179 protein-coding genes, 1 pseudogene and 1 riboswitch are annotated in these 209,647 nt (G+C 72.9%); of the genes and pseudogenes, 97 read left to right on the top strand and 83 right to left on the bottom strand.

Going from position 1 to position 209,647, the window contains the following annotated elements; genetic code table 11:
* The 4 genes and pseudogenes from ABZS58_RS06810 to ABZS58_RS06795 form a co-directional block, all read right to left on the bottom strand.
* Positions 1-3,245: pseudogene (locus ABZS58_RS06810) on the bottom strand (hypothetical protein); the annotation flags it as partial.
* A 15-nt stretch (positions 3,246-3,260) separates the two neighbouring features.
* The gene (locus ABZS58_RS06805; RefSeq protein ID WP_354778382.1) at positions 3,261-5,576 is read right to left on the bottom strand and encodes an EAL domain-containing protein; all 2,316 of its coding nucleotides are present in this window, start codon (positions 5,574-5,576) and stop codon (positions 3,261-3,263) included.
* 535 nt (positions 5,577-6,111) lie between these two features.
* Complete coding sequence (locus ABZS58_RS06800) at positions 6,112-9,915, bottom strand: DUF4132 domain-containing protein (protein ID WP_354778380.1); 3,804 nt, start codon at positions 9,913-9,915, stop codon at positions 6,112-6,114.
* A 51-nt stretch (positions 9,916-9,966) separates the two neighbouring features.
* On the bottom strand, positions 9,967-11,289 hold the full coding sequence (locus ABZS58_RS06795; RefSeq protein WP_354778378.1) for an ATP-dependent 6-phosphofructokinase: 1,323 nt from the start codon (positions 11,287-11,289) through the stop codon (positions 9,967-9,969).
* A gap of 78 nt (positions 11,290-11,367) precedes the next feature.
* Here ABZS58_RS06795 and ABZS58_RS06790 point away from each other — a divergent pair, with 78 nt between their 5' ends.
* Positions 11,368-11,919: a hypothetical protein gene (locus tag ABZS58_RS06790; protein ID WP_354778376.1), complete on the top strand. Its 552-nt coding sequence runs from the start codon at positions 11,368-11,370 to the stop codon at positions 11,917-11,919.
* Here ABZS58_RS06790 and ABZS58_RS06785 read toward each other — a convergent pair.
* Complete coding sequence (locus ABZS58_RS06785; RefSeq protein WP_354778374.1) at positions 11,916-12,605, bottom strand: hypothetical protein; 690 nt, start codon at positions 12,603-12,605, stop codon at positions 11,916-11,918. The two genes, ABZS58_RS06790 and ABZS58_RS06785, sit on opposite strands and share 4 nt — an antisense overlap.
* A gap of 11 nt (positions 12,606-12,616) precedes the next feature.
* Positions 12,617-13,612 (bottom strand): LacI family DNA-binding transcriptional regulator, encoded by a 996-nt coding sequence (locus ABZS58_RS06780; protein WP_354778372.1) that lies wholly within the window; start codon positions 13,610-13,612, stop codon positions 12,617-12,619.
* A gap of 297 nt (positions 13,613-13,909) precedes the next feature.
* Here ABZS58_RS06780 and ABZS58_RS06775 point away from each other — a divergent pair, with 297 nt between their 5' ends.
* The 3 genes from ABZS58_RS06775 to ABZS58_RS06765 all read left to right on the top strand — a co-directional run bounded on the left by ABZS58_RS06775 (position 13,910) and on the right by ABZS58_RS06765 (position 16,775).
* Entirely contained in the window at positions 13,910-14,167 is a 258-nt protein-coding gene (locus tag ABZS58_RS06775) for a DUF3303 family protein (protein WP_354778588.1), read from the top strand.
* Positions 14,168-14,171: 4 nt separating this feature from the next.
* Complete coding sequence (locus ABZS58_RS06770) at positions 14,172-15,521, top strand: metallophosphoesterase (RefSeq protein WP_354778370.1); 1,350 nt, start codon at positions 14,172-14,174, stop codon at positions 15,519-15,521.
* Positions 15,522-15,731: 210 nt separating this feature from the next.
* A complete protein-coding gene (locus ABZS58_RS06765; RefSeq protein WP_354778368.1) occupies positions 15,732-16,775 on the top strand; it encodes a 3-deoxy-7-phosphoheptulonate synthase in 1,044 nt (347 codons plus the stop codon).
* A gap of 51 nt (positions 16,776-16,826) precedes the next feature.
* Here ABZS58_RS06765 and ABZS58_RS06760 read toward each other — a convergent pair whose 3' ends face one another.
* The 5 genes from ABZS58_RS06760 to ABZS58_RS06740 all read right to left on the bottom strand — a co-directional run bounded on the left by ABZS58_RS06760 (position 16,827) and on the right by ABZS58_RS06740 (position 22,770).
* The gene (locus ABZS58_RS06760) at positions 16,827-18,071 is read right to left on the bottom strand and encodes a DUF2314 domain-containing protein (protein WP_354778366.1); all 1,245 of its coding nucleotides are present in this window, start codon (positions 18,069-18,071) and stop codon (positions 16,827-16,829) included.
* A 100-nt stretch (positions 18,072-18,171) separates the two neighbouring features.
* On the bottom strand, positions 18,172-19,740 hold the full coding sequence (locus ABZS58_RS06755) for an ABC-F family ATP-binding cassette domain-containing protein (protein WP_354778364.1): 1,569 nt from the start codon (positions 19,738-19,740) through the stop codon (positions 18,172-18,174).
* 113 nt (positions 19,741-19,853) lie between these two features.
* Positions 19,854-20,282 (bottom strand): serine hydrolase, encoded by a 429-nt coding sequence (locus ABZS58_RS06750; protein WP_354778360.1) that lies wholly within the window; start codon positions 20,280-20,282, stop codon positions 19,854-19,856.
* A 219-nt stretch (positions 20,283-20,501) separates the two neighbouring features.
* The gene (locus ABZS58_RS06745) at positions 20,502-21,353 is read right to left on the bottom strand and encodes an NAD(P)-dependent oxidoreductase (RefSeq protein ID WP_354778358.1); all 852 of its coding nucleotides are present in this window, start codon (positions 21,351-21,353) and stop codon (positions 20,502-20,504) included.
* Entirely contained in the window at positions 21,253-22,770 is a 1,518-nt protein-coding gene (locus tag ABZS58_RS06740) for a radical SAM protein (RefSeq protein ID WP_354778357.1), read from the bottom strand. Before ABZS58_RS06740 ends, ABZS58_RS06745 begins: the two co-directional genes overlap by 101 nt.
* A 76-nt stretch (positions 22,771-22,846) precedes the next feature.
* Between ABZS58_RS06740 and ABZS58_RS06735 the strand changes: the two genes are divergently transcribed.
* From ABZS58_RS06735 to ABZS58_RS06720, 4 genes are all read left to right on the top strand, one after another.
* A complete protein-coding gene (locus ABZS58_RS06735; protein ID WP_354778355.1) occupies positions 22,847-23,695 on the top strand; it encodes an oxidoreductase in 849 nt (282 codons plus the stop codon).
* A complete protein-coding gene (locus tag ABZS58_RS06730; RefSeq protein WP_354778353.1) occupies positions 23,692-24,270 on the top strand; it encodes a PadR family transcriptional regulator in 579 nt (192 codons plus the stop codon). Before ABZS58_RS06735 ends, ABZS58_RS06730 begins: the two co-directional genes overlap by 4 nt.
* 66 nt (positions 24,271-24,336) lie before the next feature.
* Entirely contained in the window at positions 24,337-25,167 is an 831-nt protein-coding gene (locus ABZS58_RS06725) for an FAD-dependent monooxygenase (protein ID WP_354778351.1), read from the top strand.
* A 15-nt stretch (positions 25,168-25,182) separates the two neighbouring features.
* Entirely contained in the window at positions 25,183-25,530 is a 348-nt protein-coding gene (locus ABZS58_RS06720) for an FAD-dependent monooxygenase (protein ID WP_354778349.1), read from the top strand.
* Positions 25,531-25,626: 96 nt separating this feature from the next.
* Here ABZS58_RS06720 and ABZS58_RS06715 read toward each other — a convergent pair whose 3' ends face one another.
* The 6 genes from ABZS58_RS06715 to ABZS58_RS06690 all read right to left on the bottom strand — a co-directional run bounded on the left by ABZS58_RS06715 (position 25,627) and on the right by ABZS58_RS06690 (position 34,067).
* On the bottom strand, positions 25,627-26,178 hold the full coding sequence (locus ABZS58_RS06715; protein WP_354778347.1) for a hypothetical protein: 552 nt from the start codon (positions 26,176-26,178) through the stop codon (positions 25,627-25,629).
* 136 nt (positions 26,179-26,314) lie between these two features.
* Positions 26,315-28,747, bottom strand: a complete 2,433-nt coding sequence (locus tag ABZS58_RS06710) for a DUF2334 domain-containing protein (RefSeq protein WP_354778345.1) — start codon at positions 28,745-28,747, stop codon at positions 26,315-26,317.
* 82 nt (positions 28,748-28,829) lie between these two features.
* A complete protein-coding gene (locus ABZS58_RS06705) occupies positions 28,830-30,653 on the bottom strand; it encodes an exosporium protein (RefSeq protein ID WP_354778343.1) in 1,824 nt (607 codons plus the stop codon).
* Positions 30,654-30,703: 50 nt separating this feature from the next.
* Positions 30,704-30,907, bottom strand: a complete 204-nt coding sequence (locus ABZS58_RS06700) for a hypothetical protein (protein ID WP_354778341.1) — start codon at positions 30,905-30,907, stop codon at positions 30,704-30,706.
* A 446-nt stretch (positions 30,908-31,353) separates the two neighbouring features.
* A complete protein-coding gene (locus tag ABZS58_RS06695; RefSeq protein WP_354778339.1) occupies positions 31,354-31,887 on the bottom strand; it encodes a hypothetical protein in 534 nt (177 codons plus the stop codon).
* 461 nt (positions 31,888-32,348) lie between these two features.
* Positions 32,349-34,067, bottom strand: coding sequence for an IlvD/Edd family dehydratase (locus ABZS58_RS06690; protein WP_354778337.1), 1,719 nt, complete (start codon positions 34,065-34,067; stop codon positions 32,349-32,351).
* Between the two features lie 28 nt (positions 34,068-34,095).
* Here ABZS58_RS06690 and ABZS58_RS06685 point away from each other — a divergent pair, with 28 nt between their 5' ends.
* A complete protein-coding gene (locus tag ABZS58_RS06685; protein ID WP_354778335.1) occupies positions 34,096-35,112 on the top strand; it encodes an alcohol dehydrogenase catalytic domain-containing protein in 1,017 nt (338 codons plus the stop codon).
* Here the strand turns inward: ABZS58_RS06685 and ABZS58_RS06680 are convergent.
* From ABZS58_RS06680 to ABZS58_RS06660, 5 genes are all read right to left on the bottom strand, one after another.
* The gene (locus tag ABZS58_RS06680; protein ID WP_354778333.1) at positions 35,109-35,417 is read right to left on the bottom strand and encodes a hypothetical protein; all 309 of its coding nucleotides are present in this window, start codon (positions 35,415-35,417) and stop codon (positions 35,109-35,111) included. The two genes, ABZS58_RS06685 and ABZS58_RS06680, sit on opposite strands and share 4 nt — an antisense overlap.
* A gap of 139 nt (positions 35,418-35,556) precedes the next feature.
* On the bottom strand, positions 35,557-36,222 hold the full coding sequence (locus ABZS58_RS06675; protein ID WP_354778331.1) for a hypothetical protein: 666 nt from the start codon (positions 36,220-36,222) through the stop codon (positions 35,557-35,559).
* Positions 36,223-36,579: 357 nt separating this feature from the next.
* Positions 36,580-37,326: a succinate dehydrogenase/fumarate reductase iron-sulfur subunit gene (locus ABZS58_RS06670; RefSeq protein ID WP_354778329.1), complete on the bottom strand. Its 747-nt coding sequence runs from the start codon at positions 37,324-37,326 to the stop codon at positions 36,580-36,582.
* Positions 37,326-39,263, bottom strand: coding sequence for a fumarate reductase/succinate dehydrogenase flavoprotein subunit (locus ABZS58_RS06665; protein ID WP_354778327.1), 1,938 nt, complete (start codon positions 39,261-39,263; stop codon positions 37,326-37,328). The genes ABZS58_RS06670 and ABZS58_RS06665 overlap by 1 nt, the downstream gene beginning before the upstream one ends.
* Positions 39,260-39,976 carry a succinate dehydrogenase cytochrome b subunit gene (locus tag ABZS58_RS06660; protein WP_354778325.1) on the bottom strand — a complete coding sequence of 239 codons (717 nt, stop codon included), beginning with the start codon at positions 39,974-39,976 and terminating at the stop codon, positions 39,260-39,262. The genes ABZS58_RS06665 and ABZS58_RS06660 overlap by 4 nt, the downstream gene beginning before the upstream one ends.
* 72 nt (positions 39,977-40,048) lie before the next feature.
* Between ABZS58_RS06660 and ABZS58_RS06655 the strand changes: the two genes are divergently transcribed.
* From ABZS58_RS06655 to ABZS58_RS06640, 4 genes are all read left to right on the top strand, one after another.
* Positions 40,049-40,993: a LysR substrate-binding domain-containing protein gene (locus ABZS58_RS06655; RefSeq protein WP_354778323.1), complete on the top strand. Its 945-nt coding sequence runs from the start codon at positions 40,049-40,051 to the stop codon at positions 40,991-40,993.
* On the top strand, positions 40,990-42,078 hold the full coding sequence (locus ABZS58_RS06650; RefSeq protein ID WP_354778321.1) for a type VII secretion target: 1,089 nt from the start codon (positions 40,990-40,992) through the stop codon (positions 42,076-42,078). The genes ABZS58_RS06655 and ABZS58_RS06650 overlap by 4 nt, the downstream gene beginning before the upstream one ends.
* The gene (locus ABZS58_RS06645) at positions 42,075-42,308 is read left to right on the top strand and encodes a hypothetical protein (RefSeq protein ID WP_354778319.1); all 234 of its coding nucleotides are present in this window, start codon (positions 42,075-42,077) and stop codon (positions 42,306-42,308) included. The genes ABZS58_RS06650 and ABZS58_RS06645 overlap by 4 nt, the downstream gene beginning before the upstream one ends.
* Before the next feature lie 145 nt (positions 42,309-42,453).
* Positions 42,454-43,890: a hypothetical protein gene (locus ABZS58_RS06640; RefSeq protein WP_354778317.1), complete on the top strand. Its 1,437-nt coding sequence runs from the start codon at positions 42,454-42,456 to the stop codon at positions 43,888-43,890.
* Between the two features lie 19 nt (positions 43,891-43,909).
* Here ABZS58_RS06640 and ABZS58_RS06635 read toward each other — a convergent pair whose 3' ends face one another.
* Complete coding sequence (locus ABZS58_RS06635; protein WP_354778315.1) at positions 43,910-45,460, bottom strand: diguanylate cyclase; 1,551 nt, start codon at positions 45,458-45,460, stop codon at positions 43,910-43,912.
* A 141-nt stretch (positions 45,461-45,601) separates the two neighbouring features.
* Between ABZS58_RS06635 and ABZS58_RS06630 the strand changes: the two genes are divergently transcribed.
* The 3 genes from ABZS58_RS06630 to ABZS58_RS06620 are packed head-to-tail and all read left to right on the top strand — an operon-like array spanning position 45,602 to position 48,604.
* Positions 45,602-46,438, top strand: coding sequence for an undecaprenyl-diphosphate phosphatase (locus tag ABZS58_RS06630; protein ID WP_354778313.1), 837 nt, complete (start codon positions 45,602-45,604; stop codon positions 46,436-46,438).
* A gap of 43 nt (positions 46,439-46,481) precedes the next feature.
* On the top strand, positions 46,482-47,429 hold the full coding sequence (locus ABZS58_RS06625) for an RNA ligase family protein (protein ID WP_354778311.1): 948 nt from the start codon (positions 46,482-46,484) through the stop codon (positions 47,427-47,429).
* Positions 47,414-48,604 carry a cysteine desulfurase-like protein gene (locus ABZS58_RS06620; RefSeq protein ID WP_354778309.1) on the top strand — a complete coding sequence of 397 codons (1,191 nt, stop codon included), beginning with the start codon at positions 47,414-47,416 and terminating at the stop codon, positions 48,602-48,604. Before ABZS58_RS06625 ends, ABZS58_RS06620 begins: the two co-directional genes overlap by 16 nt.
* Positions 48,605-48,665: 61 nt before the next feature.
* Here the strand turns inward: ABZS58_RS06620 and ABZS58_RS06615 are convergent, their stop codons facing one another.
* From ABZS58_RS06615 to ABZS58_RS06605, 3 genes are read right to left on the bottom strand one after another with little or no spacing between them, the layout of a single operon-like run.
* Positions 48,666-49,118 carry a hypothetical protein gene (locus tag ABZS58_RS06615; RefSeq protein ID WP_354778307.1) on the bottom strand — a complete coding sequence of 151 codons (453 nt, stop codon included), beginning with the start codon at positions 49,116-49,118 and terminating at the stop codon, positions 48,666-48,668.
* A 48-nt stretch (positions 49,119-49,166) separates the two neighbouring features.
* Positions 49,167-49,721 (bottom strand): DUF6886 family protein, encoded by a 555-nt coding sequence (locus tag ABZS58_RS06610; protein WP_354778305.1) that lies wholly within the window; start codon positions 49,719-49,721, stop codon positions 49,167-49,169.
* Complete coding sequence (locus ABZS58_RS06605; protein ID WP_354778304.1) at positions 49,721-50,422, bottom strand: CGNR zinc finger domain-containing protein; 702 nt, start codon at positions 50,420-50,422, stop codon at positions 49,721-49,723. The genes ABZS58_RS06610 and ABZS58_RS06605 overlap by 1 nt, the downstream gene beginning before the upstream one ends.
* An 85-nt stretch (positions 50,423-50,507) precedes the next feature.
* On the opposite strand from ABZS58_RS06605, the gene ABZS58_RS06600 reads away from it, so the two are divergent.
* The 3 genes from ABZS58_RS06600 to ABZS58_RS06590 all read left to right on the top strand — a co-directional run bounded on the left by ABZS58_RS06600 (position 50,508) and on the right by ABZS58_RS06590 (position 52,107).
* Positions 50,508-51,359: a pyridoxamine 5'-phosphate oxidase family protein gene (locus ABZS58_RS06600; RefSeq protein ID WP_354778302.1), complete on the top strand. Its 852-nt coding sequence runs from the start codon at positions 50,508-50,510 to the stop codon at positions 51,357-51,359.
* Between the two features lie 72 nt (positions 51,360-51,431).
* Complete coding sequence (locus ABZS58_RS06595) at positions 51,432-51,578, top strand: hypothetical protein (protein WP_354778301.1); 147 nt, start codon at positions 51,432-51,434, stop codon at positions 51,576-51,578.
* A gap of 202 nt (positions 51,579-51,780) precedes the next feature.
* The gene (locus ABZS58_RS06590; protein ID WP_354778299.1) at positions 51,781-52,107 is read left to right on the top strand and encodes a DUF3817 domain-containing protein; all 327 of its coding nucleotides are present in this window, start codon (positions 51,781-51,783) and stop codon (positions 52,105-52,107) included.
* A gap of 13 nt (positions 52,108-52,120) precedes the next feature.
* On the opposite strand, the gene ABZS58_RS06585 is transcribed toward ABZS58_RS06590, so the two are convergent.
* From ABZS58_RS06585 to ABZS58_RS06560, 6 genes are all read right to left on the bottom strand, one after another.
* A complete protein-coding gene (locus tag ABZS58_RS06585; protein WP_354778298.1) occupies positions 52,121-53,992 on the bottom strand; it encodes a ricin-type beta-trefoil lectin domain protein in 1,872 nt (623 codons plus the stop codon).
* Positions 53,993-54,083: 91 nt separating this feature from the next.
* A complete protein-coding gene (locus ABZS58_RS06580; RefSeq protein WP_354778296.1) occupies positions 54,084-55,046 on the bottom strand; it encodes a hypothetical protein in 963 nt (320 codons plus the stop codon).
* A 53-nt stretch (positions 55,047-55,099) separates the two neighbouring features.
* On the bottom strand, positions 55,100-56,830 hold the full coding sequence (locus ABZS58_RS06575) for a glycoside hydrolase family 13 protein (RefSeq protein ID WP_354778294.1): 1,731 nt from the start codon (positions 56,828-56,830) through the stop codon (positions 55,100-55,102).
* A gap of 2 nt (positions 56,831-56,832) precedes the next feature.
* Positions 56,833-57,666, bottom strand: a complete 834-nt coding sequence (locus ABZS58_RS06570; RefSeq protein ID WP_354778586.1) for a sugar ABC transporter permease — start codon at positions 57,664-57,666, stop codon at positions 56,833-56,835.
* Positions 57,667-57,674: 8 nt separating this feature from the next.
* Positions 57,675-59,204: an ABC transporter permease subunit gene (locus ABZS58_RS06565; protein ID WP_354778292.1), complete on the bottom strand. Its 1,530-nt coding sequence runs from the start codon at positions 59,202-59,204 to the stop codon at positions 57,675-57,677.
* A 2-nt stretch (positions 59,205-59,206) separates the two neighbouring features.
* On the bottom strand, positions 59,207-60,457 hold the full coding sequence (locus ABZS58_RS06560) for a maltose ABC transporter substrate-binding protein (RefSeq protein ID WP_354778290.1): 1,251 nt from the start codon (positions 60,455-60,457) through the stop codon (positions 59,207-59,209).
* Positions 60,458-60,707: 250 nt separating this feature from the next.
* On the opposite strand from ABZS58_RS06560, the gene ABZS58_RS06555 reads away from it, so the two are divergent.
* Genes ABZS58_RS06555 through ABZS58_RS06540 form a run of 4 tightly spaced genes read left to right on the top strand, consistent with a single transcriptional unit; the run spans position 60,708 to position 65,915 of the window.
* On the top strand, positions 60,708-61,721 hold the full coding sequence (locus ABZS58_RS06555) for a LacI family DNA-binding transcriptional regulator (RefSeq protein ID WP_354778288.1): 1,014 nt from the start codon (positions 60,708-60,710) through the stop codon (positions 61,719-61,721).
* Between the two features lie 43 nt (positions 61,722-61,764).
* The gene (locus ABZS58_RS06550; RefSeq protein ID WP_354778286.1) at positions 61,765-63,285 is read left to right on the top strand and encodes a glycoside hydrolase family 13 protein; all 1,521 of its coding nucleotides are present in this window, start codon (positions 61,765-61,767) and stop codon (positions 63,283-63,285) included.
* 54 nt (positions 63,286-63,339) lie between these two features.
* Positions 63,340-64,290 carry a hypothetical protein gene (locus tag ABZS58_RS06545; RefSeq protein WP_354778284.1) on the top strand — a complete coding sequence of 317 codons (951 nt, stop codon included), beginning with the start codon at positions 63,340-63,342 and terminating at the stop codon, positions 64,288-64,290.
* A gap of 2 nt (positions 64,291-64,292) precedes the next feature.
* Positions 64,293-65,915: an insulinase family protein gene (locus ABZS58_RS06540; protein ID WP_354778282.1), complete on the top strand. Its 1,623-nt coding sequence runs from the start codon at positions 64,293-64,295 to the stop codon at positions 65,913-65,915.
* A 650-nt stretch (positions 65,916-66,565) separates the two neighbouring features.
* Here the strand turns inward: ABZS58_RS06540 and ABZS58_RS06535 are convergent.
* On the bottom strand, positions 66,566-68,659 hold the full coding sequence (locus ABZS58_RS06535; protein WP_354778280.1) for a carbohydrate-binding module family 20 domain-containing protein: 2,094 nt from the start codon (positions 68,657-68,659) through the stop codon (positions 66,566-66,568).
* Between the two features lie 11 nt (positions 68,660-68,670).
* The gene (locus ABZS58_RS06530; RefSeq protein WP_354778278.1) at positions 68,671-71,613 is read right to left on the bottom strand and encodes a carbohydrate binding domain-containing protein; all 2,943 of its coding nucleotides are present in this window, start codon (positions 71,611-71,613) and stop codon (positions 68,671-68,673) included.
* 288 nt (positions 71,614-71,901) lie between these two features.
* Between ABZS58_RS06530 and ABZS58_RS06525 the strand changes: the two genes are divergently transcribed.
* The gene (locus ABZS58_RS06525) at positions 71,902-73,962 is read left to right on the top strand and encodes a carbohydrate-binding module family 20 domain-containing protein (RefSeq protein ID WP_354778276.1); all 2,061 of its coding nucleotides are present in this window, start codon (positions 71,902-71,904) and stop codon (positions 73,960-73,962) included.
* Between the two features lie 78 nt (positions 73,963-74,040).
* On the opposite strand, the gene ABZS58_RS06520 is transcribed toward ABZS58_RS06525, so the two are convergent.
* The 4 genes from ABZS58_RS06520 to ABZS58_RS06505 all read right to left on the bottom strand — a co-directional run bounded on the left by ABZS58_RS06520 (position 74,041) and on the right by ABZS58_RS06505 (position 80,255).
* On the bottom strand, positions 74,041-77,379 hold the full coding sequence (locus tag ABZS58_RS06520) for a family 16 glycoside hydrolase (RefSeq protein WP_354778274.1): 3,339 nt from the start codon (positions 77,377-77,379) through the stop codon (positions 74,041-74,043).
* A gap of 181 nt (positions 77,380-77,560) precedes the next feature.
* Positions 77,561-78,307, bottom strand: coding sequence for a hypothetical protein (locus ABZS58_RS06515; protein ID WP_354778272.1), 747 nt, complete (start codon positions 78,305-78,307; stop codon positions 77,561-77,563).
* A 21-nt stretch (positions 78,308-78,328) separates the two neighbouring features.
* Entirely contained in the window at positions 78,329-79,306 is a 978-nt protein-coding gene (locus ABZS58_RS06510; protein ID WP_354778270.1) for an MBL fold metallo-hydrolase, read from the bottom strand.
* Positions 79,307-79,379: 73 nt separating this feature from the next.
* Positions 79,380-80,255 carry a serine hydrolase gene (locus ABZS58_RS06505; protein ID WP_354778268.1) on the bottom strand — a complete coding sequence of 292 codons (876 nt, stop codon included), beginning with the start codon at positions 80,253-80,255 and terminating at the stop codon, positions 79,380-79,382.
* An 11-nt stretch (positions 80,256-80,266) separates the two neighbouring features.
* Here ABZS58_RS06505 and ABZS58_RS06500 point away from each other — a divergent pair, with 11 nt between their 5' ends.
* Positions 80,267-81,220 (top strand): LysR substrate-binding domain-containing protein, encoded by a 954-nt coding sequence (locus ABZS58_RS06500; protein ID WP_354778266.1) that lies wholly within the window; start codon positions 80,267-80,269, stop codon positions 81,218-81,220.
* Here ABZS58_RS06500 and ABZS58_RS06495 read toward each other — a convergent pair.
* The 3 genes from ABZS58_RS06495 to ABZS58_RS06485 are packed head-to-tail and all read right to left on the bottom strand — an operon-like array spanning position 81,217 to position 87,841.
* Positions 81,217-85,608 carry a hypothetical protein gene (locus ABZS58_RS06495; protein ID WP_354778264.1) on the bottom strand — a complete coding sequence of 1,464 codons (4,392 nt, stop codon included), beginning with the start codon at positions 85,606-85,608 and terminating at the stop codon, positions 81,217-81,219. The two genes, ABZS58_RS06500 and ABZS58_RS06495, sit on opposite strands and share 4 nt — an antisense overlap.
* A complete protein-coding gene (locus tag ABZS58_RS06490) occupies positions 85,608-86,327 on the bottom strand; it encodes a hypothetical protein (RefSeq protein WP_354778263.1) in 720 nt (239 codons plus the stop codon). The genes ABZS58_RS06495 and ABZS58_RS06490 overlap by 1 nt, the downstream gene beginning before the upstream one ends.
* Entirely contained in the window at positions 86,324-87,841 is a 1,518-nt protein-coding gene (locus tag ABZS58_RS06485) for a hypothetical protein (RefSeq protein WP_354778261.1), read from the bottom strand. Before ABZS58_RS06485 ends, ABZS58_RS06490 begins: the two co-directional genes overlap by 4 nt.
* Before the next feature lie 111 nt (positions 87,842-87,952).
* Here ABZS58_RS06485 and ABZS58_RS06480 point away from each other — a divergent pair, with 111 nt between their 5' ends.
* Complete coding sequence (locus tag ABZS58_RS06480; RefSeq protein ID WP_354778259.1) at positions 87,953-88,243, top strand: hypothetical protein; 291 nt, start codon at positions 87,953-87,955, stop codon at positions 88,241-88,243.
* Here the strand turns inward: ABZS58_RS06480 and ABZS58_RS06475 are convergent.
* The 3 genes from ABZS58_RS06475 to ABZS58_RS06465 all read right to left on the bottom strand — a co-directional run bounded on the left by ABZS58_RS06475 (position 88,240) and on the right by ABZS58_RS06465 (position 91,111).
* Entirely contained in the window at positions 88,240-89,265 is a 1,026-nt protein-coding gene (locus tag ABZS58_RS06475; RefSeq protein ID WP_354778258.1) for a hypothetical protein, read from the bottom strand. The genes ABZS58_RS06480 and ABZS58_RS06475 overlap by 4 nt on opposite strands.
* A complete protein-coding gene (locus ABZS58_RS06470) occupies positions 89,265-89,774 on the bottom strand; it encodes a SigE family RNA polymerase sigma factor (protein ID WP_354778584.1) in 510 nt (169 codons plus the stop codon). The genes ABZS58_RS06475 and ABZS58_RS06470 overlap by 1 nt, the downstream gene beginning before the upstream one ends.
* A gap of 434 nt (positions 89,775-90,208) precedes the next feature.
* Complete coding sequence (locus ABZS58_RS06465) at positions 90,209-91,111, bottom strand: ADP-ribosylglycohydrolase family protein (protein WP_354778256.1); 903 nt, start codon at positions 91,109-91,111, stop codon at positions 90,209-90,211.
* A 39-nt stretch (positions 91,112-91,150) separates the two neighbouring features.
* Here ABZS58_RS06465 and ABZS58_RS06460 point away from each other — a divergent pair, with 39 nt between their 5' ends.
* Positions 91,151-91,810, top strand: coding sequence for a hypothetical protein (locus ABZS58_RS06460; protein ID WP_354778254.1), 660 nt, complete (start codon positions 91,151-91,153; stop codon positions 91,808-91,810).
* 360 nt (positions 91,811-92,170) lie between these two features.
* On the opposite strand, the gene ABZS58_RS06455 is transcribed toward ABZS58_RS06460, so the two are convergent.
* Complete coding sequence (locus ABZS58_RS06455) at positions 92,171-94,279, bottom strand: Hsp70 family protein (RefSeq protein ID WP_354778252.1); 2,109 nt, start codon at positions 94,277-94,279, stop codon at positions 92,171-92,173.
* A 147-nt stretch (positions 94,280-94,426) separates the two neighbouring features.
* On the opposite strand from ABZS58_RS06455, the gene ABZS58_RS06450 reads away from it, so the two are divergent.
* From ABZS58_RS06450 to ABZS58_RS06405, 10 genes are all read left to right on the top strand, one after another.
* Complete coding sequence (locus ABZS58_RS06450; RefSeq protein WP_354778250.1) at positions 94,427-94,819, top strand: hypothetical protein; 393 nt, start codon at positions 94,427-94,429, stop codon at positions 94,817-94,819.
* 9 nt (positions 94,820-94,828) lie between these two features.
* Positions 94,829-95,359, top strand: a complete 531-nt coding sequence (locus ABZS58_RS06445; RefSeq protein WP_354778248.1) for a flavoprotein — start codon at positions 94,829-94,831, stop codon at positions 95,357-95,359.
* 47 nt (positions 95,360-95,406) lie between these two features.
* Positions 95,407-96,186: an alpha/beta hydrolase gene (locus ABZS58_RS06440; protein WP_354778246.1), complete on the top strand. Its 780-nt coding sequence runs from the start codon at positions 95,407-95,409 to the stop codon at positions 96,184-96,186.
* Between the two features lie 77 nt (positions 96,187-96,263).
* On the top strand, positions 96,264-97,427 hold the full coding sequence (locus ABZS58_RS06435; RefSeq protein ID WP_354778244.1) for a serine hydrolase domain-containing protein: 1,164 nt from the start codon (positions 96,264-96,266) through the stop codon (positions 97,425-97,427).
* A gap of 69 nt (positions 97,428-97,496) precedes the next feature.
* Entirely contained in the window at positions 97,497-98,285 is a 789-nt protein-coding gene (locus ABZS58_RS06430; protein ID WP_354778242.1) for an ABC transporter permease, read from the top strand.
* An 18-nt stretch (positions 98,286-98,303) separates the two neighbouring features.
* Positions 98,304-99,335 (top strand): ABC transporter substrate-binding protein, encoded by a 1,032-nt coding sequence (locus ABZS58_RS06425; RefSeq protein WP_354778240.1) that lies wholly within the window; start codon positions 98,304-98,306, stop codon positions 99,333-99,335.
* Positions 99,319-100,101, top strand: a complete 783-nt coding sequence (locus ABZS58_RS06420; protein WP_354778238.1) for an ABC transporter ATP-binding protein — start codon at positions 99,319-99,321, stop codon at positions 100,099-100,101. The genes ABZS58_RS06425 and ABZS58_RS06420 overlap by 17 nt, the downstream gene beginning before the upstream one ends.
* Positions 100,098-100,934 carry a TauD/TfdA family dioxygenase gene (locus ABZS58_RS06415; protein WP_354778236.1) on the top strand — a complete coding sequence of 279 codons (837 nt, stop codon included), beginning with the start codon at positions 100,098-100,100 and terminating at the stop codon, positions 100,932-100,934. Before ABZS58_RS06420 ends, ABZS58_RS06415 begins: the two co-directional genes overlap by 4 nt.
* Positions 100,935-100,938: 4 nt before the next feature.
* On the top strand, positions 100,939-101,205 hold the full coding sequence (locus ABZS58_RS06410; RefSeq protein WP_354778234.1) for a hypothetical protein: 267 nt from the start codon (positions 100,939-100,941) through the stop codon (positions 101,203-101,205).
* Between the two features lie 102 nt (positions 101,206-101,307).
* The gene (locus ABZS58_RS06405; RefSeq protein ID WP_354778582.1) at positions 101,308-101,730 is read left to right on the top strand and encodes a glutaredoxin domain-containing protein; all 423 of its coding nucleotides are present in this window, start codon (positions 101,308-101,310) and stop codon (positions 101,728-101,730) included.
* Between the two features lie 194 nt (positions 101,731-101,924).
* Here the strand turns inward: ABZS58_RS06405 and ABZS58_RS06400 are convergent, their stop codons facing one another.
* Positions 101,925-103,352 carry a hypothetical protein gene (locus ABZS58_RS06400; RefSeq protein ID WP_354778232.1) on the bottom strand — a complete coding sequence of 476 codons (1,428 nt, stop codon included), beginning with the start codon at positions 103,350-103,352 and terminating at the stop codon, positions 101,925-101,927.
* 158 nt (positions 103,353-103,510) lie between these two features.
* Between ABZS58_RS06400 and ABZS58_RS06395 the strand changes: the two genes are divergently transcribed.
* Both ABZS58_RS06395 and ABZS58_RS06390 read left to right on the top strand, forming a co-directional pair.
* A complete protein-coding gene (locus ABZS58_RS06395) occupies positions 103,511-104,371 on the top strand; it encodes an RNA polymerase subunit sigma-70 (RefSeq protein ID WP_354778230.1) in 861 nt (286 codons plus the stop codon).
* A 59-nt stretch (positions 104,372-104,430) separates the two neighbouring features.
* Positions 104,431-105,186, top strand: coding sequence for an SDR family oxidoreductase (locus tag ABZS58_RS06390; RefSeq protein WP_354778228.1), 756 nt, complete (start codon positions 104,431-104,433; stop codon positions 105,184-105,186).
* Between the two features lie 72 nt (positions 105,187-105,258).
* Here the strand turns inward: ABZS58_RS06390 and ABZS58_RS06385 are convergent, their stop codons facing one another.
* Together ABZS58_RS06385 and ABZS58_RS06380 are read right to left on the bottom strand one after the other, a co-directional pair.
* Positions 105,259-105,393, bottom strand: coding sequence for a hypothetical protein (locus tag ABZS58_RS06385; protein WP_354778226.1), 135 nt, complete (start codon positions 105,391-105,393; stop codon positions 105,259-105,261).
* Entirely contained in the window at positions 105,390-105,722 is a 333-nt protein-coding gene (locus ABZS58_RS06380) for a helix-turn-helix transcriptional regulator (protein ID WP_354778224.1), read from the bottom strand. The genes ABZS58_RS06385 and ABZS58_RS06380 overlap by 4 nt, the downstream gene beginning before the upstream one ends.
* A 30-nt stretch (positions 105,723-105,752) precedes the next feature.
* Between ABZS58_RS06380 and ABZS58_RS06375 the strand changes: the two genes are divergently transcribed.
* Complete coding sequence (locus tag ABZS58_RS06375) at positions 105,753-105,902, top strand: hypothetical protein (protein ID WP_354778222.1); 150 nt, start codon at positions 105,753-105,755, stop codon at positions 105,900-105,902.
* Here ABZS58_RS06375 and ABZS58_RS06370 read toward each other — a convergent pair.
* From ABZS58_RS06370 to ABZS58_RS06345, 6 genes are read right to left on the bottom strand one after another with little or no spacing between them, the layout of a single operon-like run.
* A complete protein-coding gene (locus ABZS58_RS06370) occupies positions 105,899-107,014 on the bottom strand; it encodes an LLM class flavin-dependent oxidoreductase (RefSeq protein ID WP_354778221.1) in 1,116 nt (371 codons plus the stop codon). The genes ABZS58_RS06375 and ABZS58_RS06370 overlap by 4 nt on opposite strands.
* Positions 107,011-108,051 carry an LLM class flavin-dependent oxidoreductase gene (locus tag ABZS58_RS06365; protein WP_354778219.1) on the bottom strand — a complete coding sequence of 347 codons (1,041 nt, stop codon included), beginning with the start codon at positions 108,049-108,051 and terminating at the stop codon, positions 107,011-107,013. Before ABZS58_RS06365 ends, ABZS58_RS06370 begins: the two co-directional genes overlap by 4 nt.
* On the bottom strand, positions 108,048-109,133 hold the full coding sequence (locus ABZS58_RS06360; protein WP_354778217.1) for an LLM class flavin-dependent oxidoreductase: 1,086 nt from the start codon (positions 109,131-109,133) through the stop codon (positions 108,048-108,050). The genes ABZS58_RS06365 and ABZS58_RS06360 overlap by 4 nt, the downstream gene beginning before the upstream one ends.
* Positions 109,126-110,463, bottom strand: a complete 1,338-nt coding sequence (locus ABZS58_RS06355) for an NtaA/DmoA family FMN-dependent monooxygenase (RefSeq protein WP_354778215.1) — start codon at positions 110,461-110,463, stop codon at positions 109,126-109,128. Before ABZS58_RS06355 ends, ABZS58_RS06360 begins: the two co-directional genes overlap by 8 nt.
* Complete coding sequence (locus ABZS58_RS06350; protein WP_354778214.1) at positions 110,460-111,602, bottom strand: LLM class flavin-dependent oxidoreductase; 1,143 nt, start codon at positions 111,600-111,602, stop codon at positions 110,460-110,462. The genes ABZS58_RS06355 and ABZS58_RS06350 overlap by 4 nt, the downstream gene beginning before the upstream one ends.
* The gene (locus ABZS58_RS06345) at positions 111,599-112,441 is read right to left on the bottom strand and encodes a glutathione S-transferase C-terminal domain-containing protein (protein WP_354778212.1); all 843 of its coding nucleotides are present in this window, start codon (positions 112,439-112,441) and stop codon (positions 111,599-111,601) included. Before ABZS58_RS06345 ends, ABZS58_RS06350 begins: the two co-directional genes overlap by 4 nt.
* 207 nt (positions 112,442-112,648) lie before the next feature.
* On the opposite strand from ABZS58_RS06345, the gene ABZS58_RS06340 reads away from it, so the two are divergent.
* The 8 genes from ABZS58_RS06340 to ABZS58_RS06305 all read left to right on the top strand — a co-directional run bounded on the left by ABZS58_RS06340 (position 112,649) and on the right by ABZS58_RS06305 (position 123,518).
* The gene (locus ABZS58_RS06340; protein ID WP_354778211.1) at positions 112,649-114,271 is read left to right on the top strand and encodes an ABC transporter substrate-binding protein; all 1,623 of its coding nucleotides are present in this window, start codon (positions 112,649-112,651) and stop codon (positions 114,269-114,271) included.
* Positions 114,272-114,273: 2 nt separating this feature from the next.
* Positions 114,274-115,194 carry an ABC transporter permease gene (locus ABZS58_RS06335; protein ID WP_354778209.1) on the top strand — a complete coding sequence of 307 codons (921 nt, stop codon included), beginning with the start codon at positions 114,274-114,276 and terminating at the stop codon, positions 115,192-115,194.
* A gap of 7 nt (positions 115,195-115,201) precedes the next feature.
* Positions 115,202-116,074 (top strand): ABC transporter permease, encoded by an 873-nt coding sequence (locus ABZS58_RS06330; RefSeq protein ID WP_354778207.1) that lies wholly within the window; start codon positions 115,202-115,204, stop codon positions 116,072-116,074.
* A gap of 1 nt (position 116,075) precedes the next feature.
* Complete coding sequence (locus tag ABZS58_RS06325) at positions 116,076-117,728, top strand: ABC transporter ATP-binding protein (RefSeq protein ID WP_354778205.1); 1,653 nt, start codon at positions 116,076-116,078, stop codon at positions 117,726-117,728.
* Positions 117,729-117,768: 40 nt separating this feature from the next.
* Complete coding sequence (locus tag ABZS58_RS06320) at positions 117,769-118,593, top strand: LLM class flavin-dependent oxidoreductase (RefSeq protein ID WP_354778203.1); 825 nt, start codon at positions 117,769-117,771, stop codon at positions 118,591-118,593.
* Positions 118,590-119,861, top strand: coding sequence for an LLM class flavin-dependent oxidoreductase (locus ABZS58_RS06315; RefSeq protein WP_354778201.1), 1,272 nt, complete (start codon positions 118,590-118,592; stop codon positions 119,859-119,861). Before ABZS58_RS06320 ends, ABZS58_RS06315 begins: the two co-directional genes overlap by 4 nt.
* A gap of 42 nt (positions 119,862-119,903) precedes the next feature.
* Positions 119,904-120,980 carry a LacI family DNA-binding transcriptional regulator gene (locus ABZS58_RS06310; protein WP_354778199.1) on the top strand — a complete coding sequence of 359 codons (1,077 nt, stop codon included), beginning with the start codon at positions 119,904-119,906 and terminating at the stop codon, positions 120,978-120,980.
* Positions 120,981-121,094: 114 nt separating this feature from the next.
* Positions 121,095-123,518 carry a glycoside hydrolase family 2 protein gene (locus tag ABZS58_RS06305; RefSeq protein ID WP_354778197.1) on the top strand — a complete coding sequence of 808 codons (2,424 nt, stop codon included), beginning with the start codon at positions 121,095-121,097 and terminating at the stop codon, positions 123,516-123,518.
* A gap of 275 nt (positions 123,519-123,793) precedes the next feature.
* Here the strand turns inward: ABZS58_RS06305 and ABZS58_RS06300 are convergent, their stop codons facing one another.
* The 4 genes from ABZS58_RS06300 to ABZS58_RS06285 all read right to left on the bottom strand — a co-directional run bounded on the left by ABZS58_RS06300 (position 123,794) and on the right by ABZS58_RS06285 (position 127,883).
* Positions 123,794-124,951 carry a sigma-70 family RNA polymerase sigma factor gene (locus ABZS58_RS06300; RefSeq protein WP_354778580.1) on the bottom strand — a complete coding sequence of 386 codons (1,158 nt, stop codon included), beginning with the start codon at positions 124,949-124,951 and terminating at the stop codon, positions 123,794-123,796.
* 53 nt (positions 124,952-125,004) lie between these two features.
* Positions 125,005-125,358, bottom strand: a complete 354-nt coding sequence (locus tag ABZS58_RS06295) for a YciI family protein (protein WP_354778195.1) — start codon at positions 125,356-125,358, stop codon at positions 125,005-125,007.
* A gap of 94 nt (positions 125,359-125,452) precedes the next feature.
* Positions 125,453-126,073 (bottom strand): 5,6-dimethylbenzimidazole synthase, encoded by a 621-nt coding sequence (bluB, locus tag ABZS58_RS06290; protein ID WP_354778193.1) that lies wholly within the window; start codon positions 126,071-126,073, stop codon positions 125,453-125,455.
* Between the two features lie 35 nt (positions 126,074-126,108).
* A riboswitch (cobalamin riboswitch) is annotated at positions 126,109-126,325 on the bottom strand.
* A gap of 151 nt (positions 126,326-126,476) precedes the next feature.
* The gene (locus ABZS58_RS06285; protein ID WP_354778191.1) at positions 126,477-127,883 is read right to left on the bottom strand and encodes an MFS transporter; all 1,407 of its coding nucleotides are present in this window, start codon (positions 127,881-127,883) and stop codon (positions 126,477-126,479) included.
* Between the two features lie 68 nt (positions 127,884-127,951).
* Between ABZS58_RS06285 and ABZS58_RS06280 the strand changes: the two genes are divergently transcribed.
* The 3 genes from ABZS58_RS06280 to ABZS58_RS06270 all read left to right on the top strand — a co-directional run bounded on the left by ABZS58_RS06280 (position 127,952) and on the right by ABZS58_RS06270 (position 129,843).
* The gene (locus ABZS58_RS06280) at positions 127,952-128,647 is read left to right on the top strand and encodes an HAD family hydrolase (protein WP_354778189.1); all 696 of its coding nucleotides are present in this window, start codon (positions 127,952-127,954) and stop codon (positions 128,645-128,647) included.
* A 79-nt stretch (positions 128,648-128,726) separates the two neighbouring features.
* Positions 128,727-129,128: a hypothetical protein gene (locus ABZS58_RS06275; RefSeq protein WP_354778187.1), complete on the top strand. Its 402-nt coding sequence runs from the start codon at positions 128,727-128,729 to the stop codon at positions 129,126-129,128.
* A 67-nt stretch (positions 129,129-129,195) separates the two neighbouring features.
* On the top strand, positions 129,196-129,843 hold the full coding sequence (locus ABZS58_RS06270) for a hypothetical protein (RefSeq protein ID WP_354778185.1): 648 nt from the start codon (positions 129,196-129,198) through the stop codon (positions 129,841-129,843).
* On the opposite strand, the gene ABZS58_RS06265 is transcribed toward ABZS58_RS06270, so the two are convergent.
* Positions 129,830-130,765: an NADP-dependent oxidoreductase gene (locus ABZS58_RS06265; protein ID WP_354778183.1), complete on the bottom strand. Its 936-nt coding sequence runs from the start codon at positions 130,763-130,765 to the stop codon at positions 129,830-129,832. The genes ABZS58_RS06270 and ABZS58_RS06265 overlap by 14 nt on opposite strands.
* Positions 130,766-130,864: 99 nt before the next feature.
* On the opposite strand from ABZS58_RS06265, the gene ABZS58_RS06260 reads away from it, so the two are divergent.
* Complete coding sequence (locus ABZS58_RS06260) at positions 130,865-131,836, top strand: helix-turn-helix domain-containing protein (RefSeq protein WP_354778181.1); 972 nt, start codon at positions 130,865-130,867, stop codon at positions 131,834-131,836.
* A gap of 214 nt (positions 131,837-132,050) precedes the next feature.
* Here the strand turns inward: ABZS58_RS06260 and ABZS58_RS06255 are convergent, their stop codons facing one another.
* The gene (locus tag ABZS58_RS06255; RefSeq protein ID WP_354778179.1) at positions 132,051-133,394 is read right to left on the bottom strand and encodes a hypothetical protein; all 1,344 of its coding nucleotides are present in this window, start codon (positions 133,392-133,394) and stop codon (positions 132,051-132,053) included.
* Between the two features lie 5 nt (positions 133,395-133,399).
* Positions 133,400-135,199, bottom strand: a complete 1,800-nt coding sequence (locus ABZS58_RS06250) for an ROK family transcriptional regulator (protein WP_354778578.1) — start codon at positions 135,197-135,199, stop codon at positions 133,400-133,402.
* A gap of 296 nt (positions 135,200-135,495) precedes the next feature.
* Here ABZS58_RS06250 and mmsA point away from each other — a divergent pair, with 296 nt between their 5' ends.
* From mmsA to ABZS58_RS06225, 5 genes are all read left to right on the top strand, one after another.
* The gene (gene mmsA / locus ABZS58_RS06245; RefSeq protein WP_354778177.1) at positions 135,496-137,064 is read left to right on the top strand and encodes a multiple monosaccharide ABC transporter ATP-binding protein; all 1,569 of its coding nucleotides are present in this window, start codon (positions 135,496-135,498) and stop codon (positions 137,062-137,064) included.
* The gene (gene mmsB, locus ABZS58_RS06240; protein WP_354778176.1) at positions 137,061-138,359 is read left to right on the top strand and encodes a multiple monosaccharide ABC transporter permease; all 1,299 of its coding nucleotides are present in this window, start codon (positions 137,061-137,063) and stop codon (positions 138,357-138,359) included. Before mmsA ends, mmsB begins: the two co-directional genes overlap by 4 nt.
* A 57-nt stretch (positions 138,360-138,416) precedes the next feature.
* Entirely contained in the window at positions 138,417-139,526 is a 1,110-nt protein-coding gene (locus tag ABZS58_RS06235; protein WP_354778174.1) for a sugar-binding protein, read from the top strand.
* An 82-nt stretch (positions 139,527-139,608) separates the two neighbouring features.
* Entirely contained in the window at positions 139,609-140,787 is a 1,179-nt protein-coding gene (locus ABZS58_RS06230; protein ID WP_354778172.1) for an ROK family protein, read from the top strand.
* Between the two features lie 47 nt (positions 140,788-140,834).
* Entirely contained in the window at positions 140,835-142,073 is a 1,239-nt protein-coding gene (locus ABZS58_RS06225) for a M48 family metallopeptidase (protein WP_354778170.1), read from the top strand.
* On the opposite strand, the gene ABZS58_RS06220 is transcribed toward ABZS58_RS06225, so the two are convergent.
* Together ABZS58_RS06220 and ABZS58_RS06215 are read right to left on the bottom strand one after the other, a co-directional pair.
* Positions 142,063-142,578, bottom strand: coding sequence for a roadblock/LC7 domain-containing protein (locus ABZS58_RS06220; protein ID WP_354778168.1), 516 nt, complete (start codon positions 142,576-142,578; stop codon positions 142,063-142,065). The genes ABZS58_RS06225 and ABZS58_RS06220 overlap by 11 nt on opposite strands.
* Complete coding sequence (locus ABZS58_RS06215) at positions 142,575-142,913, bottom strand: hypothetical protein (protein WP_354778576.1); 339 nt, start codon at positions 142,911-142,913, stop codon at positions 142,575-142,577. Before ABZS58_RS06215 ends, ABZS58_RS06220 begins: the two co-directional genes overlap by 4 nt.
* 361 nt (positions 142,914-143,274) lie before the next feature.
* On the opposite strand from ABZS58_RS06215, the gene ABZS58_RS06210 reads away from it, so the two are divergent.
* Positions 143,275-145,209, top strand: a complete 1,935-nt coding sequence (locus tag ABZS58_RS06210) for a S8 family serine peptidase (RefSeq protein ID WP_354778167.1) — start codon at positions 143,275-143,277, stop codon at positions 145,207-145,209.
* A gap of 36 nt (positions 145,210-145,245) precedes the next feature.
* On the opposite strand, the gene ABZS58_RS06205 is transcribed toward ABZS58_RS06210, so the two are convergent.
* Both ABZS58_RS06205 and ABZS58_RS06200 read right to left on the bottom strand, forming a co-directional pair.
* On the bottom strand, positions 145,246-146,169 hold the full coding sequence (locus tag ABZS58_RS06205; protein WP_354778165.1) for a hypothetical protein: 924 nt from the start codon (positions 146,167-146,169) through the stop codon (positions 145,246-145,248).
* A gap of 13 nt (positions 146,170-146,182) precedes the next feature.
* Positions 146,183-146,605 carry a MarR family transcriptional regulator gene (locus ABZS58_RS06200; protein ID WP_354778163.1) on the bottom strand — a complete coding sequence of 141 codons (423 nt, stop codon included), beginning with the start codon at positions 146,603-146,605 and terminating at the stop codon, positions 146,183-146,185.
* Positions 146,606-146,696: 91 nt separating this feature from the next.
* Between ABZS58_RS06200 and ABZS58_RS06195 the strand changes: the two genes are divergently transcribed.
* Complete coding sequence (locus tag ABZS58_RS06195) at positions 146,697-147,323, top strand: NAD(P)H-dependent oxidoreductase (protein ID WP_354778161.1); 627 nt, start codon at positions 146,697-146,699, stop codon at positions 147,321-147,323.
* A 119-nt stretch (positions 147,324-147,442) separates the two neighbouring features.
* On the opposite strand, the gene ABZS58_RS06190 is transcribed toward ABZS58_RS06195, so the two are convergent.
* From ABZS58_RS06190 to ABZS58_RS06180, 3 genes are all read right to left on the bottom strand, one after another.
* Positions 147,443-147,628, bottom strand: a complete 186-nt coding sequence (locus ABZS58_RS06190; RefSeq protein WP_354778160.1) for a hypothetical protein — start codon at positions 147,626-147,628, stop codon at positions 147,443-147,445.
* Between the two features lie 86 nt (positions 147,629-147,714).
* Positions 147,715-148,191 (bottom strand): hypothetical protein, encoded by a 477-nt coding sequence (locus tag ABZS58_RS06185; RefSeq protein ID WP_354778158.1) that lies wholly within the window; start codon positions 148,189-148,191, stop codon positions 147,715-147,717.
* A gap of 53 nt (positions 148,192-148,244) precedes the next feature.
* Positions 148,245-149,129, bottom strand: coding sequence for a helix-turn-helix domain-containing GNAT family N-acetyltransferase (locus ABZS58_RS06180; protein ID WP_354778156.1), 885 nt, complete (start codon positions 149,127-149,129; stop codon positions 148,245-148,247).
* 58 nt (positions 149,130-149,187) lie between these two features.
* On the opposite strand from ABZS58_RS06180, the gene ABZS58_RS06175 reads away from it, so the two are divergent.
* The 8 genes from ABZS58_RS06175 to ABZS58_RS06140 all read left to right on the top strand — a co-directional run bounded on the left by ABZS58_RS06175 (position 149,188) and on the right by ABZS58_RS06140 (position 157,045).
* Positions 149,188-149,784, top strand: coding sequence for a hypothetical protein (locus ABZS58_RS06175; RefSeq protein WP_354778155.1), 597 nt, complete (start codon positions 149,188-149,190; stop codon positions 149,782-149,784).
* A complete protein-coding gene (locus tag ABZS58_RS06170; RefSeq protein WP_354778153.1) occupies positions 149,777-150,181 on the top strand; it encodes a DUF2809 domain-containing protein in 405 nt (134 codons plus the stop codon). The genes ABZS58_RS06175 and ABZS58_RS06170 overlap by 8 nt, the downstream gene beginning before the upstream one ends.
* Positions 150,182-150,246: 65 nt before the next feature.
* Complete coding sequence (locus ABZS58_RS06165) at positions 150,247-153,051, top strand: glycoside hydrolase family 9 protein (protein WP_354778151.1); 2,805 nt, start codon at positions 150,247-150,249, stop codon at positions 153,049-153,051.
* A gap of 57 nt (positions 153,052-153,108) precedes the next feature.
* Positions 153,109-153,393, top strand: a complete 285-nt coding sequence (locus ABZS58_RS06160; protein WP_354778149.1) for a hypothetical protein — start codon at positions 153,109-153,111, stop codon at positions 153,391-153,393.
* Positions 153,390-153,605, top strand: coding sequence for a hypothetical protein (locus tag ABZS58_RS06155; RefSeq protein ID WP_354778147.1), 216 nt, complete (start codon positions 153,390-153,392; stop codon positions 153,603-153,605). Before ABZS58_RS06160 ends, ABZS58_RS06155 begins: the two co-directional genes overlap by 4 nt.
* 32 nt (positions 153,606-153,637) lie before the next feature.
* On the top strand, positions 153,638-154,066 hold the full coding sequence (locus ABZS58_RS06150) for a hypothetical protein (RefSeq protein ID WP_354778145.1): 429 nt from the start codon (positions 153,638-153,640) through the stop codon (positions 154,064-154,066).
* A gap of 102 nt (positions 154,067-154,168) precedes the next feature.
* Complete coding sequence (locus tag ABZS58_RS06145) at positions 154,169-156,610, top strand: PQQ-dependent sugar dehydrogenase (protein ID WP_354778144.1); 2,442 nt, start codon at positions 154,169-154,171, stop codon at positions 156,608-156,610.
* Between the two features lie 129 nt (positions 156,611-156,739).
* Complete coding sequence (locus tag ABZS58_RS06140; RefSeq protein WP_354778142.1) at positions 156,740-157,045, top strand: substrate-binding domain-containing protein; 306 nt, start codon at positions 156,740-156,742, stop codon at positions 157,043-157,045.
* A gap of 31 nt (positions 157,046-157,076) precedes the next feature.
* On the opposite strand, the gene ABZS58_RS06135 is transcribed toward ABZS58_RS06140, so the two are convergent.
* A complete protein-coding gene (locus ABZS58_RS06135; protein WP_354778140.1) occupies positions 157,077-158,189 on the bottom strand; it encodes a hypothetical protein in 1,113 nt (370 codons plus the stop codon).
* Positions 158,190-158,384: 195 nt separating this feature from the next.
* Here ABZS58_RS06135 and ABZS58_RS06130 point away from each other — a divergent pair, with 195 nt between their 5' ends.
* The 13 genes from ABZS58_RS06130 to ABZS58_RS06070 are packed head-to-tail and all read left to right on the top strand — an operon-like array spanning position 158,385 to position 170,055.
* Positions 158,385-159,095 carry a carboxypeptidase-like regulatory domain-containing protein gene (locus ABZS58_RS06130; RefSeq protein WP_354778138.1) on the top strand — a complete coding sequence of 237 codons (711 nt, stop codon included), beginning with the start codon at positions 158,385-158,387 and terminating at the stop codon, positions 159,093-159,095.
* 1 nt (position 159,096) lies between these two features.
* A complete protein-coding gene (locus tag ABZS58_RS06125; protein ID WP_354778136.1) occupies positions 159,097-160,314 on the top strand; it encodes a phage tail sheath subtilisin-like domain-containing protein in 1,218 nt (405 codons plus the stop codon).
* 13 nt (positions 160,315-160,327) lie between these two features.
* Complete coding sequence (locus tag ABZS58_RS06120; RefSeq protein ID WP_354778134.1) at positions 160,328-160,819, top strand: phage tail protein; 492 nt, start codon at positions 160,328-160,330, stop codon at positions 160,817-160,819.
* Positions 160,797-161,807: a hypothetical protein gene (locus tag ABZS58_RS06115; protein WP_354778132.1), complete on the top strand. Its 1,011-nt coding sequence runs from the start codon at positions 160,797-160,799 to the stop codon at positions 161,805-161,807. The genes ABZS58_RS06120 and ABZS58_RS06115 overlap by 23 nt, the downstream gene beginning before the upstream one ends.
* A complete protein-coding gene (locus ABZS58_RS06110) occupies positions 161,795-162,523 on the top strand; it encodes a hypothetical protein (protein ID WP_354778131.1) in 729 nt (242 codons plus the stop codon). The genes ABZS58_RS06115 and ABZS58_RS06110 overlap by 13 nt, the downstream gene beginning before the upstream one ends.
* Before the next feature lie 8 nt (positions 162,524-162,531).
* Positions 162,532-164,013: a phage baseplate assembly protein V gene (locus ABZS58_RS06105; RefSeq protein WP_354778129.1), complete on the top strand. Its 1,482-nt coding sequence runs from the start codon at positions 162,532-162,534 to the stop codon at positions 164,011-164,013.
* Positions 164,010-164,348 carry a hypothetical protein gene (locus tag ABZS58_RS06100; RefSeq protein WP_354778127.1) on the top strand — a complete coding sequence of 113 codons (339 nt, stop codon included), beginning with the start codon at positions 164,010-164,012 and terminating at the stop codon, positions 164,346-164,348. The genes ABZS58_RS06105 and ABZS58_RS06100 overlap by 4 nt, the downstream gene beginning before the upstream one ends.
* Entirely contained in the window at positions 164,345-164,737 is a 393-nt protein-coding gene (locus ABZS58_RS06095; RefSeq protein WP_354778125.1) for a GPW/gp25 family protein, read from the top strand. The genes ABZS58_RS06100 and ABZS58_RS06095 overlap by 4 nt, the downstream gene beginning before the upstream one ends.
* The gene (locus ABZS58_RS06090) at positions 164,734-167,286 is read left to right on the top strand and encodes a baseplate J/gp47 family protein (RefSeq protein WP_354778123.1); all 2,553 of its coding nucleotides are present in this window, start codon (positions 164,734-164,736) and stop codon (positions 167,284-167,286) included. Before ABZS58_RS06095 ends, ABZS58_RS06090 begins: the two co-directional genes overlap by 4 nt.
* Positions 167,276-167,749 (top strand): phage tail protein, encoded by a 474-nt coding sequence (locus ABZS58_RS06085; RefSeq protein WP_354778121.1) that lies wholly within the window; start codon positions 167,276-167,278, stop codon positions 167,747-167,749. The genes ABZS58_RS06090 and ABZS58_RS06085 overlap by 11 nt, the downstream gene beginning before the upstream one ends.
* Positions 167,750-167,761: 12 nt before the next feature.
* Positions 167,762-168,814: a PASTA domain-containing protein gene (locus tag ABZS58_RS06080; protein ID WP_354778119.1), complete on the top strand. Its 1,053-nt coding sequence runs from the start codon at positions 167,762-167,764 to the stop codon at positions 168,812-168,814.
* A gap of 2 nt (positions 168,815-168,816) precedes the next feature.
* Complete coding sequence (locus ABZS58_RS06075) at positions 168,817-169,263, top strand: hypothetical protein (RefSeq protein ID WP_354778117.1); 447 nt, start codon at positions 168,817-168,819, stop codon at positions 169,261-169,263.
* 3 nt (positions 169,264-169,266) lie between these two features.
* Positions 169,267-170,055 (top strand): hypothetical protein, encoded by a 789-nt coding sequence (locus ABZS58_RS06070; RefSeq protein ID WP_354778115.1) that lies wholly within the window; start codon positions 169,267-169,269, stop codon positions 170,053-170,055.
* Between the two features lie 142 nt (positions 170,056-170,197).
* On the opposite strand, the gene ABZS58_RS06065 is transcribed toward ABZS58_RS06070, so the two are convergent.
* Positions 170,198-171,031, bottom strand: coding sequence for a helix-turn-helix transcriptional regulator (locus tag ABZS58_RS06065; protein ID WP_354778113.1), 834 nt, complete (start codon positions 171,029-171,031; stop codon positions 170,198-170,200).
* 117 nt (positions 171,032-171,148) lie between these two features.
* On the opposite strand from ABZS58_RS06065, the gene ABZS58_RS06060 reads away from it, so the two are divergent.
* Entirely contained in the window at positions 171,149-172,090 is a 942-nt protein-coding gene (locus ABZS58_RS06060; RefSeq protein WP_354778111.1) for an SDR family oxidoreductase, read from the top strand.
* Here ABZS58_RS06060 and ABZS58_RS06055 read toward each other — a convergent pair.
* Complete coding sequence (locus tag ABZS58_RS06055; protein ID WP_354778109.1) at positions 172,075-174,693, bottom strand: CHAT domain-containing protein; 2,619 nt, start codon at positions 174,691-174,693, stop codon at positions 172,075-172,077. The genes ABZS58_RS06060 and ABZS58_RS06055 overlap by 16 nt on opposite strands.
* Positions 174,694-174,770: 77 nt before the next feature.
* Here ABZS58_RS06055 and ABZS58_RS06050 point away from each other — a divergent pair, with 77 nt between their 5' ends.
* From ABZS58_RS06050 to ABZS58_RS06035, 4 genes are all read left to right on the top strand, one after another.
* A complete protein-coding gene (locus ABZS58_RS06050) occupies positions 174,771-175,955 on the top strand; it encodes a S8 family serine peptidase (RefSeq protein ID WP_354778107.1) in 1,185 nt (394 codons plus the stop codon).
* On the top strand, positions 175,952-176,569 hold the full coding sequence (locus ABZS58_RS06045) for a sigma-70 family RNA polymerase sigma factor (RefSeq protein WP_354778105.1): 618 nt from the start codon (positions 175,952-175,954) through the stop codon (positions 176,567-176,569). Before ABZS58_RS06050 ends, ABZS58_RS06045 begins: the two co-directional genes overlap by 4 nt.
* On the top strand, positions 176,566-177,039 hold the full coding sequence (locus tag ABZS58_RS06040) for a hypothetical protein (RefSeq protein ID WP_354778103.1): 474 nt from the start codon (positions 176,566-176,568) through the stop codon (positions 177,037-177,039). Before ABZS58_RS06045 ends, ABZS58_RS06040 begins: the two co-directional genes overlap by 4 nt.
* A 206-nt stretch (positions 177,040-177,245) precedes the next feature.
* Entirely contained in the window at positions 177,246-179,192 is a 1,947-nt protein-coding gene (locus ABZS58_RS06035) for a hypothetical protein (RefSeq protein ID WP_354778101.1), read from the top strand.
* Positions 179,193-179,232: 40 nt separating this feature from the next.
* Here ABZS58_RS06035 and ABZS58_RS06030 read toward each other — a convergent pair whose 3' ends face one another.
* The 3 genes from ABZS58_RS06030 to ABZS58_RS06020 are packed head-to-tail and all read right to left on the bottom strand — an operon-like array spanning position 179,233 to position 182,021.
* Positions 179,233-180,249, bottom strand: a complete 1,017-nt coding sequence (locus ABZS58_RS06030) for an ABC transporter substrate-binding protein (protein ID WP_354778099.1) — start codon at positions 180,247-180,249, stop codon at positions 179,233-179,235.
* 18 nt (positions 180,250-180,267) lie between these two features.
* Positions 180,268-181,047: an amino acid ABC transporter ATP-binding protein gene (locus tag ABZS58_RS06025; RefSeq protein ID WP_354778097.1), complete on the bottom strand. Its 780-nt coding sequence runs from the start codon at positions 181,045-181,047 to the stop codon at positions 180,268-180,270.
* A complete protein-coding gene (locus ABZS58_RS06020) occupies positions 181,047-182,021 on the bottom strand; it encodes an amino acid ABC transporter permease (protein ID WP_354778095.1) in 975 nt (324 codons plus the stop codon). The genes ABZS58_RS06025 and ABZS58_RS06020 overlap by 1 nt, the downstream gene beginning before the upstream one ends.
* A gap of 265 nt (positions 182,022-182,286) precedes the next feature.
* Between ABZS58_RS06020 and ABZS58_RS06015 the strand changes: the two genes are divergently transcribed.
* On the top strand, positions 182,287-183,183 hold the full coding sequence (locus ABZS58_RS06015; protein ID WP_354778093.1) for a hypothetical protein: 897 nt from the start codon (positions 182,287-182,289) through the stop codon (positions 183,181-183,183).
* Between the two features lie 40 nt (positions 183,184-183,223).
* Here ABZS58_RS06015 and ABZS58_RS06010 read toward each other — a convergent pair whose 3' ends face one another.
* A complete protein-coding gene (locus tag ABZS58_RS06010) occupies positions 183,224-184,006 on the bottom strand; it encodes an alpha/beta hydrolase family protein (protein WP_354778091.1) in 783 nt (260 codons plus the stop codon).
* 33 nt (positions 184,007-184,039) lie between these two features.
* On the opposite strand from ABZS58_RS06010, the gene ABZS58_RS06005 reads away from it, so the two are divergent.
* The 4 genes from ABZS58_RS06005 to ABZS58_RS05990 all read left to right on the top strand — a co-directional run bounded on the left by ABZS58_RS06005 (position 184,040) and on the right by ABZS58_RS05990 (position 190,960).
* Positions 184,040-185,266 carry an MFS transporter gene (locus ABZS58_RS06005; protein WP_354778089.1) on the top strand — a complete coding sequence of 409 codons (1,227 nt, stop codon included), beginning with the start codon at positions 184,040-184,042 and terminating at the stop codon, positions 185,264-185,266.
* 215 nt (positions 185,267-185,481) lie between these two features.
* On the top strand, positions 185,482-187,434 hold the full coding sequence (locus ABZS58_RS06000) for a glycosyltransferase (protein ID WP_354778087.1): 1,953 nt from the start codon (positions 185,482-185,484) through the stop codon (positions 187,432-187,434).
* Positions 187,431-188,540 carry a glycosyl hydrolase gene (locus ABZS58_RS05995; RefSeq protein WP_354778085.1) on the top strand — a complete coding sequence of 370 codons (1,110 nt, stop codon included), beginning with the start codon at positions 187,431-187,433 and terminating at the stop codon, positions 188,538-188,540. The genes ABZS58_RS06000 and ABZS58_RS05995 overlap by 4 nt, the downstream gene beginning before the upstream one ends.
* A complete protein-coding gene (locus ABZS58_RS05990) occupies positions 188,537-190,960 on the top strand; it encodes an Hsp70 family protein (protein WP_354778083.1) in 2,424 nt (807 codons plus the stop codon). The genes ABZS58_RS05995 and ABZS58_RS05990 overlap by 4 nt, the downstream gene beginning before the upstream one ends.
* 2 nt (positions 190,961-190,962) lie before the next feature.
* On the opposite strand, the gene ABZS58_RS05985 is transcribed toward ABZS58_RS05990, so the two are convergent.
* Positions 190,963-191,556, bottom strand: coding sequence for an Lrp/AsnC family transcriptional regulator (locus tag ABZS58_RS05985; RefSeq protein WP_354778081.1), 594 nt, complete (start codon positions 191,554-191,556; stop codon positions 190,963-190,965).
* 12 nt (positions 191,557-191,568) lie between these two features.
* Here ABZS58_RS05985 and ABZS58_RS05980 point away from each other — a divergent pair, with 12 nt between their 5' ends.
* A complete protein-coding gene (locus ABZS58_RS05980; RefSeq protein WP_354778079.1) occupies positions 191,569-191,856 on the top strand; it encodes a hypothetical protein in 288 nt (95 codons plus the stop codon).
* 87 nt (positions 191,857-191,943) lie between these two features.
* Here ABZS58_RS05980 and ABZS58_RS05975 read toward each other — a convergent pair whose 3' ends face one another.
* Genes ABZS58_RS05975 through ABZS58_RS05960 form a run of 4 tightly spaced genes read right to left on the bottom strand, consistent with a single transcriptional unit; the run spans position 191,944 to position 195,324 of the window.
* Positions 191,944-192,954: a hypothetical protein gene (locus ABZS58_RS05975; RefSeq protein ID WP_354778077.1), complete on the bottom strand. Its 1,011-nt coding sequence runs from the start codon at positions 192,952-192,954 to the stop codon at positions 191,944-191,946.
* Positions 192,947-193,291, bottom strand: a complete 345-nt coding sequence (locus tag ABZS58_RS05970) for a hypothetical protein (protein ID WP_354778075.1) — start codon at positions 193,289-193,291, stop codon at positions 192,947-192,949. The genes ABZS58_RS05975 and ABZS58_RS05970 overlap by 8 nt, the downstream gene beginning before the upstream one ends.
* A gap of 45 nt (positions 193,292-193,336) precedes the next feature.
* Positions 193,337-194,671: a HAMP domain-containing sensor histidine kinase gene (locus ABZS58_RS05965; protein ID WP_354778073.1), complete on the bottom strand. Its 1,335-nt coding sequence runs from the start codon at positions 194,669-194,671 to the stop codon at positions 193,337-193,339.
* Positions 194,671-195,324 (bottom strand): response regulator transcription factor, encoded by a 654-nt coding sequence (locus ABZS58_RS05960; RefSeq protein WP_354778574.1) that lies wholly within the window; start codon positions 195,322-195,324, stop codon positions 194,671-194,673. Before ABZS58_RS05960 ends, ABZS58_RS05965 begins: the two co-directional genes overlap by 1 nt.
* Before the next feature lie 90 nt (positions 195,325-195,414).
* Between ABZS58_RS05960 and ABZS58_RS05955 the strand changes: the two genes are divergently transcribed.
* Positions 195,415-196,017, top strand: coding sequence for a hypothetical protein (locus ABZS58_RS05955; protein WP_354778071.1), 603 nt, complete (start codon positions 195,415-195,417; stop codon positions 196,015-196,017).
* A gap of 148 nt (positions 196,018-196,165) precedes the next feature.
* Here the strand turns inward: ABZS58_RS05955 and ileS are convergent, their stop codons facing one another.
* Complete coding sequence (gene ileS / locus ABZS58_RS05950; RefSeq protein ID WP_354778069.1) at positions 196,166-199,294, bottom strand: isoleucine--tRNA ligase; 3,129 nt, start codon at positions 199,292-199,294, stop codon at positions 196,166-196,168.
* An 86-nt stretch (positions 199,295-199,380) separates the two neighbouring features.
* On the opposite strand from ileS, the gene ABZS58_RS05945 reads away from it, so the two are divergent.
* A complete protein-coding gene (locus ABZS58_RS05945; RefSeq protein WP_354778067.1) occupies positions 199,381-201,678 on the top strand; it encodes an EAL domain-containing protein in 2,298 nt (765 codons plus the stop codon).
* A gap of 31 nt (positions 201,679-201,709) precedes the next feature.
* Positions 201,710-203,050 (top strand): condensation domain-containing protein, encoded by a 1,341-nt coding sequence (locus ABZS58_RS05940; RefSeq protein ID WP_354778065.1) that lies wholly within the window; start codon positions 201,710-201,712, stop codon positions 203,048-203,050.
* Here ABZS58_RS05940 and ABZS58_RS05935 read toward each other — a convergent pair.
* Positions 203,029-203,808: a methyltransferase domain-containing protein gene (locus ABZS58_RS05935; protein ID WP_354778064.1), complete on the bottom strand. Its 780-nt coding sequence runs from the start codon at positions 203,806-203,808 to the stop codon at positions 203,029-203,031. The genes ABZS58_RS05940 and ABZS58_RS05935 overlap by 22 nt on opposite strands.
* A 101-nt stretch (positions 203,809-203,909) precedes the next feature.
* Here ABZS58_RS05935 and ABZS58_RS05930 point away from each other — a divergent pair, with 101 nt between their 5' ends.
* Positions 203,910-204,662 carry an MBL fold metallo-hydrolase gene (locus ABZS58_RS05930; RefSeq protein ID WP_354778062.1) on the top strand — a complete coding sequence of 251 codons (753 nt, stop codon included), beginning with the start codon at positions 203,910-203,912 and terminating at the stop codon, positions 204,660-204,662.
* Positions 204,659-205,264 carry a VTT domain-containing protein gene (locus tag ABZS58_RS05925; RefSeq protein ID WP_354778060.1) on the top strand — a complete coding sequence of 202 codons (606 nt, stop codon included), beginning with the start codon at positions 204,659-204,661 and terminating at the stop codon, positions 205,262-205,264. Before ABZS58_RS05930 ends, ABZS58_RS05925 begins: the two co-directional genes overlap by 4 nt.
* Before the next feature lie 21 nt (positions 205,265-205,285).
* On the opposite strand, the gene ABZS58_RS05920 is transcribed toward ABZS58_RS05925, so the two are convergent.
* Entirely contained in the window at positions 205,286-207,394 is a 2,109-nt protein-coding gene (locus ABZS58_RS05920; protein WP_354778058.1) for an alkaline phosphatase family protein, read from the bottom strand.
* A gap of 374 nt (positions 207,395-207,768) precedes the next feature.
* Here ABZS58_RS05920 and ABZS58_RS05915 point away from each other — a divergent pair, with 374 nt between their 5' ends.
* The gene (locus tag ABZS58_RS05915) at positions 207,769-209,295 is read left to right on the top strand and encodes a CYTH and CHAD domain-containing protein (RefSeq protein ID WP_354778056.1); all 1,527 of its coding nucleotides are present in this window, start codon (positions 207,769-207,771) and stop codon (positions 209,293-209,295) included.
* Positions 209,296-209,647: the final 352 nt, after the last annotated feature.

Genomic DNA, 209,647 nt, shown 5'->3' with positions numbered 1-209,647 from the left:
GGGCTTTTGCCGGGCGGGCTTTTGCCGGGCGGGCTTTTGCCGGGCGGGCTTTTGCCGGGCGGGCTTTTGCCGGGCGGGCTTTTGCCGGGCGGGCTTTTGCCGGGCGGGCTGTCGGCGCGGGACGAGGCGGTGGAGCGGGACTTCCTGGTGCCGTCGGCGTCGGTGCGGGCGGATCTGGACCAGAGGGCGGGCGGAAGCAGGACGGCGAGGACCACGGCGGCGGTGGCCAGGATGGCGAGCCACTGCAGCCGGTCAACCGGCACGGGCCAGCGGTCGGCGAACGGCCGGACCGGTGCCGGCGCGAGCAGCCGCAGCAGCACCGCCGAGGCGAGGCCGACCGGGACGGCGACGAGCACCGGCGCGACCGCGGTCCACCGGCCGACGGTGCGGGCGGTCGCCGCGGGCAGGCCCTGGCGGCGCAGCGCGGTGAGCTCGGCGCCGCGCCGGCGGCGGTCGACGGCGGCGACGACCGCGGCGGTGACCGCGGCGAGCAGGAGCGCGACGGCGCCGCCGGCGAGCCCGGCGCGCAGGGTCACGGCCGGGGCGAGGCGGTCCGCCCGGCCGGCGGCCGCGGCGGCGCTGTCACCGCCGACGATGTTGACGCCGGCCGCCTTGAGTTTGCCGGGCAGGTCGGCGGGCGCGGACGGGGCGAGCCAAACCTCGAGCCGTTCCGCGGAGGTGGCGGCCGCACCGTTGGACGGGCCGGCGACGTGGGCGGCGTACTCGAGGTCGACGAGCACCCCCTCACCGCCACCGCGCGGGACCGACGTGACGGTGTGCGGGGCCACCGGTACGTCGACGCCGAAGATCTGCACGCGGGGCACGTCGTTGTCGCCGGACAGCGGGAGGTCGCCCGCGACGAGGGCGGGCAGCGGGACGGGGGTGTCGACGACATAGAGGCGGTTGTCGCGGGGGCGTTCGCTGGGCGGGTCGACGTCCTGCAGGCGGAGCCGGCCGTCGCGCTGACCGGCCTGCACGGTGCTGACGGCCCTGCCGAGGGTGGTCCGCCAGCGGGCCGGGTCGGCGAACGCGGCGCCGTCGACGACGACGGTCCCGCCGGCGCGCAGTTCGAGCAGGTCGACGGGGCCGCGGTCGGTCTCGACGGAGACGAGCCGGCACCCGGCCGCGCACTGCGGCACCGCGACCTCCACAGTGGACTCCACCATCGCAGGCTCCCCCGGCTCCCCCGGCTCCCCCGGCTCCCCCGGCTCCCCCGGCTCCCCCGAGGGCGAACCCGGCTGCGGCGACGCCCCCGGCTCTGGCGACCCGCCCGGTGATGCTCCCGGCTGTGGCGACGTGGGCGACGCACCGGGCTGTGGCGACGCACCCGCCGACGCGCCAGGCGACGCACCCGGCCGTGGCGACGTGCCAGGCGACGCGCCCGGCGATGTGCTCGATGAGGCGCCGGGCTGTGGCGTCGCGGGCGACGCGCCGGCCGACGGTGTGGCCGGTGCCGGGGTCGCGGGCAGGCGGAAGACGGCGGTGACGCGTTCGCCGGAGCCGGCCAGCAGGAGCGTCACCGTCGCGCCCGCCGACGCCGAGCGCAGCGTCAGCGTGGTGCCTGTGAGCGTCAGCGGCGCCGGTGCACCGGCGCGCAGCGGCGGCAGGTCGGTGCCGGTGACCGCCCGCAGGCGGGTGCCGTCGACGGCGATGACGGGCGGGCCGGAGCCGACGCCGATCGCGACGGCCATCGCGTCGCGGCCTCCGGGGTCGGCGGCCCGGACCGCGGCGAGGAGCCGCTCCCGGTCCATCGGCGCGACCTTCAGCACCCGGTCGGCGCCGACCTCGACGGCGGCCCGGTCGGCGCGGGCGCCCGCGGCCCCGGCCCAGTCCTGCGCGGCGACGGCCAGGACGCAGGTGGCCGCCGCGAGGACGGGCACGATCCGGTACGCGGTCCGCCGCCGCCCGAGCGTCAGGCCCGCGAGGGCACCGCCGACGTGTCCGCCGGCAAGGGCCGTCCGGCCGGCGAGCCCTGCCGCTGACAGCAGCGCTCGCGTGGCCAGTACACCGGCGGCCAGGGCGATCAGGAGCGCTGCCGCCTGACCGAGGCCGAAGCCGGTGTCGCGGCGCACGTCGGCGGCCGGCTCGGCGGCCAGCTGGAACACGGCGGCGGCCCCGATGGCGAGGACGCACACCTCGAGGGTCGCGGCGACCAGCGGGCGGCGGGGCTGCACGACCCGCAGCAGCGCCGGCACGCTCGCCCGGGTGGCCGGCCACTCGGCGGCGACGATGATGAGGATCCCGACGGCGAGGGCCTGCCACAGCGCGGGGCGCACCGCGACGGCCCACGCGGCGCCGATGAGCAGCGGCACGAGGCTCTGCCCGGCGGTGCCGGTGAGGATGCGCCACGGCGGGAGCCCGCGGATCGCCATGCGGGCGGCGTCGGCACGGCGTTCCTGTGCCGCGTAGGCCGCCGCGACCGCGATCGCGAGGCCGCCGCACAGCAGCACCTGCAGCTCGACGAGCAGCAGGCCGCGCCGGACCCCGCGGCGGTCGCCCTCGACCGTGGCGGCGAGCGTGGACGCGCCGGAGGACACCTGGACGGACCCGCTGCGCAGACGGGCGACGGTGGCGTCGATGCCGGCCGGGTCGGCGAAGGCGGAGACGGGCAACAGGGCGTCGAAGGTGGCGGTCGCCGCGCCGCCGGGTTTCGCGACGGTGTTGCGCGTGGTGTACGCGGCGACGCCGTCGAGCCCGGACCAGTACCAGCCGAGCGGGTCGGCGGGCGCGAACAGGCCGACGAGGGTCAGCGGGACGACGGCGACGCCGGAGCCGCCGTCCTGGCGCAGCGCGTCGCCGACGCCGAGGCCGAGCTGCCGGGCGACGCCGGGCGTGAGGACGATCTCGCCGTCCCGCTCCGGGCAGCGGCCCTCCAGCATGGTGGCGTTGCCGCAGAACCCGTCGACGGCGCGCAGCTCGGCCGGCAGGCGCAGCGTGCCGGCGCGCAGGACGCCGGAGTACCGCACGCCGGTCACCGAACGGTCGGCGGGGACGCCGGTGATCGTCGCCTGGAACCTGCCGACGATGTCGTCGGGCTGGGTGCCGAGAGCGACGGCGGCGCGGACCGACAGGGTGCGCTCCGCCGGGCCGGCGGCGGCGATCCTGGCGGTGGTGGCGTCGCGCGCCATGGGGCCGGACGCGGCGGCGGCGCCGACGGCCGCGCCCATCGTGACCGCGGCGAGGATCACCATGACGAGCGCGGTGGCGCTCCGGGCCCGGAGCGCGGCGACGATCAGGCCCAACACGTAGAGGACCTTACGTCAGACGAGGCTGTTCTCGGGGTCCAGTGCGCCGGGGGGAGCCACCTCGTGCAGCGGGCCGGCCGGCCCGTAGCGGTGACCCTGGCCGTACCGGCAGCCCAGCGCCGCCATCGAGGCTTCCTGACGATCGGTTTCGATGCCCTCGGCGACGACGGTGACGCCCATGCCGGCACAGATCGAGACGATGGAGCGGCAGATCGCCTCGCTGCGGCCGCCGTCGGCGAGGGTGAAGGAGCGGTCGAGCTTCACCTCGTCGACCGGGATCGCGTGCAGCTGGGCGAGCGCGTTGTACCCGGTGCCGAAGTCGTCGAGGGCGAAGCGGACCCCGAAGCGGCCGAGGCGCCGCACCGCGCCCGCCGCAGCGGACAGGTCGGGCAGCGGGGCGGTCTCGGTGAGCTCGAGCAGCAGCCGGTGCGGGGTGAGGCCGTGCCGCAGCACCGCGGCGCGGACGGTCTCCTCGTGCTCTGGCCGGCCCAGCCGCGCCGCGGACGTGTTGACGTGCACGGCGATGCTCGCCCACGGCCCGCGGAACGCGGCGGCGTCGCGGCACGCACGGTCGAGCACGAAGTCGTCGACGAGCCGGATCAGGCCGATCTCCTCGGCGGTGGCGATGAACATGTCGGCCGAGACCGGGCCGAGGCTCGGGTGGGTCCACCGGGCGAGGGCCTCGACGGCGACGACGGTGCCGTCGTGTAGGCGCACGATCGGCTGGTAGTGCACGTCGAGCCCGCGCCCGTCGCGCAGCGTGTCGGCGAGCATCTCGGCGAGGTCGGAGCTGCCGGTGCCGTCGGGGAGGTCGACGCGGTAGCGCACGAGCGTGCCCTTGCCCTGGCGTTTGCCGGCGTACATGGCGGCGTCGGCCCTGCGCAGCAGCATGTCGGCGGTGTGCGCGGGCCCGTGCGTGCCGGCCTCGACGAGCCCGACGGACGCGGCGACGCCGACGGTGGCGCCGTCGAGGTCGAACGGTTCGCGGAGCGCGGCCATGATCCGGTCCGCGGGCCCGCCGGGGTCGCCGCCGCCTTCGAGGAGCACGGCGAACTCGTCGCCGCCGACGCGGGCGATCGTGTCGCCCTCGCGGACGGCGGCGCGGAGCCGGTCGGCGACGAGGCGCAGGAGCCGGTCGCCGGCGTGGTGGCCGTACCGGTCGTTGACGGCCTTGAAGTCGTCGAGGTCCAGGAACAGCACCGCGAGGGGACGGTTGTCGCGGTGGTGCAGGGCGAGGGCGTGGTCGAGCCGGTCGTGGAACAGCACCCGGTTGGACAGCCCGGTCAGGCTGTCGTGGAACGCCTGGTGGCTGAGCCGCGCCTGACTGTCGGAGAGGCGGTCGAGCAGCACCACGTTCTCGACCAGGGTGACCGCCTGCCGGATGATCAGCAACGAGATGACCGCGGTCTCCACGGCGATCTCGAACATGTCCATCGGCCGGCCCTGCACCAGCTGGATCATGAAGAGGACACCGGTGCCGGCGACCGGCACGTACGGCAGCAGCAGATGCCCCCACCGGTGATGCGGCCGCTTCGGTGCCTCCTGGACCGTCTGCGCTTCATGCGTCGGGGTCGCCGCCGCCACCGCCACGAGGGCCTGACCGGCGATGAACCCGGCGTCGGCGAGCGGTGGCATGCTCTCCGCGCCGGCGGCGACCAGGTAGGCGAAGACGCTGTCGGAGAACGACAGGCAGAACAGCCCGATGCCGAGGATCGACAGCTGCCGCCGGTTCACGGCCGCGGACCTTGCCAGCAGCATGATCACGATGACGGTGAGCAGCAGGTCGGTGACCGGGTACGCGATCGCGACGGTGTAGGCGAACTGGGTGGCGGCACCCGCTCGCACGACGGCGCCGAGGGAGGTGGCCCACGTCAGTACGAACAGCGCGCCGACGACGATGAGCCCGTCGAGGACCATGACGAGCTGCGACGCCACCCGCCGCGGACCGCCGCCGGCGGGACGGTCACCGGCCAGGGCGATGAGCGCCGGCAGCGCGCACACCGGCAGGATCAGGTATCCGGCGTCGGCGAGCGACGGCGAGGGCAGCCCGTCGTCACGGAACAGCTGATACCAGGACCAGATGAACTGCCCGATGGTCCAGCCGCAGGCGCCCGCGCCCATCCACAGCCGCCACCGGCGCTGGGCGCCGGTGTGCCGCCGGGCGGTGATCCAGCAGGTGAGGGTGGCGGCGACCCCCGCGCTGAACTGCGCCAGGTCATCGACGAACAGCGACCACCACGGGCCGAGCACACCCGAGCTCCCGAGGCCGACGGCCCCGAACACCCCGACCACGGCGACGGCGAGCGGGACGGACACGGGTCTGCGCGACACTGAACGCATCCTCACCGGAGGTGATCACGACAACACGCCTCCGTACGCTACCGCAAGCGGGTCGGCACTCAGGTCACGATGTGTCCGCGACCTGTCCGCATTGTGACAACGCGGTCGGTGCGGCCTCCAGCAGCAGGCCGCCGGCCTCGGCGCCTATCCGCAGCCGATGCGGCGGGCGAGGGCCGGGTCCAGCGGGAACACCCGCTCGACCGGCAGCAGCCGCTGCGCCTCGGCGGCCCTTCCCCCACGGACCAGCGCGGCGATCTTCCGCACCGCCGGGGTCAGGTCGGTGATCCCGGTGACCCATTCACCCGGACACTCCCGACCCGGGAACTCACGCCCACAGGCGCGCCGGCGTTCGGAGCCCCGGTCCCGTGCCCGGGGCGCGCGACGCGCAATCCTCTGGTCCGGGTCCGCCCGCCGGGTCCGCCCGCCGGGTCCGCCCGCCGGGTCCGCCCGCCGGGTCGCGGGGCCGGGTCGCGGGGCCGGGTTCCGGCTGCCGGGTCGCGGGTGGTCGGAGTGGCGGGCGGCGGTGTCAGTAGCAGGCGCCGAGGTCGCGGAGCACCTCCGACGCCGACACAGGGTCCAGCGCCGAGAACGGCACGGTGCGCTCGCGTGGCCACTGGTCGCCGCCGGCCGGGCAGATCCAGATGGTCAGGGACTGCTCCGGGTGCTCGGCCGGGGTCCCCATCGCGATGCCCGGGTCGAGGTCGACGATCAGGGTCCCGCCGCCGGGCAGGTCCTGGCCCGCGGGCAGGTCTCGCTCGATCCTGGCCTGATACCCGCCGTCCTGTCCTGCCCGCCGCCACCCGCGCCGCTCCAGGCCGAGCAGCTTGACCGTCAGCGCCCTCCGGTCGTCGAACCGCGTCAGCCTGGTCGCCGCCAGCTCCCCCTCCCGCAACGCGTGGACATCGCGGGCGAGCTGCCGGAACGGTTGCAGGATCTCATAATCCGCGAACACCTCCGCCCACGCCCGCACGTCCAGCCACAAGGGATGCGCCACCGACACGACGGCGTCGTCGGCCAGGACGACAACCGCATCGTCAACGTCCGCCAGGCTGCGATCCTCGGCCAGCCGCACCGCCACGCCGGCATCCCAGCGCCCGCCGACGCCGCCCGCGACACCGGACACAGCACTCTGACCAGCGACGCCGCCGCCCGCGACACCGGACACCGCACTGCGACCGCCGTCCCCGCCCGCCCCCGCACTGCGACCGCCACCCCCGCCGGCCACCGCACCCCGACCACCGACGCCGCCACCCACGACACCGGACACCTCACTCTGACCGGCGACGCCGCCGCCCGCGGCCTCTGCCACGGCGCTCTGACCGGCGACATCCCCCGCGACGGCCGGGGCGATGGCCGGGGCGACGAGCCACACCAGGCGGCGGGCGATCGGCCATAACAGCGGATGCTGCAGGAACGTCCGGCGGAACTCGGCCCCGCTCCACCGCCGACCCATGATCATGGCCCGCTCCAGGCGTTGGACCTGCTCACCGGCCACCTTGCGGGCGGTCTTCTTCACCTCGGCGAACCGCTGCCGCGCGGCCGGCGCGAGCCGCGGGTCGTCGCTCGCCGACGGCGCCGGGAGGTCCTTGCGCCTGGTGCCGGCGGCGTCGACGACGAACGGCTTGAGCTGCTCGTCGAATCCAGCGACGAACCGGCGCGGACCGTAGTCGAGCGTGAGGGTCGCGTCGGCGGTCAGGTCGAGGTGCGGGACGAGCCGGTCGGCGAGCTGGTCGGGGGTCAGGTCCAGAGCTTCCGCGACCTCGCGCAGCTTCAGCTCGGCGCGTGCCTTCACCGCCTTCGCCTTCACCGTCGTGGCGATGTCCTGCAGTTGGGTCAGCGCCGCGTCGGTACCGAGCAGCGCAAGCACATCCAGCCCAGCCGCCGCCCGTTGATGCGCGCCCCGATACGGCCAGTCCCGGACGGCGGCCGCGAGCCGGGCCGCGGTCTCGTCGTCGCCGAGCAGCGCCTGCGCGTCGAGTGTCCAGCTGTCCGCAGGCGGCGCGTCGGCGGCCTCCCACCGCTGCAACAGCGCCCACGCGAACCGGGCCAGATCGGACAGTTCGCAGGTGTCCCGGACGATGGCGATCCCGGCGTACGGCTCATCGACCTTCGACACCATCAGCATCGTCACCAGGTGCCGGGCCGCGTCGCCGGGCAGGACGTGCCCGGTGCCACGCACCCGCACCGGCGGCAGCGTCGCCGGGTCCGCCCACGCCGGCACGAACGGGATCCGGGCGGGCAGGACGTCGAGCGGGTCCGTGTCGAGCAGGTGACGGATCGCCGTGCCGACCTGCGCGCCGTGCCCGGCGGCCGCGGCGATGACCGCGTCCCGGTGACCGGCGGCGGCCAGGGCGAGCAGCGCCTGCTCCGCGTGCCGCCGGGCCGCACCGGGCCTGGCCAGCGCGGCGGGCACGAGCACCCGAGCCGCGGCCGCCGGATGCCGTCGCAGCCACTCGAGGGCGATGACCCGTGCCGCCTTGAGCCGCCCGTGCCACCCGGCGACCAGCAACGCCACCTCCGGCGCCTCGAACGGCATCAGCGCCGGGCCGCCGTCCGCCGGGCTGCGCCGCGCGACCCGCAGCACCAGCGGCAGCGCCGCGACCCCGAACCGCGCCGCGATCCGTGGCAGCCAGTAGTGCGCACCCCAGAGACGCTGCGGGTTCCACGTCGCCAGCAGCGGCCTGACGAGTTCCTCGGGCCCCGCCTCGAACAGGTCGACGGCGAGCCAGTCGTCGAGCGACCCGGCCCGCAACTGCGAGGCGAGCTGCTCGGGATCCTCCCGCCGGACAGCGGTCTTGAGCCCCGCGACGATCCGCTCCCGCTCCCCCGCCGGCCAGCTCGCCACCGGCCCGTCGGTGCACCGGAGATCGGCGATGACCACCGGCTTCGTTGCCGCCCGCCGCCCCTCCCACGGCGGCGTGACCAGCACCGCGGGCAACGCGCCACCCGCCGCGTCCGCTGCTTCGATCGGCGCCCCGGCCGGCCGTTCGGTCGCGGCAGGCACCAGCCCCGGATGCCGCACGACATGCCGCCGCAGCAGCTCGGCAACCTTCGCGCTGTGCTCGCGAGCGGCAGGGCCGGGAGAGCCAACCTCGGAAGAGCCAACCTCGAAAGAAACGGTCTCGGAAGAATCGGTCTCGGAAGAATCGAGCCGGGTAGAGGCGGACCCAGCAGCGGCAGGCCCCGCAACGGCGGGCTCGGAAGAGGCGGACCCGGAAGAGGCAGGCCCCGCAGTGGCAGGCCCCGCAGTGGCCAGCCCGGCAGCGGCGGCGGACAGCAGGCGCATCGCCCGCTCGGGGAACCGCTCGGCGGCGGACTCGACGACGGCCTGGGCGCCCCTGACGTCGAGTGCGCGCAACAGCCCCAGGAACGCACGGTCGGTCGGGATGGCGGCCAGGGTGTTCATCAGCGCGCGCTGCTCGTCGGCGGTGCCCCACTCCCAGCGGCGCCAGCCGTCATAGACGTCGAGGACGGTGTCGCCGAGCCCCTCGGCAAGGGTGTGGATCATCGCGACGCCGCGCAGCAGCCGCCAGCCGGTGGAGTGGATCTGAGGCCGGATCAGCGCCGCCTGGTCCGCGGTGTGCGCGGCGGCCATGAGCAGCGGCGCATGCGGGTGACGACGCCCGTCGACGGCGAGGTCGCGGGCGTCCGCGTCGACCCAGGTGGTCTGCTCGGGCGCGAGGAACGAGGCCGCGAACCGCCGCGCGAACCCCCCGTCCCGCAGCTCCGACAGGGCCCCGATCACGGCTGCGTGGAGGTCGTCGGACGCGGCAGCGAGCGCGACCCGGATCTGGGCGAGCACCTTCTCGACGTCACCGGTGCCGTTCTGCGCGTCGGCCTCACCGCCGCGCCGGACGACCGTCGTGTGCCGTCCCGCGCACGACGGCTTGTCGCAGCGCACGCTGAGCGGGCGGAGCCCGGTGAGCTCGACACCCGCGACGGCGGCGAACTCGAGGCCCATGCCGGCGATCCAGTCGTCGGCGACCGCCCGGTGATCGACGTGCGGCGCCGGGCGGCTCCACAGCAGGATCCCGGCCATGGCGGCCGCCCCGAGCGGAGTCGCGACCTCGGCATCGGCCAGCGCCGCCAGCTCGCCGTCGGGTGAGAGGCGCAGCCCGCCACGCGTGTCCGCCCGGTCCGGCACCGCCCCGCCCACCGGCACGTACGCAATGCGAACACCCCCACGCCGCGGGTGGATGCTCCGCCGCCACGACGCCGGCACCGCCAACCGCGCCACGCCGGGCACGCCGGTCTCGAACGCTCCGGCCCCTCCGCCGAGCGATCCGACGTTGCCCCCGACCACCGGCACCGCCATCGGTCTCCCAGTCACGGCGCAACCCTAGCCAGACCCACCGACACTTTTCGCGGGCCGCGACCGGGATCAGGCGAACACGGGCGGCTGACCGGTCGCCTCCAGCACCGACAGCCACAGGTCGCCACCGGGGTCGACGAGGTTGCGCGAGCTGATGGCGAGGCCGATCGGCACGTGCACGAACCGGCCCCGCCAGCGCCCGACGACCATCTCGGTGCGTCCCGCCATCGCCGCGTGCACCGCCGCGTGCGCGAGCCGGATGCAGTAGACGCTGTCGTACGGGTTCGCCGGCACGCTGCGGATCGTGTAACTGGGGTCGATGTACTTCAGGTTGGCCTCCACGCCGGCGGCCGCGAAGTCGTCGGCGATGCGGTGCCGCAGGTAGCGGCCGAAGTCCTGCAGGCGCACGTTGCCGGACGCGTCCAGCGACGACGCCGCGTCGAAGAGCTCCTGGCCGGCGCCCTCCGCGACGACGATCATCGCGTGTCCCCGGTCGACGACGCGGGCCCGCAGGTGGGCGAGGAAACCACCGGGTCCGTCGAGCTTGAACGGCACCTCCGGGATGAGGACGTAGTCGGCGTCGTTGTTGGCGAGGGCCGCGTAGCACGCGATGAACCCGGAGTGCCGCCCCATCAGCTGCACGAGGCCGATCCCGTTCGGGAACGCGGTGGCCTCCACGTGGGCGGCCCGGATCGCCTCGGTCGCCTTGGCGAAGGCCGTCTCGAAGCCGAAGGAGCGTTCGATGTACGGGATGTCGTTGTCGATCGTCTTCGGTACGCCGACGACGGCGATGCGCCGCCCGCGCTCCGCGACGACCTCGGCGATCTTCAGGGCGCCGCGCATGGAGCCGTCGCCGCCGATGACGAACAGGACGTTGATGGAGAGCTGCTCGAGGCAGTCGACGATCTCGTCCGGGTCCTGGTTGCCGCGGGAGGTGCCGAGGATGGTGCCGCCGTACTCGTTGATACCGGCGACCGCGGCGGCGTCGAGATCGACCACCTCCCGGCCGTAGCGGGCGGTCATGCCCTGGTACCCGTTGCGGAAGCCGAAGATGCGCCGCACGCCGTAGTGGTTGGTGAGCTCCAGGACCAGCGCGCGGATGACGTCGTTGAGTCCCGGGCACAGCCCGCCGCACGTGACGATCCCGGCGCGGGTCTTGGACGGGTCGAAGAAGATCTTGCGGCGGGGGCCGCCGGGCTCGAAGCCGGGCAGCTCCTCGACTGGCACGCCACGGGCCGCGACGAGGGAGACCGTGTCGTCGAGCAGGACCCGGTCGGACTCGTCCACGTAGTGCCGGGTCGTGCGCCCGGTGCGCAGCAGCGCCGCGAGCGGGGAGTCGATGCGGCTCTCGCCGAGCGTCCTGACCTCGAGCCTGGCCCGTTCGTCCACCATGGTCCAATGCTGGTGGACGCGCGTTTCGTACCGGTGAATTCGGTTGAGCGCTTCGCCGCCGCGGGGGATGGTGGAGCGATGCGGGTCACCTTCCACCGGCTTGCCGATCATCAGTGGGCCGACGTGCTCATCCAGCGCGACGACGGCGTCGTCTACCGGATGCACGCCGGGCCGGTGACCGCGCAGGCGCCGCACGACCTCGTGCACTTCACCGTCGAGGACGCCATCGGCATGGCCGACGGGATCTGGGGTTCGATCGCCGGTGGGGTCGTGTTCCGCAGCATGACGCACGTGTCGGGGCGTCGGCCGCCGCACGCCGCGGAGCGTTCGGCGGAGCTCATCCGCGCCAACCGTGACCGGCTGCAGCGCGCCGAGCTGATCGGCGGGTTCGTGGAGCGGGCCGCGGCGATGCCGGACGCGGATCTGGACCGCCTCGCGCCGCAGCCCTTGACGGCCGTCGACCGGACCGCGGTCGTGCGCGCGATCGCCGCGTTGCGGGCCGCGCAGGAGACCTGGGCGCGGCTCGAGGTCGGTGCCGAGCTGACGTTGACGTGGCCGCGGCACCGGCGGCTCGTCCCGCTGGAGCGCAAGGTGCGCCGCCGGCAGCCCACGGTCCGGCGGGCTTCCTAGGTGTACGAACCGGGATAGCCACCCTGACAGAGACACAGCAGGAGCAGGGCGAGCAGGAACGAGATCGCGAGCGTCCAGGCCGCCCGCCGGGCGAGCCTCGTCTGCGGGTCCTCCGGTCCGGGGGTCTTCACGGGCCGGGCGTCGGCGGCGGGCCGGCCGCCGTCCAGGGGGTCGACCCAGCGGGCGGCCTCGGCGGCGAAGCGGTCGCCGTAGGCGGCGTGGTCGGCCGGGATGCGCCCGGCGAGACGGACCGGCAGCGCGTCGAAGTCGCCGCCGTCGCCGACGACGATCACCGCGCCGGGGATCTGCCTGCGGTCGAGGGCCTCCAGCGCGAGGATCGTGTGGCCGGTCGCGTCGGCGTCGGTGCCGGTGACCACGACGACGGGGGCGCGGACGGCGGCCGCGAGATCGGCCACCGTCGAGACGCCACCGCCTGCGAGGATCACCACCCGGTCGTGCTTCGCGGACAAATCGGTCACCACTGCGGCGACAGCATCGAGTCCCGTCCCGGCCGGGAGCTCCGAGATCGCTTGCACATACGGCGTCAGCGGCGCGCCGAAGTCACCCAGTACCACCGCCGCCGCGGTGCCGTCGGTCGTCGCGGCGAGGGCGGCCGCGGCCACCACCCAGTCGACGGACGAAGAGGTCGGGGTCACGACCCACGGGCCGCGCACAGGCAGAGACATCGACACCGATCCTAGGCCCGCGGCGGCGCCGTCGACGACCGGACCACGAGGTGGGTTGCGAGCTCCACGTGCAGAGCGTCCAGCTGATGCCGCTCCAGCAGGCGTACGAGCAGCGAAACGGCCATCCGGCCCATCTCCGGCAGCGGCTGACGGACCGTGGTCAGGTTGGTGGCCTCGGCCAGGTCGATGTCGTCGAACCCGGTCACCGAAAGGTCGTGCGGCACCCGCAGGCCGCGGTCCGCGGCCGCCTGCATCGCACCGACGGCGGCCTTGTCGTTGAACGCGACCAGCGCCGTCGGCGGCTGCGGCAGGTCGAGCAGCGCGCCCGCCGCGCGCCGGCCCTGTTCCGTGGTGGGCTCGATGGCCCGCAGCAGCTCACCGGCGGGCAGCACACCGACATCGGCGAGGGCGGCGTTGTGCCCCGCGAGCCGGGCGTCGCTGGCCAGCCACTCGGTGGGGCCGCCGATGACGCCGATCCTCCGGTGACCGAGGCCGACCAGGTGCGCGGTGACCTTCCGGGCGCCGGCGAAGTGCGCGGCCGAGACCGACACGATGTCCGGTGGCAGCGTGGTGCGCGGGTCGACGACCACGAACGGGATCCGGCGCCGCTGCAGCTCGACGAGGTCCGCGCCCGGCTCCGGCGGCAGGATCACGATGATCCCGCCGATGCCGTCGTGCCGCTCCAGGTCCCGCAGCAGCGGGGTGCGTTGCGCGGCCTCGCCCGCGGTGAGGACCAGCTGGCGGCCGTGCAGCTCGATGGTCTCGGCGATCGAGGAGACGATCAGTCCGAAATAGTCCGTCAGCACGTACGGGCAGCGCAGGTACACCCGGTCGCCGGCCGGCCGTGGGTCGCGGTTGGGTCGCTGCGAGCCGAGCCGCTCCGCCGCCTGGTGCACGAGGTCGCGGGTGTGCGGGGCGACCGTCCCGTGGTCGTTGAGCGCCCGGGAGACCGTGGCGATGGACATGCCCGTCGCCGCCGCGATCTCTCTCACCGTGACCTTGCGCATGCGTTTCAGTCCCCGTTTCACACGTCTTCTGGCAGGACTCTTGACAGTTGGAGGAGCCTGGCTGTTTCCTGGTTCCAGGCGATGTTACACGCGCTGTTTCATTTGTTACAGCTCCCCGACAGGGGTGTCCGGGTCAAGACGGCGACGGTGGGGTGGTCGTCCGGGCCTGGCGGACGGGGCGGGCGGTCGGGGCCGGCCGCCCCGTTCTTTGTCCACAGGCCGGGTGTTGTCCACAGCTGTCGACACGTCGGCAGCCGGGTGCGCGGCGTGGCGGGTAGCTTCAGCGTCGTGTTGTTCATGGTGATCGAGCGGTTCAAGGACGGGCAGGCCCGGCCCGTGTATGACCGCGCCCGCGAGCGGGGCCGGCTCATGCCCGACGGGCTGCGCTATGTCGACAGCTGGGTCGAGGCCAATCTCGCCCGCTGCTTCCAGCTCATGGAGTGCGACGACCTGACGCTGCTCACGACGTGGATCGCCGCCTGGTCCGACCTCGTGGACTTCGAGGTCGTCCCGGTCGTCACCAGCGCCCAGGCCGCAGCGGTCGTCGACGGGTGATCTGATGCTGTTCGCCGCGCTGATCGTCGTCGCCGTGGTGGTGCTGCACGGCTATCTGTGGCTGCGCCTGGTGCGTGACACCACCGACCGGCCGCGGGTCCGCCGCGCGGGCGCCTGGGTCGCGGGGGCGCTGGCGTTGCTGTTCGCCGTGACGGCTGTCGGCAACAGGGCGCTGCCCCGGCGGTATGAGCCGGCGCTCGAGCGTGTCGTCGGCTGGCCGGGGTATGTGTGGCTGGCACTCGCCGGGTATCTCGTCCTCGCGCTGATCGTCCTCGAACTGCCCGCCTGGCTGGCCCGCGGAGTCGTGACGGCACGGGCCGGGCGCGGCGGGGCACCGCGGGCAGCAGCACGGAACCCGACCCTCGCCCCCGGGAAAGCAGCAGAGGACGCACGCAAGGAGCCCGCCACAACACGGGACGGGGCAGCGCGGGACGACGCAGGGCGGGACGACGCAGGGCGGGACGAGACAACACGGGACGACGCAGCGCGGGACGCAAGCGGGGGGACAGCGCGGGACGCGGGTGCGGGGGTCGACCGGGCGCGGCGGCTGCTGGTGGCTCGCGGTGCCGCGATCGTCGCCGGGCTGGCGGCGACCGGGGTCACGACGGCCGGGATGATCAGCGCGCTCGGGCCGCCCACGATCCGGCGCGTCCGGATTCCGTTGCGGAAGCTGCCGCGTGGGATGGACGGCACCCGGATCGCGCTCGTCTCCGATGTCCATCTGGGCGCGTTGCTCGGGCGGGCGCACACCGAGCGGGTCGTGGCCGCGGTCAATGCCCTCGACGCGGACATCGTGGCGATGGTCGGGGATCTCGTCGACGGCACGGTCGGCGACCTCGCACCCGCGGCGGAGCCCCTGCGCGGGCTGCGCAGCCGGCGGGGTGCGTATTTCGTGACGGGCAACCACGAGTACTTCTCCGGGCACGAGGACTGGATCGAGCACGTCGGCGAGCTGGGGCTGCGGGTGTTGCGCAACGCGCGGGTGGAGCTCGACGGCCTCGATCTCGCCGGGGTCAACGACGCGACCGGCGGCACCGTCGGCGACCCGCCGGACTACGACCTGGCGCTCGGCGGCCGCGATCCGGCCCGGCCCGTCGTGCTGCTCGCCCATCAGCCGGTCCAGGCGCACGAGGCCGCGAAGCGGGGCGTGGACCTGCAGCTGTCCGGGCACACGCACGGCGGGCAGTTGTGGCCGTTCCACTATGTGACCAGGATGTCCCAGCCGCTGATCACGGGGCTGGGCGAGGTCGGGGGGATGCCTGTCTATGTCACCAACGGGGCCGGTTTCTGGGGGCCTCCGGTGCGGGTCGGCGCGGCGCCCGATGTGACGTTGGTCGAACTACGCGCCGGGTGATCGTGGAAGGCGGGGTTCATGACGTAGGATGGCGGCGTGATGCAGGGGTATTGGCGCTTTACCGTGGCTCCGGGTGGAGCCGGCGGGCGTTTGCGCTGACCTGACATCACCCGGAGCCAGCAAGGGCAGAGACCAGCGTCTCTGCCCTTTGTCGTGTCACACGGCGGGCTGGAGCACCGGGCCCGCCTCAACCTGGGAGAGAGACGGGACATGAACACCAGCAACCTGCGCGTCACCGGGTACCGGCCGCTCGTCACGCCGCGCGAGCTGCAGGCCGAGCTGCCCATGGACGACGCCCGCGCCGAGGTCGTGCGACGATCCCGCGACGAGGTCCACGCGATCGTGACCGGCGCCGATGATCGGCTGCTCGTCGTCGTGGGGCCGTGTTCGGTGCACGACCCGGTCGCCGCCGTCGACTACGCGCGCCGCCTCGCCGCTGTCGCCGCGCAGCACACCGCCGACCTGTGCGTCGTGATGCGGGTGTACTTCGAGAAGCCCCGCACCACCGTCGGCTGGAAGGGTCTCATCAACGACCCGGGCCTCGACGAGACGTTCGACGTGCCGACCGGGCTGCGACTCGCCCGCCGGCTGCTGCTCGACGTGCTCGGCCTGGGCCTGCCCGTCGGGTGCGAGTTCCTCGAGCCGACCAGCCCGCAGTACATCGCCGACGCCGTGTCGTGGGGTGCGATCGGGGCGCGGACGCCGGAGAGCCAGGTGCACCGGCAGCTCGCGTCGGGCCTGTCGATGCCGGTCGGGTTCAAGAACGCCACCGACGGCGACGTCCAGGTCGCCATCGACGGCTGCCACACCGCGGCGAGCCGGCACGTGTTCTTCGGCGTCGACGAGGACGGCCGCGCCGCCGTGGTGGAGACCACCGGCAACCCCGACTGCCACATCATCCTGCGCGGCGCCCGCTCCGGGCCGAACTACGGCGCGCAGGACGTCACCGACGCTCTCGCCCGGCTGGAGAAGGCGGGCATGCCGCAGCGCCTCGTCGTCGACGCCAGCCACGGCAACAGCGGCAAGGACCACGTCCGCCAGGCCGCGGTCGGCCGCGAGATCGCCGAGCAGATCGCCGCGGGCCAGGACGGCATCGCCGGTGTGATGCTGGAGAGCTTCCTCGTCGAGGGCCGCCAGGACCTCGGCGGCGAGCTCGCGTACGGCAAGAGCGTCACCGACGCCTGCATGTCCTGGGACACCACCGAGACCCTCCTCGCCGACCTCGCCACCGCCGTCCGCGCCCGCCGGGGATAACGACGACGAGAAGCCCGCCGGGCACGACAGGCCACGGGACGGCCCGCCGGGCTACGAGAGCAGCCGGTTGGTCCAGCCACCTTCGATGATGCCGCGGCCGTCGGTCCAGATGCCCCAGTCGACGACGGCCGCGGCGTCGACGGTCGTCGGTGTCCCGGCTCGCACCGACGGGTCCGTCTCCGCGTCCGACATGCTCACGCCGTGGATGCGGGACGGGTCCGGCCAGCCGGTGACGGTGGACCACACGTATTCGCGGCGCGGGCCGGGCAGGCCGTGCTTGACGATCAGCCAGGCCGGCGCCGCGATCGTCCCGGCCAGGAACCGCGCCCGGGCGGCCGGCAGCGCGGCGCGGGCGGCGGCGATCGCGGCGTCCATCCGGGCGTCACGGGGCGCCCGGCGGATCCCGGTCGCCGGGCCCCCGAACAGCGCCGCGCTCACCGACGTCAGGAACTCCCCCGCAACGCGCGGCGCGGCTTCCGGCGGCAGCACGGTCAGGAACGCCTGCCCGTCGAACCGGTCCGGAGGGTCGAGCCGCAGCCGGACCTCCGCGTAGCCACCGGTGGGCGCATCCTGCCCGTGCGCGCGGGCGACGTCGCCGGCGGTGACCATCAGCCGGGACGGCAGCGCGACGAAGCTCGGCTCACCCTGCAACGCCAGCGTCCAGTCCCGGACCAGGGCCGACGCGAGCCCGCAGAGCGCCCGCGTCCAGGCGGTGGCGAGCACCGGCGGGACGTCGAGCACCTGCAGCTCCGGCAGCCCGAACCGGCCGAGCCCCTTCGTGGTCATCCACAGTCCCCGCGCGCCCGACGACTGCGGCACGAGCACCCACCGGGTCAGCACGACCCGCCCGTCGGGGCCGGGCAGCGACCGCACCACCGCGGCCGGCGCGACGATCTGCGGGGTGAACATGTCGACGAGCGTCCCGCCGGTCAGCTCCGCCAGCCCTGCCGCGATCCCCCGCGCGTGCCACTCGTGCGCCGGCGGCCACCCCGGCCGGAACACCGCCTGACACACGATCACGTGCGTCGCTGCTCCCAGCTCCCGCACCTGGCCCGCCGACGCGCCGAACACCTCCAGGAACGCCAGCGGCAACGGCGGCGCGTCCCCGGCCGCCGACACGGTCACGCTGATCAGCGGCCCCGCCAGCATCCGCAGCGCCCCGCCCCGCAACGGCTCCGGCAACCGCTGCGCCGCCTCCCGGGCCGCGGCCTGCACGTCCACCGGCGGCCGCGAGGTCACCACCACGTACGTGGCCTCCACCAGCTCAGGCACGCTCAGCGTCACCGGGTCGTCCATACCGGCCATCCTCCCCCTCGCGGTGAGCGATGTCCGTCCCCCGGCCCGGCCGATGCGACACCCGACGACCCCGAACGCCGTGTCGATGCCTGCTCGACCGTCAGGCGAGGCGGAGTTCGCGGCCGGGCCAGCGGGAGCGGAGCCAGCGGTCGTGGCTGGCGACGACGATCGTGCCGGGGGCCGTGCCCAGGGCGTCCTCCAGTTCGTCGGCGAGGCGCGGGGACAGGTGGTTGGTGGGCTCGTCGAGCAGGAGCAGTTCCGGCGGGTCGGCCACCAGGAGTGCCAGGGCGAGCCGGCGGCGCTGGCCGACCGACAGGTCCGCCAGCGGCCTGGCCAGGTCGCGCGGGGCGATCAGGCCCAGTGATCGCAGCGGCACGGCCTCGGCGCGGTCCGGGCCCAGGGCGAGTTCATAGGTGGCGGCCACGGTGCGGTCGGGGCGGTCGAAGACCGTGTCCTGGGCGAGCATGCCCACCTTCAGGCCGCGGCGGCGGGAGACGGTGCCGGCGAACGAAACCAGACCGGCGAGGACCGCGAGGAGTGTCGACTTGCCGGCGCCGTTGGGGCCGGTGACCAGGAGACGGTCGCCGGCAGGCACGTCGAGACGGTCGAGGGTCAGCCGGCCCGGCACCGAGAGCGACGCGGCCGAGACCAGCAGACCGTCGGCCGAAGACGCCGTCAGGAAGCCGTTGAAGCGCAGCGGCACCGGGGGTTTGCGGACCTGGGCGCGGGTGAGGTCGTCGAGGCGGCGGGTGGCGCTGCGGACGCGGCGGGAGATCTGCTGCTGGACGCGGCCCGCGGTGTGGCCGTAGCCCATCTTCTCGCTGTCGCGGCGTTCCCGGCCGGGGGCGACCTGGTGCGCGGTGACGGCGACCGCACGGCGCAGGTCCGATATCTCGGCTTGCTCCTCGACGAACCGGCGCTCCCAGCGGTCCCGTTCGGCCAGGCGGAACGCTTGGTACGACGTGTAGTCGCCGCCGAAGCGGATGGGGCCGTCGACGGCGGGGTCGAGGTCGACGAGGTCGGTGCAGACGGCGTCGAGGAACGCGCGGTCGTGGCTGGCGAGGACGACGGCGCCGGGCAGGTCGCGCAGGTGCGCCTCCAGGAACGCGGCGGCGTCGTCGTCGAGGTGGTTGGTCGGCTCGTCCAGCAGCAGGGCGGCCGGGCGGCGGATGAGCACGGCGGCGAGGGCGAGCCGGCCGCGCTGCCCGCCGGAGAGGGAGCCGAGGGTACGCGCGGAGGCCAGGTCCCCGAGGCCGAGCCCGGCGAGGACGAGCTCGGCGCGCCGGTCGGCGTCCCACGCCTCGTGCAGCTGCGCACGCTCCAGTACGTCGCCGTACTCCTCGAGGGTCAGCCCATCAGGGGCTTCGAGCGCGGCGAGGTCCGCACGGATCTCGCGCAGGGCGTCGTCGACGACGTCGGCGATGGTCGCCGAGGCGTCGAACGGCATCTCCTGGTGCAGGTAGCCGAGGTCGGCGGGGCGTTCGACGGTGCCCGTCTCGGGTTCGTCGGCGCCGGCCAGGAGCCGCAGCAGGGTGGACTTCCCCGCGCCGTTCTCGCCGATGAGGCCGATGCGGTGGCCGGGCGAGGCGGTCAGGGAGACGCCGTCGAGCACTCGACGGCCGTCATACGTGCGGACGAGGTCATATGCGAGCAGGGCGGAAGAGGACATGCGGACACCACCGGCAAGGAACGTCGGGAACCCGCCGGGCAGGCAGTGCCTCGGGCGCGGGTCGGGAGGTGTCAGCGGCTCACATCTCCTCCAAGGTACCCCACGGAAAGGATCTACGGCAGCATGGCGTCGGCCACAGCCCGCCGGGCGGGGTTGTTGCCGCCCCTGGTGGCGTCGGGGTGGACGCGGTTGGTGAGCAGGACGAGGGCGATGCGGCGGGACGGGTCGCACACCATGGACGTGCCGGTGAAGCCGGTGTGCCCGAAGGCGCCCTTTCCCGCGAGCTTCCCCATGTACCAGGCCTGGTCGACGTCGACCCCGAGCCCGTGCGCGGCGGCGGGGCCGAGCCGCCGGTTCGCGTCGGTGCGCATCAGGTCCACTGTGGACGGCCGCAGCAGCGCGCCGCCGCCGGAGAGCAACGCTCGTCCCAGCAACGCCACGTCGGCGGCCGTAGCGAAGAGCCCGCGCGGCGTCGTACCGGACGGCGTCGCCGAACGCGAAGTGCGCCACGACGGCCCCGTCGACGGCGGCGAAGACCACACCGCCGGGGAACATCGCCGAGGCCACGAACGGCGTCACCGCGTCCCGTAGCCGCCCGGCACGGGACCTGCCGGTCCGCCACGGCGAAGGGGTGGCGACCGGCAACGTCCAGGGCGAGACGGGCGACGGAGACGATGACGGCAAGGGACGGGGCGCCCCGTGAGCGGTGCAGCCCGCCAGAGCGCCCAGCAGAGCACCGGCGATCAGTTCGCGGCGCCGCACTACGAGGGCGACCGCACGGCCTCGTACATCGCGGCCATGTCGTCCCCGGCGAATCCGCGGTCGGCCGCGGAGGCCAGCAGCGCCGCCGCTGCGTCCACAATGGACCGGTCGACGCCGACGGACGCGGCGAGGTCCCCGACCAGCCCGGCGTCCTTCAGCGCGCCGCTCACCGGGAACGCCACCGGATACGAACGGTCCATCATGGACGGTGCCTTCGCGTGCAGGTACGGCATGTCGAGCGCGCCGCCGGACACCAGTTGCAGGAACAGCGCGGGGTCGAGGCCGAGCCCGTCGGCGAGCGCGACGCTCTGTGCCATCCCCGCGACCGAGGTCAGCACCCAGCTGTTGACGACCAGCTTGATCCGGCTGCCCGCACCGGCCTCACCCAGCCATGTCACCTTCGCCGCGATCGGCCCGCACAGCTCCTCGACCCGCTCGCGGACGTCGGCGGGCCCGGACGCGAGGACGTTGAGCTTCCCCTGCTCGGCGGGCTGCCGCGTGCCGAGCATGGGCGCGTCGACGTAGACCAGCCCGAGCTTGGACGCCAGCACTCCCAGGTCGTCGGCGCCGGGCACCCCGACGGTGCTCAGCTGCAGCCACAGCGTGCCGGGCGGCGGCGCCGCCGCGGTCATGACCGACGCCACGGAGGCGGCGTCGAACAGCACGGTCACCACCACGTCGGCGCCCTCGGCGCACGCGGCGGGCGTGTCGCAGACGGCCGCACCGTCGGGCGCCAGGGCCTCGGCGGTCTCAGCCGTGCGGTTCCAGACCCGCACCGGGTGGCCGGCCCGCAGCCAGTTCCGCGCGACGGCCGCGCCCATGATCCCGGTCCCCAGCACTGCGACGGTCATCCGTTGCCCCTTTCCGAAGCCCGGACCCCATTCTTCCACCGGAGGACCGGGTGCCGAAGCTGGACAGCGCCGACTCCAGCAGCGGCAGCGCGTGCAGGACCTGCCCCGATCGGATGAGGACGTCCCACACCCGTTCGAACTTCTTCCACCCGCCCGCGTACGCCAGGTGCCGCATCCGGTCCCCCAAGCGCTCCTTGACCGCCGCGCCCCGCCACAGGTTGCCCCACCGGTAGAAGTCCTTGTACGCCCGCCAATAGCCGTCGGAGAGCTGCTGCGCCGTCATGCCGCGGGGCTCGTGGACGACGTGCCGCGTGTCGTACAGCTCCCAGTCCCGATGCAGGATCCGGCCTTCCGACGAGATGCGGCGGAACAGGCCGGTGCCCGGATAGGGGGTCATGATGTGGAACGTCGCGGTCTCGATCCCCTGCCGCACGGCCCAGTCCACGGTGCGGTCGAAGACGTCGGGACCGTCGGAGTCCATGCCGAACACGAAGCTGGCGTTCACCATCACGCCCGCGTCGCGCAGCCGCCGCACGACCTCGCCGTAGTCGCGCCCGACGTTCTGCCGTTTGCGCTGCTCGGCGAGGTTGCCGGCGTTGATGGTCTCGAAGCCGACGAAGAGGCTGCGCAGGCCTGATTCCACGGCCCGCTCCAGCAGCCCGGGCCGCAGGACGGCGTCGACGGTGCCGGCCGCCTGCCACACCCGGCCCGTGCCGCGCATCCCGGCGAACAGCTCGGTGGCGAAGCGTCGGTTGCCGAACAGGTGGTCGTCGAGGAAGTACAGGTGACGCCCCGGCAGCCGGTCGATCTCGGCGAGCGCGTCGTCGACGGCCTGGGTGTAGAACGACCTCCCGCCCTCGAAGAACGCGTCCTTGTAGCAGAAGTCGCAGTGGTGCGGGCAGCCGCGGGAGACGACGATCGAGTTCGGCACCAGGTAGCGGTGGCGTTTGATGAGGTCGCGCCGGATCGGCGGCAGTCCTTCGAGGGTGCGCTGTTTCGAGGTGTACCGCGGCAGCGTCGAACGCCGTCGCAGGTCGGCCAGGAAGACGGGCCAGGTGTCCTCCCCCGGCCCGAGGAAGACGCTGTCGGCGTGCGCGGCGGCCTCGTCGGGCAGGGAGGTGACGTGCAGCCCGCCGAGCGCGACGAACACCCCACGGGCGCGGAACCAGTCGGCGAGCTCGTAGGAGCGCCGGGCCGAGGTGATGTACACCTGGATGACCACCAGATCGGGCAGCTCCCCCAGAAGGCCCGGGTCGAAGCGCTCGACGTGCTCGTCGACGATGCGCACCTCGTCGTCGCCGGGCAGATAACCGGCGAGGGTCGCCAGGCCGAGCGGGGGGAAGAGGCTGTACTTGATCGGCCGGAAGAGAGGGCTGGTCGCCTCGGTCAGGGCCGGAAGGATCATCAGCACCCGCATGCATCGACCGTATTATCCGGCGCTGGACGGCTGGTGTGCGAGATGTGGAGATGTCGTGCGTCGTAGGCTTTGCGGGGTGAAGACCTTCCCGCTCGGCGACCGCGCCGTCCACCGGATCGGCTTCGGCGCGATGCAGCTGCCCGGCCGGGGTGCCTTCGGGCCGCCCCGGGACCGGGCCGAGGCCCTGGCCGTGGTGCGGCGCGCGGTCGAGCTCGGCGTCGATCACATCGACACCGCGCAGTACTACGGCCCCGACGTCGCCAACGAGCTGCTCAGGACCGCCCTGCACCCGTACGACGCCCGGCTCGTCCTGGTCAGCAAGGTCGGCGCGGCGCGCGACGCCAAGGGCGGCTGGCTGCCCGCGCATGAGCCCGAGCAGCTGCGCGCCGGCGTCCTGGACAACCTGCGCTCCCTCGACGTGGAGCGCCTCGACGTGGTGAACCTCCGGGTGACCGGCGCCGACGGCGACTTCGACGCGCAGCTGGACGCGATGATCGCGATCCGCGACGAGGGGCTGATCGGCGGGGTCGGCCTGAGCAACGTCACCCTGGCGCAGCTGGAGCACGCGCTGACCCGCACCCCGGTCGCGTGCGTGCAGAACCCGTACAACCTGGTCGACCGCGGCGGCGAGGACGTGCTGCGGGCGTGCACGGCCCGGGACATCGCCTTCGTGCCGTTCTTCCCGCTCGGCGCCGCGTTCGGCCGCGAACGGGTCCTGGGCCACCCGGCGGTGAAGGCCACGGCGCTGCGCCTCGACGTCACCCCCGCGCAGGTCGCCCTCGCGTGGATCCTCGCGGTGGCGCCGAACACGCTGCTCATCCCCGGCACCGCCACGCTGGAGCACCTCGAGGAGAACGTCGCCGCCGGGCGGGTCGCCCTCGACGACGAGGCGATGACGTCGCTGACGGCGCTGACGGCGGGATGAGCTCCCGGAAGAACCTCCTGGCCCTCGCCGTGCTGGCGTACCTGAGCCAGGCGCCGATGCACCCGTACGAGCTGTCCAAGACGCTGCGGGCGCACGGCGACGACCGCAGCATCAAGTTCACCCACGGCTCGGTCTACATGGTGGTCGAGCAGCTGCTGAAGGCCGGCCTGATCGCGGAGCAGGAGACCACCCGCGACGGGCAGCGCCCCGAACGCACCGTCTACGGCATCACCCCGGACGGGCGGGCCGAGCTGCGGGACTGGCTGCGGGACCTGGTCGGCACGCCCCGGCACGAGTTCCCGGCGTTCGGCTCGGCGCTGTCGCTGGTCAGCGCCCTGCACCCGGACGTCGTCGTGGAGCTGCTCCAGCAGCGCCTGGTGCGTCTGGAGGAGCAGCGCGCCGAGGCGGCCGAGCTTGCCGCAGGAGCCACGCCGCACCCGTTGTTCCTGGTCGAGGAGGCGTACCGGCAGGGCCTGCTCGAGGCGGAGATCGCGTTCGTCCGGAGGTTCGTCGAGCAGATCACGGACCCGGTCGACGGCTGGGGCCCGATGTGGGCGGCGTACCACGAAACCTAATAGTTGACTCTGACTAGTCACCGGTAGATAGTTGGTATCAACTAATTGTCTCGCCGGGGGTTCGTCATGGGAACAGTCACGTCCGCGATCGTCGTCGGCGGCGGCATCGCCGGTCCGGTCGCCGCGATGGCCCTGCAGAAGGCCGGGATCGCCGCCACCGTCTACGAGGGGCACGACGGCTTCGCCGACGGGGTCGGCGGGGCGCTGAGCATCGCGCCGAACGGCCGCACCGCCCTGGCGGCGATCGACGCCGACCACGTCGTGGAGCGGGTCGGCACCCCGATGTCGGGAATGGTCATGCAGAGCTGGACCGGCAAGCGCCTCGCCGAGTTCGGCTCCTTCGAGGACCTGCCGGCGATGCAGCTGGTCTGGCGGCACGAGCTCTACCGCGCCCTGTACGACGAGGCCGTCGCCCGCGGCATCCGCATCGAGCACGGCAAGCGCCTCACGTCGCTGCACGGCGGCACGGTGCGGTTCGCCGACGGTGCCGGCGCGGAGGCCGACGTCGTCATCGGCGCCGACGGGATCCGCTCCACGGTGCGGCGCCTCATCGACCCGTCCGCTCCCGAGCCGCGGTATGTCGGCCTGTTCGGCTTCGGCGCCCGCTGCTCCGGCAGAGGCGTGCCGCCCACCGGCGACAGGATGCACCTGGTCTTCGGCCGGCGCGCGTTCTTCGGCTACCAGGTGACCGACGGCGGCGACGGCGGCTGGTTCGTCAACCTGCCGTCGAAGGACCCGTCATCCGGCGCGGGCAACACCCCCGCGCAGTGGCTGCCGATCCTCGCGGACGCGTTCGCCGGCGACCGGATCCCGGCCGTGGAGCTGATCCGCCGCACCGACCCGGCCGATCTCGTCGTCACCGGCGGCCTGGAGGACATCGCGTCCGTGCCGGTGTAGCACCGCGACCGGGCCGTGCTCGTCGGCGACGCCGCGCACCCCACGTCGCCCAGCTCCGGGCAGGGCGCGTCCCTCGCCGTCGAGAGCGCCGTGCAGCTCGCCCGCTGCCTTCGCGACCTTCCCGTCCCGGCGGCCTTCGAGGTGTACGAGCAGCTGCGCCGCGCCCGGGTGGAGAAGGTCATCGCGACCGCGGCGCGCACCAACAGCGACAAGGCCGCCGGTCCCGTCGCACGGGTGCTCCGCGACCTGCTGATGCCGACCGTGATGCGGCTGATGGCAGACCCGGAGAAGTGGCGCTGGCAGTTCGACCACCCGATCGACTTTCAGGCCCCGGTCGCCGCCGCCACCCGCTCGGCGGTCTGAAGCGTGGCCGAGCAGTGACGAGTTCGCGGCGTTGACGATCGCGTCCACCCGCGCCTCGGTGATGTCCCCGGCGATCAGCTCCAGCACCAGCCGATGCTACCGCTTCGAGAAGGGGATGACCTTCGTGGCGCCGTCGCCGAGACGCTGGACGACGAGGGTCGCGGTCTCGGGCGTGAGGTTGCGGGCGTCGGCGACGTTCCACGCCACGCCGGCCGCGTAGGTGGCGCCCTCCCAGGTCGGGTGGACCACGGGGATCAGCGCCTTCATCACCGACTCGAACGCCTGCTCGTCACTGGCCCGGTCGAACGTGGTGATGGTGACGACGGTGCCCTCCAGGGAGCAGGTGCCCTGGTCGTGGTAGCGGTAGACCGTCTCGTCGTGGGTGGTCGACTGGGCGTAGTTGTCGCAGCCGAGGTCGGCGGCGATCGCGGCGGCGGGCTCGCCCATGTAGGCGGGCTTCGTCAGCTCGCCGACGACCCGCGGGGCCTGCCAGCCCACCACGCCAGCGGCGACGGCGACGAGCGCGAACCCGGCCGCGAGCCGGCCTCTGCGCCGCGGCTTCGACGTCCCGGTCTCGGAGGAGGTCGACGAGGAGGTCGTCGAGGGGATCGTCGAGGGCTCGGAAGAGGTCTCCAGGGACGCAACCAACGCGGGCCTCCTGCGGGGTACAAGCGCGAATTTTTCTGACATGTCGAATTTAGGTGCAATCGGGGTGCGGAGCTGTCCCCCGGGCAGCCAGAAAGGCCGGTGCTGGGGCACCGGCCTTCCTTCGACGTGCGGGGAGCTACATCGACGACGCGGGGACGAAGGTGTAGCCCGCCGCCTGGATGCCCGTGACGGTCTCCTGCAGGTAGCTCAGCGGCACGTACGGGTGGAAGAAGAAGCTCGCCACACCGTCCCGCACGGCCAGGTTCAGCTGCGCGGACCTGACGATGTCCGCCGACAGGTGCGCCGGGTGGTTGTTGAACGGCTCCAGCTCGATGTTGCCGATGTTCTCCGGCACGGTCACCACCCCGTAGATGTCCCGCACGGTGTACGGGAAGAACTGGCCGAAGATCCGCGAGTTGTCCAGCGCGCCGCCGCGCAGGGCGCCCGAGGTGTACAGGCCGCGGTCGTAGCGGGTCTTGAAGGTCGCCGCGACCGCCCTGTTGGAGGCGTCCGAGCCGGCGTAGTGCGGGAACTCGAAGATGGTCGGCTTGGCCAGGCCCGCCGCGGCGAACGCCGCGAACGCGCCGTCGATGCGGCCCTGCGCCCACGCCTGCGAGTCGGCCGGCACCGGGCCGTCGTAGATGACGTAGTTGGTGACCGGGTCGACGTGCGCGGTGTAGAACTCGAAGTCGTCCGCGCTGGCGCCGTTGTACGGGTTGAGCATGCTCTCGTACTGATGCGTGTAGCCGTGCATCAGCAGCGTGCCGCCGTGCGACTGCATGTACTTGAGCTCGGCGACGACCAGGGGCCGGTCGGCGAGGGTGTAGTCCTCGGCCACGCCGCCGGAGCCGGAGCCCAGCGGGTCGCGGTAGCGGGAGTACACGGCGACGGAGAACGGGACACCCTTGCTGTACAGGTAGTCGGTGATCGCCCGCAGCTCGCTCGGCTCGGCGTCGGGGCCGACGTCCTCGATGCGGACCAGCGCCCGGTGCCGTTCCGTGGTCTGCGGCGCAAGCACGTCGATCAGCATGTCGGAGAAGGCGACGTACCGGTCGTCGGCGCTGATGTAGGAGAACGGGATCTCGCCTATGTAGGTGAAGTTGCCCGACCGCACGCCCCACGACATCGTGGTGCCGTCGGCGCGGACCGCGCTGGCGACCGGGGTGGCCTTCGTGGTGTCGCTGATCGTGGTGTCCATGATGCCCGCGCCGTTCTGCGGGTCACGCGTGAAGGACTTCGCCTTGTAGTTCACCGTCGACACCGAGGAGACGTCGAAGCCGGTCCACATGAAGCCACGGTTGGCGGCGAAGTTCGGGTCCCGGGCTGTCAGCTGCCAGATGTTGTCGTAGATCCACACGACCGGCTTGGTGGTCGCGGTCACGTCGTCGAGGAACGCCAGGGGCAGCGGCTCGTCGTAGGTGCTGCCGAGGTACACCACGGCCTGGAACTGGTCGATCTCGCCGGCGGCGTAGCTGGTCACCGGCTGCGCGGTCCAGTCGCCGAAGTGGGAGCTGAGGTTCACCGCGGCCATCGCGTAGAGCTCGCCGAGGAAGCCGTACGGGCCGGTGGTGTCGTAGAGCACCAGGGTCTTGCCGGTGGCGCCCGGGATGCCCGCGCCGTTGACACCGTTGGCGATCGGTGTGGCCGGCGTCGTCACGACCGTAGCCGCCGACGCGACCGACGCGTTGCCGGCGGCGTCGGCCGCCGTGACGGTGAAGCCGTAGGCGGTCAGCGGCGACAGCCCGGTGAGCGTCACGCTGTTGACGGTGCTCGTCTGGACGGTCGGGCCGCCGCTGATCGTGTACTGGGTGACGCCGACGTTGTCGGTCGACGGCGCCCAGGTCAGGGTCACACCGGTCGACGTCAGCGCGCTCGCCACCGGGGCACCGGGCGCGCTCGGCGCCACCGTGTCCGGGGCCGGCGGCGGCGTCAGGGTGGTGAACGCCACCGGTGCCGACGCGGCGGAGACATTCCCGGCGGCGTCGACGGCCTTGACGGTGATGCTGTGCGCGGTGCTCGGCTCCATGCCGGCGAGGGTCGTGGAGGTGCCGGTGACGGTGGCCTTCAGCGTGCCGTTGTCGAACACCTGGTAGCCGGTGACGCCGACGGCGTCCGTGGAGGCGCCCCAGCTGACCGTCGCGCCCGTCGTGGTGACGTCGCTGACGCTCGGCGCGCCCGGCACGCTCGGCGCCGCCCTGTCGGTGACCCCGGTGGTGAACGACCAGGTGTAGGTCGACGTGCTGACCTTCACCGTCATCGTGTACTTCGTCTGCTCGGCGAGCGCGGCCCGCGGCGTGAACGTGAACGTGTGCGTCGGCGCGTCGTAGGCGTAGTACGACGCGACGGACGCGCCGCCGCTGGTCTTGACGAACGAGTACCGCAGCGCCGACGGGTCGACCGCGGTGCCGTAGGTGATCGTCGGGCGGACGCCGACGGCGATGCCGGTCGTCCCGTTCTTCGGCGTGACCCCGCTGACGGCCGGCCCCGCGGCGTGGGCCGCCGTGCTCAGGCCACCGGCGGCGATGGTGCCGACGATCGTCGACGCCACCAGCTTCACCACAGTGCGCACAGGTGCTCGCTTTCGCTTGAGTGTCAGGTGTACTGATGGGCGCGGCCCCGACGTGTCCGCCGGGGCCGCTCCGCGGGGTGGTTCAGCTGAAGCTGACGCAGGTGACCAGGCCGGTCACGACGTTCGAGCTGCCACTGTGCGAGAAGGTGAACTGCCAGGTCCTGCCGTCGGTCGACTGCTTGCCGCTGCTCAGCGCGACGTTGCCGTTGCCGGTCTCGCTCCAGGTGCCGAGCATCGCGATGCCGGCGTTGTCGCAGGTGACGTTCAGCGTGCCGGACGAGCTGCCGCTGTTGATGGTCACCGAGCCGGACTTGGTCGCGGTGGTCTGGGTGACCGCGGGCGTGGCGCCCTTGATGTTCGCGGTCAGCGTCCAGGTGGTCGCGGCCGTCTTCTTGTAGACGTTGGCGGTGGCGGTGTCGAGGTACAGGTCACCGACCGCGCCGTTCGCGCCCGCCGGGACGCCCGCGCCGGTGAGCCAGGTCGCACCGTTGGTGCCGCTGGCTCCGGCCGCACCGGCCGGGCCCTGCAGGCCCTGCGCACCCTGGGCGCCGGCCGCACCCTGAGTGCCCGCGGCACCGGCGGCGCCGGTCTCACCCTTGGCGCCGTTGACGCCGTCCTTGCCCTTGAGCGAGACCAGCCACTCCTCCGGCGATCCGGAGAACGCGTTCATGTCGACCGCGAGCTGGTACGCGTCCTTGCCGTCGACGCCGTTCACGCCGACCAGCGAGGCGAGCCATTCCTGCACGGTGCCGATGGTGGGGTCGTTGGCCAGGGCCAGGTCGTAGGCGCTCAGACCCGGCATGCCCTGGATGCCCTGGACACCCTGGATTCCCTGGAGGCCCTGCTCGCCCTGGGCACCGACCGTGCCGGCGGACCCGGCGGCGCCAGCGGCACCGGTCTCGCCCTTCTCGCCCTGCGTGCCCTGGGCACCCGTCTCGCCCTGCGCGCCGGTGTCACCCTTGTCGCCCTTCGGGCCGGGGTCGCCGTCCTTGCCGTTGACGCCGGGGATGCCCTGGAGGCCCTGGGCACCGGTCTCGCCCTTCTCGCCCTGCGCGCCCTGGGCACCCGTCTCGCCTTGCGCGCCGGTCTCACCCTTGGCACCCTGGGCACCGGTCTCGCCCTGGGCACCTTGCGCGCCGGTCTCGCCCTTAGCACCCTGGGCGCCGGTCTCGCCCTTCTCACCCTGGGCACCCTGCGCGCCGGCGGCACCGGTCTCGCCCTGGGCGCCGGTCTCACCCTTCGCACCCTGCGCGCCGGCAGCGCCCGTCTCGCCCTGCGCACCGGCAGCGCCCGTCTCACCCTGAGCGCCCTGAGCACCCGCGGCGCCCGTCTCACCCTTCTCGCCCTGAGCACCCGCGGCGCCCGTCTCACCCTTCTCGCCCTGAGCGCCCTGGGCACCCGCGGCGCCAGCGGCGCCGGTCTCGCCCTTGGCACCCTGGGCACCTGCCGCGCCCGTCTCGCCCTTGGCGCCGGCGGCACCCGTCTCACCCTTGGCACCCTGGGCGCCGGTGGCACCAGTCGCGCCGATCGGGCCGATGGCGCCCGTCGCTCCGGTGGCACCCGTGGCGCCCTTCGCGCCGGCGGCGCCGGTGGCACCAGTCGCGCCGGTGGCGCCCTTCGGACCGGTGGCGCCGGGCGCGCCGACGGCGCCGGTGCTGCCCGTCGCGCCCTTGTCGCCCGTCGCACCCTTCTGGTTCCACTGGACCATCTGCTCGCTGTTGCGGCACCGCGTGCCCGACTGGTAGTCGATGACCCGCAGCGCGCTGGTGTTCTTGTCGCGGCAGCCGGTGATGACGCCGGTGTTGCTGGCGGGAATGGCACCGAACGCGGCGGAGCCGACACCGACGAGCACGGCCGCGGCGGTCGCACCGATGGCGGCGATCTTCTGCTTCTTCGAGCGGAACACGCAGTTCTCCTAAATCTGGGCGGTACCTGTATCGGTGACGACTTGCTTCGCTATTTGCCGGTGACGACGACGCGTTCGGACGGCTTCAGCTGCTGCGGCTTCGGCGGCGGCTGCAGCTCGCTGCGGCTCGCCGGCCGGGAGACGACCCCGGCGTCGGCGGCGGGCGTCCGGTGCGCCGCGGCCAGGTAGATCACGGCGGCCAGGGCCACCGCGACAACCGCGGCGCCGAATCCGATCGCAGCGTTCTTCAGCACGGAAAAGACCCCCGGTTCCAGGCCGCAGCACGGCATGCTCGATAAACCCTCGAAATGTCGAGGGCAAAGAATGGGAATGGCTTTGGTTCAGCGATTCATTGCTGCGCCTGAGGGCGCGTGGATGCGCACACCGGTTCTCCCGCGGTAGTCACCTGAAAACGGGTCCGGTTTCGCCACTGGCTCCCCACCGGGCCGATCGGCGACCAAAGACGCCCGGTGGATCTAAGCTTCCCGCCAGCCTGCGTGGCTGGTCCACTTAAGGTAGCCGCCCAGGTGCGGCGAGGTTGTCAGCAACCGAGTGGCACCCCACCGGCCCGGTCGGATGACACCCCCTGCCGCACCGCTTGGAGCCGATTACGGGGAGTGACAGAAGCTGGACGTACCGGGGCAAAAACCCACTCAGCGGGCACCCAGCGGTCACACAGCGGTGATGCGGCGTTGACGCGTCAGGTGAGGTCCGGGCGCAGCGGTGCCGCCGCGTCCTCCTGCAGCAGCGCGAGGCGGGTCGAGCCGAGGGCGACCGCGGCGACGGCGAGCCGCCACACGACGATGCCGAACTCGGTCGTGGTGATGTGACCGGTGCCGAAGCGGCCGTTGACACCGTCGAGCCCCGGGAAGCTCACGATCAGCATGAGCACGGCCGCGCCGGCGGTCGCCGGCGGCAGCCACCGGCGGCTGGTCCGCTCGAACGCGACCCACGCGGCGATCGCGACCAGCACCGTCCCGGCGATCAGGATCATCGCCACGGTCAGCGACACGGGCCGGTGACCGTCGAGCCGGCTCGCGCCGTAGATGCCCCAGCCGGTCCACTCGACGCCGCCGCGCAGCAGCAGCGTCTGACCGGACTCGGCGACGCCCGTGTTGTCCTCACTGGCCCACGGCATGCTCATGGCGAGCACCGCGGCGAGGGCCCCGACGAGGGCGACGACACGGGCTCCCATGCCTGCCGACGAGAACCCGGTGCGCTGTGGTGCGGTCATGGTCGTAGACCGTAGTGGATGCACCGCCCCGAGTCAGCGCCCGCGCCTGCCGCCGAGCTGACGGTAGCCGGGATGTACACCCGGGGTGAGCCCCCGCGACCGACTGCTGACTGCACCCTGGCTCCGCGGCGATCACGCGCAACAGCTCGACCTCCGGCGGACCGGTCGTGTCCACGTCGGTGGTGTGCGAACAACGCCGTCCCCACACCACGCCCCGAATTCGTCATGTGGTCGAACCCGTCAGGCCGAAGATCACCGCCCGAACCGTGGTACTCCCCGGTCTAGCCATCGACACCAACCTATTTTCCATGATCCGGAAGACTTCATGTCGTCATAGCGGCACAAACTCTTCCGGATCATCAGGAACCCCGCCGAGGCGGACGTGACCGGCGGGCCGGTGCCGCCGGTGGCGCGCAGCCGGCGGCAGCGACCGAGACGGCCGAGACGGCGGGTGAATGCGGTCAGTGCGACTCGCGGCTCACCCGGGGGCCGGACGAGCCGAGCAGGAAGGAGCAGTCCGCGCCGGTGTCAGCGCCCAGCACCGTGTCGACGTACAGGCGTTCCCAGCCGCGGGCGGGGCGGGCCAGACCGGCGAGCAGCGCGGGCGACGGCGGGCGGGCGTCCAGCTCGGCCTGGGGCACGTCGACGGTGAGCGTGCGGCCCGCGACGTCCAGGACGATCATATCGCCGGTGCGGACGCGGGCGAGGGGGCCGCCCGCGGCGGCTTCGGGGGCGACGTGCAGCACGACGGTGCCGTACGCCGTGCCGCTCATCCGGCCGTCGCAGATGCGGACCATGTCCCGGACGCCGGCGCGCAGCAGCTTCTCCGGCAGGGGCATGTTCGAGACCTCGGGCATGCCCGGGTAGCCCTTCGGGCCGCAGCCGCGCAGGACGAGGACCGTGGACTCCGAGACGTCGAGCGAAGGGTCGTCGATGCGGGCGTGGAAGTCCTCGATCGAGTCGAAGACGAGCGCCGGGCCGCGGTGCTGCAGCAGGGCGGGCGAGGCGGCGGCGGGCTTGATGATGGCGCCCAGCGGGGCGAGGTTGCCGCGCAGCACGGCGATGCCCGCGTTGGGCAGCAGCGGCGCGGCACGGGGGCGGATGACCGACTCGTCGAAGACGGCGGCGTCGGCCAGCGAGTCGACCAGCGGCGCCCCCGTCACGGTCACGGCCGCCGGGGACAGCAGGTCCAGCACCGAGCGGAGCACCGCCGCGAGGCCGCCCGCGCGGTACAGGTCCTCCATCAGGAAGCGCCCCGCCGGCTGCAGGTCGACGAGCAGCGGCACATCGGCGCCGATGCGGTCGAAGTCGTCGAGGCTCAGCGGTACACCCAGACGGCCGGCGATCGCGAGCAGGTGCACGACGGCGTTGGTCGAGCCGCCGGTCGCGGCGAGGGTGACGATCGCGTTGTGGAAGGACCCGGCGGTCATCACGGCACTGGGCCGGCGGCCGGCGTGCACGAGCTCGACGGCGAGGCGCCCCGACGCGTGGGAGCGGACGAGGAGCCGGCTGTCGGCGGCGGGGATGCCGGCGGTGCCGGGCAGGGTCATCCCGAGCGCCTCGGCGAGCAGCCCCATCGTCGACGCGGTGCCCATCGTGTTGCAGTGCCCGCGGCTGCGGATCATCGAGGACTCCGAGTCCAGGAACCCCTGAGCGGACAGGGTCCCCGCGCGTACCTCCTCCGACAGCCGCCAAACGTCGGTGCCGCAACCCAGGGGTGTGCCCCGGAAGGTGCCGGTGAGCATCGGGCCGCCGGGGACGACCACGGCGGGCAGGTCGACGGAGGCGGCGGCCATGAGCAGCGCGGGGATCGTCTTGTCGCAGCCGCCGAGGAGGACGACGCCGTCGATCGGGTTGGCGCGCAGCATCTCCTCGATCGCCATCGCGGCCATGTTGCGCCACAGCATGGCGGTCGGGCGGACCTGTGTCTCGCCGAGGGACACGACCGGCAGGTTGTGCGGGACGCCGCCGGCCTCCCAGACGCCGCGGGCGACGTGGTCGGCGACCTCGTCGAGATGGCGGTTGCACGGGGTGAGGTCGGAGGCGGTGTTGGCGATCGCGATCTGGGGGCGGCTGCCGTCCAGGGCGTCGCCGGGCAGGCCGCGCCGCATCCACGCGCGGTGGATGTAGGCGTTGCGGTCGTCGCCCGCGTACCACTGTGCACTGCGCAGTTCTGCCATGGCACCTGCTTCCCGGAAGATGGAGCCCGTGCGCGCATTCGTCATCATCGGCCCCCACAGCTCCGAGGTCCAGGACGTCCCCGAGCCGGTCGCCGGCGCCGGGCAGGTCGTCGTCGACGTGGAGCGGGCCGGCGTGTGCGGCACCGACGTCGAGTTCTTCACCGGTGAGATGTCCTACCTGCACGACGGCCAGGCCCGATATCCGATCCGCATCGGGCACGAGTGGTGTGGCGTGGTCCGCGACGCCGGGCCCGGCGTCGACGGGCGCTGGGTCGGCAGGCGCGTCACGGGTGACACCATGCTCGGTTGCGGCGGCTGCGGCAGATGTACGGGTGGCCGCCAGCACCTCTGCGCGGACAGGCATGAGATCGGGATCCGCAACGGATGGCCCGGTGCCCTCGCCGAGCGGCTCCTGGTGCCGGCCCGGGCCCTGCAGGCGCTGCCCGACGAGGTGGGGCCGGCGCTCGGCGCCCTCGTCGAGCCCGGCGGCAACGCGCTGCGTGCCGTCCGCGGCGCCGCCCTCTCCCCCGGCGACCGGCTGCTCGTCATCGGGCCCGGCACCATCGGGCTGCTCGTCGCGCAGATCGCCGCCGCGCGGGGCGCCGAGGTGCACCTGCTGGGCGTGACGGACGCGTCGGTCGGCTTCGCCCGTGGCCTCGGCTGCGGCGCCGTGTGGACTCCCGCGACGCTGCCGGCGTTGCGGTGGGACGCGGTCGTCGACGCCTCCAACGCGGCGACGTCGCCGGCCGCCGCGCTCGACCTGGTGGAGCCCGGCGGCCGGGTCGTCTACATCGGACTGTCGGGGACGCCGAGCCTGCTCGACTCGCGGACCCTCGCGCTGAAGGACGTGACCGCCGTCGGGGTGCTCAGCGCGTCCGGCGGCCTGGCGGGCACCGTGGAGCTCTACGCCTCCGGCGCCGTCGACCCGCGCCCCCTGGTGGCGGCGACGATCGGGCTGTCGGAGGCGGCGTCCGCGCTGTCAGGCTCCCGCCCGGCCGCGTGGGGCGCCGCCCCGAAGGTCCACATCGACCCGTCGCTGGATTAGCTGTGGCGCAGCCACAGGTCGAGCGCCTCCTTGCACAGCGCCTCCATGCAGAACCCGGCGTCGCCCGCGGAGACGTTCCACCAGATGCCGCACAGGGGCCGCTCGTCGCTGCCGGTCAGCGCGTACTCGACGTATTCGCCGGACGCGCCGGAGCCGCAGGTCTTCGGGCCCGGCGGGGTCTGGCCGGGCGCCGGGGTCACCGAGGACACGCTGGGCCTCGCACGGTCCGTCCGCGAGCTGTCGCGGTCCGCATGCGTCTTGAACCGCACGAAGTGCAGGCCGACGGCGCCGTACCGGCACAGCACGTGCTTCGCCTGGTCCTCGCCGAGCGTCGGGCCGCCCTTCTCCGCGTCGGTGACGCAGCCGGCCGGTCCCCTTGCGGCTGTTCGTCATGGCTGGCCCGCAACGCCAGGGCGGGACACGTCTCGGCCACCGCCGGTTCGGTCAGGTCTGGTGGACGACGGCGTGGCCGGTGCCGACGTTGACGGTGATGGTGCGCGGGGAGGACGGGTCGCGGGTGACGCCGACGTCGGACAGGCCGCGGTCGCTGCGGATCGCGTACGAGGCGTCGCCCGGCACGCGGACGTCGACCTCGCCGGTGTCGACGTCGGCGACGAGATCGGTGGGGGACGTGGTGTGGCGCAGCTCGACGCGGCCGGTGTCGACGACCACGCGGTACGAGGCGCCGCGCAGGCCCGAGCCGGTGACGTCGCCGGTGTCGACGGAGACGGTCGTGTCGCCGGACAGGTCGCGCAGGGTCAGCTTGCCGGTGTCGACGGTGATCTCGGTGCGGGTCGCGGCCGGCACGGTCACCGTGAGTGTCACGTCGCAGTGCCGGCAGCCGGTGGACGTCAGCTCCAGCCGGCCCGCCTCCGTGCGGTGCGACGTGACCGGCTCGGTGCCGCCGCTCGGCCAGCGGTGCCGCTCCACGACCGTGACGGGCCCTTCGCCGGACTTGACGGTCACGTTCATCGTGTCGCCGGTGACGACGAGACCCGTCACCGGCTCCTCGACGGTGTACTGCCGCGACGCGGTCTCCCGCGGGCCGAACCCGCAACCGGCGACGGACACCAGCAGCAGCACCGCGATGACGGTGGGAACAGCACGCATCGTCGTCCTCCCGAGCGGACGGCCACGGACGGCCGAGGTCCTCAGCCTCCCCCGGATCTGCGGGCGGCACATGCGGGTTCCTCACTGAGCCTGCACTGAATCCGGCCCCCTAAGGGTTCAGGTTCAGCAGCGCCCGGTAGTACGGCACGAACAGGCCCGCGCCCTTGGCCTCGGCGGTCTCCGGCGTTCGAGTCCCTGGCGTCCCACGGTGATGCTCGCGGCGTTGTGCGGGCTGCTCCCGGAGACCGCACCGACGCCGTTGTCGGTGCGGCCGGACCTCGGGCCCCTGGTCGGGCTCGCCGGTGGCGTTCTTCGCGGTGTTCCCTGAGGCGGGCGGCCGCTCCGCGGAGGCGATCGTCAGCCGCGCTTCGTGACGGCCTTGCGGTAGTCGGAGTTGAGGCGGCCGATGAGGGTGAGGGGAATGCCCTTCGGGCAGACGGTGGTGCATTCGCCGGTGTTCGTGCAGCCGCCGAAGCCTGCGTCGTCGTGGGCCTGCAGCATGCCGACGACGCGGGTGTCGCGCTCCGGCTGGCCCTGCGGGAGGAGGCCGAGGTGGCCGACCTTCGCGGCGGTGAAGAGCATCGCGGAGCCGTTGGGGCAGGCGGCGACGCAGGCGCCGCAGCCGATGCAGGTCGCGGCCTCGAAGGCGGCGTCGGCGTCGGCCTTCGGCACCGGGGTGGCGTGGGCGTCGGGGGCGGCGCCGGTGGGGGCGCTGATGTAGCCGCCGGCCTGGATGATGCCGTCGAACGCGCCGCGGTCGACGACGAGGTCCTTCACGACGGGGAACGCGGCGGCGCGCCACGGCTCGACGTCGATGGTCTCGCCGTCCTTGAAGTGCCGCATGTGCAGCTGGCACGTGGTGGTGGCGCGGGACGGGCCGTGCGCCACGCCGTTGATCATCATGCCGCACATCCCGCAGATGCCTTCGCGGCAGTCGTGGTCGAACGCGATCGGCTCGTCGCCTTCGAGGATCAGCCGCTCGTTCAGTACATCCAACATCTCCAGAAAGGAGGCGTCGGGCGAAATGTCGGAGACGTCATACGTGACCATGCGACCGCGGGAGGAAGGGCCGGTCTGGCGCCAGACGCGCAGCTTGAGGTTCATTACTTGTAGCTCCGCTGGCTCGGGTGGACGTATTCGAAGTCGAGGGCTTCCTTGCGCAGCACTGGCGCCTCGCCGGTGCCGGTGAACTGCCACGCGGCGACGTAGGAGAACTCGTCGTCGTGGCGCAGGGCCTCGCCGTCGGGGGTCTGGCTCTCGGCGCGGAAGTGCCCACCGCACGACTCGGCGCGGTGCAGCGCGTCGACGCACATGAGCTCGGCGAGCTCGAAGAAGTCGGCGACGCGGCCGGCGCGCTCCAGGTTCTGGTTCAGGGTCTCGCCGGTGCCGGGCACCTTCACCCGGGTCCAGAACTCCTCGCGCAGCGACCGGATGAGGCTGATCGCCTTGGTGAGGCCCTCTTCGGTGCGCTCCATGCCGCAGTACTCCCACATGATGTGGCCGAGCTCGCGGTGGAACGAGTCGACGGTGCGGTCCCCGTCGACGGCGAGCAGCTGTCCCAGCCGGGCGTCCACAGTGGACTTCGCGGCCACGACCTCCGGGTGGTCCTCGGAGAGCGCGGGGAACGGGCCGGCCGCCAGATAGTCGTTGATGGTGTTCGGCAGCACGAAGTAGCCGTCGGCGAGGCCCTGCATGAGCGCGGACGCGCCGAGCCGGTTGGCGCCGTGGTCGGAGAAGTTGGCCTCCCCCACCACGAACAGGCCGGGGATCGTCGACTGCAGGTCGTAGTCGACCCACAGCCCGCCCATCGTGTAGTGCACGGCCGGATAGATGCGCATCGGGGTGGTGTACGGGTCGTCGCCGGTGATCCGCTCGTACATCTCGAACAGGTTGCCGTACTTGGCTTCCACGGCGTCGCGGCCGAGGCGGGCGATGGCGTCGGCGAAGTCGAGATAGACGCCGAGCCCGCCGGGGCCCACACCGCGGCCCTCGTCGCAGACGTTCTTCGCGGCGCGGGAGGCGATGTCGCGCGGGACGAGATTGCCGAAGGACGGGTAGATGCGCTCCAGGTAGTAGTCGCGCTCGTCCTCCGGGACGTCGGAGGCGACCCGGTCGTCGCCGGCGCGGACCGGCACCCAGACGCGGCCGTCGTTGCGCAGCGACTCGCTCATCAGCGTGAGCTTGCTCTGGTGCGTGCCGGACTCGGGGATGCACGTCGGGTGGATCTGCGTGTAGCAGGGGTTGGCGAACAGGGCGCCCTTGCGGTGCGCCCGCCACGACGCGGTGACGTTGCAGCCCTTCGCGTTGGTGGACAGGAAGAACACGTTGCCGTAGCCGCCGGACGCGAGGACGACCGCGTCGGCGAACTCGGTGCTCACCTGACCGCTGACGAGGTCGCGGACCACGATGCCGCGGGCCTTGCCGTCCACGACGATGAGCTCGAGCATCTCGTGCCGGGTGTGCATCTCGACGTTGCCGAGCGCGATCTGCCGTTCCAGGGCCTGGTAGGCGCCGAGCAGCAGCTGCTGGCCCGTCTGGCCGCGGGCGTAGAAGGTGCGCGACACCTGGGTGCCGCCGAAGGAGCGGTTGTCCAGCAGGCCGCCGTACTCGCGGGCGAACGGCACGCCCTGGGCGACGCACTGGTCGATGATGTTCACCGAGACCTGCGCCAGTCTGTACACATTGGACTCCCGCGCGCGGAAGTCGCCGCCCTTCACCGTGTCGTAGAAGAGCCGGTAGACCGAGTCGCCGTCGTTGCGGTAGTTCTTCGCGGCGTTGATGCCGCCCTGCGCGGCGATCGAGTGGGCGCGGCGCGGACTGTCCTGGTAGCAGTAGGAGCGCACCTTGTAGCCCGCCTCGGCGAGCGTCGCGGCCGCGGAGCCGCCGGCGAGGCCGGTGCCGACGACGATGACGGTCAGCTTGCGGCGGTTGGCCGGGTTGACCAGCTTGGCGCCGAACTGGCGGCGCTCCCAGCGGGTCTCGATCGGCCCGTCGGGCGCGGCCGTGTCGGCGATCGGGTCACCGAGCGTCCAGTAGTTCACTTGATGGCTCCGATCGTGACGGCGAACGGCACCGACAGGTAGCCGACGACGAGGACCAGGGACAGCACCAGGGCGATCGCGCGGGCCCGGCGCTCACCGCGTGGCGTCTGCTGGCCGAGGGTGCGCAGCGCGCTGAAGATGCCGTGCCGCAGGTGGAAGCCGACGGCGACGATCGCGAGGGCGTAGAAGAGCGTCACGTACCACCGCGCCGGCGCGAAGTCCGCGACGACGTTGGCGTAGGGGTGCTGGGCGTCGCCGACCGGGTTCACGGTGCCCGTGGTCAGGTCGAGGATGTGGAACACGACGAACAGCAGGATGATGACGCCGCCCCAGCGCATCGTGCGGGCCGCGTAGCTGCCCTGCACCTTCGGCCGGTGCGCGTAGCGGACCGGCCGGGCGAGCCTGGCCCGGCGGGCGAGGATCACGGCCGCCGCGATGTGGCCCACGACGGCGACGGTGAGCCCGCCGCGCTGGATCCAGAGATACCAGGTGTGCGGCAGCAGCGGTGTGCCGATGTCGCGCAGCCAGTGCGCGTAGTGGTCGAACGCCTCGGCGCCGACGAAGATCTTCAGGTTGCCGGCCATGTGCGCGAACAGGAACAGCACGAGCAGCAGGCCGGTGCCGGCCATGAGCAGCTTGAGGCCGACCGATGACCTGCGCTTCTTGGGCCTCGCCGGCGACTGGACCGGCTTGACCGCTGTATCTACCGCCACGGAATCGACGGTAAGGACCGCCGTTTTCATTCGTCCAATGCATCATGTACGCAGTGACGATAGCCGTACGCTATGAAGGTGCAGCTCCAACAGCTTCGATACTTCGTATCAGTGGCGGAATCGGGACATTTCACGCGTTCCGCCGAGGCGCTCGGGGTGAGCCAACCGACACTGAGTAAACAAATTCACACCCTGGAGAGCACGCTCGGCGCACCCCTGTTCGACCGGTCCCGGGGCGGCGTCATGCTCACCACGGCCGGCGAGACGCTCCTGCCCCTCGCGCGGCGGATGGTCGCCGACGCGGACACCGCCCGCGAAGCCGTGCAGGAGGTCGTCGGGCTGCGCCGCGGCCGGGTCCGGCTCGGCGCCACGCCCAGCCTGTGCACGTCGCTGGTCCCCGCGGTGCTGCGCCGCTTCCACGCCGCCCACCCCGACATCGCCCTGCACGTCGACGAGGGCGGCTCGCAGGACCTCGTCGCCGGGCTCGTCGCGCACCAGCTCGACCTGGCGCTCATCGTCGCGTCCGCGCACGGCACCGACCCGGCGCTCGACGTGGTGCCGATCCTCCGCGAGGACCTGGTCGTCGCGTCCGTCCACCCGCTGCCCGATTCGCTGACCCTCACGGATCTGCGGGACACCCCGATGGTGATGTTCCGCATCGGGTACGACCTGCGCGACGTCACCATCGAGGCCTGCCGGCGGGCCGGGTTCACGCCGCACTACTCCGTCGAGGGCGGGGAGCTCGACGCGGTGCTGGCGTTCGTCGAGGCCGGTCTCGGGGTCGCCCTCGTGCCCAGCATGGCACTGGTCAACCGGCCGCTGCTGCGCGCCACCGCCCTGGCCGCGCCCGGCGTGCACCGCACCATCGCGCTGGCCAACCCGCGCGGCGCGGTGCTGTCCCACGCGGCGCGGGCACTGCGCGCGATGCTGCTGGAACAGAGCGTGCAGACGCCCGGGGTGCGGCGCGTGGAAGCGCTAGAGTCCCCGGCATCCGAGGTCAGGGGGAGGCCGGGGTGAACGATTTCTTCGTCGATCCGAGCGGGTTGCGGGCGCTCAGCGGGATGCTCGCGGGGGCGGGCGGCGACGCCCGCGACACATTGGACTACACGCGGCGGCACTGCACGCTCAGCTGGGACCGGCGCGGCCTGCTGATGCTCGTCGCCGATCCGCACGGCAAGGCGTTCGGGCGGGTCACCGGCGCGCTGGGCCGGCTGCGGGACCTGAGCGACGGCGCCGCCGCGCAGGTCGGCCGGGCCGCCGGCGGCTACTCGTCGGCCGACCACGCGGCGGCCGCCGCGATGGACGCCACCTTTCCGGGCGCCGCCGATCCGCGCGGGCTGCACGGGACGCTGCACCAGTCACGGCCCGATCTGCTGCCGTCGCGCACTCCGTTCGCCCATGCGGGTGTCGTCCTGACGCCGCCCGCCTACGAGTCGCAGACCGACGTGTTCACGCTCAACCCGCTCACCGACCTGCTGAGCCCGGCGGCCTGGATCCGGCAGGTCGCGGTGTGGCTCTTCGGCGCCGACCCGTTCGAGCCATGGCTGACGGCCTACAGCGGCGACTGGCGCGCCTACGAACACTGCATGCACGCGTGGCCGCACATCGGCGCCGCCGCGCTCGCGACCGGCGGCGACCTGATCACCGGCGCCGCCGACGTCACGGCTGTCTGGCGCGGCCGGGCCGCCGAGGCGGAGCAGGAGTTCCAGCTGCTGCTCGGCGGTGCCGCGACCGCGCTCGGCCCGGCCTGCGACGAATACGCGCGGCTCTACCCGATGGCCGTCGACGCGTGCCGGCAGCTGTATGCGGCGACCGGCAACCTCGTCGGGCAGCTCATCGACGCGCTCATCATCGTCAACGTCGCCGGCATCGTCGGCACCGCCACGATCGAGACCGGCGTCGGCGCCCTCACCGGCTATGCGGCCGCCGCGTATTACACGTGGCAGGCGTACAGGCTCTATCAGGAGATCTCCCGGCTGTATGGGGTGGCCGAGACCACCATCCGGCTGCTCGCCGCGCAGATCGAGGCGGTGCGGGCGGGCGCCGAGGCGACCCGGCTGCCGTCGGTCGAGCCGTATCACCACCCGGCGGTCCCCCGATGACCGGCGACCCGATGGCCGGCGATCCGATGGTCGCGGCGGTGCTGCGGCGCCTGCGGGAGCTGCGGCCCGCCGACGACCCGCTGCACGCGTTCGCCGCGGCCGTCCTGTCGGGCGAGGCGACCCTGCGCGCCGCCGCCGGCCACCCGGCCTTCGAGGCCGCCCTCACCGCCGCCGCGCAGGACGTGGAGCACGCCCCGGGCGAGCCGCCCGGTCGCGCTGTCCGTCAGTAACCGGCATCCCCTAGGGGTCGCATTCAGGGATCGGCCCTGACTGCAATTCTTGACGCCCCGGGCATGATGACGTCGCGGGGTTGAATATATCCGCGAATGCCATTCACGTATTGCCGTGCACATTCTGCTCAGGAATTGAGGAGTCATGGTGCGTGTCGCATTCCTCCTGGACAAACTCCGGCTGACCGCGCACCGGCTGGATCGATTCCGGCGCAGGTGGGTGATCGCCGCCGCCGCCGCGGCCGTGATCCTCGCGAGTCTGCTCGTGTACACGGTGGCGCACGGGAAAACGGAAGAGGCCGGCATCGTCGGCCTGCCCGGCGGCGGGCGGCTGATCATCCCGCCGGGCGCGATGGCGGCGGACGCCAAGGTCACCGCCAGGGTCTCCGCCGCCCAGCCGGACGGGCAGCACACCGGCATGCGGCTGCTCGGCCAGGCCGTGGAGCTGATCTCCGACCCGCCGGACGCGATCCACGGCGTGCTGACCCTGGAGCTGCCGGTCGACGTCTCCGTCGTGCCGGCGGGCGTCGACCCGGCCGTCTGGTTCGGTGTGTCCACCTACGACGAGGCCACCCGGTCATGGGTGCCGCAGACCGCGACCTACGACGAGACGCGGCACATGATCGTCGCGCTGATCAGGCACTTCTCCTGGTGGAACCCGTTCAGCTGGGACTTCGGCGGCTTCGGCGACAGGCTCGCCCAGCGCTTCGGCGAGGCCCTCGGCAAACGCGCCCCCGCACCAAAGTGCCACGGCAACCGGCCGGAGTGGGTGGGCTCCCTCGACGGTGTCTCCGCCGGTGACAACGCCGCCGTCCGTGCCTGCGCCCAGTCCGACGGTGACGCCCTGGACATCGAGCTGGTCAACAACCGCCCCTACGGTCAGGTGGTGCGCTTCGGCGACGCCGTCACCAGAGCGGGCCGCGAGGACATCCCGAGCACCGTCGGCACCGTCCTGGCCGCCCTCGTCGACGCCACCATGGACGACGACGAGATCTATCTGCCGCCGCTGACCCGCGCGTCCGTCACCATCCGGCACATGGATCCGAAGGCGGCGGCGGTCTATCACATCGGCCCTTCGGTGCTCACCGTCGGCGCGGATCTCGCCTTCTATCTGCTGGAGCCGCTCGATATCATCGCCGATATCGCGGGCGCGGTCCGAAAGGCACCCGACCTGTTCCGGCGCTGCGTCGTCCCCGACGGCGGGCAACGGCTCACCAACCGCTCGACCGGCACATTGTGGGAGCCGGCCAAAGCGGTGTTCACGTGCATTTCGGCCGTGCTCCGCGAAAGCAAGCCGTCCGACGTGCCGCAGAAGAAGCTGGACCGGCTCGCGGCGGCCGGTGAGCTGCTCAAGCGCGCCGGGCCGGTGCTCAACGGCATCCAGCTGGCCAACGACGTCCTGTGGCACATCGGTGACCTGGTCGCCGACTGGTTCGCCAACGCCGTGCCCGCCCGCGGCAACGGCTTCGAGGTGCACGCCAGGGAAACGACCCAGGACACGCCGCCACCCCCGCAGCCGGAGCAGAAGAAGTCCTGGACACGCTGTTTCAACCCGTTCAACTGGGGCGACTGCTTCTTCTAGGCCCCCCGATGAGCGCGGCTCAGGCGGGGTCGGCGAGCACGCGGTTGCGGCCGCTGCGCTTGGCGGCGTAGAGGTTGCGGTCGGCCTGGCTGAGCAGGGCCGCGGCGGTGGTGCGGCCGTCGGCGGTGCTGGACACGCCGATGCTCACCGTCACCGGCAGGTCGCCGGTGAGCTCGGACCACGGGTGGTGCTGGACCGCCACCCGGATCCGTTCGCAGCGGGCGACGGCCTCCTCCGCGCCCGCACCCGGCAGCACGACCACGAACTCCTCACCGCCGAGCCGGGCCACCGTGGCGGGCTCGTCGACCGACTCGGCCATGACCGTCGCGACCCGCCGCAGGACCAGGTCCCCGACCTCGTGCGACAGGGTGTCGTTGATCCGTTTGAAGAAGTCGATGTCGACCAGCGCCGCGGACACGGCCGTGCCGCGCTGCTCGGCACGGCTGAGCAGGGCGGGCAGCTGCGCGTCGACGAACCGCCGGTTGTACAGGCCGGTCAGCGCGTCGCGCAGCGCCATCTCGCGGAACCGGACCGTCTCGCGCTGCCCCTCCCGGCTCTCGAACACCAGCTGCGCCAGGCGGGCCTGCTCCTCCCGCTCGGCGGAGCGCAGCGCCTGCGACTCCTCGTCGAAGCGGCACTGCTCCTCGTACGCCTCCTGGAAGCGACCCCTGCAGGCGTGCAGGCGGGCGAGCTCGCGGCGGGCCCTCGCCCCGACGTCGACCATGCCGCGCTGCCCGCTCAGCGCCAGGCACCGCTCGACGGTGGACTGGGCGCGGTCCAGGGCGCCGCCGAGCCGCTGCGCCTCGGCGAGGGTCAGCAGCACCTCGGGCAGCATGTTGCCCTCCGCGTCGCGACGGGTCGAGGCCGGGTCCACGAGCGGCAGCAACGTGCGCTCCGCCTCGGCGAACCGGCCCTGCAGCAGCTCCACCCGGGCGATCGTGTCCAGGTCGGGCGGGCGCAGCTCGACGCCGGTCCGCTCGACCAGCCGGCGCATCCGCTCGACGAGCTCACCGGCCGCGTCCGCGTCGCCGGCCTGGTACGCGGCGTACGCCATGTTGTTCAGCACCGAACGGCTCAGCTCGTGGTCACCGGCGGCAGCGGCGATGTCGAGGGCCTCCGCGTGGTACGGCGCCGCGTCCGCCCGTGACACCACGTCGACCGACAGGGCCAGGATGACCAGGTGCGCGCCGCGGATCAGCGGCGGCACGTGATCCGGCAGGTGGTCCACCGACATCAGCGCGTGCCGCCGCGCCTGCGCGTTGTCACCGAGGCACGTGTGCAGGATCGACAGCAGGAAATGGGTGCGGGCCAGCACGTACTGGTCGTTCTCCAGCACCGCCCACCGGTGCACCTCGTGCAGCAGCGGCGCCGACGCCGCGAGCTCCCCGCCGCGGGCGAGCGCGTCGGCGATCACGAGCCGCGCCCGGGCGGCCAGGTCGTCCCGGCCGAGCTCCACGGCGGCGCGTTCGGCGGCCTCGGCCCGCTCCCGGTCGGCGGTGCGCCGGTCGACCTCCATGCCGAGCACCATCGCCGCGACCCTGTCGGCGCTGATCACTGCTGTGCCAGTCATGACCCGCACCATCGGCACGTCACGCGGGAACCTGAGCGCAACGCCGGGACCGGGTGCGGCGCCACGCCAGGACCTGAGCGCGATGCCGCGACCCGTGCACCTAGGATCGTGCCGACGTCGGCGGCAGCGGGAGGGGATCCCATGGAGATCTGGCAAGCGGTCGTGCTCGGCGTCGTGGAGGGCGTGACCGAGTTCCTGCCGGTCTCCTCCACCGGTCACCTGACCATCACCGAGAAGCTCATGGGCATCCCGATCGACGACAAGGGCGTCACCGCGTTCACCGCCGTGATCCAGGTCGGCGCGATCATCGCCGCGATCATCTACTTCCGCACCGACATCGTGCGGTTCATCACCGGGTTCGTGAAGGGGCTGCGCAGCGCCGAGGCGCGCAAGGAGACCGGCTGGAAGATGGCGATCAACGTGATCATCGGGTCGCTGCCGATCGCCGTCGTCGGGCTGCTGTTCAAGGACATCATCGAGGGCGAGCTGCGCAGCCTCTGGTTCGTCGCCGGGGCGCTCGTCGTGTGGAGCCTCGTCATGGTCATCGCCGAGCACCTCGCCACGCAGAAGGTCGGCGAGGCGGACCTGACCTGGAAGGACGCGCTGATCATCGGCATGGCGCAGTGCATCGCGCTGATCCCCGGCGTGTCCCGGTCCGGGGCGACGATCAGCGTCGGGCTGCTGCGGCACCTCGACCGGGTGACCGCGACCCGCATGTCGTTCTTCCTCGGCATCCCCGCCCTCGCCGCCGCCGGCATCCTCGAAGGTGTGCAGCGCGCCGGCGAGGTCAGCGCGACCGTCGGCTGGGGCGCCGCCGCGGTCGGCACCGTGGTCAGCTTCGTCGTGGCCTACGCGTCGATCGCCTGGCTGCTGAAGTTCGTCGCCAGCAACTCGATCGCCACGTTCGTCTACTACCGCGCCGCGGTCGGCGGCATCATCGTCGCCCTGCTGTGGGGCGGCGTCATCAGCGCCACCTGAAACTCCGGCGACGCCGCCCGCCGGACCTCGCCATACTGCTGCGATGCGGCACCTGGCGTACCCGAAGATCCCCACGGCGAGGCAGCTGTCACGCCCTTCCGCCGGCTCCCGGGCCGTCGGCGGGCCGTGGATCGCCACCGAGAAGATCCACGGCGCGCAGCTCGTCGTCGCCGCCGACGGGGCCGTGACCCGCGTCGGCAAGCGGAAGGCGTGGCTCGGCGGCGATGAGCCGTTCTTCGGCTGGCAACTGCTGCGCCCCGCGTTCGAGCAGGCCGCCCGCCTTGCCCTTGCCGACGGCGCCGCCACGGTACGGCTGTACGGCGAACTCCACGGCGGCCACTACCCGCATCCGGGGGTGCCGCCGGTGCCGGGCGCGTCGGCGGTGCAGACCGGCGTCTGGTACTCCCCCGGCGTCCGGTTCGCCCTGTTCGACGTCCTCGATCACCAGCGTCCCGACGACCCGGGCGTGTACCGGACCTACGCCGCGGTCGCGAAGGTCGCCGAGGCCGCCGGGCTGGACGTGGTGCCGCTGCTCGCCCGCGGCACCCGCGCGTCCCTGGACGCCGTGCCGGTCCGGTTCCGGACCCTGGTGCCGAGCGGCCTTCCCCCGATCGACGGCAACCTCGCCGAGGGGGTCGTGCTGCGACCCGACGCGGCGCTCGCCCCGCAGGAACGCACCGTGGTCAAGGCGAAGATCGAAGAGTTCGACGAGCAGCGCTTCGACGAGAGCCTGCCGTGGGACCCGTACACGCGGATCCCCGTCGACGACCTCGCGCGGATCGCCGCCGGTCTCGTCAACCCGCCGCGGGTCGCCGGCGCCCGGTCCAAAGTGGGTGCGGGGCCGCTCCTGGACGAGATCGTCCTGGACGTCATGGTCGACCTGTCCGAGGCGCACCCGGCGGCGGTCGCGGCGCTCGACGACGGGCAGCAGGCGGCGATCGAGGATGTCGTCCGCCGGGCGGCTATCGTCGCCGTATGCCGTTCGACGTAGCACGCGCCCGGCGGGCCTACCCGGCGCTCGCCGAGGGGTTCGCCCACTTCGACGGTGCCGCCGGCACCCTGGTCGCCGCGCCGGTCGCGCAGGCGGTCGCCGGGGTCCTCGGCGGCGCCGTGAGCAACCGGACCACCGCGTTCGAGCCGGGGCGGCGCGCCCTGCGGATCGTCGACGCGGCCCGCGCCGCCGTCGGTGACCTCGTCGGCGCCGACCCGGCCGGCGTCGTGTTCGGGCCGAGCGCCACCGCGCTCACCTACACCGTGGCCCGCGGGCTCGCCGGGACGTGGGAGCCCGGCGACAACATCGTCGTGACCCGGCTCGACCACGACGCCAATGTACGACCATGGGTGCAGCTGGCCGAGGCCACCGGCGTCGAGGTGCGCCGGGCGGCGTTCGACCCGGCGACCGGCGCGCTGCCCGTCGACGCGTTCACGCAGCTCGTCGACGCCCGGACCAGGGTCGTGGCGGTGACCGCGGCCAGCAACGCCATCGGCACCCGCCCGGACGTCGCCGCGATCGCCGCCGTCGCGCACGCGGTCGACGCCGTCGTCTACGTCGACGGGGTGCACGCGACCGCGCACCTGCCGGTCGACGTTGCCGCGCTCGGCGCCGACTACTACGTGACCAGCGCCTACAAGTGGTCCGGCCCGCACCTCGCGGCGTGCGTGGCGGCGCCCTCGCGGTGGGAGTCGACGCCGATGCTGAAGCTGCTGCCGTCGTCGGACGCGGTGCCGGAGCGGTTCGAGCTGGGCACGCCGAGCTTCGAGCTGCTCGCGGGGCTCGAGGCGGCGGTCGGGTTCCTCGCGACGCTCGGCGACGACACCACCGGCTCGCGCCGCGACCAGGTCCTCCGCTCGATGGCGGCGGTCCACTCGTACGAGATGCGCCTGTTCGAACAGCTCCTGGACGGCCTGCGGTCGACGCCGTCGGTGGACGTCCTGCCCGCGCCGGCCGGCGGCTGCCCGACGGTGTCGTTCCGGGTCCGGGGGCAGGACCCGGCGGCGACCGCCGCCCGCCTCGGCGACCGGGGTGTCTGCGTCTTCTCCGGCGACTACTACGCCGCCGAGTACTTCACGGCGATGGGCCTGCGGGACACCGGCGGCGCGGTGCGGGCCGGCATCTCCCTCTACACGACGAGCGACGACGTGGACCGGCTCATCGCCGCCCTCTAGAAACGGGCGGAGCCGGTCACCGTGGTGGTGACCGGCCTCACGCCAGGGGTTGCTTGTCGTGCTAGTTCGAGGCGACGCCGAGTTCGGCGGCGCCGCCGGTGCCGGCGGTGTCGCCGCCGCCGTTGATCTGGGTGATGGACTCGAACGCGGTTTCGAGGCGGGCCTGGAGGGCGTCGAGCTGGGAGTACTCGGCGGTGTGCGAGGACTCGCTGCCTTCGGCGGCGAACACGTGGTCGGTCTCGACCGAGCTGTGGTCGTAGGAGGTGAAGTCGGACTCCTCGTAGTGCGCGCCGTTGGGGTTGGTGTACTCGACGTGGTGGCCCTGGTCGAACGACGTCTGCTCAGCGGCGGCGTGGTCCTGCTCGTAGACGTTGAACTGGTTGTTGTAGTCGGCCTCGCTGGCGTTGACCTGGTGCAGCTGGTCGAGGGATTCCTGCTCGTGGCCGGCCTCGTAGTTGCCGTAGGAGGTGTCGTCGCCGTTGTAGCCCGCGTCACCGGTCTCGTAGTCGCTCATGTCTATCTCCCCTGGAGTGGTGTTGTTGTCTCGCTGTTGAGATAGACGTTAGGACCGCGGGGAACGGTTCAAATCCCGGAAACGTGCCACCGCGTTGTGCATGCGGATGGCGCTGAACCGCAGGGTGCTGGCCGTGACAGCGGCCCAGAACCGCCACAGCTCCGGCAGCACCCGCAGCTGGATCCCGGCCTCCGCGTGCAGGGCGAGAAGGTCACCGACCGGCTCGGCCGGCCCGATCGGGACCACGGGCTCCACAGCGACGTGGGCGTGGTCCCCGATCGGCCGGAACTGCGCGGCCGGCAGCCGGTACGCGTAGACGCGGGCGGTGCGGATCGCCTCCAGCCAGCCGTACTCGACCGCGTGGACCCGGTCGCCACAACCGGCACCGACGATCCGGTCGCGGTCCTCGCCGGTGGTGTCCGGGCCGGTCCAGGCCATCGCCCGCGGGCACTGACGGGGAAACCAGTAGTCCGGCGAACGGTCGTGGTCGACGGCCCACACGTACGGCTCGGTCTCCCGCGCCGTCACCGCGACGTGCGGCACGAACCGGGTGATCGTCGGGTCCTCGGAGAAGTGCAGCACCTGCCCGGGCTCCGGTCGCATCAGCCGCCTTCCGTCGAGCCGCCGTGGTGACGCCGGTAGTGCCGCGCGACGCGGGCCCTGTTGCCGCAGCCGTCGGAGCACCACGCCCGGCGTGGATGGTTCCGGATGAAGTACAGCACGCAGCCCGGCGCATGACAGGCCCGCAGCAACAGGCGATCCGGCCCGGCGAACAACGCGACGGCTTCCTCGGCGATGGCCGCGATGGCGGCGAGCGCCGGGCTGTGCGCCGTTCGCGTCGCCGCGCGCGGCTCGTCATCGCTGTCGCCGGGGTCGGGCCAGTGCAGCTCCGACCACGAAGGAGCACGGGCACACGCACGGTTGACGACGGCGACCGCCATCTCCAGGTCGGCGCCGGACGGTGCGCCCGCCGCCACCTCGCCGCCGGTCGCCGCGGTCGCCATCCGATGGCCGGTGAGCTCCGCTGCCGCCTCACGGTCACCGCCGGTCGCCGCGGTCGCCATCCAGTGGCCGGTGAGCTCCGCTGTCGCCTCACGATCGTCGCCGGTCGCGGCGGCCGCGAGCTGCCGCAGGGCGTCGCGGAGGTCGCGCAGCTCGGCGGCCGCCTCCCAGCCGGGGATGCCGGCCTCGGGCCGCGCCTCCCGCAGCCAGCGCGCGGCGGCGGCCGGGTCGGCGATCGTGTCGTGCACGCCGTCGCGGTCCGCGCGCACGGTGTTCATCAGCTCGACCGGCAACGGCTCCACGAACCTAATGGTAAAGCATTGCGAAAACCATTTCACCGTGGACTAATGGAATGAGAGCAATTCATCCGTTAGGGAGGTGCCGACGGTGTTCCACGAAGGCGAGCTGGCGGTCCAGGATCGGGCCGGGGTGCGGCTCGAGGCGGCCCGGCTCAGCGGCATGCTGGCGCCCGGCGGGCTGAGCCGGGGCGCCGCAGGATGGCTGGCGGAGCGGACCCTCGCCGTCGTCACCGGCCGGGACGCCGCCGGCAGGCTGTGGGCCTCGGCGCTGACCGGGGCCCCCGGGTTCCTTGCGGGGCTCGGGCGGACACTGCGGGTCGGCGCGACCCTCCCCGCCGGTGACCCGCTGCACGACCTCCCGGCCGGGCAGCGGGTCGGCCTGATCGCGATCGACTTCGCCACCCGCCGCCGGATGCGCGTCAACGGCACCCTGACCAGGGTCGACGAGCTGACGATCGACGTGGCCGAGGCGTTCGGCAACTGCCCCCAGTACATCCACCCACGCCGGCTCGAAGCGGCACCGGCAGCGCCGGCGACGTTCACCGCGCCCGGCAAGCTCAGCCCGGCAGACGTGGCCGCCGTCCGCGGCGCCGACACGTTCTTCCTCGGCACCGCACACCCCGTCCGCGGCGCCGACGCTTCGCACCGCGGGGGTCCGCCGGGCTTTCTCCGTTCCGACGGCGACGGCGGCGAACTGTGGTGGCCGGACTATCCGGGCAACAACATGTTCAACAGTCTCGGCAACCTCGCCGCCGATCCGGCCGCCGCGCTGCTGGTGCCCGACTTCACGACCGGCCGCACCCTGCACCTTTCAGGGACCGCCACGGTCGAGTGGACCGAGGCCGGCACCGGCGCCCCCGACGAGGTGACGGGCCGGCGGGTGCGCTTCCACCCGACGGCCGTGGTCGCCGGCGTGCATCCCGCGCTGACCGCCCGCTGACCGGCCGGTGTTTCGCCCGGAACGCCCCTGGGAATCCGACTGCTCGACCGTTTCCCCCCAACGGAGGTTCCCATGTCGGCACAGGCCATTCTGTACATCATCGCCATCATCCTGCTCGTCGTCGCCGCCCTGCCGGTGCCGTCGCGCGGCTTCAACCTGGCGATCCTCGGCGCCGCCTTCGCCCTGCTCGCCTACGCCTGGCCGGTCGTCAGCGCGTAGCCACGCGGTGGCACGTTTCCGCCTCGAATCCGCCTTCACCTCCATCACCGAACTCAACGGTGGCAGCGGTGCCGGCACGGGCGGCGCAGCCGAACTCGGCGTCGCCTCCAACTAACACAGCAACACACCCCTGGCGTGAGGCCGGTCACCACCACGGTGACCGGCCTGCGCCATGTCAGGGGGCAGGGTGCAGGCTGTTGCGATGACCAACGCCGACACCGCCGCGCGCGTGTTCCGTTTCGCCGCGATCGGCGAGGCGTGCTCCTGGGCCGGCCTGCTGATCGGGATGTTCTTCAAGTACGTCGTGGTCGAGAACGAGATCGGCGTGAAGATCTTCGGGCCGGTCCACGGGGCGATGTTCGTCGCGTACCTGGCCGCCCTCGTCTGGGTGACGGTGCGGGAGCGGTGGAGCTTCTGGCGTCTCGTCGTCGGCGCCGCGGCGTCGATCCCGCCGTTCACGACGCTGCTGTTCGAGCTGTGGGTGGAACGCCGCCGGGTCAGGCCCGCCCCGGTAGCAGCGCGGGCCTGACCCGGAAAAAGCGTCAGGCAGGCAGGTTCCAGCGCTGGTTCGCGCCGGTGCCGCAGTCCCAGATCTGCAGCTGCGTGCCGTCCGCCGAGCTGGGCCCGGTCGCGTCCAGGCACTTGCCGAGGGCCCGCAGGGTCCCGTCGCCCGGTGCCGTCCAGGTCTGCGCCGTGCTGCCGTTGCAGTCGTACAGCTGGACCTTCGTGCCGTTCGCGGAGCTGGCCGCGGCGACGTCCAGGCACTTGCCGAGGGCGCGCAGCGTGCCGTCCGTGCCGACGGTCCACGACTGGGCGGCGGAGCCGTTGCACGTCCACAGCTGGATCTTGGTGCCGTTGGCGGTCGCCGCGCCCGCGACGTCGACGCACTTGGCGCCGTAGCCGGTGATCGGCCCGACCCGCGTGGACGGCGTACCGCTGCTGGCCCCGGCCCACAGGTAGGTGCCGACCGTCTTCGCCGGCAGCGTGCTGCCGATCTGCTGGCCGCCGACCCGCAGCGTGAAGGCCTGCGACGCACCGGTCTGGTTGACCACGACGGTGACGAGCGTGCCGTCCGGGTTGAGGAACGCGACGTTCGTGACGGTGCCGGTGCTGCCGTACCCGGTGGAGACCCGCCGGGCGCCGGGCTTCACGAACTTCGAGAACTGGGCGACCATGTTGTAGTCGGGCAGCGCCCAGAACGTGTCGCGGTTGCTGGTGCTCTGCACGAGCATCGTCGGGTCGGGCGAGCCTGACCACCGTTCGGGGGAGCGGTTCTGGTCGAGCATGCTGACCCAGCCCTCATACAGGGTGGCGTTGTTGCGGAAGTACTGCGCGATCCGGTCGGCGCCCGAGGTGCCCCACACGGAGCGCTCGGTCATCAGCATGTCCTTGTCCGGGTACGCCGCCTTCACCGTGCTCATCGCGGACGGGTCGCCGGCGTAGTCGTGGAATGCGATGCCGTCCACGGAGGAGTACGCGTCGGAATGGGCGCTGGACGAGCCGAGGACGCCCGCGGCGTAGGAGACCGCCTCGGAGAAGTTGTGGTCGAAGGCCCAGATGCGGGTGCTGAAGCCGTTGTTGGTGAGCTCGGTGCGCAGCGCCTTGGCCAGCTGCCGCTCCTGGTCGGCGGAGACGAGCATGCCGGGGTAGTCCGGCGGGGAGAACAGCGGCTCGTTCTGCAGGGTGAGGGCGTGGATCGGGATGCCCTGCGCGGCGTACGCGGCGACGGCCCGCCGGTAGTAGGCGGCGAGGGTCGGGATCTGGCCGGTGACGAGGCTGCCGCCGATGATGGCGTTGCTGGTCTTCATCCACGGCGGCGCCGACCACGCGCTCGCGAACACCTTGATGTCAGGGTTGATGGCGAGGGCCTGGCGGACGGTGGCGATGATGCCGAGGTCGATGTCGCGCTGGATCGAGAAGCGCGACAGCGTCGGGTCGGCGGCGCCGTCGTCGTAGGTGTAGAAGGCGCCCGACGTGAAGTCGCTGGTGCCGAACGTGATCCGGATGACGTTGAAGCCGGCGCCGGTCGCGGGGTCGACGAGCGCGCGCAGGGCCCGGTCGCGGGCGGTGGCGCTCATCCGCGACAGGTTGGAGACGGTCGACTCCTCCAGGGAGGAGCCGACGCCGAGGATCGTCTGGAAGCGGTTGTTCGTGTCGGCGGTGATGGTGGCGGTACCGGTGGCCGCGACGACGGGCGTGTCGGCCTGCCGGGACAGCTGGTAGGGCGTGCCGGCGAGGCCGGTGGCGGGGTTGGTGTACCAGTTGCCGTTCTTGGGTTCGTAGCCGGCGGTGCGGGACTCGGAGCTCCAGTAGACCTGGACGCTGGTGGCGGCGGCCTCAGCGCTGGGCACGCTGAGGGCCACCACCGACGCGGCCAGGACGGACAGGGCGAGCAACGGTCGGGTTGGGACCATGGTGATGCTCCTGGCGGGGGGCGGCGTGCACGAAAAGTTCAGGACTTGAAATAAGCCCCGATCGAACTCTCCGCAATAGGCAGCCAACCTGTCAATAGGTGGCCACGTTGAGCTTGCCGTTGGGGTCGAAGTATCCGATGGTGTCGTGGAAGCCGTCGGTGCCCGCGCCGACCGGGGACGCCGCCGGCAGCTCCCAGGCGAACATGTAGAAGCAGGTCGGCCGGCAGCCCTGGGAGTAGCCGCGATGCACGGTGCCGTCCGTCGCACGGAACCAGATGTAGAGGTCCGACGGGTGCGACGTCAGCGCGAGCGCGCCGGTGGACAGCTGCCCGGGCTGCGTCACGGTCGAGCGGTTGGTCAGCACGGAGGAGCCGGGCGTGACGGTCGCGAGGTTGATGACGCCGCCGGCGCCGGTCCAGCCGAGGATCAGCCCGTTGCCCGCGCCGGAGTCGTCGAAGACCAGCGCCGGACCGCCGGTGGTGGTCTCGGCGAGGGTGACCCGGTCGCGCAGCACCATGCCGCCGGGCGCGCCGGTGCAGCCGGTGCTGTCGAGGCGGGCCACGTTGATCCGGTTGTCGGTCCCGGTCCAGGCGATCCACCGGGTGCCGAAGGTGCTGTCGTGCGTCATCGCGGGTGACCGGTCGGTGCGCACGCCGGTGATCGCGGTCCGGCACTTGAGGCCGCTGCCGATGGTGTACCCGACGGTCAGGGTGTTGCCGTTGTTGGCGGCCGGCCACGCCAGGTAGACGCCGACGGCGTAGCCGAACGAGCCGTCGGCGTCCAGCGCCGGGCCCTCACCTTCGGGGATGCGCTCGACGACGGTGTTGTCCTTGGTGAAGGTGCGCCCGCCGTCGCCGGACCAGGCGACGATGAGCTGCTTGCCGGACGTGCCGGAGGTGGATCCGGTCCACGCGGCGTAGAGCCGGTTGCTCGCCAGGGCGAGCGCGGGGCGCCCCGACCCGGTGTGGACGGTGGTGTAGGCCGCCGCCACCCCCGGGATCAGGCTGATCGCGAGCATGACGGCGGCGGGAAGGACGAGACGACGGACCGACAAGGGTGCCTCCACTCAGAGCGCGAGAGAGCGCTCTCCCCAGTGAAGGGACAGCATCACGGTCGGTCAATCGGTGTTGCCATCAATTGCCATACCTGAAAGGTCGGGCCGTCGGACGGCGCCTCGGCGGCGGCGCCGCCGTAGAGGTTCACCGCGCCCGCGAGCGGCAGCCGCACCGGCGGGCCGGACGCCCGGCGGGCGAACACCAGGAGCCGTTCCGACGGGGTCTCCCGCCAGAAGGCGATCGTGTCGGCGTCGGCGTGCTCGACCCGCATCCCGCCGTGCCGCAGCGCCGGGTGGGCGCGGCGCAGCCCGAGCAGCGCCCGGTAGCGCTCCAGGGTCGGCCGGTGCCAGCCGGGCTCGTCGTGCCACGGCATCGGCTGCCGGGACTCCTCGCCGTACTCGCCGGTGAGTCCGAGCTCGTCGCCGGCGAAGAGCATCGGCACGCCCGGCAGGGTCGCGAGGAGCCCGGCGGCGACCTCGACCCGGCCGGGGTCGCCGGCGACGGTGCGGACGCGGGCGGTGTCGTGGGTGCTCAGCGCGTTCCACGAGTGCGTCCACGACCGCCACGACATGCTCGACGAGACGGCGCGCATCGCCTTGACGACGGCGTCGCCGCCGCGGGCCGGCACGCCGCCGGGGACACCGAGGAAGTCCGGCAGCGCCAGGTCCGGCCCGCGCAGCCAGGTCCACAGTGGACGGGTGAAGCCGGTGTAGTTCATGGTGCCCTGCCAGCCGTCGGCGTCGAGGTCACCGCCGGCGCCGTGGGCGTGCTCGGCGACGAGCATCGCGTCGGGGCGCACGTCGCGCACGGCGCGGGCGACGAGCCGCGACACCTCGTGGGTGAGGTCGTCGGTGCCGTGCCGGCCGGTCATGTTGGCGACGTCGACCCGCCAGCCGTCGAGGTGCTCGAGCCAGCGCTGCAGCGGGTCGACGAACGCCTTGCGCAGCCCGGTGGAGTTCCAGTTGAGCTTCGGCAGGCTCGGCACGCCGAGCCAGGCGGCGTAGCCGCCGTCCGGCCCGTGGTAGTAGCGGTCCCGGGCGGCCGGGTCGTGGAACCATTCGTGGCCGTCGCCGGTGTGGTTGGTGGTGATGTCGCCGATGAGCCGCATCCCGCGGGCGTGCAGGGCGTCGGCGAGCCGGGCGAGGGCCGCGTCGCCGCCGAGGAGCGGGTCGACGGTGTCGAAGGTGGACGCGTCGTAGCGGTGGTTGGAGCCGGCCGGGAAGAACGGGGTCAGATAGACGGTGTCCGCGCCGAGCGACCGGATGTGGTCGAGGCGGCCGGCGATGCCGTCGAGGTCGCCGCCGTAGATCTGCCGCCCGGCGAGCTCGCCGCGGCCGATGACCGGGGCGTCCCAGCCGCTCGGCACCGCCCACGAGGGCAGGGCGCGTTCGGCGTACGCGGCCGACCGGGCGAACCGGTCGGGGAAGATCTGGTAGATGACGGCGTCACGGATCCAGGCCGCCGGCGCCGGATGCGCCACCAGCCGGAAGTCGGTCGTGTCGGGGACCTCGTGACCGGCGAGCCCGTTCGCGGTGTACCAGTTGCCATCGACCAGGAACCGGTACGGCGTCACCGGATTGCGCACCGGCAGGGTCGCCCGCCACCAGAGCTCGTCGCCGCGGCGTTCGGAAGAAGCAGTACTGAAGCGCGGCTCACCGTCCACAAGGGATCTGACGTGGACCTGCGAAACCCCCGGCGAGGTCCGCAGGAGGACGTCGACGTCGCTGCCCGGCGCCGGCGCCTGGTCCGGCACGTGCAGGGCGGAACCGTCGTGGTGGATCATGGCTACCCCTTCACCGCACCCGCGGTCAGGCCCGACACGATGTACCGCTGCAGCGACTGGAACACGAGCACGGTGGGGATCGCGGTCAGCAGCGACCCGGCGCAGAACATTCCGAAGTTCGCGTTGCGCTGCCCGGCGATCAGCCCGTAGAGGCCGACGGCGAGGGTCTTGGAGTCGTCGGAGCGCAGGAACACGTTGGCGAGGAGGACCTCGTTGATGGTGCCGATGAAGCCGAGCAGCGCGGTCACCGCGAGGATCGGCGCGATCAGCGGCAGCGTGATTCGGAAGAACGTCTGCGCGTGGGTGGCGCCGTCCATCATCGCGGACTCGTCGAGCTCCCGCGGCACGGTGTCGAGGAACCCCTTCATCAGCCACGTGTTCACGCCGAGCGCGCCGCCGAGGTACAGCAGCATCAGCCCCCACGGGGTGTCCAGCCCGAACGCGGGATAGAAGTCGCCGATCTCGGCGAAGATCAGGTAGATGGTGACGACCGCGAGGAACTGCGGGAACATCTGAATGAGCAGCAGCGCCATCAGCCCGACCCGCCGGCCCGCGAAGCGCATGCGGGAGAAGGCGTAGGCGGCGAGCACCGACAGGAACACGGCCGCGGCGGCGGCGATGCTCGCGATGACGACGGAGTTGACGTACCACCGGCCGAAGGCGGTCTTGCCGAACAGGTCGGTGAAGTTCGCGGTGCTGGCGCCGGTCGGGTAGAGCTCCGTGGAGCTCAGCGAGCCGACGGGGTTGAAGGCCGCGGACACCACGAACACGATCGGGAAGAGCGAGAACACCAGGGCGGCGACCCCGACGGCGTGCCGCCAGCCCACCTTGCGCATCCACTTGGTCACGAGTAGACCTCTTCCTGCTTGCGGCTGCGCCGGAACCCGATCAGCGACACGACCGCCACGATGGCGAAGATGTAGACCGAGATCGCCGCGGCGAAGCCGAACTGGGCGCCGGAGCCGCCGAACGCCAGCCGGTAGGTGTAGGTGATGAGCAGGTCGGTGGCGCCGACCGTGGAATCGTCCGGCGGGAACGGGCCGCCCTCCGTGGTCAGGTAGATCGCGTTGAAGTTGTTGAAGTTGAACGCGAACGACGCGATGAGCAGCGGGGTCAGCGCGACCAGCAGCAGCGGCAGCGTGACCTGCCGGAAGCGTTGCAGCACCGACGCGCCGTCGATGGTCGCGGCCTCCGTCATCTCCTTCGGGATCGCCTGCAGCGCGCCCGTGGCGACGAGGAACATGTACGGGTAGCCCATCCACAGCTGCACGAGGATGACCGCGAGCCGGGCCGTCCACGCAGTACCGAACCAGTCGACGTCGATGCCGAAGAACCGGTTGATGAGCCCGAACTGCTGGTTGAACATGTCGCGCCAGACGAGCAGCATCGCGAATCCGGGCATGGCGTACGGCAGCACCAGCAGCACCCGGTACAGGCTGCGACCGCGCAACCGGTCGGCGTTGAGCGCGAGGGCGCACCCGAGGCCGAGGCCGAACGTGACGAGCACCGAGCCGATCGCGAACGCGAAGTTCCACACCATGGTGCTCAGGAAGTGCCCGGAGATGCGGGAGTCGGTGAGGACCCGGGTGAAGTTGTCGAGCCCGACGGACACCTTCCAGCCCTGCGGGAGCCGATCGCCGTCGGCGGCGACGAAGCTGCCGGAGGCGTTGTCGGCCTTCCACTGCCTGCCGGTGCCCCGGTCGGTGACGCAGTCGCAGCCCTGGTCGTAGAACTGGGTGGCCTGGCCGTTGTACGCGCGGGTGAGGCCGGACGCGCGGACCGCACCCTCCCCGGTGGGGACGCTGAAGGCGAGGATGTCGTCGTTGCGGAGGTTCGCCTCGCCGAGGGTCAGCAGCGTGTACCCGTCCGCGGCGACGATCCGGCCGCCGTCGACGGTGAGCTGCGCGGCGTGCAGGCCGGTGCCGTCGCCGACGAACGTCGCGCCGGTCTTGTCGACCAGCAGGAAGACGATGGCGCCCTCCCGGGTGGCGACGGCCAGGTCGTACTCCATGGAACCCGGGACCTGCTTGACCGACGCGCCCTGCACGGCGGTGACGGCGTCGGTCTTGCTGCCGCGGTGCCCGTCGCCGTAGTTGGTGAACGCGGTGCTGGCCGTGTAGAGCACCGGCGCCGCCTGGAAGGCGAGCAGGAAGATGGTGCCGGGCACCAGGTACTTGGCGGCGATGTGCCGCGGGGTCAGGTAGATGTAGAAGAGCAGTGCGGTGGTCGCGGTGAGCAGCGCGAGCCAGCCCCAGGCGTGGGCGTCGACCAGCGGGAGGGCGGCCGCGATCGCCAACGCCAGCCCGGCGCCGAGCAGGGCGATCTTGATGGTGGGGCCGGCGAGCGAGCCGCCTCCCCGCTGGGTCGTCGTCATGGTTACTTGGCGATCGCTTCGGAGATCGCCTTACCGGCGGCCGTCAGCGTCGACTGCACGTCGGCGCCGCCGACGATCGCGGCCTCGGCCTTGCCGAACGGGTCCCAGACCGCGGCCATGGCCGGGATCGCGGGGAGCACGGCGCCGCCCTTGCCGGCGTCCAGCCACTTCTGGATGTCGGGGTCGGTGCCCTTGACCTGGTCCAGGGCCGCGACGAGCGCCGGCGGGCGCGGGTTGGCCTGGTACAGCGCGACCTGCAGGTCGGGCTTGGTCAGGTAGTTGGTGATGAACTCGTTGGCCAGGGCCTTGCTCTTGCCCTTCGACGCGACGTAGAACGCCTGCACGCCGACGAACGGCTGGGCCGGCTTGCCACCGGCGAACGCCGGGATCGGGGTGATGTCGTACTTGACGCCGGCCTTCTTGATGTCGGCGACGGCCCACGGGCCGGAGATGAGGAACGCGGTCTTGCCGCCGGTGAACGTGGGGATGGCGTTGTCGCCGGTGATGGAGCGGGTCAGCGCGCCGCTGCCCTTCTCACCGAGCGCCGCGATCTTCTTGAACGCCTCGACGGAGGCGGGCTTGTCCACGCCCAGGTCGGCGGGGTCGTAGTCGCCGTTCGCCTTCTGCCCGAACAGGTAGCCGCCGGCGGAGGCGTACAGCGGGTACGCGTGGTACGCGTCGCCGTTGGTGCCGACCTGCAGCGACATGATGTTGGTGACCTTGCCGGCTGTTTTCAGCGTCTGACCGGTCTTGACGAGGTCCTCGATCGACGCGGGCGCGGTGGGCGCCAGGTCGGTGTTGCGGATCAGGGCGAGGTTCTCGATCGCGTACGGCACGCCGTAGAGCTGGCCGTTGAACGTGACGGCCTTGACCGCGACCTCGGCGAACGCCGACTTCTGCGCGTCCGGCAGCTGGACGGGGTCGATCGCGCCGTTCTGGACCAGGTTGCCGATCCAGTCGTGGGCGCCGACGACGATGTCCGGGCCCTTGCCCGACTGCGACGCGGTCACGAAGTTGGTCTGCAGGTCCTTGGAGACGGCCTGGACCTGGACGGTGACGCCGTTGTCCTTGCCGAACTTCTCGGCGAACGGCTTGAGCGCGGCGGAGCGCTGGTCGTCGGCCCAGATGGTGAGCGTGCCGCCGGCCGCCTTCGACTGCGTGGACGACGGGGTGGCCTTGTCGCCGTCGCCGCAAGCGGTGAGTGCCAACGACAGAGCCGCAAGGGTGACGACACCCGTGATGCGGATGCGCATGGGGTTTTCTCCTGTTCGGACAGGGGTGTGTGCAAGGTTTTGCAGGGTTTCTGCAGGGTGTGGTGCGCGGCCTCCCAGACGAGGGAGCCACGGGGAAATGCCAGATGCGGGGTGTGGGACGGGCGGGTGCCGGGTCGCGATTCCAACGGCACCCACGCGCCGTGGCCGAACGCTAGCAAGAGCTTGCGACGAATGAAAGACCTTGCATCGACCTTTCACAAATGGCGGTTCGATGCTTTACAGTCGCCTCATGTCCACCGAGCCACCCCGTGCCCGGCTCGCTGACATCGCCCGGCAGGCGGAGGTCAGCGAGGCGACGGTGTCCCGCGTGCTCAACAACCGCGCCGGCGTCAGCGCGGACACGCGGCAGGCCGTCCTCACCGCGCTCGACGTGCTCGGCTACGAGCGCCCGGAGCGGTTGCGCAAGCGCAGCGCGGGCCTCGTCGGGCTGGTCACGCCCGAGCTGGAGAACCCCATCTTCCCGCTCTTCGCCCAGATCATCGAGTCCTCGCTCGCCCAGCACGGCTTCACGCCGGTGCTGTGCACGCAGACCCCGGGCGGCGTGACCGAGGACGAGTATGTCGAGATGCTGCTGGACCGGTCCGTCGCCGGGATCATCTTCATCTCCGGCCTGCACGCCGACACCACCGCCGACCACGACCGCTACCGCAAGCTGATCGACCGGCCCCTGCCGATCGTGATGATCACCGGCTACGTCGCGGGCCTCGACGCACCCTGCATCTCCTGCGACGACCGGCTCGCCAGCCAGACCGCGGTCGACCACCTCGCCTCACTCGGCCACACCCGCATCGGCCTCATCTCGGGCCCCGACCGTTTCTCGCCGGTGCAGCGCAAGCTCACCGGTTACCGCGCGGCGATGCAGCGGCACGGCCTCGACGAGATGGTCGAGCTGTCCCTCTTCGGCGTCGAGGGCGGCGCGGCCGCCGCCGACCGGCTCATCGCGCGCGGCGCGACCGGCCTCGTCTGCGGCTCCGACCTGATGGCGCTCGGCGCGATCCGCGCCGCCCGCGCCCGCGGTCTTTCGGTGCCCAAGGACGTCTCCGTCGTCGGCTATGACGACTCGCTGCTCATCGCCTTCACCGACCCGCCGCTGACGACCCTGCGGCAGCCGGTCCGGGCGATGTCCAACGCCGCCGTGCGCGCCCTCGTCGACACCATCAACGGGCAGCCGACCCCGCACTCGGAGTTCCTGTTCCCTCCCGAGCTGGTGGTCCGCGGCTCGACGGGCATCGTCGCCCGCTGAATTTCTCTCCCCCCTTCTCTTCAGCGCAAGGGATTCCTTCACCGTGCCTTCTTCACACTGGTGGCGCACCGCTGCCATTTACGAGATCTACGTCCGCAGCTTCGCCGACGGCAACGGCGACGGCGAGGGCGACCTCATCGGGTTGCGGGAGCGCCTGCCGTACCTGCGTGAGCTCGGCGTCGACGCGATCTGGCTGACGCCCTTCTACCGCTCCCCGATGGTCGACGGCGGCTACGACGTCGCCGACTACCGCGACGTCGACCCGCTCTTCGGCACCCTGGCCGACTTCGACGCGATGCTCGCCGCCGCGCACGCCCTGGACATCCGCGTCATCGTCGACATCGTGCCGAACCACACGTCGTCGCAGCACGCGTGGTTCGCCGAGGCCCTTGCCGCCGGGCCCGGCTCGCTCGCGCGGGACCGGTACATCTTCCGGCCGTCCTCGTCGCCGGGCGAGCCCCCGAACGACTGGGAGTCCATCTTCGGCGGCCGCGCCTGGACCCGCACCCCGGACGGTGAGTGGTACCTGCACCTGTTCGACCCCGGCCAGCCCGACCTGAACTGGGACAACGCCGACGTGCGCGCCGAGTTCGAGTCGGTGCTGCGCTTCTGGCTCGACCGTGGCGTCGACGGCTTCCGCGTCGACGTCGCCCACGGCATGGTCAAGGCGGCCGGCCTGCCGTCGGTTGGGCACCCGCAGCAGATCGGGCTGCTCGGCCGGGAGCCGCTGCCGTACTTCGACCAGGACGGCGTCCACGAGATCTACCGTGCCTGGCGCAAGATCCTCGACTCCTACCCCGGGGACCGGATGGCCGTCGCCGAGGCGTGGGCGTCGACCCCGCTGCGGCTGGCCCGCTACGTCGCCCCCGACGAGCTGCACCAGGCGTTCAACTTCGACTTCCTCGCCGCGCCGTGGTCCGCCGCCGAGCTCCGCTCGACGATCGACGCCTGCGTCGAGGCCGCCGACAGCGTGGGCGCCCCGACCACGTGGGTGCTGTCCAACCACGACAAGGCCCGGCACGTCACCCGCTTCGGCTCGCCGGAGATCGCCCGGGCCGCGGCACTGCTCATGCTGGCCCTGCCCGGCGCGGCCTACCTGTACCAGGGCGAGGAGCTCGGCCTGCCGGAGGTCCTGGACCTGCCCGACGACGCCCGCCAGGACCCGGTGTGGCACCGCTCCGGCGGCACCGACCCCGGCCGCGACGGCTGCCGCGTCCCGCTGCCCTGGACCGCCGGCGAGCCCGCCTACGGCTTCTCCACCACCGGCCGCTCCTGGCTCCCCCAGCCCGACTGGTCGTCCTTCGCCGCCTCGGCGCAGCAGGACGTGCCGTCGTCGTTCCATTCGCTGTACCGGGAGGCGCTGCGCCTGCGGCGCACGTTCACCGGCCCGCTGACGTGGCAGGAGTCCCCCGCGGACGTGCTGGACTTCATGCGCGGCGGCGTCCGCTGCGTCGTCAACCTGTCGGGTGCGGCGGTCCCCCTCCCGCTCGGCTCCGTCGTCCTGGCGAGCGGCGACCTGCCCGACGGGACGCTCCCGCCGGACACGGCCGTCTGGCTGCACTGACCCGTCCTGTCAGGGGGCATCCATGGGCGCGGCGGGTCGCATATGCTGCCCGCCGTGCCGTTTCAGATGCCGGTGCCGGAGAGCGAACCGGTCGACCTCTACACCGAGCTGCGCCGGCTCGCCGCCGACGCCGACCGTGGCAACTGGCCCGCCGTCGCCGCGTTCCTCGGCGGCCTGCGCGGCCTCGACGACCTCGCAGTGGCATGCCGTCAGGTGGAGGAGCGTCTCAGCGACGACGTGCTCCAGCGGGTGCCGGCCACGGATCCGACCTGGCTGCTGGCACAGACCCTCCTCGGCGTCCGCACCGTGCAGCGGGGCTGGGGCATCCGCGGCACCGGCTGGGCCCGCAACGTGACGAGACAGCAGTGGGCGGGCTTCCACGAGCACCTCAACCGGGCCGAGCAGATCCTCATCGAGGTCACCGCCCGGGAGCCGCGGCAGGGCTACGCGTGGCTGGAGCGGATGATCATCTGCCGGGGCATCTCGCTCGGGCACGACGAGGCCCGCCGGCGCTACGACCGGCTCAGCGTGCACCACCCGCACGCGTACATCGCCGGCTATCACCTCATCCAGCAGCTGCAGCCGAAGTGGGGCGGGTCGTGGGAGAAGGTGGCCGAGTTCTCCGCCGAGCTGCTGCGCAGCGCACCGCCGGGGTCGATCGGCCTCCTCGCCGTCGTCGCCGGGCACATGGAGCGCTTCGGCGCCGCCGACAACGACGCCGAGGGCACGGCGCTGCTGCGGGACCCGAAGGTCGTCGCGCAGATCCACGCCGTGGCCGACGTGACCGTCCGGCACCCCGCGTTCCAGCCCGGCTACCGGTACCACACCGCGCACGACTGGTTCGCGATGCTGTTCTCCCTCATCGGCGACCACGCGGCCGCGGCGCCGCACTTCCGGGCCCTCGCCGGGCGGCGCACACCACTCTGGTCGGAGTACTTCGACAAGCCGGGCACCGCGTACGCGAACCTCCGTGACCGCGCGCTGGGCGCATCGGGAAGGGGCTGACCATGCTGCACCGCACCGAGGTCGACGGCGTGCCGACGCTGCTCGCGCCGGGCTCCGGCCCGATGACCGCCGGGCTGACCTTCCGGGTCGGCCTGGCCGACGAGGGTGCCGCCCGCATCGGCATCACGCACCTCGTCGAGCATCTCGCGCTGCACCGGCACGGCGTCGCCGACTACCACTACAACGGCGCCACCGGCAGCGTCGTCACCCACTTCCACATGCAGGGCAGCGAGAGCGACATCGTCACGTACCTGGAGATGGTCTGCGACTCCCTCGCGAACCTGCCGGTGCAGCGGCTGGAGACCGAGAAGGCGATCCTGCGCACCGAGGCGGCCGGGCGCGGCGGCGTCAACCGGATGCTGCCGATGTGGCGGTACGGCGCCCAGCACTACGGCCTGGTCAGCTACCCCGAGTGGGGCATCGACCGGCTCGGCCCCGACGACGTGCAGTCCTGGGCGAACGCCTGGTTCACCCGCGCGAACGCCGTGCTGTGGATCTCCGGCGACCGGGTCCCGCCGGGCCTGCGGCTGCGCCTGCCGGCCGGGACGCTCCGCCCGGTGCCGGTCGCCTCGACGATGCTGCCGGCGACCCCGGCGTACTTCACCGGCGCCGGCGGCGGCGTCGTCTTCGACGGCATCATGCGGCGGCACCCGGCCGGTTCGGTGTTCGCCCTGATGCTGGAGCGGGAGCTGTTCCGGTCGCTGCGGCAGGAGAGCGGCCTGTCGTATGCGGCGAGCGCCTCCTACGACCCGCGCGGCGACGGCTTCGCGGTCGTCACCGCGTTCGCCGACGCGCTGCCGGAGAAGCAGGGCGCGGTCGTCGGCGGTTTCGTCGACGTCCTCGCCGGGTTCCGGGTCGGCCGGATCACCCAGACCGACCTCGACGCGGTCCGCGCGAAACGCGACGAGGCGCTGCGCCACCCCGACGCGCACGCCGGCCGGCTGCCGGGCCTGGCCGCCGACCTGCTCACCGGCGCGCGGCTGCGCACCCTCGACCAGCTGCGCGGCCAGTTGTACGCCGTGACCCTCGCCGACGTGCACGACGCCGCCCTGCAGGTCCTCGGCTCGGGGCTGCTGCAGGTGCCGCCGGGCAGCCGCGCCGACTGGGCCGGGTTCGCGGCGGCGCCGACGACCTCCACGGACGCGGTCCCCGGGCACACGTACCGGGCCCTCGACGGCTCCGGCGCTTCGCTCGTCCTCGGCGCGGACGGGGTCAGCATCGTCGAGGGCGAGTGCCGGGCGACGGTCCGCTACCGCTCCTGCGCGGTGGTGCACGCATGGCCGGACGGCGCGCGGCAGCTGATCGGCCTGGACGGGATCGCGGTGCTGGTCGAGCCGGCGCTGTTCGCCGCGCCCGCGGACACCACCGCCCGCATCGACCGGTCCGTGCACCCGTCGATCATCCTGCCGATGCCGGCCCGCAGACCGGACGACATCCCTCGCCCGTCGCCGGCACCCACCACCGGCGCGTTCCCGTCGTCCACCGGCCCCGTCCCGCGGACCGTCGGCGTGCTCCCGCCCGGCGGCGAGTTCCCGCCCGCGACCGGCAGGTTCCCGCCGTTCACCGGCCTGTTCCGACCGGCAGCCGGGGCGTTCCCGCCTGCGGCCAGGGAGTTCGGGGCCTAGGCGGCCGCAGACCCTCGACCAGGCCGCGTTCCCGGCGACACGGTACGGCGGGGTCGCCCCGGCGCTGACGGCGGGCTTCGTCCCCCATCCGGCTTCCGGATCCGCGAAGCGTGTCGCGGAGGGCGCTTTCTGTTGTCCTGCCCATGTGCGGGCGGCCAATCGCTGGGCCGATGGTTCCGCACAGCCTCCGGCCGCACGAATGGGTAGCGTGGTCATCCTGAGTGTCGTACCTGAGGTGGCCTCCGCACCTCCGCGCTCACATGATGTACCGCCGTCGAGGTACCTATGTCGTGGCGCACCACCGCTGGTGGCACAGGAACACAGACCAATGCAAGGTTTTCGTGCCCGGCCCACTGTGGGTTTTGCAGCCGGCGGCCGTGGTGTCACCACCGAATAGGTACCTCGACGGCGGGAACCATGTGCGGACGGCGGCACGGAGGTCACCTCAGGCACGGCCGCCACCGCAACCACGCCACCCGTTGCGCAGCCGAAGGCGGCGCGAACCATCGGCCCAGCGATTGGCCGCCCGCACACGGGCAGGACAACAGAAAGCGCCCCGGCGACACGGGCCCGGTCGCGGAACAGTAGGGCGCCCGTGGCGGACCGGCCCGGGCCCGCTGAGGTGCGGGCCCGGGCTGCGGCGAGGTGAGCTACTTCCAGGTGGCGTTGACGGTCTGCGACGCGGTGCCGGTGTTGAGGGTGCGGTTGGCGCCGCTCTCCCAGGTGACGGTGCCCGAGCCGTCCTTCTTGATGAACTTGTACTCGACCGCGGTGTTCGCCGGCATGGTGACCGTGCCGGACCAGACCGGGTAGCCCGCCGAGGACAGGGCGATCGCGTTCGCCGTGTTCCACGAGCCCAGGGCCGGGATCGAGCCGATCACGTAGACGTTCTGGCCCAGGACGGTGGTGGCGGTGGCGTTGAAGGTCACCGCCGGGTTCGTCGTCGACGAGCCGTTCCAGGTGGTGTTGACGGTGCCGGTGCCGCCGGCGGGCACCGTGTACGTGTGGTTGCCGCCCGGCTCCCAGGTGACGGCGCCGCCGCTGGTCTTGGTGATGAACTTGTACTCGATCGCACCGGCGGGCAGGGCCACGGACGTGGTCCAGGACGAGCCGGCCGCAGTCATCGGGATCGCGTTCGCGGTGTTCCACGAGCCCAGCGCCGCCACCGAGCCGATCAGGTAGACCGGGTTGCCGGTGGGCGCGCCGGTCACCGTGAAGGCCACCCCGGACGGGTTCGGCGACGAGGTGGACGGCGTCGGGGACGGGGTGCCGCCGGTGACGCGGGCGTTGACGTGCAGGGCGACGGCGTCCTTGGCGTTGGCGCCGACGGTGGCCTGGCCGGAGCCGTTGACGGTCACGGTCGGGCCGCTGCACGACGACGCGGCGGCGTTGAAGTCGCCGTGGATGACGTCGCAGTACGTGCCGGCGGGCAGGCCGGTGCTGAAGGTGCGGGACGCGACGGAGCCGCCGCCGTTGTTGATGAGGGTCCAGCCGAGCGCGCCGCGGGAGAAGGCGATCGCGTTCGAGCCGTCGCTCCACCAGTTGCCGACGGTCGTGCTCGCCTTGGTGGCGTTGTGGAAGCCGACCATGTTGCGCACGGAACGCTGCCGGTGCTGGCACTCCCAGCCGCTGCCGCAGGTGACCGCGCTGACGTAACCGTTGCCGTCGGCCGGCGGGGACGCGTCATTGTTGGAGAAGCTGAAGGAGCTCATGACGTTCGGGGTGCCGTAGTTCCAGGCCAGCATGAACACGGTGGCGAGGGTGTCGGTACCACCGTTCTTGTAGCTGAGCGTGGAGCCGTTGCGCTCGGTGTCGTGGTTGGACACGAACGCCGTCGCCTTGTCCGACGGGCGCAGGCCCCAGCTGGTGCCGAACGTCTGCAGGTTGGCGATGCTGCCGGTGAACTGGCTCTTCAGGTTCGTCGCGTAGTTGAACTCCAGGACACCGCCGATGCCTTCGTACGCGGCCATCGACAGGTTGCCGCTGCCGCCGGGCATGACCTCCTGCGCCCAGTACACGTTCTGGTTGGTGAGCTTGCCCTTGATGGCGGCGAGGTCGGCCTGCGGCATGTGCTTGGCGGCGTCGACGCGGAACCCGTCGACGCCGACGCCGATCAGGTTGTTGAGGTACCCGGCGATCTTCGTGCGGACGTAGTCGCTCTCGGTGGCGAGGTCCGACAGCCCGACGAGCTGGCAGTTCCACACCTCCGTCTGGTTGTTCCAGTCGTGGATCTGGTTGTCGGACTGGGGGCAGGCGCCCGGGTTGTGGTGGAAGTCGTTGTACCCGTAGCCGGCGCTCGGGTAGCTGTAGTTGTTCGTGAACGACGCCGGCCCGTAGGCGGTCGTCGAGGACTGGTTGGCGCCGGTCATGTGGTTGATGACGGCGTCGACGTACACCTTGACGCCGGCCGCGTGGCAGGTGCTGACCATCGAGGCGAACTGCGCCGCGGTGCCCATGCGGCTGTTGAGGTCGTAGGCGGCCGGCTGGTAGATGTCCCACCACGGGTGGCCGGCGACGCTGATCGAGTCCGCCGGCGGGGCGACCTGCACGGCGCCGTAGCCGGCCGGGCCGAGCACGTTGGTGCACTCGGTGGCGATGGAGTTCCACGGCCACGACCACAGGTTGGCGATGACGTCGTCGGAGGCGACGGACGCGTCGGCCTCCTTGTCGGCGGACAGCAGCGGGAAGGCGAGTGCACCGGCCACGGCCAGCGCGACCGCGCCGATACTCAGAACACGTTTCACAGGGGTGCCTTTCAGCGAAGGTAGGTGCCGGCGGTGCCGACCTTGCCCGGCGCGGGGTTGCCGGGCAGCGACAGCACGTAGACGCGCATGGCGCCCTTGCCTGTCACCGTGGCGGTGAGGGTGCCGCCGGTGACGGTCTTCACGTCACCGGTCACGGCGTCGGTGTAGGTGCCGTTGGGGATGCCGGTGAACGTGGCGGTGCTGGAGATGGCGACGAGCACGAAGCTGTCGACCGACCCGGCGGTGTAGCGGCGCTTGTAGGCGATGCCGCCGGAGACGCCCGCGGTGGAGTACTGCCCCATCTGCAGTGCGGGCACCGCGCGGCGGATCTGGTTGAGCCGCTGGACGTGCTGGACGAGCGGCTTCTGCAGCGTGGTCGCGACGGGGCCGCTGGCGCTGGCGACGGTGCCGTAGCCGGACGCGACGACCGAACCCTCCACATAGGAGCCGAAGTACGCCCTTCCGGTGTTGGCGAGGGGGCACGTCGGTCCGCAGTCGATCTGCTTGCCGGCCTGGAACTCGACCTCCGAGCCGTAGTAGAGGACCGGGACGCCGCGGAACGTCCACATGAGATCCATGTTCTCGGCCCACGCGTCCGTCCCGCCGGCGTAGCGGGTGCTGGACTTGTTGGGCCCGTAGTCGTGCGAGTCCACGTACACGGCGTTGTACGTGGCGTCGTTGACGCTGTCGTCGGAGTCCTTGCCGTTGTTGAACGCGTTCGCGGCGTCACCGAAGTTCATGTGCATCCGCATGTCGATGATGTTCATGCCGGAGAACTGGCTGTGGTCCGGCGCGTGGTAGTCGTTGCCGTTCAGGAACGCGTTGGTGGACGTGGGCTGGTTGCCGGTGCCCTGCAGGTTCTCGTAGTTGAACTGCTCCAGGGCGGCGGTGACGTCGTCGGCGCTGTACGTGCGGCGCTCCTTCCACGTGTAGAACTGCGCCGAATGGTTGACGGACCCGCGGTTCCATTTGTCGTTGACGAAGGCCGCGACCTCGCCGAAGACGTAGAAGTCGTTCGCCTTCGCGGCGCCGTACTTCTGCGTCAGCCGCTGCTGGAGCGCCGGCAGGAAGCGCCGGTTCCAGGTGACCCGCGGGATGTGCACGGCGGTGTCGATCCGGAAGCCGTCGACGCCCATGTCGATGTAGGAGTTGTAGGCGTCGATGAGGTACTGCTGCACGACCGGGTTCTCGGTGTTGAAGTCGGCGAGGTCGTCGTGCAGCCAGCAGGAGCGGGCGTCCTCGCCTTCCCAGTTGCCGATCCAGCACTGGTGGTACAGCGACGCGGGGAACATCTTCGCCGTCGGGCTCGGCCACTGGCAGTGGTGGTTGGCGTAGCCCTCGGGACTGAACGTGCCGTTGGTCGCGCCGTAGTTCGGGCACGTGTTGCCGGCCGGCGCGGTCGTGGACCACAGGTCGCCGTTGTAGGCGCGGCCGAGCGCGTTCTCGTCGAGCGGGTTGTACGTGGCGCCGGCGACCTTCTCGCTGTACATCCAGTCCCACTGCCCGTCCCGCGCGCCCCACACGGTCGGCACGTACAGGCCCTTCGCTCCCCAGCGGGAGCTGTGGTTGTAGACCACGTCCTGGTAGATCTTCATGCCCTTGGCGTGCGCGGCGTTGATGAGGTCCTGGTAGGAGGCGCCGGCCGACTCGAGGCGCGGGTCGACGCGGAAGAAGTCCCAGCCGTGGTAGCCGTGGTAGTCGTAGTCGGACCGGTTGAGCACGACCGGGGTGATCCAGACGGCGGAGAAGCCGAGGCCTTTGATGTAGTCGATCTTGTCGACGAGGCCCTTGAAGTCGCCGCGGAACATCGGGTCGTTGTTCGCGGCGTTGCCGGACTTGACGTGCTGGCTGCCGCCGCGGTCGTTGGCCGTGTCACCGTCGTAGAACCGCGCGGTGAGGACGAAGTAGATGCTCTCCTTGCGCGGGTCGCCGCCGAGCATCGACCCGCCCGCCGGCAGCGGCGGCGCGTCGCCGGTGGTGACGGTGACCGTGCTGGACGCGCCGGAGAGGTTGCCTGCCGCGTCGACGGCCTTCACGGTGTACGAGTAGGTCGTGCGCGGCGCGAGCCCGCCGTCGATGTAGCCGTTGCCCGCGCTGGTCAGCAGCACCGGTCCCGGGGTGCGGGTCAGCTGGTAGCCGGTGACGCCGCGGTCGTCGGTCGAGGCCGTCCAGGCGAGGGTGACGGTGATGTGGTCGGCGGTCGCGGTGACACCGGTCGGGGCCGAGGGCGGCGTCGTGTCCGGCGGGGTCGCCGCGCACGGGTCGGTGGCGCCACCGGTGACGACCCCACCGGCGACCTTCGTGGTGCCGGCGTTGACGCGGTAGTTGGCGCCGTTGTTGTTGTCCCAGGTGCCGGAGCCGTTGTTGAACACGGCCTGCATGCCGGTGGCGGCGCCGAGCGCGACGGTCTTCTTCACCCAGCCGGCGCAGGCGGTCTCGTTCATCGGCACGCCGGGCACCGTCGTCCACGCCTCGCCGGTCGGCGCGTAGTGGATGTTCACCACCGGCCAGCTCTTTCCGGCGGTGGAGTAGAAGACGGTGGCGGTGTTGCCGGTCGGTGGCGGTGTGGTCGGGGTCGGCTGGCCGCCGCACGGGTTGCCGGTGCCGGCCACGCCGCCGGTGACGGTCACGTCGCCGCTGCCGAGGGCATAGTTGCGGCCCGAGTTGTTGTCCCAGGTGCCGGCGCCGTTGTTGAACACCACCTGCAGCCCGGCGGCGGTGCCGAGGTCGATGGTCCTGCTGTACCAGCCGGTGCAGGCGGACGTCATCGCCACACCCGGCACGGCGGTCCAGGCGCCGCCGTTGGGCGCGTAGTGGATGTTGACGGTGCTCCAGGCGGCGGTGGGCTTGTAGTAGACGGTGACCGTGGTGCCCGCCGCGGCGAGCGACGGGACGATCAGCAACGACGCGAGAAGCGTCAGGACGGCGATCAACAGCGTTCTTCGGGACGACACAGGGAGGCTCCTTGCGTGCATCGATGCGGTGGCGGGCCGACCGACGTGACAGCCTTGGCGGGGCATGGCAACGCGTGGAGGAAGACTGATCGGACCGATTGACACATGTCAAGCTTCTTGCAAAAATCGCCGCCTCGTTTCCAAACGGATGCGGCTTGAACTGCAGAAACGCTTCGGCTGCCTTGCAAAGATCAACAGGTCTTTACCGGCGCGTTACGGGGAGCTAGCATCAGGGCGCTCTTGCAAGACTTTGCAACTTCTGCAAGTCACCTACAGTGGAGCGTATTCGTGAAGCGTCCCCTCATGCTCGCGGCCGTCCTGGCCCTGACAGCCGTCGGGCTCAGCGCCCCGCACGCGGCCGCGTCGTCGAACCGCGGCGACGTCACCGCACACCTCTTCCAGTGGCCGTGGCGCGACGTCGCGCACGAGTGCCGCGGCACGCTCGGCCCGGCCGGCTACGCCGCCGTGCAGGTCACCCCGCCCCAGGAGCATGTCGAGTTACCCGCCCAGGGTTATCCGTGGTGGCAGGCGTACCAGCCGGTCAGCTACAAGCTCGACAGCCGCTACGGCAGCCCCCGCGAGTTCGCCGGCATGGTCGAGACCTGCCACCGCGCCGGGGTCAAGGTGTACGTCGACGCCGTCATCAACCACATGTCCGGTCAGACCGCCGGCGGGACCGGCAGCGGCGGCACCCGCTTCGGCAAGTACGACTATCCCGGCCTGTACGACACCACCGACTTCCATCACTGCGGCCGCAACGGCGACGACTGGATCCACGACTGGAACGACGCCTGGGAGATCCAGAACTGCGAGCTGCTCGGGCTGTCGGACCTCGCGACCGAGCAGGAGGACGTCCGCGCCGACATCGCGGGCTACCTCAACTCGCTGATCCGCCTCGGCGTCGACGGCTTCCGCATCGACGCGGCGAAGCACATCCCGGCCACCGACATCGCCGCCATCAAGGCTCGGCTGCACCGCCCCGCGTACCTCTACCAGGAGGTCCTCGGCAACGCTCCGATCCCGAAGTCGGACTACCTGCGCAACGGCGACGTCATCGAGGACGCCTACGGCCAGCAGATCAGCCGGGTGGTGAAGACCGGCAGCCTCAGCTGGCTCGACCAGTTCGGCGAGGCGTGGGGCTTCTCTCCCGGCGGCAGCGCCGTCGTGTACGTCGACAGCCACGACACCGAACGGGACCAGAGCGGCGCGACACTGACGTACAAGGACGGGCCGCTCTTCGCGATCGGCAACGCGTTCTCGCTCGCGTGGCCCTACGGTCACCCCCTGGTGCTGTCCGGCTACGGCTTCACCGGCACCGACGCCGGCCCGCCGGGTGCCGCGGCGAACGGGGACCTGCGCCCGGTGCGGTGCGGCGGCGTCACCAGCGGCCCCGGCGGCTGGCTCTGCCAGCACCAGGACACCCTGACCACGGGCATGGTCGGCTTCCGCAACACCGCCGGCGCCGCCCCGGTCAGCCGCTGGTGGAGCAATGGCGCGAACACCAACGCGATCGCCTTCGCCCGCGAGGGCCGCGGCTACATCGTGCTCAACCGGGAGACCACCGCTCTGACCCGCACGTTCGACACGGGCCTGCCGGCCGGCACGTACTGCGACGTCACCAGCGGCACCGTGCGCGGCAACCGCTGCACCGGCCCGACGGTCACCGTCGGCAAGGGCGGCGCGCTGAGCACGACGGTGCCGGGCCTCAGCACCCTCGCGATCGACGTCCAGCACCGCGTGTCCCGCCCGGTCGCCGCCGCCGCACCGGCGGTCGGCTTCTCGGCGTACGCCGTGGTCGCCCCGGGCGAGCGTCTGGTCCTCGTCGGCAACGCCCCCGCCCTCGGCGCGTGGAACCCGGCCGCCGGCGTGCGGTTGTCCTCCGCCACATATCCACAGTGGACGGCCCAGGTCCGCGTCCCGGCGGGCACGGCGATCGAGTACAAGTACGTGAAACTGGCCGCCGACGGCACGGTCATCTGGGAGAGCCGCCCCAACCGCACGGCCACGGTGCCCGCCGACGGCTGGCTGTCCACATCGGACGGCTGGGAGGCCGGCGCCACCGTCCAGGGCGACGTGACGCTGCACGTCTCCGAGTCGCCGGGCCAGCAGCTCTACGTCGTGGGCGCCGCCCCGTCGATCGGGTCGTGGGACCCGGCGAACGCGGTGCCGCTGACGAAGGCGGCGGACGCCACCTGGACCGGCCAGGTGACCCTGCCGGGTTCGGCGGTCATCGAGTACAAGTACATCCGCAAGGACGCCGCCGGCACGGTGACCTGGGAGAGCGACCCGAACCGCACGGTCAGCACCCCGTCGGGCGGCACGGTCACCCTCGACGACACCTGGCGCTGACGCCTTCCGCCGGCGTTCCATGACACGGGGGCCGGCGCACCGCGGTGCGCCGGCCCCCGTTCACGTTCCCCGCCGGGGTCAGGCGGGTTCGATCCAGATGTTGCGGTAGCGGACGTTGGCGCCGGCGTCGTTGTGATCCTGCAGGCGGATCGGCAGCGGTGCCGCCGACTCGGCGGCGCCGTTGCCCGTCGGGCCGTCGATCTGGATGTCGTTGTGGATGGTGACGCCGTTCCAGACGACGGTGACGCGGGCGTTCTCCGTCTTCGTCGTGCCGTTCCAGCGGGCCGCGCGGAACGTGATGTCATACGTCTGCCACGTCTCCGGTGCCGTACCCGCGTTGCTGTCCGGGGCGCGCTTGAGATAGATGGCGCCGCACTCGTTGTTGGCGAGGGCCGGCTTGCCGTACGTGTCGAGCACCTGCAGCTCGTAGCGGTCCTGCAGGTAGATGCCGCTGTTGCCGCGGGCCTGGCCGGTCACCTCCAGGGGCAGGTTCGGCAGCCAGAACTCCACGTGCAGCTTGAAGTCGCCGAAGGTCTGCTTGGTGCGCAGGTCGCCGCCGAGGACTTCGGTGGAGCCGCCGGACACCGGCCAGGTGGCGGCGGAGCCGTCGCCGGCGGCGAACGCGTTGAGGTTGCCGCCGTCGAACAGCTGCACGCGGCTGGTGCCGTTGTGCGTCCACACCTGCTGCGCGCCGCCGGTCGCGTCGGCGATCTGCAGTGCCGTGCCGTTGGCGGTGCCGCCGCCCACGGCGTCCAGGACCCGGCCGGACTGCGGGTTGAGCAGCGTGCCGTCGGCCTGCGTGCGCCAGATCTGGGCGCCGCTGCCGTTGCAGGTCCACAGCTGCACCAGGGTGCCGGCCGCGGTGGCGCCGCCGGCGACGTCGAGGCACCTGCCGAGGGCGCGCAGGGTGTCGCCGGAGCGGGTCCAGCTCTGCGCCGTCGTGCTGTTGCAGCCCCACAGCTGGACCTTGGTGCCGTTGGCGGTGCCGGCGTTGCTGACGTCGACGCAGCGACCGCCGATGCCGGTGATGGTGCCGGTGCGGTCCGCGGGCGGCGGGCCGACGGTGAGGCTGTCGAGGTTCACGTGCCCGATGTCGCCGCTGTCCACTGTGTACGCGACAGTGTTGCCGCCGGCCCGCAGCTGCACCTGGTCGACCTTCGAGGCCCAGGTCTCCCAGTCGGTGGTGCTGGCCAGGGAGGCCTGCCGGACCTTGGTGCCGTTGACGTAGAGGCTCACCGTCTTGGTCCCAGCCGACGGGTTGGGCCCGTTGCTGTAGCGCAGCGAGAGGTCGTAGGCGCCGGCCGTCTGCGTCGTGACGCTGAACGTGGTCGCCGCGCCGGTCGTACCGTAGCCGGCGACGAAACCGGAGCCCGTGTATCCACTGTGGTCGGTCGCCACGCGCGCGCTGCCGCTCAGGCCCGCGTGCTCCGCCTCGAGCCGCCCCGGCTGCGGCAGCGTGCCGTCGACGAGGGAGTTCAGCGTGTACCACGCCTCGGTGCTCCACAGCGAAGCGCCGGTGCTCGACGTGAAGGGCCGCGGGGACCGCAGGTAGACGACCCGGCCGGGCTTCAGACCGGCCAGCTGCACGTTGACCTTGAGCCGGTCCGCGGACACCGTCGCCGACGTGACCTGCAGGGTCTCCTCGTCGACCTTCGGGCCGCCGTAGGCGGGCGTCGGCACGTAGCGCCACTGCTTCGCGTTGTACGAGGCCGCGGTCGCGCCGGCCACCGGTTGCGTGTATTCGAGCTCGAAGCCTCCGGCAACGGCCCGCATCGCCTTGATCTCGAACGCGGAGCCGCCGTTGGCGGTGAGCTTCTGCAGGCCGTAGGTGAGCTTGCCGTCCTGGCCCCAGTTGCCGCCCGCGCCGAGCCCGCCCACGTAGAACGCGCCGTCGGGGCCCTGGCTGAGCCGCAGCACGCCCATCTCCAGGCCCTGCGTCATGCGGAAGACGGCGCCCTGGTATTCGCCGCCGACCTTCTCCAGGTACGCCCGCTGGATGCCGCCGTAGGTGACGTCACCGAACAGCAGCTGCCCCGCGAACGGGCCGCTTCCCAGCAGCAGCGGCGTGCTGGGCGAATTGGCGATCTCGTTCTGCGGCAGCCACAGCACCGGCTGGGTGACCGGCTGGGTGTCGAACGGGCCGTCGGGGTTGGTGTAGTGGCCGAAGAACCGGTCCTGCTTGATGCGCACCAGCTTCGAGGCGGGCAGCCAGCCGCCCTGGTTGTCGGTGACGAAGATGTCGCCCTCGGGGCCCCAGCCGATCCCGTCGGGGGTGCGCAGGCCACCGGCGACGTACTGCACCGCGCCGGTGCTGCGGTTGATCTTCAGGCTGGTGCCGCGGTTCGGTGAGCCCTGCGGGTCGGTGGTCGCGCCGCCCTGGTTGATGGACACGGACAGGTTCAGGTAGAAGAAGCCATCCTTGTACAGCAGGCCGAACGCGAACTCGTGGAAGTTGCCGTCGTAGGGCCACGTCGCGACGGTCCGGTACTGGTCGATCTGGCCGTCGCCGTTGGTGTCGTTGAGCTCGGTCAGCTCGTGCTTCTGCGACACGTACAGCTTGCCATCGACGTACTTGATGCCCATCGGCTCGCGCAGGCCGGTCGCGATCCGTGTGTAGGTCACCTGCGACGGTGACGTGGCGCCGGTGACGCCGGACAGCAGGTAGACCTCGCCGACGGTGGTGTTGCTACCGCCCCAGGTGGTGATGGCGAGGCGCCCGTCCGGGAGCCAGTCCATGGCGCTGACCTGCGGCTGGAAGCCGTTCGGCCGGAGATTCGTCAAGGTGTACCCGGGGTGCACGGCGTTGAGCGGGAGGCCGTCGCCGGGGCTGTCGGCGGCGCCCTCGCACTCCTTGCGGCCGGGCGCGGTGACCCGCACGACCCCGGAATCGGTGCTGAGCACCGAGTTCGGCACGACCGTGAACGCGGACGCGCCCGGCGGGCGCCATTCGAGAGTGAGCTGCTGGCCGCCGGTGCGCTCGAAGTAGTCGATGCGCAGCGCGTGGTAGCCGGTGGTGAGGGTGACGGTGCCGTCCATCGCGGTGGCGCCGTGCAGCCCGTCGTGGTTGACGACGGTCGCGCCGTCGACGAGGAGCCGCGAACCGTCGTCGCTGGTGAGCCGGAAGACGTACGACCCGGCGGCGGCCACGTTGACGTTGCCGATCACCTGGGCCTGGAAGAGGTCCTCGAGGCCACCGAAGTCGGCGGCGGTGCTCCAGTCGACGGTCGGCATGAGCTTGTCGACGTTCGGCGTCTGCCCGGCTTTGAGGGTGCAGATCGAGCTCAGGGGTGTCTGCACGTCGAAGACGCGCAGGGTGACACCGGGTTCCTGCGGCGGGACGGCGGCCCGCGCCGGGGTGACGGGCAGCAGCCCGGCCACCAGGACGGCGGCGGCCGCGCCCAGGATGGTTCTGCGCATCGAGCGCTCCAGAGGGTAGGAGTGTCGGACGGCACAGGCCGTCAGGACCTCCCGCGCGCGCTCGCCGAAGGGCGTCACGGGTCACCATCGGACGCCATTGGCGGTGGCGGCCATCGATGTGCACGCCACGCTAGAAGACTTCTGCTCGAATGTCCATAACTTCTGCTGCTGTTGCGGAAAGTCAGTCCGCTTCCATGGTCTCGGCGATCCGGTCGAGGCGAGCGAGGACCCCGGCGCCGACCGGCCGCAGGGTGGTGCCGGCTGGGACCTCGTCCGGGTACCCGTAGCCGCGCAGGTGCTCGAAGCACAGGGCCGGCGCGTCGCAGGGCCCGTCGGTCCGCTGGACGCCGACCACGAACGACGTGCCGTGCCCGTCGGACATCCGCACGACGAGCGTGAACCGCTCGAGGTTGACCCCGTCGGCGTGGAAGCCGGCCGCGACCGGCACCACCGGCCGCAGCCCGCGGTCCCGCAGCGCCGCGGCGAACCAGCGCTCCTGCGCCGCCACCTGCACCGCGACGATCCCGGCGGCGAGGACGACGGCCGTCCCGGCGAGCGCCGCCCGCCGCCGCCGTCCCGCGTCGATGGCGAGCGCTGTCAGCACATGGGCGGCGAAGGCGAACCCGGCCCACAGCGCGGTGGTCTCGACCGCGTCCCGCCACTGCGACCCGGCGAGGACGCCGGTCCCGGCGACCGGCACCAGGAAGACGGGCACCAGCGTGTGCGGCCACCGGCGGCCGCTGCCGCTGCGCCCGGCCTGGATGCCCCACACCGACACGGTGGCCACCACCGCCGCCGCCCAGACCGCGGCGCTCTGCACCACCGGCGGCCCGGTGAGGGCGCTCCAGCCGTCGCCGAGCATCATCGCCAGGACGATCCAGGTCGCGATTCCTGAGATCGTCCCGAACACGGCCGCCGACCATCGCATCGACGCCAGTATGCCCTGCTGTCAGAAGGTGCAGGGGGTGTCGTACTCCGGGCGGACGACGCGCGTGCGCGGGGACACCTTGCGCACCGCGGCGGTCAGCGCGTCGAGGCGGGCCGCGTCGGCCGGGGCGGCCTGCGGCGGGTTGCGCAGCTCGGTCTCGAAGTTGTCCCAGTGCACGGGGACGACCACCTTCGGCCTGCCGAGCGCCTCGATGAGCCGGGGCACGTAGTCGTCGGTGGCGGTGCTGGACGGCAGCGCGACCATCGCCACGTCCGGGTCCAGGCCGGCGAGGTTGCGTTCGACGAAGTCGCTGCCGCCCATGAAGAACACCGACGGGCCGCCGGCGATCCGCAGCTGAAACGACAGGGTGTCGCCCTCGGGCAGGTCCGCGATCGTCCGCGGGGGCGGCGGCGGGCTGACCCGCACGCCGGGGAACGCCATCGAGTAGGCGGCGTTGCGGCTGTGCAGCGACGCGACGACCTCGACGGTGTGGTCGCCGAAGTCGAGGACCTCGCCGCCCTTGACGGGGCACAGCTGCCCGCCCGGCACGCCGCTCGCGAGCCCGAGGTGGTAGGCGGTGAGGGTGCCGACGACGCGGGCGCCGGTGGTCGTGGCGATGTGCGGCACGTCGGCGAAGTGGTCCCAGTGGGTGTGCGTGACGAGGACCGTCCCGGGCCTGCCGACGCGGGCCGCGATGGCGCCGGCGTCGACGGTCAGCGGCGTCTGCGGCCGGAACGCGCCGCTGAACAGTCCGGTGTCGAAGCGGCTCAGGTACGGGTCGACGAGCAGGGTCCGCGCCCCGATGTCGACCCGCCAGCCGGCGGTGCCGAACCAGCGGAACACGCCGGTGCGGCCTTTCGGCCCTTTCGCCACCGAAGCTGAGACCGAAGCTGAGGCCGAGGCAGGGGTCGAGGCGAGCGCGGGCACGACCGGCAGCGCGGAGGCCGGGACGACGGCGACGGCGGCGGCGGTACGGATGAAGTCACGACGATCTGGCATGCGGCCACCCAAGCAGGGCCGGCCGCCGCCTGTCCAAGATCAGATGGCTGCTGAGGCCATACTCGTTCGGCTATCACCGCAGGTCACGCAGGCCTTCGACGGCGACGAGGGCGGCCCGGCCGAGGGTGGCGTCGAGCACGCCCCGGGGCGCGCCGGACCGCACGAACGCCGCGACGGCGTAGCGCCCGCCGCCGGGATACTCCGCGACGCCGACCTCCATCGCGTGGCCGGGCAGTGTGCCGGTCTTGCCCGCCACCCGTACATCGGCCGGAAACGCCGCGGCGAGCCTGGTCGCGAACAGCTGGCGGAACATCAGCCCGCGGACCGCCCCGCACGCCGCGGGCGGGCCGGCCTCGTCGCGCCAGATGAGGCCGAGCAGCCGGGTCATCTCCTCCGGCGTGCTCGACGTCGTCCGCGCCGGGTCGAACACCCGCAACGCGCCGACCCGCTCCGGCGGCAGCGCCGGGAACAGCCGCGCGAACTCGGCGGCGTCGCGGGCGCCGACATCGTCGAACATCGTCTCCAGCAGCTGCCGCGGGCCGCCGGCGATCCTGGTCCGGTGCAGGCCGAGCTCGGCGGCGAGCAGCGGCACCACGTCCGGCCCGACCCGGCGGAGCAGGACGTCGGCGGCGGTGTTGTCGCTGACGGTCATCGTGAAGTACGCGAGGTCCCGCAGCGACAGCTCGACGTCGTCGACGCAACCGGCGGTGCCCCAGCCGCCGAGCCGGTCCCCGGTGCGCACCAGGACCCGCTCCGCCGGGTCGAGCGCGCCCGCCGACACCTGCCTGGCGAACTCGAGCACGATGAGAACCTTCACGACCGAGGCGAGCACGACCCGCTCCCCGGCGCGGCTGCCGGCCTCCCGGCCGGTGTCGACGTCCCGGGCGTGCAGCCACCCCTCGACCCCGGCACCTTCGAACACGGCGGCCACCGCCTCGTTGATCGACATAGGGTCAGCCTATGGCGGACCTCGCACGGCACCTGCGGTACTTCCTGGTCGTCGCCGACGAGCTGCACTTCAGCCGGGCCGCCGAGGTGCTCGGCATCGCGCAGCCGCCGCTGAGCCAGGCGATGCGCCGCCTGGAGCGCGACCTGGGGGTGACGCTGTTCGACCGGCTGCCACGCGGCACCGAGCTGACCGCCGCCGGGCACGCGCTGCGCGACGAGGCGGAGCGGTTCCTCGCCGCGGAGCAACGGCTGCGGGCGCTCATGCACAGCATCCGCGACGGCGACCTCGGCACGCTGCGCGCCGGGGTGCCACCGGAGACGCCCGCACCGGCGCTCGGGGAGCTGCTGCGCCGCCTCGCGCGGGACGCTCCGGGCCTCGACGTCGACCTGCAGGAGCTGTCCACGGCGGAGCAGCTCGACCAGCTCGCCGGGGCGCGGCTCGACGTCGGCCTCGTCCACCACCCCGTCGACGCCGCCGACCTCGCCCGCGGGCCGGTGACCCGGGTGCGCCTCGGGGTGGTGCTGCCCCGCACGTCGCCGCTGACGCGCCTGGCCGAGGTCGGCCTGGACCGGCTGGCCGGCCACGGGCTGGTGCTGTTTCCGCGGTCGACGGCGCCCGGCTGGTACGACCACCTCCTCGCGGTCTGCGGCGAGCACGGCTTCACGCCGAGCCGGATCCGCCACGCCCGCAATCCGGAGTTCCTGTGCGGGCTCGTCCTCGCCGGACTCGGCCTCGGTCTGGAGCGGGAGTCGGCGGTGCGCCGTGAGCCCCGCTTGACGTGGCGCCCGCTGACCGGTGACCCGCTCTGGCAGGAGACGTCCGCCGTGTGGCCGGCCCGCAACCCGCACCCCGCCGCGGCCCGCTTCGCCTCGGTCGCCGCCGAGGTGCTGCGGGCCTCACCCGGCCCGCCGGACCGGATCGTCGGCGCGCCCGGCCCCTGGTCGGTGGTCTACAACGAGGCCTAGAGCAGCGTCTCCTGGTGGGGGAACGTGAGCCGTGCCGTCGTGATGCCCTGCTCTTCGTTGAGCTCGCGCTCCTGCACCTGCGCGTAGTTGCGGCCCCGGTGGTGGGTGTTGCGCATCCGCACCACGTTGGGGAAGCGGCCGACGGCGCGCATGTCGCCGAGACCGGACAGGAAGACGAGCTGGATGCCGTTCGCCGCCGCGACCCGCCGCTGCAGGTCCAGGAACGCGACGTAGTTGGCGGAGCCGAGCGGGTTGTCCATCGGCAGGACACCGAGGCCCGGCACGTCACCGCCGCGGTTCGCGGCGCGCAGCCGGGCGAGCATGCAGAACAGCAGCAGACTGATCGTCACCTTCTCCCCGCCGGACCACTTGCTCATCAGCTCCACCGGCTGCCGGTCCTCGCCGAGCTCCGTCGACGGCTTCAGCACGCGGGCGGTGAAGTTGCCGCGGCCGACGACGGCGGTGGTCGCCTCCCACACCAGGCTCAGCCCGTCGGGGATGGTCTCCTGCCGGGCGACGAGCCGCTCGACGAGCCGCTCCACCCGGCTGCGCAGCGTCGCGTCCGTCGTGTCCACTGTGGAGCGTGGGCCGACGTCGAGGAACCGCCGGTTGCGCAGATGGTCGGCGAGGCCCGGCGGCAGCTGCGCGTGATGCTGCGCCCGTTGCAACGTCTTGAGGCCCTCGCGGACCTCGGCGCACAGCGCGGTCACCACGAGGTGCTTGTCCTTGTCGACGGCCTCCAGCTCACCGGCGAGCGCGTGCCGGTAGGTCCGCAGCTCATCGGCGAGTCCTCCTTCCGGCCCGGTCGGCAGGTCGGCGGTGTGCTCGCCGCGGAAGCGGTCGCGGACCTCGGCGGTGACGGCGGCGAAGCGTTCCTCGCCGGCCCACCGGTCGACGCGGTGGACCTCGGCGGCGAACTGGTTGCGGGCGGCGGCGACCGCCTTGTCGGCCGCCTGCACCGCCCGGCGCGCCGCGCGTCCCGCTTCCCGGGCGGCCTCGACGTCGCCGTCGAACGCGGGCGTGCCGGCCGTCCCGCTCTCCCCCAGGTCCGCCTCCAGGTCACCGGCGAGCCCTTGGAAGTCGGCGGCGCGGCGGTGCTGGAGCTCGGCCGCCTGCGCGGCCGCGGCCTGCCGCTCCCGGGCTGCCCGTGCGGTCCCACCGGCGGCGTCGAGCTGCTCCTGCGGGTTTTCCGCCGCGTGTACGACCCGTGGCAGCTCCTGCGGTGCCGGGCGGCCCGCGGTCCGGTCGGTCAGCTCCCGGCGGGCCGCGTCCCGCTCGGCCTCCGCCCTGGTGGCGGCGGCGCGGGCGGCGAAGTGCGCCTGCTCGGCGAGCTCGGTGTCACGGGCGACGAGCGCGGGGTCCGCGGCCTCAGGGGTGGCGGCGAGCTCGGCGGCGGTCTCGTGCTCCTCGGCCGTGTACTGCCGCAGCTGCCGGTCCAGGCCGTCGAGGCGCCTGCCGATCTCGCTGATCGTGGCCTCGAGGGCGTCGCCGGACGAGCGGCGCGTGTAGGCCTCGTCGGCGGCCTGATACGCGCTCATCGCCGCCGCCAGGCTCAACGCCTTTCCCGTGGCCTTTCCGTCCGCGACCCTGCGCAGCTCGTCCATCCTGGCGCGGTGGCCCCTGGCCGTCGTCCGGTGCTGTTCGGCGTCGGCGGTGCGGCGGGCGGCGACGGTGGCATACCCACGCTCCTGCTCCTCCGCCTGGTCGAGGTGGCCTTCCAGGTCGGCGCGGCGGGCCGGGAGCTGCCGCAGCTCGGCCCGTTGCCGGTCGGCCTCGGGTGCGCGGCGGGACAGGTCGTGCAGGACACCGAGGCGGGTGGCGAGGACGCGGCGCAGCTCGGCGAGGCGTTGCTGGGTCTCGCGGAGCCGCCCGGCGCGCGCGTCGAGCTCGCCTCGGGCGGCGTCGAGGGTCCCGGCCCGGTCGCGGGCCTCGGCGAGCTGCTCCCCGACCCGCCGGTGCTCGGCGTCGAGGTGCTCGCGGTGCCCCGGCGGGCACCGGTCGGCCAGGTGCCGCAGCTGGTCCTTGAGCCGCAGGTCGTGATCCCGCGCGTCGAGCAGGTCCTGCACGCGCTCGCCCCGGTCCCGCCGCCCCTGCGCCCGCCGGTCCGCTTCCCGTGCGGCGGCGGTGCGGTCGAACATCGCCGGCGCGGGCGCCAGGACGAACCCGTGTCCGGTGTCCCGGCCGGCTGTGTCCCGGCCCGTAGCGGCGTCGAGCTGGGCCGTCGTGGAGATCTGGACGGCGCTGATCGGGAACAGCCGCGCCCCGTCGAGGGCCTCGCGGGCCCTGCCGAGGTCGGCCCCGTCGTGCAGGAGCAGACCCCCGACGAGGTGCGGGACCCGGTCGACGGCGGCCGCCCACCTGTCCTGCGGCACGTTGTCGGCGAGGTGGTGCCAGCCCGTGCTCGCCGGGATGCGGGCGGCGGCCAGCACATCGGCGGCCCGTGCCAGGTCCAGGGACGCCGGCAGCAGCCCACGCGGCGACGCCAGGGCCTGCACCGCCCGGTCGTCCTCGGCGTCGGCCACGGCGAGCTGGATCCGCTGCCGGTCCGCGCCGACGATCGCCTCCGAGAGCTGATCGACGAGCAGCCGGTGCTCCCCGACCGGGTCGACGACGTCCCGCTCGGTCAGCGCCGTCAACCGCGGGTCGGTGGCCAGGGTGCCGATCTCGGCGAGCAGCGGCGTCCGCACGCTGTCGAGCGTGGCCAGCTGCCTGGTCAGTTCGGTGACGGCGGCGTGCACCGCGGCGCGCTCCCGCTCGTGCCCGGCCCGGTCCGTGTCGAGCCGCTCGGCCTGCGCCGGCAGTTCCTCCGCCAGCTTCCGCGCCGCCTCGTCGTCGTCCTCTTGGGCCGCCCCGAGCGCCGCCCTGAGGGCCGCTTCGAGAGCCCCCGAGGCTTCCAGGGTGGTGTCGTCCTCCACGGCGGGCGTGAGGTGGCCGGCGGTGGTGGCGGTGTGCAGGTCGTGGTCGAAGGCGGCGAGGTGCTGCTCGATCGCGCGGTGCCGGCCGGCGAGGCCGCCGAGGTCGGCGCGGAGGCCGTCGGCGAGCGCGCGGGACTTCGCCTGCTGCTCAGCGGCGTCCGCGGCCTGCCCCGTCAGGGTCGCGACCGTGTCGTCGAGCTCGGCGCAGGCGTCGCGCAGCGCGGACAGATACCCGGTGGCGGCCTCGGACCTGGCCCGGCGCAGCGGGGCGGCGCCGGCCTCCGCCTCGACCTGCCGGCCGCGGGCCGCGGCGAGCCGGGAGGTGAGCTGGCCGCGGTCGACGAGGACGGGGACGAGCTGCCAGGCGCGGTGCCGGCGGCGCCGGGCGAGCACCAGGGCAGCGGCGTCGTCGACGGCGGCGAGCGCGTCGGTGTGCCGGCGGGACGCGGCCTGCCACTGCTCCTCGCGCAGCAGCACGTCGAGGGCGGCGACCCGCGCGTCGGCGGCGTCGGCCGCGGCGGCCGCGGTGCCGGCCTCGGCCGCGTGCGCCGCGGCCTGCTCCGTGGCGTGGGCGGCCGCGCCGGTGAACGCGGCGGTGAGGCGCAGCGCCGACCCGCGGGTCGTGGCGGCCCCGGTCGTGGCGGCGGTGACGGCGGCGCGGGAGCGGTCCAGGACGGCGAGGAGGTCGACGGCCTCGTCGCAGAAGGCGACCTCGGCGCGCAGGCGCGGCTGGCGGGCGAGGCGTTCGCGGGTGCCGCGCAGGATCGCGGCGACCTTCGTCGCGGACGTCGGCTCGGTGACGAGGCTCAGCAGGTACTGCACGAAGTCGTCGGACGTCTTGAACTTGAAGTGGTGCTCGATGCCGCCCTCGGAGGCGTTGATCCGCAGGATGGCGGTGAACAGGCCCGGGTCGAGGCCCCGGTCGTGCAGCGCCTGCGCCCACCGGTCCTGCTTGGTGGTGATGACGGGCTCGGCGGTGGCGGGCAGCGCCTCGACGGCCCTGACGAACTCCTTGAAGTCGGCGCCGGAGAAGGGCAGGCTCTCGATCTCGGGGCCGGGGCCGGGGGTGTAGGCGTACCAGCTCTGCTTCAGCCGGTCGTGGCCGGCGTTCGGGTCGGCGGGCTGGACACGGTCGGTCCACTCGTAGACCGCGCCGGTCACGAGCCGCCGGCCGGTCGGGTCGGTCCACTCGACGACGACGTGGCCGGTGTCGGCGCCGAGGACGCAGTCCTCCAGGTGCCGGCCCGTGGTCGCGGTGGCCAGGAAGTCCCGCCGGTCGGGGCGGATCAGGGCGCAGACGAGCGCGATCAGCGTCGACTTGCCGCCGCCGTTGCGCATCCACAGGATCGTGTCGAGCGGGCGGCCGTCCCGTCCGGTGAGGTCGAGCCACACGTCACGGAACCGGGCCGCGGGCGAGCCCACGCGGTCGAGGTACACCCGCCGCATCTGCCAGAGTCGGGCCGGTGCCGGCATCAGGCGGCCCCCCGTCGCACCGAGCGGAGCGCTTCGAGGGCCTCGCCGCCGGCCACGTCGGCGACGAGCAGCCGGAAGCGGTCGGTCAGCTGATACGAGGTGGTGCCCATCTGCGGCAGCTGCCTGGCCGCGCCGCGCTCGACGAGCCAGCCGAGGACCTCCAGCACCGCGAACTGGGTGCAGCCGCGCGCCGGCCCCGGCAGGCGGTCCTTGGGCTTGAAGGCGGCGGTGCGCCGGTACACCTCGGCGGCCTTGCGGGCCTGTCCGTCGACGGTGTCGGGGTCGCCGGAAAGGGCGAGGACCCGGTCGATCGCGTCGCGGACGAACTTGTCCAGCGCCGCCACCTCGACGAGCTTCACGTCGGTGCCGTCGAGGTCGACGTCGTGCGGGAACGCGTACGCGGCGATGCCGAGCACGACCAGCCCGGCGATGAGCTTGTCGTCGGCGGCCATGCTGCCGCCGCGCAGGTCCGCCATCCGCAGCGCGAACACGCTGCCCGGCTGGGTGCTCAGGACGAGGCCGGTGCGGGGCGGCGCGCCCAGCACGACGAGGCCCAGGCCACCGGCGACGGTGTCGACGGCGTCGCGGAAGGCGGTGTTGGTGCGGTACCGCTCCAGCAGCTGCCCATAGGCGTTGCCGTCGGTCGGCCGGGCGCCGGTGCGCAGCCCGAACGCGACCAGCTCCGCCGCCGACCACACGTCCTCGATCGGGACCGTCACGCGTCTGTTCCTCCTTCTCGGCCACCCTCGTAGCGCACGAGCAGGTCGTCGCCCCAGGCGAGGGGGTGCTCGATGCGGCCGCCGGACCGCTCCGCGGACAGCGCCGAGGCGAGGGCGGTCAGGCCGGCGCCGCGGTCTCCGCCGGGATCCCCGCCGGGGTCCGCGACGTCGGGGGCGTAGGACCACAGCGCGGTGAGCAGCACCAGCTCGCGCAGGTCGTCTCCGGCAAGTTCGTCGATCAGCTCGGACAGCGGCTTCCCCGACGCGCGGCGCAGGATGCGGGTGGCCTCCTGGACCACGGCCGGCGGGTATGCCTGCAGGTCCACGCCCTCGGCCTCGTCGGGTGTCTCCGGCTCCACGTCGTCGGGGCCGGTGGCGCGGGGCGGGGCGAGCAGCATGTCGACGAGCCCGTCGAGGTGCGGCAGGCGCGGCACCCGCAGCCCGAGGACCCGGTCGCCGAACGCCTCCGCCACGACCCTGGCCTGGTCGGCGGGCGCGTCCAGGACCGGATGGAACAGCTCGGGCTCGATGTTGAGCAGCCGCAGGTGGACCCGGCGGGCGAACACCTGGCTCAGCTGGGCCTGCAGGAACACGCCCCGCGCGCCGGAGACCCGCTCGGCGAGGTCCAGGTGCACCCGGCGGATGCGGCGCAGGGTCTCCACCAGGTCACCGGACGCCTGCCGCACGGCGCTGTCCGTCTCCGTGTCGATGCCGGCCGCGACGTGGTCGAGGACCTCCGCGTCGGCCGCGATCCGGGCCTCGACGTGCTCGCGGGCCCGTGCGAGGCGGTGCGGCACGTCGGTGATCCAGTCGAACGCGCGCACGTCGCGGCGGGTCGCGTCGAGCACGTCGGCGAGCGACGCGGACATGGCCACCGACACCCGCTCGGCCTGCGTGGCGGTGCGGGCGGCGGCCTCGAAGCGCCGGTCCCGCAGCTGCCGCTGCAGCACGACGGAGAACGCGGCCTCGGCGTCGTCGACGTCCAGGTCGAGGCCGTTGAGGTACAGCATGACCGCCTGGTGCGAGGCGAGCACGACCGCGCCGTCGGGTCCGTCCTGCAACTGCAGGAGCTTGAACGCGTACTCCTCGCGCCGCGGCGGCGACGCGTGCGCGTCGACGAACTGGTAGACGAACGCGCCCTGGTTGTCGGCGTCGTTGAGCAGCCCTTTCACGACCCAGCGGGCCGCGTCCTGGTGGTCGGCGTGGGTACCGGCCGGGTGCATGACGGCGGCGAGCTCGGCGGTCGACTCGACCAGCTCGGCGAGGGTGATCTGCCTGGCGAACCCCATCGACGCGACCGCGATGTCGACCGCGGCGAGCGCGAGCTGCCGCAGGTCATAGGCCTGATGGACGCTGACGTGGGCGGCGTTGCGGACCAGCCGGGCGACCGGGTCGGTGAGGATCAGCGCCCGCCAGCGGGCCCGCATGGAGGCGTCGGCGGCCGGTGAACGGACCTCGGGCTGGTCGGAGCTGGTGACCGGGCCACTGTCGAACAGGTCCGGCTGCCACTCCACGCTGTGCCGCTCCTGTCCTGGTTGCCCTTGCCGCGGTCCGCAACACTATCGGCGGATTCGGGTGGCGGCCAACTCGCGGCCCCCGCACGTCGGGGGGATACCCTGCTGCTTGTGCTCGTCCTGCTGTTCATCGCCGTGGCGTACACGGTGCTGATCGCCCTCCACGCGTGGATGATCCGCCACCACCGCCTGGAGGGCGCGTACGAGCCGCGGGCCGCCCGCTGGCTCGCCGCCAGGTTCGGCCCGCTCCCCCCGCCCTTCGCCGCGCACCTCGACCAGCGCGAGGCCAAGGCGTTCGACCGGCTGCTGACCGGCGACCTCGACCCCGCCGCGTACCGTGACCTGATGGCGTCCCTCGCCGCCCAGGACGCCGTCGAACGCCCCCTCCGCGTCCCCCGCTAGCCGGGCGGCCCCAGGCCGATCGTTGCCCGGCCGGCGCCGCTGACCTGCATGGTCGCGGTGACGGTGCCGTCGGGGGTCAGGGTGAGCACCTTGCCGTCCCTGGTGGCGAGCAGCAGGTCGGCGCTCACCCACACCGCGGGCGCCGGGAAGTCCGCGCTCTGCCCGGTGGTGATGTCGTAGAGCCGCCAGCCCTCTGCCGCCCCGGGCGTCGGGGGGCCGGCCACGACGTACCTTCCGCCCGGCGACCAGGACAACGGGCCGGCCGGCATCGCCGTGACCATCAGCGAACCGCCCGGCTCGCCGGTCGTGGCGTCGAAGCTCTGCAGGCTGTCGACCAGCTCCGCCGCCTCGCCGCCGGAGCGGTCGGCGATGGGAAGGACGACCGCCCCGCCGTCCCGCGTCCAGGTGAAGGTGCACTGGCTGCAGTCGTACCGGCCGTGGTCGATCCAGTGCCTGCGCACCGCACCCGTCTCGGCGTCGATGACGGCGAACCCGACCCTGTCCGGATCCTTCTGCGTGATCCCGCCGACCAGCCGGTCCCCGGCCGAGCTCCAGTTGAAGTCGCCGACGAAGCCTGTCGTGTCGACGGTGACGGGGTGCGTGCCGCGGACGTCGACCAGCCGCACCGAGCCCGGACCGTCGACGACCAGGACACGGTTGCCGGCCGGGGCCGGTGACACCTGTCCGCTCATGGTGACGTACTCGCCGGTCGCCCGGTCGAGGACCGAACTGCCCACCCTGGTGACGACCCAGCCACCGGGCAGTTCGTTCGTCGTCCCTGTCGTCGGGGTCGTGGAGGTGCCCGGGAGCACCGGCGCCGCGTGGTCCGCACGGGGCAGGACCAGCCACGGCAGGGCGATGACCACCGTCGCCATGACCGCACCGCCGGCGACGGCGAGGCGGCGGGTCCTGCGGATGCTCCGGCCCTTGGCAATGCTGCGGGCGGCGAGCCCGGCCCCGGGGCCGCGCAGCTCGCCGGTCATCTCGTCGATCGTCTCGTGGAGCAGCTGCTCGAAGCGCATCAGTGCCGTCCTCCCACTTCGCTCCACTCGAGCTGTGGCACGAGCTCACGCAGCTTCGCCAGCCCGCGCGACGCCTGACTGGCGACGGTGCCCTGACGGCAGGACAGGACCGCCGCGGTCTCCTCGACGCTCAGATCCTCGAAATACCGCAGGATCAGCACAGCCCGCTGCCGCGGCGGCAACGCCTGCAACGCGTCCCGCAGCAGCAGCCGAAGCGCCGTGTCGGCGTCCACGTACCGCGTCCCAGCCCGCTCAGGCGGCTCCGCCACCGTGACCTCGGCCTGCCTGCGCCGGCTCCGCCACCCCGACGCGAACTCGTTGTAGATCATCCGCCGCAGGTAGGGCTCCGGCTCATCGATCCGCCGCCACCGCGCGAACGCCTTGGCCAGCGCACTCTGCACCAGATCCTCAGCAGCGTGCCTGTCCCCCGTCAGCGCGTACGCCGTCTTCAACAGAGCATGAGCACGCTGCTCGACGAAGACCGAGAACTCGGCCTCCTCGGGTGTCATCACGGCGGGCACCTCCTTCCCCCTTCCCTGACGCCGCCACCCCCGAAAACTTTGCATCCACAGATCCACACCCGCCGACCCATCACACTCCACAGCCCGCACGGGGTTCTTCATGATCCGGAAGAGTTTGTGCTGCTCTGGCGCAATGTCTTCCGGATCATGGGAAATAGGTCAGTGTCGATGGGTGGACCGGGGAGTACCAGGGTTCGGGCGGTGATCTTCGGGCCGGCGGGCTCGACCGGATGACAACGGAGGCGTCGGGTGAGGACGGCGCCGGTCCCACACCACCAACGTGGACACGACCGGGATGCGTGGACCTCTCACCCGACGGACGTGAAACGTGCCGGTGTTGTTCGGCGTTCCCGGGTGCGGGGGCGCGCCGGCCCGCACCGACGCGGAGCCGCGCGTGCCGGAATGCTGCGCCGGTGGGTGGGTCAGGTGGGGCCGGGGGCGGCGACCCAGTCGGGCAGCTGCTCGCGGTGGGTGAGCCAGTCGCGGGGGATGCCGGCCCGGCCCACCGCCGCGGCGACCACTCCCCCGGCGACGGCGGCCGTGGTGTCGACGTCGCCGCCGGCCTCGATGCAGGTCAGGATCGCCGCGCGGTAGTCGGCGAGGTGGGTCGCGGCGGCCCACAGGGCGAACGGCACCGTGTCCTGGGCGAGGACCTGCGAGCCGTTGCCCAGGACATACGCGGCTTCGGCGACGGTGGCGCCGAGCAGGCCGCGGGCGCGCTCCAGGCCGGTCTTCACCTGGCTGTCGACCTGATATGCGAGGACCGCGTCGAACAGCTCGACCGGCTCCAGCGGTGCCTCGACGAGCCTGGCCCAGCCCGCCTCGGCGGCCGCGACGGCGACGGCGACCGCGCCGAGGATGCCCTCGCTGTGCGCGTGGGTGACCTCGGCGGTGCGCATCGCGTCGAGTGCGGCGCCGCGGGAGTCCCCGGCGTGGAACGCCCCGAGCGGCGCGACCCGCATCGCGGCGCCGTTGCCCATCGACCCGAGCCCGTCGAACGCGGCGCGGGCCGCGTCCCGCCACGGGACACCGTCGCGGATCTGGTGCAGGATGACCACGGCGCCGCCGCCGTAGCCGCGATAGGGCTCATAGCGGCTGGCGAACGCGGTGGCGAGCCGGTCCCGGTCGATGCGCCCGTGGACGGCGAGCTCGTCGACGATCGAGCAGGCCATCTCCGTGTCGTCGGTCCACGGCCAAGCGCCGGGCGGCTCGTCTGCTTCGGTGATGTGGGACAGGGTCGTGCCCGGCACGAAGAACTGGGCGCCGACCGCGTCGCCGACGGACAACCCGTCGAGGCTTTCGTAACAGAGGTCGAGTGAGGTCATGTCGCGGCAATGATCCCACGAGCGTGGCATGGTTGTCCGATGCGCGAAGAGGTGACCGCCGACGGCCGCCCGGTCGGCCTCTATGCGGCCCTGCCCCACAGCGGCGAGCCCGCCTTCGTCCACGCCAACGTCCCCGAGGGTGCGGCGATTCTGGATCTCAGCCACTGCGGCGGCCGCCTCGCGAACCCCCTCACCGACCTCGGCCATCCCGTGGTCGTCGCCGACGACTCGGCCGCCATGCTCGCCCAGGTGCGGGCCGGGCGGACCGTCCGGTCCGACCTCGCGACCCTCGACCTCGGCGAGCGCTTCCCCGTCGTCCTGGTCGCGGGCACGGGCGTCAACGCGGCCGACGAAGAACGGCGCGCCGCCCTGCTGGCCGCCTGCCGCAGGCACTGCGCCCCCGCCGGTCAGGTCGTCATGCAGTGGCTGCCGCCGTCGTGGTTCGACAAGGCGGTGCCCTTCGCCGGCCGGATCGGCCCGGTCGAGTCCACCTTCGTCATCGAGTCCTTCGACGGCACGGTCCTGCACGGCCACAACACCTACCGCCTGGGCGACACCGTCTGGGACTACCGCAACTCGGTCCGCCGCCTCAGCCGCGCCGACCTGCACGCCGCCCTTGCCGGGGCGGGCCTGCGCTTCGACCGGCACCTGCGCGGCGGCAGGCAGTTCTTCTCCGCCGTCCCGCACCCGCCCTCCTGAAGCGACGGACGCCGTCCCGCGACCGCTCGCCGGAACATCCTGGCCGGCCAGCACGCGGGCGTTGCGCAGGCGGGTCAGCTTGGTCGCGTGACGGGCCGCGAGGCCGTGCCGGCGGGACTCGGCGAACTCCGCGCGGACCCGCTGACGCTCCTCATGACGGCGCTGCCGCTCGGCGCGGGCTGCCGCGAACCTGGCGTCCCAGTCGACAGACACCGAGCCGGAACCCGGCGCGTCCAGAGAAAAGTAGGGTCGTGACACGTGCCGCCTCCCCCCGGTAGGCGCTGTCCCATCATTTTCCCGGCCGCGCACACCCCGCGTCCAGCGGGCCGCCGCAACACGACGCATGGTGAGCGCCGAGTGTCAGGGCGTGACTTTGAGGGAGGCTTTGGCGGAGCGGCCGCTCTTGGCGCCGGTCAGTTCGACGGTGGCGGTGGTGCCCGCCTTCAGGGTGGCCGTCGGCATGGTCCACTCGACGGCGCCGGCGGTGGAGGCGGCCCTGGCGGTCTTCTGCACGCCGTTGACCTTGATGGTGACCTGCTCGCTCTTGGTGAAGCCGGTTCCGCTGACGACGACCGACGTACCCGGCTTCACGGTGCTGGGCTCGAGCTTGACCGCCGGGCCGGCGGGTGACGCGGGAGCCGAGGAGGAACGGGCGGCTGAAGGAGTTGTCGACGCGGACGCCGAGGCCGCCGGGCCGCCCGTCCAGCCGGCGATCTTCTCCCGGCCGGCGCCGAGCAGGCCACGACCCCACGGCGTCAGGGCGAGCACGATGATCAGCGGCACCGCCAGCAGGCGCAGCCGCCAGAAGAATCTGGAGATCGAGAAGCGCCGCCGGGGCCGGGCGGGCGGCGGCTCGGCGGGAGGTTCGTCGCGGGTGCGGTGGTCGGGTTCATCGCGGGCGTACCGCGGCATGAGCTCCTCATCACCATAAATGGCGACATTGCCCTGCATCGTGACACCCGGACCGATGATGACCGACGGCCGCTGCGACCGCTGCTGCTGCGGCACGACCGGCGCCTGATACTCACCAGGCGCCTGATACCCGCCAGGTGACTGCTGCACGGCCGGCGGATACGCGGACGCGGGCTGATACGCGGAAGGCCCAGGCTGAAACGCCGCGGGCGCAGGCTGATACGCGGCAGGCGCAGGCTGATATGCGGAAGGCGCGGGCTGATATGCCGCAGGCGGCTGAGGCGCCGCAGCCGACGGCGGCGCGAACGCCTGCGAGACCGGGGAGCCGTACACCCCGGGCGGCCCGGAGGTCTGATACACAGCCGGCGGCGCCGACGCCGGAAACCCGGCCGACGGCGGATAAGGGTGACCGGAAGGCGGCCCGGAAGCCTGATAGGCGGAAGCAGCCGGCACCCCTGAGGAAGGCGCGGCAGACGCCGCCGCCACCGTGTTGCCCAGCAGCAGTGCCCCGAAGGCGACCGGCAGCTCAGGCTGCTCCGGCACCACCGGCGCGAGCCCGAACCGCGCGTGCAACCGGCTCGCCACCAGCGGCAGCCGGCTCGACCCCCCGACCAGCAGGATCGCGTCCAGGTGCTCGGCCGGTACACCCGAACGCTGCAACACCCGGCGCGTCTCGTCGACGGCGCGGTCGACGAGCGGACCCGCGACCCGGTCCAGCTCCTCCCGCGTCAGATGCGTCGCCTGGTCGACCCCCGGCACGTGCACCGGCGCGGACGCGGCCCTGGACAGCATCTCCTTCGCGGCGCGCACCTCCGACCAGAACGCCATCCGGTCCCGGAAGTCCGCACCCGTGCGGGGCTGCTGCAGCCGCTGCCACAGCGACGCGTCGTGCGCCGCGATCTGCTGGCCCAGGTGCCCGACGAGCGCCGCGTCGACGTCGGTCCCGCCGAGGTCGTCGAGCCCCCCGGTGGCCAGGACGCGCAGCCCGCCGGGCGAGTCGACGGCGACGGTCACGTCGAGGGTGCCGCCGCCGAAGTCGAAGACCGCCACCGCACGCCCCGGCGCGATCCGCGAGCCGAGGACGCGCATGCAGTACGTCGCGGCGGCGACCGGCTCGTCCAGCAGCGTGACCCGCCCGAGCCCGGCGACCGCGGCGGCCTCGGACAGCACCGCGCGGCGCCGCGGACCCCAGTCGGCGGGGCAGGTCAGGACGGTGGTGCCGCCGGACAGGACCCCGGTCTGCGCGGCCTCGGCGGCGACCCGGCGCAGGATCGCGGCCAGCAGCTCGACGACCGGCACCTCACGGTCGCCGAGCAGCATGAGGCCCTCGTCGATGTGACCCTTCGGGTTGGGCTCGTAGCGGGCCGCGTCGGTCGCCATGTGCCGCTCGGCGTCGCGCCCGACGAACACGGTGCCGGACGCGTCGGCGAACACGGCGGACGGCAGCAGCGGGTTGCCGTCGAACAGCAGCGGGCGTGGCGTGCCGTCGCCCCGGTCGACGACCGCGACCGTGTTGGAGGTGCCGAGGTCGACGGCGAACCGCACCTGACCCTGCACCGCGCCACCCCCGAGCAATCGGACCGAACGCCGAATGCTACCTAGTACGCACCTGAGTACGAACACCGATGCCCGCAGCCTCACGGTCCGTGAGGATCACGGTATGGGGAGATACGGGGCGGGCGTCGCCCTGTTCGTGGCGGCGCGATGAAACGCGCCGGCCTGGGAGTCCTCTTCTACGCGGGGATCTACGGCGTGCCGTTCCTGCTCATCGTCGCCGTCATCCGCCGCGCCTCGAAGCCGTGGACCCCGACCCACGCGGCGGCGGAGGCGTTCGGGGCCACCACGGACACGCTGTTCATCACGTCGATGACCGCCGCTGTGGTACTGCCTGCGCTCGGCCTCCTGCTCTCGAAGGTCCTGGGCGAGCCCGGCTGGGCGAGGCACTTCATCGGCGCTCTCGTCGCGGCGCCGCTGCTCTTCGTCGTCCTGTGTGCCGCGGGCTCCACGGCGAGCACCCCGCTCGTCGGCCACGTCCCGGACGACCTGGAGACCCCGTCACCGGTGCGCGTGTGCGCCCACGACTGCCCCGGCGGCTAGGGTTTGCGGATGCCGGTGTTGTACGTCGTAGCCTGCGGCGGACGCCCCGCCGCCGACCTCCCCGCGTTCGTCGCCACCGCCCAGGCCGACGGGTGGACGGTCTGCGTCGTCGCGACCCCCGACGGCCTGAAGTTCCTCGACGAGCCCACCCTGCGCGCCCAGACCGGTTTTCCGGTGCGCTCGCAGTACAAGCGACCCGACGAACCCGACGTCCTGCCGCCCGCCGACGCGTTCGTGGTCGCCCCCGCCACCTTCAACACGGTCAACAAGCTCGCCGCCGGCATCAGCGACACCCTCGCCCTGGGCCTGCTCAACGAGGGCATCGGCCTGCGCCGCCCGGTCATCGTCGTCCCCACCCCCAACATCGGCCTGTCCCGCCACCCGGCCTTCGTGGCCGGTGTCCGCACGCTGCGCGAATGGGGCGTCATCGTCCTCTTCGACCCGGCCTCGGTCCCGCCCCTCGACAGCGACCCGACCACGCCGGCGCCGCCGTTCCCCTGGCCCGCCGCCACCGCGGCACTGCGCGAGCTGCCCCGATGAGCCGGCTCGCCGGCCCTGGCGGTCGAGCGGACCGTGGAGGGGGCGCTGTGCTGACCGGGGACGGGTGCCGGCTGTGGACGGAGGTCGGTGGAGACGGGCCGGCGCTGGTGTTCGTGCACGGCGGGCCGGGGTTGTGGGACATGGCCGGCGACCTCGCAACGATGTTCGGGGGGCGGTACCGGACCGTCCGGTGGGACCAGCGCGGGTGCGGGCGGTCGGAGCGGCGCGGGCCGTACACCTTGGACCGGAGCGTCGAGGATCTCGACGCGGTCGTCGATGAGCACGCCGGCGGGCGGGTCACGCTGGTCGGGCACTCGTGGGGTGCGCACCTCGCGCTCGAATACGCCCTGCGGCACCCGGATCGTGTCCGGCGGCTGGTGTACGTCGCGGGGACCGGCATCGACGACGAGGACACCTGGAAGCCGGCCTTCCGGGAACGGGCCGGGAGCCCGGCGGGCGGCTGGGACCGGGCGTCGGTGGTCAGGCAGTGGACCGCGGAGTTTCCCGACCGGGAGCGGGCCGCCGAGCGCGCCGAGGCGATGGCCACTCCGTGGTTCGACATCAACGTGGAGTGCAGCGCTACCATCAACGCGCAGATCGCGCGGCGGCTCAGGGAGACCGACCTGGCCGCGCGGTGCCGGGAGCTGCGGGTGCCGGTGCTCATCGTCGACGGCAGCGAGGACCTGCGGCCGCGGTGGGCCGTCGACTCCCTGGCGGCGGCGCTGCCCGACGTGCGCAGGGTGATCCTGCGAGGGGCGAGCCATCTGCCGTGGGTGGAGGACCCCGAGGGGTTCTCGGGGGCGGTTCTCGGGGACCCGCGGAGGTAAACCCCGGATGCCCGTGCGGCACGACCGGCGACAGGGTGGAAGGGACAGATTTCCACCTATCGTTGGAGGTGACCGCTTTGCGCGCACTCAGTGCCGCACTGATCGCGGCCGCGATCGTCGCCGGGCCGGCTCTGACGCCGGCCACGGCCGCGAACGCCGGGGAGCCGCGCCGGGAACGGTGCGCGGCTGTGGCCGCCGGGACGCCGCTGCACGGGGCCGTCGACGGGCTGCCCGACGCGGAGGCGTCCGGGGCGCTCCTGCTGCTCCACGACGCACAAGGCTGCCGGCAGGGCACCGCGGGCATCGCCGACGTCCACAGTGGACGGACGGTGCCGATCGACGGGCGGTTCCGGATCGGGAGCATGACGAAGACGTTCACAGCCGTCGTCGCCCTGCAGCTCGCCGCGGAGCACCGGCTCGACCTGGACCAGACCGTCCAGCACTACCTGCCGGGGCTCCTGCCGGTCGGGACGGCCCCGGTCACGGTGCGGCAGGTGCTCACGTACACCAGCGGCATCAACCATGTCGAGGTCCCCAACAAGCAGACCGACTGGTTCCTGGCGCACCGCTACGACCGGTGGGCGAAGGGCAGCCAGATCGACACCGCGAAGCCCCTCGCGTTCACGCCCGGCACGAAGCAGCGGTACGGCAACGTCGACTACATCGTCGCCGGGCTGCTCATCGAGAAGGTCACCGGGCGTACGTGGGAGTCGCAGATCCAGCGGCGCATCGTCGACCGGCTCGGCCTGCGCGGCACCACGGCGCCCGGCCGGGACGTCGAGGTGCGCGGCCCGCACGCGCACGGCTACGAGGCGACCGCGGCGGGCTGGGTCGACGTGACCCGCGCCGACATGTCGCTGCAGTGGTCGGCGGCGTCGGTCATCTCGACCGCGCCGGACCTGGACCGATTCATGGTGGCCCTGTTCAGCGGGCGGCTGGTGCCGCAGCCGCAGCTGGAGGAGATGTTCACCGTGCCGGCCGGGGTCAAGCTGTTCGACGGCAACGACGACCCCGGCGACGACCGGGACGCGGTGTACAGCGCCGGGCTGACGAAGCTCCCGGTCGGCCCGCTGACGCTGTGGGGCAAGAGCGGTGACCGGCCCGGCTACAACAACGGGATGGCGGCGACCAGGGACCTGTCCTCGCGGCTGGTCTTCTCCGTCAACACCCTGCACATGGGCGGCTCCGAGCAGCCGGTCCGCTCCCAGCGCATCATCGCGGCGGCGCTGCTCGGTCTGTAGGCGGCGGCTTGCGTTAACTCTACTTTTACGATAGGAATTGCAGCCTATCGGATCGAAGTAGGGAGCGCCGTGAACGCCGAGTGGGGCCGCCGGATCGGGCTGCGGATCGTCGCGGTCGCCGTGCTCGGCGTGCTGTGGCAGGTCACCGCCACGGTCATGGACAACCCGACGTTCATCCCCTCCCCGGCCGCCGTGTGGCACCGACTCATCCAGACCTCGACCGTCCACGACGGCACCCGCGGCTACAGCGGTCACCTGCTGATCGAGCATCTCGGCGTGAGCCTGCGCCGGATCCTGATCGGCTCGGCGATCGGTGTGGCCGCGGGCCTCGTCGTCGGGGTCGTCATGGGCACCGTCGGCTGGATCCGGGTCGTCACCGAGCCCGTCGTCACGTTCGTGCGGGCGCTGCCGCCCCTGGCGTACTTCAGCCTCTTCATCATCTGGTTCGGCATCGACGAGACGCCCAAGCTGTGGCTGCTGTCGATCGCCGCCCTGCCGCCCGTCGCCGTGGCGACCGCCGCCGCCGTGCACAACGCGCCCACCGCGCTGGTCGAGGCGACGCGAGCGCTGGGCGCGAACCGCTGGCAGGTCACCCGCGACGTGGTGCTGCCCAACGCGCTGCCCGAGATCTTCACCGGCATCCGGCTCGCGGTCGGCATCGCGTACTCCTCCGTCGTGGCCGCCGAGACCATCAACGGCGTGCCCGGCATCGGCGGCATGGTCCGCGACGCCCAGCGGTACTCGCAGACCGACGTCGTCGTGCTCGGCCTCTTCGCCATCGGACTGTCCGGACTGGCCATCGACGCGGTGCTGCGTCAGGCCGAGACCCGCCTCATCCCCTGGCGCGGACGCGCCTGAGAACCCGATAGGAACCCCGTGAGAATCAGAAGCCTGCTCGCCCTGTCCGCCGTGGCCCTGTCCCTGGCGGCCTGCGGCGACGGCGCCGCCAGCGGCAACAGCAGCTCCGAGCAGAAGACCATCCGGATCGCGTACCAGGCGTTCCCCAGCGGCGACCTCATCGTCAAGAACCAGGGGCTGCTCGAGAAGGCGCTGCCCGACTACAAGATCACATGGACGAAGTTCGACTCGGGCGCGAGCATCAACACCGCGTTCGTCGCCAAGAGCGTCGACATCGCCGCGATCGGCTCCAGCCCCGTCGCGCGCGGCCTGTCCGCCCCGCTGAACATCCCCTACCAGGTCGCGTTCGTCCTCGACGTCGCCGGCGACAACGAGGCTCTCGTCGCCCGCAACGGATCCAACGTGAACAGCATCGCGGACCTGAAGGGCAAGAAGGTCGGCACGCCGTTCGCGTCCACCGCGCACTACAGCCTCCTCGCCGCGCTGGACCAGGCCGGCGTCAAGGAGTCCGACCTGACCATCGTCGACCTGGAGCCGCAGGACATCCAGGCCGCGTGGACCCGCGGCGACCTCGACGCCGCCTACACCTGGCTGCCGTCGCTGGACGAGCTGAAGAAGACCGGCAAGGTCCTCGTCTCCAGCCGCGAGCTGGCCACCGCCGGCAAGCCGACGCTCGACCTCGGCGTCGTGTCGACCGCGTTCGCCACCGCCCACCCCGACGCCGTCGACGCGTGGCGCAAGGCCGAGGCGAAGGCCCTGGACATCATCGCCAACGACCCTGCCGCCGCGGCCGCCGCCGTCGGCAGGGAGCTCAACCTCAGCGCCGAGGACGCCAAGCACCAGCTCAGCCAGGGCGTCTTCCTCAAGCCGGCCGACATCGCCAGCAGCACCTGGCTCGGCACCCCCGACAAGGTCGGCGACCTCGCGAAGAACCTCCTCGCCGCCGCCGAGTTCCTCAAGGCACAGAAGAAGATCGACGCGGTGCCGGACCTCGCCACCGTCGAGAAGGCCATCTACACCAAGGGTCTCCCGGGTGTCCTCCAGTCCTAGCGCCGACCAGGCCGTTGCGATCGACGGCGTCGAGCACCGCTACGGTGCCGTCACCGCGGTCGGTCCTGTCTCGCTGCACGTGCCGGCCGGCGCCTTCCTGGTGCTGGTCGGCGCGTCCGGCTGCGGCAAGAGCACACTGCTGCGGCTGATCGCCGGCTTCGAGCGGCCCACGACCGGCACCGTGCGCACCGGCGGCCGGATCCCCGAGCCGGGTCGCGGTGCCGGCCTGGTCTTCCAGCAGCCGCGGCTGCTGCCGTGGAAGACCGTCGGCGGCAACGTCGAGCTCGCATTGCGATATGCGGGTGTACCGCCGAAGGAGCGCGCCGCCCGGGTGCCGCAGCTGCTGGAGCGGGTCGGGTTGCACGACGTCGCCGAGCGCCGGGTGTGGCAGATCTCCGGCGGACAGCAGCAGCGCGTCGCGATCGCGCGGGCTCTGGCGGTACCGAATCCGCTGCTGCTGCTCGACGAGCCTTTCGCGGCGCTGGACGCCCTCACCAGGGAACGACTGCAGGAGGACCTCCGGCAGGTGACCGCGGAGACCGGCCGGACCTGCGTGTTCGTCACCCACAGCGTCGACGAGGCGGTGTTCCTCGGCAGCCGCGTCGTCGTGCTCACCAGCCGCCCCGGCCGCGTCGCCCTCGACCAGGACATCGACCTGCCCCGCACCGGCGTCGAACCTGACGAGCTGCGCGGGCTGCCGCAGTACGCCGAACTGCGCGCCACCATCGGCCACGCCGTCCGATCCTCGCAGGAGGTCGCCGCATGAAACTCGACCATCTCGGCCCCCGCTTCGGCGCCGACGTGCACGACATCGACCTGGACCGCGCCACCGACGACGAGCTCGCCGAGGTGCGGGCCGCGCTGGTGGAGCACAAGGTGCTGTTCTTCGCCGGGCAGCAGCTCGACGACGACGGCCAGGTGCGGCTCGGCCGGCGCCTCGGCGAACTCACCGCCTCCCACCCGGTCGTCGGCGGCGTCGACGAGGCGCACCCCGAGGTGTACGCCCTCGACAGCGCCGACAACGGCTTCGCCGACGTGTGGCACACCGACGTGACGTTCATGCCGCGCCCGCCGCTCGGCTCGATCCTGCGGGCGGTGACCCTGCCCCCGTCCGGCGGCGACACCAACTGGGCCGACAGCCAGCTCGCCTACGAGTCGCTGTCGGCGCCGGTGCGCCACTTCGCCGACCAGCTGACCGCCGTGCACGACGGCAACCGGGAGTTCGGCTACTACCTGGCGCAGCGCCGCGGCGGCAAGGGCAGCGTGTGGGACGGCGAGGTCGTCACCCGCCTCGACCCGGTCGAGCACCCCGTCGTCCGGGTCCACCCCGAGACCGGCCGGCGCGGCCTCTTCGTCAACCCGGGCTTCACGTCGCACATCGTCGGCGTGTCCGAGGCGGAGAGCCGCGGCATCCTCGACCTGCTGTACGCGCACCTGACGAAACCCGAGCACATCGTCCGGCACCGCTGGCGGCCCGGCGACGTCGCCATGTGGGACAACCGCAGCACCGCCCACTACGCCAACCGCGACTACGGCACCGCCCATCGCGTCATGCACCGCATCACACTGCGCGGCGACGCCCCGGTGGGCCCACACTGAGCAGATGCCCCGTCTGCTCACCCTGCTGCTGCTGACCGCGTTCCTCACCGCCGGGTGCTCGTTCAAGGAGCGGATCTGCGGCTCCGGCGAGCACCCGGTGAAGGCCGTCGGCAACACCACCGGCCGCGCCTGCGTCCCCGACGGCACCGGCCCGCCTGCCGGCTACGCCCCCTACCCGTCCGGCAAGGTCCCCAAGTACATCGACGACGAGTGGGACCGCTACTGGCGCGACAAGATCGTGGACGAGCAGGGCAACATCACCTCCGGCTGACCGCATGCCGCCGGCCGGCCACGCGATCACCCTGTCACTCAGGGTAGCCGCGGACATCAGCCGTCGGCGCTTTTCGCATCGCACCGCTACGGTGGGACGGTGATGCGGGTGTGGAGGACGTCGCTGCTGTTCGCGGTGCTCGCGGTGGCGCTGGCCGTCGTGCTGCGCAGCGAGGGGTCGCCCGGTGCGGCGGCCCTCGTCGCGGCGGTACTGCTCGCGCTGGCAATCGGGTATTCGCCGCTGATCTACCCGGCACACGTCCCGGCGACGGTGGCGCAGGCGTCGGGCCGGCCTGTCGTGTACTGGCGCCCCGGCTGCCCGTTCTGCCTGCGGCTCCGGCTCAGCCTGATCGGCCGGGCCGGACAGGCGTCCTGGGTCAACATCTGGCAGGACCCAGACGGCGCGGCCGCCGTGCGTGCGGTCGCCAACGGCAACGAGACCGTCCCGACCGTCGTCCTGCCCAGCGCCGGCGCCCACGTCAACCCGGCCCCAGCCTGGCTCCGCAAGCAGCTCACGAACCGGTAGCCGACGGCCGCCACACCACACCCACGCGTTGGCGAGGTTGTCGTAGCCGCCCGCCGCCGGGCCCTGTCCTCCGCGAGGGACTTGTCGATGTTGGCGATGTGCGCGGCCCGGCGCTACCGCAACCCTGCGAGTCGGCGCGCACTCAACCAGGCGGGCCGGGCACCGGCAGCAGGCCGGCGAGTCGGGGCGGAGCGTCAGCCCTGGTGGTAGCCGATGACCGAGGCGGCCGTCGCCACCAGGACGTCGTTGCCGAGGCGGGTGCCGAAGGCGCGGGTCGACGCGTCGCCCGGCACGCGGTCGGCGGGTTTGCCGTCGGCGCCGCAGGTGACGCCGAGAGTGCCGCCGGAGCGTTTCGTCTCCGGCTTGCCGTTGAAGTAGTACGGCTCGTCGTAGGTGAACTCCGACCCGGTGCCGCACCAGAATGCCGCGCCGGCAGCCGGTTTCTCGGTCTTGCCGCTGGTCAGGTCGATGATGACCGGGCCGGTCCCGCCGCTGATCAGCACGCGGCCCGGACCGGCCAGGGCGGGCCGCTGGTCGCCGCCGGCCAGCTCGTCCGCGGCCCCGACGGGCACCGACCAGGTGGTCTTGCCGGTCATCAGGTCGAACCCTTCGACGACGACGTCGAGCCCCGCGCGGGTGCTGGTCCTGGTCGCGGCCGACCACGTCGAGGTGCCCTTGGACCGGCAGCGCACCGCGGGCCCCGGCCCGTCGGGGTCGTCCGGGTCGACCGAGTGGCCGATGATGCCCGAGCACTGCAGCGAACTGCCGCTGTCGCGCCACAGGACGGTGCCGTCGGTCTCCGACAGCGCCGCCGTCGCCGATCCTGCCGTCAGGTCCCGGGTGAGCGTCGTGTCGCGGGTCCCGGCCGACGGGCCGTAGACGGAGCCGACCCGGATCTTCTGCTGCGGATACAGCCGCCAGATCCAGCCGTGATCGGTGCTGAACCCGGCGGGGAACGCGTCGCCGAGGGTCCGCTTCCAGACCACCTTCCCGTCCCGGACGAGCGCGAGGGTCTCGGGATCACGGGTGCCGAGGTCGGTGAGCCCATCGCTGCCGATCGTCCGGGAGCCGGCCGGCTCCCCGGTGCTCTCCGCCACATACTGCTTGTCGGTCATCCGCAGGCGGTGCGGGACGGCCTTGTCCTTGTAGCTCGTGCGCGAGACGGTGCACACGTCGGTCTTGTTCGAGCACGCCTGCGGCGGGGAGACGAACAGCGCCGGGGCGGTCACCGCGAGGTCCTCGCCGGTGCGCGGGTCGGCGACGACCAGGCCGGCGAACAGGTTGCCCTTCGGGTCGGCCCGGAAATAGGCGACCTTGTCGCCGACGACGGACACCATCACCGGGATGCCGGTGACGACCTCGCCGGGCGACGCGGCCCGCTGCCACAGCGTCCTGCCGGTCGCCGGGTCGAGCGCGAGCAGGGAGAGCCGCCCGTTCTCCGCGACATAGCCGACGGCGACCCCACCCACGGCCGTGAACTGGCCCGCGGGCTTCAGGTCGGTGCGGGTCCACGCCTGGACCAGCGGCGGAGGCGCCGGCGACCTCGCCGCGGACGGTGTGCCACCGCCGTCGCAGCCTGCCAGCAGACCCACCACGATCAGGAGCCAGATCCTGCGTCGCACATCGCCCTCCCCCGAGACGATGCACATCTTGCCACGGCGGTACGACATAGTGAGCAAGCCCAATATGACGGCCCCTCGACGGAGAATTTTTCCGTCGACCCTCCGACAGCATTTTCCCCAGTAATGTAATGGGAAATACAGGAATTTAGGCTTCGGGGGTGACCTTCGAGGCGCTGGCGGGGCCGCTGCGCGGCGAGCTCCTCGCCCACTGCTACCGCATGCTGGGCTCGCTGTACGACGCCGAGGACGCGGTGCAGGAGACCTACCTGCGGGCTTGGAAAGCCTTTGAGAAGGCGTTCGACCGGCTCGAGGATCCCGCCGGGGTGCGGCCGTGGCTGTACCGGATCGCCACCAACCGCTGCCTGAGCATGCTCGGCCGCCGCGAGCCGCCCGCCGTGGACCCCTCCGCCGGGGAACCCCTGTGGTTGCAGCCGATGCCGGACGCGCTGACCGGGATCTCGGTGGAGCTCGCGTTCGTGGCCGCGCTGCAGCACCTCAGGCCCGTCCCGCGGGCCGCGCTGCTGCTCCGCGAGGTCCTCGGCTTCTCCGCCGCGGAGACGGCCGGCCTGCTCGGCACCACGGTCGCGGCCGTCAACAGCGCCGTCCAGCGGGCCCGCAAAATCCTGCCCGCCCCCTCGCCCTCCCCCACCCCGGACGTCGCGGCCGCCGCCGGCGCCTACCGCGCCGCGTGGGAGGCCGGCGACGTGGACGCCATCGTCGGGATGCTGGCCGACGACGCGAAGTACTCGATGCCACCGCTGCCCGAGGTGTACCGCGGCACCGCGGCCATCCGCACGTTCCTCCTCGACGGTCCCGCCGCGCACCGGTGGCGGTTCCTGCCGGCCAGGGCGAACGGGCGGCCGGCGTTCGGCACGTACCTGCTCGGCGGTGCCACGTTCCGGGCCGCCAGCATCGACGTGGTGACGTTCACCGGCGCGCGGGTGAGCGAGGTGGTGTCGTTCCTGGACCCGGCGCTGTTCCCGTTCTTCGGCCTGCCCGGATCGCTGCGGGCGCGATGAGTTCCGCCCTCCCGCGGGGTTGTACCGGTGACAGGTACACCGGCGGAAAGGGAAACGACATGCTCCTCGCAGGCAGGAACGCGATCATCTACGGCGGCGCAGGGTCGGTCGGCGGCGCCGTCGCCCGGGCCTTCGGCAAGGCGGGAGCCAGGGTCTTCCTCACCGGCCGGACCCTGGCGACGCTGGACGCGGTCGCCGACGACATCCGCGCGGCCGGCGGCGCGGCGGACACCGCGGCCGTCGACGCCCTCGACGAGCACGCCGTCGACGAGCACGCCGCGGCCGTCGTCGCCACCGCCGGCCGGATCGACGTCGCCGTCAACGTCATCGCCGACGCGGACGTGCAGGGCACCCCGATGCTCGACATGACGGTCGAGGACTACCTGGCCCCCGTCGTGCAGTCGGTCCGCTCGAAGTTCATCACGTCCCGCGCCACCGCCCGCCACATGGTCCGCGACGGCGGCGGGGTCCTGCTGTTCTTCGGCGGCTCCGGCGAACCCCCACGCGACTTCCACCTCGGCGGCCTGCAGGCCGGCTTCGAGGCCGTCGAACACATGCGCCGCCAGCTCGCCGTCGAGCTCGGCCCCCACGGCGTCCGCGTCCTCACGCTGCGCACCGGCGGCCTCCCCGAGTCCATCCCCGCCGGCTCCCCCGCCCGCGCCAGCATCGAGCGGTCCATCACCGGTCAGACCCTCCTGGGCCGCGCAGCCACCCTGGAGGACACCGGCAACCTCGCCGTCTTCGCCGCCTCCGACCTCGCCCGCACCATGACCGGCACCGCGCTCAACATGACCTGCGGCACCATGCTCGACTGACACCGAGGACGCGGGCGACCCCGCACCGGCCGGCCCGGCTCGACGTCGAGCCCGGGCCGGACACCGGGCCGGTCAGGCCGCGGTACGGCGCAGCCGGCGGGCGGAGGTGATGCTGATCGCGGCGGCGAGGAGCCGCCGGCCCGCGGCACCCGTGCCCGAGAGCCGGTCGAACATCTCGTCGAGATACCGATCCACCGCGGAGGTCATGCCGTCACCGGACCTGCGGCGGGGCCGAGCACGGACTGGACGCCTGCGACGAAGACGCCCCACTCGCCCTGCTTCGCGACGCGGGCGTGGCGGCCGTCGCTGGTCAGTGCGTAGACGCGGCGGCGGCGTGGGACGGCGTGCTCCCAGTGGCTGACGACGAGACCGTCGCGCTCCAGGCGGTGCAGTGCCGGATAGACGGTGCCCTCCGGCAGGTCGAACGCGCCGCGCGACCGCTCCCGCAGCGCGGCGATCAGCGCGTAGCCGTGCGCCGGGCCGGCGTCGGCCAGCACGGTCAGCAGCAGCAGGTCGAGGTGCCCCCGGACATCCATACCTAGAAACGCTAGGTATAACATCGGCCGATGTCAACGGCGGGAACCGTGTCGCCGCTCCTCGCCGGGGTGGCTGGCGGGATCACGTCGGTCGTCCCCTCGGGCGTCGGCGGGGCGCTCGGCCCCGCCGTCACCCGCAAGCTCGACCCCGAGGTGCTGCTCGTCCGGGCGGCCGGCTAACCCTGCCACTCCCGGGCGAGCAGCTCGAAGGAGCGGACCCGGTCGGCGTGGTCGTGCGTGATGGTGGTGATCAGGAGCTCGTCGGCGCCGGTGACCCGCTGCAGCGTCCGCAGTTGGTCGGCCACCGACGAGGGGCCGCCGACGAACTGCGTGTCGAGGCGGTCCTGCACGAGAGCCTGGTCGTCGTCGGACCACGGCAGCGTTACGGCCTCGGCGGGGGTCGGGAACGGGATCGCGCCCGCGCCGGTGCGGATGCTGCGGACCCAGTGCTTGTACGGCGAGGCCAGCTCCCGGGCCTGCGACCCGGAGGGAGCGACGACCACGTCGGCGGAGACCAGCACGTACGGCCGGTCCAGGACCCCGGGCCGGAACGCGGCCCGGTACGCCGAAACGGCCTCGAGCACGGTCGCCGGCGCGACGTGGTAGTTGGCCGCGAACGGCAGGCCCCGCTCCCCCGCGACGGTGGCGCTCTGCCCCGCGCTGGAGCCGAGGATCCACAGCTCGACCTTCGCGCCCTCGCCGGGCGTGACGTGCACGTCGAGGTCGCCGCGGGTGTACGTGCCGGCGATGAGGGCCTGGATGTCGTCGACGACCTGGGCGAAGTCCGGCGCGGTCGCGCCCGGTTGCTGCAGCAGCTCCGCGAACAGCGCGAACCGGGGCTGGGTGACGAGCTTCCCGAAGTCGAACGCCGGCGGGATGAGCAGCCCGTCGACGACCTGCGCCGGCTTTGCGGCAGGCGCGGGGGCGGACAGCGCCGCCAGGGCCTCGGTGCGGCGCTGTCCTGAGCGGCCCAGGCCGAGGTCGAACCGGCCCGGGTACACGGCGTCGAGCAGCCCGAACTGCTCCACCACGGACAGCGCGGTCTGGTGGCCGACCTGCACCGCGCCGGACCCGACCCGGATCCGGTCGGTGGCGGCGGCGATGAGGCCGATGAGCACGGCCGGCGCGGCGCTGGCGACGCCCGGCGCGAAGTGGTGCTCGGCGACCCAGTAGCGCTGGTACCCGAACGACTCGGCGCGCCGGGCGAGGTCGACGGTGTTGCGCAGAGCGGCGCCCGCGTCGCTGCCGGAGCTGATCGGGGCAAGGTCGAGAATGGACAGTGGAACGGTCATGAGGGCACCGCCAGGGTCGGGAAGGGGCGGCTGGGGATCTCGCGGCGCAGGACCGGCGCGACCTCCGCCTGGAAGAGCTCCAAGGAGCCACGGTGTTGCTTGTCGGTGAGCCCGTCGGCGTCCGCCTGCACGTGCATGACCTCGTGGCCGAGCCGCGCGTGGTACCGGTGGACCTTGTCGATGATCTGCTGCGGGCTGCCGACGAGGATTGAGCTGCGCTCGATCGCGTCCTCGATGGTGTGGAAGACGGGTTCGACACCGACGCGTCTGAAGGTCTCGAGGCGCTTGTTGAAGATGGGCCGGTAGACGTCGACGGCGTCCTGCGACCGTTCGGCCACGTACATCCCGGCGGAGCCGGCACCGACGAGCGCCTTCGACGGGTCGTGGCCGTGGAAGGCGAGCCTCTCCCGGTAGTGGGCGACCAGCGAGGCGTACGGCTCGACCGGGTTGGTGACGTTGGCGGAGAACAGCGGGTCGCCGTGCAGGGCGGCGAGCTCGACGGACGCCTCGCTGGTGGCGCTGCCGTGCCAGATGCGGATGTCCCGCTGCAGCGGCCTCGGCCACGCCTCGGCGTCGTCCAGCGACGGGCGGAACCGCCCGGACCAGGTGACCTTGTCCTCCCGCCACAGCCGGGTGAAGAGCTCGTAGCCCTCCCGGTTGCGGTCCCACTGGTCGTCGGCGGTGACGTGGAAGAGCTTCGCCTGCGCGGCGCCGTTGCCCTTGCCGACGATGAGCTCGAGGCGGCCACCGGACAGGTTGTCCAAGGTGGAGTAGTCCTCGAACGCGCGGACCGGGTCGAGCAGGCTCAGTGTCGTCACGGCGGTGAAGAGCCGGATGACGCTGGTGCGGGCGGCGATGTGGCTGAGCACCACCGGCGGCGACGAGGAGATGAACGGCCGCTCGTGGCGTTCGCCGACGCCGAACCCGTCGAAGCCGAGCTGCTCGGCGAGGACCGCGTTGTCGACGACCTCCCGCAGCCGCTCACGGGCCGGTTTCGCGCCGTCGGTGACGATGAGGGTGATGGCGAGGAACTTCATTGGCGCAGCACTCCTTCGGCGAACGTGTACGCCTCTTCCAGGTGCGGGTAGCCGGAGAGGATGAACTCCTCGATGCCGACCGAGCGGTATTCGTCGATGCGGGCGGCGACCTCGGCGTGGCTGCCGACGAGGGCGGTGCCGGCGCCGCCGCGGACCAGGCCGATGCCGGCCCACAGGTTGGGGGCGACGACGAGCCGGTCGCGGTCGCCGCCGTGCAGGTCGAGCATCCGCCGCTGCCCGACGGAGTCGAGGCCGCGCAGGCTCGCCTGCCGCTCGCGGACGGTCTCCTCGGACAGGCCGGCGATGAGCCGGTCCGCGGCCGACCAGGCCAGGTCGGCGGTGTCCCGGGTGATGACGTGCAGCCGGATGCCGAAGCGGACGGGCCGATCGGCGACGGCCCGCACCGCCGCGACCTTCTCCGCCACCGAGGCGACGGGCTCGCCCCAGGTGAGGTAGACGTCGGCGTGCCGGGCGGCGAGCTTGATCGCGGCCGGTGACGACCCCCCGAGGTACACCGTCGGGGCGGGCGCCGGCGGCTCGCGCAGCAGGCCGCCCTCGATGTCGTAGTGCAGCCCGCGGTGGTCGAACCGCGCGCCGGTCCAGGCGGCGCGCACCACGTCGAGGAACTCGCCGGCGCGTTCGTAGCGGGCGTCGTGGTCGAGGGGGTCGCCGTAGCCGCGCTGCTCGGCGGCGCTGCTGCCGATGACGACGTTGAGCAGCAGCCGCCCGCCGGACAGCCGCTGGAACGTGGCGGCCATCTGCGCGGCCAGCACCGGCGTGATCAGGCCCGGCCGGAACGCGACGAGGAACTTGAGCCGCCGCGTCTCGGCGATCAGCGCGGCCGTGGTCAGCCACGCGTCCTCGCAGTGCACCCCGGTCGGGGTGAGCACGCCGGTGTACCCGAGTTGGTCGGCGGCGCGGGCGATCTGCGTCAGGTAGTCCAGCGTCGGGGCGCGGTGCGTCGCGGAGCGGGGCAGCGGGGTGGTGTCCTGCGCGCCGATGATGCCGCCGTGGGTGCCGGCGCCGACGGCGTGGTCGTCGCCGCCGGTCGGCAGGAACCAGTGGAAGACGGGGTCACTCATGCTGGAGGCCCAGGTGGCCGCGCAGGGTCGTGGTGGTGTAGTCGGTGCGGTGGACGCCGCGTTCCTGCAGCAGCGGCACGACCTGGTCGACGAACTCGTCGAGGCCGCCGGGCACGATGTGCGGCACGAGAATGAACCCGTCGGCGGCGTCGCTCTGCACGAACTCGTCGATGGTCGCGGCCACGGTGCCCGGCGTGCCGATGAAGGTCTGCCGGCCGGTGACCTCGATGATGAGGTCCCGGATGCCGAGCTGCTTCTCGTCGGCGAGGGCGCGCCACTGCGCGGCGGTGGCGAGGGGGTCGTCGAAGAGGCGGGCGCGGCCCTTGATGATGGAGTCGTCGTCCAGGACGGGGTCGAACGCGGGCAGCGGCCCTTCGGGGTCGTGGTCGCTGAGGTCCTTGTTCCACAGCTGTTCCAGGAGCAGGATCGCGGTCTGCGGGCTGACCTGTTGCCGCCGGATGTGGTGCGCCTTCTCCGCGGCGTCCGCGGCGGAGTCCCCGAGGACGAACGTGCTGGCCGGCAGGATCTTCAGCTCGTCGGGGTGCCGGCCGTGGCGGGCCATCCGCCCCTTGACGTCGGCGTAGAACGCCTTGCCCGATTCGAGGGTGCCGTGCCGGGAGAAGATGGCGTCGGCGTCGCGGGCGGCGAACTCGCGACCGGGGTCGGAGTCGCCGGCCTGGATGATGAGCGGCCGGCCCTGCGGCGTCCGCGGCACGGTGAAGTGACCCTCGATGCCGACGTGCTGTCCACTGTGGACGAATGCGCCGGGGTCCGCGTGCCGGGTGAACGTCCCGGCGACGCGGTCCGCGAGCACTTCGTCGGAAGGCCAGGTGTCCCACAGTTCGCGGGCGGTGTGCAGGACCTCGGCGGCGCGGGTGTAGCGGTCGGCGCGGTCCAGGTAGCCGCCGCGGCGGAAGTTCTCGCCGGTGAACGCGTCGGAGGAGGTGACGACGTTCCACCCGGCCCGGCCGCCGGACAGGTGGTCCAGGGAGGCGAGCTTGCGGGCCAGCTCGTAGGGCTCGTTGAAGGTCGCGTTGACGGTGCCGGTCAGCCCGAGGTGGGTGGTGACGGCGGCGAGTCCCGCGAGGACGGTGAGCGCGTCGGGGCGCCCGACGACGTCGAGGTCGTGGATGCGGCCGCGCTGCTCGCGCAGCCGGAGGCCCTCGGCGAGGAAGAAGAAGTCGAACCTGCCGCGCTCGGCGGTCTGCGCGAAGCGGCGGAACGACTCGAACGCGATCTGGCTGCCGGAGGCGGGGTCGCTCCACACCGTCGTGTTGTTCACGCCCGGGAAGTGGGCCGCGAGGACGACCTGCTTCTTCTGGCTCGTCATGCGGTGACCTCCGTGCGGGCGTACCGGTTGAGCGCCGCGGGCAGCCCGAGGTGCCCGCGCAGGGTGGTGGCGGTGTAGTCGGTGCGGAACGCGCCCCGCGCCCGCAGCAGCGGTACGAGGTCCTCGACGACGGCCGTCAGGTCGGCGGGCAGGACGCCGGGGCGCAGCCGGAAACCGTCGACGCCGGCGTCGTGCCACGACAGCAGCAGCTCGGCCAGGCCGGCGGCGTCGCCGACGTAGATGTGGGCATCGCTGGTGTACGACGCACCGTCCAGCTCGTCGAGGCGGGCCTTGCGGTCCGGGTCGAGGAACACGACGACGTCGGCGAACACCCGTGCCGGGCGGGCGGCGGCCACCAGCGCGGCGGCGTCCTGCGCGGAGGCCGGGGTCACGTAGAGGAGGTCGACGCCGAGGCGGTACCCCAGAGGTGTGTGGGTGAGCGCGGTGACGACCGGCTGGCCCTGCGGGGGGCGGGGCGTGATCGACGGGCCCTTGACGCTGAAGCGCTCACCGGTGAAGTCGATGTAGTGCAGCTTGTCGCGGTCGACGAACCGGCCGGTGGCGACGTCGCGGATCTCGGCGTCGTCCTCCCAGCTGTCCCAGAGCCGCCGGACGACCTCGATGTGGTCGGCGGCCTCGGCGAACAGCTCCGCGATGAACGCCTGCACGGCGGGCTCGGCGAGGGTGGCCGGGTCGAACGCGGGGAAGGTCCGGTGGCCGAAGTGCGCGGCCTCGCCGGCCCGGCCGGACACCTGGGCGCGCCAGCCGGCCCGGCCGGTGCTCAGGTAGTCGAGGGTGGCGAGCTGGGTGGAGACGTGGAACGGCTCGGTGTGCGTGACGGTCACCGTCGGCACGAGCCCGATGTGCGTGGTCACCGGGGCGACCCGCGCAGCGATGAGCAGCGCGTCGAGGCGGCCCTTGACGTGGTCGGCGCGACCGTCGAGACCGTCGTAGCGGCCGGACTGCAGGCCGAGGGAGTCCTCGATGGTGACGAAGTCGAGCTTGCCCCGCTCAGCGATGCGGACGAGGTCCAGCCAGTACTCCGGCGAGAACAGCTCGCCGGGGCGGGCCGACGGGTCACGCCAGGCGGCCGGATGCCACCCGGCCCCGTCCAGTGCCACCGCGAGGTGGAGGCTCATGCCGCGATCCCTTCGGGGCGTTGCACCGGGGCGTTCCAGTCGAGGAGCACGGGTGCGGAGTATGTGGTGAAGTCGGTGGTGTCCCGGAACGCGGGCACGGTGTAGAGGTCCCGGGCGTAGTCCCACAGGTGCGGGAAGCCGGCAAGGCCCGCGCCGTAGCGGACCAGGGTGACGTACAGCCGGATGTCGGCCTCGGTGATCGCGGGGCCGATCAGGAACCGGCGGGTGGCGAGGCGCTCATCGAGGGTGCCGAGCGCGTCCAGGAAGGCGGTGCTGTCCGGGGCGCCGCGGTTGACGGCCGGGCCGAGCCACGCGTCGAGCTGCTCGATCTCCTCGCGGTGCGCCTCCGGGTAGGTGTCGAGCACCGGGGTCGCCACGTGCCGGAAGCTGGTGGCGAGGTCGATGCCGATGCCCTTGAAGTCGTTGCTGACCACCTGTGCCGTGGTCCGGTCCCACAGGGTCGGCACCGAGACGTGGCCGTCGAAGCCCTCCTCGGTCGCCTCGTAGGCCTGCCGCAGCAGCGTGAACCCGTTGACCGGGTCGGGCCCGTACTTCTCCCGGAACGCCCAGCCGCGGCCGTCGCGCGCGTTGTCGACGTAGGAGACGGTGACGATGTCGTGGAGCCCCGCGAGCGCGTGGGCGATCGTCACTCGCTGCGACCACGGGCAGAACCACCCGGCGTAGACGTGGTAGCGCCCCGGCTGGGGGTCGTCGACCACGTGACCGCTGAAGCGGTACAACGGGCGGGGGTCGTCGGGGCGTTGAAGAATGCGGTACTCACCGTGCACCGTCGTGTCGACAGGGCTGGCCAGACGGCTTGAGCGAGGAAGTTTCGACATGGTGGTCCTCCGTCGATCCGGAGCGAGATAGCCGACTAATCCTACGTGCAAGATATGGAATTGACCAGAGGTTCGTGACATGGCCGACAGGACTGCCCATCGACCGTTGACAGTCACGCACAGCCACTGCTGCACTGACCCGACGAGACGCCGTTGACAGCCCGCGGCGCACCCCTCCCCGTCGCGAGTCTCCTTTGAGGATGTCCCATGCGTAGATACCTTGCGTCCCTTGCCGTCGCGGCCTTACTGCTCGGCGGCTGCAACGGTGCCGCCGCCGAGGACCCCGCCGCCGACGCCGGCGCGCCTGTCCAGGGCGGGAAGCTCACCTGGGCGATCGAGACCGAGCCCATCACCTTCAACCCGCACCAGTACGCCCAGGCCAAGGCCCGGCTGCTGGTGTGGAACAGCTTCGAGGCGCTGCTCACCCACGACGACAAGGGCGGCTACCTGCCGTGGCTGGCGACGTCGTGGGAGGCCTCCCCCGACGGGCTCACCTACACGTTCAAGCTGCGCGACGGCGTCACGTTCCACGACGGCGAGAAGTTCGACGCGTCCGCGGTCAAGGCCAACCTCGACCAGCTCCTCGTCGCCGGCTACGCCCCCGGCGTCGCCTCGACCCAGCTGAAGTACTTCAAGGACGCCGAGGTCATCGATCCGAGGACGATCGCTGTCCACCTGAAGCAGCCCGACGTCGTCATCCTCGACTTCTTCGCCTCGCCGCAGGGCGCGCAGGTGTCGCCGAAGTCGCTCAAGAGTCCCGACCTGAAGGCCGGCGGCCCGTCGGTGGTCGGCACCGGGCCGTTCATCCTCGACCGCTACACGAAGGGCCAGGAGGTCCACTACACGAAGAACCCGGCCTACGCGTGGGCACCCGCCAACGCCGGCCACCAGGGACCCGCGTACCTCGACGAGGTCACCTACCGGTTCCTCAAGGAGTCCTCGGTCCGCGTCGGCGCCCTGACCTCCGGCCAGGTCGACGTCATCGAAGGCGTACCGGCGACCGAACAGGAACTGGTGAAGAGCGACCCGAACCTGCGCTTCGCCAAGCAGCTCAACAGCGGCACGGCGTACAACCTCTACTTCAACCTGACCCACGCGCCGTTCGACGACATCCGGGTCCGCCAGGCGTTCCGCGACGCGGTCGACGTCGACGCCGTGCTGCAGGGCGTCTACCGCGGCACCGCGACCCGCGCCTGGAGCCTGCTCAGCCCGTCCGGCCCGTTCTACGAGCCGGCGGTCGAGAAGACCTACGGCAACAACCCCACCGAGGCCAGCAAGCTGCTCGACGAGGCCGGCTGGACCGCCAAGGACGGCGAGGGCTACCGCACCAAGGACGGCAAGCGGCTCACCGCGCGGATCGTGCTGTCGGCGCCGTTCGTCCGCGACAAGCGCGACATCCTCGCCCAGGCCGTGCAGGCCGCGGTGAAGCAGACCGCCGGCATCGACCTGCAGGTCAAGGTCGTCGACCAGGGCACCGCCGCGGACGCGATCGCCAAGGGCGAGTTCGAGGTCTTCGACAACTCCCGCGCCGACACCGACGCCGGCGCCGCGATCAACCTGATCGTGCCGAAGGGCGCCCCGATCAACCGGCACGGCTTCACCGACCCGGAGCTGGAGAAGCTGATCACCGAGGCGGCGGCCACCGGCGACGCGGCGAAGCGCAAGGCGGCGTACTCCACCGTCCAGAAGGTCCTCATCGACAAGGCGGTGCTGCTGCCCCTGTACGCCCCGGCGGACCAGGTCGCCTCGCGGCAGAAGGTCGGCGGCGTGGGTTTCGAGCCGACGGCGGGCGTCCCGGCGAGCGCCTACAACGTATGGATCGGCAAGTAGCGATGCTCAAGCCGATCCTCCGGCGACTGGGCAGCGGGGCGGTGGTCCTCTGGGCCGCCGCCTCCGCGGCCTACCTCGCGCTGCGGCTCGCCCCGGGCGACACCGTCGACACCCTCGTCGGCGACGGTCCCGACACGCCGCAGATCCGCGCCCAGATCGCGAAGGACCTCGGCCTCGACCGGCCGGCGGTCGTGCAGTACATCGACTACCTGTGGCGGCTGCTGCACGGCGACTTCGGCCGCTCGTACGTGCTGCAACGGCCCGTCATCGACGTCATCGGCAGCCAGATCTGGCCCACGGTGAAGCTGACCCTCCTCGCGACGGCCTTCAGCGCCGTCATCGCGGTCGGCCTGGCGATCCTCACCACCGGCCGGTCCCGCTGGATCCGCGGCCTCGTCTCCGGCCTCGAACTGTCCATCGTGTCCGCACCCGGGTTCCTCATCGGCATCCTGCTGCTGAGCGTCTTCTCCTTCCAGCTCGGCTGGTTCCCCGTCTCCGGCGACCGGGACGCGTCCGCGCTCGTCCTGCCCGCGGTGGCCCTGGCGCTGCCGATCGGCGGGCTGCTCAGCCAGGTCATCCGCGAGGGCCTCGAACGGGCGCTCGACGAGCCGTTCGCGGTCACCGCGAGGGCCCGCGGACTGACCCGGCTCGCGCTGCTGTGGCGGCACGGCCTGCGCCACGCGCTGCTGCCCGCGGTGACCCTGGCCGGCACACTGATCGGCTTCCTGCTCAGCGCCGCCGTCGTCGTCGAGCGGGTCTTCGGCCGGCCCGGCCTCGGCGAGGTCGCCACGGAAGCGGTCGGCAACAAGGACATCCCCGTGGTCCTCGCCGTGGTGATGCTGGCCGCCGCCATCTACGTGGTGCTCAGCACCGCGGCGGACCTGGCGTACCTGCTCATCGACCCGCGCCTGCGGAAAGGCTGACCCCCTCATGTCGATCGCCCTGCCCGAGAAGACCATCCCGGTCGTCGTCGGCGACCCGCCGGTCAAGGCCCACCGGCGGGTCGTCGCGCCGGGCCTCGTCGCCGCGTCGCTGGTGCTGCTGCTCGTCGGCGTCGCCACCGTCGCGCCCGGGCTGCTCACCGGCACCGACCCTCTCGCGGCCGACCCGTTCCACGCCCTGGAGGCGCCGAGCGGGGCGCACTGGTTCGGCACCGACCAGCTCGGCCGCGACGTCTTCACCAGGGTCGTGCACGGCGCGCGGTACTCCCTGAGCATCGGCGTCGCCGCGACGCTGCTGTCGGTGCTCGCCGGCGGGATCCTCGGGCTGCTCGCCGGGCTCACCCCGCGCGCCGTCGACGAGGTGCTCAGCCGCGCCCTCGACGTCCTGTCCGCGTTCCCCGAGGTGCTGCTGGCGCTGCTGTTCATCGCCTTCACCGAGCCGGGCACCCCGAGTCTCATCATGGCCATCGCGTTGGCGTTCGCGCCACGGTACGGCCGGATCGTGCGCGCCCAGACGCTGCTCGTGCGCCGGTCCGGCTACGTGGAGCAGGCCGTCACCTTCGGGCTGTCCCGGACCCGGCTGGTCTGGCGGCACATCCTGCCGAACGTCCTCGGACCGCTGCCGATCCTCGCCACGATCGGCCTGGGCAGCGCGATCGTCAACGCCTCCGCGCTGTCGTTCCTCGGCATGGGGCCGCAGCCGCCGTCGCCTGAGTGGGGCGCGATGCTCGCCGAGAGCCGCAACTATCTGCGCGTCGCGTGGTGGGCCGCGATCCTGCCCGGCGCGACCCTCACCGTCACCGTCATCGCGCTCACCGCCGTCGGCCGCCGGCTCCAGCGCCGCTTCGAAGGAAGGCGCTGACATGCCGCGCTCATCCGCGCCGGACAAGGGCGCCGGACCGGTCCCGCTGGTCACCGTCACCGACCTGCGGGTCACGTTTCCCGGGCCCGGCGGCGGCCCCGGACACGCCGTGCACGCCGTGCGCGGGGTCAGCTTCACCATCGAGCGCGGCGAGTGCGTCGCGATCGTCGGGGAGAGCGGATCCGGCAAGAGCGTCACCGCCCGCAGCCTCGTCGGCCTCGCCGGCCCCGGCGCGGACGTCAGTGCTTCCACATTGGACATCGACGGCCGCGACACCACCGGGTACACCGACCGCGACTGGCGCCGGCTGCGGGGCAGGCTCGCCGGGCTGGTCCTGCAGGACGCACTGGTCTCCCTCGACCCGCTCAACACCGTCGGCCAGGAGATCGGCGAGGTGCTGCGCACCCACCGGGTCGGCGCCGCCGCCACCCGGGACGCCCAGATCACCGCGCTGCTCGACGCGGTGCACGTCCCGGAGCCCGCGGTCCGCGCGAAGCAGTACCCGCATCAGCTGTCCGGCGGGCTGCGCCAGCGCGCCCTGATCGCGTCCGCGATCGCCGCCGACCCGCCGCTGCTCATCGCCGACGAGCCGACCACCGCCCTCGACGTCACCGTCCAGGCGCAGCTGCTGCGCCTGCTCGCGGAGCGCCGCGCGGCGGGCTCGACGCTGCTGCTCGTCAGCCACGACCTCGCCGTCGTCGCCGGGATCGCCGACCGGGTCCTCGTCATGCACGACGGTGTCATCGTCGAGCAGGGCCCCACGGCGCGGATCCTCACCGCACCGGAGCACGACTACACGCGGATGCTCCTCGCCGCCGTCCCCACCGCCGCGTCGCGCGGCCACCGGCTCAGCGCGACGACCCGCGAGCCGCTGCCGGCGCCGTCCATCGAGCGCGACCGGATCGTGCTGCGCGCCGAAGGACTGCACAAGCACTACGGCGCCCGGCACGCCGTCGACGACGTCAGCTTCGCCCTCGCCCGCGGCGAGATCCTCGGCGTCGTCGGCGAGTCCGGCTCCGGCAAGACCACCGTCGCCCGCATCGCGCTCGGCCTCCTCGAACCCGACCGGGGCAGCGTCCACCTGGCGGGCAGGCCCTGGACCGGCGTCCCCGAGCGGCGGCGGCGGCCCGACCGGCGCAGGCTCCAGGTCGTCTCGCAGGACCCGCTGAGCTCGTTCGACCCGCGGTACACCGTGGAGAAGCTCGTCGCGGAGCCCCTGCACCTGCGCGGCGCGGCCCGCCGGGACCGGGTCGTCGAGCTGCTCGAACGGGTCGGGCTCAGCGCCGCGCTCCTGCGCCGCCACCCGCGCGCCCTCTCCGGCGGGCAGCGGCAGCGGGTCGCGATCGCCCGCGCCGTCGGCCCTCGCCCCGACGTCCTCGTCTGCGACGAGCCGGTGTCCGCGCTCGACGTGTCCGTCCAGGCACAGGTGCTCGACCTGCTCGCGGACCTGCGCGCCGGCGACGGCACCGCGCTGCTGTTCATCTCCCACGACCTCGGCGTCATCCACCACCTCGCCGACCGGGTACTCGTCATGCACGACGGCCGGGTCGTCGAGCACGGCCCGGTCGAGGACGTCTTCGCCCGGCCGGAGCACACCTACACCCAGACCCTGCTCGCCGCGCTGCCGGCTCTGACCGCCGGAGCCGGCCGGTGAACGGTCCAGTCATCCCCTCACTGCCAGGAGGCACGACCTGATGTTGTTCGCCACCGAGGTCGACGCGCCCGGCGTCGCGGCCCTGGAACGGGTCGTGCTCGACGCCGAGCGGGCCGGCTACGCGTTCGTCACGTTCCCCGACACACCACGACGGCCCGGGATCGAGGCCGGTGTCCGGGCCGCGTACCTGGCCCGCCGCACCACCCGGATCGGGCTCGCGCCGACCCTGCACGCCACCACCACCGAGCCGTTCCACCTCGCCACCCAGCTCGCCTCCCTCGACCACGCGTCGCTGGGCCGGGCCGGCTGGGTCGTCGGCGCCACCACGGCCGCCGAGGACCTCGCCACCGTCGGCAGGACGGGGGCCGGCGACGGCGAGGTCGCTGACGTCGTCGAGGTCGCCCGGCGGCTGTGGGACTCCTGGGAGGACGACGCGATCATCCGCGACGTCGCGACCGGCCGGTTCCTCGACCCGCGCAAGGTGCACCACGTCGACTTCGAGGGATCCGGCTTCTCCGTCGTCGGGCCGCTCATCACCCCGCGCCCGCCGCAGGGCCAGGTCGTCGTGATCGGCTCCGACGAGCTCACTGCGGTGCTCGACGTAGCGCTCGACGTGGCACTGGTCCGGGCCACCGACGTCGCCGAGATCGCCACGCGGGTCGCCGCGGCCCGCGCGGCCGGGGCGGCGCTCGTGTTCGCCGACGTGCCCGCGTCGTTCGACCCGTCCCTGGTGGAAGGACTCGTCGACGGGGTGCACTTCCACGGCGGTCCACCACCGGTCATCACCGCGAGCCCGCACGGCGCGACCCTGCGCGAGACCCTCGGACTCCCCCGCCCACTGAACCGATTCGCGGTGACATCATGACCCAGCTGCACCTCGGCGTCTTCTTCACCGGCGTCGGCCCCAACCTGCTGTGGACCGAGCCCGACTTCGCCGACCACACCCACATCGGCACGTTCGTCGACGTCGTGCGCACCCTCGAACGCGGCCTGTTCGACGCGTTCTTCCTCGGCGAGGGCCTGCGCGTGCGGGAGAACCGCGGCACCGTCTACGACCTCGACGTCGCCGGGCGGCCCGACGCCATCACCCAGCTCGCCGCGCTCGCCGCCGAGACCACGCACATCGGGCTCGTCGCCACCCAGAACACCACCTACAACTACCCGGCGGACCTGGCCCGTCGCCTCGCGTCGCTGGACGCGGTCTCCGGCGGCCGCGCCGGCTGGAACATCGTGACCACCGACAACGCGTGGACCGGCGAGAACTTCCGGCACGGCGGCTGGCTGCCGCACGAACGCCGCTACGAGCGGGCGGGTGAGTTCGTCGCCACGGCGAAGGCGTTGTGGCGCAACGAACGCGTCATCCGCGACACCGACGTGGTCACCCTGCGGGCCACCGGCGGGGTCGAGCCGAGCGCGCAGGGCCGGCCGGTGCTCTTCCAGGCCGGCGACTCCGACGGCGGCCGGGAGCTCGCCGCCCGCCACGCCGACGTCGTCTTCTCCGCGAACACCGACTACGACAAGGCCGTCGCCTACGCCGCGGACCTCCGCGCGCGGCTCGCCCGCTACGGCCGGTCCGAGGACTCGCTGCGGATCCTGCCGGGCGCGTCGGTCGTGCTCGGCGACACCCCGCAGGAGGCGCGGGACCGGGCGCGCTGGATCACCCGCGAGCAGACCACCGGGCCGCGCGCGATCGCGTTCCTGGAGCAGTACTGGGGCAAGGACCTCTCCGGCTACGACCCCGACGGTCCCCTGCCGGACATCGACCCGGCCGACGGCGAGCTCGACCCGTCGCGCGGCACGATCCCGATCGAGCTGCGCACCGGCAAGCTGGAGCGGGTCGCCGCGTGGCGCACGCTGGCGACGGAGCGCGGGCTGTCGATCCGGGACCTGGTGATCGAGGTGACGCCGAAGCACAACACGTTCGTCGGCACGCCCGGCGAGATCGCCGACGAATGGACCCGCTACGTGCGCGACCGGGCCGTCGACGGCTTCAACCTGCTGCCGCAGCTGCTGCCCGGCACCGTCGAGGACATCGTGGACCGGCTCGTCCCGCAGCTGCAGGAGCGCGGCGTGTACCGCACCGCGTACGAGGGCACCACGCTCCGCTCGCACCTGGACCTGCCGGCCGGGTGAACCTGTACCCTCACGTGCAGTGCACTGAGAGAGGGAGCACAGGTGGCCGCAGCAGCGAAGGACACCGGCGGAGAGGCGGCCGGGCAGGCGCGGGTCACGATCCGCCAGGTCGCCGTCCACGCCGGGGTGTCCGAGGCCGCCGTCTCCTATGCGCTCAACAACCGGCCCGGCGTGTCGGAGCAGACCCGGGCGCGCGTGCTCGCCGCCGCCCGGGACCTCGGCTGGGCGCCCAACATCGCCGCCCGCTCGCTCGGCACCGCCCGCGCCAACGCGGTCGGGCTCGTCCTCGTCCGCCCGCCACGGGTGATGATCGTCGACTCGTGGTTCACGCAGATGCTCAGCGGCGTCGAGGCCGAGCTCAACCGCAACGACATCGCCCTCGTGCTGCACCTCGTCGACCGCATCGAGGACACCATCGGCGTCTACCGCAAATGGTGGGCGGGCCGGCACGTCGACGGCGTCATCCTCACCGACCTGCGCAAGGACGACCCGCGCCTCGACGCCCTCGTCGAGATCGGCCTGCCCGCCGCGGTCATCGGCGGCCGGCCCGGCCTCGAGGGCTGCAGCACCGTCGACGCCGACACGCCCGGCACCGCCCGCGCCATCGTCGGCTACCTGCGGGCCCTCGGCCACCGCACGATCGCCCGCGTCGCCGGCACCGAGGAGCTGTTCCACACCGGCCAGCGCGACGCCGCCTACCTCGCGGCCCTGGCGCACGCGGGGCTCGACGTCGAGCGGTATCGCGTCGTCTACACCAACTACAGCGCCGTCGACGGCATGCGGGCGATGCGGGACCTGATGAGCGGCGCCGAGCCGCCGACCGCCGTCGTGTTCGACAACGACGTGATGGCCGCCGCGTCGCTCAAGGTGGCGCACGAGATGGGCCTGTCCGTGCCGGAGGACGTGTCGGTCGTCGCGTGGGACGACTCCGACCTGTGCCAGATCACCGTCCCGGCGATCACCGCCGTGCAGCAGACCCCGGCGCAGCAGGCGGAGCTCGCCGCCCGCGCCCTGCTCGTCACCATCGGCGGCGGCGGGATCAGCCACGTCACGCTGCCGCCCGGCACCCTCACCGCGCGCCAGTCGACCCGGCCGCTGCGCCCCGGCCGCACCGCCTGAGACGTTCGCAACCGCTTCAGCGCACCACTGTTGACACTCCTTACTTCACCAACTTAAGGTCATGCTTCGCGTACTTATCCGGTTCAGTCGGTCGTGACCACGGGAGCACCCCACATGCCTGTCCTGCGTCCCCTTCACTCCGGGTGGACCCTGCGCGCGCCCTCGCCCGACGCTCCCGTGCCTGCCGCTGTGCCCGCCGCCGTGCCGGGCTGCGTGCACACGGACCTCCTGGCGGCCGGGCTGATCCCCGACCCCTATCTGGACGCGAACGAGCTGGACCTGGCCTGGATCGGCCGGACCTCGTGGGTCTACGAGACGACGTTCGACGCCGACGAGACCGGCGACCGGGTCGATCTGGTCGCCGGCGGCCTCGACACGGTGGCGACCGTCACGCTCAACGGCGTCGAGCTCGGCCGGACGGCGAACATGCACCGCGGCTACCGCTTCGACGTGCGCGAGGTGCTGCGCCCCACCGGCAACCGCCTGGAGGTGCGCTTCGACTCGGCGTACGACTACGCCCACGCCGTCCGCGACGCGCTCGGCGAGCGGCCCAACGCCTACGACGAACCGTTCCAGTACATCCGGAAGATGGCGTCGAACTTCGGCTGGGACTGGGGCCCGACCCTCGTCACCGCCGGCATCTGGCAGCCGATCGGCCTGGAGTCCTGGTCCGTGGCCCGGCTCGCGTCGGTGCGGCCGCGGGTGAGCGTCACCGACGGCACCGGTCGCGTCGACGTGCACGTCACCGTCGAGCGGGCTTCGGACGACCCGCTGACCCTGACCGCCTCGGTCGCGGGCATGACGGTGCAGGCGGGCCTCGCGGCGGGCGAGACGGAGACGGTCGTGACCGTCACGGTGCCGGACGTGCGGCTGTGGTGGCCCCGCGGGCACGGCGACGCCGCCCTCCACGACCTGACCGTCTCCCTCTCCAGCGGGGACGTCTGGCAGCGGCGGATCGGGTTCCGCACCGTGGAGCTCGACACCACGGCCGACGCCGACGGCACCGCGTTCACCCTCGTCGTCAACGGGACCCCGGTGTTCGTGCGCGGCGTGAACTGGATTCCCGACGACGCGTTCGTGACCCGCGTGGACCGGGACCGTTACGCGGCGCGGATCGGCCAGGCCGTCGACGCCGGGGTCAACTACCTGCGGGTGTGGGGCGGCGGCCGGTACGAGAGCGACGACTTCTACGACCTCGCCGACGAGCTCGGCGTGCTCGTCGGGCAGGACTTCCTCTTCGCGTGCGCCGCCTACCCGGAGGAGGAGCCCCTCGGCTCCGAGGTGGCGGCCGAGGCGCGCGAGCAGGTGGAGCGGCTGATGCCGCACCCGAGCCTGGTCATGTGGGTCGGCAACAACGAGAACATCTGGGGCTGGCACGACTGGGACTGGCAGCGGGCCCTGGACGGCCGCACCTGGGGCGCCGGCTACTACCTGGACGTCCTGCCGGGGATCGTGCGCGCCGTGGACCCGACCCGCCCGTACTGGCCGGGCAGCCCCTACTCCGGCACGCCCGGCGTGCACCCGAACGACCCCGCCCACGGCACCACCCACATCTGGGACGTGTGGAACAGCCACGACTACCGGCACTACGCCACCTACCGGCCGCGGTTCCTCGCCGAGTTCGGTTTCCAGGCCCCACCGGCGTACGCCACGCTGCGCCGCGCCGTGTCCGACGACCCGCTGACGCCCACGTCGCCCGGCGTCCTGCACCACCAGAAGGCGGGCGACGGCAACGGCAAGCTCGCCCGCGGCCTCACCGGCCACTTCCCCGCCCCGTCGTCGTTCGACGACTGGCACTGGGCCACCCAGCTCAACCAGGCCCGCGCGATCTCGTTCGGCATCGTTCACTTCCGGTCGCTGCGCCCCCTGTGCATGGGCACGGTCCTGTGGCAGCTCAACGACAACTGGCCCGTCACGTCGTGGTCCGCCGTCGACGGCGACGGCCGCCGCAAGCCGCTCTGGTTCGCATTGCGGCGGGTGTACGGCGAACGCCTGCTCACCCTGCAGCCGCGCGACGGTGTGCCGGCCCTGATCGCCGTCAACGACTCCGCGACGCCGTGGCGGGCCCACGTCGACGTGCGCCGGATCGGCTTCACCGGCGACCTGCACGCGAAGACCACCCTGGCCGTCGACGTCCCGGCCGGCGGCGCGGTCACCCTGCCGCTGCCGGCGGACCTGACCACGGCCGGCGACGCCGCCGCCGAGCTCATCGTCGCCGACGCCGGCCCGGACCGCGCGGTGTGGTGCTTCGCCGAGGACGTCGACCTCGCCTACCCGGCCGCGTCGACCGACGTCGTGGTCCGCCCCACCGCGGACGGCGCCGAGGTCTCGGTCACCGCACGGACGTTCGTGCGCGACCTGACCCTGTTCGCGGACCGCCTCGACCCGGCCGCGACGGTCGACGAGCAGCTCGTCACGCTGCTCCCCGGCGAGTCGGTGACCCTGCGCGTCACGGGCGGCGCGCTGCCCCCGGCCGACGACCCGGTCTGGCGCGGCGCACCGGTCCTCCGCTCGGCGAACGACCTCATCGCCCGCTGACGCGCTCTGGCCCGCTCCCGGCACGGCCGCGCTCGGGCCTGTTCCCGGGCTGGGCTCGCTCAGGCCCGCTCCCGGGCTGGGCCCGCTTTCCGCCGGGACCGGGTGGGACCGGTGGGCCACCGGGGCCGGCGACCGGCACGGTCGTGGTGCGGCCGGTGGGCGGAGGAATCTGGTCGCGGGCAGGCATGGCGTGCTCCTCACGGCCGGTCGGCGGGTGAGCGGCACACCTACCCCGCGACGGGCGCCACGGTGGGTGGTCCCGCGGGTGAACCCGTTCAGCGCACCTCGGCGAGACGGGACTCCAGGAACGCGCGCTCCACGTCGTTGCCGGTGAGCGCCAGGGCCTCGGTGTACGCGTCGGCGGCCTCCGGGAACCGGCCCAGCCGCCGCAGGAAGTCGGCCCGCACGGCGCTGAGGTAGGCGTACGTGGCGAGCTCCGGCATCCCGAGCAGCGGTGTCAGCGCGTCTAGCCCCGCCGCCGGACCGTCGCGCAGGCCGACGGCGACCGCGCGGTTGAGCGAGACGACCGGCGACGGCCAGAGGCGCCGGAGGACGTCGTACAGCGCGACGATCTGCGGCCAGTCGGTCGCCTCCCACGAGGGCGCCTCGGCGTGGACGGCGGCGAGCGCGGCCTCCACGGCGTAGCGGGTCGGCGGGTGCCGGCGCAGCGCGGCGGTCAGCAGGTCGGTGCCCTCACGGATCTGCCGGGTGTCCCAGCGGGTGCGGTCCTGCTCGGACAGCAGGACCAGCCGGCCGCCGGCGCCGCGGGTGTCCCTGCGGGCGTCGACGAGCAGCATCAGCGCCAGCAGGGCCGTGGCCGAGGCGTCGTGCGGAACCAGCAGCCGCAGTACCCGCGCCAGGGCGATCGCGGCGTCGACCAGGTCCTGCCGGACCAGCGTGTCGCCGACCGGCGCCGCGTGGCCGGTGGTGAAGACGAGGTGGATGACGTCGAGGACGGCACCGACGCGCTCCGGCAGGTCGTCCGGCGACGGCACCCGGAACGGGATGCGGGCCGCGCTGATCTTCCGTTTCGCGCGGGTGACGCGGGCCGCCATCGTCGGCTCCGGCACGAGGAACGCCCGCGCCACCTCGGCCGTCGTCAGGCCGCACACCAGGCGCAGCGTCAGCGCGACCTGCGCCTCCCGGGACAGCGCCGGGTGGCAGCAGGTGAAGATGAGCCGGAGCCGGTCGTCGTCCTCCCCCGGCCCGGGCGTCGCCTCCTCGGTGACCAGCAGCGGCAGCGCCCGGCGCAGCGCGGACTCGCGGCGCAGCACGTCGAGGGCCCGGTTGCGGGCGACGGTGGTGAGCCACGCGCCGGGCCGGTCCGGGACGCCACCGGCCGGCCAGGAGCGCAGCGCCCGCGCGAACGCGTCCTGGACGCATTCCTCGGCGAGGTCGAGGTCACGGGTGACGCGCACCGTCGCGGCGAGCACCCGGGCCCACTCGCGACGGTGCACCTCGGCGATGCCCACCGGTGGCTCGGCGGTCACCCGTGGTCCGGACGGTCGTGGTCCACGATCGGGCGGATCTCGACGCCGCCGTGGCCGGAGGCCAGCTCGGGCAGCATGGAGGCGGCGGCGATCGCGGCGTCCAGGTCGGCGGCGTCGATGACGTAGAAGCCGCCGAGGGCCTCCTTCGCCTCCAGGAACGGACCGTCGGTGATCATCGGGCCGCCGCGCAGCGTGGTCGCCGTCGTGGACGGCTCCAGCTCGTGCCCGGCGAGCACGGTCGCGGCGGCGCTGAACGCCCGGTGGCCCTCGCCCTTCTCGTGCCGCTCCTGCTCGGATTCGGCGTCCCAGCGCTGCTCGTCGCCGTAGATGAGGATGAGGTACTTCGCCATGGTCCGTCCTGTCTGCTCGGGGACTTTCTACCCTGACGACGATCGGCGCGGCGCCGAATTCGACAGGTGGTCCCGCGCGTTCTCCGGTGTGCGGCTACCAGCGGTCGTGGTGCACCGCCTCCGAGAGCGGGGTCCGCCGCCGCCAGCCGTGCCGTTCGAGGTCGGGCACCGTCTCCAGGTGCGTCACCGGCCCGAGGCACAGCCACGCGACGGGCCGGACACCGTCGGGGATGCCGAGCAGGTCCCGCACGAACGGCTCGCGGTAGAACGACACCCAGCCGACCCCGAGGTCCTCGGCGGTCGCGGCCAGCCACAGGTTCTGGATGGCGAGGCAGACGGAGTAGAGCCCGGCGTCGGCGATCGCGTGCCGTCCGAGCACCGCCGGTCCGCCGCGGCAGGGGTCGTACGTGACGACCACCGACAGCGTCGACTCCAGCACCCCGTCGATCTTGATCCGGGCGAAGGTCGCGGCCGCCGGCCCGTCGAGGGTCGCGGCGAACGCGTCCCGCTCGGCCCGGACGTGCGCGTGGAACGCGGCCCGCAGGCCGGGGTCGCGGACGAGGACGAAATCCCACGGCTGCGACAGCCCGACGCTCGGCGCGGCGTGGGCGGCGCGCAGCACGCGGTCGAGGACGTCACCGGGGATCGGCGCGCCGGTGAACTGGCCGCGCACGTCGCGGCGGCGGTGGACGACGTCGTACAGGTCGGTGCTCATGAGGGCAGGCTCCCGCTGCTCAGGCCGCCCCTGCGGACGGCCGGTGACCGCGAGGCCGGTCTTCGGACTCTCGGATCAACGCCTGCACCGTCCGCCTTCCCGGCCCTCGGGCCAGTGACCGCGCACCGCGAGGGCGCGCCTGGACGGCAGCTCCCCGATCACCGCGGCGGGCCCGTGCCGGATTCACACCGGCTTCCCGATTCTCCCCGGTCGCCTTCCGGCTTCCGGGGCACCTCGCATCAGTTCATGCCGCCTGCGAGCTTACGGCGCCACGGTCCGGAAGCCGGCACCACGGCGTTCCTTCGGCGACACGTCACCGACGGTCCGCGGCGCGCGTCCGCTGTGGGCGACGACCTCGACCTGACGGCCGCGATCAGCCTGCCAGCGGGACCTCGTGTTCTACTTACTCAACGACCCGGGATCCCTCGATCGAGGACGGCCGGTCGAGCAACGCGAAAAGCAGGGCGAGCGCGGCGAGGCCCAGGCACAGGGCGGCGCCGTCGGCGAGGGCCGGTGCCGGCCCGCCGGACGTGGCGGCGGTCGCCAGGAAGATGCCGCTCACGGCCGCGATGCTGACGCTCGCGGCGAGCCGCTGCGACAGCTGCAGCAGCGCCGCACTGAGCCCGTTCACCCCCGGTGGGGCGTGGGACAGGGTCAGCGCCTGGTTCGGCGCGATGACGAACCCGCCCGCCGCGCCGATCACGAACTGGCTCGCGGCGAGCGCCCACACCACCGGCCCGGCCGGCAGGACCTCGACCGCCGCGATCGACGCGGCGATGCTCGCGACCGCCACCCCGAGCGCGACCGTGGTGCCCCGCCGCCGCAGCCCCGAGGTGAACGCGGACGTGAGCGCGAACCCGACGGCGCTCGGCAGGGCGATGGCCGCGGCGGCGAGCGGCGGATGGTGCAGGCCGTCCTGCAGGTACAGCGACAGCACCAGATTCAGCGCGAGGGTGGCGCCGAAGTAGCACATGGCGACGAGCACGCCGAGGACATAGCCGCGGTTGCGGGTCAGTGCCGGCAGGAGGATCGCGCTGCGGCCGAGCGCGGTCCACCGCCGCTCCCACGCGAGGAACCCGGCGAGGCCGGCGCCCGCCCCGGCGAGCCACCACCAGCCGCCGGTGCCGACGACGGACAGCAGCGCGGCGAGGGTGGTGCCGCCGAGCAGCAGCAGACCGCCCAGGTCGAGGTCGCCGCGGTGGCCCGCGGGCCGGCCGGCGGGCAGGACCCGCAGCGCGAGGGGGATCGTCACGACCGCGAACGGCAGGTTCGCCAGCAGCACCAGCCGCCAGCCGAGCCCGTCCCCGGCCAGCTGGAGCACCACACCGCCGAGCAGCGGGCCGAGCATGCCTGCCACGCCGCCGACGAAGGCGTACGCGCCGAGCGCGCGGGCCCGGTCGCGGCCGTGGAACAGGTCCTGGAACAGCCCGATGATCTGCGGGTTGACGACGCCGGCGCCGAACCCCTGGACGAGGCGGGCGGCGGCGACGACCCAGCCGTGCTGGGCGGTGGCGGCCACGACCGCGCTGACGGCGAACACGGCGAGCCCGCCGGCGAACAGCAGCCGCCGGCCGTACAGGTCGCCGAGCCGCCCCGCGGGCACGAGCGCCAGCCCGAACGCGAGGGAGTACCCGGCCAGGATCCACTGCAGCGACGCGGTGCCGGCGTGCAGCGACCCGCGCAACGCCGGCACCACGACGTTCAGCACCGACTGGTCGAGCAGCGTGGTGAAACCGGCGCAGAGGCAGACCGCGACGACCCACCGCGCCCCGCCGGCCTTGACCGGCGCCGGTGCGGTGGTCAGTGACACCCGTCGAGCATTACATATTTATCCGATCGGAAATAGGGTTATGCGTGTCACGCCGTAGAGTGCGCGGGGTGAAGCTGCGCGGAGTCCTGCTCGACCTCGACGGCACACTGCTCGACCACGAGGCCGCGGTGACGACCGCCCTGCGGCGCTGGCTGCCGTCGATCGGCGTCGCACCGTCGCCGAAGCTCAGGGCGCTGTGGTCGGCGGTACAGGAGCGGCACCTGACGGACTGGCGGGCCGGGCGGATCACGTTCCAGCAGCAGCGCCGCCACCGCGTCCGCGACTTCCTCGCCGCGATCGACCGCCCCTGCGACGGCCCCGACGAGGAGCTCGACACCATCTTTTCCGGGTTTCTCCGCCTGTACGAACTGTCGTGGGCCCCCTACGACGACGCCCGCCCCGCCTTGCGGGCGCTGCGGCGGGCCGGACTGCGGACCGCGGTGCTGACGAACGGCATCGAGGAGCAGCAGACCGCCAAGCTCGCCACGATCGGCCTGCGCGACCTCGCCGGCCCGGTGTACACCGCCGAGACCCTGGGCCTGTTCAAGCCCGACCCCGCCGTGTTCGCCGAGGCGTGCCGCCGCTGGGGGCTGCCACCGGCGTCGGTGGTGAGCGTCGGCGACCGCCACGACCTCGACGTGCTGCCCGCCAGGTCCGCCGGCCTGCACGCCGTCCACCTGGACCGCGACGGGACCGGCCCGTCCGGCGAACCCCACCGCGTCATGTCCCTCGCCGGCCTGCCCGCCGCGCTCCTCGCCCACTGAGACCCAGGCCTCGGTGCGGGTTGTCCAACGGTGTCCAACGACGGGCTATTGACGGACGTCATATCGACAGAATGCGTCCATGGCGGCGGCGCAGCTGGTACATGATGAACCCGGATGGAACTATCGGGAGCGGACCCGGCAGGGCGGGGTGCTGCAGCACACCGGCAGGTTGCGGGCCTGGCGCGAGGACGGTGGGCGGCTGCTGGCGATGCTCACCGTGCACCCGTACTTCGAGGACTACGGGTGCACGATCCCGGAGCAGGTGCGGGCGCGGTTCCCGTTCTCGGGACGGCTCGTCGACGTGGTGTCCTACGAGCCGGGCTGGTGGGGCGGGCGTTGCCGCTACCACATCGCCGACCCGGCGTACGCGGCCGTGCAGCGATGGATGTCGGCGGACGCGCGGGCCGTCGCCCGGCGGCTGGGGCCAGGGTTCCGGATCGACGACGAGGCCGACACGACGTTCGGGCAGCTCGGCGCGTGACCGCCAAATAGGCGTAAATTCGGGCAAAACCGCATGAAGGACCTAGTACGCCCGTAGCGTCGGGTTGATGAGGATGGTTCACAGGCTGGCGGCCGGACTGGCCGCCCTCGCGGTGACCGGTGCCCCGGCCCTGACCGCGAACGCCGCACCCGCCGCCGCGTCCGAGGATCTCAAACCGGCGCTGCTCACCCCCGCCGACCTGCCCGAAGGGTTCATGCCGATCGCCGCCGCGACCGACGACGACGGCGCCGTCAGCATCGGGGGCAACTTCCCGGGCTGCCCGTCCCTCGCGCCGGTGACCGGCGACGGCACCGCGTCCGCCGCCGTCACCTACAGCAAGGGTGTCGTCGGGCCGTACCTGACGCACGCGCTGGTGCGCTTCCCGGCCGGCGGTGCCGCGCCCGCGATGGACCGGCTCGCCGAGGCCGTCACCACGTGCAAGTCGTTCAGCCAGGAGCTGGCCGGCATCACGGTGCGCTTCACGCTCGCCCCGACGCAGGTCCCGGCGACGCTCGGCGAGCGGGCCTTCGGGGTGCGGATGACCGGCGACACCGACTTCGGCATCAAGGTCACCGCCGACATCATCGCGGTCCGGCGCGGGGAGTTCGTGCTGTGGCTCAACGACATGACCGTCGGCGACGCACCGGCGGGCATGATCGCCACCCTGGCCGAGCCGGCCGCCGACCGCTGCGCCCAGCGCGTCAAGGGCTGCTGACCGTCAGGACCACCTTCCCGGTGACGCGGCCGGTGGCGACCAGCTCGTGGGCCTTCGCGACCTCCTCGATGGGGAGCACCGCGTCGACGACGACCCGCAACGACCCCCGCTCCACCAGGTCGGCGAGGGACCGCAGGCCCGCGTGGTCGGGCTGCACGATGAGGAACCCGGCCCGGCGGCCCTGCCGCCGGGCCTCGTCCGCCAGGTAGGCCTCGGCGGGCGACGCCAGGGACACCAGGATCCCGCCGGGCCGCAGCGTGGCAAGGGACCGCGGACCGTATCCGCCGCCGATCGGGTCGACCACCACGTCCAGGTCGGCGACGGCGTCCTCGAACCGCGCGGCCGTGTAGTCCACCACCTCGTCCGCGCCGAGCTCGCGCACCAGATCGTGTTTCGCGGCACTCGCGGTGCCGACGACATGGGCGCCACGCGACTTCGCGATCTGCACCGCGAGATGCCCCACACCACCCGCCGCCGCGTGGACCAGGACCCGCTGCCCGGGCCGGACGTCGGCGGTCTCGACGATCGCCTGCCACGCGGTGAGCCCGGCCAGGCCGAGCCCGGCGGCCTCCACGTGCGACAGCCCGGCCGGCTTGCGGGCCAGGTGCCGGGCCGGCGACGTCACGTAGTCCGCGTACGTGCCGGCGGCCTCCGGCAGGCGCGGCATCCCGAACACCTCGTCGCCCGGGCGCAGCCACGTCACGCCGAGGCCGACCTCCTCGACGACCCCGGACACGTCCCAGCCGAGCCGGACCGGCGTGCCGATCAGCCCGCCGGTCGCGCGGTGCCACAGGTCGGTCGGGTTGACCCCGGTCGCGTGGACCCGCACGAGCACCTCCGAGGTCCCCGGCGCCGGGCGGTCCACCTCCAGCACCCGCAGCACCTCGGGCCCGCCGAACACGTCCTGACCGATCGCGCGCATCGCTTCCCCCATCGCTCGTGTTGCCGTCGCGGTCCAGCCTCGCCGTGACGGGCACCGCAGACGAGTGGCCGCATCGCCAGTATGTGCAAGGATCTGGCCATGGCAGTGACCCCGGCCGCGCATCGCGTCGTCGTGCTCGCCCTCGACGGCGTGTACCCCTTCGAGCTGAGCATTCCGAGCCGGATCTTCGGCACCGCCGGCCCGCTGTACGACGTGCTGACCTGCAGCCTCGACGGCGCCCCGGTCCGCACCGGCTACGACTTCAGCGTCGGCGTGCGGCACGACGCGTCGGTCATCGGCACCGCCGACACGCTGGTCGTGCCGCCGTTCGTGTGCGCGCCGGACGCCCCCCGCGACTGGCTGCCCGAGCCCCTGGCCGAAGCGCTGGGCCGGCTGCGGCCAGGCACCCGGATCGTGTCCATCTGCACCGCCTCTTACGTCCTCGCCGCCGCCGGGCTGCTCGACGGGCGCCGCGCGACGACACACTGGAACGACGCGGAGCACTTCCAGCGCACGTTCCCCGCCGTCGACGTCGACGCGTCGGTGCTCTTCATCGACGACGGCGACGTCCTCACCGCCGCCGGCGCGGCCTCCGGCATCGACGTGTGCCTGCACCTGATCCGCCGCGACCACGGCAGCGCGGTCGCCAACCGGGTCGCCCGGCTCTGCGTCGTGCCGCCGTGGCGGGAGGGCGGCCAGGCGCAGTACATCGACCGTCCGGTGCCCGCCCCGGCGGCCGCGACCACGGGCGCGGCCCGGCAATGGGCCCTGGGCCGGCTCGACCGCCCGATCTCCCTCGCGGAGCTCGCCGGCCACGCGCGGATGAGCGTGCGGACGTTCTCCCGCCGCTTCCGGGAGGAGGTCGGCCTGACGCCGGGACAGTGGCTGACCCGCCAACGGGTCGAGCACGCCCGGCACCTCTTGGAGGCCACGGACCTACCGGTCGACCGGGTCGCCGCCGAGGCCGGCTTCGGCACCGCCGCCTCGATGCGCCAGCACCTCGCCGGCGCCCTCGGCGTCGCCCCGCTGGCCTACCGCAACACCTTCCGCGCCGCCGCCCCCTCCACCTGACCCGCTTCGGCATTCAGGACCACGAGCGATCCGGATCGCCGGCCGTGCCGCCGTCACCACGCCGCCCTGACCTGGGACACCATCGACCTCGCGCGCCCGATCGACTACCCCGGCCCCGACCTCGGGTGGCGGTCCGAGTCGCTGCCGACGGCACCCCCCGGCATCCCGTCCACACTGGACGGTGTCCCCGCCGCGCTGCTCCTGACCGCCGTCTTCATCCGGGGTGGCGGTCCTGGTGCTCACCGTCACCTGACGACGCCGCGACGGCGGCGCGGGCCGCGGCCTCGAACCGCTCCGTCTCGATGATCCAGCGGAGCCGGTCCTGGTCCCCGGGTGGCATCCGCTCGACGAGGCCGCCGGCGAGTCCCGCGGGGAGCGCGGCCAGGATCCGCCCGGGTCCCCACCCGCTGCGGACCCGGGCGAGCGCCGCGGCGGCGGTGCCGGGGTCCATGGCCGTCAGGAGCCGGGCGGCGACGTCCGCGGGGCGCCACCGCAGTTGCTGGGCGGCCCGCAGCGGGGACATCGCCGAGAGCCTGGCGACCGCGTCGCCCTCGCTCATCAGCAGCAGGACCCGGTCGCGTTTCGGTCTGGGGAACCGGTCCGCGGCCGCGGCGGGCGGCATGGCGGCGAGCACCCCGGCCGCCAGCGGCTCCGGCATCGAGTTGCACATCCACGCCGCCGTGCGGGCGTCCATCGCCGCCATCGCGGCCGCCACCGCGGAAACGGCGGCCGGCCGCGTCGGCCCGCCCGGCGCGACGGTCGCGGACACCAGGGTCTCCGCGGCCGGGGAGCCCGCCACCATCGCCGCCGCGATCCGGGCCGCCGGGGCCGGCTCGATGGCCTCGAAGACGGCGGCGAGGTCCGGGGTCTCCAGCCCGGCGAGCTCGGCGGCGGCGACGGCCGCGGGCAGGGCGGCGAGGTCCGGTGCGGGCCGCGGGTGGGTGACGGGGACGCCGTGCGTACGTCGCCAGCGCCGCCACGACCGGGCGGTCATGCACTCGCCGGGGTGCTCGACGAGCCACAGCAGGTAGCCGGCGCGGAGCCGGACGGCCTGGCCGGGCGGGCCGGCAGTGGCACCCGGGGCACCGGCGGCGCGCAGGCGGTCCCGCAGCGCGGCGCCGTCCAGGAACCGGGCCAGGCGAGGGTCCTGCCGCATGCCACCGGTCCGGTGCACGGCGTCGAGCACCAGGTCCTCGAGCGCGGCCCGGGTCGCGTCCGACACGCCGTGGCGGATGAACGCGGCGACGGGCCACGAGAACCCCGACGGCCAGAGCCGCCACACGCGCCGGCATTCGGCCGGGAACCGCCGGGACCACCGCATGAACAGCAGCGCGTACGGCTCCAGCCTGCGCAGCTCGTCGCCGCCGAGGTCGGTGTCCGGGGCGGTGAACGCGGCGAGCGGATCGGCGAGGGTGCCGGTGGGCACGGACACGTGCGGGCGCCACAGCAGCGTCTCGGTGCGGCGCAGGGCGGCGGCCCGCACCTCGTCGTCCTCGGCGGCGAGGTCGAAGACCCAGGCGTAGGCGGGCAGGGTCCGCACGTCGAACGGGGGCTGCACCGGAGTCACTCCGACAGCAGGGAGGAGACCTGCGGCGAGAACGTGGAGTGCAGCACCAGCGCCGCGCCGCCGACGACGGCGGCGTCGATGCCGAGCGGGGACAGCGCGACGTCGACGACGCGGATGTGCCTGGCCAGGGGGCGGGTGCCGAGGGCACGGACGACCGCCTGACGGAAGCGGCCCTCGACGTGGCGGATGCCGTGGCCGCCGAGGATGACCAGGTCGACGTCGACGATGTTCACGACGTTGACCACGACGGTGGCGAGGTGCTCGGCGGCCTCGTCGATGACGGCGGCGGCGAGGGGGTCACCGGCCGCGGCGGCGAGACAGATCGCCGGGTGGTCCACAGTGGACGGATCGGCTCGGAACGCGGCGGCGAGCGACGACTCCGGCAGCCCGGCGGAGACGCGCGCCCCGGCGGGCAGCGGGTCCGCCACGGCGGAACGCGACCTGACGGTGGCAGGACGAGCATCAGCGGCGGCACGGCGCTGGCCGGCGGCGAGGACCGGGCCGGCGGCGGCACGGACCGGATCGGCAGCCGCGGCACGCGGATCGGCGGCGAGCAGCGGGTCGGCGGCGGCGCCCGGACCGGCGACGGGCAGCGCAGCACCAGCGGTGCGCAGGTCGGCGGCGAACAGCGGGTCGGCAGCGGCGCCCGGACCGGCGACGGGCAGCGCAGCACCAGCGGTGCGCAGGTCGGCGGCGAACAGCGGGTCGGCAGCGGCGCCCGGACCGGCGGCGAACAGCGCAGCACCAGCGGCACGCGGGTCCACGGCGAGCAGTGGGTCGGCGGCGGCGCTCGCGGCGGCGGCGGGCAACCCGGCGGCGGCGGTGAGCAGCGGGTCGGCGGCGAACAGCGGGTCGGCAGCAGCGCCCGGACCGGCGGCGGACCGCCCGGCACCGGCGGTGCGCGGGTCGGCGGCGAGGACCGGGTCCGCGGCGAGGACCGGGTCGGCGGCGAGGACCGGGTCGGCGGCGAGGACCGGGTCGGCGGCGAGGACCGGGTCCGCGGCCGCCGCGAGGAGCCTGTGCGCGGCGGCGACGATCGCGGACGGGTTGACGAGGCTCTCCAGGCAGCCGCGGTTGCCGCAGTAGCAGCTGGGACCGTCGTCGGCGACGGTGGTGTGGCCGAACTCGGCGGCGTTCATCGAGCCGCCGCGGAAGACCTGGTGGCCAAGGACGAGGCCGCCGCCGACGCCGGTGCCGAGGAAGAAGTAGGCGAAGTTGGCGACGCCGCGGCCGGCGCCGGCCCAGCGCTCGCCGATGGCGGCGGCGGTGGCGTCGTTGTCGAGGGTGACGTCGAGGCCGGTGGCGGTGGCGAGCATCTCCTTGATCGGCACGCGGCTCCAGTTGGCGAGCTGCGGCGGGGAGATGACCATGCCGACGTGCTGGTCGATGGGGCCGGGGGCGGCGAGGCCGAGGCCGAGGACCTGGCCGCGCTGGACGCCCGCCTCCAGGAGGACCTCGTCGACGAGCTCGGCCATGGCGGCGGTGACGAGCGCGGGCTCGACGGGGCGCGGGGTGGGACGGCGGGCGGTGACGAGGGGGCGGCCGAGGAGGTCGACGACGACCGCGGCCAGCTCGACCGGGTCGAAGTGCAGGCCGACCGCCCGGCCCGCGTCGGCGTTGAGGCGCAGGACGGTGCGTGGCTTGCCGCCGTTGGACGTGCGGGCGCCGTCCTCGTGCACGATGCCCTCGTCGATCAGCCGCCGGACGATGCCGGACACGGTCTGCGGGGTGAGCCCGGTGTGCTGTGCGATCTCCACGCGGCTGACACCGTCTGCGAGCTGAATCTGATCCAGCACCACAGCCCGGTTGTATTGTCCTACTTTAGGGAGATTGGTCCCTACCTGTCGCACGCATTACCGCCTTCTCGCAGTTGCTCATCACATCCTCTCCCAGGACGTTGACTTTGTAAAACAATTTGATTTACTCTCGGACACACGTAGCTCACCGCCCCGACACGAAACCCTGGCTCGCGAGGCTGCGTCATTACCGGATTGTTACCAACCAGTCCAGCTGGCGGCTTTGCAAAGTCTGCGATCTGAAATAAGTTGGTCGCCACAACAAATGTGCCAACTGGCGTTCCCCCGGAGGCAACATGACGAGCAGCGCTCCGGTCTTGCTGGAGATGCGGTCGATCACCAAGGAGTTCCCCGGCGTCAAGGCCCTGTCGGACGTCAACCTGGTGGTCCGCGCCGGCGAGATCCACGCCATCTGCGGCGAGAACGGTGCCGGCAAGTCCACTTTGATGAAGGTGCTCAGCGGTGTCTACCCGTATGGCTCCTACACCGGCGACATCTTCTACCAGGGCAACGAGGTCCGCTTCCCGGACATCCGGTCCAGCGAGCACGCCGGGATCGTGATCATCCACCAGGAGCTCGCGCTCGTCCCGGGCATGTCGATCACCGAGAACCTGTTCCTCGGCAATGAGCCCCGCAGGTTCGGCGCGATCGACTGGCAGGCCGCCAACAAGAAGGCCTATGAGCTGATGGCGCTGGTCGGTCTCAAGGAAGACCCCGACACCCTCATCAAGGACATCGGCGTCGGCAAGCAGCAGCTGGTCGAGATCGCGAAGGCGTTCGCCAAGGACGTGCGGCTGCTGATCCTCGACGAGCCGACCGCCGCGCTCAACGAGAACGACTCCCAGCACCTGCTCGACCTGCTCAAGGGCTTCAAGGAGCGGGGCATCACCTCGATCATGATCTCGCACAAGCTCAACGAGATCGAGGCGGTCGCCGACACCATCACGATCCTGCGCGACGGCAGGACCATCGAGAGCCTCGACGTCAAGGGCGAAGGGGTCAACGAGGACCGCATCGTGCGCGGGATGGTGGGTCGCGACCTGAGCAGCCGGTTCCCCGACCACACGCCCAAGATCGGCGAGGTGTTCTTCGAGGTCCGGGACTGGACGGTGCGGCACCCGATCTCCGCCGACCGCCTGGTGTGCAAGGGCTCGAACTTCAGCGTCCGGCGCGGCGAGATCGTCGGCTTCGCCGGCCTCATGGGCGCTGGGCGCACCGAGCTGGCGATGAGCATCTTCGGCCGGTCCTACGGGACCTGGTTGTCCGGGCACATCTTCAAGGACGGCCACGAGATCGAGCTGAAGTCGGTCGCCGACGCCATCAAGCACGGCCTGGCGTATGTCAGCGAGGACCGCAAGGCGATCGGGCTCAACCTGCTCGACGACATCAAGACGTCGATGGTGGCGGCGAAGCTGTCGAAGATCTCCCGCAACGGCGTGCTCGACCAGGTCAAGGAGCACACCTACGCCGAGGAGTACCGCAAGAGCCTGCGGGTCAAGACGCCGACGGTCGACGAGGGCGTCACCAAGCTCTCCGGCGGCAATCAGCAGAAGGTCGTCCTGGCGAAGTGGATGTTCACCGACCCGGACCTGCTGATCCTCGACGAGCCGACCCGCGGCATCGACGTGGGTGCCAAGTATGAGATCTACGGCATCATCCAGCAGCTCGCCGACCAGGGTAAGGGCGTCATCGTCATCTCGTCCGAGCTGCCCGAGCTGATCGGCCTGTGCGACCGCATCTACACAGTGTTCGAAGGCACCATCACCGGCAACATCGCCCGTGCCGATGCCAACCCGGAACTCCTCATGAAGCAGATGACCTCCACGAAGAAGATGCCGACTACGAAGAAGATGCCGACGCCATGAGCAGATTCAAAGACCTGCAGAAGAACCTCTTCGGAGGCTCGACCTCCAACGCCCGGCAGTTCGGGATGATCTTCGCGCTCCTGGCGACCATCCTGTTCTTCCAGATCAAGACCAACGGGCTGACCCTCACCTCGGGCAACCTCATCAACGTCGTGAGCCAGTACTCGTACATCCTGATCCTGGCCATCGGCATGCTGATGGTCATCGTGGCCGGTCACATCGACCTGTCCGTCGGGTCGGTGGCGGCGTTCGTCGGCATCGTGGTCGCCAAGGCCATGCAGGAGTGGGACCTGTCCTGGTGGACGGGCATCCTGCTGGGCCTCGCGGTCGGCGCGCTCGTCGGGGCGTGGCAGGGCTTCTGGGTCGCATACATCGGCGTGCCCGCCTTCATCGTCACCCTCGCCGGCATGCTGCTCTTCCGCGGCGGCAACCAGTACATCGGCAACGCCGACTCGGTGCCGGTGCCGGAGGCCTTCAAGAAGATCGGCGCCGGTTACCTCAGCGAGATCGGCCCGAACACCGGGTACAACAACCCGACGTTGCTGCTCGGCCTGGTCGCCTGCCTGGCCGTGATCTGGCGGGAGTACCGGGCCCGGCAGGTCCGCTTCGCGATGGGCGCCGAGCCGACCCCGGTGTGGGTGTCGCTGATCCGCCTGGCCGTGATGCTCGGCGTGATCGTCTTCGCCACGCTGCGCTTCGCCGGCGGCCGGGTCGGCACCAGCTTCCCGATCTCCGGCATCATCCTGGCCGTCCTGGTCATCGCGTATGCCTTCTACACCCGCAACACGGCCGGCGGCCGCTACATCTACGCGGTCGGCGGCAACGCCCGCGCCGCGGAGCTGTCCGGCGTGAAGCTCAAGCGGGTCAACTTCTTCGTCATGATGAACATGTCGGTCCTCGCCGCGCTGGCCGGCATGATCTTCGTGGCCCGCTCCGGGGCCTCCGGCCCGCAGGACGGTCTGAGCTGGGAGCTGGACGCCATCGCGGCCGTCTTCATCGGCGGCGCGGCGGTCTCCGGCGGTCTCGGCACCATCAGCGGCTCGATCGTCGGCGGTCTGGTCATGGCCCTGCTCACCAACGGCCTCCAGCTGATCGGCACCGGCACCGACAAGACCCAGATCATCAAGGGTCTGTTCCTGCTCGCCGCCGTCGCGTTCGACGTCTACAACAAGAGCCAGGGTCGCTTCTCGATCATCGGGTCGATCAGCAAACCCTTCCGCCGGGAGTCAACCGGAGGTCCGTCCGCACCAGCCGGAACCGGACAAGAGGCCGCCAAGACCCCGGTGGCCGGCTGACACCCTGTCCCGCCCCAACACCCGCACCACACCATCCGAAGAAAGGCACTGCCAAACATGCGCAAGTTCCTCACCAGGAGCCTCGCCGTCAGCGCGGTCGCTCTGCTCGCACTCAGCTCGGCCGCCTGTGGCGACTCCGAGCGTGACGGCGGCACCGGCAGCGGCACGCCCGCCAAGGGCTTCGCCGCCGACTCCCTGATCGGTGTCGCGCTGCCGTCGAAGACGTCGGAGAACTGGGTGCTCGCCGGTGACCTGTTCACCAACGGCCTCAAGGACGCCGGCTTCAAGTCCGACGTGCAGTACGCCGGTGCGTCGACCACGGTCGCGGACCAGCAGGCGCAGATCTCCGCCATGGTCACCAAGGGCGCGAAGGTCATCGTCATCGGCGCGACCGACGCCGCGCAGCTGTCCACCCAGGTGGCGGCGGCCAAGGCCGCCGGCGCCAAGGTCGTCGCCTACGACCGGCTCATCACCGGCACGGCGGACCTGGACTACTACATCGCGTTCGACAACTTCAAGGTCGGCCAGCTGCAGGGCCAGGCCCTGCTGGACGGTATGAAGGCCAAGAAGGCGACCGGCCCGTGGACCGTCGAGCTGTTCTCCGGCTCGCCGGACGACAACAACGCCGGTGTGTTCTTCAACGGCGCGATGGACGTGCTCAGGCCGGCCATCGACAAGGGTGACGTCATCGTCGGCTCCGGCCAGAAGGACGTCAAGCAGACCGCCATCCAGGGCTGGAAGGCCGAGGGTGCGCAGCAGCGCATGGACTCGCTGCTGACCTCCACCTACACCGCCGGCAAGACGCTGGACGGCGTGCTCTCCCCGAACGACACCCTGGCCCGCGCGATCATCACCTCGGTGAAGGCCGCCGGCAAGCCGGTCCCGGTCGTCACCGGTCAGGACTCCGAGGTCGAGTCGGTCAAGTCGATCATGGCCGGCGAGCAGTACTCCACGATCAACAAGGACACCCGCAAGCTGGTCGCCGAGACCATCACCATGGTCAAGGCGCTGCAGGCCGGTAACGAGCCGACCATCAACGACACCAAGTCGTACGACAACGGCAAGAAGGTCGTCCCGTCGTACCTGCTCGCGCCGGTCATCGTGACGAAGGCCAACGCCGCCGAGGCGTACGCCAACGACCCGAAGCTGTCCCCGCTCACCAAGTAACACCGACACCACACACAGCACCTGATGTCGTGGGTCCCCGGAACGCGGTTCCGGGGACCCACGCCGTTGTAGGGAGCGACCCGTGTCAGCGAGTTCCCAGATCCCCCAGCGAAGCACCCCGACCCAGGACTCGGTCCGCCGCCAGAACCTGGGCGCGCTGCTGCGATACGTGCACGTCAGCGGCGACACCTCCCGCGCCGAACTGACCAGCCAGCTCGGCCTCAACCGCAGCACGATCGGCGCGCTCACCGCCGACCTCGCGGGCGCCGGGCTCATCGACGAGGGCGTCCCGCTGGAGACCGGCCGGGCGGGCCGTCCGTCGCTGGTCGTGCGTCCCAGGTCTTCGCGGGTGTACGGGTACGCGCTGAGCATCGAGGTCGACCGCCTGCGCGCCGCGCGGGTCGGGCTCGGCGGCAAGATCCTCGACAGCCGGGAACTCCCCCGGCCGCGCGGCACCGCGGTCCGCGACACCCTCGCGACCCTCGCCGGCTTCATCGACGACATGCGCCGCACGGGCAGCGCGGCCGGGTCCGCCGACGCGGTCTTCGTCGGCAGCGGCATCGCCGTGTCCCGCATGATGCGCCACGCCGACGGCGTCGTGCGCATGCTCCCGCCCGGCGCCGCCCTCGACGCGGCCGACGACCTGGGACTCGACCGCCCGCCGGTGGCCGGCAACGTCGCGGACCTCGCCGCCCTCGCCGAGCACACCCGCGGCGCCGCCGCCGGCCTCGACAACGTCATCTACCTGCACGGCGACGCGAGCATCAGCGCCGGCATCATCGCCGGCGGCCGCCGCGTCACCGGCCACGGCGGCCACGGCGGCGAGGTCGGCCACATGGTCGTCGACCCGCAGGGCCTCGCCTGCGGCTGCGGGTCACGGGGCTGCTGGGAGACCGAGATCGCCCGGCACGTCTCCCTCGACCGGGACGCCGTCACGGCGTGCGTCGAGGCGGCCCGGCTCGGCGACCCGTCGGCCCGCGACGCCGTGCGGCGGGCCGCGGACTGGCTCGGCTTCGGCGTCGCCAACCTGGTGAACATCTTCAACCCGACCGCCGTCGTGTTCGGTGGCGCGCTGCGGGCGCTGTACCTCGCCGGCGCCGCCCACGTCCGGGGCCGGCTGTCGACGACGGCGCTGCCCGCCTGCCGGGACCACGTCCGGCTGCGCACACCGCTGCTCGGCGACGACGCCCCGCTGGTGGGCGCCGCCGAGCTCGCCTTCGAACGGCTCCTCGCCGACCCCCTGGAGACCGCCGAATCGTGACCGTCCCGGGGCAGACAAGGACCGCCCCGAGCCGCAGAATCTCGATCGTGACTCTCGCCGCCACCGGTACCGACGAACGCTGCCCACGATGCCGGGCGGGCCTCGTCATGGCGGACCCGGCACCCGCGTGGTGCCCGGCCTGCGAGTGGGGACTCGACGCGTTCGACCGGCACCGGGCGCCGCGGACCTGGGGCCTGCGCGCCGGTGACCGGGCCGACCACTGGCTGGCGTTCCGGCTCAACCGGCGCCAGTACGACTCCCTCGTCGGCCGGACGGTCGGGCGCCGCGGCAACCCCCTGGCCCGGGTCGCGATGCTGCTGCTCGCCACGCCGCTGCTGCTGCTCATGCCGCTGGTCCTGGCCGCCGGGGTCTACCTCGCCGGCAGCGCCTCGCCGATCGGGATGGTCCTCGGACCGGCCATCATCATCTGCACGCTCGTCCTGGTGTGGCCGCGGCGGCGCGAGGAGCCGCTCTGGCAGCCGTGGGTCGTCGACGAGGTCTCGGCGCCGGCGCTGTTCGGCCTCCTGCGCCGGGTCGCCGACGCGGCCGGCACCCCGATGCCGCACGAGGTGCACCTGGACCACGACGTGAACGCGGCCGTCACCGTGCGCGGGATCCGGCGCCGCCGGGTGCTGTGCGTCGGGCTGCCGCTGTGGGCCGCCCTCGACCCTCAGGAACGCGTCGGGCTGCTCGCGCACGAGTTCGGGCACTTCGTCAACCACGACGCGCGGCGCGGCCTCGTCGTCCGGGGCGGCCTGCGGGTCCTGCACGGCATGCTCGGCGTGCTGGCCGGCGCCGTGCGCGGCGGCTCCCTGTGGGTGCTGCCGGTGGTGTTCCTCGGGGCGCCGGTGCTGTGGCTGCTGTCGGTGACGCTGCTCATACTCTCCGGCAGGGACAGTCAGCGCGCCGAATATCTCGCCGACCAGATCGCGACCCGGGTCGCCGGCACGGCCGCGGTGGCGGGCCTGTTCGACGGCCTTCTGATCAGCGACGGCCTGCCCGCCGCGGTCGCGGCCGGGCACCGCAGCCCCGCCGACCCGCTGACCTGGCGGACCGCCGCCGCTCACCTGCGCACTTCCACGCCCCTGGAGACCCTGGCGCTGCTCAGCCTCAGGACCGAGGCGTCGCTGCTGCGCTCGCACCCGCCCACCGGTCTGCGCCGGCGGATGGTGCGCTCCCGGCCGGCACAGGCGGCGCAGATCGAACCTGACGAGCAGGAATGGGCGGCGGTCGGGCGCGACCTCGCCCCCTGGTTCGCGAAGCTGGCGAAACGGCTCAGCGGCTGAGCAGGGTGGCCAGGTGCTGGCAGGTCGGGCGGGCCTCGAGGTGCAGGCGGGCGACGTTGAGCCCGTCGGTGCCGAGCACGGCCAGCAGCGTGGTGCCGGTGACGGCGTACACGGTGAGATACCCGCCGTCGTTGCGCATCGTCGCGTCGCGGAACGGTGACTGCCCCAGCACCAGCGCCACCTGCCGGCCGAGGCCGAACGTCGTCGCGGCGAGGGCGGCCAGGTCGTGCGGTTCGGTCTCCGGACCGAGATCCTGCGTGACGAGCAGCCCGTCGACGCCCGCCAGGACGCTGCCGCGAACCCCCGGCACCCGCAGGCGGAGGTCCGCCATCTCCGCGCGCACCGGGGAGAGGACCGCGTCGTACGGCTCCGGCCGGGCACCGAACGGGGCCGGCGGGAGCTGACCCACCGAGCCACCGAGCTCGAGGCTCTCCCGGCGGGGCAGGCCGCCCGCGCCGCCTGCGCCGCCTGAGCCTTCCAGGTCGCCGAAGAAGCTCGACGTCACAGTTCGAGGCCCTCTTCGATCAGGCGCAGCTGGTGGCGGGCCAGTGCGAGGTTCGCGCGGGCCTTGGCCAGTGCCACGTAGAGGAACAGGCCGTGACCGTTGCGGGAGTGCAGCGGGCGGATCAGGTGGTACTGGCTGTCGAGGGTGATCAGGATGTCCTCGATCGGCTCGCCGAGGCCGAGCATCTCGATGGTGCGCAGCTTCGACCGGACGACGTCGGTGTTGCCGGCCGCGGCCACCGTGATGTCGAAGTCGGGGCTGCCACCGAGGGTGCCGAGCGTCATGCCGCTGGTGTAGTCGACGAGCGCGACCGCGAACGCCCCTTCGATGTTCATCGTGCTCTTCAGCGCGACGTCCAGGTTGTTGCTCAAACCGTGCCTCCAGGGGGAACTTGCGTTTGCCGAGGCCAGCGTCGCACAGGCCGATCTTTTCTCACATATTTCGACGCGGCATTTGACCGGTCGGCTCATCGTCTGCTGACCCCTCGACCGATGCCGGTCACCCCGAGCGAGACCCGCCGCACGCAGCGTCGCGGCACGCGGGTTCATAAACAGTTTTGACGTTACGAATCATCGACGTCTGTTTCCCGGGGTGACTCCCGGCGGTCACGCGCTCCTACCTTCTGCTGCAGCCCTCCGGGGTCGGCGTCAACCGGACCCGGCCACGGAGCCGGCAACCCTTCGAGGAGGTCTCACCGTGTTGCACCGAATTACGGCGGCCGGCACCGCGCTCGCCGCGGGGCTGGTCGGCGCCTTCGCGGCGGCCGGACCGGCGCAGGCCGCGCCCGCGGTCGGCGCGATCCTGTACGCGGACAGTCCCGACGCGGTGTCGGGTCGTTACATCGTCACCCTGAAGGACGGCTCCACGTCGATCGCCACCCAGGCGTCCCGGCTCACCGGCCGCTTCGGCGGGCAGACCCGGCACGTCTACGACCCGGTCCAGCGCGGCTTCTCGGCGGCCATGTCGTCGCAGCAGGCGGCGCGCCTGGCGGCGGACCCGGCCGTGGCGTCCGTGGAGGCGGTCCAGCGCATCACCGTGCTCGACACCCAGAACAACCCGCCGAACTGGGGCGACGACCGCATCGACCAGCGCAGCCTGCCGCTGAACCAGGCGTTCACGTACCCGGCGAACCCGGGCCAGGGCGCCACCGTGTACGTGCTGGACACCGGCCTCAACGCGAGCCACACCGAGTTCACCGGCCGGGTCAGGCAGGGCACCGACATCGTCGACGGGGACAGCAACCCCGCCGACTGCCACGGCCACGGCACGCACGTCGCGGGCACGGCGGTCGGCACCACGTACGGCATCGCGAAGAAGGCGAGCCTGGTCTCGGTGCGGGTGTTGAACTGCCAGGGCTCCGGCACCAACGACGACCTCATCGCGGGCATCAACTGGGTGCGCGCCAACGCGCAGAAGCCGGCGGTCGCGAACTACTCCATCGGCTGCGGCAGCCGGTGCAGCAGCCAGGCCATGGACAGCGCCGTGTCGAGCCTGATCAGCTCGGGCGTGCAGTTCGTGCAGGCGGCCGGCAACAACGGCGACGACGCCTGCTACTACAGCCCGCAGGGGGTCGCCGCGGCGATCACCGTCGGCAACAGCAACAGCTCCGACGGGCGCAACAGCTCCAGCAACTACGGCTCGTGCCTGGACCTGTTCGCCCCCGGGACGAGCATCGTGTCCGCGTCGTACTCCAGCAACACCGGCAGCGCGACGATGACCGGCACCTCGATGGCCTCGCCGCACGTGGCGGGCGCCGCCGCGCTGTACCTGGGCGCGAACCCGAACGCCACCCCGGCGCAGGTCCGCGACGCCCTGGTGAACAACGGCAGCACCGGCAAGATCACCAGCCCGGGCAGCGGCTCCCCCAACGTGCTGCTGTACACCGGCTTCATCGGCGGCGGGACCCCCGCCGACCCGGCCGTGGTGAACCCGGGCAACAGGAGCTCTGTCGTCGGCCAGCCGGTCGACCTGCAGATCCAGGGCAGCGGCGGCACCACGCCGTTCACCTGGAGCGCGTCCGGCCTCCCGGCCGGGCTGTCCATCGGCGCGTCGACCGGTCGGATCACCGGCAGCGCGACGACCGCGGGCACATCGAACGTCACGGTGACGCTGAAGGACGCGGCGAACAAGACCGCGACCACCCAGTTCACCTGGACGGTCACCACCGGTGGCGGCGGCTGCACACCCTCGCAGCCCGTCGGCAACGGAGGGTTCGAGAGCGGCACGTCGCCGTGGACCGCGACCGCGAACGTGATCGGGACGTGGTCGCAGTACCCGGCGCGCAGCGGCTCCCGCAACGCCTGGCTCAACGGGGGCGGCAAGGTGCAGACCGACACGGTCTCGCAGCAGGTCGCGATCCCGTCCGGCTGCACGAGCGTGCAGCTGCGCTTCTGGATCCGCATCACCACCGCGGAGACCGAGAACCTCGCCTACGACAAGCTGACCGTCACCCTCGGCAGCACCACCGTGGCCACGTATTCGAACCTCGACAGGACGAACGGGTACGTGGAGAAGGTCATCGACGCGAGCGCGTTCGCCGGGCAGACGGTCACGGTGAAGTTCAACGGGGTCGAGGACTGGAACCTGCAGACCAGCTTCGTCCTCGACGACGTGTCGATCAGCGGGTCCTGAATCCGGAGTGGGGGTGCGCGGTCCGGGAGGGGCCGCTCACTCCCACTCCCAGCGCATCCCCACGATGCCCGGGGGGACGTCGGAGGCGATGACGTGGGCGCCGTGCGTGGAGCCGATCCACGTCTCCCACACGCCCTGGTCCGGCGCATTGAGCCCGCGGCGTTCGAAGCGCCGGCAGCGGGCCGGCACCGCGTCGTGGTCGAACTGCACCTGCAGCACGTATTCCGTCACCGGTGTCGAGAATCCCCGGTAGTAGTTGTCCGTCGTTTCCATGGAGTCGCTGCGGTACTGGTACTCCAGCACCACCGTCTCTCCCTGCGCCAGCATGCGATCGAAGATGATCTCGGCCGCGACGAGCCCGCCGGCGTCGCTGCGGACGCGGCCGATGCGGCAGTTGCGGATCGCGTTGATGGTGACGTGCGCGGTCGGGTCGTCCGTGAGGAACACCGCGACCGTGCGGGACACCCGGTCGATGTTGGCCCGCAGCACCTGCCGGCAGGTCAGGCTGATCTCCTGCCGCTGGGCGCCGACGAGATACAGGTCGTGCAGGCTCAGCCTGGTCAGCTCGTGATACATCCACCGGTCGAGCTCGCCGACCATCTTCGCGACGCTCGTGCCGTCACTGAACAGCCGGTCGATCTCGATGGTCCCCGGCGGCTGGCTCAGCCACCGCCCGCGCGGCCGCCGCGGCCCGAGCTGCACCATCAGCGACTCCTCGGGCAGCGCGAGGATCTGCTCCAGGAGGCGGACCGCCTTGAGCGAATCGGGTCGTTCGGGCCTGCTGCGACCGCGCCGCCAGTAGCTCAGCGTGGTGATGCTGACGCTGATGCCCTTGCTGGCGAGCCGCTCCTGGATCTCGTCCAGGCGGATGCCGCGGTCCTCGATGGCGAGGTGCAGCGCGGCGGAGAACGGGCCGGTGCGCAGCGCGTGCGCCAGGTCGCGACCCAAGCCCTTCTCCATGCCCGGTGAGTATCTACCCCTTGAGCACTTTTTCCAATGCCGTCGCGACCGTCCGCGCCTCGGCCGCCGTCATCCTGCTGGTGAAGTGCGCGTCGATGCCCGCCAGGTAGGTCGGCGCGGCGGCGCGCAGCCTCGCCCGCCCGGCGGTGGTGATCCTCGCGAACGCGGACCGCCCGTCCGCGGGGTTGGCGACCCGCTCGACCAGGCCGGCCCTGGTGAGCTCGTCGACGACGCGGCTGGTCCGGCTGCGGCTCACCACCGCCTTCGCCCCCAGCTCCCCCATCGTGAGCCGCCGCTGCGGCGCCGAGTTCAGCTCGAGCAGTACGTCATACCAGGTCAGCGGCAGCCCATGGGCGGCCTGCAGCTCCTGGTCCAGCAGCGGGACCAGCGCGGCGTGCACCCGCAGCAGGCCCGCCCACGCGGCCGTGTCGTCCATCGTCACACGGTACCAACTCTTGTGCGTGCGCACGCAATCGGCGTAATTTAGTGCGTGCGCACGCAAATTCAATCGATCGTCGGAGGCTGTCATGACCAAGCTGCTGCACATCTCGGCGTCCCCGCGCGGTGCCCGCTCGGAGTCACTCGCCCTCGCGTCGCGGTTCCTGCGGGTGTACCGCGAGCAGAACCCCTCCCACACCGTGGAGGAGTGGGACCTGTGGGACGGCACGCTCCCCGCCTTCGGCCCGCCCGCCGCCGCCGCGAAGATGGACGTCTTCGCCGGCGTGGAGCCCAGCGGCGAGGGCGCCGCCGCATGGGCCGCGGCCCGCGCCGCGTTCTCCCGCTTCGCCGCGGCGGACAAGCTGCTGTTCTCGGTCCCGATGTGGAACGCTTCGGTCCCGTACGTGCTCAAGCAGTTCATCGACGTGGTGAGCCAGCCGGGCCTGGTCTTCGGCTTCGACCCGGCCGCCGGCTACAGCGGCCTGCTGACGGGCCGCAAGGCCGCGGTCGTCTACACCAGCGCCGTCTACGGCGAGGGCCGCGGGCCGGCGTTCGGCGACGACTTCCAGCAGCCGTTCTTCGACGGCTGGCTGCGCTGGGCCGGCATCACCGACCTCACCACCGTCTCGTTCCGCCCCGACCTCGTCACGGCGGACGCCGCCGCGGGCCGCGCCCTGGCCACCGCCGACGCCGTCGAGGCCGCGAAACGCTTCTGACGCCGCTGTGCGGCTCTGCCCGGCCTCCGCCGCTTCGGAGGCCGGGCCGTTCAGGCGGCCGCGGCGAGGCCCGGCAGCGCGGGAACCGTCAGCGTCGCCGTCGCCACCGAGGCCGCCACTCAGCCGTCCGCCCGCGGGCGGACCACGACGACGAGGGTCGCCAACGGGCCGAACAGCAGCGACCAGGCCCACCAGACCAGGCCGCTGCGGCCCTTGCCCTGGGCGAGACCCGCGTTGATCAGTGACAGCAGCAGCCAGGGCAGCCCTACGCAGATGTAGGACTCCACCGAGGCGTGGAACTCCACCAATGACCTCTTTCGATCGATCGGATGCGGGCCATCCTAGCGATCAACGTCGACGCGCGGTGTCCGTCGAGGGCTCGAACGCCTCGTCAGTGCAGGGCGGCCTTCAGGGCGATCATCGCGACGCCGAAGCTGCCGGCGACGGCGGTCGACGCGAGCCGCTCCAGGGCGGTCAGCCGGCCGTCGCGGCCGATCTCCCAGCCTGCCAGGCACAGCAGCAGGGTGGAGCAGACGAGGGCGGCGACCACCGACGCCGGCTGGGTGCGGCCGAGCAGGTCGGCGGCGACGAGGACGGCGACCGGCAGGGCCGAGGCGGTCACGATCTCCCAGCCGGTGGTGAGCTGCCGGCGGACCGCCGGCCAGGGCGGGTGGTGGCGCTCGTGGAGCCGTTCGGCGACCAGGCGGGCGTACCGCTCGGCGCTCCAGTACACGAGGAGCGTCACGAGGACGCCGACGGCCGTGGCGGCCGCGGTGTGGGCGTGCGAGGTGGCCATGACCGCGGCACTGACGATCACGCCGTAGACGCCGGCCGCCGTGCGCTCCTCGTCGGTCCGCGCGATCCGCACGCACCAACGCTCTTCGGCGGCGCCGGCCGGCACCTCCTCCGGAGCGGGTGAAGTCAGAGGCGCTTCGAGAACCAGTGGTGGGCGTACGGCTCGTCGTTGTACGCGGGCACCTCCTCGTAGCCGCTGGAGCGGTAGAGGCGGATCGCCTCGGTGAGGTTGCGGTTGGTGTCCAGGCGGACGGACCGCCAGCCGGCGGATGCCGCGTGGTGTTCCAGCGCACCCAGGATGCGGCGGCCAACGCCGAGACCGCGGACCGTGCCGGAGACCCACACGCGTTTGATCTCCGCGGGGGCGCCGGGGTGGAGTTTCACCGCGCCGCAGCCGACCGGCTCGCCGGAGAGGGTCGCCAGGAGGAACGCGCCCTTCGGCGGGGTCAGGTCCTCGTCGTCGACGGGTTTGCTGGTCGCCGTGTCGAAGCCGTCGTCGAAGCGGTGGGCCAGCTCGCGGGCGTACGCGCGCAGGCAGGCGCGGGCCCGTGGGTCGCCCGGCGGGCACACGGACAGCTCCACCATCGAGGCCATGAGCAGCCGCTCCACCTCCGCCATCGCGGTGGCCAGCCGGCCCCGCTGCCCGTCGTTGAGGGGGCCGAGGATCGACTGGGCCAGGTCGTCGGAGGCGCGGTCGAGCACCGCCCACTCCGACAGCCCGGCAGGCGTCAGCGACGCTTCCCTGACCCGGGCGTCTCCGCTGGTACCGACACCGACGCACACCAGGCCGTCGGCCTCCAGGGCACGCAGGAGACGGCTGAGATAGCCCGCGTCCAGGCCGAGCCGGGCGCGCAGGGCGGCCACCTCCGCACCGGCGGGACCGATCTCCCACAGCAGACGGGCCTGCCCGAGGGGGCGTCCCCGGGACAGGTACCCGTCGTCGAGCGCACCGACGCGTTGCGTCACGGTCCGGTTGAAGCGCCGGACGGTCGCCAGCAGTTCGCCGTTCACATGTCTGACTATAGTCAGGTAACCGAACGTGGTGGCGAGGGGCAGGCATACTCGGCGCGTGAAACGATCACCGGGCTGGCTCCTGGCACTGGCGGCGGTGTTGCTGACGGGCTGCATCGGGCCGTTCGCCGACACGTTCGACGAAGCGGTCCAGGACACCCCGGCCGACTACGACGAGTGCTGCATCGACGCCGACCGGACGCTGCTGGGCAGGCTCGCCGGCACCGGAGCGACCGTGGCGAGCGGCGGCGGGCTCGCCGGTGTGCGGGTCGACGCGGTCGTCACCACCCGCCGGTTCGACGACGCGGTGGAGAAGGACGTGTCCTGGGGCAAGGACGGCGACGGGCTCATCGCCCCCGACGACACCCACGACTACGTCCTCGCGCTCGTCGCCCGCCCGGCCGGCGCCGACCCGAAGGTCTGGATCACGACGGTCGTCACGGTGTTCGCCGAGCCCGGCGACGCCGGACGGGCGGTGTACGAGTCCTCGCCGCTCGTCGATCCGCAGAACGGCGACCCCGTCCGGTCCATGATCATCGCCGTGCGCGTCCCGGAAGGTCACACCGTCCTGCTCACCGCCGGCGACCCGAGACCCGGCGGCCCCGCCGTCGACCTGCGCACCGGCCGCGCGGCGAAGTTCCCCGCCGGTGCGTAGCCGCCTGCCCGCCCTCGGCGGGGTCGCGCTCGCCCTGGCGGTCGCGTTCGGGATCCGGGCCGTCGACGACGGCGACCTGCGCCAGTACTCAGGCACGGCGCTGTACGCCTCGATGATCTACGCGGGCGTGTTCCTCATCAGGCCACGAACGACCCCGCTCGTCGCCGGTGCCGTCGCGATCGCCTTCTGCTGGGCGGTCGAGCTCGCGCAGCTGACCGGTGTTCCAGCGGACCTCTCCGCGAAGAGCCTCCTGGCCCGGTACGCGCTCGGCGCGAAGTTCGACCCCGCCGACCTCGCCTGGTATCCGGTCGGCGTCGTGCCGCTGGTCCTGGCGCACCTGGCGATCAGACGAAAGTTTCACGGCGCGACCTGGGCGGACACCGCAGCGGACCGGTGAATCCGCCGGACCGGGGCGGTGACGGGGTTCAATCCGCGCACCGCCACCCGGAGAGGAGCACCACCATGCGCAGGAGGATTCTCGGCGCAGTCGCGGCGCTCGGGGTCGCCGCCGCCACGACGGTCATCGCCGTGGCAGCCTCGACCCCGGCCACCGCGGCTCCCGCGTACAACTACGCGGAGGCACTGCAGAAGTCGATCTGGTTCTACGAGGCCCAGCAGGCCGGGCCGAAACCCGCGTGGAGCCGGGTCGGGTGGCGTGGCAACGCCGCCACCACCGACGGCGCCGACGCCGGGCTCGACCTGACCGGCGGCTGGTTCGACGCCGGCGACCACGTCAAGTTCGGGTTCCCGATGGCCTTCTCCACCACGATGCTCGCGTGGGGCGCGGTGGAGTACCGCAGCGCCTACGCGCAGTCGGGCCAGCTGACCAACCTCGTCAACAACCTGAAGTTCGTCAACGACTACTTCATCAAGGCCCATCCGGCCCCGAACGTCCTCTATGGACAGATCGGCGCCGGCAATCCCGACCACGCCTGGTGGGGACCGGCCGAGGTGATGCCGATGGCGCGCCCGTCGTACAAGATCGACGCCACCTGCGGCGGCTCGGACCTCGCCGGTGAGACGGCCGCCGCCATGGCCGCCTCGTCGATCGTGATCCGCCCGACGGACGCCGCGTACGCCGACAAACTCGTCACGCACGCGAAGCAGCTGTACGCGTTCGCCGACTCGGTGCGCAAGAAGTACAGCGAGTGCATCACCGACGCGGCCAGCTACTACAACTCGTGGAGCGGCTTCAACGACGAGCTCGTGTGGGGCGCGATCTGGCTCTACCGTGCCACGAACGACGCCGCCTACCTCGCCAAGGCCGAGGCCGGCTACGACAACCTCAGCAACGAGAACCAGACGACGACGAAGTCCTACAAATGGACGATCGCCTGGGACGACAAGTCGTACGGCGCCTACGTGCTGCTGGCCCGGCTGACCGGAAAGCAGCGGTACGTCGACGACGCCAACCGCTGGCTCGACTACTGGACGATCGGGGTCAACGGGCAGAAGGTGCCCACGTCGCCCGGCGGCCAGGCCGTCCTGGACAGCTGGGGATCGCTGCGCTACGCGGCCAACACGTCCTTCGTCGCGCTGCTGTACAGCGACTGGCTGACCGACGCCACCCGCAAGGCGCGGTACCACGACTTCGGCGTCCGCCAGATCAACTACATCCTCGGCGACAACCCGCGGCACGCCAGCTACATGATCGGCTTCGGGGTGAACCCGCCGAAGAACCCGCACCACCGCACCGCGCACGGGTCCTGGACGGACCAGATCACCAACCCCGAGGTCTCCCGGCACACGTTGTACGGCGCGCTCGTCGGCGGACCTTCGTCACCGAACGACAGCTACACCGACAGCCGGTCCGACTACGTGATGAACGAGGTCGCCACCGACTACAACGCCGGTCTCACGTCCGCCCTGGCCCGAATGTACGGCGAGTTCGGCGGCACGGCGCTGACGAACTTCCCGGTCGCGGAGACCCCGGACGGCGCCGAGATGTACGTCGAGTCGTCCATCAACACCCCCGGCACGACCTTCACCGAGATCAAGGCGATGGTCTACAACAAGTCGGCGTGGCCGGCGCGGACCCTCGACCAGGGCTCGTTCCGCTACTACTTCACCCTCGACGGCGCGACCACGCCGTCGCAGATCACGCTGTCCAGCGCCTACAACCAGTGCGCGGCGCCGACCGGCCCGACGCTGGTCAGCGGCAGCACGTACTACGTGACCGTCAGCTGCGCCGGGCAGAAGATCGCGCCGGCCGGGCAGTCCGCGTGGCGGCGCGAGGTCCAGTTCCGCATCGCGTCCTCCGGCACGTGGGACCCGTCCAACGACTGGTCCTACCCGGCGGCCGCGGGCCCGAACAGCCGCATCACCCTGTTCGACGGTGCCACCAAGGTCTGGGGCGACGCCCCGGGCACCGGACCGGTCGACACCACCGCGCCGACCACGCCGGGCACGCCGGTCTTCACGAACGTCACGTCGACGTCGGTCACCGCCTCGTGGGCCGCGTCCACCGACAACGTGGGCGTCGCGCAGTACCGGGTCTCCTCGGCCGCGGGGCTCGCCGGCACCACGACCGGCACGTCCCTGGCCATCACCGGGCTGACGCCGGCGACCGCGTACAGCTTCACGGTCGTCGCCGTCGACGCCTCCGGCAACGCGTCCGCGGCGTCGGCCGCCGGCACCGTCACCACGGCACCGTCCACCGGTGACGTCACGCCGCCGACGAAGCCCGGCACGCCGGTCGCGTCGGCGGTCACCAGCAGCGGCGCGACCCTCACCTGGGCCGCGTCGACCGACACCGTCGGCGTCACCGGCTACGACGTCCTGCGCCTCGGCGGCACCGCCGGGCCGGTCGTCGTCGCCACCGCCACCGGCACGACCGCCGCGGTCACCGGGCTCACGGCGTCCACCGCGTACCAGTTCGCCGTCCGGGCGAAGGACGCCGCCGGGAACCTGTCGACGCTGTCGGATCCCGTCACGGTCACGACGACCGGGACCACCACCGGGAAATCCTGCGAGGCCACCTACCGCGTCACGAACCAGTGGGGCGACGGCTTCAACGGCGAGGTGACGGTGCGCAACTCCGGCGGCCAGGCGATCACCGGCTGGACGGTCACGTTCACGTTCCCGGGCAACCAGCGGGTCACCAACGGCTGGTCGGGCCTGTGGACGCAGACCGGCGCCGCCGTCACCGTCCGCAACGCCGACTGGAACGGCGCGCTCGCGCCGGCCGCGTCGACGGCGTCGGGCTTCGGCGCCACGTTCACCGGCACGAACGCGAACCCGGCCACGGTCACCTGCACCGCGAGCTGAAACACGGCTGGAAACCGGCCCCGGCGCGTGCGCGCGCCGGGGCCTACCATTGGGGTGATGACCGACGTCGTGATCGACCTCGACGCGCCGGCGCCCCGGACGCAGCAGCGCCGCGGCGTCCTGTCGCGCGCCGCCGCGGTCGCCGTCCTCGGTCTGCTCGCCGCCGCCCCGGCGACCGCGCCCGTGCCGATGGCGTTCGCGAACCGGCTGCCGGTCCCGAGCTACTGCACCGGCGCCCCGCTGCCCGGCGGCCGCCTCAACATCGTCGAGGGCGACGTCTACGTCCTGCTCGACGGCCAGACCGGCGTCGTGCTCAGCACCGGCCACTGCCCCCGCAGATGACCGGCCGCCGCAGCGAGGTGCTGTTCCTCGGCGGCAGGTCCGGGGTCGGCAAGACCAGCGTCGCCGTGGAGCTGCACGTGGAGCGCAGCGACGCCGCGGCAAGGTCCCTCGACGCGTCGGTGCCGGCGTCGGTACACCGGATGCCCACCGACGAAAGGACGATCCCGGACATCGCGGCGGACATCCTGGCGCTGACCGGGTGGTGCCGCTAACCCGTCGAGCGCGGGCCGCTATGGTCGTGCACATGGCGGGTGTCCCACGGGTTGTCGCGTCCGGTGAGCTGGTTGCCCGCGTCGACGGGATCGCCGTGCATCTGCTGACGGTGGAGGCGTGGGCCGGTCGCGTCGCGGTGCGCGCGGTCGGCGTGCCCGACGACGACGCCCTCGCCGCCATGCGGGCGCACGAGGTGGCGATGGCCGAGTGGTACACGTCCGCGGCGGCCGCCGGGACCCGCCCGCCGAGGTCCCCGGCCGATGTGACCCTCGAAGCCGTGCGGGTGCAGGCGGAGCAGGGTGGCGTGCCGCTGCGGCCGGTCGCCTGGTCGCACGGGGGCACCGGCACCGAGTGGCTCGGGCAGTGGGTGTTCGAGGCCGGCCTGCCCACGGGCATGGTGCGGATCGTCGTCGAGGCCGGCGACGACCGGTGGAGCGAGACGCTCGACCTGACGGCGTAGCCGCCGACTGTGCCATTCCGCTCCAAGCTATTGACCGCCATCGAAGGGATACATATGGTGCGACATCTATAAGTAAACTTGACTAACAACTGGGAGCACCTGATGCACTCCCCTCGGAACAAGCGCATCGTCGCGGTCGTCGCAGCCGCCGTCTGCGTCGCCGCCCTCCAGGTCACGGGCGCGGCACCCGCCCACGCCGACACCGTCGGACCGATCACCGGCGTCGCGTCCGGCAGATGCATCGACATCCCCGCCGCGACCACCGTCAACGGCACCCAGGTGCAGCTCTACACGTGCAACGGCAGCGCCGCGCAGACCTGGACCGTCGGCACCGACGGCACGGTCCGCGCGCTGGGCGCCAAGTGTCTCGACGTCGCAGGCGGCGTCAACGCCAACGGCACCAAGGTGCAGATCTGGGACTGCGCCGCCGGCAACGCCAACCAGCAGTGGACGTACAACAGCGCCACCCGCGCGCTGAGCAACCCCGCCACCGGCCGGTGCCTCGACGTCGTCAACGGCGGCACCGCCGACGCCTCGAAGCTGCACATCTGGGCCTGCGACGCCGCCCTGGGCAGCCAGCAGTGGAACCTCGCCGGCGCTCCGCCGCAGGCGTTCACCGACTACCAGGCCGAGAGCGCGACGATCACCCAGGGCGTGGTCGAGTCCAACCACGCCGGCTACACCGGCACCGGCTTCGTCAACTACGACAACGTGACCGGCTCGGCGGTGCAGTTCACCGTGTCGGTCCCGGCGGCCGGCAACTACCCGCTGACGCTGCGGTACGCCAACGGCACCACCGTCGACCGGCCGATGGACATCACGGTCAACGGCACCCCGGCCGCACCCGGGCTGTCCTTCCCGGGCACCGGCGCCTGGCCGACGTGGGCCGAGAAGACCGTCACCGCGACCCTGGCGGCCGGCACCAACACGGTCCGGGCCGTCGCCACCACCGCCGGCGGCGGGCCCAACCTGGACCGGCTGCGGGTCACCGCCCCGTCGGACAGCCAGCCGCCGACCGCGCCGAGCAACCTGCGGGTCGTCGGCGCGGTCCGGCCCACCGGCGCCGACCTCGCCTGGAACGCCGCCACCGACAACGTCGGCGTCGCCCGGTACGTCGTCTACAACGGCGGCAACGTGGTCGCGGAGGTCGGCGGCAACATCCTCGCCGCCACCCTGCCGCTGCAGCCGAACACCTCGTACGTGTTCAGCGTCCTGGCGTACGACGCGGCGGGCAACCCGTCGCAGGGCAGCAACAACCTGCCGGTCACCACCCCGCCGGGCACCGACACCCAGCCGCCGAGCACCCCGGGCAACCTGCGGGCCACGGCCGTCACCGCGAGCACCGTGACCCTGGCCTGGAACGCCGCCACCGACAACGTCGGCGTCCGTGGGTACCGGGTGTCGCGCAACGGCACGCAGATCGCGGACGTGCCGGACCTGACGGCCTCGGACACCGGGCTCACGCCGGCGACCGGGTACCAGTACACCGTGATCGCCTACGACGCGAACGGCAACGCGTCCGCGCCCAGCGCCGCCCTGGCGGTCACCACGTCGACGCAGGCCGGCGGTGGGGACCCGGTCTTCGACCGCAACGTGAACACCGCGCTCGACCTGCCGTGGGGGATCGCGTTCCTGCCCGACGGCAGCGCGCTGGTCGCCGAGCGGGACCGGTTCGAGATCGTGCGGGTCACGGCCGCCGGGCAGAAAACGGTCGTCGGCACGGTCACCGAGGCGGTCACCACGACCGGTGAGGGCGGCCTGCTCGGCCTCGCCGTCGGCCCGACCTTCGCGACCGACCACTGGGTGTACGCCTTCCACACGGCGGCGTCGGACAACCGCCTGGTCCGGTTCAAGTACGAGAACGGCGCCATCGGACCGCGCGAGGCGCTCGTCACCGGCATCGCGAAGAACCGCTTCCACAACGGCGGGCGGGTGAGGTTCGGCCCGGACGGCTACATCTACGTCACCACCGGCGACGGCCAGGACAGCAGCCGCGCGCAGAACCCGAACTCGCTCAACGGCAAGATCCTGCGGGTCACCACCACCGGCGCGGCCGCGCCCGGCAACCCGTCCGGCACCCGCGTCTACAGCCTCGGCCACCGCAACCCGCAGGGCCTCGCCTGGGACTCACAGGGCCGGCTGTGGTCCTCGGAGTTCGGCGACAACACCTGGGACGAGCTCAACCTGATCACCCCGGGCGGCAACTACGGCTGGCCGACCTGCGAGGGATCGTGCGGCAACCCCGCGTTCGTCGACCCGGTGCGGCAGTGGAGCACGTCGTCGGCATCGCCGAGCGGCATCGAGATCGTCAACGACTGGATCTACATGGCGGCGGTCCGCGGCACCCGCCTGTGGGTCATGAAGATCACCGGCACCACCACCGACACGCCGCGGGCCTTCTTCAACGGCTCCTGGGGCCGGCTGCGCACGGTGGTCAAGACCCCGGACGGCGGGCTCTGGCTCACCTCGACGAACAACGACATGAACGGCGGCACCCCGACGGTGCTCAACAACGTCATCGTGCGACTGCGCTTCGCCTCCTGACGCCGGGCTGACGCCCATCCGGATACCGGCCGGCGTCGACGCCGGGGCCGCCCACCTCTCGGGCGCCCCCGGCGTGCCGTCGCCCGTCCCTCGAAACACCGCGTCGCCCATGACTGCGACGCTGTCGCCATGCAGGGGTTGCTCGGCCCGCTCGTCGGCCGGCTCCTGGACGAACTCGCCCTCGGCGCGATCCGCGCGGCGCTGCGCGCCGGCCTGCGGGTGCCGCGCGACGTGGCGGTCGCCGGTGTCGACGACATCGAGGACGGCCGCTACTCGGCGCCGACGCTGACGACGGTCGCGCCGGACAAGGCGGCCATCGCCCGGCACGCCCTGGACCGCCTCGCCGAGCGCCTCACCGCGACGACGGCCGACCAGTCCGCCCGCCGCATCACGGTCCCCCACCGCCTCGAGATCCGCGAGAGCACCAACGGCTGAGTCGAGTGTCCGGCGTGTCGCGGGGCCCGACTCAGCGTAGGTCCCCGACCGGGACGGGCGTCTGCTCGACCGGCCGGTCCTGCTCGTCGAGCAGCACCAGGGCGCTGCTGAAATCGGAACACTGGTCGTCGTCCAGGATCAGCACCAGCGACAGCAGGAACGGGAACAGCATCTCGACCGGTCCCGGATCCGCGTCGGACACCGTCCTGTTCAGTTTCGCCAGCCAGATGAGCCGGTCCAGGCCGGCGGCGAACCGTCGGGCCAGCCACAACCGGCGGTCGCGGCGCATGACGTACCGGTCGAGCGCCGCCGACGCGGAACGATGGTCGGTGACCAGGTTGAGCGGCACGTCCCCGCGCTCGGCGCGCTCCGCCTGCAGCTCGGCGTAGAACACGAACGAACGGACCATCACCGAGCACACGAACGGCGCCAGCAGGTTGTTGAAGCCGCCCGCCACCCGCGGCCCGGCCCGCCCCTCGCCGAGCCCGGCGAAGTAGACCTCCCCGGTCGGTAGCAGCGCCAGCACGTGCTCGGAGACGCCGTCCAGGCCGTGCCCCACCCGGTACGTGCTGGCCGTGTAACCGCCGAGCGTCATGTCCGGGCGGGAGGACATCCAGAAGTCGGACCGCTGCACGATGCGCTGCCCCGGCGCCGCCGACGGCTGCTCCGGCGGGTACTCGACCCGCTCCCACGTGTGTTCGGCGTTGAGCACGAAGCACCGCTCGTTGTGCGGCGGGAGGTGCAGGCCGCGCGGGCCGAAGCACAGCGGCATCGTGGTCACCGACTCCGTGAACGACAGGCCCGCAAGCCAGGTCCGGGCGCGGGCGCTGAGGACGCCGCCGCGGATGACCGTGCGGTACTCGTGTCCGTCCCCGTCGACCCTCGCGACCGTGCTCTGCACGTCGCCGAGGTGCAGGTGCTCGCCGATGAGGTCGCGCAGCGCGCCGGCGCGGGCGGTGTCGCTGACGGCCGCCCTGCCGGGCTGCGGCCGGGTGCTGCCCCACATCGGCGACGGCGTCCGGAACGGCGCGAAGTCGTCGACGACGGTCAGCCGGTGCCCGACCAGCCGGAGCAGCCTGCCGACCCTGATGCCGATCCGCAGCTGCGGGCCGCCGAAGAAGCCGAAAGCCGGTTCGTCGTCCATGCGAAAACGCCTCCTCGGTGGTCGGCGCGGGCGGGCACCCGCGTCGCGAACAAGGACGGCCGGGCGCCGCCGCTGATACCGCCGCGCCACCACGGAGCGTGTCCGGTTGACGACAACGGCACCTGGTATCAGACGGACCGGCCGGCCGTCCTGCTTGCGACCTCAACCCCACCGACCGACGAAGGGGAGCAAGCCATGCCTGCACCGGGTGTCGTCGAGGCCGCCAGCACCGCGCTGCTGCGCTGGGTCGGCGGCGCCGGCCTCACGGCCCGCTCCGGTCCGCCGACGGCCGGCGCTCCGAGCGCTTCCAAGGGCCCCGACGGTCCCGGGCCGAAGAAGGCCGACGTGCACGTGTGGCTGATCGGGCTGCTGCCCGAGCAGGGCCTGCGGCCCGTCACGGGCGTGGACCCGGTCCGGTTCCGGATGCGGTTCCTGCTGGCCACCGCGCGCGCCGACGACGTCGCGACGCTCGACCTGCTGCTCACCGTCGCGGCCGCCGGGCCGCACCTGCCGGTCTTCGACGAGGTGCCGGCGCACGTGTGGCAGTCGGCGGGGGTGCCGGCCAGGCCGGCGTTCTGCGTCGACGTCCCCGGTCACCTCGACCGTCCCCGGCCCGTGGCGCCGCGGGTCACCGCGCCGCTGCGGATCGACACGCTGCCGATACGGCCGCTGGCGGGGGTGGTGCTCGGCCCCCGCGACACGCCGGTCCCCGGCATGCGGGTCGAGAGCGCCGACCGTACCCAGGTCGCCTACACCGGCGCCGACGGCGGGTTCGTCCTCGACGGGCTGCCGGCGGGCCGGGACGTGCGGCTGCGGCTGTCCGGCCGCGGCCTGCTGTTCCACCACAACGTCACCGCCGATGCCGCCGCCCCGGCGGTCATCCGGTGCGAGATCAAGGAGGCATGACATGCCCTACTACGCGTCTCCCGGCGTGTACGTCGAGGAGGTCAGCGGCGGCGCGCGGCCCATCGGCGCGGTCGGCACCAGCACGGCCGGCTTCGTCGGCACGGCACCGGACCACGACGCCCGCCGCAACGAGGCGGTCGCCGTCGGCAGCTGGTCGGAGTTCCTGCGCGTCTACGCCGGCGGCACCGAGACGCCCGCGAGCACCCCGCTGGCCCGGGCTGTGTACGGGTTCTTCGACAACGGCGGCGGCCGCTGCTACGTCGTCAACATCCCGCCGGGCGACCCGATCGCCGGCACCGGCCGCACCCGCTCCGGGCTCGGTCTGCTCGAGGCGATCGACGAGATCGCGATCGTCGCCGCGCCCGGCTACACCGACGTGCTGTCGCACGAGGATCTGCTGAAGCACTGCGAGAACCTCGGCGACCGGATGGCGATCCTCGACCCGCCGGAGGAGATCACCGACGTGGAGCGGCTCGTTCGGGTCGCCACCCCGCCGCCGGCGAAGAAGCCGGCGAAGGCGCCCGCGGACGGTCAGCAGCCCGCGCCCGCCGCTGCTGACGACGGCGGCCTGCGGCCCCGGCAGAGCGACTACGGCACCTTTTACGTGCCGTGGCTGGTCGTGCGCGACCCGCTGAGCGGTGACGTCGTGCCGACCCCGCCGAGCGGGCACGTCGCCGGCCTCTGGGCCCGCAACGACGCGCTGCGCGGGGTGCACAAGGCGCCCGCCAACGAGCCCGTCCGGGGTGCGGTCGACCTCACGTACCGGGTGACCCGCGCCGAACAGGACCTGCTCAACCCGGCCGGGGTCAACTGCATCCGCTACTTCCCGTCCGAGGGGATCCGGGTCTGGGGCGCGCGCACCCTGGCCGCGGAGGCGTCCGAGTGGCGCTACCTCAACGTCCGCCGGCTCTTCTCGATGCTCAAGGAGTCCATCGGCGACGGCACCCGCTGGATCGTGTTCGAGCCCAACGACGAGCAGCTGTGGCGCTCGATCCGCCGGGACATCAGCGCGTTCCTGACCCGGGTGTGGCGTGACGGCGCGCTGCTCGGCGCGACCCCGCAGGAGGCGTTCTTCGTCAAGTGCGACGCGGAGACCAACCCCGCCGACGTCCGCGACGCGGGCCAGGTCGTCGCCCTCATCGGCGTGGCGCCGGTCAAGCCTGCCGAGTTCGTCGTGTTCAAGCTCAGCCAGTCCTCCATCGGATCCGAAGCCCAGTAAGGGGAGCAGCTCGATGACCGCACCTGTCCCGGCCCCGTCGGCGCAGCCCGGCAACTCGGTCGACCCGCTTCGCGCGTACAACTTCAAGCTCCTCATCAACAACGTCACCGAGGGCCACTTCACGGAGGTGACCGGCCTCGGCGTCAAGGTCGAGCGGATCTCCTACCGGGAGGCCGGCAACAGCAGCGTCGTGCGCGCCATTCCCGGCCGGGTCACCTACCCTCCGGTGACGCTGCGCTTCGGCCTGACCAACTCCGCCGACCTGTGGCAGTGGCTGATGACCGCCGTCGAGGGCAAGGTCAGCCGCCGCAACATCTCCATCGTCATGCTCGACGCCGCCGGAGTCGCCGAGGCGCTGCGGTGGAACCTCATCAACGCCTGGCCGCAGGAGTGGTACGGCGCGCCCCTGGACGCCATGAGCCGCGAACTGGCCATCGAGACCCTGGTGCTCGCGCACGAGGGCCTGCAGCGGGAGGCCGGCGGTGGCACCGCGACGGCTGCGTAACACCGCCGCGGCGTGCCTGCGCTGGACGGCGGCCCGGGCCACCGCGGCCGCCGACCGCCTCGACGCGGCGCCGGCCCCGGTGGTCGAGGCCGAGGAGCGGGAGCTGCCCGGGGCTCCCGAGCACTGGCTGGCCCTGGTCCGGCAGCACGCCCCGCAGCTCCTGCGCCCCGCGGTGCGGGCGGCGGCTCAGCCCAAGGTTCCGGCCAAGGTGCTCTCGATCGCGTCGCCCGCGCCGGTGCCGCGGACGCCGGAACTCGTGCGGTCGGACGTGCGCGAGGTCGCGGCAGCTGATCCGGCACCCCCGGTGTCGCGGGTGGAGACGGCGGTCGCGGTCACCGCGGCCGCCGCGCCCCGCGGTGTGGTGACGTCCACCGTGGACATCCAGCTGCGGCGTGCCGTGCCGGATCCGGCGCTCTCCCCCGGATCCGCGCGACCGCCGGCACCACGGACCGAGCTCGAGGAGCTCGTCCCCGTGCCGGTCCGGCCGCGACCCGGCACGAAGTCCAGGATCGGCGCGACGAGGCGACCCGTGGTCCACCTTCCTGAACTCGGGCCGCACGATCCCGGTCCGGTGGTGCTGCGCTGGCCCGATCTTCCGGACTCGGCCCGCGTCGCGTGGAAGCCCGACCCGCGACCGGCGGATCCACCGAAACCCGCGGCGCGACCCGCGGCGCCGGAGGCCACCCCCGGACCGTGGCCCCGGCTCGACGGGGAGGACGGGGACGCTCGGAGCGCAGCGAGCGGCGTGAGCGGCGGCGGCCGTCCGGACGGTCAGGCGGTGCGGCCCCGGGCCGGACAACCCCCGGACCTCGGCGTGCGTGACAGGCCTCGTACCTCTGCGGAAAACGGCACAGGAGCAACCATTCCCGGACGGTGGCCCGAACTTCCCGATGACACAGCACAGTGGACGGTCGCTCCGCGCAGGGGCGGCGACGACCGGGCCCGGCGGCTCGACGAGGAACAGCGAGGACTGCCATGGAACGCGTAGCGTTCGTCGTCGACGACACCGGCGAGCGGATCGACTGCCTGCTCAACCCCGAGACGTTCGAGGTCAGACGACTCGCCGGCATCCGCACGCCCGCGGCCGGTGACGGTCGCCTGGTCGGGCGGGGGCGGGTGGACGACCCGGTGCGGTTCACCGGTGGCGGGCGCACCGAACTGCTGCTGGACATGGTGTTCGACGTCGCGTTCGTCGAATCGCGGTCCGCGCCGCAGGACGTCCGGCAGCTGACGGCGAACCTGTGGAACCTCGCGGAGAACACCGCCGAAGAGCTCGGCGCGGCGCGGCCTCCGCTGATCCGTCTCGTGTGGGGCCGGTCGTGGAACGTGCCGGGCGTCATCGCCGCGATCGCGGAGCGCTTCGACGCGTTCGGGCCGACAGGCGCGCCCGGCCGGTCGTGGATGCGGCTGAAGCTGGTGCGGGTCGACGAGCCGAAGCACGCCGCCGCCCGCGACTTCGATGAGGAGCTCGCCCGCGCCGAGGCCGGGACCGCGCCCGGCACGGCACCCACGGCGGTGCAGGCGCTCGGCGGCGGCACCAACGGGCCGGGCAGCGCCGGCGCCCGGATCGACCTTCTCGCGGCGGAGGCGCTCGGCAGCCCGATGCGGTGGCGGGAGCTCGCCGAGCACAACGGCGTCGACGACCCCCTCGCGGTCGCGCCCGGCCGGGTGCTGTCGGTGCCGGTGACGGGCGGCGCGTCATGATGCCGGCGGTGCGGGTGACCGCGGCCGGCACCGACCTGCCCGACGGGTGCCGCGTCGCGGGGGTGCGGGTCACCACCCGGCTGTCGCAGCCGGCGCAGTGCGAGCTGACCCTCGACGACCCGCACGGCCGCGCTCTGGAGCTGCTCGGTGCCGCGCTCGTCGTGCGGGTCGGCGCAGACGCCCGTCCGCTCTTCACCGGCGAGGTGACCGGCGTGGGGCTGACCCGCACGGCCGACGGCGGCACCGAGACCCGGCTGACCGGCTACGACCTGCTGCACCGGCTCCGGGCGCGGCAGAGCGTGCGGTCGTTCGAGCGGGTCGGCGCCGCCGATCTCGCGCGGGCGCTCGCCGGTGACCTGCCGGGGGTGCGCGTGCACGGCGGCGAGGACGGGCCGCGGTTCGAGCGGGTGGTGCAGCACCGGCAGCGCGACCTGCAGTTGCTGACCGAGACCCTCGGCCGGGTCGGGCTGTTCGCCGTCCTGGACGGCGACGACCTGCGGGTGCTGACCCTGCAGGGTCACGGCGACCCGGTCCCGATGCAGTACGGCCGGGACCTGCACCACGCCGACGTGGCCGCGGGCGTCGACCGGCTCGCGGCGCGCTGCGAGGCGGTCGGCTGGCACCCGCAGCGGGCGGCGGCGTTCACCGGGACCGCCGCGCAGCCGCGACAGGGCCGGGACATCGCGCTGCGGCCCGGCAGTCGCGCGCCGCTGACGCTCGTCGACGAGTCGGCCCGCACCGAGGACGAGCTGCGCGCCGTCGCGCAGGGCGCCCTGGACGTCGGCGCCGCTCGGGCCGTGACCCTCGACGGGATCGCGGCGGGCAACGCGGCGCTGCGGGCCGGGCGCCGGATCGCCGTGCGTGGCGTCGCCGCCGCCCTCGACGGCACCTACGTGCTCACCGAGGTCGTGTCCACAGTGGACGCCGACGGCTACCTGGCGCGGGTGTCGACGCGGCCGCCGGCGCGGGAGGTGACCCGGCCCGGTGCGTCGCTGACGCTCGGGCGGGTGACCGGCGTCGACGACCCCGACGGCTGCGGCCGGGTCCGGGTCGCGTTGCAGGCGCACGGCGGGCTCGACGCCGGCTGGGTGTCGCTGCTGGTGCCCGGCGCCGGCGACGGCAAGGGCCTGGTGGTGCTGCCCGATGTCGGCGATCCGGTCCTCGTGGCGCTGCCGCACGACGCCTCCGGCGACGCGGTCGTCCTCGGCTCGCTGTTCGGCACGACGAAGGCCCCCGACGGCGCCGGCGTCTCGGGCAACTCGGTCCGGCGCTGGTCGATGCGGACGGCCCGCGGGCAGTCGATCGTCGTCGACGACGAGGAGCGGTCCCTGCGGGTGGAGACCGCCGACGGCAGCTACCTGCACCTCGCACCCGACACGGTGCGGCTGCATGCCGCCACCGACCTGGTCCTGGAGGCGCCCGGGCACGGCATCACCGTCAAGGCCCGGTCGGTCGACTTCGAGCACGCCGTCATCGGAGGTCTGACATGAGGCTCGTCACGGTGCGGGCCGTCGTGCGCTGCGGCCACGACGGCCGGGTGGCCAACACCGCCTCGCAGCACTGGGTCACCGTCGCCGGCGCCGACGTCCTGGTCGACGACGACCCGCAGGGCCGCACGATCGCCGGCTGCCCCAACATCGGCCCGACCATGAAACCCTGCACCACCACCCTGGCCGTGCAGACCGGGTACAGCACCTGGATCCGCGTGGACGGCCACCGGGTCGCACTGTCCAACCTGGACGGCCTGACCGACGGCACGGTCCCCGGCACGGTGCACTACACGGTCCGCGACCCGGGACAGGCGTTCGTGGGGGCCGACGCATGAGAGCGATCCGCTTTTCCCCCGCACTCACCGCGACCGGCTCGCTGTCCATGGTGGACGGTGACGCCGCGGTCCGCCAGGCGCTGCTGCTGCTCCTGGCCACCACGCCCGGTGAGCGGCTGATGCGGCCGCTGTACGGCTGCCACCTCAACCGGCTGCTGTTCGCGCCCAACGACCACACCACCGCCGGGCTGGCCGTGCACTACGTCCGGCAGGCGGTCCAGCGGTGGGAGCCACGCGCGGAGATCGTGTCGCTGGACGCCGCCGCCGACCCGGACGTCGCGACCCGGCTGACCATCCAGCTGCGGTACCGGGTGCGCGCCACGCTCACCCTCGCCGAACTCGACATCCCGCTGGACCTCGGTCCGGCGTCCGACGGGAGCCCGTCATGACCCTGCCGATCCCCAACCTCGACGACCGCACGTTCACCGACCTCGTCCGCGAGGCCCGCGACCGCATCGCCCGCTCCTGCCCCGGCTGGACCGACCTGTCGGTGCACGATCCCGGCATCGCCCTGGTCGAGGTGTTCGCGCATCTCACCGAGGTCCTGCTGTACCGGCTGAACCGGTTGCCCGACAAGGCCTACATCGAGTTCCTCAACCTGCTCGGCATCACCCGGCACGCGCCGGCGGCCGCGTGGACGGAGCTGACGTTCACCCGCACCGGCGCCGACACCGGCCGGGTCACGATCCCGGCCGGCACCAGGGTCGCGACCGCGCAGGGCGCCGACCCGCAGCCGGTCGTGTTCGTCACCACCGAGACCGTCGTGCTCGCCGGCGACGCGACGGCGGTCACCACGAGGGCGCACCACTGCGAACCCGTCGCCGCCGAGCTGATCGGGCTCGGCACCGGCATGCCCGGGCAGGTGCTGCGCACGGCGAAGGCGCCGGTCGTCACCACCACCGAGCACCTCGACGTGATGCTCGGCGTGCAGACCCCCGCCGACGAGGTCGCCGACGGTGTCCCCGCGCGGGAGCACGACGGCCGCTCGTTCGTCATCTGGCAACCGGTCGCGGGTTTCGCCGGGGTACCGGCCGACGCGCTCGTCTACCACCTGGACCGCAGCACCGGCACGGTCACGTTCGCGCCGGCCGTCGACGCGGGCGGGGCGCCGGTCGCGGCGGTCCCGCCGACCGGCCGGGAGGTGCGGATCTGGTACCGGGTCGGCGGCGGCGCCGCCGGGAACGTGGCGGCGCACACCGTGACCGCGCCGCGCGACCCGGTGCCGGGCGTGCGGGTGACCAACGAGCAGCCGGCGTTCGGTGGCCGGGACCTGGAACCGGTCGACGCCGCGCTGACCCGCGGGCCGTACGAGTTCTTCGCGCTGCGCCGCGCGGTCACCGCCCGCGACTTCGAGCTCCTGGCGACGGCCGCGTCGGCGGCGGTGGCCCGGGCGACCGCCTTCACCCGCAGCACCATGTGGTCCTTCGCCCGGCCCGGCGAGGTCGAGGTCGTCCTCGTCCCGCACGTCGGGGACGGGTCACGGCCGGACTGGCGGCTGCCGGTGGCGAAGCTCCTGGAGGTGCAGGGCGAGGACGTGCGGCTGCACACCCAGCAGGACCTCGACGAGCGGCGGGCGCTCGGCACCCGGGTCGTCGCCGGCTGGGCCCGCTACAAGGCGGTGTCGGTGCGGGCCAGGGTCGTCGTCGGCGACCACGAGGACGTCGACGCGGTCCGCCGCCGGATCAACGACAGGCTGTACGCGACGATCAGCCCGCTGCCGACGCCGATGACCCGCACCGGCTGGGCGTTCGGCGAGCCGCTGCGCGCGTCGAACGTGTACCGGATGCTGGAGTCCGCCGAGCCGGGCGTCCGGTACGTCGACGACGTGCGGTTCGTGGTCGACGAGGTCCCCGACGGGACCGTGCGGTCCGTGGTCGCCGACCGGTTCCAGGACGGCACCTGGTACGCCGGCTGCGGCGAGGTGGTGTTCCGCTCCACCAACGGCGGCGCCGGGTGGGAGCCGGCGGGACGGTTCCCGGCCGAGGACGTCCGGCGGATCGTGGCGGCGCCCGCACCGAACCGGCCCGGCATCACGGCCCGGCCGGGCCTGGTCGCCGCCGTGGCCCGTACCGCGGACGGGGCCAGCGCTGTGCACGTCTCCACCGACCTCGGCGAGACCTGGACCCTCGTCGCCGCTCTGGAGCCGGCGATCGCCGACGTCGCCTGGGTCGACCGGGAAGGGGTCGCGACGCTGCTGTGCGCCACCGACGCCGGCCTCTACGAGCTGGCGGCCGAGGAGGGCGCGGTGCCGCTGCAGGTGCTCGTCGACAACACCGACCCCGGCCGCGGCTTCTCCGGCGTCCGCTCGTTCGTGTCCGAACGCGGCACGCACGGGGTGGTCCTCGCCGCGCAGGCGAAGTACGGCGTGTACCTGTCCACCGACGCCGGAACGGCCGGCACGTTCACGCACATCGGGCTGCGCGGCACCGACGCCCGGGCGATCGAGATCCAGTACGACGGCCCGTCGACGCTGGTGTGGATCGGCGCCGGCGAGTCCGACCCCAACCGGCCCGGCCAGGGCTGCCACCGGGCCCGGCTCTTCGAGGCCGACGTGCGGTGGGAGCAGGTCGTGTCCGGCTGGTCCGGCGGCACCTGCTGGGACCTCGACTTCGCCGGCTCGACCGTGCTCGCCGCCACGCAGAGCGCCGGGGTGCTGCGGCTGGACACGTCGAGCAAGACCCCGCAGTGGGAGGCGGCGAACGTCAACGCCGGCCTGCCGCTGCGGGACCGGACCAGGTTCGAGCCGGTGGCCGCCATCGCCTCGGGTGACGCGCTCTTCCTCGCGGGCGGCCCGAGAGGCGTGTACCGCAGCGGCGACGCGAAGACGTGGACGTTCACCGCCGACCGGGAGACCCGGCAGCCGGTGACGATCCCGCCGACGTGGCTGCTGTGCTCCGGCGAGCACGACGTCGAGGTGGTGCGTCTGCATGCGGCATGACGACATCGCGCGGCTGCTGCCCGCCGTGTACCAGTCCGCCGCCCAGCCCGGCAGCGTCCTGGTCGCGCTGCTGGACGTCATGGAGGCGATGCACGCGCCGACCGAGCGGCGCCTGGCCGCCGTCGACGAGCTCTTCGCCGCGTACCGGGCGCCTGAGGCGTTCCTGCCGTTCCTGCTGCGGTGCGTGGCGATGGACCACATCGGACGGTCGCTGCCGTCCGGACGGCAGCGGGACCTCGTCGCCCGGGCCGGCGACCTGGCCCGCGGCCGGGGCACCGCCGCCGGGCTGTGCGCGCTGCTGGCGACGGTGACCGGGGTGCCCGGGTTCACCGTCGAGGAGCCCGCCGACCGGGCGTTCCACGTCGTCGTGCGGGTCCCCGACGCCGCCCGCGACCAGCTGTCCCTGATCCGGCTGGTGGTGCAGCAGGAGAAGCCCGCTGCCGTCACCGTCTCCATCGTTTAGAAGGGGTACGTCATGTCCACCAAGTGGGTCGTCACGACCGCCGCCGAGCGCATCGCCCTGGACGACGCGAAGCAGGGCGGCACCACGTTCACCGTCACCAACCCCGGCCGGGCCGCGGACCGCGTCGTGTTCGAGCCGGTCCCCGGCGGCGACGCCGACCCGTCCTGGTTCACCGTCGACGACCCGCAGCGCCGGGTCCTGCCGGCCGCGTCCGCGTCGTTCCTGCTCAAGGTGCACGTCCCCGCCGACGCGAAGCCCGGCGCCTACGAGGTGCAGGGCCGCGTGTACTCAGCGGACTCCGCGCCCGAGGAGTCGTCCGTGCTCAGCGGCCGGGTCGTCTTCGACGTCGCCGCCCCGCCGGCGCCGCCGGAGCGCAAGGTCCCGTGGTGGATCATCGCGATCGCCGCGGCGCTGGTCGTCATCACCGTCGTCACGATCACGCTCGTGCTGACCCTCGGCGGCGGCGACTCCGTCGAGGTGGCCGCCTCGCCGGCGCCGTCGGTCACCGCGCCGCCGTCCGGGCCGATCCCGGTGCCGGACCTCGCCCGGCTCAACGAGACCCAGGCTCTGTTCGCCCTGAAGCAGGCGGGTCTGACCGCCGGCACGATCAAGCACCGCAACGACCCGGCGAAGGCCGACACCGTCGTCGAGCAGAGCGTCCCCGCCGCGAAGACCGTGGCCGCCGGCACCGCCGTGGACCTGGTCGTCGCGGTGCGGCTGAGCGCGCCGGTGCTGAAGACCCCGGCGAACGCGCAGCTGAAGCAGGCCGACGGCAAGCTCGTCTGGGAGCAGCCCGAGGCGTACGTGACCCGCTGGGTCGTGCAGGTGTCGATGTACACGTGCGTGCAGCCGCCCATCATCAACGGCTGCCAGTACCTGCCGACGCTGTCCGCCCGCACCGAGGCGAAGACGTTCACCCCGGCGATGCGGCCCGCGCAGAACCTGACGCTCGGCATCGTCAACCTGGCGTTCAACGGCAACATCCAGTGGACGGTGCAGGCCGTCGACGACTTCGGCGGGACCGGCCCGACCGCGACCGCGCTGGTCGCCCAGATGGTGGCGTAGCCATGACGAAGCAGACGAAGGTCGTGATCGCGGTCCTCGTGCTGATCACGGCGATGTTCGTGGGGTCGGCCTTTTCTGGGAAGGAAGACGACGACGCTCTGCGGGAGCCGGGCGGGCTCGTCGAATGGTTCGGGGCGAAGTTCGCGAAGACCCCCGCCGCCGATCCCGCCGACCTCAGCGCGCCGTGCCGCACCGGCGACGCGTTCGTCGTGAAGGACGGCACGTGCGTGGTGCGGGTCGCCGCGGGCAAGGGCCGCCGCACCGTCCGCCTGCACGCCGGCAGCGACGTCGGCGTGCAGGCGCCGGCCCCCGGCCAGGACACCCTGGTGCGCAGCGACGCGAAGGCCGGCGACACCGTCGAGGTGACCGTCGACAAGGCCGCCACCGACATCGACCTCATCTGCGCCGGTGCCCGCACCTGCACCCTCACCGTCGTCCGGGAGGACTGAGCCATGTCGTCGGCAACGGAGCGCCTCCGCACCCCGTTCTTCATCGTCGCCCTGGTCGCCATGGCCCTCGTCGTCTGCGTCGAGCTCGGCGAGCAGCTCCTCATCGGCGGCGTCGACGCGGGCACCGCGCTGACCGACAACGCCGCCGCGCTCGGCGCGCAGGTCCCGGCCGGCGGCCACGTCGAACGCCCCTCCGGCGTCGGCATCCCCTACCTGGCGCTGCTGGACTTCGCGGCCCTCTTCACCGTCGGCCTGATGGCCGCGGGTCTGGTCGTCCCGCACCGCCTGCACGGCCGCCTCCAGGGCGTCGTCACCCTCGTCGTGGCGATCCTGCTGATCCTCGCCTCGCTCGGCCTCATCTTCCTGGCGGTGGCGAAGCTGGTCCTGATGGTGGCCCTGCTGCTGGCCTTCCCGTTCGGCACGATCGCCTACCTGATCCTGTTCGGCTCGTTCCCGCGCGGTACCGCCACCGTCATCCTCTCCCTGCTGATGTTCCTGAAGCTCGTCTTCGCCGGCTCGCTCGTCGCCGCCCAGCCCCGCTTCCTGCAGAACAAGGGCCTCGTCCTGCTCACCCTGAGCTCCCTGCTCTGCAACGTCGTCGTGACGTTCCTGCACGGCCTCGTCCCGGGCGTCCTGGTCAGCATCACCGACGCGGTGGCCGGCATCGTGGTCGCGGTCGTCGCCCTGATCTGGGCCGTCGTCCTGCTCATCGGCGCCGTCGTCGGCATCGTGACGGCAGCCCGCGCCTCCGCCGACACCGCCCGCACCACCGCCCTCCAGCCGGCCACCTGACCAGCGCCCGGTACGACGCGCGCACCCGGTGGCCCGATGGGTCCGACCCCTCGGCCGCCGGGGCCGTCAAAGTGGACGGCGGTCAGGGGCGGCCCGGCGCGCCGGGCTGGGAGGATCGGCGGATGGCGGGCCCGGACCCGCGCTAGCACGGGGCGCCGACGGCGGAGAGCAGCTGGAGTTTCTCGTGGCTCTCGGTGCCGGGGACAGCGGTGTACACCAGCAGGGCGTGGGACTGGTCGGGGTCGAGCAGCGACTGGCAGGCGAGGTCGAGGTCACCCAGCGAGGGGTGCACGAAGCGTTTGGTGTGGTTGTAGCCGACGTCGACCTCGTGCTCGTCCCACACGGCGCGGAACTCCGCGCTGCCGGCGAGCAGCAGCTGCTGCAGGTGCGCAGCCCAGGAGCCGGGACCGCGCAGCGTCACCACCCGGCGCAGCCCGGCGGCGAAGACGCGGGCGTGCAGCGGATGGTCGTCGGGGTGGTACAGCGCCCGGCACGCGGGGTCGGTGAACCAGCGGTAGCCGATGGCGCGCGCGGGGCCGGTGAAACGGGTGTTGTCGCCGGTGAGAGCGACGCCCAGCGCGGTCTGCCGCAGGGTCTCGCCGAGCTCGGTGACGATCTCGGCGGGGGTGTCGGCGAGCCGGTCGAAGATGCGCAGCAGGCCGGGGCTGATGTGTGCGCTGGTCGAGCCCCTGACGGGCGGGTTGTGACCGGCGAGGCGGAAGAGGTGGTCGCGCTCGGCGAGGGACAGGTGCAGCCCCTGCGCGAGCGAGGCGATCATCTGCTCGGACGGGTGCGGGCCGCGCTCGCGCTCCAGGCGGCTGTAGTAGTCGGCGGAGATGTGGCACAGCGTGGCGACCTCTTCGCGGCGCAGGCCGCTGGTCCTGCGCCGCTGGCCGCGCGGGAGGCCGACGTCCTCGGGTCGCAGCGACCCCCGGCGGTGCCGCAGGAACTCGGCGAGCCCGGCCCGATCAATCATGGTTCCCGTTGTACCACCGGATGCGGGACCGCAGCCTGGGATCGAGAGGCCGTGGATAACCCGGCGGGCCGGCCGCAGCCTGGAGGGGACGGAAAAACCGAACCGAGGAGTGCTGCCATGCCGGACATCACCGTTCCCGACCTCTCCGGGAAGCTCGCCGTGGTCACCGGCGCCAGCGACGGCGTCGGGCTGGGCCTGACCGCCCGGCTGGCCGCGGCCGGCGCCGAGGTCGTCATGCCCGTCCGCAACCCCCGCAAGGGCGAGGCCGCGATGGCGAAGATCCGGCAGCGGTACCCCGAGGCACGCCTGTCCCTGCGGGCGCTGGACCTGTCGTCCCTGGACTCGGTGGCCGCGCTCGGCGACACGCTGCGGCAGGAGGGCCGGCCGATCCACATCCTGGTCAACAACGCCGGGGTGATGACACCGCCGGAGCGGCAGAGCACCGCGGACGGGTTCGAGCTGCAGTTCGGCAGCAACCACCTGGGGCACTTCGCCCTCACCGGTCACCTGATGCCGCTGCTGCGGGCCGGGCACGCGCGGGTGACGTCGCAGCTCAGCGTCTCCGCGAACGAGAACTCGATCAACTGGGACGACCTGAACTGGGAACGCTCCTACAACGGCCGCCGCGCGTACAGCCAGTCGAAGATCGCGTTCGGCCTGTTCGGGCTGGAGCTGGACCGGCGCAGCCGGGCCGGCGGCTGGGGCATCACCAGCAACATCGCCCACCCCGGGGTCGCACCGACGAGTCTGCTCGCCGCGCGCCCCGAGGTCGGCCGGGCGAGGGACACCATGGGCGTGCGGCTCATCCGCGTGCTGTCCCGCGCCGGCATCCTGCTCGGCACGGTCGAGACGGCGCTGCTGCCGGCCCTGATGGCCGCCACCTCCCCGGACGCTGCCGGTGGGCGCTTCTACGGCCCGAGCGGTCTCGGCCACCTGTCCGGCGCGCCCGCCGAGCAGCCCGTCTACTCCCGGCTGCGCAGCGAGGAGGAGGCGGCCCGCATGTGGCAGATGTCCGAGCGGCTGACCCGGACGTCGATCACGCCTCAGCCCGCGCCGTAGCAGACGAAGCCGGCGCTGCTGTAGCGGGCGTCGCCGTCCGCGGCGAGCTGGGCCGTGGCGAGGGCCGCCGCCTCGGTGCAGCCGGTGCCGAGCAGCTTGTGGAAGTCGGTCATCAGGCTGCGGGTGGCGTCGTCGTCGACCGGGCCTGTGCTGGCGACCACGGTGCGGGTGCCGAGCTGCAGCAGGGCGCTGGTCAGGCCGAGCAGCTCCTCGCCCGGGTGCACGGCCGACAGGCCGGTGTCGCAGCCGGACAGGACCAGGGTGCCCGGCGGCCCGTCCAGCGCCGACAGGTCGTACATCGTGAGCGGGCCGTCGGTGAGCCGCAGCGCGGAGAAGAGCGCGTTGTCGGTGCGGAACACGCCGTGGCAGGCGATGTGGCCCAGCCGCGCGCCGTCCAGGGCCCGCAGCACGTCGCCGACGAGGGCGTCGTCGCCGGCGAGCAGTGTCGCGCCAGGTGTACCGGCGGCGATCCCGGTCACCTCGCGCAGCGCCTGCGGCGGGTCGGCGGCGCCGACGAACACCGCCGGTCCGCCCGGGCGGGGCGCGCGGTGCGCCCGCCACCACGTCCCGGCCGACGGGGTGACCCGCACGGCCCGGCCCCGGCAGCGCGGCAGCAGCGACCAGGACAGGGCCTGCAGCTGACCGGTCGGGGCGAGCACCAGCTCACGGTCGCCGACGAGGTCGTCGAGCGGGGCGAGCAGCATCCGGTCGAGGGCGGCGGCGGCGTGGTCGGCGGCGAGGGTCGCGGCGCCGCGGTGGCCCCGGCCGGCGACGAGGCGCCGCTGGGCGAAGCGCAACGCGTGCAGCTCGTCGAGGACGGGCTCGACCGGACCGAGCGGCCGGTGGGTGACCCGGCCGCCGGCGAGCACGAGGGCGTGCAGGCAGGCGTCGATGGCGAGCAGGTCGACGAACGCGGCGTCGCCGAGGGCCGCGGCGAGCACGTCGACGGGCGGGCCGGCGGCGGTCGCCCCATCGGTGCCGTGCGCCTGCCAGGACCGGCGCCGCACCTGCTCCTCCAGGTCGCGCTGGCGCTGCAGGAGGCGGCCGGTGTGGGCGGCGCCGATCGGGGCGGCGGCCAGGTCGGCGTGGACACTGCGCAGCCGGGCGAGGTCGCGGGCGATCACCGGGTCGCCGCTGGGCCTGGCCGGCGGCAGCCACAGCGTCGCGGCGCGGCAGCGCTGCGACCACTGCAGGATCTGCTCGGCCGGCTCGTGCCGCACGGCGAGGCGCAGCCGGAAGTCGGCGAGGGCGGCGACCGTGCCGCCGCTGCGCACCCGCAGTTCGGTGGCGCCGAGGCTGGCGCGGTGCGCCTCGAACTCGCGCAGCCCGGCGTCGGCGTGGCGGGCGGCGGCGGGGACGTCGTCGTCGGCGAGGGCGGCGACCGCGCGCAGGTGCCACCAGCGGGCGCGCAGCACGGCCGGGCCGCGGCGGGCGGTGACCGCGGCCCGCTCCAGGCTGCCGGCGGCGCCGGCGCGGTCGCCGATGTCGAGGGCGAGCTGCGCGGCGTCGAGCCACGACTCGCAGCCGGGCAGCAGCCAGCCGGCGTCGGTCAGCTCCGCCGCGACCGCCCGGACCTCGCGCAGGGTGCCGCGGTTGGCCCGGCCGGTCGCGATGACCGCGCCGAGCTCGACGGCGCGGGCCCGGGCGGCCGGCAGCGCGCGGCGCTGGGCGGTGAACACCCGGCGGGCGGACCGGGCCGCGTCGCGGGCCTCCTCGGCGTTGCCGCGGGCGAGGGTGATCCGGGCGAGCAGCAGCGCCGCCTCGCCGCGGGCGGTGTCGAGGCGGCCGCGCAGGCAGATGTCGACGGCGTCCTGGGCCGCCTGTTGCGCCTCCGGCAGCAGCCGGGCGGAGCGCAGCAGCTCCGCGAGGTCGAGCACGGCCTCCGACGGCAGCCCGGCCTCGCGGGTCAGCACCTCCCGGGCCTGCTCGTAGCGGGCCAGGGCGAGCGGGACGTCGCCGGCCTGCGCGGCGATGAACCCGAGGTTGTGCTGGACCTGGGCGGCCGCGGTCGGCAGCTCCAGGTCGGCGTAGATGGCAGCGGCGGCGCCTAGGTCGGCGGCGGCGAGCCGCTGGCTGCCGTGGTAGCTGTGCAGGATGGCCCGGTTGTTCAGGGCCCGGGCCTCCCAGAGCCGGTCGCCTTCGCGCCGGAAGACCCGCAGCGCCGACCGGTAGCCGGCCATCGCCTCCTCGTCGTGGCCGAGCCGGCGCAGGATCAGCGCCCGCTGCATGACGGCCCGGCCCCGGCGCAGCCCGCGCAGGCTGCGCAGCGCGACGTCGATCTCGCGGGCCGCGGCGGCCGGCCGGCCCAGGTCGTCGAGGACCAGCGCCAGGCTCATCCGTGCCTCGGCGGCCAGGGTCATCCGGTCGTGCCGCTGCGCGACCCGCAGCGCGGCGCGCAGGTGCCGGGCCGCGGACTGCGCGTCGTCGGCGGACCGGGCGGCGAGCCCCAGCGCCCGGTGCGCGACCGACGTCGCGTCGGGGTCCTTGTCCCGGCGGGTCGCGGCGAGGGCCGCCACGGCCAGGGTGCGGGCCTCGCCGGGGTCGGCGGCGACCGCCTCGACGGCCCGCGTCGCCAAGGTCAGCGCGGATGACTGCGGCTTCACAACCGAGGATCCTCCCATCGGCGGGAACTGTCGGGTACCCGACGTATCGACGGTCTCGCTGGAACGTCACGTTGAACATGACTGACTTCGAAGGTGGGCGTGTCGACCCGACCCGGCGACTCGAACGGTGGCGGCAGCAGCGGTCCGCGCACCTGGCCGGGCTGCGCTGGCTCGGCACGGAGACGACCGGCGGCCAGCCGGTCCGCTACGTCAGCGGCGAGCTGCTCGTCGTCGACGAGCACTACGACGACGCCCGGCGGGCCGTGGAGGGCCTCGGGCACCGGGCCGCGGACGTGACGACCGACGAAGTGGTGCCGGGCGTGCGCCGGCTGCGGGCGCCGGGCCTCGACGCGATCAAGGCGACCCGGCGGACCCGCGAGCGGGCCTCCGACGGCACCGCCGCCGGGCCCAACCACGTGCTGCTGGCCTCCCCGTTCGAGCAGGGTGGCCCGTTCGGGCGGCCGGTGTCGGCGGCGGCCGCGGCGATCGACGCGTCCCCGGCCGGTGACGGTGCGGCCCGGGTGGTCGTGATGGACACCGGCGTGTGGGCCGACAGTCCGCTGCCTGCCAGCCGGTACCGGGTGGGCAGGAGCGACCTGGAGACCGACGTCGACGTGGACCGGGACAACGTCATCGACTCCGACGTGGGGCACGCCAACTTCATCGCCGGGGTCATCCTGCAGGGCACCCGCCGGGCCCAGGTGCGCATCGTGAAGGTGCTCGACACGTTCGGTGTGGGCACCGAGCTGGAGCTGGCGCTGCGCATCGCGGCCCTCACCGACACCGACGTGCTCAACCTGTCGCTGGGCTCGTACACCGTCGACGGCCAGCCGCCGGTGCTGCTGCGCTGGGCGCTCAACCGGTTCCTGGTGGGCCGGGACCGGGTCGTGGTGGCCGCCGCGGGCAACGACGGCGTCTCCGACCGGCCGTTCTGGCCCGCCGGGTTCGCCGGCGCGGACGTGCCGTGGCGGCAGCAGGTCGTCGCGGTCGCCGCGCACGACGGCACGGCGATCTGCGACTGGAGCAACAGCGGCCCGTGGGTGACCGTCGCCGCGCCGGGCGCCGACGTGGTCAGCACGTACATCCACCATCCCGACTTCGGCACCGGCTGGGCCGCCTGGAGCGGCACGTCGTTCGCGACCCCGCACGTCGTCGCGCTCATCGTGGAGCGGGCCGCGTCGACCGGAAGCGTGCTCTCGGCGACCAAGGAGGTGATGTCGCAATCGACACGATCTATCGGCGGGTACGCTTCGGTGCTGTGACGGCATTCGATCCGACCATCGCCCTGATCGAAGCCGCAGACGGCGACCAGCGGGCCTGGAACGAGCTCGTGGAACGCTATTCCGGCCTGGTCTGGTCGGTCGCGCGCAGCTTCCGCTTCACCGAGGCCGACGCCGGCGACGTGTTCCAGGCGACCTGGTTCCGCCTCGTGGAGAAGCTCGGTCAGATCCGCAACGGCGACGGACTCGGATCGTGGCTGGCCACGACCGCCCGGAACGAGGCGATCGACATGATCCGCAGGCGCGGCCGGGAGTCCCCGGCCGACGTCGCGGAGCACCTCGGGCAGGCGCCGTCCACGACGGACCTGCCGGAGGAGGAGATGCTGCGGGCGGAGGAGCGGCGGCTGCTGTGGCAGGCCGTCGACCGGATGCCGGAGCGGTGCGGGCGACTGCTGAGGGCGATGGGCGCGCAGCCGGCGCCGAGCTACGCGGAGCTGGCGGCGGCGCTGGACATGCCGGTCGGCAGCATCGGCCCGACCCGCGCCCGCTGCCTGGACACGCTGCGCGGCCTGCTCACCGGCGAGCCGTACCTGGCCGGGCGCACGGCGAACGCGCGGATGAACGCACAGAAGCACGGTGAAGGGAGGCAGGCATGACGCATCCACCCGCGGGTGAGGAGCTGGGCGAGGCGGTGACGCGGCTGTTCGTGGACACCGACCCCGTCCCCGCGAGGCTGCTCCAGGCCGCGCAGGCCGGCTTCGCCTGGCGTGACCCCGACGCGGCGCTCGCCGACCTGCTGCTGGACAGTGCCGTCGCGGGCCTGGCGGCCGGGGTGCGGGCCGGGGAGAGCGACGACCAGCCGCGGCTGCTGAGCTTCGACAGCGGCGGCACGGTCATCGACGTCGAGATCGTCGTGGACGGCGGCCGGGTCCGGCTCATCGGGCAGGTCAGTCACCCGGTCGAGGCGCCGGTCCGGGTCCGGCACGCCGGCGGCGAGTGGTCCGGCGTCACCGACCGGCTCGGCCGCTTCTCGGTGCCCGGCCTGCCGGCCGGGCCGATGCGCGTCTGGTGGGGGCCGGCCGGCCCGGAGTCCACCGCGGTCTGCACCGCCACGTTCCTGACCTGAGTCGGGAGCGGGCGGTGCGGCCGGGCTGCCGCTGACCCTGATCGCGCCGGTGCCGTCAGTGCGGACCGGCGCGCCGGCGTGTCCGGGCCGCGGCACCAGCGCCGCCGGACCGCGGTGCTGATCGTGTATCAGGTGCCGGTCCCGCGGCGTCCTCCATGCCGGGAGTGGCCGACGGCGGCCACCCCGGCCATCTGAGGAGGGGCACCATGACCGAACCTCTGCACCAGGCGGGGCAGCTCGCCGCGCTGCCCGCCGACCCGCCGGCCTACGATCTCACCGGCCGGGCGACGAGGGACCCGAACGTCATCATCGCCTGGTCGGCGCCGGCGGCGACCGGCACGATCACCCGGATCACCGTGGCCGGCCGGCCGACGCACCTGTTCGCCGGGGAGGGCAACCACGTCACGGCGTGGGCGGTCTTCGTCGACACCGTCCGCCGTGCGCTGGTCGGCCGGACCCTCGCGCAGGCGGTGACGGCGCTGGAGACCCTGACGGCCGCGCCGCACGGCTACGGGCAGGACGACCAGACCGATCAGGCACCGGTGCGGCACGCCGACGCGGTGCAGCGGGCGACGGCGCATCTCGGTGCGGCCGCGGCGCAGGGCGGGACCCCGCGCTCGTCGCTGCGCCGGGCGGTCGGCGCCTATCTCAGCGCCCGCAACTACGCGCCGCTGGCGCTGGCGTGGCTCGGCCCGGCGCAGGCCACCGGCGGCGGCGAGCAGGCCGCCCTGAACACGCTGCGCCGCAACGAGGTCGACGACGGCACCCTGGCCGCCACCGTCCGCACGGCGGTCTGGACGCTGCTGGACGCCCGGACGATCGGGTTCGCGCTCGGCACCACCTCGAACACGACCAGCCTTCCGGGCCTCGACGTCGACGACCGGCGCACGACGGCGCGCACGATGGTCCGCCGGCACCTGGCGGAGATCCGCGCCGCGTATCCGGTGTCGTACGCGAAGGCCGCGTTCACCGACGCGCTCATCGACACGCACACGACCGGGTTCGGCTTCCAGAACATCGCGGCGCTGACGTGGCCCGCCGGCACCGACTTCGCCGCCGCGCCGCACCACCCGGCCCGGGCCGCCGCCGGCTGGGCCGACCAGGCGCTCAGCGGCGCGACCGTCACCGTCACCCCGGACCTGGACGGGCAGGTCGAAACGGTGACCGTCGCCGGCCGCGGCAACACGCTGCTCAACGGGCAGGGCGAGCACATGACCGCGCACATCGTCCTGGTCCGCCAGCTGCGGCGGGCCCTGGAGGGCAAGACCTTCGACGAGGCCCGCACCGACCTGCTCACCCTCGGCGACCGGATGCGGGAGCTGCCGACGTTTCCGCCGCTCGTCGACGACGAGCCGGTCGTGCGCGCGGCCGGCGACGCCCGCGGCATCTTCACCGACGCGTGGGCGGAGGACGAGGCGGCCCGCGCCGACCTGCGCGCCGCCGCCGGCGACGACCGGCTCGTCGCGGCGCTCGGCTCGGCCGCGTCGCGGTACCTGTCGCTGCGCAACGCCCTGCCGCTGGTCGCCGTCGACATCGGCACCGTCGCCGGCGCCAAGGCCGAGGCGGCGATCCTGGCGGAGCTCGACGACAGCGAGGCCCACGACCGGGGCGCGGCGGCCGACATCGCCGCCAACCTCTGGCTGCTGCTGTGCCTGCAGGGGCTGCGTCGCGTGTACAGCGACGACGACCTGACCAGGATCGCCCCCGGCGCGCCGATCCCGAGCCCGACGACCCGGCTTGTCCAGGTCATCCAGGTGCACCGGCAGGCGATCCGCGGGGCCTGGCCGGTCGCGTACGGGCGCAGCCACTGGAACACCACCGGCTCGCTGCGCACCGCGCTCACCCGGCTCAACCTGCCCGTCGGTCAGGATGAGTTCCAGGAGCTCACCGACCGGCTGGTGCTGGGCGACGAGCCCAGGTTCAAGCCGCGGTTCCCGGTGACGGCCTCCGACGACGAGGCGGCCGACCCGGTGCCCAGGAGCGTGCGGGACTACGTGCCGCCCTCGCGGGCCAAGTCCAGCCGCAAGGCCGCGCTCGAGGTCGGCGACAAGGCCAAACGCCAGAGGCAGGACAACGACGAGGCCGACGCCCGCGAACGCGAGGAGGACGAGGAGCTCGACGACCGTACGCGCGGCTCGGACGACGAGGTCTGACATCGGAAACGGGCCCCGGTGGCGGGGCCCGTTCCACCCGTCAGGCGTTGGACTTCGGCAGGCCGGGCGGGTTCACCAGCGAGGTCGGCACGGCCTCGGTGTCCAGGTTGTAGGCGGCGAGCCATGCCTTGTACTGGCCGTTCTGGATCAGGTGGTTGATCGCCTCGGCGAGGGCCTTGGCCAGCTGGTTGTCCTTCTTGGTGGTGGCCGCGATCAGGCCCTGGAGGGTCTCACCGGCGCCGGAGTAGGTGCCGGCGTTGCGGACGGCGTCGGCGGTGCCCTTGGTCCGGCTGATCTGGTAGGCGATGCCCGGGTTCGGGCCGAAGTAGCCGTCGAGCTGCCCGGAGACGAGCGCCTTGAAGGTGGTGGGCGTGTCGGCGAAGTACTTGATCTCCAGGTTCTTGCCCTCGGCCTTCAGCTTCTCCTGCCACGCGACCAGGATCTTCTCCTGGTTGGTGCCGGCGCCGACGGCGACCTTGAGCCCGGCCAGGTTCTTGTAGTTCTTGTCGAAGTTCCAGGCGTTGCCGTCCTTGACGGCGAAGCCGAGGTTGTCCTGCCGGTAGGAGGCGAAGTCGTACTTCTCCTTGCGCTGCTCGGTGTCGGTGATGTTGGAGAACCCGACCTCGGTCCTGCCGGAGTCGATGCCGACGAACAGGTTGTCCCACGTGGCGTTGTTGATCTCGGGAGTGAGCCCGAACACGGCGGCGACGAGGCGGCCGAGGTCGGGCTCGGCGCCGGTCAGGGTCTTGTCGTCGTCGCCGACGAACGCGAGCGGCGGGAAGCCGGTCGGCAGGGCGCCGAGGCCGATGGTCAGCTTGCCGTCGGCCTTGACGGCGTCGGGCACCAGGTCGGCGATGGCCTGCTGCTTCTCGACCTTGATGTCGGTCTTCTGGCCGATGCCGCTGGCCTGGGCGCCGATGGTCACCGTGCCCGCACTGGCCGGGCTGCCGGCGTTCGCCGTGCCCTCGTCGCTGCCGCAGGCGGCGAGGCCCGCGGCGAGCACGACGGCGAGGGCGGCGGCCGAGAGCACGCGGCCGGTTGGTCTGACGGTGGTCATGTGAAACTCCCCTGGGGATCAGAGCACTTTGGAAAGGAATTCCCTGGTACGGGACTGTTTCGGCGCGCCGAGCACCTGGGACGGTGGACCCTGCTCGACGATCACGCCCTCGTCGATGAAGACGACGGTGCCGGCGACCTCGCGGGCGAAGCCGATCTCGTGCGTGACGATGACGAGGGTGGTGCCGGTGGCGGCGAGCTGCCGGATCACCGAGAGCACCTCCCCGACCAGTTCGGGGTCGAGCGCGGACGTCGGCTCGTCGAACAGCAGCAGGGTCGGTTCGAGCGCGAGGGCGCGGGCGATCGCGACGCGCTGCTGCTGGCCGCCGGAGAGCTGCCGCGGGTAGGCGTCGCCGCGGTCGGCGAGGCCGACCCTGGCGAGCAGTTCGACGGACCGCTCGTAGGCGGCGGTCTTGTCGAGCCGCCGGTGCGCGATCAGCGGCTCGGCGACGTTGTCCCGCGCGGTGAGGTTGGGGAAGAGGTTGAAGCTCTGCGCGACGAAGCCGATGCGGGTCCGCTGGCGCCGGACGGCTCGCTGGGACAGCTCGTGCAGGTGGCTGCCGCGGACCTCGACGCCGATCAGGTCACCGTGGACCGCGACGTACCCGAGGTCGGGCCGCTCCAGATGGTTGATGGTCCGCAGCAGCGTGGACTTGCCGGAGCCGGACGGGCCGAGGATGGCCACGACGTCGCCGGGGTCGACGGTCAGGTCGACGCCCTTGAGCACCTCGCGGGTGCCGAACGACTTGTGCACGTTGCGGATCTCGAGCGCCGCGGCCGTGTCGAGTGTCGCGGTCATCAGAAGCCCCTGCGGGTCAGGCGGACGTAGGACGAGACGGTGAAGCGCCGCAGCCGCTGGGCCGGTGTGGGCGGCAGCGCCCGGGCGTTGCCACGGGCGTAGAACCGCTCGACGTAGAACTGCACGACCGACAGCACGGCGGTGAGCACGAGGTACCAGGCGGCGCCGACGATCAGGATCGGCACGATCGACTCGGGATGCCGTGACTCCAGCACGTACACGGCGCCGAACAGGTCGAGCAGCGAGACGTAGTACACGAGCGAGCTGGCCTTGATCAGGCCGACGAGCTGGTTGCCGTACGCCGGCACGATGGAGCGCAGCGCCTGCGGCAGCACGATCCGGCGCAGCTGCCGGGCCTTGGACAGGCCGAGCGCGTTGGCCGCCTCGATCTGGCCGGCCTCCACCGACAGGATGCCGCCGCGGATCACCTCGGCCGCGTAGGCCGCCTCGTTGAGGCTCAGTGCGATGACGCCGATCGCGAGCGGGGTGAGGCTGCTGGTCTGCACGTCGGCGAAGACCGGCCCCCAGGGGATGCCGACGCCGAGCCGCGGATAGAAGTACGAGAAGTTGAACGTGATGATCAGCAGCAGCGGCAACGGCAGCGCGCGGAAGAACCACACGTACGCCCAGGCCAGACCGTTGACGAGCGGGTTCGTCGACAGCCTGCCGAGCGCGACGACGACCCCGAGGACGAGTCCGAGCACGGCGCTGAGCCCGACGACCTGCAGCGTCACCACGACGCCGTCGAGGATCGACTCCCGCGTGAAGTACGGCCAGAACTTGTTCCACTCGTAGCGGGTGTTGGTGAAGACGCCCACGATGAACTGGATGAGCACCACCAGCACGATCGCGCTGACGGTCCAGCGCCAGGGGCGCAGCCGTGGCGTGACCCGGCGGTGCGCGATCTGCGGGTCGAACCGGGTGACGCGGTCGGTGGGTGCGGGTGAGGGTGCCAGCGCTACGGGCTCGCTCATGCGAGTCCTCCATCGGGGACGACGACGAGCCCACGCCGGAGCGGCGCGAGCGGTCAGCGGTGCGGATGCGGTACGACCGAGGAGGCCGTCCCCAGAAACGCTAAAGAGACGGAAATAAGTTGTCAATCCCTATCGGGTAACTAGTATTTAGCGGCCCTCGACCGCCGCCGCTCGCACGTCGTCCATGCGGCGGACCTCCATACCTCGATCCCCGGACGCCCGGAGGTCTCGCCAACGCCCACCGGGGTGGTTATCTTCGGGGTCCATGACGGGTTCCGACGCGGACGCCGAGCCCCTGCGCGTGCCACCGTGGCTCGCCGGACAGGCGCTGTCCCCGTCCGGACCGCGCCCGCCGGACCCCGAGGTCCCCGTGCCCGCACCCGTGCCCGCGCCCGCGCCGGAGGCCGCACCCGCGGCGGACGACGCCGCGGCACCGTGGCCGCCGGCGCCGGACCGGGACGGGTGGCACGCCGCCGACGAGCCGTCCGAGCTGCGCGGCCTTCTCGTGACGTGGCGGTCGCGGCTGATCGTGGCCAGCGTCGCCGCGGCGCTGTCGCTGCTGGTGATCCTGCTGGTGGCGGCGTTCCTCGGCCCCGACAGCCGGACCGCTCCCCCGGCCGCCACGGACCTCCCTCCACCCGGCCCGGCCGTCCCGTCCCCGTCGGCTCCCCCGTCCCCGCTCTCGTCTCCGCCCCCGTCTCCGTCGGCCTCCTCGTCCGCGCCGCGACCGTCGCCGCCGCGATCGTCCCCGCCGGTGACGTTCGGGCCGGTCACGTTCGAGGCCGAGGCGCCCGGCAACGCGCTCGGCGGGTCCGCATGGGTGGACCGGTATCCGGGCGCCTCGGGTGGTTCGATCGTGCGCAACCTCGGGGACTGGGGCGGCCGCGACGGGTTCCTGCGGTTCCAGGGCGTCACGGTCCCGGCCGCCGGCACGTACACCCTCCGCCTGTACCACGTGAACATCGACAACGAACGGACCCGGACCGCCGTCATCACCGTCGCCGGCAGCGACCCGCAGCGCGTCACGCTCACCGGCGGCGCCACGTGCTGCACCGCGGCGACGCTGAAGGTGGTGCTGCGCAAGGGCGGCAACAGCATCACCGTGTCCAACCCGGACGGCCACGCACCGTCGGTCGACCGGATCGTGCTCAGCCTGCCCTGACCGCGACCGCCGCCTGAAGCTTGGCGGCGCGTGATCCTCGTCAGGAGGGCAGCGGGAGCCAGGCGAGGACGTCGCGGATCGTGTCGTCCCAGTGCTGCCAGTCGTGGGTGCCGGCGCTGAACCGCGACGTCAGCGGGACACCCCGGGCGGCGCAGGCGTCGCGGAAGCGGACGTTGCCGTCATACAGGGCGTCCTGCGTGCCGCACCACTGGAAGAGCGGCGGCGGGTCGGTGACCTTGTCCAACAGCGCGAACAGGTCGTCGTCGCCGCCGTCGAACGGGGTGTCGCCGAACACCCGCCGCCACATGAGCGGGTCCACCTCGGAGACCATGGTGCGCATCCGGTCGCCGAGGTCGAGGACGCCGGAGAGGCTGGCGGCGGCACCGAAGCGGTCGGGGTGGCGCAGGGCGAGCTTGAACGCGCCGTAGCCGCCCATCGACAGGCCCGCCACGAACGTCTCCTCGGGGCGGCTGGACAGCCGGAAGAAGTTCCGGGCGATCGCCGGCAGTTCCTCGCTGACGAACGTCCAGTACGGCCGGCCCCACGCCTCGTCGGCGTAGAAGCTGCGCTGCACCTGCGGCATGACGACGGCGATGCCGAGCTCGGCGACGTAGCGCTCGATCGACGTGCGCCGGGTCCAGATGGTGTCGTCGTCGCTGAGGCCGTGCAGCAGGAACAGCGTCGGCACGTCGCCGTCGCGGCCCCTGCCGCCGTCGCTGCTGGCAAGGCCGATCTGCCCGGTCGTGCGCTGGGGCAGCACGACGGTCATCGAAGTGCTGACGCCGAGGACGTCGGAGAAGAAATCACAGCGCACGAGAGCCATACCCCACCCTAAACACCGCTTAAGGTGGGCGATGTGGAACCCCGCGCCAACGCCGCCCTTGCCGCGTTGTCCGTGGCGACATTCACGTTCGTCACCGTCGAGGTGATGCCGATCGGCCTGCTGACCCTGATCGCGGACGACCTGGGGCGCACCCGCACCGAGGTGGGGCTGCTGCTCACTGGGTATGCGGCGGTCGTGCTCCTGCTGTCGGTGCCGATGGCGGTGCTGACCCGGCGGATGCCGCGGCGGCTACTGCTCGGCGCGACGCTCGGGGTGGCGGCGGCCGCGACGGCCGTGTCGGCGGTCGCGCAGGGCTACGCGATGCTGCTCGGGGCGCGGCTCGTCGTGGCGCTGACGCAGGCGCTGTTCTGGTCGATCGTGGCGTCGACCGCGACCGCGATGTTCCCGCCGTCGCAGCGCGGGCGGACGGTGGCCCGCATGTCGATCGGGGCGTCGCTCGCGCCGGTGCTCGGGGTGCCGCTGGGCACGTGGCTCGGCCAGCAGCTGGGCTGGCGGGCCGCGTTCGGCGTGATGGCCGTCATCGGCGCGGCGACCTGCGTGGCGGTCGTGGCGCTGCTGCCGCTGTCGCTGCCCTCCGGCGAGGCCTCGGCGCGCGCCGTCGCGCCGGACCGGCGGCGGTATCTGCTGCTGCTCCTGGTCACCGCGCTGGGCGTGGCCGGCGCGATGACGGCGCAGACCTACGTGACGCCGTTCCTGCTGGACGTGACGCACTTCGACGCGTCGTCGCTCGGCCCGCTGCTGCTGGTCTCCGGCGCGGGCGGCGTCGTCGGCACGCTCGTCGTCGGCCGCTTCCTGGACCGGCACCCGTGGCCGGCGCTCGCGGTGCCCGTGGCGCTGCTGTGCGCGGCGTCGGCGGTCCTCTACGCCGGCGGCGACGTCCACGTCCTCGCGATCGCGTCGCTGGCCACGACGGGCGCGGCGTATGCGGCGTTCGCGGCCGCGGTGCAGAACCGGGTGCTCCAGGTCGCGCCCGGCACCACCGACATGGCGTCGGCCGGCAGCAGCTCCTCGTTCAACATCGGCATCTCGGGCGGGTCGTTCGTCGGTGGTGTGATCATCGAGGACCTCGGCGTGCGGACGGTCGCCCTCGCCGCCGCCGTCCTCATCGCCGCCGCCCTCGCCGTGCTGCTGCTCGACCCGCTGCTGTCGGTGCGGACCGGCGGCGACCTGCCGGGCAACGATCACGAACCGATCAACGCCGCCGCATGTCCGGAAAAGTCCGGTAATCCGAACGTGTGACCGCTGTCGGATCTTCTACATTCACGCGGTGTATCTGCCGTAACGCGCGTGAAGTACGCCCGTCCGAACCGCTTCCAGCAGGCATAACATTGATCGGCCAATTCACGTGTACAAATGCGGTGGCGGCGGAAAGTGTACTCGGCGCGATGGTCGGTCTCTTCTACGATCGGGCTGGTCCAGGCAGTTTCCGATGACCGGGTGAGGGGGCAGGAATCGTGGCGGACGAGCATGCCGCGACCGTCCGCACCACGCCCGCCGAGAGACGAGCGCTGGCGCGCCGGCTCCGCGACGCCGAGACCCACCGCGCCTACGCCGCCTGCAACACCCTCACCGGCCCCCTCACCACCCCGGCCGGCCCCCATCTGCCGGTCGTGTACCGAAGCACGGCCCGCCCGGCGCAACGGTTCATGCTCAGCGTCCTCGTCTCGCTGAACCTTCTGACCGCGATCGTCTTCATCGGCTGGCTCGCCCTGCCCAGGCACGTCCCGGGCGCGATGTCCGGCGACCTTTCGGGCACCGTCGTCGTGGCCCGGGTCGCGTTCTGCCTCGTGATCCTCGTGGAACTGGTGCGGCTGCTGCAGAACCTCGCCGTATGGGTGTTCGCGTGGAAGGCCGCGGACCCGGTGCCGATGGTGCCGGAGCACGGGCTGCGTATCGCGATGCTCACCACGATCGTGCCGGCGAAGGAGCCGCTCGACGTCGTCGAGCGGTCCCTGAAGGCGATGCAGCGGGTCCGCTACCCCGGGCACGTCGACATCTGGATCCTCGACGAGGGCAACGACCCGCGCGTCAAGGCGATGGCGAAGAAGCTCGGCGTCAAGCACTTCAGCCGCCGCGGCAGGCCCGAGTTCAACCAGCCCGACGGGCCGTTCCGGGCCAAGACCAAGGCCGGCAACCACAACGCGTGGCGCTTCACCCACGAGCACGTCTACGACGTGGTGGCGCAGATGGACCCCGACCACGTGCCGCTGCCCAGCTTCCTGGAGCGCACCGTCGGCTACTTCCGCGACCCCGACGTCGCGTTCGTCGTCGCCCCGCAGGTGTACGGCAACATGTACGGCGGCTGGGTCGTGCACGGCGCGTCGGTGCAGCAGTACCTGTTCAGCGGGCTGATCGAGCGCGGCGGCAACGGGCTCGGCGCGCCGCTGCTCATCGGCACCAACCACCTCTACCGCCCCCTGGCGTGGGCGCTGATCGACGGCTATCAGGACAGCATCATCGAGGACCACCTCACGTCGATGGTCGTGATGGGCGCGAAGAACCCGCTGACCGACCGGCGCTGGAAGGGCGTCTACACCCCCGACGTCATCGCCGTCGGCGAGGGCCCGACGACCTGGACGGACTACTTCAACCAGCAGAAGCGCTGGGCCTACGGGGTGTGGGAGATCCTGCTGCGCAGCAAACGGTTCCTGAAGAACCTCAGCTTCGGGCAGCGGCTCTGCTACGGCCTGGTGCAGTCCTACTACCCGAGTGTCGCGCTGTCCGCGGTGTCCGGGACGGTCGCCACCGCCGCCTACCTGGGCTTCGGGATCGGCGCGATGCGGGTCGAGTGGCAGCTGTGGCTGACCCTGTGGTCGGCGAGCATGGGCAGCTGGGCGCTGCTGTGGCTGTGGCTGCGCCGCTTCAACCTCGCCGAGCACGAGCGTCGCGAGCTGGGTGTGCACGGCATGCTGCTCGCGTTGTTCGCGATGCCGGTGTACGTCGTCGCCGGCGTGTCCGCCCTGCTGCGCCGCCCACTGGCGTACGCGGTGACGGCGAAGGGCAGGCTCGCGTCCGCGGACGGGCTCGCCTCCTTCCGGCTGCACCTGGCGTGGGCGGGGGTGTCGGCGGCGCTGCTCGGCGTCAGTGTGTGGCTCGGCCACCACTCCGACGCGCTGCGCTTCTGGTCGGGGCTCAGCATCGTCGCCGGGCTGTGCCCGCCGCTGATCGCGTGGGTCACGTCGCTGCGCGACCGCCGCATCGTCGAGCAGGAGGCGGACCTGACCACGCAGACCGGGCCGCTGGTCATGACCGTGCGCGGCAAGGCCGCCGTGGTCCGCGAGCAGGTCACCACCACCTCGACGATCCGGCTGTCGGACCTGCCGCACGTGCCGGGCCTGGACCTGGTCGTCCCCGCCCCCCGTCCGGCCCCTGCCGGGTCCGCCGGGGCGGTCAGGGGTCCGGTGTGATCACACTGCCCCGGATCATGCTCGCCGTGCTGCTGCTCGTCGGCGGCTACACGTTCGTCGTCGCACCGGCCGTCGCCGCGTCGTCCGGCCCGGTGGTGCGCTGGGAGACGAAACGGTCGGAGCCTCGTCCCACGTACACACCCTCCCCGGGCGGACAGGTGACCTTCCCGCAGTCAGGGAAGGCCTTCTTCGGCGTGTTCACCTCGCGCGGGCCCGCCGACCTCACCGAGTACGACGGGTTCGTCGCCGCCGCGGGCAGACAGCCGCAGGTGATGATGTTCGCGCAAGGCTGGGCGGTGGCGAAGACGTTCGACCGGCAGCCGTTCGACCGGATCACGAACCGGGGCATGCTGCCGATGCTCGCCTGGGAGCCGTGGAACTTCCGGTCGGAGTCCAAACAGGACGCCGGCCGTGGCGACCAGCCCGACTACAGGCTGTCCCGGATCACCGGCGGCGCCTACGACGACTACATCAGGGCGTGGGCGGCGGGCATGAAGAGCCTCGGCTACCCGGTCGCGATCCGCTTCGCGCACGAGATGAACGGCTACTGGTACCCGTGGTGCGAGTCCGCCAACGGCAACCGCAAGGGTGACTACGTCGCCGCGTGGCGGCACGTCCACGACCTGTTCGAGGCGGCGGGCGCCGGCAACGTCATCTGGGTGTGGAGCCCCAACGTCTCCTACGACGGCTCGACACCGCTGCAGCAGCTGTATCCCGGCGACGACTACGTCGACTGGGTCGGCCTGTCCGGCTACTACGGCACCGGCGGGCTCGAGCAGTACCAGACCTTCGACCAGATCTACCGCAAGACCCTGGGCGAGGTCCGGTCGCTGAGCAGGCGCCCGGTCGTCGTCACCGAGATCGCCGCGACCGACGCCGCCGGGCGCAAGGCGGAATGGATCACTGACCTGCTCAGGACGCTGCCGAAGCACCCGGAGATCATCGGGTTCCTCTGGTACGAGGCGGTCAAGGAGACCGACTGGCGCATCGCCGCGACACCGGCGGCGTCGAAGGCGTTCGCTCTCGGCATCTCGCAGCCGTACTTCAGCGCGTCCTACACGCCCGGCATGACACCCCGCACCGCAGCCGCCAGGAGCACACCGTGACGGGATACATCGTCGGCATCGACCTCGGCACGTCCAACACGGTCGCGGTGATCCGCTCCGCCGACGGCCGCCGCCGCCCGGTCCTCTTCGACGGCGCGCCGCTCATGCCGTCCGCGGTCTTCCTGCAGGACAACGGGCAGCTCGCCGTCGGCCGGGACGCGCAGCGCCTCGCCCAGCTGGACCCCGCCCGCTACGAGCCCAACCCGAAGCGCCGCATCGACGAGCCGACGGTCCTGCTCGGCAGCACGGAGGTCCCCACGCGGGAGATGCTCGCCGCCGTGCTGCGCGCCGCCGCGGCCGGGGTCGCCGAGATCACCCGTACCCCGCCGCCGCTGGTGCTCACGTATCCGGCGTCGTGGGCGCACACCCGCCGGTCGCTGCTGCAGGAGGCCGCGGCCCTGGCCGGCTGGCCGCAGGTGACCCTGGTGCCCGAGCCGGTCGCCGCCGCCCGGTACTTCATCAGCACCCTCAACCATCCGCTGCCCCGCGGCGCCGCCATGGTCGTCCACGACTTCGGCGGCGGCACCGTCGACATCGCCGTCGTCCGTCACGACGTGGCCGGCTTCACCGTCATCGGCGCCGGCGGCCTGCAGGACATCGGCGGCCTCGACATCGACGCGGCCCTCGTCGAGCACGTCGGCGCGACCCTGCGCCACGCCGAACCGGCCGTGTGGCAGCGCCTGCAGCAGCCCGTGACGGCGCAGGACCGGCGCGACCGGCGGCTGTTCTGGGAGGACGTCCGCGGCGCGAAGGAGATGCTGTCGCGCACCGCCGCCGCCCCCGTCTCCGTGCCGGGCGTGGAGGCCGCGCTGCACCTCACCCGCGACGAGCTGGAGGCGCTCGTCGAGCCGATGCTGCGCCAGACGGTCGCGGAGACCGCGCGGGTCGTCGCGGCGTGCAGGCTCGCGCCGGACCAGCTCGCGGGCGTCATGCTCGTCGGTGGCTCCTCCCGGGTGCCGCTCGTGGCGCGGATGCTGCACCGGTCGCTCGGCGTCGTGCCGACCGTCCTGGAGCAGCCGGAGCTGCCGGTCGCCGAGGGTGCGGTCGTGCACCCGGCGGAGCTCGGCACCGCCCCGGCCACCGGCACCGCCCCGGTCGCCCCGCCGCTGCCGCGGCAGAACGTCTACCAGACCCAGGGCTATCCGGCGCAGCAGGTCGCCGGGCACACCGGCGTTCACGGCGCGCCGGTCTCCGCGATGCCGGTGTCGGGTGCACCGGTCTCCGCCGCCCCCATGTCGGGTGCTCCGTCGTCCGGTGCTCCTACGTCGGGCGTTCCGTATACCGGTGCCCCCACGTCCGGTGCCCCCACGTCCGGTGCCCCCACGTCCGCCACACCCACGTCCGCCACACCCACGTCCGCCACACCCACGTCCGCCACACCCACGTCCGCCACACCCACGTCCGGCGTTCCCCTGCCGGACGCCCCCGCTCCCGGCCGGCGCAGGCTCGTCCTCGTCGCGTCGGCGGCGGTGGCGCTGGTGCTGGTCGCCGGTGCCGCCGTGTGGTGGCTGACCAGGCCGGACCCGCTCGGCTCGTGGGAGGCGATGCCGAAGCTGCCGACCGCGCGGGGCAACGGCGAGCCCCTCGGCATCGAGGGTGCCGCCGCCGCGGTCCTGGACGACAAGCTGTACATCATCGGCGGCTTCACCGAGTTCAACCCGCGCGTCCAGCTCGACACGGTCTGGGTCTACGACCCGGCGAGCGGCGCGTGGACGGCGGGCCCGAAGCTCCAGCAGGCCGTCAGCCAGACAGCGGCGGTGGTGACCCCCGGCGGCGACCTGTTCATCATGGGCGGCTGGGCTCCCGACGGCGCCACCGAGAACGTCTTCAAGCTCAGCCCCGACCGCAGATCCTGGATCAAGGTCACGTCCCTGCCGGAGCCCCGCCAGGCCGGCGCCGCCGCGTACGACGGCCGGGGCATCATCTTCGCGGGCGGCACGGGCCGCGACAACCAGCCCAAGCAGGACGTCTGGGCACAGAAGGACCGCGACCAGGGCTGGGACCCGCTGCCGTCGCTGCGCCGCCCCCGCGAGAAGCTGACCGCCGCTGGCGACGGCGCCGGCACCGCCTGGTTCATCGGCGGCAAGGGCACCGGCGGCCCCACCACCGACATCGACGTCCTCGCCGAACGCCAACTCCAGCCCGCCACCGCGAAGCTCCCCCAGCCCCGCGAGGGCGCCTCCGCCGTCGTCCTGGAGGGCTTCGGCCTCTGCGTCCTCGGCGGCAACAAGGGCGACACCGTCTACAACTGGTGGTGCCTGAAGAACGGCGTCGCCGACCGCCTCCCGAAGCTCGCCGTCCCCCGCGCCGGCATGGCCGTCACCACCGCCGGCCACACCGTCTACGCCGTCGGCGGCTACAACACCGCCAGGAACTCCAACGGCACCACCACCGCCGAGCGCTTCACCGCCCACGAGTAGCCCTACACGACGGCGCCGACCTGTTTGACGTGCCGCAGCGCGGGCGCGGTCTCGACCCGTTCCACACCGGGGAGGGGGCCGACGCGGCGGGTCAGGTAGTCGTACAGGCCCGCCATGTCGGGACAGATGACGGTGGCGACGAGGTTGGTGGTGCCGGTCGTCGCGGCCGCGAACACGATCTCCGGGTGGGTGGCGAGGGCACGGCCGACGGTCTCCAGGTGGGCGGGGGCGACGGACATCCAGAGCAGGATGCGGGCGTTGAAGCCGAACAGCGCCGGGTTGACCTCCACGTCGAAGAACAGGGCGCCGGTGCGCAGCAGGTGCTCGAGCCTGCGGCGCACCGTCGACTCGGACCAACCCGTCGCGGTCGCCAGCTCGGGCAGGCCGGTGCGGCCGTCCCGGGCGAGGGCGGCGACGAGCGGCTGGTCGGAGTCGAGCAGCACGGCCGGGCCTTCGTCGGGCGGGGGCTGCACCGCGGCCGCTTGCGAGGGGCTGAGCGCGTTGGGGCCGGCGGCGTCGACCGCACCGCCGGCGAAGTTGTGGATCAGGCAGTGCGCCTTCACCGACTGGATCCGCGGGGTCTGCGGGAGCTTCACGAGCGCTCCGGCATGGCCAGCGGTGCGGTGAACACGTTCCGGCAGCTCGGCTTCGCGCTCGGCGTGGCTGTGTTCGGCGCCGTGTTCAGCCACCGGCCGGCCGGGCACCGTGATCCCCTGGCGGGCGTCGCCGACGCGCTCAACCGCACCCTGCTCGTCGCCGGAGGCCTCGCCCTGCTCGCCGGGGTGCTGGTGCTGCTGTTCGTCCGCCGCCCCGCCGGTACCGCGGCAGCCGCCGGATCAGCAGACCGGGACGCGACGCAGGTCCGGCTCGACCCGGCCCCGTCGGGCAGCCACTGAGTCCACGGTGGCGCTGCGGTGGACCCGGGGTGCGGGCGAGGAAGGCGTCGACGTCGTCCTCGCCCGCCCCGGCGGTGCGCCGGAGTATCAGGGCAGGGCGTCGACCCACGCGTCGTCGAGGTGCTCGGCGTACGGGCCGCCCGGCGGGTCCACGACCCACACGTGGATCATCTCCGGCAGGGTGGTGGCGACGGTGAGGCCCGGGCAGGACCCGAACGGCGTCACGACGCCGAAGCCCGGCGGCAGCAGGCCGACGCACACGTCGTGCGCGTGCCAGCGGGCGTCGCCGATGGCCGGCCCGGCGGCACCCGCGACGGGGACCTGGAACACCACGCCGAGCAGGAGCGCGCGGTCGCCACGGACGGCGTAGACGAGCTGCTCCGGCGCCTCGGGGTCGAGCACCCGGTCGTCGGCCTGGTGTCCCTTGTGCTCGAAGTGGACCTGCCGCCCGGTGCGGGGCCCGGTGGCGTGGTACCCGTCGGCCTCGGCGACGGACAGCGCGGCGTACCGGACGGTCGACGCCCGCACCCGCGCGGCGAGGTCCCGGGCGGCGGCGCGCTCGACGGCGGTCGCCGGCGGGCCGGCCGGGCGCTGGACCGTGCCGGCCTGGATGCGGTCGGCTTCGCCGTGGTCGTGGCCGGCGATCGAGACGACCCACATCGCGGTGCCGAACGTGAGCACGAGGGCGACCGTGCCGATCCGCGCCAGGACCCGCCGGGAGGCGACGGCGAGCAGCGCGAGCTCCAGGACCGCCGCCGTCAGGGCGACCTGGTCGGGGGGCGCTGCCCGTTCACCTGCCACGGCGACGAACAGGAGCAGCTGCGCCGGCACGAGAAAGCCGGCCTCGACCCGCCACGGCTTCCCGGCGACGCACCGCACGGCGAGCCACCCGAACAGCACCGCCGACACCACCGAGCCGAACCACGGCGACAGTCCGATGTGGACGACGGCGATCGTGGCGAGCAGGCCGGAGCACCACCGGGTCTCGGCATCGGCGGCCCGCCAGGCACGCAGCTGCACGAGCACCAGCGGCGAGGCGAGCAACAGCAGCAGGGCCCCGCGGTGCGAAGGGGCGATGCCGAGCCAGAAGTCACGCACGGGCGGTCACCCGCCGCGCGCACAGGACCAGCACCGTGACCGGAAGGACGAGCGTGGTGAGCAGGCCGGTGAGGTTGACGGTGAAGTCGAGCTGCGGCAGCACCCCGAGCAGCGCCTGCAGCTGCCAGCCCGCGACGGCGCAGACCTCCACGACCATCGTGGCGACGAGCGCCCAGCGGCGGCGTTCCAGGAGCGCGCCGAGGGTGATGAGCAGCGCGGCGTGCGCGACCGGCGCGACCGCGTAGACCGGGTTGAATCCCATGAGGACGAGCATGCCGAGGGTGCCGGTGAGCCCGAGCGCGCCCTGCAGCAGGAGCAGTCCCCGCACGACAGCCATACGCTCGAGGATCGGCCCTGTCGATGAGCTGGGGATGAGCGGACGTTAAGAGGACGGTGAGAGCGGCAGGTCGGCGACGAACGACGCGCCACCCCTGGCGTTGTTGGCCGCGACGATCGTGCCGCCGTGAGCGTCCACGATGGACAACGCGATGGCGAGCCCGAGCCCGGCGCCGGGGCCGGTGCGGGCCTCGTCGCCGCGGTGGAACCGTTCGAAGATCCGGCGTTCGGTGCCGGGCGGGATGCCGGTGCCGTCGTCGGTGACGTTGAGCTGCGCCCGGTCGCCGCGCTGGGTGACGGTGACCCACACGTTGCCGCCGCCGGTGGAGTACTTGACGGCATTGTCGAGCAGGATCCAGACGAGCTGCGTGAGCGCGTCGGCCGAGCCGTGCACGGGCGGCGTGGGGGTGACCGCACGGTGGAACGTCCGGTCGGGATGCTGCGCCTCCGCCTGCCGGCACACGTCGGACACGAGCGCGCCGAGGTCGACCGGGGCGAGGTCGAGGCCGGACGCGTCGGAGCGGGCGAGGGTCAGCAGGTGCTCGACGAGCCGGCTCATCCGGGCGCTCTCCCCGGCGATGTCCCGCACCGCCGCGGCGACGTCGTCGGGTGCCGCGTCGGGGTGCCGTTGCAGGAACCCCGCGTTGTTGCGGATCGTGGTGAGCGGCGTGCGCAGCTCGTGCGAGGCGTCGGCGACGAACCGGCGCTGCGCGGCGTAGCTGCCCTGCAGGCGCTCCATCATGGTGTTGAACGCGGCGGTGAGCCTGCCGACGTCGTCGCGGGCCGGCACCGGCGGCAGCCGCCGGGTGAAGTCCTGCTCCCGGCCGATCCGCTCGACGAGCCAGGTCAGCTGCCGCAGCGGCCGGAGCGCGCGACCGGTGACGAGCCAGGTCGCGCCGGCCGCGGCGGCGAGCGCGAGGACGGCGTAGACGAGGACGAGGACGAACAGGCCGCGCCGGTCGTCGGTGACCTTCCGGGTCGTCTGCGCCGCGACGACGTGCCCGCCTTCCACGCTTCGCACCGCGATCCGCACCGGCACCCCGACGTCCACGGTGGACTTCCCGGCGTCGCGGGCCGGCGCCTTCGGGAACCGGCCGTCCAGGGCGCCGGTGCTGAACACCACCAGCCCCTGGGTGTCGACGAGCATGACGAAGATGTCGGGACTGGTGCGGATGTCGACCGCGGCCGGTGCCGGCCCGTCCGCGGCGGCCGGCAGCGCGCCCACGCTCTTCGCCACCGCGTCGGCGCGCTCGGCGAGTGCGGTGTCCTGGCCGGCCGCCGTGCCGGCGGCGAGCAGGAGGAACACGGCGGCGCAGAACAGCCCGAGGGCCGCCCCGGCGATGCCGAGCCCGAACAGGGTGACGCGCAGCCGGATCGACATCACTGCGCCCGTAGGACGTAGCCGACGCCGCGGATCGTGTGCAGCAGGCGCGGCTCGCCGAGCTTGGCCCGCAGGTAGCCGACGTAGACGTCGACGACGTTGCTGGCGGTGGCGAAGTCCATGCCCCACACGGCGTCCAGCAGCTGCGCCCGGCTCAGCACCTGCCGCGGACGGGTGAGGAAGTGCTCCAGAAGCCGGAACTCCAGGGCCGTCAGGTCGAGCGGCACCCCGGCGCGGCGGCACTCGTGGGCGCCCGGGTCGAGGGTCAGGTCCTGAAACTCGAGCCGCTCGGGTCGCGTGCGCCGCAGCAGCGCCCGCACCCGGGCGAGGAGCTCGTCGTAGTCGAACGGTTTGACCAGGTAGTCGTCGGCGCCGGCGTCGAGGCCCTCGACCCGGTCGGCGGTGGCGTCACGGGCGGTCAGCATCAGCACCGGCAGGTCCCGGTCGGTCGCCCGCAGCCGCCGGCACACCCCGACCCCGTCGATCCCCGGCAACATCCGGTCGAGCACCACCAGGTCGGGCCGCTCCGCGGCGACCGCGTCGAGCGCGGCGGGCCCGCTGCCGGCGACGGTGACCCGGTAGCCGCCGTAGACGAGCGCCCGCCGCAACGAGTCGGCGAGGGGCGGGTCGTCGTCGACCACCAGTACGTGCACCACGGCACGCATCATAATTCCGCCACCGCCGACCGCCACGGGCCGGCGCGGCGTTGCCTTCCCGGAGGCCGGCCACGATACTCCATGATCGTGACCGCACCCCTTCCCGCGCCGCGACGGCGACGTCCCCGCCTCGGCCTCATGCTCGGCATCATCGGCCTGGTCGTCGTGCTGTGCGCCGGCGGGGCGGCCGTCGCCGTGTACGTGCTGCGTGACCGCCTGCCCGTGCTGACGGCGGCGACCGCCGGCCAGGGCGACTACACGCAGCCGCAGGAGGTCTGCACGCTGATCACCGGTGACATGGGCGAGCAGGCCGGCCCGGTCAGCGGCAAGACGCCACTGGGCGACGCCTGCCTGTTCTCGCTGGCCGGCGAGTCCGGCGGCAACGACCTGCGGCTGTTCGTCACCGTCGACGACGCCGTGGACCGGATCAACGAGGCGGGCGCGGACTTCGGCAACCGGGAAGGCTTCGTCGGCGACGTCATCGCCGACCTCGGCGACGCGGCGTTCTTCACCCGGCGGCTCCTCGACGGCGGCGGCCTGGTCGACGCGAAGCTGGTCTGCGTGACCCGCAACCTCTACATCGAGCTGCGCTTCCACGCGTCGTCCGAGCGGGCATGGAGCTCCGACGACGTCCGGGCGAGACTCACCGTGTTCGTCCAGACGATCATGCGGTCAGCGCCGCGCGGGTAGCCGGACGGCAGATCCCGGACGGCACGATCCCGGACGGTGCGGGCGTCGAAAGCGCCGGGGCGCCGTCCGGTTGCGGCGGCCCGCACGCACGGCGAGCGCCACGCCGAGCGCTGTCGCGGTGAGCGCTGTCGCGGTGAGCGCTGTCGGCCTACGCGAGCGCCTTGCGCAGCCAGAAGGTCAGGCCGAGGGACTCGTCGGTGAAGGGCTTCGCGGAGGGCCAGTCCGGCTCGCCCGCCGCGTACGTGGTGGCGAGGACGTCGTCGGTGACCAGGTCGCGGTGCTCGGTCAGGGCCAGGGCGGTGTCGTCGCGGGTCGTGGCGTAGTGCAGCTCGATCCGGTCGACGACGTCGAGCCCGGTGGTCTTGCGGGCCTCCTGGATCTGCCGGACGGCGTCGCGGGCCAGTCCCGCGCGTTCCAGCGCGGGGGTGAGCCGCAGGTCCAGCGCAAGGGTGGCACCGGACTCGGCGGCCACCGTCCAGCCCTCGCGCGGGGTCTCGGTGATGAAGACCTCGTCCGGGCTCAGCTCGACCGGCGAACCGTCGACGACGACCGTCGCGGTGCCGGTGTCCCGCAGCGCGTCGCGCAACGCCAGCGCGTCGGCGGCGGCGACCGCCTTGGCGACGTCCTGGACGCCCTTGCCGAAGCGCTTGCCGAGGGTGCGGAAGTTGGCCTTCGCGGTGGCGTCGACGAGTGACGAGCCGGCCGCGTCGACGGGCACGACGGAGCCGACGTTGAGCTCGGACGCGATCTCCGCCAGCAGCGCAGCGGGGAGCTTGTCGAAGCCGGCCGCCGACGCCAGGGCCCGGGACAGCGGCTGCCGCACGCGGATGCCGGAGTCGGCACGGGCCGCCCGGCCGAGCTCGACCAGGCGCCGGGCCAGGGCCATCTGCGCGGACAGCGCCGGGTCGACCAGCGCGGCGTCCACCGTCGGGTACGCCGCCAGATGCACCGACGGCGCCGCGGCGGCGGAAGCGGGCACGACGAGGTCCTGCCAGACCCGTTCGGTGATGAACGGGACGATCGGGGCGAGCAGCAGCGTCACCGTCGACAGGACCTCGTGCAGGGTCGCGAGGGCCGCGGGGTCGCCGCGCCAGAAGCGGCGGCGGCTGCGGCGCACGTACCAGTTGGAGAGGTCGTCGACGAACGCGGCCAGGAGCTTGCCGGTCTCGTGGGTGTCGAAGGCGTCCATCGCGGCGTCGACGCGGCCGACCAGGGTGTGCAGCTCGGACAGCACCCAGCGGTCCATGACCGGCCGGTCGGCGACGGCCGGGTCCGACGGCGACGGGGTCCAGCCGGCGGTGCGGCCGTACAACGCCTGGAACGCGACCGTGTTCCAGTAGGTCAGCAGCGTCTTGCGCACGACCTCCTGCAGCGTGGTGTGCCCGACCCGGCGGGCCGACCACGGCGAGCCGACGGCGGCCATGAACCAGCGGACCGCGTCGGCGCCGTGCAGGTCGAGCAGCGGGATCGGCTCCAGGATGTTGCCGAGGTGCTTGGACATCTTGCGGCCGTCCTCGGCGAGGATGTGGCCGAGGCAGACGACGTTCTCGTAGGAGTTGCGGCCGAAGACCAGGGTGCTGACGGCCATGAGCGTGTAGAACCAGCCGCGGGTCTGGTCGATCGCCTCGGAGATGAACTGCGCCGGGAAGCGCCGCTCGAACACGTCGGTGCCCCGGTACGGGTACCCGAACTGCGCGAACGGCATCGCCCCCGAGTCGTACCAGGCGTCGATGACGTCCGGGACGCGGGTCGCGGTCTCGCCGCAGTGGCAGGGGAACGTGACCTCGTCGATGAAGGGCCGGTGCGGGTCGAGGTCCGTAAGGTCCCGTTGTGCGAGAGCGCCGAGCTCGGCGAGCGAGCCGACACAGGTCAGGTGGTCCGCGGGGCAGCGCCAGATGGGCAGCGGGGTGCCCCAGTACCGCTGCCGGGACAGCGCCCAGTCGACGTTGTTGACGAGCCAGTCGCCGTAGCGGCCGTGCTTGACGCTCTCGGGCTGCCAGTTCGTGCGCTCGTTCTCCCGGAGCAGGTCGTCGCGGATCGCGGTGGTCCGCACGTACCACGACGGCTGCGCGTAGTAGATGAGCGCGGTGTGGCAGCGCCAGCAGTGCGGGTAGCTGTGCTCGTACGGCACGTGCCGGAACAGCAGCCCCCGCTCCCGCAGGTCGTCGACGAGGGGCGCGTTCGCGTCGCGGAAGAACAGCCCGCCGACGAGTGCGATGTCGGCCTCGAAGGTCCCGTCGCGGCGGACCGGGTTGATCATCGGCAGCCCGTACGCGCGGCAGGAGGCCAGGTCGTCGGCGCCGAAGGCCGGTGACTGGTGGACCAGGCCGGTGCCGCTGTCGGTGGTCACGTAGGCCGCGAGGATCACGATGTGCGCGTCGGGGACGTCGACGAGGTCGAACGGCGGCCGGTAGGTCCACCGCTCCAGGTCCGTGCCGGCGAACGACTCGCCCGTCAGCGTCCAGCCCTCGCCCAGCACCGTCGCGACGAGCGGCTCGGCGAGGAGCAGCTGCTCGGTGCCGTCGGTGGCCACCACGTACGTGACGGCGGGGTTGACCGCGACGGCCGTGTTGGACACCAGCGTCCACGGCGTCGTCGTCCACACCAGCAGCGACACCCGTCCGGCGAGGGGGCCGGAGGTGAGCGGGAACCGGACGAACACCGACGGGTCGACGTCGGTCTCGTAGCCCTGCGCGAGCTCGTGGTCCGACAGCGCCGTCTGGTCGCGCGGGCACCACGGCGCGACCCGGAAGTCCTCGACCAGCAGGCCCTTGTCGAAGATCTGCTTGAGCGACCACCAGACGGACTCGATGTAGGGCGCGTCCATCGTCCGGTACGCGTCGTCCATGTCGACCCAGTAGCCCATACGGTTGGTGAGCTCGGCGAACGCGTCCGTGTGCCGGGTCACCGACTCGCGGCACTTCGCGTTGAACGCGGCGATGCCGTAGTCCTCGATGTCCTGCTTGCCGGTGAAGCCGAGCTCCTTCTCCACCGCCAGCTCGACCGGCAGCCCGTGGCAGTCCCAGCCGGCCTTGCGCTCGACGTGGAAGCCCTTCATCGTCCGGTACCGCGGGAAGACGTCCTTGAAGACGCGCGCCTCGATGTGGTGGGCGCCCGGCATGCCGTTGGCGGTCGGCGGGCCCTCGTAGAACACCCATTCGGGGCGGCCGCGGGACTGCTCGAGGCTGCGGGCGAAGACATCGCCGTCGCGCCAGAACCGCAGGACGTCGTGGTCCAGGGCGGGCAGGTCGACCTGGGCGGGCACGGGACGGTACATGTCTGGGCATGCTACCCGTCACGTCCGCTCACCTCCGGGCGGGCGTTGCCGATATGTCCGGTGGAAGGGACCGAGAGGGAGACACGGTGGCATTGTCGCGGCGGCTCGTCGGTGCGGTCGCCGGGTGCCTGCTCGCCGGCGTCGTGTGGACGGGGGTGCACGCGGCGGGGGTGCCGTTGCCCAAGGTGCTGGTGTTGCTGCTGGTACCGGTGGCGCTCGGGCTGGCCGCGGTGCTCGCCCAGGTCGCCGCCCGTACACCGGGACTGCCCGCCGCCGGCCGGCGCTTCTGGCGGATCCTGACCGCCTCGGTCGTGCTCATCGGGATCGGCGCGACCGTCATGGGCCACGCCAGGCTCAACCCGGACGCGCCCGACGCGCTGCGGTTCCTCCAGGCCTCGGCGCCGGCGCTGGTCGCGGGCGTCGTCCTCGCCCTGTACGCGCTGCTGCGGCTACCGACCCGGGCCCTGTCCCGGGGTGAGTGGATCCGCCTGGGGCTGGACGGGCTGACGGTGCTCATCACCACGGGCGTCGTCCTGTGGCACTTCGCCCTGCGGCCGATGCTGGAGCGGCACACCGACGTACGGCTCGCCCTGGGCCTGCTCCTGCTGTCCATCACCTGCCTCGTCGCCCTCGTCGCGGTGATGAAGGTCGTCCTGCTCGGCAGCGGACCGGTCAGCCCCCGATCGATGCGGCTGCTCGCCGCGACCGTCCTCACCGGCGGGCTCGGCTCGGCCGCCTCGCCGCTGATCGCCGAGGCCCGGTGGGTCGGCCTGCAGCCGATGATCACCCTGGTCGAGGCGCTGCTGGTGACGTGCGCCGCATACGCGCAGACCCTGGCACCCGCCGGGAGCCCGGCGGCCGCGGTGCGGAGCCGGACCTACAGCAAGGTGCCGTATTTCGCGGTGGCCGCCATGTCGCTGCTGCTCGCGGCCGTCGCGTACGGCGATCACACCGACGTCGGCCCCGTCGCGACCGGCGCCATCGCCGTCAGCGCCGCCGTCGGGCTGCGCCAGCTGGTCGCGCTGCGGGACAACGCGCAGCTGCTCAGCTCGGTCCGCCGGCACGAGCAGCGGATGCGCTACCAGGCCAGCCACGACGCGCTGACCGGTCTCGTGAACCGCGCCCACTTCAACGAGCTGCTCTCCGGGTCGCTGCTGGCCGCGCCGTCGCCGCGCCTCGTCGCGGTGCTGCTCATCGATCTGGACGACTTCAAGCTCATCAACGACACGCTCGGCCACGACGTCGGCGACGAGGTCCTGGTCACCGTCGCCGAACGGCTGCGGCGGGCGGTCCGCCACGACGACGTCGTCGCCAGGCTCGGCGGCGACGAGTTCGCGATGCTGCTGCACGACGTCGGCGACGAGCCCGCCGTCGACGTCGCCGACCGCATCCGGGACTCGCTCACGACCCCGATCCAGACGGCGGGCCACGACCTGCTCGTGCACGCCTCCGTCGGCGTCGCCACGTCCCGTCCCGGCGACCGCCTGGAGACGCTGCTGCGCAACGCCGACCTCGCCATGTACGCGGCGAAGGAACGCGGCAAGGGCGGGCACTTCATCTACGTGCCGGGCATGACCACCCGGATCGTCGCCCACGCCGAGCTCGGCGCCCAGCTGCGCGACGCGATCGACGCCGGTCAACTGTTCCTGCTGTACCAGCCGATCGTGTGCCTCGACGACGGGCGGGCCGTCGGCACGGAGGCTCTCGTGCGGTGGCGGCACCCGGAGCGCGGCGTCGTGCCGCCGTCGGAGTTCATCCCGGCCGCGGAGCAGACCGGCCTGATCGTGGCGCTGGGCCGCTGGGTGCTGCGCGAGGCGTGCCGGCAGCAGGCCCGGTGGCTGCGCGACCTGGGCGCCGAGGCGCCGCGGTCGGTGAGCGTCAACGTCGCCGGGCGGCAGCTGACCGACCCGCGCTTCGTCGCCGACGTCGTCGCCGCGCTCGACGACGTGGGGCTCGACGCCCGGCACCTGACCCTGGAGGTGACGGAGACGGCGGTGCTGGACAGCGCCGAGGCGATCGCGGCCCTCGAGGCGCTGCGCGGCCTGCGCGTCAAGCTGGCCCTCGACGACTTCGGCACCGCCGCGTCGTCGCTGGGGCTGCTGCTGACCTGCCCGGTGACGTCGCTGAAGCTGGACCGCACGTTCGTCGACGGGATCACGACCGTCGCCCGGCAGGAGGCCGTCGCCACCGCCGTGATCCGCATGGCGCAGGCCCTCGACCTGGCCACGGTCGCGGAGGGCATCGAGACCGAGGCCCAGGCGCGGATGCTGCGGAGTCTCGGCTACCGCTACGGCCAGGGCTACCTGTTCGCGCGACCCCTGGCGGCGCACGACGTCGCGGCACTGTCCGCTCCGGCACTGAGTGCCCGCCGTTCGTCGATATGATCTCCGTCGATCACTGTGCGACGATCGCGGTGTGCAGCGGATCACAGTGTTCTTCGAGGGTGACGGCGCGGGCGTCGGCGGGCTCGCCTGGGGCCAGCAGCAGGTGTGGCGGGCGATGGTCGAGGTCGGCACCTCGATGAGCATGGGCGGGGTCGTGCCGGTCACCGACGGCCGCGTCGTGGCGGACTTCGCCGATGAGCTGCGCTTCCTGATGAGCCGCTTCGCCGCGCTGCGCTCCCGCCTCATCTTCACCGAGCCCTGGCACGCCACCTCCGTCGACGCCTGCCACCTGGTCCAGCAGGAGGTCGTCGCCCACGGCGAGGCGGCACTGGAGGTCCACGACGCCGCCCCCGGAGAGGACCCGGCCGCCGTCGCCGCCGCGCTGTACGCACAGTGGCGGGCCCGTAACTTCGACTACGAACACGAGTGGCCGATCCGCGAGGCCGTCGTGCGGCACGACGGCGCGGTCACCCACGTCGTCGTGCAGATCAGCCACCTCGTCGCCGACGGCAGCGCGCTCGGCACGATGATCCGCGACCTGGCGGCGCGGGACCCGCAGGCGCCGCCACCGATGCCGCCGCTCGCGCTGGTGGCGGCGCAGCGCGCCTCGACCCGGCAGACCGACATCGCGATGCGCTACTGGGAGACCGCGCTGCGGTCCCTCGCGCCGCGGCGGCTGCCGGAAGCGGCCGACCGGGGCGAGCCGCGCTGGCGGCAGGTCGTCTGGCGCTCCCCCGCGATGCTGCCGGCCGTCGAGCGGGCCGCCGCCGTGCTCGGCACCGACACCGGGTCGGTGCTGCTGGCCGCGTACGCCGTCGCGTTCAACGCGGTGACGGGGCAAACCGCGCCGTTCGCCACCCAGGTCATCGTCAGCAACCGCTTCCGGCCCGGCCTCGCCGACGTGGTCAGCCCCCTGGCGCAGAACGGCCTGGTGGTCCTCGACGTCGACGGGACCACCCCGGCCGAGGCGGTCGACCGGGCCCGCCGCGCCGCCATGAACGCCTCGAAGCACGCCTACTACGACCCGGCCGCCCGCCTGGCGCTCCTCGACCGGGTCGGCCCGGTGGACCTCGCGGTGTTCTACAACGACCGGCGGGTCGGTGTGATCGAGGCGCAGACGGCCCGGGACACGGTGCCGACCGCCGCCGACGTCGAGGCCGCGCTGCCGCTGACCGAGCTGGTGTCGGAGCGGCCGATGGCCTACTTCAACGAGAAACTGATGATCAACGTCGACGACGTCGTGGACGTGGTGCAGCTGACGGTCGAGGTCGACACCCACCATCTCGCCATCGGCGACCTGCACCGCATGCTGGCCGCAATGGAGGCGTTCGCCGTGTCGGCCTCAGCGGATCAGGCCGTCGCCTCGATGTAGATGCTCTCGTCGTTGCGCAGGACCTGGTCGAGGTCGGCCACGTCCTGCCGGGCGCCCTCACGGTAGGCACGCACGGTGATCCCGTCCTCGGCGAAACCGGCGGCGGTGAGCACGTGCCGCAGCTCCTCGAGGTCGTAGATCCAGCGGTGCCCGTACACGTAGAAGAGCTGGTTGAACATGAACGCGCCGCGCGGCGGCATCTTGGGCGCCACCCCGGTCAGCGCCCGGTCGACCCGGCGGCGGTGCTTGCCGAAGAAGCCGTCACCGTTGACGTAGCTCTGCGCGTAGATCTTCAGGTCGGGCGTGGTGATCCGGACGAACCCGCCCGGCTTCAGCACCCGCTTGACCTCCTTGAGCCACGCGATGCCGATCTTCATCGACACGTGCTCGATGAGGTGCTCCGCGTAGACCCAGTCGACGGCGTCGTCGACGACCGGCAGCGGCTGCGAGATGTCCATCTCGGCGAAGAACGCCGTCCCGTCGACCTTGTAGATGTGGCCCCGCTCGGAGGTGAGCTCCGGGCTGCTGACGGCCACCAGGTCGGTGCCGAGCGCCTGCGGGTGGTCGGTCTTGAACGCGGCGAACTCGATGCCGGTGATGCCCAGCCCGTCGAGCTGCTCGCGGGTGATGAGGTCGGTGCTGAGCAGCAGCTCCAGCTTCTCGCACTTGCCGAGATCGGCGGTGAACGAGTCGACCACCGTCTCGATCCCCTGCGGGTCTTCCCAGTCCCAGGCTAACGCCGGCGTATCGGTGGACATCGTCGCAGGTTCCTTCCGCGCAAAATTTGATTGATCTAAACATGTCGTGCTGTGGCCCACAAGCAGCGGAGCGTGACACGTCGTCGGGCAAGATTGGCTCCATGAACATCACCTGGTGGGGCCACGCCACGGTGGCGGTCGCCGACCGCGGCACCACGATCCTGACCGACCCGGTGCTGCGCAACCGGCTCGCGCACCTGCACCGCCGGCGCGGGCCCCGGCCCGTCCTGGACGCGGCGCCGGACGCGGTCGTCATCTCCCACCTGCACGGCGACCACTGCGACCTGCCGTCGCTGCGGGCCCTGCCGCCCTCGACCCGGCTGCTGGTGCCGCGCGGCGGCGGCGCGTTCCTGCGCTCCCGCCTCGGCGCCGGCCGGGACATCACCGAGCTCGCCGCCGGCGAGTCCGTGCAGGTCGGCCCGCTGCGTGTGCGAGCGGTGCCGGCCAGCCACGACGGCCGCCGCAACCCGAAGTCCCGCATCCGCGCCGAGGCACTCGGCTACGTGTTCGAAGGCACACGCACCGCGTGGTTCGGCGGCGACACCGGGCTCTTCGACGAGATGAAGTCCCTCGGTCCGCTGGATCTGGCGCTCGTACCGGTGTGGGGGTGGGGCTGGACGCTCGGCGCCGGCCACCTGGACCCCGCGGGCGCCGCCGAGGCGATGCGCATCACCAACCCCGCGCAGGCCGTGCCGATCCACTGGGGCACCCTGTGGCCCGTCGGCTGCGGCCGGGTCCGCCCCGACCGCTTCCACCTCCCCGGCGTCGAGTTCGCCTCCCTCACCGCCGCCGCCGCGCCCTCGACGGACGTGCGCGTCCTGGCCCCCGGCGAGTCCCTCACGGTGGCTGCGTGACCACCTTCGGCGGCCTGCTCGGCGCGCTCGCCGCCCTGTTCGCGGTCGTCGCCGCCGGCTCGACCGTGCCGATCCTGCCGACCGGCGCCGCGGTCAGCGCGACCGCGGTCGTGGCCGCCCACCTCAGCCCGTTCGCGCTCCTGCTCGTGGTTGCCGTGGGTGCCGCCGGGGCGTACTGCGGCGACGCCGCCACCTACGCCATCTGCCGGGCCGGCGGCGAGGCCCTCACCCGCCGGCTGCGCATCCTGCGCCAGCCGCTGCACCTGGCCGAGACGGTGAAGCAGCGCCTGAGCGAGCGCCCGGTGAGCGCCCTGCTCGTGTCCCGGCTGATCCCCGGCGGCCGGATCCCGGTGCTGCTGACGGCGGCGATCGTCGGCCTGTCCTGGCGCCGCTTCGCCACCGCGAACGTGGCCGCGTGCGCGCTGTGGTCAGCGACGTACGCCGCGATCGGCCTCCTCGGCCGCAGCGTCTTCCCGCAGCCCTGGCAGGGCGTGGTGGCGGCGCTGGTCATCGCCCTCGGCGCCACCCAGCTGGCCGGCTGGCTGCGGCACCGCCGCGACCGCCGCTCCACCGACCAGGCCCATCCCCAGGAGACCACGTAGGCGGCAGCGTCGGTGGCGGCTTCAGTGGGGGCTGTCGGCGGACTGCAGCGGGCGGTCCGGCTCACTGCTCCCGGGCCCGGACCCGGCGCGGGGTTCCGGCAGCGGCGGCGGGGTCTCGGCGCGCAGGCCCAGGTCGTCGAGCCACTGGACCAGCTGGCGGTGCACGGCGGCCGGGCCGACCGGGGCGCGGTCCAGGCACGACCAGCCCGACGGGTAGACGAGGACGGCCTCGGTCTGCCAGCCGCCGATGCCGCCGTGCGAGCCGACCAGCTCCTCGAAGGCGGCGACCTCGTCGGTGCCGGCGTCGACCCGGCTGACGAGGACCAGGTCGCCGACGTTGGACATGGCCTGATGCGCCAGGAGGTCGCGGGCGGCGCGCGGGCCGTAGGGCAGGAGCGGGTCGGCGCCGTCGACGTGGCCGTCGCGGAGGCGGTGACGGCCGCCGGGGCCGAAGGCGACCGGTCCGTCGACCTCGGAGAGCCCGACGACGAGGCCGATGCCGGGGTGCTCGGCGAGGCCCTGGACGAGCGCGGGGCGGGCCGCGCCGATCTCCTCGACGGTGGCGCGGCCGGGGTGTTCGGTGAGGTAGAGCATCGCGAGGTTGCCCGACGCCACGGTGACGACGGGCGCCGGCGGGGCCGGTGGGGTCACGCGGGTCGGGCGGCCCGCCACGGCGACGATCAGGTTGCGCGCCCGGGCGCGCTCGTCGTCGTTCGGGTCCGGGGTCGAGGCCGCCACCTGACCGGCCATCATGGCGACGACCTGCTCCAGGGGTTGCCCGTACCGCTGGGAGAACGTCGCACCCTGGCTCTGGCCGTGGTCGGAGAGGACCACGATCTCGTAGCGGCGCCCGGCGACCTGGGCGAGGCGGTGCAGCGTGCCGAGGACCCGGTCGAGGCCCTCCAGGGTCTGCAGGGCCTCGGGGCGCAACGGGCCCGCGTGGTGGGCCACCTCGTCGTAGTCGACGAAGTCACAGAAGATGGCCGGCGCGCCGCGGGTCATCTGCTCGGCGATGAGCGACACGTTGAGGTCGCGGAGCAGGACGTTGGTGACGGCTCTGAGCGCCACGTAGGCGCCCGTGCGCGGCACCCGCGGGTAGACGTTGCGGAAGCGCTGCCGGCGGGCCTGCTGGATCTCCTTGAGCATCTCGCCGACCGACAGGACGATCGCGCGGGCGAAGCCGTAGGGGCTCGCGACGAAGGCCAGGTAGCCGCGTGCGGTCCGGCCGGGCAGGCCGGCGTTGCTGAAGGTGAGCAGGCTCGTCGTGGCGTCGCCGGAGAAGACGTTGCTGATGCTGGCGCCGCCGTCGGCGAGCAGCCCGCGGCCGGTCGAGATGCGGGCCTCGACATCGGCGGCGTCCTTGGGCCGGTTGGTGACGACGAGCCGGCCGGTCGCCTTCTCGTACCAGCGGAACGCCGGCACCTCCGACTCGCTGCCGTGCAGGATCCCGGCCTGGCTGGCGGGCGTCGTCGCGGGCATCCCGGTGTGCCACGGCACGAGGGCGTGCGTGCCGGTGCGCAGCCACTTGCCGAGGTTGGGCAGGTTGCCGGCCTTGACCGCCCACGACAGCAACGGCGCGGACAGCCCGTCGAGCTGCACGAACAGCACCCCGGGCTCGGTCGCGGGACGGTCGTGGTTGCGCCGCACCATCTGCCGCAGCGTCTGGCCGAGGAAGACGTCGTCGCTGCCGGCGTCGGCGAGCCAGTTGACCAGTGCGGTGAGGACGGCGGCGGTCCAGCTGGCGACCCACGCGTCGAACACGCTGCCGACCGAGACGCCCTCGGCGACGCGCAGGGCGGTGAACATCACCCCCGTCTGCAGCAGCACCCCGACGAGCAGGACGCCGAGGCCGCCGACGACCACGGCGACGGCGAACAGCAGCAGCCGCATCAGGGTGCCGATGAGCGCGAGCAGGACCGCGAGCTCGACGAGCGCGGCCGGGCCGCCGGTCGCGGTGACGCCGGGCAGCAGCCAGAAGGTGACGGCGAGGACGACGACCGAGGTGATGCCGCTGCGCAGCAGCGACTTGCCCCACGCGATGGTGAGCCGCCAGTCGCGCAGCATGCGGCCGGCGAAACGGACCCGTTGCCCGATCACGGATGACGCCAGGGCACGCACCAGCCAGCTCACCCGACCTAGGGTACGTCCCGTCTTTCCCACAGAATTCCCAACGAAACACCCCACGGTTAGTAAGATCATCCAAGAGGGTGAAGACCCCTGGACGCACTGTCGCCCCCACGCCGGAGACGGCGCGGGGGCGACACAGGGCGGGCAACCTACTTCTTCTTGCCCTTCTTGCCCTTCTTGTCCTTCTTCGACTTCTTCGCCATGGTGCACTCCTCTCCGCTGGGAAGGCGCCCCGCCCGGGACCGTCGACGGCCCGGAATCGGTGCGCTGACAACACCGTAGCGGCAGAAGCGGCGAACGGACAGGGGAGAAGCCACCTTTTCTTGGTCTCCTGTTTACCTTTTCGCGACTCCACGTTCTCTCGGTAGGGTGTCAACATGGCCGAAAAGCTTGAGGTGGAACGGAAATACGAGCTGCCCGACGACTTCGCGATGCCCTCGATGATCGGAATCGCTGATGTGGCCAGGGTTACAGCCCCCGATGACCTACATCTGGACGCGACCTACTACGACACCGCGGGGCTGCGCCTCACATCCGGCAGGGTGACGCTGCGCCGCCGCAGCGGCGGCCACGACGCCGGCTGGCACCTCAAGCGCCCGTCCGGCGGGGAGCGCAGCGAGCTCCAGGTGCCCGCGACGGCGCGGCAGCGCACGCCCCCGGCGCAGATCACGACGCAGGTCCGCGCCCTCACCCGCGGCGAGCCGCTGCGACCGATCGCACGCATCCGCACCCATCGCATCGAGCAGGGTCTGCGGACCGCGGACGGCACCGTGGTCGCGCTCGTCGCCGACGACACGGTCGACACCGAGTCGCTGATCGGCCAGGGAGTCGCGCGGCGGTGGCGGGAGCTGGAGGTGGAGCTGGTCGACGGCACACCCGACGACCTGGCCCGCATCGACAAGGCGCTGCGGGCCGCCGGCGCCCGGCCGTCCGCGTCGCCGTCGAAGCTGTCCCTCGCGCTCGGCCCCGACCACCCGGCACCCGTGACCGACCGGGCGCCGCGCTCCGCCGGCCGCCGCGCCGTCGCCGACTATGTGCGGGCCCAGCGCGACACGATCGTCGAGCACGACCCGCAGGTCCGCGCCGGCGACGCCGAGGCGGTGCACAAGGCGCGGGTCGCGACCCGGCGGCTGCGCTCGACGCTGCGCAGCTTCGCGCCGCTGCTGGACGCCTCCGAGGGCGACCTGGACCGGCTGCACGACGAGATCAAGTGGCTGACCGGCCTGCTCGGCGAGGTCCGCGACGGCGACGTCATGGCTTCCCGGCTGTCGGACCTGCTCGCCGCCGAGCCGCCCGAGCTCGTGATCGGCCCCGTCCCCACCCGGATCGCGTCCCTGCTCGCGGCCCGCACCGAGGACGCCCGGCGCCGGCTGGTCGCGGGGCTGGACAGCCAGCGGTACATCACCCTGCTCAACGACCTCGACGCGCTGGTCACCGCCGCCGGCGCCGCCGGCCGGGTCGCGAAGCGGGACCTGCGGCGCCTCGCGCACCGGGCGGTCCGCCGCGCCGACCGCCGCCTCGCCACCGCCGTCGGCACGCCCGAGACCACGACCGCCGCCGGGGCCGGACCGGACCGCGACGAGCGCCTGCACGCGGCCCGGAAGGCCTACAAGCGCGCGCGGTACGCCGCCGAGCTCGCCACCCCGGTCGCCGGCAGGCCCGCGGCGAAGCTCGCCGACCGGATCACCGACCTGCAGGACGTGCTCGGCGCACACCAGGACGCCAACGTCACCGCCGACCTGCTGCGCGACTACGGCCTGCGGGCGTTCGCCGACGGCGAGAACGCGTTCACCTACGGCCTGCTGCACGCCCGCCAGGCCGAGCACGGGCGGGCCGCCCTCGCCTCCCTCCCCCGCGCCCGCCGCCGCGCCACCCGCCGGAAGGTCCGCGACTGGATGTCGTGACACCGCACCACCCGCAAAGGACGCCGCGCGGGAGCAGCCGCCACCCACGCGAAGCGACGCCGCCACCCACGCGAAGCGACGCCGCGCGGCCCGCGCGAGAGGGTGCTTCCGGCACCGCGGACAGCGAGGCTGCTGGCACCGCGCGGCGGCACCGTCCCAGGACGCCGCGGCCGGGCGAACGTGCGCTTGTGTCGTCTGCGCGGCCTCAGCGGGGTTCTGGATGATCCGGAAGAGTTTGTGCCGCTATGACGACATAACTTGGCGTTTAACGTCTGGGTCTGGTTTGTCACCCTTTCTGGGGGACAACAGCGGGGCGGCCACCTGATCACTCTTTGAGGAAGAAGACGAATCT

Source organism: Dactylosporangium sp. NPDC005555, from assembly GCF_040605635.1.
Classification (GTDB): Bacteria; Actinomycetota; Actinomycetes; order Mycobacteriales; family Micromonosporaceae; genus Dactylosporangium.
Note: the sequence above shows the minus strand (reverse complement) of the source record. Positions and strands in the feature narration are given on the sequence as shown.

Coding starts and splice junctions, on each gene's coding strand:
- ABZS58_RS06470 (WP_354778584.1), bottom strand. CDS start 89,774: ATGACACCCGAGGAGGCCGAGTTCTCGGTCTTCGTCGAGCAGCGTGCT.
- ABZS58_RS06015 (WP_354778093.1), top strand. CDS start 182,287: ATGACGGGTTCCGACGCGGACGCCGAGCCCCTGCGCGTGCCACCGTGG.
- ABZS58_RS06135 (WP_354778140.1), bottom strand. CDS start 158,189: ATGGACGACGAACCGGCTTTCGGCTTCTTCGGCGGCCCGCAGCTGCGG.
- ABZS58_RS06445 (WP_354778248.1), top strand. CDS start 94,829: ATGCCGGTGTTGTACGTCGTAGCCTGCGGCGGACGCCCCGCCGCCGAC.
- ABZS58_RS06630 (WP_354778313.1), top strand. CDS start 45,602: ATGGAGATCTGGCAAGCGGTCGTGCTCGGCGTCGTGGAGGGCGTGACC.
- ABZS58_RS06565 (WP_354778292.1), bottom strand. CDS start 59,204: ATGACGACGACCCAGCGGGGAGGCGGCTCGCTCGCCGGCCCCACCATC.
- ABZS58_RS06345 (WP_354778212.1), bottom strand. CDS start 112,441: ATGTCGAAACTTCCTCGCTCAAGCCGTCTGGCCAGCCCTGTCGACACG.
- ABZS58_RS05965 (WP_354778073.1), bottom strand. CDS start 194,671: ATGTCGATCCGGCTGCGCGTCACCCTGTTCGGGCTCGGCATCGCCGGG.
- ABZS58_RS06615 (WP_354778307.1), bottom strand. CDS start 49,118: ATGAGCGACTACGAGACCGGTGACGCGGGCTACAACGGCGACGACACC.
- ABZS58_RS06215 (WP_354778576.1), bottom strand. CDS start 142,913: ATGAACATCGAAGGGGCGTTCGCGGTCGCGCTCGTCGACTACACCAGC.
- ABZS58_RS06590 (WP_354778299.1), top strand. CDS start 51,781: ATGACCAACGCCGACACCGCCGCGCGCGTGTTCCGTTTCGCCGCGATC.
- ABZS58_RS06335 (WP_354778209.1), top strand. CDS start 114,274: ATGCTCAAGCCGATCCTCCGGCGACTGGGCAGCGGGGCGGTGGTCCTC.
- ABZS58_RS06085 (WP_354778121.1), top strand. CDS start 167,276: ATGCGGCATGACGACATCGCGCGGCTGCTGCCCGCCGTGTACCAGTCC.
- ABZS58_RS06450 (WP_354778250.1), top strand. CDS start 94,427: ATGAAACGCGCCGGCCTGGGAGTCCTCTTCTACGCGGGGATCTACGGC.
- ABZS58_RS06370 (WP_354778221.1), bottom strand. CDS start 107,014: ATGACCGTTCCACTGTCCATTCTCGACCTTGCCCCGATCAGCTCCGGC.
- ABZS58_RS06410 (WP_354778234.1), top strand. CDS start 100,939: ATGCCCCGTCTGCTCACCCTGCTGCTGCTGACCGCGTTCCTCACCGCC.
- ABZS58_RS06585 (WP_354778298.1), bottom strand. CDS start 53,992: ATGGTCCCAACCCGACCGTTGCTCGCCCTGTCCGTCCTGGCCGCGTCG.
- ABZS58_RS06265 (WP_354778183.1), bottom strand. CDS start 130,765: ATGCGCGCGATCGGTCAGGACGTGTTCGGCGGGCCCGAGGTGCTGCGG.
- ABZS58_RS06020 (WP_354778095.1), bottom strand. CDS start 182,021: ATGAGCGAGCCCGTAGCGCTGGCACCCTCACCCGCACCCACCGACCGC.
- ABZS58_RS06065 (WP_354778113.1), bottom strand. CDS start 171,031: ATGATTGATCGGGCCGGGCTCGCCGAGTTCCTGCGGCACCGCCGGGGG.
- ABZS58_RS06690 (WP_354778337.1), bottom strand. CDS start 34,067: ATGGCAGAACTGCGCAGTGCACAGTGGTACGCGGGCGACGACCGCAAC.
- ABZS58_RS06610 (WP_354778305.1), bottom strand. CDS start 49,721: ATGCGACCGGAGCCCGGGCAGGTGCTGCACTTCTCCGAGGACCCGACG.
- ABZS58_RS06060 (WP_354778111.1), top strand. CDS start 171,149: ATGCCGGACATCACCGTTCCCGACCTCTCCGGGAAGCTCGCCGTGGTC.
- ABZS58_RS06770 (WP_354778370.1), top strand. CDS start 14,172: ATGCTGTTCGCCGCGCTGATCGTCGTCGCCGTGGTGGTGCTGCACGGC.
- ABZS58_RS06275 (WP_354778187.1), top strand. CDS start 128,727: ATGGCGGCGGCGCAGCTGGTACATGATGAACCCGGATGGAACTATCGG.
- ABZS58_RS06070 (WP_354778115.1), top strand. CDS start 169,267: ATGTCGTCGGCAACGGAGCGCCTCCGCACCCCGTTCTTCATCGTCGCC.
- ABZS58_RS06040 (WP_354778103.1), top strand. CDS start 176,566: ATGACGCATCCACCCGCGGGTGAGGAGCTGGGCGAGGCGGTGACGCGG.
- ABZS58_RS06465 (WP_354778256.1), bottom strand. CDS start 91,111: ATGACCTCACTCGACCTCTGTTACGAAAGCCTCGACGGGTTGTCCGTC.
- ABZS58_RS06080 (WP_354778119.1), top strand. CDS start 167,762: ATGTCCACCAAGTGGGTCGTCACGACCGCCGCCGAGCGCATCGCCCTG.
- ABZS58_RS06760 (WP_354778366.1), bottom strand. CDS start 18,071: ATGGACGACCCGGTGACGCTGAGCGTGCCTGAGCTGGTGGAGGCCACG.
- ABZS58_RS06100 (WP_354778127.1), top strand. CDS start 164,010: ATGAGGCTCGTCACGGTGCGGGCCGTCGTGCGCTGCGGCCACGACGGC.
- ABZS58_RS05915 (WP_354778056.1), top strand. CDS start 207,769: ATGGCCGAAAAGCTTGAGGTGGAACGGAAATACGAGCTGCCCGACGAC.
- ABZS58_RS06235 (WP_354778174.1), top strand. CDS start 138,417: ATGCGCAAGTTCCTCACCAGGAGCCTCGCCGTCAGCGCGGTCGCTCTG.
- ABZS58_RS05970 (WP_354778075.1), bottom strand. CDS start 193,291: ATGGCTGTCGTGCGGGGACTGCTCCTGCTGCAGGGCGCGCTCGGGCTC.
- ABZS58_RS06360 (WP_354778217.1), bottom strand. CDS start 109,133: ATGAGTGACCCCGTCTTCCACTGGTTCCTGCCGACCGGCGGCGACGAC.
- ABZS58_RS06260 (WP_354778181.1), top strand. CDS start 130,865: ATGGCAGTGACCCCGGCCGCGCATCGCGTCGTCGTGCTCGCCCTCGAC.
- ABZS58_RS06495 (WP_354778264.1), bottom strand. CDS start 85,608: ATGCCGGCACCGGCCCGACTCTGGCAGATGCGGCGGGTGTACCTCGAC.
- ABZS58_RS06025 (WP_354778097.1), bottom strand. CDS start 181,047: ATGACCGCGACACTCGACACGGCCGCGGCGCTCGAGATCCGCAACGTG.
- ABZS58_RS06195 (WP_354778161.1), top strand. CDS start 146,697: ATGACCAAGCTGCTGCACATCTCGGCGTCCCCGCGCGGTGCCCGCTCG.
- ABZS58_RS06510 (WP_354778270.1), bottom strand. CDS start 79,306: ATGCCAGATCGTCGTGACTTCATCCGTACCGCCGCCGCCGTCGCCGTC.
- ABZS58_RS06305 (WP_354778197.1), top strand. CDS start 121,095: ATGCCTGTCCTGCGTCCCCTTCACTCCGGGTGGACCCTGCGCGCGCCC.
- ABZS58_RS06330 (WP_354778207.1), top strand. CDS start 115,202: ATGTCGATCGCCCTGCCCGAGAAGACCATCCCGGTCGTCGTCGGCGAC.
- ABZS58_RS06035 (WP_354778101.1), top strand. CDS start 177,246: ATGACCGAACCTCTGCACCAGGCGGGGCAGCTCGCCGCGCTGCCCGCC.
- ABZS58_RS06350 (WP_354778214.1), bottom strand. CDS start 111,602: ATGAGCCTCCACCTCGCGGTGGCACTGGACGGGGCCGGGTGGCATCCG.
- ABZS58_RS06380 (WP_354778224.1), bottom strand. CDS start 105,722: ATGGATGTCCGGGGGCACCTCGACCTGCTGCTGCTGACCGTGCTGGCC.
- ABZS58_RS06670 (WP_354778329.1), bottom strand. CDS start 37,326: ATGAACCTCAAGCTGCGCGTCTGGCGCCAGACCGGCCCTTCCTCCCGC.
- ABZS58_RS06315 (WP_354778201.1), top strand. CDS start 118,590: ATGACCCAGCTGCACCTCGGCGTCTTCTTCACCGGCGTCGGCCCCAAC.
- ABZS58_RS06140 (WP_354778142.1), top strand. CDS start 156,740: ATGCAGGGGTTGCTCGGCCCGCTCGTCGGCCGGCTCCTGGACGAACTC.
- ABZS58_RS06725 (WP_354778351.1), top strand. CDS start 24,337: ATGGGAACAGTCACGTCCGCGATCGTCGTCGGCGGCGGCATCGCCGGT.
- ABZS58_RS06640 (WP_354778317.1), top strand. CDS start 42,454: ATGGTGCGTGTCGCATTCCTCCTGGACAAACTCCGGCTGACCGCGCAC.
- ABZS58_RS06745 (WP_354778358.1), bottom strand. CDS start 21,353: ATGACCGTCGCAGTGCTGGGGACCGGGATCATGGGCGCGGCCGTCGCG.
- ABZS58_RS06645 (WP_354778319.1), top strand. CDS start 42,075: ATGACCGGCGACCCGATGGCCGGCGATCCGATGGTCGCGGCGGTGCTG.
- ABZS58_RS06405 (WP_354778582.1), top strand. CDS start 101,308: ATGCGGGTGTGGAGGACGTCGCTGCTGTTCGCGGTGCTCGCGGTGGCG.
- ABZS58_RS06785 (WP_354778374.1), bottom strand. CDS start 12,605: ATGTCTCTGCCTGTGCGCGGCCCGTGGGTCGTGACCCCGACCTCTTCG.
- ABZS58_RS06130 (WP_354778138.1), top strand. CDS start 158,385: ATGCCTGCACCGGGTGTCGTCGAGGCCGCCAGCACCGCGCTGCTGCGC.
- ABZS58_RS06595 (WP_354778301.1), top strand. CDS start 51,432: ATGTCGGCACAGGCCATTCTGTACATCATCGCCATCATCCTGCTCGTC.
- ABZS58_RS06460 (WP_354778254.1), top strand. CDS start 91,151: ATGCGCGAAGAGGTGACCGCCGACGGCCGCCCGGTCGGCCTCTATGCG.
- ABZS58_RS06695 (WP_354778339.1), bottom strand. CDS start 31,887: ATGACCGCACCACAGCGCACCGGGTTCTCGTCGGCAGGCATGGGAGCC.
- ABZS58_RS06625 (WP_354778311.1), top strand. CDS start 46,482: ATGCGGCACCTGGCGTACCCGAAGATCCCCACGGCGAGGCAGCTGTCA.
- ABZS58_RS06110 (WP_354778131.1), top strand. CDS start 161,795: ATGGAACGCGTAGCGTTCGTCGTCGACGACACCGGCGAGCGGATCGAC.
- ABZS58_RS06540 (WP_354778282.1), top strand. CDS start 64,293: ATGCTGCACCGCACCGAGGTCGACGGCGTGCCGACGCTGCTCGCGCCG.
- bluB (WP_354778193.1), bottom strand. CDS start 126,073: ATGAGCACCGACCTGTACGACGTCGTCCACCGCCGCCGCGACGTGCGC.
- ABZS58_RS06620 (WP_354778309.1), top strand. CDS start 47,414: ATGCCGTTCGACGTAGCACGCGCCCGGCGGGCCTACCCGGCGCTCGCC.
- ABZS58_RS06675 (WP_354778331.1), bottom strand. CDS start 36,222: ATGCGTGCTGTTCCCACCGTCATCGCGGTGCTGCTGCTGGTGTCCGTC.
- ABZS58_RS06050 (WP_354778107.1), top strand. CDS start 174,771: ATGACTGACTTCGAAGGTGGGCGTGTCGACCCGACCCGGCGACTCGAA.
- ABZS58_RS06780 (WP_354778372.1), bottom strand. CDS start 13,612: ATGCGCAAGGTCACGGTGAGAGAGATCGCGGCGGCGACGGGCATGTCC.
- ABZS58_RS06270 (WP_354778185.1), top strand. CDS start 129,196: ATGAGGATGGTTCACAGGCTGGCGGCCGGACTGGCCGCCCTCGCGGTG.
- ABZS58_RS06145 (WP_354778144.1), top strand. CDS start 154,169: ATGCACTCCCCTCGGAACAAGCGCATCGTCGCGGTCGTCGCAGCCGCC.
- ABZS58_RS06030 (WP_354778099.1), bottom strand. CDS start 180,249: ATGACCACCGTCAGACCAACCGGCCGCGTGCTCTCGGCCGCCGCCCTC.
- ABZS58_RS06765 (WP_354778368.1), top strand. CDS start 15,732: ATGAACACCAGCAACCTGCGCGTCACCGGGTACCGGCCGCTCGTCACG.
- ABZS58_RS06120 (WP_354778134.1), top strand. CDS start 160,328: ATGACCGCACCTGTCCCGGCCCCGTCGGCGCAGCCCGGCAACTCGGTC.
- ABZS58_RS06200 (WP_354778163.1), bottom strand. CDS start 146,605: ATGGACGACACGGCCGCGTGGGCGGGCCTGCTGCGGGTGCACGCCGCG.
- ABZS58_RS06075 (WP_354778117.1), top strand. CDS start 168,817: ATGACGAAGCAGACGAAGGTCGTGATCGCGGTCCTCGTGCTGATCACG.
- ABZS58_RS06340 (WP_354778211.1), top strand. CDS start 112,649: ATGCGTAGATACCTTGCGTCCCTTGCCGTCGCGGCCTTACTGCTCGGC.
- ABZS58_RS06205 (WP_354778165.1), bottom strand. CDS start 146,169: ATGGAGAAGGGCTTGGGTCGCGACCTGGCGCACGCGCTGCGCACCGGC.
- ABZS58_RS06635 (WP_354778315.1), bottom strand. CDS start 45,460: ATGACTGGCACAGCAGTGATCAGCGCCGACAGGGTCGCGGCGATGGTG.
- ABZS58_RS06560 (WP_354778290.1), bottom strand. CDS start 60,457: ATGCGCATCCGCATCACGGGTGTCGTCACCCTTGCGGCTCTGTCGTTG.
- ABZS58_RS06320 (WP_354778203.1), top strand. CDS start 117,769: ATGTTGTTCGCCACCGAGGTCGACGCGCCCGGCGTCGCGGCCCTGGAA.
- ABZS58_RS06520 (WP_354778274.1), bottom strand. CDS start 77,379: ATGCGCAGAACCATCCTGGGCGCGGCCGCCGCCGTCCTGGTGGCCGGG.
- ileS (WP_354778069.1), bottom strand. CDS start 199,294: ATGTACCGTCCCGTGCCCGCCCAGGTCGACCTGCCCGCCCTGGACCAC.
- ABZS58_RS06655 (WP_354778323.1), top strand. CDS start 40,049: ATGAAGGTGCAGCTCCAACAGCTTCGATACTTCGTATCAGTGGCGGAA.
- ABZS58_RS06295 (WP_354778195.1), bottom strand. CDS start 125,358: ATGGCGAAGTACCTCATCCTCATCTACGGCGACGAGCAGCGCTGGGAC.
- ABZS58_RS06155 (WP_354778147.1), top strand. CDS start 153,390: ATGACCGGCCGCCGCAGCGAGGTGCTGTTCCTCGGCGGCAGGTCCGGG.
- ABZS58_RS06475 (WP_354778258.1), bottom strand. CDS start 89,265: ATGCGCTTCGAGCAGCTGCTCCACGAGACGATCGACGAGATGACCGGC.
- mmsA (WP_354778177.1), top strand. CDS start 135,496: ATGACGAGCAGCGCTCCGGTCTTGCTGGAGATGCGGTCGATCACCAAG.
- ABZS58_RS06160 (WP_354778149.1), top strand. CDS start 153,109: ATGACCGACGTCGTGATCGACCTCGACGCGCCGGCGCCCCGGACGCAG.
- ABZS58_RS06755 (WP_354778364.1), bottom strand. CDS start 19,740: ATGTCCTCTTCCGCCCTGCTCGCATATGACCTCGTCCGCACGTATGAC.
- ABZS58_RS06355 (WP_354778215.1), bottom strand. CDS start 110,463: ATGACGAGCCAGAAGAAGCAGGTCGTCCTCGCGGCCCACTTCCCGGGC.
- ABZS58_RS06730 (WP_354778353.1), top strand. CDS start 23,692: ATGAGCTCCCGGAAGAACCTCCTGGCCCTCGCCGTGCTGGCGTACCTG.
- mmsB (WP_354778176.1), top strand. CDS start 137,061: ATGAGCAGATTCAAAGACCTGCAGAAGAACCTCTTCGGAGGCTCGACC.
- ABZS58_RS05930 (WP_354778062.1), top strand. CDS start 203,910: ATGAACATCACCTGGTGGGGCCACGCCACGGTGGCGGTCGCCGACCGC.
- ABZS58_RS06555 (WP_354778288.1), top strand. CDS start 60,708: ATGTCCACCGAGCCACCCCGTGCCCGGCTCGCTGACATCGCCCGGCAG.
- ABZS58_RS06375 (WP_354778222.1), top strand. CDS start 105,753: ATGTCAACGGCGGGAACCGTGTCGCCGCTCCTCGCCGGGGTGGCTGGC.
- ABZS58_RS06090 (WP_354778123.1), top strand. CDS start 164,734: ATGACCCTGCCGATCCCCAACCTCGACGACCGCACGTTCACCGACCTC.
- ABZS58_RS06165 (WP_354778151.1), top strand. CDS start 150,247: ATGCGCAGGAGGATTCTCGGCGCAGTCGCGGCGCTCGGGGTCGCCGCC.
- ABZS58_RS06775 (WP_354778588.1), top strand. CDS start 13,910: ATGGTGATCGAGCGGTTCAAGGACGGGCAGGCCCGGCCCGTGTATGAC.
- ABZS58_RS06795 (WP_354778378.1), bottom strand. CDS start 11,289: ATGGTGGACGAACGGGCCAGGCTCGAGGTCAGGACGCTCGGCGAGAGC.
- ABZS58_RS06150 (WP_354778145.1), top strand. CDS start 153,638: ATGGCGGGTGTCCCACGGGTTGTCGCGTCCGGTGAGCTGGTTGCCCGC.
- ABZS58_RS06390 (WP_354778228.1), top strand. CDS start 104,431: ATGCTCCTCGCAGGCAGGAACGCGATCATCTACGGCGGCGCAGGGTCG.
- ABZS58_RS06365 (WP_354778219.1), bottom strand. CDS start 108,051: ATGAAGTTCCTCGCCATCACCCTCATCGTCACCGACGGCGCGAAACCG.
- ABZS58_RS06385 (WP_354778226.1), bottom strand. CDS start 105,393: ATGACCTCCGCGGTGGATCGGTATCTCGACGAGATGTTCGACCGGCTC.
- ABZS58_RS06505 (WP_354778268.1), bottom strand. CDS start 80,255: ATGTCGATCAACGAGGCGGTGGCCGCCGTGTTCGAAGGTGCCGGGGTC.
- ABZS58_RS06125 (WP_354778136.1), top strand. CDS start 159,097: ATGCCCTACTACGCGTCTCCCGGCGTGTACGTCGAGGAGGTCAGCGGC.
- ABZS58_RS06500 (WP_354778266.1), top strand. CDS start 80,267: ATGGCGGACCTCGCACGGCACCTGCGGTACTTCCTGGTCGTCGCCGAC.
- ABZS58_RS06095 (WP_354778125.1), top strand. CDS start 164,345: ATGAGAGCGATCCGCTTTTCCCCCGCACTCACCGCGACCGGCTCGCTG.
- ABZS58_RS06570 (WP_354778586.1), bottom strand. CDS start 57,666: ATGCGCAAGGTGGGCTGGCGGCACGCCGTCGGGGTCGCCGCCCTGGTG.
- ABZS58_RS05935 (WP_354778064.1), bottom strand. CDS start 203,808: ATGTCCACCGATACGCCGGCGTTAGCCTGGGACTGGGAAGACCCGCAG.
- ABZS58_RS06415 (WP_354778236.1), top strand. CDS start 100,098: ATGAAACTCGACCATCTCGGCCCCCGCTTCGGCGCCGACGTGCACGAC.
- ABZS58_RS06740 (WP_354778357.1), bottom strand. CDS start 22,770: ATGCGGGTGCTGATGATCCTTCCGGCCCTGACCGAGGCGACCAGCCCT.
- ABZS58_RS06575 (WP_354778294.1), bottom strand. CDS start 56,830: ATGATCCACCACGACGGTTCCGCCCTGCACGTGCCGGACCAGGCGCCG.
- ABZS58_RS06515 (WP_354778272.1), bottom strand. CDS start 78,307: ATGCGATGGTCGGCGGCCGTGTTCGGGACGATCTCAGGAATCGCGACC.
- ABZS58_RS06790 (WP_354778376.1), top strand. CDS start 11,368: ATGCGGGTCACCTTCCACCGGCTTGCCGATCATCAGTGGGCCGACGTG.
- ABZS58_RS06010 (WP_354778091.1), bottom strand. CDS start 184,006: ATGGCTCTCGTGCGCTGTGATTTCTTCTCCGACGTCCTCGGCGTCAGC.
- ABZS58_RS05980 (WP_354778079.1), top strand. CDS start 191,569: ATGGCCAGCGGTGCGGTGAACACGTTCCGGCAGCTCGGCTTCGCGCTC.
- ABZS58_RS06325 (WP_354778205.1), top strand. CDS start 116,076: ATGCCGCGCTCATCCGCGCCGGACAAGGGCGCCGGACCGGTCCCGCTG.